Origin of the sequence: Microbacterium sp. F2E (assembly GCF_020905435.1) — a bacterium.
Taxonomy (GTDB): domain Bacteria; phylum Actinomycetota; class Actinomycetes; order Actinomycetales; family Microbacteriaceae; genus Microbacterium; species Microbacterium lacticum.
Window position 1 is genome coordinate 1 of sequence record NZ_JAJJIB010000001.1, and the last position, 227637, is coordinate 227637.

At 70.9% G+C, this 227637-nt stretch carries 210 protein-coding genes, 6 tRNA genes, 1 other RNA gene and 5 pseudogenes (1 of these 222 only partly in view); 99 read left to right on the forward strand and 123 right to left on the reverse strand.

The features are described 5' to 3' along the window. Positions 1–92: 92 nt before the first annotated feature. Positions 93–827: pseudogene (locus LOK55_RS00005) on the forward strand (serine protease); the annotation flags it as partial. A 415-nt stretch (positions 828–1242) separates the two neighbouring features. On the opposite strand, the gene LOK55_RS00010 reads toward LOK55_RS00005, so the two are convergent. The 4 genes from LOK55_RS00010 to LOK55_RS00025 all read right to left on the reverse strand — a co-directional run bounded on the left by LOK55_RS00010 (position 1243) and on the right by LOK55_RS00025 (position 6642). Further along, a complete protein-coding gene (locus LOK55_RS00010; protein ID WP_229933725.1) occupies positions 1243–3984 on the reverse strand; it encodes an AAA family ATPase in 2742 nt (913 codons plus the stop codon). 29 nt (positions 3985–4013) lie between these two features. Next, entirely contained in the window at positions 4014–4550 is a 537-nt protein-coding gene (locus LOK55_RS00015; protein WP_229933726.1) for a Swt1 family HEPN domain-containing protein, read from the reverse strand. A gap of 135 nt (positions 4551–4685) precedes the next feature. Next, positions 4686–5297, reverse strand: a complete 612-nt coding sequence (locus tag LOK55_RS00020) for a hypothetical protein (RefSeq protein WP_196324645.1) — start codon at positions 5295–5297, stop codon at positions 4686–4688. 118 nt (positions 5298–5415) lie between these two features. Then, positions 5416–6642 (reverse strand): DUF2130 domain-containing protein, encoded by a 1227-nt coding sequence (locus tag LOK55_RS00025; RefSeq protein WP_229933727.1) that lies wholly within the window; start codon positions 6640–6642, stop codon positions 5416–5418. Between the two features lie 248 nt (positions 6643–6890). Here LOK55_RS00025 and LOK55_RS00030 point away from each other — a divergent pair, with 248 nt between their 5' ends. From LOK55_RS00030 to LOK55_RS00070, 9 genes are all read left to right on the forward strand, one after another. After that, positions 6891–8810, forward strand: coding sequence for a hypothetical protein (locus LOK55_RS00030; protein ID WP_229933728.1), 1920 nt, complete (start codon positions 6891–6893; stop codon positions 8808–8810). Positions 8811–8819: 9 nt separating this feature from the next. Beyond that, positions 8820–10466, forward strand: coding sequence for a class I SAM-dependent DNA methyltransferase (locus tag LOK55_RS00035; RefSeq protein ID WP_229933729.1), 1647 nt, complete (start codon positions 8820–8822; stop codon positions 10464–10466). Then, the gene (locus LOK55_RS00040) at positions 10463–11635 is read left to right on the forward strand and encodes a restriction endonuclease subunit S (RefSeq protein WP_229933730.1); all 1173 of its coding nucleotides are present in this window, start codon (positions 10463–10465) and stop codon (positions 11633–11635) included. The genes LOK55_RS00035 and LOK55_RS00040 overlap by 4 nt, the downstream gene beginning before the upstream one ends. After that, complete coding sequence (locus LOK55_RS00045; RefSeq protein ID WP_229933731.1) at positions 11632–12489, forward strand: hypothetical protein; 858 nt, start codon at positions 11632–11634, stop codon at positions 12487–12489. Before LOK55_RS00040 ends, LOK55_RS00045 begins: the two co-directional genes overlap by 4 nt. A 50-nt stretch (positions 12490–12539) precedes the next feature. Further along, a complete protein-coding gene (locus LOK55_RS00050) occupies positions 12540–13133 on the forward strand; it encodes a hypothetical protein (RefSeq protein WP_229933732.1) in 594 nt (197 codons plus the stop codon). Further along, entirely contained in the window at positions 13130–14275 is a 1146-nt protein-coding gene (locus tag LOK55_RS14185; RefSeq protein ID WP_229933733.1) for a DUF697 domain-containing protein, read from the forward strand. Before LOK55_RS00050 ends, LOK55_RS14185 begins: the two co-directional genes overlap by 4 nt. 76 nt (positions 14276–14351) lie before the next feature. After that, entirely contained in the window at positions 14352–15524 is a 1173-nt protein-coding gene (locus tag LOK55_RS00060; RefSeq protein WP_229933734.1) for an ATP-binding protein, read from the forward strand. After that, the gene (locus tag LOK55_RS00065) at positions 15521–18697 is read left to right on the forward strand and encodes a type I restriction endonuclease subunit R (protein ID WP_229933735.1); all 3177 of its coding nucleotides are present in this window, start codon (positions 15521–15523) and stop codon (positions 18695–18697) included. Before LOK55_RS00060 ends, LOK55_RS00065 begins: the two co-directional genes overlap by 4 nt. A 43-nt stretch (positions 18698–18740) precedes the next feature. Next, complete coding sequence (locus LOK55_RS00070; protein WP_229933736.1) at positions 18741–20429, forward strand: nuclease-related domain-containing DEAD/DEAH box helicase; 1689 nt, start codon at positions 18741–18743, stop codon at positions 20427–20429. A 67-nt stretch (positions 20430–20496) separates the two neighbouring features. Here the strand turns inward: LOK55_RS00070 and LOK55_RS00075 are convergent. Then, positions 20497–20571 (reverse strand) — tRNA-Arg (locus LOK55_RS00075). A gap of 92 nt (positions 20572–20663) precedes the next feature. After that, positions 20664–21464 carry a phosphatase PAP2 family protein gene (locus LOK55_RS00080; protein WP_229933737.1) on the reverse strand — a complete coding sequence of 267 codons (801 nt, stop codon included), beginning with the start codon at positions 21462–21464 and terminating at the stop codon, positions 20664–20666. Positions 21465–21562: 98 nt separating this feature from the next. Here LOK55_RS00080 and LOK55_RS00085 point away from each other — a divergent pair, with 98 nt between their 5' ends. Then, positions 21563–22465 carry an endo alpha-1,4 polygalactosaminidase gene (locus LOK55_RS00085; RefSeq protein ID WP_229933738.1) on the forward strand — a complete coding sequence of 301 codons (903 nt, stop codon included), beginning with the start codon at positions 21563–21565 and terminating at the stop codon, positions 22463–22465. A 7-nt stretch (positions 22466–22472) separates the two neighbouring features. Here LOK55_RS00085 and poxB read toward each other — a convergent pair whose 3' ends face one another. Further along, complete coding sequence (poxB, locus tag LOK55_RS00090; protein WP_229933739.1) at positions 22473–24230, reverse strand: ubiquinone-dependent pyruvate dehydrogenase; 1758 nt, start codon at positions 24228–24230, stop codon at positions 22473–22475. 168 nt (positions 24231–24398) lie between these two features. Here poxB and LOK55_RS00095 point away from each other — a divergent pair, with 168 nt between their 5' ends. Further along, positions 24399–24680 carry an iron-sulfur cluster assembly accessory protein gene (locus LOK55_RS00095; protein WP_229933740.1) on the forward strand — a complete coding sequence of 94 codons (282 nt, stop codon included), beginning with the start codon at positions 24399–24401 and terminating at the stop codon, positions 24678–24680. 84 nt (positions 24681–24764) lie between these two features. Here the strand turns inward: LOK55_RS00095 and LOK55_RS00100 are convergent, their stop codons facing one another. The 6 genes from LOK55_RS00100 to LOK55_RS00125 form a co-directional block, all read right to left on the reverse strand. Then, a complete protein-coding gene (locus LOK55_RS00100) occupies positions 24765–28187 on the reverse strand; it encodes an error-prone DNA polymerase (RefSeq protein ID WP_229933741.1) in 3423 nt (1140 codons plus the stop codon). Continuing rightward, the gene (locus LOK55_RS00105) at positions 28187–29821 is read right to left on the reverse strand and encodes a DNA polymerase Y family protein (protein ID WP_229934029.1); all 1635 of its coding nucleotides are present in this window, start codon (positions 29819–29821) and stop codon (positions 28187–28189) included. Before LOK55_RS00105 ends, LOK55_RS00100 begins: the two co-directional genes overlap by 1 nt. A gap of 59 nt (positions 29822–29880) precedes the next feature. After that, a complete protein-coding gene (locus LOK55_RS00110; RefSeq protein WP_141381071.1) occupies positions 29881–30579 on the reverse strand; it encodes a hypothetical protein in 699 nt (232 codons plus the stop codon). A gap of 126 nt (positions 30580–30705) precedes the next feature. Then, positions 30706–31203, reverse strand: a complete 498-nt coding sequence (locus tag LOK55_RS00115; protein ID WP_141381070.1) for an HNH endonuclease — start codon at positions 31201–31203, stop codon at positions 30706–30708. A gap of 347 nt (positions 31204–31550) precedes the next feature. Then, a complete protein-coding gene (locus LOK55_RS00120) occupies positions 31551–32444 on the reverse strand; it encodes a peptidoglycan DD-metalloendopeptidase family protein (RefSeq protein ID WP_229933742.1) in 894 nt (297 codons plus the stop codon). A 235-nt stretch (positions 32445–32679) separates the two neighbouring features. Next, the gene (locus LOK55_RS00125) at positions 32680–33387 is read right to left on the reverse strand and encodes a metal-dependent transcriptional regulator (RefSeq protein WP_141381068.1); all 708 of its coding nucleotides are present in this window, start codon (positions 33385–33387) and stop codon (positions 32680–32682) included. Between the two features lie 141 nt (positions 33388–33528). Between LOK55_RS00125 and serC the strand changes: the two genes are divergently transcribed. Both serC and LOK55_RS00135 read left to right on the forward strand, forming a co-directional pair. Beyond that, positions 33529–34647 carry a phosphoserine transaminase gene (serC, locus tag LOK55_RS00130; RefSeq protein ID WP_196325296.1) on the forward strand — a complete coding sequence of 373 codons (1119 nt, stop codon included), beginning with the start codon at positions 33529–33531 and terminating at the stop codon, positions 34645–34647. Positions 34648–34676: 29 nt separating this feature from the next. Next, a pseudogene (locus LOK55_RS00135) lies at positions 34677–35384 on the forward strand (fibronectin type III-like domain-contianing protein); the annotation flags it as partial. A gap of 45 nt (positions 35385–35429) precedes the next feature. Here LOK55_RS00135 and LOK55_RS00140 read toward each other — a convergent pair. Both LOK55_RS00140 and LOK55_RS00145 read right to left on the reverse strand, forming a co-directional pair. Beyond that, positions 35430–36107, reverse strand: coding sequence for a DUF3027 domain-containing protein (locus LOK55_RS00140; protein ID WP_229933743.1), 678 nt, complete (start codon positions 36105–36107; stop codon positions 35430–35432). After that, positions 36091–36471, reverse strand: a complete 381-nt coding sequence (locus LOK55_RS00145) for a cold-shock protein (RefSeq protein ID WP_141381076.1) — start codon at positions 36469–36471, stop codon at positions 36091–36093. Before LOK55_RS00145 ends, LOK55_RS00140 begins: the two co-directional genes overlap by 17 nt. 135 nt (positions 36472–36606) lie before the next feature. Between LOK55_RS00145 and LOK55_RS00150 the strand changes: the two genes are divergently transcribed. The 3 genes from LOK55_RS00150 to LOK55_RS00160 are packed head-to-tail and all read left to right on the forward strand — an operon-like array spanning position 36607 to position 40416. Then, entirely contained in the window at positions 36607–36897 is a 291-nt protein-coding gene (locus LOK55_RS00150) for a multidrug ABC transporter ATPase (protein ID WP_196325294.1), read from the forward strand. Between the two features lie 2 nt (positions 36898–36899). Continuing rightward, positions 36900–38747, forward strand: a complete 1848-nt coding sequence (locus tag LOK55_RS14190; RefSeq protein WP_229933744.1) for a helicase-associated domain-containing protein — start codon at positions 36900–36902, stop codon at positions 38745–38747. Positions 38748–38772: 25 nt separating this feature from the next. Further along, complete coding sequence (locus tag LOK55_RS00160) at positions 38773–40416, forward strand: DNA repair helicase XPB (protein WP_229933745.1); 1644 nt, start codon at positions 38773–38775, stop codon at positions 40414–40416. A gap of 310 nt (positions 40417–40726) precedes the next feature. On the opposite strand, the gene LOK55_RS00165 is transcribed toward LOK55_RS00160, so the two are convergent. Beyond that, a complete protein-coding gene (locus LOK55_RS00165) occupies positions 40727–41755 on the reverse strand; it encodes a CPBP family intramembrane glutamic endopeptidase (RefSeq protein ID WP_229933746.1) in 1029 nt (342 codons plus the stop codon). 67 nt (positions 41756–41822) lie between these two features. Here LOK55_RS00165 and LOK55_RS00170 point away from each other — a divergent pair, with 67 nt between their 5' ends. From LOK55_RS00170 to LOK55_RS00180, 3 genes are all read left to right on the forward strand, one after another. After that, the gene (locus LOK55_RS00170; protein WP_141380466.1) at positions 41823–42515 is read left to right on the forward strand and encodes a response regulator transcription factor; all 693 of its coding nucleotides are present in this window, start codon (positions 41823–41825) and stop codon (positions 42513–42515) included. Between the two features lie 8 nt (positions 42516–42523). Continuing rightward, positions 42524–44329: a cell wall metabolism sensor histidine kinase WalK gene (locus tag LOK55_RS00175; protein ID WP_229933747.1), complete on the forward strand. Its 1806-nt coding sequence runs from the start codon at positions 42524–42526 to the stop codon at positions 44327–44329. Between the two features lie 119 nt (positions 44330–44448). Beyond that, positions 44449–44736: a WXG100 family type VII secretion target gene (locus LOK55_RS00180; RefSeq protein ID WP_141380468.1), complete on the forward strand. Its 288-nt coding sequence runs from the start codon at positions 44449–44451 to the stop codon at positions 44734–44736. A gap of 125 nt (positions 44737–44861) precedes the next feature. Here LOK55_RS00180 and groL read toward each other — a convergent pair whose 3' ends face one another. The 4 genes from groL to LOK55_RS00200 form a co-directional block, all read right to left on the reverse strand. Beyond that, entirely contained in the window at positions 44862–46481 is a 1620-nt protein-coding gene (groL, locus tag LOK55_RS00185) for a chaperonin GroEL (protein WP_229933748.1), read from the reverse strand. Positions 46482–46628: 147 nt separating this feature from the next. Further along, positions 46629–46832, reverse strand: coding sequence for a cold-shock protein (locus LOK55_RS00190; RefSeq protein ID WP_141380470.1), 204 nt, complete (start codon positions 46830–46832; stop codon positions 46629–46631). A 172-nt stretch (positions 46833–47004) separates the two neighbouring features. Beyond that, a complete protein-coding gene (locus LOK55_RS00195; RefSeq protein WP_229933749.1) occupies positions 47005–47601 on the reverse strand; it encodes a LytR C-terminal domain-containing protein in 597 nt (198 codons plus the stop codon). 9 nt (positions 47602–47610) lie between these two features. Then, positions 47611–47919 carry a DUF3263 domain-containing protein gene (locus tag LOK55_RS00200; RefSeq protein WP_141380472.1) on the reverse strand — a complete coding sequence of 103 codons (309 nt, stop codon included), beginning with the start codon at positions 47917–47919 and terminating at the stop codon, positions 47611–47613. A 141-nt stretch (positions 47920–48060) separates the two neighbouring features. Between LOK55_RS00200 and msrB the strand changes: the two genes are divergently transcribed. Further along, positions 48061–48462 carry a peptide-methionine (R)-S-oxide reductase MsrB gene (gene msrB / locus LOK55_RS00205; protein WP_196323801.1) on the forward strand — a complete coding sequence of 134 codons (402 nt, stop codon included), beginning with the start codon at positions 48061–48063 and terminating at the stop codon, positions 48460–48462. Beyond that, positions 48459–49007: pseudogene (locus LOK55_RS00210) on the forward strand (nitroreductase family protein); the annotation flags it as partial. The gene msrB and the pseudogene LOK55_RS00210, both read left to right, overlap by 4 nt. Positions 49008–49307: 300 nt before the next feature. Here LOK55_RS00210 and LOK55_RS00215 read toward each other — a convergent pair. The 3 genes from LOK55_RS00215 to LOK55_RS00225 form a co-directional block, all read right to left on the reverse strand. Beyond that, complete coding sequence (locus tag LOK55_RS00215) at positions 49308–50243, reverse strand: DMT family transporter (RefSeq protein WP_229933750.1); 936 nt, start codon at positions 50241–50243, stop codon at positions 49308–49310. 187 nt (positions 50244–50430) lie between these two features. After that, positions 50431–50503: transfer RNA gene (locus tag LOK55_RS00220), tRNA-Thr, on the reverse strand. Between the two features lie 49 nt (positions 50504–50552). After that, positions 50553–51566, reverse strand: a complete 1014-nt coding sequence (locus LOK55_RS00225; protein WP_229933751.1) for a thioredoxin domain-containing protein — start codon at positions 51564–51566, stop codon at positions 50553–50555. A 242-nt stretch (positions 51567–51808) separates the two neighbouring features. Here LOK55_RS00225 and LOK55_RS00230 point away from each other — a divergent pair, with 242 nt between their 5' ends. Both LOK55_RS00230 and LOK55_RS00235 read left to right on the forward strand, forming a co-directional pair. Continuing rightward, positions 51809–52909, forward strand: coding sequence for an ABC transporter ATP-binding protein (locus tag LOK55_RS00230; protein ID WP_141380476.1), 1101 nt, complete (start codon positions 51809–51811; stop codon positions 52907–52909). Between the two features lie 87 nt (positions 52910–52996). Continuing rightward, the gene (locus tag LOK55_RS00235) at positions 52997–54304 is read left to right on the forward strand and encodes a DUF4032 domain-containing protein (protein WP_229933752.1); all 1308 of its coding nucleotides are present in this window, start codon (positions 52997–52999) and stop codon (positions 54302–54304) included. A 31-nt stretch (positions 54305–54335) separates the two neighbouring features. Here LOK55_RS00235 and LOK55_RS00240 read toward each other — a convergent pair whose 3' ends face one another. The 3 genes from LOK55_RS00240 to cysS form a co-directional block, all read right to left on the reverse strand. Next, complete coding sequence (locus LOK55_RS00240; protein ID WP_196323836.1) at positions 54336–54974, reverse strand: NAD(P)-dependent oxidoreductase; 639 nt, start codon at positions 54972–54974, stop codon at positions 54336–54338. An 85-nt stretch (positions 54975–55059) separates the two neighbouring features. Next, the gene (gene rlmB, locus LOK55_RS00245) at positions 55060–56052 is read right to left on the reverse strand and encodes a 23S rRNA (guanosine(2251)-2'-O)-methyltransferase RlmB (protein ID WP_196323837.1); all 993 of its coding nucleotides are present in this window, start codon (positions 56050–56052) and stop codon (positions 55060–55062) included. Next, positions 56045–57448 carry a cysteine--tRNA ligase gene (gene cysS, locus LOK55_RS00250; RefSeq protein ID WP_196323838.1) on the reverse strand — a complete coding sequence of 468 codons (1404 nt, stop codon included), beginning with the start codon at positions 57446–57448 and terminating at the stop codon, positions 56045–56047. The genes rlmB and cysS overlap by 8 nt, the downstream gene beginning before the upstream one ends. 47 nt (positions 57449–57495) lie before the next feature. On the opposite strand from cysS, the gene LOK55_RS00255 reads away from it, so the two are divergent. Continuing rightward, complete coding sequence (locus tag LOK55_RS00255) at positions 57496–58458, forward strand: DMT family transporter (RefSeq protein ID WP_229933753.1); 963 nt, start codon at positions 57496–57498, stop codon at positions 58456–58458. Positions 58459–58847: 389 nt separating this feature from the next. On the opposite strand, the gene ispD is transcribed toward LOK55_RS00255, so the two are convergent. Both ispD and LOK55_RS00265 read right to left on the reverse strand, forming a co-directional pair. Then, positions 58848–60068, reverse strand: coding sequence for a 2-C-methyl-D-erythritol 4-phosphate cytidylyltransferase (ispD, locus tag LOK55_RS00260; protein WP_229933754.1), 1221 nt, complete (start codon positions 60066–60068; stop codon positions 58848–58850). 48 nt (positions 60069–60116) lie between these two features. After that, positions 60117–60599: a CarD family transcriptional regulator gene (locus tag LOK55_RS00265; protein ID WP_141380483.1), complete on the reverse strand. Its 483-nt coding sequence runs from the start codon at positions 60597–60599 to the stop codon at positions 60117–60119. 185 nt (positions 60600–60784) lie between these two features. On the opposite strand from LOK55_RS00265, the gene LOK55_RS00270 reads away from it, so the two are divergent. Further along, a complete protein-coding gene (locus LOK55_RS00270) occupies positions 60785–61252 on the forward strand; it encodes a DNA modification methylase (RefSeq protein WP_229933755.1) in 468 nt (155 codons plus the stop codon). A gap of 12 nt (positions 61253–61264) precedes the next feature. On the opposite strand, the gene LOK55_RS00275 is transcribed toward LOK55_RS00270, so the two are convergent. Further along, a complete protein-coding gene (locus LOK55_RS00275) occupies positions 61265–61948 on the reverse strand; it encodes a response regulator transcription factor (RefSeq protein ID WP_229933756.1) in 684 nt (227 codons plus the stop codon). Continuing rightward, a complete protein-coding gene (locus LOK55_RS00280) occupies positions 61945–63171 on the reverse strand; it encodes a cell wall metabolism sensor histidine kinase WalK (RefSeq protein WP_229933757.1) in 1227 nt (408 codons plus the stop codon). Before LOK55_RS00280 ends, LOK55_RS00275 begins: the two co-directional genes overlap by 4 nt. Positions 63172–63371: 200 nt before the next feature. Between LOK55_RS00280 and phoU the strand changes: the two genes are divergently transcribed. Further along, positions 63372–64055, forward strand: a complete 684-nt coding sequence (phoU, locus tag LOK55_RS00285) for a phosphate signaling complex protein PhoU (protein ID WP_229933758.1) — start codon at positions 63372–63374, stop codon at positions 64053–64055. A gap of 83 nt (positions 64056–64138) precedes the next feature. Here the strand turns inward: phoU and LOK55_RS00290 are convergent, their stop codons facing one another. Continuing rightward, entirely contained in the window at positions 64139–64888 is a 750-nt protein-coding gene (locus tag LOK55_RS00290; RefSeq protein ID WP_229933759.1) for a phosphoglyceromutase, read from the reverse strand. Positions 64889–64929: 41 nt separating this feature from the next. On the opposite strand from LOK55_RS00290, the gene LOK55_RS00295 reads away from it, so the two are divergent. Then, on the forward strand, positions 64930–65787 hold the full coding sequence (locus tag LOK55_RS00295) for a class I SAM-dependent methyltransferase (protein WP_229933760.1): 858 nt from the start codon (positions 64930–64932) through the stop codon (positions 65785–65787). A 54-nt stretch (positions 65788–65841) separates the two neighbouring features. Here LOK55_RS00295 and LOK55_RS00300 read toward each other — a convergent pair whose 3' ends face one another. The 4 genes from LOK55_RS00300 to LOK55_RS00315 all read right to left on the reverse strand — a co-directional run bounded on the left by LOK55_RS00300 (position 65842) and on the right by LOK55_RS00315 (position 69161). Continuing rightward, on the reverse strand, positions 65842–66951 hold the full coding sequence (locus tag LOK55_RS00300) for an aromatic acid exporter family protein (RefSeq protein ID WP_229933761.1): 1110 nt from the start codon (positions 66949–66951) through the stop codon (positions 65842–65844). A 10-nt stretch (positions 66952–66961) separates the two neighbouring features. Further along, positions 66962–68104: a folate-binding protein YgfZ gene (locus tag LOK55_RS00305; RefSeq protein WP_229933762.1), complete on the reverse strand. Its 1143-nt coding sequence runs from the start codon at positions 68102–68104 to the stop codon at positions 66962–66964. 2 nt (positions 68105–68106) lie between these two features. Further along, positions 68107–68712, reverse strand: coding sequence for an FABP family protein (locus LOK55_RS00310; protein WP_196325110.1), 606 nt, complete (start codon positions 68710–68712; stop codon positions 68107–68109). A gap of 158 nt (positions 68713–68870) precedes the next feature. After that, positions 68871–69161 carry a hypothetical protein gene (locus LOK55_RS00315; RefSeq protein ID WP_141380493.1) on the reverse strand — a complete coding sequence of 97 codons (291 nt, stop codon included), beginning with the start codon at positions 69159–69161 and terminating at the stop codon, positions 68871–68873. 95 nt (positions 69162–69256) lie between these two features. Between LOK55_RS00315 and LOK55_RS00320 the strand changes: the two genes are divergently transcribed. The 4 genes from LOK55_RS00320 (at position 69257) to LOK55_RS00335 (ending at position 73669) form a co-directional block, all read left to right on the forward strand. Then, complete coding sequence (locus tag LOK55_RS00320; RefSeq protein ID WP_229933763.1) at positions 69257–69955, forward strand: response regulator transcription factor; 699 nt, start codon at positions 69257–69259, stop codon at positions 69953–69955. Positions 69956–70019: 64 nt separating this feature from the next. Beyond that, positions 70020–72194: an RNA degradosome polyphosphate kinase gene (locus LOK55_RS00325; protein ID WP_196325112.1), complete on the forward strand. Its 2175-nt coding sequence runs from the start codon at positions 70020–70022 to the stop codon at positions 72192–72194. Next, complete coding sequence (locus LOK55_RS00330; protein WP_229933764.1) at positions 72191–73129, forward strand: NUDIX domain-containing protein; 939 nt, start codon at positions 72191–72193, stop codon at positions 73127–73129. The genes LOK55_RS00325 and LOK55_RS00330 overlap by 4 nt, the downstream gene beginning before the upstream one ends. Beyond that, positions 73130–73669, forward strand: a complete 540-nt coding sequence (locus LOK55_RS00335) for a chemotaxis protein CheY (RefSeq protein WP_229933765.1) — start codon at positions 73130–73132, stop codon at positions 73667–73669. A 195-nt stretch (positions 73670–73864) separates the two neighbouring features. On the opposite strand, the gene LOK55_RS00340 is transcribed toward LOK55_RS00335, so the two are convergent. The 3 genes from LOK55_RS00340 to LOK55_RS00350 are packed head-to-tail and all read right to left on the reverse strand — an operon-like array spanning position 73865 to position 79852. After that, entirely contained in the window at positions 73865–75178 is a 1314-nt protein-coding gene (locus LOK55_RS00340; RefSeq protein WP_229933766.1) for a M1 family metallopeptidase, read from the reverse strand. Further along, positions 75175–79143 (reverse strand): Pls/PosA family non-ribosomal peptide synthetase, encoded by a 3969-nt coding sequence (locus tag LOK55_RS00345; RefSeq protein ID WP_229933767.1) that lies wholly within the window; start codon positions 79141–79143, stop codon positions 75175–75177. The genes LOK55_RS00340 and LOK55_RS00345 overlap by 4 nt, the downstream gene beginning before the upstream one ends. A gap of 1 nt (position 79144) precedes the next feature. Further along, positions 79145–79852 (reverse strand): hypothetical protein, encoded by a 708-nt coding sequence (locus LOK55_RS00350; protein ID WP_229933768.1) that lies wholly within the window; start codon positions 79850–79852, stop codon positions 79145–79147. Positions 79853–80037: 185 nt separating this feature from the next. Between LOK55_RS00350 and pstS the strand changes: the two genes are divergently transcribed. The 5 genes from pstS to LOK55_RS00375 all read left to right on the forward strand — a co-directional run bounded on the left by pstS (position 80038) and on the right by LOK55_RS00375 (position 85131). After that, on the forward strand, positions 80038–81141 hold the full coding sequence (gene pstS / locus LOK55_RS00355; RefSeq protein WP_229933769.1) for a phosphate ABC transporter substrate-binding protein PstS: 1104 nt from the start codon (positions 80038–80040) through the stop codon (positions 81139–81141). A 91-nt stretch (positions 81142–81232) separates the two neighbouring features. Continuing rightward, entirely contained in the window at positions 81233–82183 is a 951-nt protein-coding gene (gene pstC, locus LOK55_RS00360) for a phosphate ABC transporter permease subunit PstC (RefSeq protein ID WP_229933770.1), read from the forward strand. A 1-nt stretch (position 82184) separates the two neighbouring features. After that, positions 82185–83285, forward strand: coding sequence for a phosphate ABC transporter permease PstA (pstA, locus tag LOK55_RS00365; protein ID WP_229933771.1), 1101 nt, complete (start codon positions 82185–82187; stop codon positions 83283–83285). Positions 83286–83323: 38 nt separating this feature from the next. Further along, complete coding sequence (gene pstB, locus LOK55_RS00370) at positions 83324–84103, forward strand: phosphate ABC transporter ATP-binding protein PstB (RefSeq protein WP_229933772.1); 780 nt, start codon at positions 83324–83326, stop codon at positions 84101–84103. A 209-nt stretch (positions 84104–84312) separates the two neighbouring features. Next, the gene (locus LOK55_RS00375; protein WP_229933773.1) at positions 84313–85131 is read left to right on the forward strand and encodes a type IV toxin-antitoxin system AbiEi family antitoxin domain-containing protein; all 819 of its coding nucleotides are present in this window, start codon (positions 84313–84315) and stop codon (positions 85129–85131) included. A 216-nt stretch (positions 85132–85347) separates the two neighbouring features. On the opposite strand, the gene LOK55_RS00380 is transcribed toward LOK55_RS00375, so the two are convergent. From LOK55_RS00380 to LOK55_RS00410, 8 genes are all read right to left on the reverse strand, one after another. After that, a complete protein-coding gene (locus tag LOK55_RS00380; RefSeq protein ID WP_196323034.1) occupies positions 85348–86232 on the reverse strand; it encodes an aminodeoxychorismate lyase in 885 nt (294 codons plus the stop codon). 226 nt (positions 86233–86458) lie between these two features. Further along, a complete protein-coding gene (locus LOK55_RS00385; protein ID WP_229933774.1) occupies positions 86459–86668 on the reverse strand; it encodes a hypothetical protein in 210 nt (69 codons plus the stop codon). A 15-nt stretch (positions 86669–86683) separates the two neighbouring features. Next, positions 86684–87334 (reverse strand): DNA-directed RNA polymerase subunit beta, encoded by a 651-nt coding sequence (locus LOK55_RS00390; protein WP_229933775.1) that lies wholly within the window; start codon positions 87332–87334, stop codon positions 86684–86686. Positions 87335–87354: 20 nt separating this feature from the next. Further along, entirely contained in the window at positions 87355–88281 is a 927-nt protein-coding gene (locus LOK55_RS00395; protein ID WP_229933776.1) for an anti-sigma factor, read from the reverse strand. 4 nt (positions 88282–88285) lie between these two features. After that, the gene (gene sigK / locus LOK55_RS00400; protein ID WP_229933777.1) at positions 88286–88876 is read right to left on the reverse strand and encodes an ECF RNA polymerase sigma factor SigK; all 591 of its coding nucleotides are present in this window, start codon (positions 88874–88876) and stop codon (positions 88286–88288) included. Between the two features lie 45 nt (positions 88877–88921). Further along, the gene (locus LOK55_RS14350) at positions 88922–89008 is read right to left on the reverse strand and encodes a hypothetical protein (RefSeq protein ID WP_374107599.1); all 87 of its coding nucleotides are present in this window, start codon (positions 89006–89008) and stop codon (positions 88922–88924) included. A gap of 96 nt (positions 89009–89104) precedes the next feature. Continuing rightward, a complete protein-coding gene (locus LOK55_RS00405; protein WP_229933778.1) occupies positions 89105–90973 on the reverse strand; it encodes a cation-translocating P-type ATPase in 1869 nt (622 codons plus the stop codon). A 132-nt stretch (positions 90974–91105) separates the two neighbouring features. Further along, on the reverse strand, positions 91106–91351 hold the full coding sequence (locus LOK55_RS00410; protein ID WP_229933779.1) for a hypothetical protein: 246 nt from the start codon (positions 91349–91351) through the stop codon (positions 91106–91108). Positions 91352–91402: 51 nt separating this feature from the next. On the opposite strand from LOK55_RS00410, the gene LOK55_RS00415 reads away from it, so the two are divergent. Further along, a complete protein-coding gene (locus LOK55_RS00415) occupies positions 91403–91810 on the forward strand; it encodes an ArsR/SmtB family transcription factor (RefSeq protein ID WP_374107590.1) in 408 nt (135 codons plus the stop codon). Between the two features lie 25 nt (positions 91811–91835). Here the strand turns inward: LOK55_RS00415 and LOK55_RS00420 are convergent, their stop codons facing one another. After that, positions 91836–92114 carry a hypothetical protein gene (locus LOK55_RS00420; protein ID WP_229933780.1) on the reverse strand — a complete coding sequence of 93 codons (279 nt, stop codon included), beginning with the start codon at positions 92112–92114 and terminating at the stop codon, positions 91836–91838. 77 nt (positions 92115–92191) lie between these two features. Between LOK55_RS00420 and LOK55_RS00425 the strand changes: the two genes are divergently transcribed. The 4 genes from LOK55_RS00425 to LOK55_RS00440 all read left to right on the forward strand — a co-directional run bounded on the left by LOK55_RS00425 (position 92192) and on the right by LOK55_RS00440 (position 95182). Beyond that, positions 92192–92788, forward strand: coding sequence for a recombinase family protein (locus LOK55_RS00425; protein ID WP_229933781.1), 597 nt, complete (start codon positions 92192–92194; stop codon positions 92786–92788). Positions 92789–92798: 10 nt separating this feature from the next. Continuing rightward, entirely contained in the window at positions 92799–94184 is a 1386-nt protein-coding gene (locus LOK55_RS00430) for a Mu transposase C-terminal domain-containing protein (RefSeq protein WP_229933782.1), read from the forward strand. Next, positions 94184–94990 (forward strand): AAA family ATPase, encoded by an 807-nt coding sequence (locus LOK55_RS00435; protein ID WP_229933783.1) that lies wholly within the window; start codon positions 94184–94186, stop codon positions 94988–94990. The genes LOK55_RS00430 and LOK55_RS00435 overlap by 1 nt, the downstream gene beginning before the upstream one ends. Positions 94991–95109: 119 nt before the next feature. Further along, a tRNA-Lys gene (locus tag LOK55_RS00440) sits at positions 95110–95182 on the forward strand. Positions 95183–95218: 36 nt separating this feature from the next. Here the strand turns inward: LOK55_RS00440 and LOK55_RS00445 are convergent. The 6 genes from LOK55_RS00445 to LOK55_RS00470 form a co-directional block, all read right to left on the reverse strand. After that, positions 95219–95914 (reverse strand): DUF2510 domain-containing protein, encoded by a 696-nt coding sequence (locus LOK55_RS00445; RefSeq protein ID WP_229933784.1) that lies wholly within the window; start codon positions 95912–95914, stop codon positions 95219–95221. Further along, positions 95911–96492 (reverse strand): isochorismatase family protein, encoded by a 582-nt coding sequence (locus LOK55_RS00450; protein ID WP_229933785.1) that lies wholly within the window; start codon positions 96490–96492, stop codon positions 95911–95913. Before LOK55_RS00450 ends, LOK55_RS00445 begins: the two co-directional genes overlap by 4 nt. After that, the gene (locus tag LOK55_RS00455; protein WP_229933786.1) at positions 96489–99914 is read right to left on the reverse strand and encodes a GH92 family glycosyl hydrolase; all 3426 of its coding nucleotides are present in this window, start codon (positions 99912–99914) and stop codon (positions 96489–96491) included. Before LOK55_RS00455 ends, LOK55_RS00450 begins: the two co-directional genes overlap by 4 nt. Further along, entirely contained in the window at positions 99911–102178 is a 2268-nt protein-coding gene (locus tag LOK55_RS00460; RefSeq protein ID WP_229933787.1) for an efflux RND transporter permease subunit, read from the reverse strand. The genes LOK55_RS00455 and LOK55_RS00460 overlap by 4 nt, the downstream gene beginning before the upstream one ends. 32 nt (positions 102179–102210) lie before the next feature. Continuing rightward, positions 102211–102630, reverse strand: coding sequence for a hypothetical protein (locus LOK55_RS00465; RefSeq protein ID WP_229933788.1), 420 nt, complete (start codon positions 102628–102630; stop codon positions 102211–102213). Positions 102631–102698: 68 nt separating this feature from the next. After that, positions 102699–102774: transfer RNA gene (locus LOK55_RS00470), tRNA-Thr, on the reverse strand. Between the two features lie 263 nt (positions 102775–103037). On the opposite strand from LOK55_RS00470, the gene LOK55_RS00475 reads away from it, so the two are divergent. The 3 genes from LOK55_RS00475 to LOK55_RS00485 all read left to right on the forward strand — a co-directional run bounded on the left by LOK55_RS00475 (position 103038) and on the right by LOK55_RS00485 (position 105721). Further along, positions 103038–103943: a MetQ/NlpA family ABC transporter substrate-binding protein gene (locus tag LOK55_RS00475; RefSeq protein ID WP_229933789.1), complete on the forward strand. Its 906-nt coding sequence runs from the start codon at positions 103038–103040 to the stop codon at positions 103941–103943. A gap of 88 nt (positions 103944–104031) precedes the next feature. Beyond that, entirely contained in the window at positions 104032–105069 is a 1038-nt protein-coding gene (locus LOK55_RS00480; protein WP_141380111.1) for a methionine ABC transporter ATP-binding protein, read from the forward strand. Continuing rightward, positions 105062–105721, forward strand: a complete 660-nt coding sequence (locus LOK55_RS00485) for a methionine ABC transporter permease (RefSeq protein ID WP_196325076.1) — start codon at positions 105062–105064, stop codon at positions 105719–105721. The genes LOK55_RS00480 and LOK55_RS00485 overlap by 8 nt, the downstream gene beginning before the upstream one ends. A 42-nt stretch (positions 105722–105763) precedes the next feature. Here LOK55_RS00485 and LOK55_RS00490 read toward each other — a convergent pair whose 3' ends face one another. The 9 genes from LOK55_RS00490 to LOK55_RS00530 form a co-directional block, all read right to left on the reverse strand. Further along, the gene (locus LOK55_RS00490; protein ID WP_229933790.1) at positions 105764–107320 is read right to left on the reverse strand and encodes an alpha/beta hydrolase; all 1557 of its coding nucleotides are present in this window, start codon (positions 107318–107320) and stop codon (positions 105764–105766) included. Continuing rightward, positions 107317–108471 carry a DNA polymerase III subunit delta' gene (locus LOK55_RS00495; RefSeq protein ID WP_229933791.1) on the reverse strand — a complete coding sequence of 385 codons (1155 nt, stop codon included), beginning with the start codon at positions 108469–108471 and terminating at the stop codon, positions 107317–107319. The genes LOK55_RS00490 and LOK55_RS00495 overlap by 4 nt, the downstream gene beginning before the upstream one ends. Before the next feature lie 10 nt (positions 108472–108481). Then, positions 108482–109123 carry a dTMP kinase gene (gene tmk, locus LOK55_RS00500; protein ID WP_229933792.1) on the reverse strand — a complete coding sequence of 214 codons (642 nt, stop codon included), beginning with the start codon at positions 109121–109123 and terminating at the stop codon, positions 108482–108484. Then, positions 109123–111792, reverse strand: coding sequence for a type I DNA topoisomerase (topA, locus tag LOK55_RS00505; RefSeq protein ID WP_308066624.1), 2670 nt, complete (start codon positions 111790–111792; stop codon positions 109123–109125). The genes tmk and topA overlap by 1 nt, the downstream gene beginning before the upstream one ends. A gap of 225 nt (positions 111793–112017) precedes the next feature. Continuing rightward, the gene (locus tag LOK55_RS00510) at positions 112018–112347 is read right to left on the reverse strand and encodes a helicase (RefSeq protein ID WP_229933793.1); all 330 of its coding nucleotides are present in this window, start codon (positions 112345–112347) and stop codon (positions 112018–112020) included. Then, entirely contained in the window at positions 112347–112679 is a 333-nt protein-coding gene (locus tag LOK55_RS00515; RefSeq protein WP_229933794.1) for a TadE family type IV pilus minor pilin, read from the reverse strand. The genes LOK55_RS00510 and LOK55_RS00515 overlap by 1 nt, the downstream gene beginning before the upstream one ends. Before the next feature lie 2 nt (positions 112680–112681). Further along, a complete protein-coding gene (locus LOK55_RS00520; protein WP_374107600.1) occupies positions 112682–112897 on the reverse strand; it encodes a DUF4244 domain-containing protein in 216 nt (71 codons plus the stop codon). 112 nt (positions 112898–113009) lie between these two features. Next, on the reverse strand, positions 113010–113882 hold the full coding sequence (locus LOK55_RS00525; RefSeq protein ID WP_229933795.1) for a type II secretion system F family protein: 873 nt from the start codon (positions 113880–113882) through the stop codon (positions 113010–113012). Then, on the reverse strand, positions 113879–114955 hold the full coding sequence (locus LOK55_RS00530; RefSeq protein WP_229933796.1) for a TadA family conjugal transfer-associated ATPase: 1077 nt from the start codon (positions 114953–114955) through the stop codon (positions 113879–113881). The genes LOK55_RS00525 and LOK55_RS00530 overlap by 4 nt, the downstream gene beginning before the upstream one ends. 435 nt (positions 114956–115390) lie before the next feature. On the opposite strand from LOK55_RS00530, the gene acs reads away from it, so the two are divergent. Further along, a complete protein-coding gene (acs, locus tag LOK55_RS00535; RefSeq protein WP_229933797.1) occupies positions 115391–117355 on the forward strand; it encodes an acetate--CoA ligase in 1965 nt (654 codons plus the stop codon). On the opposite strand, the gene LOK55_RS00540 is transcribed toward acs, so the two are convergent. From LOK55_RS00540 to LOK55_RS00555, 4 genes are all read right to left on the reverse strand, one after another. Continuing rightward, the gene (locus tag LOK55_RS00540; protein WP_229933798.1) at positions 117348–117656 is read right to left on the reverse strand and encodes a helix-turn-helix domain-containing protein; all 309 of its coding nucleotides are present in this window, start codon (positions 117654–117656) and stop codon (positions 117348–117350) included. The genes acs and LOK55_RS00540 overlap by 8 nt on opposite strands. After that, positions 117653–117982 carry a VOC family protein gene (locus LOK55_RS00545; RefSeq protein ID WP_229933799.1) on the reverse strand — a complete coding sequence of 110 codons (330 nt, stop codon included), beginning with the start codon at positions 117980–117982 and terminating at the stop codon, positions 117653–117655. The genes LOK55_RS00540 and LOK55_RS00545 overlap by 4 nt, the downstream gene beginning before the upstream one ends. Before the next feature lie 61 nt (positions 117983–118043). Further along, a complete protein-coding gene (locus LOK55_RS00550; RefSeq protein WP_196324512.1) occupies positions 118044–118505 on the reverse strand; it encodes a RidA family protein in 462 nt (153 codons plus the stop codon). Next, a complete protein-coding gene (locus LOK55_RS00555; protein WP_196324511.1) occupies positions 118502–118738 on the reverse strand; it encodes a hypothetical protein in 237 nt (78 codons plus the stop codon). Before LOK55_RS00555 ends, LOK55_RS00550 begins: the two co-directional genes overlap by 4 nt. Before the next feature lie 107 nt (positions 118739–118845). Between LOK55_RS00555 and LOK55_RS00560 the strand changes: the two genes are divergently transcribed. The 4 genes from LOK55_RS00560 (at position 118846) to LOK55_RS00575 (ending at position 123315) form a co-directional block, all read left to right on the forward strand. Beyond that, the gene (locus LOK55_RS00560; RefSeq protein ID WP_229933800.1) at positions 118846–121410 is read left to right on the forward strand and encodes a transglycosylase domain-containing protein; all 2565 of its coding nucleotides are present in this window, start codon (positions 118846–118848) and stop codon (positions 121408–121410) included. Then, positions 121407–122357: a metallophosphoesterase gene (locus LOK55_RS00565; protein ID WP_229933801.1), complete on the forward strand. Its 951-nt coding sequence runs from the start codon at positions 121407–121409 to the stop codon at positions 122355–122357. Before LOK55_RS00560 ends, LOK55_RS00565 begins: the two co-directional genes overlap by 4 nt. A 48-nt stretch (positions 122358–122405) precedes the next feature. Continuing rightward, positions 122406–122479, forward strand: a tRNA-Pro gene (locus tag LOK55_RS00570). Positions 122480–122550: 71 nt separating this feature from the next. Continuing rightward, on the forward strand, positions 122551–123315 hold the full coding sequence (locus tag LOK55_RS00575) for an HAD-IIB family hydrolase (RefSeq protein WP_229933802.1): 765 nt from the start codon (positions 122551–122553) through the stop codon (positions 123313–123315). Positions 123316–123373: 58 nt separating this feature from the next. On the opposite strand, the gene LOK55_RS00580 is transcribed toward LOK55_RS00575, so the two are convergent. Both LOK55_RS00580 and LOK55_RS00585 read right to left on the reverse strand, forming a co-directional pair. Next, the gene (locus LOK55_RS00580; protein ID WP_229933803.1) at positions 123374–124669 is read right to left on the reverse strand and encodes an alpha-hydroxy acid oxidase; all 1296 of its coding nucleotides are present in this window, start codon (positions 124667–124669) and stop codon (positions 123374–123376) included. A 38-nt stretch (positions 124670–124707) separates the two neighbouring features. Further along, on the reverse strand, positions 124708–125427 hold the full coding sequence (locus LOK55_RS00585) for a FadR/GntR family transcriptional regulator (RefSeq protein WP_229933804.1): 720 nt from the start codon (positions 125425–125427) through the stop codon (positions 124708–124710). 147 nt (positions 125428–125574) lie between these two features. Between LOK55_RS00585 and LOK55_RS00590 the strand changes: the two genes are divergently transcribed. Continuing rightward, positions 125575–126402 carry a DUF1295 domain-containing protein gene (locus LOK55_RS00590; RefSeq protein ID WP_229933805.1) on the forward strand — a complete coding sequence of 276 codons (828 nt, stop codon included), beginning with the start codon at positions 125575–125577 and terminating at the stop codon, positions 126400–126402. On the opposite strand, the gene LOK55_RS00595 is transcribed toward LOK55_RS00590, so the two are convergent. The 4 genes from LOK55_RS00595 to LOK55_RS00610 form a co-directional block, all read right to left on the reverse strand. Next, positions 126369–126971: a thymidine kinase gene (locus LOK55_RS00595; protein ID WP_141380131.1), complete on the reverse strand. Its 603-nt coding sequence runs from the start codon at positions 126969–126971 to the stop codon at positions 126369–126371. The two genes, LOK55_RS00590 and LOK55_RS00595, sit on opposite strands and share 34 nt — an antisense overlap. A gap of 7 nt (positions 126972–126978) precedes the next feature. Then, positions 126979–128436: a malate dehydrogenase (quinone) gene (gene mqo / locus LOK55_RS00600; RefSeq protein ID WP_229933806.1), complete on the reverse strand. Its 1458-nt coding sequence runs from the start codon at positions 128434–128436 to the stop codon at positions 126979–126981. A gap of 104 nt (positions 128437–128540) precedes the next feature. Further along, entirely contained in the window at positions 128541–129611 is a 1071-nt protein-coding gene (locus LOK55_RS00605; protein WP_229933807.1) for an aspartate-semialdehyde dehydrogenase, read from the reverse strand. 43 nt (positions 129612–129654) lie between these two features. Then, positions 129655–130953, reverse strand: a complete 1299-nt coding sequence (locus LOK55_RS00610) for an aspartate kinase (protein WP_141380134.1) — start codon at positions 130951–130953, stop codon at positions 129655–129657. Between the two features lie 102 nt (positions 130954–131055). Between LOK55_RS00610 and LOK55_RS00615 the strand changes: the two genes are divergently transcribed. Then, entirely contained in the window at positions 131056–131361 is a 306-nt protein-coding gene (locus LOK55_RS00615; protein ID WP_229933808.1) for a hypothetical protein, read from the forward strand. Between the two features lie 46 nt (positions 131362–131407). Next, the gene (locus LOK55_RS00620; RefSeq protein ID WP_229933809.1) at positions 131408–132835 is read left to right on the forward strand and encodes a threonine/serine exporter ThrE family protein; all 1428 of its coding nucleotides are present in this window, start codon (positions 131408–131410) and stop codon (positions 132833–132835) included. Here LOK55_RS00620 and LOK55_RS00625 read toward each other — a convergent pair. From LOK55_RS00625 to LOK55_RS00640, 4 genes are read right to left on the reverse strand one after another with little or no spacing between them, the layout of a single operon-like run. Next, positions 132804–133364 carry a DMT family transporter gene (locus LOK55_RS00625; protein ID WP_229933810.1) on the reverse strand — a complete coding sequence of 187 codons (561 nt, stop codon included), beginning with the start codon at positions 133362–133364 and terminating at the stop codon, positions 132804–132806. The two genes, LOK55_RS00620 and LOK55_RS00625, sit on opposite strands and share 32 nt — an antisense overlap. After that, complete coding sequence (locus tag LOK55_RS00630) at positions 133307–133486, reverse strand: hypothetical protein (protein WP_229661428.1); 180 nt, start codon at positions 133484–133486, stop codon at positions 133307–133309. The genes LOK55_RS00625 and LOK55_RS00630 overlap by 58 nt, the downstream gene beginning before the upstream one ends. Continuing rightward, positions 133486–134079 carry a recombination mediator RecR gene (gene recR / locus LOK55_RS00635; RefSeq protein WP_141380136.1) on the reverse strand — a complete coding sequence of 198 codons (594 nt, stop codon included), beginning with the start codon at positions 134077–134079 and terminating at the stop codon, positions 133486–133488. The genes LOK55_RS00630 and recR overlap by 1 nt, the downstream gene beginning before the upstream one ends. A gap of 3 nt (positions 134080–134082) precedes the next feature. Beyond that, positions 134083–136260: a DNA polymerase III subunit gamma and tau gene (locus LOK55_RS00640; RefSeq protein WP_229933811.1), complete on the reverse strand. Its 2178-nt coding sequence runs from the start codon at positions 136258–136260 to the stop codon at positions 134083–134085. A gap of 105 nt (positions 136261–136365) precedes the next feature. Between LOK55_RS00640 and LOK55_RS00645 the strand changes: the two are divergent. Next, positions 136366–137499 (forward strand): annotated as a pseudogene (locus tag LOK55_RS00645) (NAD(P)-binding domain-containing protein). A gap of 52 nt (positions 137500–137551) precedes the next feature. On the opposite strand, the gene LOK55_RS00650 reads toward LOK55_RS00645, so the two are convergent. The 5 genes from LOK55_RS00650 to ffs all read right to left on the reverse strand — a co-directional run bounded on the left by LOK55_RS00650 (position 137552) and on the right by ffs (position 144416). Beyond that, on the reverse strand, positions 137552–140104 hold the full coding sequence (locus LOK55_RS00650; protein ID WP_229933812.1) for a glycoside hydrolase family 65 protein: 2553 nt from the start codon (positions 140102–140104) through the stop codon (positions 137552–137554). Between the two features lie 29 nt (positions 140105–140133). Beyond that, positions 140134–140862, reverse strand: a complete 729-nt coding sequence (locus LOK55_RS00655; RefSeq protein ID WP_229933813.1) for an HAD family phosphatase — start codon at positions 140860–140862, stop codon at positions 140134–140136. Positions 140863–140893: 31 nt separating this feature from the next. Then, positions 140894–142087 carry an acetate/propionate family kinase gene (locus LOK55_RS00660; protein WP_229933814.1) on the reverse strand — a complete coding sequence of 398 codons (1194 nt, stop codon included), beginning with the start codon at positions 142085–142087 and terminating at the stop codon, positions 140894–140896. Next, positions 142084–144237: a phosphate acetyltransferase gene (pta, locus tag LOK55_RS00665; RefSeq protein WP_229933815.1), complete on the reverse strand. Its 2154-nt coding sequence runs from the start codon at positions 144235–144237 to the stop codon at positions 142084–142086. Before pta ends, LOK55_RS00660 begins: the two co-directional genes overlap by 4 nt. 82 nt (positions 144238–144319) lie before the next feature. Then, an RNA gene (gene ffs, locus LOK55_RS00670) (signal recognition particle sRNA small type) lies at positions 144320–144416 on the reverse strand. Positions 144417–144521: 105 nt separating this feature from the next. Between ffs and LOK55_RS00675 the strand changes: the two genes are divergently transcribed. The 3 genes from LOK55_RS00675 to LOK55_RS00685 are packed head-to-tail and all read left to right on the forward strand — an operon-like array spanning position 144522 to position 149101. Continuing rightward, complete coding sequence (locus LOK55_RS00675) at positions 144522–145502, forward strand: MoxR family ATPase (RefSeq protein WP_229933816.1); 981 nt, start codon at positions 144522–144524, stop codon at positions 145500–145502. Between the two features lie 4 nt (positions 145503–145506). After that, the gene (locus LOK55_RS00680; RefSeq protein WP_229933817.1) at positions 145507–146781 is read left to right on the forward strand and encodes a DUF58 domain-containing protein; all 1275 of its coding nucleotides are present in this window, start codon (positions 145507–145509) and stop codon (positions 146779–146781) included. Then, positions 146768–149101, forward strand: coding sequence for a DUF3488 and transglutaminase-like domain-containing protein (locus LOK55_RS00685; RefSeq protein ID WP_229933818.1), 2334 nt, complete (start codon positions 146768–146770; stop codon positions 149099–149101). Before LOK55_RS00680 ends, LOK55_RS00685 begins: the two co-directional genes overlap by 14 nt. A 56-nt stretch (positions 149102–149157) precedes the next feature. Here the strand turns inward: LOK55_RS00685 and LOK55_RS00690 are convergent, their stop codons facing one another. Further along, positions 149158–150651, reverse strand: a complete 1494-nt coding sequence (locus tag LOK55_RS00690; RefSeq protein WP_229933819.1) for a dicarboxylate/amino acid:cation symporter — start codon at positions 150649–150651, stop codon at positions 149158–149160. Positions 150652–150991: 340 nt separating this feature from the next. Here LOK55_RS00690 and LOK55_RS14355 point away from each other — a divergent pair. After that, positions 150992–151309 (forward strand): annotated as a pseudogene (locus LOK55_RS14355) (hypothetical protein); the annotation flags it as partial. Here the strand turns inward: LOK55_RS14355 and LOK55_RS00695 are convergent. Continuing rightward, positions 151288–151379: transfer RNA gene (locus tag LOK55_RS00695), tRNA-Ser, on the reverse strand. The pseudogene LOK55_RS14355 and the gene LOK55_RS00695 sit on opposite strands and share 22 nt — an antisense overlap. A gap of 59 nt (positions 151380–151438) precedes the next feature. Beyond that, entirely contained in the window at positions 151439–152113 is a 675-nt protein-coding gene (locus LOK55_RS00700; protein WP_374107591.1) for a CoA pyrophosphatase, read from the reverse strand. A 146-nt stretch (positions 152114–152259) separates the two neighbouring features. On the opposite strand from LOK55_RS00700, the gene LOK55_RS00705 reads away from it, so the two are divergent. Beyond that, positions 152260–153045: a siderophore-interacting protein gene (locus LOK55_RS00705; protein WP_229933820.1), complete on the forward strand. Its 786-nt coding sequence runs from the start codon at positions 152260–152262 to the stop codon at positions 153043–153045. An 89-nt stretch (positions 153046–153134) separates the two neighbouring features. Beyond that, positions 153135–153974, forward strand: a complete 840-nt coding sequence (locus tag LOK55_RS00710; RefSeq protein ID WP_308066620.1) for a hypothetical protein — start codon at positions 153135–153137, stop codon at positions 153972–153974. 31 nt (positions 153975–154005) lie between these two features. On the opposite strand, the gene LOK55_RS00715 is transcribed toward LOK55_RS00710, so the two are convergent. Further along, positions 154006–154836, reverse strand: coding sequence for an SDR family NAD(P)-dependent oxidoreductase (locus tag LOK55_RS00715; RefSeq protein ID WP_196324399.1), 831 nt, complete (start codon positions 154834–154836; stop codon positions 154006–154008). Positions 154837–154844: 8 nt separating this feature from the next. Then, positions 154845–155507 (reverse strand): SDR family oxidoreductase, encoded by a 663-nt coding sequence (locus LOK55_RS00720; protein WP_196324398.1) that lies wholly within the window; start codon positions 155505–155507, stop codon positions 154845–154847. Between the two features lie 64 nt (positions 155508–155571). On the opposite strand from LOK55_RS00720, the gene LOK55_RS13995 reads away from it, so the two are divergent. Further along, positions 155572–155706, forward strand: a complete 135-nt coding sequence (locus tag LOK55_RS13995) for a hypothetical protein (protein WP_255314028.1) — start codon at positions 155572–155574, stop codon at positions 155704–155706. Next, entirely contained in the window at positions 155703–156503 is an 801-nt protein-coding gene (locus LOK55_RS00725; RefSeq protein WP_229933821.1) for a hypothetical protein, read from the forward strand. The genes LOK55_RS13995 and LOK55_RS00725 overlap by 4 nt, the downstream gene beginning before the upstream one ends. On the opposite strand, the gene LOK55_RS00730 is transcribed toward LOK55_RS00725, so the two are convergent. Continuing rightward, positions 156460–157017, reverse strand: coding sequence for an NYN domain-containing protein (locus LOK55_RS00730; RefSeq protein ID WP_229933822.1), 558 nt, complete (start codon positions 157015–157017; stop codon positions 156460–156462). The genes LOK55_RS00725 and LOK55_RS00730 overlap by 44 nt on opposite strands. Positions 157018–157112: 95 nt before the next feature. On the opposite strand from LOK55_RS00730, the gene LOK55_RS00735 reads away from it, so the two are divergent. After that, positions 157113–158180: a beta-propeller fold lactonase family protein gene (locus tag LOK55_RS00735; RefSeq protein ID WP_196324395.1), complete on the forward strand. Its 1068-nt coding sequence runs from the start codon at positions 157113–157115 to the stop codon at positions 158178–158180. An 87-nt stretch (positions 158181–158267) separates the two neighbouring features. Here LOK55_RS00735 and LOK55_RS00740 read toward each other — a convergent pair whose 3' ends face one another. Further along, a complete protein-coding gene (locus LOK55_RS00740; protein ID WP_229933823.1) occupies positions 158268–159545 on the reverse strand; it encodes an MFS transporter in 1278 nt (425 codons plus the stop codon). 231 nt (positions 159546–159776) lie between these two features. Here LOK55_RS00740 and msrA point away from each other — a divergent pair, with 231 nt between their 5' ends. Further along, positions 159777–160313: a peptide-methionine (S)-S-oxide reductase MsrA gene (gene msrA, locus LOK55_RS00745; RefSeq protein ID WP_229933824.1), complete on the forward strand. Its 537-nt coding sequence runs from the start codon at positions 159777–159779 to the stop codon at positions 160311–160313. Here msrA and LOK55_RS00750 read toward each other — a convergent pair whose 3' ends face one another. Continuing rightward, entirely contained in the window at positions 160314–161609 is a 1296-nt protein-coding gene (locus LOK55_RS00750; protein WP_229933825.1) for a M18 family aminopeptidase, read from the reverse strand. A 46-nt stretch (positions 161610–161655) separates the two neighbouring features. Between LOK55_RS00750 and LOK55_RS00755 the strand changes: the two genes are divergently transcribed. Further along, entirely contained in the window at positions 161656–162432 is a 777-nt protein-coding gene (locus LOK55_RS00755) for a hypothetical protein (protein WP_229933826.1), read from the forward strand. A 61-nt stretch (positions 162433–162493) separates the two neighbouring features. Here LOK55_RS00755 and LOK55_RS00760 read toward each other — a convergent pair whose 3' ends face one another. From LOK55_RS00760 to LOK55_RS00770, 3 genes are all read right to left on the reverse strand, one after another. Then, the gene (locus LOK55_RS00760; protein WP_229933827.1) at positions 162494–164218 is read right to left on the reverse strand and encodes an AarF/ABC1/UbiB kinase family protein; all 1725 of its coding nucleotides are present in this window, start codon (positions 164216–164218) and stop codon (positions 162494–162496) included. Positions 164219–164227: 9 nt separating this feature from the next. Beyond that, positions 164228–164896 (reverse strand): PadR family transcriptional regulator, encoded by a 669-nt coding sequence (locus tag LOK55_RS00765; RefSeq protein ID WP_229933828.1) that lies wholly within the window; start codon positions 164894–164896, stop codon positions 164228–164230. Positions 164897–164995: 99 nt separating this feature from the next. After that, positions 164996–166432: an NAD(P)/FAD-dependent oxidoreductase gene (locus tag LOK55_RS00770; protein ID WP_229933829.1), complete on the reverse strand. Its 1437-nt coding sequence runs from the start codon at positions 166430–166432 to the stop codon at positions 164996–164998. Between the two features lie 96 nt (positions 166433–166528). Here LOK55_RS00770 and LOK55_RS00775 point away from each other — a divergent pair, with 96 nt between their 5' ends. The 4 genes from LOK55_RS00775 to LOK55_RS00790 are packed head-to-tail and all read left to right on the forward strand — an operon-like array spanning position 166529 to position 169761. Then, positions 166529–167371: an ABC transporter ATP-binding protein gene (locus tag LOK55_RS00775; protein ID WP_229933830.1), complete on the forward strand. Its 843-nt coding sequence runs from the start codon at positions 166529–166531 to the stop codon at positions 167369–167371. Then, positions 167368–168057, forward strand: coding sequence for an ABC transporter permease (locus LOK55_RS00780; protein WP_229933831.1), 690 nt, complete (start codon positions 167368–167370; stop codon positions 168055–168057). The genes LOK55_RS00775 and LOK55_RS00780 overlap by 4 nt, the downstream gene beginning before the upstream one ends. Beyond that, positions 168054–168803 carry an ABC transporter permease gene (locus tag LOK55_RS00785; protein WP_229933832.1) on the forward strand — a complete coding sequence of 250 codons (750 nt, stop codon included), beginning with the start codon at positions 168054–168056 and terminating at the stop codon, positions 168801–168803. Before LOK55_RS00780 ends, LOK55_RS00785 begins: the two co-directional genes overlap by 4 nt. A 46-nt stretch (positions 168804–168849) precedes the next feature. Next, positions 168850–169761, forward strand: coding sequence for an ABC transporter substrate-binding protein (locus LOK55_RS00790; RefSeq protein ID WP_229933833.1), 912 nt, complete (start codon positions 168850–168852; stop codon positions 169759–169761). Positions 169762–169786: 25 nt separating this feature from the next. Here LOK55_RS00790 and LOK55_RS00795 read toward each other — a convergent pair whose 3' ends face one another. The 4 genes from LOK55_RS00795 to LOK55_RS00810 all read right to left on the reverse strand — a co-directional run bounded on the left by LOK55_RS00795 (position 169787) and on the right by LOK55_RS00810 (position 173034). Beyond that, on the reverse strand, positions 169787–170638 hold the full coding sequence (locus tag LOK55_RS00795; RefSeq protein WP_229933834.1) for an aminotransferase class I/II-fold pyridoxal phosphate-dependent enzyme: 852 nt from the start codon (positions 170636–170638) through the stop codon (positions 169787–169789). Between the two features lie 113 nt (positions 170639–170751). Next, on the reverse strand, positions 170752–171858 hold the full coding sequence (locus LOK55_RS00800; protein WP_229933835.1) for a DNA glycosylase AlkZ-like family protein: 1107 nt from the start codon (positions 171856–171858) through the stop codon (positions 170752–170754). Between the two features lie 41 nt (positions 171859–171899). Continuing rightward, positions 171900–172280 carry a DUF3054 domain-containing protein gene (locus tag LOK55_RS00805; RefSeq protein WP_229933836.1) on the reverse strand — a complete coding sequence of 127 codons (381 nt, stop codon included), beginning with the start codon at positions 172278–172280 and terminating at the stop codon, positions 171900–171902. A 40-nt stretch (positions 172281–172320) separates the two neighbouring features. Beyond that, on the reverse strand, positions 172321–173034 hold the full coding sequence (locus LOK55_RS00810) for an SDR family NAD(P)-dependent oxidoreductase (RefSeq protein ID WP_229933837.1): 714 nt from the start codon (positions 173032–173034) through the stop codon (positions 172321–172323). On the opposite strand from LOK55_RS00810, the gene LOK55_RS00815 reads away from it, so the two are divergent. Next, positions 172984–173538 (forward strand): hypothetical protein, encoded by a 555-nt coding sequence (locus LOK55_RS00815; protein WP_229933838.1) that lies wholly within the window; start codon positions 172984–172986, stop codon positions 173536–173538. The two genes, LOK55_RS00810 and LOK55_RS00815, sit on opposite strands and share 51 nt — an antisense overlap. Positions 173539–173544: 6 nt before the next feature. Here the strand turns inward: LOK55_RS00815 and LOK55_RS00820 are convergent, their stop codons facing one another. Then, the gene (locus LOK55_RS00820) at positions 173545–174345 is read right to left on the reverse strand and encodes a methyltransferase domain-containing protein (protein ID WP_229933839.1); all 801 of its coding nucleotides are present in this window, start codon (positions 174343–174345) and stop codon (positions 173545–173547) included. Positions 174346–174366: 21 nt separating this feature from the next. Further along, a complete protein-coding gene (locus LOK55_RS00825) occupies positions 174367–175332 on the reverse strand; it encodes an aldo/keto reductase (protein ID WP_229933840.1) in 966 nt (321 codons plus the stop codon). Between the two features lie 235 nt (positions 175333–175567). Between LOK55_RS00825 and LOK55_RS00830 the strand changes: the two genes are divergently transcribed. Then, complete coding sequence (locus LOK55_RS00830; RefSeq protein ID WP_196382925.1) at positions 175568–176059, forward strand: FBP domain-containing protein; 492 nt, start codon at positions 175568–175570, stop codon at positions 176057–176059. Positions 176060–176239: 180 nt separating this feature from the next. Continuing rightward, a complete protein-coding gene (locus LOK55_RS00835; protein ID WP_229933841.1) occupies positions 176240–177268 on the forward strand; it encodes an LLM class flavin-dependent oxidoreductase in 1029 nt (342 codons plus the stop codon). 9 nt (positions 177269–177277) lie between these two features. Here LOK55_RS00835 and LOK55_RS00840 read toward each other — a convergent pair whose 3' ends face one another. The 3 genes from LOK55_RS00840 to LOK55_RS00850 form a co-directional block, all read right to left on the reverse strand. Beyond that, positions 177278–177748 carry an ASCH domain-containing protein gene (locus LOK55_RS00840; RefSeq protein WP_229933842.1) on the reverse strand — a complete coding sequence of 157 codons (471 nt, stop codon included), beginning with the start codon at positions 177746–177748 and terminating at the stop codon, positions 177278–177280. Positions 177749–177858: 110 nt separating this feature from the next. Further along, positions 177859–178548, reverse strand: a complete 690-nt coding sequence (locus LOK55_RS00845; RefSeq protein ID WP_229933843.1) for an esterase family protein — start codon at positions 178546–178548, stop codon at positions 177859–177861. Further along, positions 178518–178757: a hypothetical protein gene (locus tag LOK55_RS00850; RefSeq protein WP_229933844.1), complete on the reverse strand. Its 240-nt coding sequence runs from the start codon at positions 178755–178757 to the stop codon at positions 178518–178520. The genes LOK55_RS00845 and LOK55_RS00850 overlap by 31 nt, the downstream gene beginning before the upstream one ends. 173 nt (positions 178758–178930) lie before the next feature. On the opposite strand from LOK55_RS00850, the gene LOK55_RS00855 reads away from it, so the two are divergent. From LOK55_RS00855 to cydC, 5 genes are all read left to right on the forward strand, one after another. Further along, the gene (locus LOK55_RS00855) at positions 178931–179554 is read left to right on the forward strand and encodes a metalloregulator ArsR/SmtB family transcription factor (RefSeq protein WP_229933845.1); all 624 of its coding nucleotides are present in this window, start codon (positions 178931–178933) and stop codon (positions 179552–179554) included. Between the two features lie 109 nt (positions 179555–179663). After that, positions 179664–181112, forward strand: coding sequence for a cytochrome ubiquinol oxidase subunit I (locus LOK55_RS00860; RefSeq protein ID WP_229933846.1), 1449 nt, complete (start codon positions 179664–179666; stop codon positions 181110–181112). A gap of 12 nt (positions 181113–181124) precedes the next feature. Continuing rightward, positions 181125–182159: a cytochrome d ubiquinol oxidase subunit II gene (gene cydB, locus LOK55_RS00865; protein ID WP_229933847.1), complete on the forward strand. Its 1035-nt coding sequence runs from the start codon at positions 181125–181127 to the stop codon at positions 182157–182159. Between the two features lie 118 nt (positions 182160–182277). Next, complete coding sequence (gene cydD / locus LOK55_RS00870) at positions 182278–184032, forward strand: thiol reductant ABC exporter subunit CydD (protein ID WP_229933848.1); 1755 nt, start codon at positions 182278–182280, stop codon at positions 184030–184032. Positions 184033–184097: 65 nt separating this feature from the next. Further along, positions 184098–185786 (forward strand): thiol reductant ABC exporter subunit CydC, encoded by a 1689-nt coding sequence (cydC, locus tag LOK55_RS00875; protein WP_308066625.1) that lies wholly within the window; start codon positions 184098–184100, stop codon positions 185784–185786. Between the two features lie 30 nt (positions 185787–185816). On the opposite strand, the gene moaA is transcribed toward cydC, so the two are convergent. From moaA to LOK55_RS00900, 5 genes are all read right to left on the reverse strand, one after another. Then, positions 185817–186884 (reverse strand): GTP 3',8-cyclase MoaA, encoded by a 1068-nt coding sequence (moaA, locus tag LOK55_RS00880; protein ID WP_229933849.1) that lies wholly within the window; start codon positions 186882–186884, stop codon positions 185817–185819. A 104-nt stretch (positions 186885–186988) separates the two neighbouring features. Next, positions 186989–188056: a sulfate/molybdate ABC transporter ATP-binding protein gene (locus tag LOK55_RS00885; protein ID WP_229933850.1), complete on the reverse strand. Its 1068-nt coding sequence runs from the start codon at positions 188054–188056 to the stop codon at positions 186989–186991. Next, positions 188053–188844, reverse strand: coding sequence for an ABC transporter permease (locus LOK55_RS00890; RefSeq protein WP_229933851.1), 792 nt, complete (start codon positions 188842–188844; stop codon positions 188053–188055). The genes LOK55_RS00885 and LOK55_RS00890 overlap by 4 nt, the downstream gene beginning before the upstream one ends. A 62-nt stretch (positions 188845–188906) precedes the next feature. After that, positions 188907–189707 carry a molybdate ABC transporter substrate-binding protein gene (modA, locus tag LOK55_RS00895; protein ID WP_229933852.1) on the reverse strand — a complete coding sequence of 267 codons (801 nt, stop codon included), beginning with the start codon at positions 189705–189707 and terminating at the stop codon, positions 188907–188909. A 3-nt stretch (positions 189708–189710) separates the two neighbouring features. Further along, positions 189711–190103: a molybdopterin-binding protein gene (locus tag LOK55_RS00900; protein ID WP_141379832.1), complete on the reverse strand. Its 393-nt coding sequence runs from the start codon at positions 190101–190103 to the stop codon at positions 189711–189713. A 159-nt stretch (positions 190104–190262) separates the two neighbouring features. On the opposite strand from LOK55_RS00900, the gene LOK55_RS00905 reads away from it, so the two are divergent. Genes LOK55_RS00905 through LOK55_RS00930 form a run of 6 tightly spaced genes read left to right on the forward strand, consistent with a single transcriptional unit; the run spans position 190263 to position 194202 of the window. Further along, positions 190263–191375: a ThiF family adenylyltransferase gene (locus tag LOK55_RS00905; RefSeq protein WP_229933853.1), complete on the forward strand. Its 1113-nt coding sequence runs from the start codon at positions 190263–190265 to the stop codon at positions 191373–191375. Beyond that, complete coding sequence (gene glp / locus LOK55_RS00910; RefSeq protein WP_229933854.1) at positions 191372–192625, forward strand: gephyrin-like molybdotransferase Glp; 1254 nt, start codon at positions 191372–191374, stop codon at positions 192623–192625. Before LOK55_RS00905 ends, glp begins: the two co-directional genes overlap by 4 nt. Further along, the gene (gene moaC / locus LOK55_RS00915; protein ID WP_229933855.1) at positions 192622–193101 is read left to right on the forward strand and encodes a cyclic pyranopterin monophosphate synthase MoaC; all 480 of its coding nucleotides are present in this window, start codon (positions 192622–192624) and stop codon (positions 193099–193101) included. The genes glp and moaC overlap by 4 nt, the downstream gene beginning before the upstream one ends. Further along, on the forward strand, positions 193098–193682 hold the full coding sequence (locus LOK55_RS00920) for a molybdenum cofactor guanylyltransferase (RefSeq protein WP_229661479.1): 585 nt from the start codon (positions 193098–193100) through the stop codon (positions 193680–193682). Before moaC ends, LOK55_RS00920 begins: the two co-directional genes overlap by 4 nt. Further along, entirely contained in the window at positions 193679–193969 is a 291-nt protein-coding gene (locus LOK55_RS00925; RefSeq protein WP_229933856.1) for a DUF6457 domain-containing protein, read from the forward strand. Before LOK55_RS00920 ends, LOK55_RS00925 begins: the two co-directional genes overlap by 4 nt. Further along, positions 193969–194202: a MoaD/ThiS family protein gene (locus tag LOK55_RS00930; protein WP_141379827.1), complete on the forward strand. Its 234-nt coding sequence runs from the start codon at positions 193969–193971 to the stop codon at positions 194200–194202. Before LOK55_RS00925 ends, LOK55_RS00930 begins: the two co-directional genes overlap by 1 nt. A 12-nt stretch (positions 194203–194214) precedes the next feature. Here LOK55_RS00930 and LOK55_RS00935 read toward each other — a convergent pair whose 3' ends face one another. After that, positions 194215–194643, reverse strand: a complete 429-nt coding sequence (locus LOK55_RS00935) for a molybdenum cofactor biosynthesis protein MoaE (protein ID WP_141379826.1) — start codon at positions 194641–194643, stop codon at positions 194215–194217. Further along, complete coding sequence (locus LOK55_RS00940; RefSeq protein ID WP_229933857.1) at positions 194640–195119, reverse strand: molybdenum cofactor biosynthesis protein B; 480 nt, start codon at positions 195117–195119, stop codon at positions 194640–194642. Before LOK55_RS00940 ends, LOK55_RS00935 begins: the two co-directional genes overlap by 4 nt. 72 nt (positions 195120–195191) lie before the next feature. Between LOK55_RS00940 and LOK55_RS00945 the strand changes: the two genes are divergently transcribed. Then, complete coding sequence (locus LOK55_RS00945) at positions 195192–195809, forward strand: winged helix-turn-helix transcriptional regulator (RefSeq protein ID WP_229933858.1); 618 nt, start codon at positions 195192–195194, stop codon at positions 195807–195809. A 14-nt stretch (positions 195810–195823) separates the two neighbouring features. Here the strand turns inward: LOK55_RS00945 and LOK55_RS00950 are convergent, their stop codons facing one another. Continuing rightward, a complete protein-coding gene (locus LOK55_RS00950; RefSeq protein WP_308066621.1) occupies positions 195824–197050 on the reverse strand; it encodes an MFS transporter in 1227 nt (408 codons plus the stop codon). Positions 197051–197242: 192 nt separating this feature from the next. On the opposite strand from LOK55_RS00950, the gene LOK55_RS00955 reads away from it, so the two are divergent. The 5 genes from LOK55_RS00955 (at position 197243) to LOK55_RS00975 (ending at position 205225) form a co-directional block, all read left to right on the forward strand. After that, the gene (locus LOK55_RS00955; protein WP_229933859.1) at positions 197243–200986 is read left to right on the forward strand and encodes a nitrate reductase subunit alpha; all 3744 of its coding nucleotides are present in this window, start codon (positions 197243–197245) and stop codon (positions 200984–200986) included. Beyond that, positions 200986–202680, forward strand: coding sequence for a nitrate reductase subunit beta (gene narH / locus LOK55_RS00960; protein WP_229933860.1), 1695 nt, complete (start codon positions 200986–200988; stop codon positions 202678–202680). Before LOK55_RS00955 ends, narH begins: the two co-directional genes overlap by 1 nt. Beyond that, positions 202677–203393 carry a nitrate reductase molybdenum cofactor assembly chaperone gene (gene narJ / locus LOK55_RS00965; protein ID WP_229933861.1) on the forward strand — a complete coding sequence of 239 codons (717 nt, stop codon included), beginning with the start codon at positions 202677–202679 and terminating at the stop codon, positions 203391–203393. The genes narH and narJ overlap by 4 nt, the downstream gene beginning before the upstream one ends. Beyond that, entirely contained in the window at positions 203390–204148 is a 759-nt protein-coding gene (narI, locus tag LOK55_RS00970) for a respiratory nitrate reductase subunit gamma (protein ID WP_229933862.1), read from the forward strand. Before narJ ends, narI begins: the two co-directional genes overlap by 4 nt. 102 nt (positions 204149–204250) lie before the next feature. Next, positions 204251–205225: an IS481 family transposase gene (locus LOK55_RS00975; RefSeq protein WP_229934035.1), complete on the forward strand. Its 975-nt coding sequence runs from the start codon at positions 204251–204253 to the stop codon at positions 205223–205225. 515 nt (positions 205226–205740) lie between these two features. Here LOK55_RS00975 and LOK55_RS00980 read toward each other — a convergent pair. The 7 genes from LOK55_RS00980 to LOK55_RS01010 form a co-directional block, all read right to left on the reverse strand. After that, complete coding sequence (locus tag LOK55_RS00980) at positions 205741–206319, reverse strand: hypothetical protein (protein ID WP_229933863.1); 579 nt, start codon at positions 206317–206319, stop codon at positions 205741–205743. After that, positions 206306–208945: a multicopper oxidase domain-containing protein gene (locus tag LOK55_RS00985; RefSeq protein WP_229933864.1), complete on the reverse strand. Its 2640-nt coding sequence runs from the start codon at positions 208943–208945 to the stop codon at positions 206306–206308. The genes LOK55_RS00980 and LOK55_RS00985 overlap by 14 nt, the downstream gene beginning before the upstream one ends. After that, positions 208932–210068, reverse strand: a complete 1137-nt coding sequence (locus LOK55_RS00990) for a hypothetical protein (RefSeq protein ID WP_229933865.1) — start codon at positions 210066–210068, stop codon at positions 208932–208934. Before LOK55_RS00990 ends, LOK55_RS00985 begins: the two co-directional genes overlap by 14 nt. A 50-nt stretch (positions 210069–210118) precedes the next feature. Next, positions 210119–210289, reverse strand: a complete 171-nt coding sequence (locus tag LOK55_RS00995; protein WP_229933866.1) for a U32 family peptidase — start codon at positions 210287–210289, stop codon at positions 210119–210121. A 383-nt stretch (positions 210290–210672) separates the two neighbouring features. Continuing rightward, the gene (locus LOK55_RS01000; RefSeq protein WP_229933867.1) at positions 210673–212535 is read right to left on the reverse strand and encodes a helicase HerA-like domain-containing protein; all 1863 of its coding nucleotides are present in this window, start codon (positions 212533–212535) and stop codon (positions 210673–210675) included. Positions 212536–212545: 10 nt separating this feature from the next. Continuing rightward, a complete protein-coding gene (locus tag LOK55_RS01005) occupies positions 212546–213184 on the reverse strand; it encodes a phosphatase PAP2 family protein (RefSeq protein WP_141379815.1) in 639 nt (212 codons plus the stop codon). 46 nt (positions 213185–213230) lie between these two features. After that, positions 213231–214499 (reverse strand): multidrug effflux MFS transporter, encoded by a 1269-nt coding sequence (locus LOK55_RS01010; RefSeq protein WP_229934036.1) that lies wholly within the window; start codon positions 214497–214499, stop codon positions 213231–213233. Between the two features lie 200 nt (positions 214500–214699). Between LOK55_RS01010 and LOK55_RS01015 the strand changes: the two genes are divergently transcribed. Beyond that, complete coding sequence (locus tag LOK55_RS01015) at positions 214700–215407, forward strand: DUF3105 domain-containing protein (RefSeq protein ID WP_229933868.1); 708 nt, start codon at positions 214700–214702, stop codon at positions 215405–215407. Beyond that, a complete protein-coding gene (locus tag LOK55_RS01020) occupies positions 215404–216102 on the forward strand; it encodes a DUF305 domain-containing protein (RefSeq protein ID WP_229933869.1) in 699 nt (232 codons plus the stop codon). Before LOK55_RS01015 ends, LOK55_RS01020 begins: the two co-directional genes overlap by 4 nt. A 526-nt stretch (positions 216103–216628) precedes the next feature. Here the strand turns inward: LOK55_RS01020 and LOK55_RS01025 are convergent. From LOK55_RS01025 to LOK55_RS01040, 5 genes are all read right to left on the reverse strand, one after another. Beyond that, complete coding sequence (locus tag LOK55_RS01025; protein WP_374107592.1) at positions 216629–218002, reverse strand: hypothetical protein; 1374 nt, start codon at positions 218000–218002, stop codon at positions 216629–216631. A gap of 33 nt (positions 218003–218035) precedes the next feature. Further along, positions 218036–218179, reverse strand: coding sequence for a hypothetical protein (locus LOK55_RS14360; protein WP_353935920.1), 144 nt, complete (start codon positions 218177–218179; stop codon positions 218036–218038). After that, on the reverse strand, positions 218179–219165 hold the full coding sequence (locus tag LOK55_RS01030) for a carbohydrate ABC transporter permease (RefSeq protein ID WP_229933870.1): 987 nt from the start codon (positions 219163–219165) through the stop codon (positions 218179–218181). Before LOK55_RS01030 ends, LOK55_RS14360 begins: the two co-directional genes overlap by 1 nt. Then, positions 219162–220508 (reverse strand): carbohydrate ABC transporter permease, encoded by a 1347-nt coding sequence (locus LOK55_RS01035; protein WP_229933871.1) that lies wholly within the window; start codon positions 220506–220508, stop codon positions 219162–219164. The genes LOK55_RS01030 and LOK55_RS01035 overlap by 4 nt, the downstream gene beginning before the upstream one ends. Before the next feature lie 106 nt (positions 220509–220614). Beyond that, positions 220615–221946, reverse strand: coding sequence for an ABC transporter substrate-binding protein (locus LOK55_RS01040; RefSeq protein ID WP_229933872.1), 1332 nt, complete (start codon positions 221944–221946; stop codon positions 220615–220617). A 228-nt stretch (positions 221947–222174) separates the two neighbouring features. On the opposite strand from LOK55_RS01040, the gene LOK55_RS01045 reads away from it, so the two are divergent. After that, positions 222175–223194 (forward strand): LacI family DNA-binding transcriptional regulator, encoded by a 1020-nt coding sequence (locus tag LOK55_RS01045; RefSeq protein WP_196323907.1) that lies wholly within the window; start codon positions 222175–222177, stop codon positions 223192–223194. A gap of 84 nt (positions 223195–223278) precedes the next feature. Here LOK55_RS01045 and rplL read toward each other — a convergent pair whose 3' ends face one another. Beyond that, positions 223279–223671, reverse strand: coding sequence for a 50S ribosomal protein L7/L12 (gene rplL, locus LOK55_RS01050; protein ID WP_196323908.1), 393 nt, complete (start codon positions 223669–223671; stop codon positions 223279–223281). A gap of 43 nt (positions 223672–223714) precedes the next feature. After that, positions 223715–224230, reverse strand: a complete 516-nt coding sequence (gene rplJ / locus LOK55_RS01055) for a 50S ribosomal protein L10 (RefSeq protein ID WP_229933873.1) — start codon at positions 224228–224230, stop codon at positions 223715–223717. Positions 224231–224578: 348 nt separating this feature from the next. On the opposite strand from rplJ, the gene LOK55_RS01060 reads away from it, so the two are divergent. The 7 genes from LOK55_RS01060 to LOK55_RS01085 form a co-directional block, all read left to right on the forward strand. Next, positions 224579–224734: a hypothetical protein gene (locus tag LOK55_RS01060; RefSeq protein ID WP_229933874.1), complete on the forward strand. Its 156-nt coding sequence runs from the start codon at positions 224579–224581 to the stop codon at positions 224732–224734. Further along, positions 224731–224877: a hypothetical protein gene (locus LOK55_RS01065; RefSeq protein WP_229933875.1), complete on the forward strand. Its 147-nt coding sequence runs from the start codon at positions 224731–224733 to the stop codon at positions 224875–224877. The genes LOK55_RS01060 and LOK55_RS01065 overlap by 4 nt, the downstream gene beginning before the upstream one ends. Beyond that, positions 224846–225241: a hypothetical protein gene (locus LOK55_RS01070; RefSeq protein ID WP_229933876.1), complete on the forward strand. Its 396-nt coding sequence runs from the start codon at positions 224846–224848 to the stop codon at positions 225239–225241. Before LOK55_RS01065 ends, LOK55_RS01070 begins: the two co-directional genes overlap by 32 nt. A gap of 16 nt (positions 225242–225257) precedes the next feature. After that, entirely contained in the window at positions 225258–225386 is a 129-nt protein-coding gene (locus LOK55_RS14000) for a hypothetical protein (RefSeq protein WP_268252144.1), read from the forward strand. 647 nt (positions 225387–226033) lie between these two features. Further along, the gene (locus LOK55_RS01075) at positions 226034–226453 is read left to right on the forward strand and encodes a hypothetical protein (RefSeq protein WP_229933877.1); all 420 of its coding nucleotides are present in this window, start codon (positions 226034–226036) and stop codon (positions 226451–226453) included. Positions 226454–226479: 26 nt separating this feature from the next. After that, a complete protein-coding gene (locus tag LOK55_RS01080; protein ID WP_229933878.1) occupies positions 226480–227160 on the forward strand; it encodes a YqaJ viral recombinase family protein in 681 nt (226 codons plus the stop codon). Between the two features lie 124 nt (positions 227161–227284). Beyond that, a protein-coding gene (locus LOK55_RS01085) for an MDR family MFS transporter (protein WP_229933879.1) crosses the window boundary here: on the forward strand, positions 227285–227637 show its beginning. Its footprint extends 1384 nt past the window's final position; only the first 353 of its 1737 coding nucleotides appear in the window; its start codon is at positions 227285–227287; its stop codon lies beyond the right edge, outside the window.

The window sequence follows — 227637 nt, forward strand, 5'->3', positions numbered from 1 at the left end:
GCTACGAGAACACCTACGCGGCCGCGAGATCAGCTACCCTCACGGAAGCGGCATAACCGAAATGACACCGTGTCCACGATCCGGGGTCAAGGCCCCAGATCGTGATTGAAGCGCATGGCCAGAATGCGACACCAATTGGCACGGGCTTCTTGGTCGGCTCGGGACGCTACCTAGTAACGGCGAAACATGTCGTTGACGCGGCCAATGGACAGGCGCTTCGCGCCGGCCTCGCGGGTGTCGACTATCAGGACGACGACGTTGAACTTCGAGCGGCCTTCATTCACGCGCCACTTACCTTGCTCGCTCAGGACCCCGCTAATGACCTAGCACTGCTTGAGGTGGACATGCCCCCCGACGCAACATCGGTCGAGTTCGCTATGACCGATGTCGACACGGGAAAGGTGTACACGAGCGGGAGGACTGCCCCGGTCACATTCTCAGGGATCCGAGTGACGGACGGAATGGAGATAGCAGTGAGCGGATTCCCGCTCGCTGCACCTGCTCTCGTGACGACTCGGGGAATCATTGCTAGTACGTTCGCGCCGCAGAATCCTGCTGATCCGAAGTCGGTGGTCGACTTCCTTTGCGACATCACGGCCATCAGCGGAAACAGCGGAGGGCCTGTCTACCGAGTGACTGATGGGTCGGTGGTCGGTCTGGTCAAGGCAGTGAAGCTCGCCAATGTTGGAGCAGGGAACTACTCCGTTCCGCTTGCGGTAGTCACACCCTCGAAGCACATAGTCGAACTCCTCGACTCCACAGGTGTGCCGCATGGCGGTCTCGCTGAGATCAAGCCTCCCCCGAAGCCAAGGACCAAACGCCGCTGATGCGGTGTCGGAGATCAGATTAGTTCCGAGGCGCTGGTGCGCACTTCTCGACAGCTGGAGAATGAGCTCGATCGATTGCGAGCAAACGGTCCGCCACCGCGCGTCGCGGGGTACGGATCGGCAGATCTCGGTGGGACTCCGGGACGAAGTCACGAGCGGGCGTGTGCCATCCCGACGGCTCCAACTCAATCGTCGTCTGCGGCATGCATCGACCGTAGCGAAGGCCGCCGATCGTCGCGCGCCCTTACCGGGCGGCGAGTTGCGGAATGAAAAGCTCGCTGCCCCACCGGACCGTAAGCCGGTCCTTCAGGGCAGCAATCGGGGAGAGTCCGCGAACCACACCGATACGCCCTCCCAGGCGCACGGATAGTCCGCCCGCAAGCTCTCTCGATGACCGCCCGCTAATCGAGCGGCTTTATCTCCCCATCCCCCGCCCCGCGCTCGGCCCTCCAACTATCGGCCCAGCACCCGGCTGCACCGTCTGCTCCCTTGCCGCACGCCGCAACTCCGCCGCCGCGGCGCGCACCGCATCCTGCATCGTCAACTCGGGAGTCCCGCGCTGCATCGAGTCGGCGAGGCACTCGCGAGCCTCAGCATCCGTCGGTGCAACGACGATCGCGGCGTTGTGCACCCGCCCGCGGGTGAGGCCGACGTAGAGCCCCGCGGCATCCACACCGGGACCGACCACCGACGCGTCGGCCGTGTCACCCTGCACGCCATGCACGGTGGACGCGTACGCGAGCTGCAGGTGCTCGCGCGCGTAGTCGGCAGACACACGCGCCAGCTCGCCACTGTCGCCCACCGACACGAGGTCGACGGACTCGTCGCGGATCTCTCGCACGATCCACTGTGCACGGTTCTCAACGCCCATGCGCCGGTCGTTGCGGCGGGTCTGAACGGTGTCGCCCACGAGGAGGCGCTGCTCCCCCATTCCCCACGCAACCGTGCCGGAGTCGAGTTCGCCTTCCTCGACTCGCCGCTGCTGGATGGCGTCGTTGATGGCATCCGCTTCGGCGTTCGTGCCGGACACGAGCGTCACTCGCTTGCCGCGCGCATGCCACTCAAAGTAGGCCTCGATCATCTGTTCGCGTGTTGCGTCCAGATGATCGACCCGGTCGACGTGACCACGCTCCGCGAGCTCGCGCGCCACCGACAGCGCCTGCTCGCGCTCGCCCGCGTTCCGCAGACGCAACGTGAGTGCCGCATACTCGGGATCGCGGAACCGATGCACCGTGTCGAGCTCGACGGCGGCGTTCGCGTGCCGGATCGCGGAATCCATCGCGCCCGCATGCCCGACCGGCAACGCCTGATGCGTATCCCCCACGAATGCCAAGCCGGCACCGTTCTCGATCGCGAGCTCGACGAGGACGTTCGCCGCCTGTAGGTCGACCATGCCGGCCTCGTCGACGACGATCCGATCGCGTGAGCGCAGCTGGTACCGGGTCGGGCCGCCGTACACGGCGCCCGTCGCGACGTCGACGTCCCCTGGGCGAAGCCGCGTCCAGACCATCGCGCCCGCCTCATCGCGGCCCCATCGACAGCCATGGTCCATGAGAAGTGCGTGAAGGCTGGATGCCGCGGCCCCAACCTCACGAGACGCCACCGACGCCGCCTTGCGCGTGGGAGCAACGACGAGCATCCGCGGGTGCTGCGCCGCGAGCGCGGCGAACGTGACGCGGAGCATTGTCGTCTTCCCTGTGCCGGCGGGGCCGATCACCGTCACGAGACCGTCGGTGCCGGCGATGGCGCACGCCGCGACAGCTTGCGATGCATCCAGAGCCGAAACATCTTCGTCGTGCGCGAACCGGTGCAACTCGTGCGGCAGCAGCGAGCGCCCCGGTCGGGCGATCACGTCCAAACGGCCGGCGAGGCGTATTTTGGCGCGCACGGTCGCGGTAGCCATGAAGGCTTTCGCGTGCGCGGGTGGAGCATCGGCGATGACGCGGTGTGCGGCACGGGTGGCGCGCTCGGTGACGTCGGCGATGACTCCGTCGAGCCGGTCACGATCGGCAACCACGCCCGTCCGCGAGAGTGCGCGGACCGCGCCTGCGCGGAGGTCGAACACGCTGAACCTCCCACCGCTCGAGGTGGACCGCTGGTCCGCGTCGACAACGGCCTGCGCAGCGAGCAGATCGAGGTCGACGGCCTCCAGCCGGCTGGCAGCGAGGGGAACGGCCGCGCGCGGCGCGATCAGATTTGGATCGACCGCCGCGATCTCGTCGCGGACCGTCGCCTCCCACAACTCCTCATCGATGCCGGCGGATTTGTTCGGACGCGCCACTGCCCAGGCGCGGCGGTCGATGTGCTGCAGGGTCTCGATGCTCGGCGCCGATCCTCCGTGCTCGGCCGACCATTCCGCGATCAGGCGCGCACGGTTGGATTCGATCTGCGCGGATCGACGCGACAGTGGACGCACAGCGCCGGCGAGTTCGGCGATCTCGCCCGAGTCGTTGAGCGTGTACCCGTGGCGTGCGAGCGCAGCGCTCCATGCCGGGTCGGTGCGGGCGGCGAGTTCGCCTTCGGCGTTGATGACGGTGTGCAGCTTCATCGCGACACGGGAGTCGAGATTCGACCATTTGCCATCCGCACCGAGCACCTTGATGTTCAGCCACAGGTGGCGGTGGATGTGCGGGTCGAGGGCGCGCGAGCGGCGGTGCTGCAGCTCGACGACTTCGATGCGGGTGATGGCTTCGCGGATGAGCCCGTTGTGTCCGCGGCGCGCGTTGAGCTCGCTCTGCCAGGTCAGCAGGATGCGGTCGCGCAGGCGATCCTGCAGCGCTTCGAACTCGATGGCGAGATCCGGGTGCAGGAGCGCGGCGATGCTGTAGGTCTTGGGGTGGTTGATCGTCCCGTCGAGGAGCAGGTCGGCGTCGGGGCTCAGCCGCTGGCGGCCGCGCTCCTCCCCCGTGATCGGGTCGTGACCGGTGATCCAGACGCGCAGTCCGCCGGCGGTGAGCTGATCGCTCCCGATCCGGCCACTCGCGACGATGAACCGGGTGACGGTCGATTCGGATGCCTCGGCGTACGCCTCGAGCGCCTCAACGCCGCTGGTGGGTGATCGGTGTGCGTCGCAGGTTCCCTCGAGTGCATAGGCGATCGCCTGCCGGACGCCGCGCGAATCGACGCCCCGCTTCCACCGCTCCAGTCCCCCGCGCATGACGCCAGGGTAAGCTCGTGATTTTCAGATTATCCAGGTATTTTTTGAAGATGCAGGCAAGTGGAGCGCGATGCGTCTAGATGGTTCCGGCCATCACGGATGCCTGCGTGCATTGATCCTTCTCGTTTCCTTATCTTGCTCGTTCTCACTAGACGGTCTTCTCCCTTCTGATCAAGCATGGTCGTTCCCGACTCCGCAGCCATCACTGTGAGAACGCGGCTCTTCCGACGGCGCACCCGGTCGGCCTGCGCGTCGGCCCCGAGCGAGCGCAGCAGCATCTCTGCCGAGTCGAACGCGCGGTAGGTCTCCGCGAGCGTGAGTTCCTCGTCATACGCCCACCTCTTGCGGACGTTCCGCAACTCGCTCGCCCAGTTCTGCGATTGACGCCCGAGCACTCCCGCGAACGGATACCTGAGCGAGCCGAACCACTCCGTGTTGGCGCGAAGGATGAGGGAGAGATCGCGCGGGTTGTAGCGGGCTGCGCTGCGTCCTGCCTGCCACTCTGTCGTCGCCAGGATCTCCGTCCAATCGGACACCTCCGGCGCGAGCGCCCCGAGGCGGGGCACGACGACCGGGACCGAGCCCCTCGCTTACAGAGTCGAGAGCTACCTCGACGTGATTCCGCGGGTCATAGTCACACCCTCGACGACCGATGCCCCCTACCGCCCCTCATCTGATCGTCCGCCGGATGATGCCGCGCATCAGTAAGCCCACTCCCATCCGACGGGGCTTCCGCCCATGGCCAGCACCACTGCGCCGGTCGGCGAGGCGACATCAAGGACGATCCAGCCGGAGACGCTCTGCCCAGGTCCGATCTGCGCGGGGAGCTGCTGAGACGAGTCGAGGCACGTCCATGCGTTGCCGATGGGGTCGTTCAGCCGCTTGCCATCGGCGTCGTACGCCTGCCAGTCGTACTGCGTGAATGACACCCACGGGAACTCCTCTTCGGCGAGTTCCGGGGTCGACTCGACGTTGAGGTGGATGCCGAGGTAGTGGCCGTTCGCGGGGCTGTCGGGGAATCCGCTGTCGCAGGTGGGGTCGAGGACGAGATCCGTCACCGCGAACCGCGAAGTGACCACGTCCGAGGTCAGCGAGGATGTACCCGCCAGCTGCCCGATCGTCTTGACGAGATTGCCGCGGGAGTTCTTGACCGCTTCGCCGAACTCCGAGGCAGCTTCGCTCGGAGTAGGCGTCGCCGTCGCTGCCGGCGTAGTGTCGGGCGTCTTGCCCGTATCCGCAGGCGCCGCGGCCGAACAGGCGGCAAGCGACAGCGCGAGCGCGGCGATCGTCGAGATGGATGTGATGGTGCGCATAGTGATGTCCTTTACGAGAGCGAGACAACGGGAGACGGTTCTCCCCCGTGACTGGTTGTGAGCGGCGGGTTGTGCAGCAAGAAGGGGATGGAGCGAGCGGGTTTTCCGGCGCCGGCACTCAGGCCGCGTCCTGCTCATCGGTCGCGTCCAGTTCGGCGAACTTGGCCGCCATGGTCGGATTTCCCTTGGTCAGCTTCTTGACCGTGAGCGCCGTCGCCTTGTCGTTCGCGAGGCGGAGGTTGTTCTCAGATCCGAGCAGGTTGTCCTTGACCTTCTGGAGCCGGTCGATCGCGTTGTCGATCTCCTTGATCGCGGTATCGAACTTGCCCTTGGCGAGCTGGTAGTTGCGGCCGAACGCCGACTTGAAGCCCTCGAGCTCTGACTCGAAGTCGGTGATGTCGATGTTCTGCTTCTTGATCTGCTCGAGCTCGGCCTTGACCACGATTGTGTCCTGCGCGGCGTTGCGCAGCAGGGCGATGATCGCGAGGAAGAACTGCGGGCGGACGACGAACATCTTCGGGTACTCGTGCGACACGTCTGTGATGCCGGCGTAGAGGTCAGAGTCCTCTTCGAGCATCGAGACGAGCACCGCGTACTCGCAGCCCTTGTCGTTGCGGTCCTTGTCGAGCTTGGCGAAGAAGTCGCTGTTCTTCTTCTTCGTGGCGGTTACGTCGGACTCGTTCTTCATCTCGAACATAATCGAGACGTACTCCACGCCGTCATCGCTGAAGTCCCGGAAGACGTAGTCGCCCTTCGTCCCGGAGGACGCGTCGTTGTCTTTCCCGAACGCTGCGTTGGGGAACGCGAGCGAGCGCATGCGGTTGAACTCGATCTCGCAGTGCTGCTCGAGGGTCTCGCCGAGGAGCTTGACCGACAGCTTGGCTTTCATGTCCTTGTACCGGGCGATGAGCTCATCTTTCAGAGCGAGCTCCTTAGTGTGCGCCGCCTCGAGCGCGGCGTCTTTGACCTTCTGCTCGGCCGACAGGAGGTCCAGCTTGCTCTTCGCCTCGGTGAGGTTCTTCTCCGCCGCCGACACAGCCTTCGTGACGGCAAGCTCCTGCTCGGTCGCCGCCGACGTAAGCGCGGAGGCGAGCTGCTGGATCTCCGCGTCCTTCGCGGCGCTGATCTTCTGCGCCTGCTGCGCTGCGTTCGCCACAGCGAGAGCGATCTCGGCTTCTTTGGCCTTCTCGGCTGCCGTGAGGCGTGCGTGAAGCTCGTTCTCGAACTCAGCAGTGCGTACCTGTTGCGCGATGTCGGCGTACTGCGCCTCGTCGATGGTGAAGAGGGTGCCGCAGTGCGGGCACCTGATCTCGTTCGCAGCGGTGGTCGGCGTGATGTGGGTCATGAGCATCTCCAGTCGTGTGACAGTGGTCCGACAGGCGGGGCGTCCCCCCGACGCGCCCCGCCTGCGGTAGCGACGTGATGTCGCCGAACTGATCGTGGAGCACATGCGCACCTCTCCAGGCGATGCGTGTCGATAAGACGCCTTATCAGTCGATCCGTTGGCAACGAGAACATTCGGAGTAGGTTGGCCTCATGTCCACAGCGCCATCGCTCCTCATCGACCTGGCCGGCGTCGCCCGGCTGGCCGGCGTGCAGCGTCCGGTGGCGTCGATGTGGCGTTCGCGGTTCGCGGCTGCGCCGGATCCCTTTCCGGAGCCGATCGCCGACGAGGGCGACCGGCCCCGTTTCGACGCAGAGCAGATTGCCGACTGGCTTGCGCGCACCGGGCATGGCAACAACCCGGAGGCGCGTGCGGATGCCGCCGCCGCTGCCACTCCCCCGGACTTCTCCTTCTCCGATGCCAGCGCCGTTGCCGAGCTGCAGGCGCTCATCACCCTGCAGGCGCAGATCGATGCCCTCGATGACCTGTCGCATTCAGAGATCGAAGAGGCAGCCGCCGGCACGGATGCCCATGATCATTTGCTCCGCCGCGAGATCACTGCACATGTAGCCCGTGGGGCACCGTGGCTCACTTTCGCCACGAGCCTCGTCGACGCGGCCTACTCTCCGTCTGCGGCGTTGAGACTTGTCAACCGGCGCCACGCAACATCGAATCGGGCGGCGGGATCCGCGGGGCCACTCGTCTCCGACGCCATCGCCCTGGTTGCCGACGCCACGCTCGCCCTTGCCGGTAATAATCCCACCGTAATCTTGGATGCCAGCGACACCGAGTTGTCCTCGGCTATCGCAACCGCACTCGGCGACGGTGCGAGCATCGTCTTGCCTGCTGGCGTGGACTCTCGCCGTGTCCGGCGCCAACTGCTCGTCGATGGGCATTGGGTCGCTGACGCAACGGAACCCGCCGCTCGCTCGTTCACGGTTGCTCGTGTCCCCTCTGATCGCAGCGAAGACGTGTCGGCGATCTTGCAATCGGTCGACGAGATCTGCCTGTCTTTGCGAGATTCCGACGCGGCGGTCGTCGTCGGCCCTGCGCGGGCACTCGTAGACCTATTGGCTCCCGCCGACGAACGGGCACGCGCAGATATCCTCCGCTCCGGCCGCGTGCGGGGTATCGCACGCCTGTCGAGTGGCCTCGTCGACAGTGCTGTCCGCGAATCACTCGCCCTCTGGATCCTCGGCGAACCCAAAGGCGAGGTCCCACCCGCGCACCGGATCACCGCGGTCGCCGATCTCACCGGTGTAGCGCTCACCCCTGCGACGCGCGCCGACTTGATATCCGACTTGGTGGCGGGCATGGGTGGCGGGCGGGATCTGCGTGCCCACAGTTTCCGGTTCGCGTCCTTCGTTGCGACGGCCTCGCTCCAGGCGCGGAGCGGATCACTGGTGGCATCGGTGACGCGGAAACCCGCGGCCACGACCGAGGAGGCGGCAGAGCTTCCCGCCCTCCTCGACATCGCGGCCGAGGCAGTCCGTGCCGACCTCGCGCCGATCGAGATCGCGCCGGATCAGCACGATGTTCCGCGCGCCGCTTCCGTAGCAGAGCTGATCAGGGACGGACACGTGAGGAGGATTCAGGGCACGCGCCTTGACCCTGCGTTGCTGGGCTCGGAAGGGCTCGTCGTCGTGACCGCATCTGATCTCGACGAGCCCGCGTCGATCGGCAGTGCCCGTGTCGACCAGCTCGCGTTTGCAGGTCGGCACCCTTCCACACAGCTGACCCGCCCCGGCGACGTGATCTTCCGCACCAGCCCCACCGCCGCCGCGTGGGTCGACACCGACGGCTCAAAAATCGTCGCCTACCCGGCCCGCGTGCTGCGCATCACGACCGCGGACCCCGGCGGTCTCGTACCCGAGATCGTCGCCGCAGACATCGCTGGTGCGCCGGCCGGGCCTGGTGTGTGGAAGCGATGGACGCTGCGTCGCGTCGCCCCACGCACGATCGCGCCGCTCCGACAGGCAATCGCCGACATCACGACCGCCCGCCGAGACCTCGAGGACCGTGCTGCGCGCCTCACTGACTACGCCGCCTTGATCATCGCTGGTGCGACGTCAGGTGCGGTGACCATGATCGACTTAGACCACGCCGCGGACGCGGCAACCACGCAGTAAGGAACACCCATGCCCCGCACACCGAAAGCCGCGCCCGCGGCGCCGTCGACGATGAAAGAGCTGAAGGACACGCTTTGGAAGGCGGCCGACAAGCTGCGCGGCTCGATGGATGCCTCGCAGTACAAGGACGTCATCCTCGGCCTCGTCTTCCTGAAGTACGTCTCGGACGCCTTCGACGAGCGCCGCGCAGGCATCCGCGCCGAACTCGCCGCCGACGGGTACGACGATGACCAGATCGCGGAGCTCATCGACGACACCGACGAGTACACGGGGCGCGGAGTCTTCTGGGTCTCCGCAAACGCGCGATGGGGGTTCCTCGCCGAGCACGCGAAGGGCGGATCGGTCGACGGTGTCGACAAGACGATCGGCCTGATCATCGATGAGGCGATGGATGCCGTGATGCAGGCGAACCCGCAGCTGTCGGGCACGTTGCCGCGCATCTTCAACCGTGACAACGTCGACCAGCGCCGGCTCGGCGAGCTGATCGACCTGTTCAACTCGGCGCGATTCACGACGCAGGGGCAAGGCGGCTCGGACGGGCGCCGCGCGCGCGACCTGCTCGGTGAGGTGTACGAGTACTTTCTCGAGAAGTTCGCCGCCGCCGAAGGCAAGCGAGGCGGGGAGTTCTACACGCCCGCCGGTGTCGTGCGCGTTCTCGTCGAGATGCTGCAGCCCACGCACGGGCGCGTGTACGACCCCGCGTGCGGGTCGGGTGGCATGTTCGTGCAGGCCGAGAAGTTCATCGACGCCCACCACGGCGAAGGCTCCGACATCTCGGTCTACGGGCAGGAGCTCAACGAGCGCACCTGGCGCATGGCGAAGATGAACCTCGCCATCCACGGACTCACCGGCAACCTCGGGCCGCGCTGGGGCGACACGTTCGCCCGCGACCTGCACCCCGACCTGCAGGCCGACTTCGTCATGGCGAACCCGCCGTTCAACATCAAAGACTGGGCGCGCAACGAAGAAGACCCCCGCTGGCGGTTCGGCGTTCCCCCGGCGGGCAACGCGAACTACGCATGGATCCAGCACATCCTCTCCAAGCTCGCCCCCGGGGGGCAGGCGGGCGTCGTCATGGCCAACGGCTCGATGTCCTCGAACTCCGGCGGTGAAGGCCAGATCCGCGCCGAGATCGTCGAAGCCGACCTCGTCTCATGCATGGTCGCGCTACCCACACAGTTGTTCCGCTCCACCGGGATCCCCGTGTGCGTCTGGTTCTTCGCGAAGGACAAGGGCAAGCGCGCCGGCGAGGTGCTCTTCATCGACGCCCGCAACCTCGGCCACATGGTCGACCGCGCCGAGCGCGCCCTGTCCGACGACGACATCGCCGTCATCGCCGACACCTACCACTCTTGGCTCGGCCGTGACGTCGTCGCTCCCTCTCCGGTCGTTGAGCGAGGGAGCGAAGCGACCGAGTCGAAACGCCCCGCCTACGAGAACGTCCCCGGCTTCTGCTATTCCGCAACTCTCGCCGAGATCAAAGCAGCCGACTACGCTCTGACTCCCGGCCGCTACGTCGGTGCCGCCGAGGTTGAGGACGACGGCGAACCGATCGAGGAAAAGCTCGCCCGGCTGCGGACGGAGCTCGACGCACAGTTCGCCGAGTCGGCCCGGCTGGCGGAAGTCGTTCGCGAGCAGCTCGGGAGAGTGTCGTGAACCGGCTCGTGCTCGGAGACTCACTAGACGCACTGCTCGATCACAGGGGGAAGACGCCGAAGAAGCTCGGCGGAGACTTTGCGCCCGCCGGTATCCCTGTTGCTTCAGCTCTGCTTGTCCGCGACGGGCGACTTGACCTGTCTGGCGCGCGCTATGTCTCGGACGAGATGTACGCGAAGTGGATGCCAGAGCGCACCAGACGTGGAGACGTCATCCTCACGAGCGAGGCGCCGGCCGGCCGGGTCGCGCGCGTGGACACCGACGATCCTCTCGTGCTGGGGCAGCGCTTGTTCTGCCTGCGCGGCAAGGCCGGCGTACTGGATTCGGGATTTCTGTACTACGCGCTTCAATCTCACGCCGTACAGACATCGATCCTTGGCCATTCGACCGGCACCACGGTAGTGGGGATCCGGCAATCGGCACTTCGATTGGTTCAGATTCCCGCGCCGCCCTTCCCCGAGCAGCAAGCGATCGCCGAGGTGCTGGGCGCCCTCGACGACAAGATCGCCGCCAACACCGCCCTCGCCTCCACGGCGGAGTCATTTTCCGCTTCAATAGCGGCGACCGCGCCGGCGAGCATCCCGCTTGGATCGCTCGCGGAGCTGTCTAAGCAGCAACTGCACCCCGAATCGCTCGGCGATCGATTTGTGGACCATTTCAGCCTTCCTGCGTTCGATGCCGGCGCACTTCCGAGCACCGAACTGGCGTCGGCGATCAAGAGCAGCAAATTCGTGCTCACCGAAGAAAGCATCCTTCTCTCCAAGCTCAACCCGCGCTTCCCCCGTGTATGGCGTGCGGCTCCCGCCTCGAGGCCGGCTCTCGCGTCAACCGAATTCCTCGTGCTGCGGTCACCCGAGGTGACGACACGACTGCTGTGGGCCTCCATCTCCGACCCAACGTTTGCGAAGGCTCTGGATGCACGAGTCGCCGGGACTTCTGGCAGCCACCAGCGAGTAAAGCCCGCTGACGCGCTTACCGTGAAGATCCGGGACCCGCGAGCGCTCCCCGAGAGAGCACAATCGCTGATCGAGCACGTGCTCCGCGCGGCATCGCTTGCACGAGAAGAATCACGCACGCTCGCCGCGACACGCGACGCACTCCTGCCGCAACTCATGTCAGGCAAGCTCCGCGTTCGCGATGCGATTCGCGCCGCCAAGGAGGTGGTGTGAACGTGGACTTCCTCGACGAGGCCATCCGTCCGCTCTTCGGCACGTGGGCCCCCTGGATACTGGTCGGCGCAACCCTCGTGGTGTGGATCGTGACGAAGGTCGTGCCCGGTTGGCTCACCAGCAGAGCGAAGAACCTACGCGGGTCTCCATCGTCTGAACGTTACTGGCGTTCCCGTCTTGCAGAAGCTCTGGAGCAGTATGAGGCCGCGCTGCCCGAACCTGAGCGGGGCGAGTTCACCGCCCGCGTGGCCAAGGCACGCACGATGGTCGAGGCGCATGAGGCGCGCCGGCGACTCGGCATGGGTGGAGTCGTCGGCGCGTGGGTCGCGACAGTGGCCTTCCTCATTGCGGCGGCGTTGTTCTGGGGCGGCGCATTCTCAAGCCCCATGGCGTTCGTAATCGCGATCGTCCTCACCGTGCTCACCTTTACCTTCGAGTTCCTAGCGCTGTTCACCACGTCGTGGGTTAATGCGCGTGTGCTCATCCTCGCCGAAGCGGGACGACGCGGACACAGCGACCTCGTGCGCGACGACCCATGGTGTGTACTGCGTGAGTACGATCACTGGATTTCGATCCCGCCCCGCGATTCGAAGGAGCGGAAAGCGGATGACAAGGCGAAGACCAGTTGGCGAACGCGGTTCGAGCGTTCGGTGCTCGGCCTCAGTGCCTTTCCGTCCGTAGCGGTGATGGACGAAGACATCTGGCGCGCGTATACGATGTCCACGCTGGCGAGTCCGATCACAACGACGCGCAATTCCAACGCACCTGCATGGCCACACGTCCCCCAGTCACCCGATGATCCTGGAGAAGCTGGTCCCGCGAGGGGTGCTGCAACTACCCCGAAAGGTCAATGAGCGCGATGAGATTCTTCAGCAAGCCCGTACCGTTGTGGTCACACTTCGCCGTGTTCGGCGTGGTCGTTCTCGTGGTGGGAGCTCTCGCCGGCGGGTACCTGGCCGGCATATTCACACCGCCCTGGCTCGTCGCCGCGCTGGGGTCGCAAAGCGTCATCAAGAACGAGCAGGTCGTCACTTCGATGGAGAAGAAAGAACAGACGGTGCTGCTGGAGTTGGGGGTCAAGGGCGTCTCGGAGGCAGAAGGCATCCCGCCCGCCGTTCTCAAGGACTTCCCGCTGCTCAAGAAGGCCCGATACATGATCTACAGCGGCAAGGTGAAGCTCGGTGTCGATTCCGTCCTCGTGAAGGCAACAGGCGATCACACTTTCACGGTCAGCGTTCCGGAGTTCATCTGGATCGGTGACGATGTCAACGTCGATCGGGTCATCAGCTCCGACGGTCTGCTGAGCGCGTTCACTGCGCAGAAGAGTGAAATCGAGCAAATCAATAATCTCGTCAGCAGCGCCGATCGGGCTTACTACCTCGAGCAGAACCGCCAGACTCTACGCGATCAGGCTGAGTTCGTCTTCACCAAATACGCCAAGAGCATTGACCCAGAGGCAACCTTGAAGTTCGTCTACGCCGACGGAGAAGCCGAGTGAACGACGAGGCCCACGCCACCCTTGACCCGAAGCCCTTCCTCGACGCGACCGAGAAGGCTAAGTCGCGATATGGGCGGTTCAACCTCGCCGTCGTCGGCGGCACCGGTGTCGGCAAGTCGTCGCTCGTGAATGCGGTGTTCGGTCGCGACCTGGCGGCGGTCGGCAAGGGACTGCCTGTAACGCGGGGGGCGCACTACTTCCACGACGACGCGCTGGGCATTTGGGACCTCGAGGGGTTCGAGATCGGCTCGCACAAAACTCCCGCCGAGTCGCTGCGCGAGAGCCTCGCCGCGATCCGGCAACGCCCCGACGATGAGCAGATCTCCGTCGTGTGGTACTGCGTCAACTCACACGCCGACCGGCTGCAAGAGCCCGAGATCGCGATGATCGACGAACTCTCATCGGCCGGCTTCCCCGTCATCCTGGTGCTCACCAAGGTCGACTGGGCCAAGAACCCGATCACCGGTCAACGCTCAGTCGCAAAGGACTTGCGTGATTTCGTCGACTGGCTCGAAGAGCCCGTCGACCGCACCGGCCAGCCGATCATGCTCCCGATCGAGAGTGTCATTCTCACCTCGACCCGCGACAAGCACGGGAAGGGCAAAGGGCATGGTCTCGGTGAGCTCGTCGCGGAAACGCTCGCCCTTTCGCCTGACAACGAGAAGGATGCCTTTCGCATCGCCCAGCGACTCAACCTCCCCTGGAAGCGTGAAATGGCGCGACCCATCATCACCGCCGCCGCAACCGCGGCAGCCGGCGCGGCCGCGGTTCCCCTCCCTGTCGCGGATGCACTTACCTTGGCGCCGATCCAACTCGGAATGATGGGGCGAATCTCCGCCATCTACGACATGGAACTGAAGACGATGCTCTCGGCGTCCGCCCTTGCCCAGCTCAGCGTGCAGATGTCCGGGCAGGCGCTTGCCCGCAGCCTCATCAAGCTCATCCCCGGCGCCGGCAGCGTCATCAACAGTACGGTCGCGTTCGCCCTCACCGCGGCAACCGGAGAGGGATGGATGCGCCTGTGCGAGCAGGTTCACACCGGAAAGATCGACGTCACGCGCATCCAGGAGGCATGGGGCGACTACGCCCCCGGGTTCGTGGATGTCGTACGCAGGATGGCAGGGCAGCGCAACGGGTCTTAGCGCCGGAACTCCCCCGCCCGACGAATGTATAAAGAAATATAAAGCGATATAAAGCCGCACGAGGGGATGAAGAGTCATGACGACGAGCCCGTTCCGCGCCGGATTCGGCAAGTCGCCGCCCGTCCTGGCGGGCCGCGACGACATTCTCGATGAACTCAGCGATGCTTTGGTCGAAGGAACCTGGACGTCGGAGCGCGCATCGCTGGTCGAAGGGCTCCGCGGCGTCGGAAAGACCGTCCTGCTCAACGCGGTCGAGGATCGCGCCCGCGAACGAGGATGGATCGTCGTCAGCGAAACGGCGACTCCCGGCTTCACCGACCGCATCGCCCGCGACCACCTTGCACGCGCGATCCACCGCCTTGATCCGCCCCCGACGCATCGGCTGAAGGGTGTCACCGTCGGCCCCGGGGCGGTCGACCTCGAGCCACAAGCAGCACCCGACTACCCGCTCTCGCTGCGTTCGCAACTCCAGCGGGCAGCGGAACTCAACGCTCCCCGCGGCATCCTCATCACTCTCGACGAGATCTCGTTGCGCGCGGCCGACGATCTCGCACATTTCACCGCCGAGATCCAGCACGCGATTCGGGAAGATCTGGAGGTCACCTTCGTCGGCGCCGGGCTTTCCGACGCCATCACCGAACTGCTGTCCCAACGGAGTCTGACATTCCTGCGTCGCGCGGTACGGATGCCGATCGGACTGCTTCTGCCCGACGACGTGAAACTCGCGTTGCAGGAGCCCATCGAGGATGCCGGCCGAACGATCGACGAAGACGCACTGGAGTACGCGATGCGCGCCGCGCAGGGCTACCCGTTCATGGCGCAACTGATCGGCGATCTCTCTTGGAAGGTAGCGCCGGAGCGCGACGAGATCGTCTTGCAAGACGTAAAGGTCGCCTACCCGAAGGCACGTCGTCGCATGGGTGCGAACATCCACTCTCGCGCGCTCAGAGAGCTCTCGCCCACTGATCGCACCGTGCTCGCTCATATGGCGCTGTCAGACGGTCCGTCCGCGGTAGCCGACCTTCGGCGAGCGCTCGGCGTCAACCCTCAGCATCTGAACGTCTATCGTCAGCGACTCATCGACGCCGGAATGATCCGCTCGGCCGGCCACGGTCAGGTGGATTTCGCCCTTCCCTACCTGCGCGACTACCTCCGCGAGCACACGGTCACAGACGCCGCCGGGCGACTCGAGGCAATGCCGGAGTATCCGCCGGCACCCGAACTAGACGACGAGGAGCAGCGCGGATGACACTCACCGAATCGTCCTGGGAGAACGACGCACTCGAAACGCTCGCGGAGCCTCTCGGGTGGCGTCCGCTGCCGGGCAGCGAGATCGCGCCCGGCAGCGGCGAGCGCGACACGTGGGACGACCTACTGATCCGGCCGCGTCTGCTCGAGGCGCTCCGGCGGCTGAACCCCGGCATACCGAGCGAGTATCTGCAGCAGGCGGTCGCGGAGATCGCGGCGCCGAAATCACAGGACGCGATCACCGAGAACCACCGCATCCACCAGTACCTCGTCAGCGGATATCCACTGAGCTACATCGACACAGACGGCATCGAACAGAACCCGCGGCTGCGGCTGCTCGGCACCGACCCGTCTGACAACGACTGGCTCGCCGTCAACCAGCTGACACTCCGGCGCGGTGATCTGCACCGTCGCTTCGACATCGTGCTGTTCGTCAACGGGATGCCGCTGGTCATCGTCGAGCTGAAGCGGGCCGGGTCGGCATCCACTGGCGTCGCCCCGGCACATGCGCAGCTGCAGACGTATCTGCGCGAGTTCCCGATGGCCTTCCGTTTCTGCGTGCTCACTCTCGCGACCGATGGCATCGATGCGAAATACGGCACTCCCTTCACGCCGCTCAACCACTTCGCGCCCTGGAACGTCGACGACGATGGCGTGCCGCTCGCGCAGCCGCGGATCGAGGACGGTGTGTCCGTCGAGCCGATCGACGATGCGCTCAACGGGCTGTTCAATCAAGAGCGGTTCCTGCAGCTCGTGCGCAACTTCACCGCCTTCGACGAGAACGCCGACGGGCTCACGAAGCGCATCGCGAAGCCGCACCAGTACTTCGCCGTGACGAAGGCGGTCGGTTCGACCGTTCAGGCGGTCGAGACCAACGGCAAGGCCGGCGTGGTCTGGCACACGCAGGGGTCGGGTAAGTCGATGGAGATGGAGCTGTACACGAACCTCGTGTCACGGCATCCGAAGCTCAAGAACCCCACCGTCGTCGTCGTCACCGACCGCACCGAACTCGACGGGCAGCTGTTCCAGACGTTCGACCAGAGCCTCCTGCTCGCTGAGAAGCCCGTCCAGGTGCGTGAGCGCGCGCAGCTGCGCAACGAGCTGCGCAACCGGGTCACGGGTGGCATCTACTTCACGACGCTGCAGAAGTTCGGTCTCAGTGAGGCGGAGAAGGCGTCGGGCACGCAGCATCCGCTCCTCACCGATCGCCGCAATGTGATCGTCGTGGTCGACGAGGCGCACCGCAGTCACTACGACGACCTCGACGGCTACGCGCGGCACTTGCGCGACGCCCTGCCGAACGCGACGCTCATCGCGTTCACCGGCACGCCGATCTCGTTCGCCGAACGCGACACGCGGGCGGTGTTCGGCGACTACATCGACATCTACGACCTCACCCGCGCCGTCGACGACGGCGCGACGGTGCCGGTCTACTTCGAGCCGCGGCTGATCAAGGTGTCGTTCGCCGATGGCGCGACCGAGGACGACATCGACCGCGCCGCCGACGAGTACACCCTGGGACTCGACGACACCGAGCGAGCGCGGCTCGAGGCATCCGTCGCCGTGGTAAACGCCGTCTACGGAGCGCCGGAGCGCATCGAGACACTCGCGGCCGACCTCGTGCAACACTGGGAGGAACGGCGTGAGCGGATGAAGCCGTTCCTCGAGTCTCCCGGCAAGGCGCTCATCGTCGGCGGCACGCGCGAGATCTGCGCGCGCCTCTATGCCGAGATCGTCCGGCTGCGGCCCGACTGGCACTCCGATGCGCTGGACGCCGGAAAGATCAAGGTCGTCTACTCCGGCTCGGCATCCGACCAGCCCCCCGTCAGCGACCACGTGCGGCGCGACTCAGAGAACAAGACGATCAAGGCGCGGCTGAAGGATGCCGACGATGAGCTCGAACTCGTCATCGTCAAGGACATGATGCTGACCGGCTTCGATGCCCCGCCCCTGCACACGCTCTACCTCGACCGGCCGCTCAAGGGCGCCCTGCTGATGCAGACCCTTGCACGCGTCAACCGCACCTTCCGCGGCAAGGAGGACGGGCTCCTCGTCGCATACGCGCCTCTGGCCGACAACCTCGCGAACGCCCTCGCGGAATACACAACATCGGATCAGGACAACAAGCCCGTCGGACGAGACGTCGACGAAGCGGTCGCGATAGCGACGGAACTCGTCGCTCAGCTCCGCGAGATGCTCGTCGGCTGCGATTGGCGGGCCATCGTCGCGCGCGGGGGTTCACGAGCGTGGCGGACGGCGGCGACCACGGCGACTAATTTCTTGCGAGACGCGGCCAATCCGCTGAACGACCCGGACCTCGGCAACGACCGGCTCTCGGCGCGGTACCGGACCGCGACCAGCCGGCTCGCGCGGGCGTGGGCGCTCGCGTCGGGCCGCGACGGACTCGCTGAGCTCCACGACGAGATCGCGTTCTACGAAGAGGTTCGCGTGTGGATGGCGAAGTTCGATGCCGCCGAGCGCCAGTCGCGCGACGAGCCGATCCCCGAGGAGATCTCGAGACTTCTGGGGTCGCTCGTCGCCGACTCGATCGCTCCGGGCGAGGTCCTAGACATCTACGACGCGGCCGGGCTTCCACGTCTCGCCCTCGACGATCTCGGGCCCGAGTTCCTCGCCAAGGCTCAGGCGGCGCCGAACGCGCATCTTGCGATCGAAGCCCTCCGCAAGTCGCTGACGGATGCCGGGACAAGCGCGACCCGCGGCAACCTCCTTCGTCAGCGCGCGTTCTCGGAGCGGATCGCGGAGATCATGAACCGCTACACCAATCAGCAGCTAACCTCCGCCGAGGTGATCGCAGAGCTGGTGGAACTGGCGAAAGAGGTCGCCGCCGAGGCATCCCGCGGCACGCACTTCTCTCCGCCGCTGTCGAGTGACGAGCTCGCCTTCTACGACGCCGTGGCCGCGAATGAATCGGCGGTCGATGTGCAGGGCGAGGATGTACTCGCCCAGATTGCGCGAGAGCTCGTCGCTGTGATGCGCCGCGACGTCCGCACCGACTGGACCGTACGCGACGATGTGCGAGCGAAGCTCCGCTCATCGATCAAGCGGCTGCTCGTGAAATACAAGTACCCGCCAGACAAGCAGCCCGAGGCGATCAAGCTCGTCATGGATCAGATGGAGTCGATGGCTCCGCGGTTCGCGGAAGAGCGACGCTGATTCAGCGTGCCGTCGTCATTTCGGAGGTGTCCTCGTGTCAAGAATGATCCCGCCGGAGATCGCGCAGGATGCTGCGCCCGGAGAACTCGATGCTTTCGTGGCGCTACGAGATGCACCAGGCACCGAAGACTGGATCGTCTTCCACTCGCTCGCGATCGGTCGCCACATCACGCAGCGCGAAGGCGAAGCTGATTTCGTGGTCCTCGCACCGGGGATCGGCATGCTCGTCATCGAAGTCAAGTCGCACCTTCGAGTGCAGACGGACAGTGCTGGCCGGTGGAAACTTGGTAGCGACGATTGGACCCAGCGGTCACCGTTCACGCAGGCAAGCGGCGAGTTCCACAGCATTCTGGCCTTCCTCCGCAAACGGTCGCTCGATCCCGTCGGATTCCCGGCAGGCTACGCGGTGTGGTTCACCGCCATCGCCAAGCAGAACATCCCCATGGCGCTCGGATGGAACGACTGGGCAGTCCTCGATGCGAGCGATCTCTCTCACGCGGCGACCGCTGTGCGTCGTGTGCTCGCCGCGGTCGATGCCGATAGCGCCGCCAAGCAGCGCGGATATCGACGTGTTTCGGGCGAACCAACCCTCGAACGGGTGGATCGACTCAGAGAGGCAGTGTCCGCGACGTTCGTCGCTGAGATCAAGCCCGCCGAGCTCAAGCGTCGGCGCGAGAGCGAGATGGCCCGCTTCACAGCGGATCAGGTGCGCACGCTCGATCTGATCGGACGAGTCCCGCGCGTCCTGGTCGAAGGTCCGGCGGGGACGGGCAAGACGTTCATCGCCGCCGAAGCCGCCCGGCGCCACGCCGCCGCCGATGAGCGGGTGCTCGTCGTCATGTTCAATCGTTTGCTCGAGGAGCACCTCGCGGCCCAGCTCGCTGACCTCGATACGGTGACGACGCTGCGCATCCACGCGGAGATGGAGCGGGTGGCGGGCATCCGTTCACCGGAGGGCGCCGGAGCGGAGTGGTACAACGAACACTTGCCCGCGGCCGCACTCGAGAAAGCGACCGAGTCGTCGTTCGTACCGCCGTATGACTATCTGATCGTCGATGAGGCGCAGGACATCGCTTCCGACGCCAACCTCGACTTCCTCGACGCCATGCTGATCGGCGGACTCGGCAACGGCAGGATGCTGTTGCTCGGCGACTTCTCGAATCAGAACATCTTTCGCAGCGGCATCGACGACGGGCGCAGAACGATCGAACAGCGGGTACCCGGCATCGCCCCCGTAGACCTCGATACGAACTGCCGCAACACACGTTCGGTCGGCACGTGGGCCGAGGATGCCAGCGGCCGAGGCGGACTGTGCAGAACGTTCCGGCGCGGGCAGGACGACGAGCACGCGGTGGACGTCACGCTATACAGCACTCGGGACGAGGAGGCGGCGCTGCTCGACGAGGCGATCCGTCGGCTGCGCAGCGAGGGGTTCGGACCGAAAGACATTGTGATCCTCGCGCCCTATCGGGACTCGGTCGCACAGCGCGCCACGGATAGCAGGACACCCGTCTCGACATTGGGGTCCGGCATACGCGACGTATCGTACGTGCGCTGGGGTACCATCCACGAGTTCAAAGGCATGGAAGCGCCTGCCGTGATCCTGACCGACATATCCGGCTCTCATGACCGACTCTCGAGTCTGATCTATGCCGGCGCCACGCGCGCTCAGGATCGACTCATCGTCCTGACGACCCGCGACGATCTGCCCGCAACGCGGACGATGGCATAGCGCCCCGCAGAAGGGTGCGATCCCGGTCCATACTCAAACTAATTACCTGGTCGAAAGCGAAAAACTCTGGTGCCCCTGGAGGGATTCGAACCCCCGACCCGCTCCTTAGGACGGAGTGGCTCTTCCACTGAGCTACAGAGGCTGGCCCTTTGAGTTTAGCGGTGCGGCCGGCGCGGTCTGCCCGGCGCGATCAACCCCGGCATCCACCCGAGAACACGGCGCACAGGCCAGACGTCAGCCGACGCGGCGGAACAGGCGCGCGGCGAGCAGCGATGTCGCACCGACGGTCGCGGCGATCGCCACCAGTCCCGCGAGGGTCGACACGGCGGGCGGTGCGTCTCCCCCGGCCACCGCGAGGTAGGCGACGCCGAAGGCGCAGGCCGAGACGATGGATGCCACCACGAGCAGACCGACCGTTGCGGCCATCCCATGTCGAGGCGTGGCGGCGGCCGGGCGGAGCGGCGCGAGCACCGCTCCCCCGAGAAAGACGAAGATCGCCACCACGAGGATGCCCCCGACGACATCGCTGGGCCGGTGCCACTGGTTGCCGACCAGCAGCGCCCCGATCGCGATGAGCACCACCGCACCGAGGGCGGCGATGAAAGGACGCACCCGCGGCGCGCACACGAGGAAGAGCGCGAACACGGCGGATGCCGCAACCGTCGTGTGCCCCGAGGGGAAGGAGTTGTGCCAGTCCCCGGTCGCACCGTTGTCGGGCCGGCTCAGCAGTTCGTGCTTGAGCAGCTGCGTCGTCAGGTTCGACGCGGCGACGACGGCGAGCGCGACGACGGTCGCCAGCACCTGCCGGCGCAGCAGACCGATGACGACAGCCAGCACGACGACCCCGGCACTGACCAGCGGCACCGCGTCGAGGGCATCGGCGAAGCGCGATGCGGCGGCGAACTGCGCCCCGACCCGCGCCTGCTCGTCGAGCAGCTGACCCATGTAGCCGTGCACGAAGAAGAGATAGAACCCGATGAACGCCACCACGAGCCCGGCGGCGATCGCCAGGAAGTGCCAGGAACGAACGGTCATTCCTCGATGGTCGCACGCGCACCCGAGCAATCCCCAAGACACGCGGCGGAGCTTGCTGTGCACTCCCTACGGATCCGCGCCCGCGTTAGAGTCACCGGATGACACCCGCCGCCACCCCGACTCGCCGCTCCGGATGGGTCGCGGCCGCACTGGCAGGCATCCTGCTCCTCACCGGATGCGGCACCGCTGCCACGGGCGACGACGCGCCACCCTCCGAGACCACGTCGGAGAGCGCCCCGGCGAGCGCCCCCGCGGCATCCCCGGCGACAGCGTCGCCGGGCGACGTGACCCTCCCGCCCGCGGGCGCCGGCTTCGACTACCAGCTGGGCGGCGCCTACCCTCCCCCGGCCGGAGCCACGATCGTCGTCCGCGACCGCACGGCACCGCCCGCGGCGGGCGCGTACGGCATCTGCTACCTGAACGCGTTCCAGACCCAGCCCGGCGAAGCGTCGACCTGGCCGTCCGACCTCCTTCTCACCGACGCCTCCGGCCAGCCCGTCGTCGACCCGGGCTGGCCCGACGAGACCATCGTCGACTCCCGGCAGAGCGACCGGGTCGCCGCGGCCGTCGCCCCATGGATCCAGGGCTGCGCCGACGCGGGCTACCGAGCCGTCGAGTTCGACAACCCCGACACCTACACGCGCACGGACGGCGCGCTCACCCGCGACGACAACCTGCGCCTCGCCCGGTTGCTGGTGACGGCGGCGCACGGCGCCGGCCTCGCCGCCGCGCAGAAGAACGCGGCCGAGGATGCCCCGCTGCTCCGCGCGCAGGCAGGCTTCGACTTCGCCGTGGCCGAAGAATGCGCGGCCTACGACGAATGCGCCGCCTACACCGAGGTGTACGGCGCGCACGTCCTTGCGATCGAATACCCCGACACCCTCGGCGCGCCGCTGTCGGAAGTCTGCGCGCGCCCCGACCGGCCCGCGTCGCTCATCCTCCGCGACCGGAAGCTGGTGACACCGGAGGCATCCGGCTACCGGTACGAGACCTGTCGCTGAGCGCGCCTCACTCCTCCGACGACGACCCCTTGAACAGCCGCCGCCACACGTTCGTGTCGGCGAGATCGAGCAGCTCGTCGCCGCGCCCCGAGAGCACCGTCTTCAGCGCCCACACCGTGAAGCCCTTCATCTGCGCGGCCGTGATCGTGGGCGGCATCGACAGCTCCTCGCGCGCGGTCACCACGTCGACGAGTACGGGCCCCTCGGTCTCGAGCGCCCGGGTCAGCGCGCCGCGCAGCTCCGACGCCTTCTCGACCCGGATGCCCGTGATCCCCACAGACTCCGCGACGGCGGCAAACGACGGGTTCTCGAGCCCCGTGCCGAAGTTGACGATGCCCGCCGCCTTCATCTCGAGCTCGACGAAGTTCAGCGAGGCGTTGTTGAAGACGACGATCTTGATGGGCAGATTGTTCTGCTTGATCGACAGCAGATCGCCCATCAGCATCGCGAGTCCCCCGTCCCCGGCGAGCGCCACGACCTGCCGCGACCGGTCGGATGCCTGTGCGCCGAGCGCCTGCGGCATCGCGTTCGCCATCGATCCGTGCAGGAACGACCCGAGCAGCCGACGCCGACCGTTCATCGTGAGGTACCGCGACGCCCAGATGACGGGGCTTCCGACATCGGCGGTGAACACGGCATCCTCGCTCGCCAGCTCGTCAAGCAGGCGTGCGACGTACTGCGGGTGGATCGGCTGCCTGCCGTCGTCGACCGCCAGCTCGTCGAGGCCCTTGCGGGTCTTGCGGTAGTGCTCCACCGACTCCTTCGCGAACGCGTCGCTGCGCCCCTCGTCGATCAGCGGCAGCAGCGCCTCGGCCGTCTCGCGCACCCCGCCGACGAGCCCGACGTCGATCGGCGTCCGCCGGCCCAGCTGCTCGCCACGCAGGTCGACCTGCACGATCTTCGCCTTCTCGGGGAAGAACTGCCGGTACGGAAAATCGGTGCCGAGCATCAGCAGCGCATCGCACTTCTCCATCGCCCGATACCCCGACGCGAAGCCGAGCAGCCCCGTCATCCCGACGTCGTACGGGTTCTGCCACTCGATGTGCTCCTTGCCGCGCAGCGCATGCACGATCGGCGCCTGCAGCTTCGCGGCGAGCGCGATCACCTCGTCGTGCGCCCCCGCGACGCCCGCACCGGCGAGGATCGTGACCTTCTTCGCGCCGTTCAGAATGGATGCCGCAGCCTCCAGCCCCGAGGCATCCGGCAGCACCGTCGACCGCGTCGGCAGAATCGGCGCCGTCGCGCGGCGATCGGGAGCGTCGGCGAAGAACACGTCGCCCGGCACGACGACGACGGCCACACCGCGCTTCTCGACGGCCGTGCGCATGGCGATCTCGAGCACCCACGGCAGCTGTGCCGGGTCACCGACCAGCTCGGAGTAGACGCTGCACTCGCGGAACAGCTCCTGCGGGTGGGTCTCCTGGAAGTACGTGCTGCCGATCTCGGCCGACGGGATGTGCGAGGCGATCGCGAGCACCGGCACCCGGTTGCGGTTCGCGTCGAACAGGCCGTTGATGAAGTGCAGGTTGCCCGGGCCACACGAGCCGGCGACGACCGCGAGCTCGCCGTTCAGCTCGGCATCCGCCCCCGCCGCGAACGCCGCGGCCTCCTCATGGCGCATGTGCATCCACTGGAGCGCGTCCTTGCCGCTGTCGCGGCGCAGCGCGTCGGTGAAGGCGTTGAGCGAGTCACCGGGAAGGCCCCACACCCGGGTGACGCCGGCCCGCTTGAGAGTGTCGATGAAGAAGTCTGCAACGTTTGCCATGATTCGACGCTACGCCCCCTGGGCTCTCTGCGCCTAGGGTTGACAGCCGCAAACCTCCGTATCCCGTGTGAGTGCGAGCCCAAGGTGTGTCAGAGGTTGCGATCGGCGCACATTCTCGGAATCGTGGCCGACTCATCCACGCAAAGCACTCCACGGAAGGAGAGCACCATGCTCACACTCACCGAGAACGCCAGCACCGCCGTCAAGCACCTCACCGAGCGGATTCCCGCCGACTCGGCGGGCCTGCGCATCGCACAGGCCACGGCACCGAACGAGGGCTACGCCGTCACTCTCGCCGACGCGCCCGAGGAGGGCGACACGGTCGTGGAGGATGCCGGGGCGCGGGTCTTCGTCGACGCGGTCTCGACCGTGCAGCTCGACGACCGCGTACTCGACGCGCAGATCGACGAGAACGGCGGCGTCGGTTTCGCGCTCGCGCAGCGCCGCTGATTCCGCCTTCGGAACCACGGATGGCGCCCCGGCACACGATGCCGGGGCGCCATCCGTGGTCTACAGCCGTAGCGCTCGGGCGGGTCAGCGGAAGTCCCGGGACCGGTGCTGCACCCCCACCCGCAGGTCTTCGAACGCGTCGGCGACGAGGTTCGTCACCCCTTCCGGCGAGCGCTCCAGCATGCCGCGCGCGATGAGCGCCGGCGAGTCGCGCAGCACCCGTCGATACCGGTCCCACACCCCCTTCGAGCAGATCACGTTCATGAGGCCGTGCTCGTCCTCCAGGTTCAGGAACGTGATGCCCGACGCCGTCGCCGGCCGCTGCCGGTGGGTCACCAGGCCCGCAACCTCGACCCGGCGGCCCTCTTCATGCTCACGCAGACCACGCGAAGTGAGCACGCCCCGCGCATCCAGCTGCGATCGGTAGTGCGTGAGCGGATGATCGTCGGTCGAGATGCCGGTCGCCCAGAGGTCGGCGGCGAGGACGTCGTAGCTCGACTGGTCGGGGAACAGCGGCGGCTGCACCGACATGAGCGTGCCCGCGAGGAACTCGGTGCGATCCTGCGCGGCATCCCCCGCCAGCCACAGCCCCTCGCGCCGCGAGATGCCCATGCTCTCGAACGCCCCCGCGGTGGCGAGCGCCTCGACCTGCGCCTCGGTCGCGTTCGTGCGCCGCACGAGGTCGCGGAGGTCGCGGAACGGACCCTCGGCCGCACGCGCCGCGACGATCCGCTTCGCGAGCGGCTGCCCGACGCCGGTGACGGCGGCGAGCCCGAGCCGCACCGCGAGAGCGCCGTCGCGGCGATGCCGGGCCGACTCGTCGGGCGCGGCGCCGTCGAAGACCGGCACGGGCGGCTGGTGGCGATCGGTGCACGCGTCCCGCCCCGTCGGCGCGGCGATCGGCGCTCCAGGCCCGCCCGCGGGCGACGATGCGTCGGCGCCGACCGCTTCGAGCCCGGCGTCGGCGCCGGAGGCGTGGATGTCGGGGCGGCGCACCGTCACGCCGTGACGCCGGGCGTCGGCGACGAGGGACGCCGGCGAATAGAACCCCATCGGCTGCGCCCGCAGCAGCGCCGCCAGGAACGCCGCCGGGTAGTGCAGCTTGAGCCACGACGACGCGTACACGAGCAGCGCGAACGACAGCGAGTGGCTCTCGGCGAAGCCGAAGTTCGCGAACGCCTGGATCTTCGCGTAGATGTCGTCGGCGACCTCGCCCACGAGCCCGTTGCGCTCCATGCCGGCGTAGAGCTTCGCCTTCACCGACTCGATCCGCTCGATGCCGCGCTTCGACCCCATCGCACGGCGCAGCACATCGGCATCCTCACCCGTGAGATCCCCCACGGCCATGCCCATCTGCATGAGCTGCTCCTGGAAGATCGGGATGCCGAGGGTGCGCTCGAGCACCGGCTCGAGCTTCGGATGCGCGTAGGTGACCTTCTCGCCCTGCACCTTGCGCCGCACGTACGGGTGCACCGCGCCGCCCTGGATCGGCCCGGGCCGGATGAGCGCGATCTCGATCACGAGGTCGTAGAACCGCCGCGGCTGCAGTCGCGGAAGCAGCCCCATCTGCGCGCGCGATTCGACCTGGAACACCCCGATCGAATCCGCCCGGCAGAGCATGTCGTAGACCGCCTGCTCCTCTTTCGGGATCGTGTCGAGCGACCATTCCTCCCCCGTCGCCGCCCGGATGAGATCGAAGCAGTACTGCAAGGCGGCGAGCATGCCGAGACCGAGCAGGTCGAACTTGACGAGCCCCATCCACGCCGCGTCATCCTTGTCCCACTGGATGACGGTGCGCTTCTCCATGCGGGCATGCTCGATCGGCACGACCTCGCCGACGGGACGCTCGGTGAGCACCATGCCACCGGAGTGGATGCCGAGGTGGCGGGGCGCCTTCATCAGAGCGCTCGCGTATTCGAGCACCCGATCGGGGATGTCGTGGGCACCCGGCACGGGGCCGTCCCACCGCTCGACCTGCTTCGACCAGGCATCCTGCTGCCCCGGCGAATGACCGAGGGCCCGCGCCATGTCGCGCACCGCGTTCTTCGGCCGGTACTGGATGACGTTCGCGACCTGCGCGGTCCGCTCGCGGCCGTAGGTGTCGAACACCCACTGGATGATCTCCTCGCGCCGGTCGGAGTCGAAGTCGACGTCGATGTCGGGCTCCTCCTCGCGCATCGCGGAGAGGAACCGCTCGAACGGCAGGTTGTAGAAGATCGAGTCGACCGCCGTGATGTCGAGCAGATAGCAGACGGCGCTGTTGGCCGCGGATCCGCGCCCCTGACAGAGGATGCCTCGGCGCCGCGCCTCGGCGACGATCCCGTGCACGATGAGGAAGTAGCCCGGGAAGTCCTTCTGCTCGATGACGCCGAGCTCTTTGTCGATGCGCGCGCGGTCGGCGTCGGACGCGTCGGGATACTTGCGCGGCACGGCATCCCACACGAGCTTCCGCAGCCACGACATCGGCGTATGACCCTCGGGCACCGCCGTCTTCGGCAGGGCGGGCTTCGCGCGGCGCAGGGGGAACGCGAGCTCGTCGGCGAGGGTCACGGTGCGCGCGATCGCCCCCGGGTAGCGGCGGAAGCGGCGAGCCATCTCGGCGCCGGAACGCAGATGCGCCGCGCCGTGCGAGGGCAGCCACCCGTCGAGCTCGTCGAGGCCGCGGCCCGCCCGCACGGCGGCGACGGCCGCGGCGAGCTGCATGCGCTCGGGCGCGGCGTAGTGCACGTTGTTGGTCGCGAGGACAGGCAGCCCGCGCTCGGCGGCGAGGGCGGCGAGCAGGTCGTTGTCGCGGGTGTCGGCGGGGTTTCCGTGGTCGATGAGCTCGACGTCGACCGCGCCCGCGCCGAAGCGGGCGACGAGCCGGTCGAGAGCGTCGGCGGCCGCCGCGGCGCCACCGGATGCCAGTGCCTGACGCACCGCGCCCTTGCGGCACCCGGTGAGCACGGCCCAGTGCCCCTCGGCGCGCGCGGCGAGGTCGTCGAGGTCGTAGCGGGGGCGGCCCTTCTCGCCGCCGGCGAGCTGCGCGTGCGTGATCGCGGCGGCCAGGCGGTGATAGCCCTCCTCGCCGCGGGCGAGCACGAGCAGGTGGGTGCCCTCGGGGTCGGCCGGGCCGCTGCGCGCCGCGCTCGGCGACCACGGATCATCGCTCAGCGACAGCTCGGCGCCGAACACCGTCTTCACGTGCAGCTGTTCGGCGGCTTCGGCGAAGCGGACGATCCCGTAGAACCCGTCGTGATCGGTGACGGCGAGGGCGTGCAGCCCCAGCCGCTCGGCCTCCTCGGCGAGCTCCGCCGGCGACGAGGCCCCGTCGAGGAACGAGTACGACGAGTGCACGTGCAGCTCGGCGTAGGGCACGGCGTCGTCCGGGCGTTCGATGGGCGGGGGCTCGTACTTTCCGCGCTTGCGTGAGAACGCCGGGCCGTCGCCGCCGTCGGGCTCCTTGGCGCGCCCGCTCAGCACGCGCTCCATCTCCGACCACGTCACGGAAGGGTTGTTGAAGCCCATCAGTCGTACCTCCCCTCCACCGTCCAGCCGCCCTCCTCGCAGACGAGCAGCCACGCCACCTGCTCGGTGTCGACGATCTGGAACCGGTGCGCGCGGCGGGCGCGCGCGGCATCCCACCCCCGTTCGATCACCGGCCACGGCCCCGCCCACCGGTCGACGCCGCGGCGCTGCGCGGGGCGCGCGGGCTGCCCCGGCCGCCCCGGCGCGGCGCTGACCGTGACCCACACCGGCTCGGCGGTCGGCTCGCCCCGCCCGTCGACGGCCACCATGTCGCCGTCGGCGTCGAGCACCGCCACTGGCGGCGCGTCGGCGAACACCGTCGTGGGGAGCGGCCCGGGCAGGCTGCCCGGCCACGGCCGGTCGGCGACCCGCGCCGCCGACTCCAGGCGGTCTCCCCACGGCACGAGCTGCTGCCGCTCGGCGAGCCATCGCCCGCCGCCGATCTCGGGGGTGAGCACCCCCTGATGCCCGAGCATCGCCTGCACCCGCGACAGTGCATGGTGCACGCGCTCCTCGGGCCCCGAGCCGAACAGCCGCGCCGTGTGGTGCGCTGCGGCATCCACCCCCTCGGGTTCGATCCGCACGCTCGTGACGGCGCTGCGGAGCCCCGCGCTCGCGCCGGCCCCGCCCGCGCGGCGCCCGACCCCCGCCGCGCCCTGCTCGGCGAGCTGCCACCGCACCCGGTCGACGATCGCCGCGGCGTCGAACGCGTCGGGATGCCGCCACACCCGTTCGCTCCGTTCCCCGTGCTCGCCGGTCAGCACGACGCGCACCTCGGTGCAGACGAGGCCCCGATCGCCCAGCCGTCCGGTGAACTCCTCGGCCGGCACGCGCACCCCGAACGCGATCTGCTCGGCGAGGCTCACCGGCGGCTCGAAGGCGACCTCGCGGTGCAGTTCGGGCGGGGGCGTGCGCGCCTGCACCGGACGGGGGTCGTGTCCGGATGCCAGGGCGAAGAGCCGCGCGCCGCGGGCGCCGAACCGCTCGCTCAGCCGGTCGGGGCCGAGGGCGGCGACCGCTCCGAGCGTCTGCACGCCGAGCCGGGCGAACAGGCTCACCGTGTCGTCGTCGAGCACCGCGACCGGCAGCGGGGCGAGGAAGGGGCCGGCCGCCCCGCGCGGCACGATCCGCACCGGGTCGGTCGCGCGGGTGCCGCGGCGGGCGGCCTGCTCGGCGGTGAACGCGCCGTCGGCGACCGCGACACGCACATCGTCGATCCCCTGCGCGGCCACCGCTCCCGACAGCACGGTCGCCGCCGACGCCTCCCCGCCGTAGAACCGCGCCGGCCCCTTCGCCTGCAAGGCCAGGAGCCCCGGCTGGATCACCTGCACGCTCGGCGCGGCCTCTTCGACCGCGGCGACCACGGGAGCGAACGCGCGGTGGTCGCGCACCGGGTCGTCGAGGACGACCTCGAGGTGCGGGCAGCGCGCCTGCGCGTCGCGACGCCGCTGGCCGCGGCGCACCCCCTCAGCCCGCGCCGCAGGCGAACAGGCCACCACCGCGCCCTTCGCGAAGATCGCGATCGGCAGGGAGACATCCCACGGCTCGTCGCCGTCACGGGCGAGCGCCACGATCGGCCAGTCGGGCACCCACACGACGAGCGTCCGCGGCGCGAGCTCGGCGGCATCCGGCATCCGCTCGCCGGTCATCCGCTCACCCGGCATCCGCTCACCCGGCATCCGCTCGCCCGTCATCAGCTCACCGCCCGGAGCGGCATGCCATGGTCGGGCGTGACGGCACGGGAGACCGCACCCGCGGCATCCGGCAGCAGCACGCGGCCCGTGCGCGGGCGGGGAAAGCGGCGGCTGGTCACCGTGACGGTCAGCTCTCTGCCCTCGAGCAGGCCGTACCCCTCGCCGATGCCCGACCACGACGGGTCGCCGACGTCGATCATCGCCTCGGTCTGCGGCCACGGCCCCTGCACGAGCAGCACCGCCTCACGCTCGCGCATGCGCCCCGCCAGGCGCGCGATGTCGCCGTCTTTCGCACGCGCGGGCGGGCGCACCGCCACCACCGGCAGCACGTCGGCGATCGCCGCCGTCACCGCGAGCCAGCGCTCCCCCGGCTCGGGGATCAGCACGAGTCTCGACAGATCGACCCCCGCCGCGCGGGCCGCCTCGGCCCCCAGGTGCGGCATGCCCACTGCCGCGCACCAGGCCCCGTCTTGCGAGGGGCGGGCGAACAGGGCGAACAGCAGCGACATCGATCGCCCGAGCGAATACGAGGCCCCGGGGCGCAGGCCACCGCCGGGAAGCAGCGTGGCGAGGGCCTGCGGCACCGGCAGCACGGGCGTCTCGAGCCGCCGGCCCTGCATGCGCTCGAGCTGCGCACGCAGCCCGTCGACGGTGCTCGCGACGTCACGGACGGCGACGTTCCCCACGATCGACCTCATCTCACCAGAGTAGAACTTTCGTTCTAATCTCTCAATCCAGTGAGATCGAAGATAACCACGGGGTCGGACATCGCCGCCGCCGGTCTCGAGCCAGCCGGAGGAAGGCGTGGTCGCGCGGGAAAAGCCTCAGGCGGCGAGCGAGAGGTACGGTTCCCAGACCGGGTCGGAGCGCTCCGTGCCCCGCACCGTCCACTGCGCCCCGCGGGGCGGCTGCGGCACCCAGCGGAGGGTCCAGCTCATCTCCTGCGGCGTGCGATCGCCCTTCACATTGTTGCAGCGCAGGCAACACGCGACGAGGTTCTCCCACGAGTCCGCTCCCCCGCGCGAGCGCGGCAGCACGTGATCGATCGTGCTGGCCGGCCCGCCGCAGTACGCACAGCGGTGCGCGTCACGGCGCAGCACGCCGCGGCGGGTGACGGGCACCCGGCGGGCGCCGGGAACCCGCACATAGCGGGTGAGCACGATGACGGCGGGGCGATCGACCTGACCTCCGATCCCCCAGACGGGATCCTCGTCGATCCGCTCGATCACGGTCGCCTTCTCGTTCATCACGAGCACGAGGGCTCGTTTGAACGAGACGACGGCCAGGGGTTCGTATCCGGCGTTCAGTACCAGGGTGCGCATGCGGTGTCCTCTCGAACGGCCGTGACGGCTTCAGCGGCCTCTCGGTGTGAGATCGCAGCGACCGGGCGGGCCGCGGGCACGAAAAAAGGCGCTGTCATGAAGACAGCGCCCTTCTCTCACAGCTCTCGCTGCGGCAGTCGTGCACGCGATGGCGGAGCACGTAGCGGCCGGATGCGTTCCGGCAGAGGGCATCCATGGTGCGGATGCGGGCTCCTGCTGTGTCCACCTGTTCCCCCTCGGCTTCTGCGAGCGTCGGGATCAGGGTAACCCAGTCGGGGAAGGGGTCGGCGAAAACCGGGCGAACGGATGCCGCGTGTCGCCCGACCTCGACCGGAGCGCGTCGGGCGTCAGCCGACGTTGGCGACGAGCCAGCTCTCCGCGTCGACCCACGAGCCGTTGACGTAGATCTCCAGGTGCAGGTGCGTGCCGAAGGCGCGCCCGGTGTCACTGACCTGCCCGATCAGCTGCCCGGCGCTGACGGTCTGGCCGACCGTGACCCGCCGCGAGCCGTAGAGCATGTGCGCGTAGAGCGAGGTGACGCTCTGGCCGCCGATGTTGTGGGCGATCTTGACGTAGACGCCCCATCCCGGGCCGTCCTCGTCGGAGGCGACGACCACGCCGTCGGCGATCGAGTAGAGCGGCGTGCCGCGGTCGGCCATGTAGTCGATGCCCTTGTGGCCGGCGTAGGGGGTGCCGAAGTTGTTGAACGACGTCAGCGGGCGGACGACCGAACCGGCGGGGGCGATCGTCTCGGCGATCGCTCCGGTGTAGCTCGACGAGTCGGCCGACGCCGCTGCGGCGGCAGCGACGCGCGCGGCGGCCGCGGCCTTGGCGGCCTCTTCGTCCTTCTTCGCCTGGATCTCCTCGGGCGTGGTGGCGGCGTAGCCGCCGCGCGCGAGGGCGGCGGGCGTCGCCTCGGATGCCACGACGAGCGACTGCGCATTGTCGGCGGCCAGCTGCTGCACGGTCGTCACGGCCGCCTCGGCGGGCGTGCTGCCGGCGGCGCTGAACGCGGCGGGCACCGCGACGGTGGCCACGAGGGCGGCGACGGCGGCGACGGTGAAGAAGCTGCGCGCCGGATGCGGCTTGCCGGCGGCACGGCGCTGGGCGCGGGTGGGGCGCGGCGCGGGCGCCTGCGCGGCGGTGGTCGGCACTACCAGGCGGCGCGCACGGCTCCGCAGAACGGTCTTCGTCGGCTCGGACTCGGGTGTCTCTTGCGACGGGTCGTACTTTTCAGCCAAGGGTCCTCCGGCGCCTCCGCATGCCCCCGCTGACGGGGATCGCTGGTTCGTCGGCACTCGGTGTCAGGGCACAGATGTACGGGTGTCACCGCGCGAACGACGAACCCATGAGGCAATTCGTGCGGCGATCCGTGGCGGGCTTCTCGCCAGTTGGACTTTTCGAGGCTACCCGAAGGTAACGAATAAGTCACGTAGCACCTGTCGGACCCAGCGCTCTCCCACCGGATGCCCAGGGTCAGGCCTGCGGCGCGGCGCCCGTCAGGAAGATGTGCGAAGCGACCTCGACGGGGAGCTCCAGCCCCTCGTCCGAGCCCTCCATCTGCACCAGCACGTAGCCTTCGCTGAAGCGGAAATCGCCCACGGCGCCCGGCATGACACCCGCATCGCGTAGCTGGGTCAGCAGCTCGGGGTCGACCTGGGCCGGTTCAGCGAGCCGGCGCACGGTGCCGGTGACCGGCCCGCCGGTCTCGTTCATGAGCCGGACGAGTCCGACGACGCCGTCGTCGAACGTGCGCGCGGGCACGTCGCCGAGCTGGTCGAGACCCGGGATCGGGTTGCCGTAGGGCGATTCGGTGGGGTGCCCGAGCAGTTCGAGCAGACGCCGCTCGACGAGCTCGCTCATCACGTGCTCCCAGCGGCAGGCCTCTTCGTGCACATACGCCCAGTCGAGCCCGATCACGTCGGAGAGCAGCCGCTCGGCGAGACGGTGCTTGCGCATCACGTCGACGGCCTTCTGCCGGCCGGCCTCGGTGAGGGCCAGCGACCGGTCGTCGGTGACGACGATCAGCCCGTCGCGCTCCATCCGGCCGACGGTCTGCGAGACGGTGGGGCCGGAGTGGCCGAGGCGCTCCGAGATGCGGGCGCGCAGGGGCACGATGCCCTCTTCCTCGAGCTCGAGGACGGTGCGCAGATACATCTCGGTAGTGTCGATCAGGTCGGTCATGGCTGCCTCGGTGCGCGAAGGGGATACAGATGTGTCGGTGCATCCAGCCTATCCGTTCGGTCAGACAACAGACGCGGGCGCGGCGCCCCGGGCAGGATGCCACGGCCACCATCGCCCGAGACGTCGCCCTAGACTCTGTGCATGGCCCACGTGACTCTCCCGCGCGAGATCCTGCCCACCGATGGACGCTTCGGCTGCGGCCCGTCCAAGATCCGCACCGAGCAGATGATCGCCCTCGCCGGTCCCGGCGCGGCGCTGCTCGGCACCTCGCACCGCCAGGCCCCGGTGAAGAGCCTCGTCGGCCAGGTGCGCATGGGTCTGTCCGACTTGCTGCGCCTGCCCTCCGGCTACGAGATCATCGTCGGCAACGGCGGGTCGACCGCGTTCTGGGATGCCGCATCGTTCGGCCTCATCGAGAACCGCGCGCAGAACCTCGTCTTCGGCGAGTTCGGCGGCAAGTTCGCCGCCGCCGCCGCCGCGCCGTGGCTGCAGGCGCCCGACGTGCGCAAGGCCGACCCGGGCTCGCGCACGACCCCGAGCCCCGTCGAGGGCGTCGACGTGTACGCCTGGCCGCACAACGAGACCTCGACCGGCGTCTCGGCGCCCGTCGAGCGGGTGCGCGGCGACGAGGGCGCGCTCACCGTGATCGACGCGACGAGTGCCGCCGGCGGCATCAACCTGCGCATCTCCGAGTCCGACGTCTACTACTTCGCCCCGCAGAAGAACCTCGGCTCCGACGGCGGCCTGTGGTTCGCGGCGGTCTCCCCCGCCGCCATCGAGCGGATCGAGCGGATCGCCGCATCGGGCCGCTACATCCCCGACTTCCTGAGCCTCAAGAACGCGCTCGACAACTCGCGGCTCAACCAGACCCTCAACACCCCCGCGGTGGCGACCCTGTTCCTCCTCGACAAGCAGCTCGAGTGGATCAACGGCAACGGCGGCCTCGGCTGGGCCTCCGCCCGCACCGCCGAGTCGTCGTCGGTGCTCTACGACTGGGCCGAGAGCGTGCCGTACGCGACGCCGTTCGTGGCCGACCCCGCCGACCGCTCGCCCGTCGTCGTCACGATCGACTTCGACGAGACGGTGGATGCCGCGGCCGTGGCATCCAGCCTCCGCGCCAACGACATCGTCGACACCGAGCCGTACCGCAAGCTCGGTCGCAACCAGCTGCGGATCGCGACCTTCGTCTCGATCGAGCCCGACGACGTGCGCCAGCTCGTCAAGTGCATCGAGTACACGATCGACGGTCAGCGCGGCTGATCCGCGCTGACGCCTGCTGACGGCCGCCGCCGCTCGCCGACGACGCGCAGACGCAGCTCGGCGACTGGGCCGGCTCGTCGGGGCAGGTCGACTGGCTCGACGCCGGTCAGCCGCGCGGCCAGATCACGACCGTGCTCGACGGGCTGCGCTCGCTCCTCCCCGACGACTGGACGCTCACGCACACCGCAGGCGCCGAGATCCTCACCCTCGAAGACGACCCCGCGGGAGCGTTCTTCCCCGACGGGCAGCCGCGGCCGAAGGTCGTCGTGCCCGTCGAGCCCGACGACGAGATGATCGCCGAGGCCGTCGCCGCCCGTGAGGCCGCCGTCGTCGTCGCCGTGGTGGGCGACCGGATCGAACTCGTCGGCGATGGCCGCTCCACCGCGACGCTCGAGCTCGTCGGCGGGCAGCGCGCGCTCCTCGAGGCGCTCGCGGCCACCGGCACCCCCCTCGTCGTCGTGCTGATGGCCTCGAAGCCCCTCGTGCTCCAGGCCTACGTCCGCGACGCGGTGACCTCGGCCAGCTGGGCCGACAAGGAGCTCAAGGCGTACCGCCACGTCGACCTCGCGCCCGGCGCGGAGGAGACCGTGGAGCTCGAGGTGCCGGTCGCCGACTGCACGATCGTGGATGCCACGGGCGCGCGCATCGTCGAACCGGGCGCCTTCGAGCTGTTGATCGGCTCGTCGTCGCGTGACGAGGACCTGCGGTCCGTGAGTTTCACGGTCGCGGCTGCCTGACCCGGACAGGCCGATCCGGCCGGGCGCCGGCGCGGTGGGTGCCGTTCAGCGCTCGGTCGGATCACTTTCGTCGGCGTCGTCGATCTCGTCGTCGTCTTCTTCTGCGGCCGCGTCGCCCGCGTCTGCTTCGTCGTCCTCGTCCGCGTTTTCGTCGTCTTCCGCGTCTTCGTCGAGCTCGTCGATGTCGACGCCGTCGACGTCGCCCGCGTGCAGGATCGGCGAGCCGTCCTCATCGAAGTCGGCGGCGTCGAGGTCGTCGATGTCGTCGTCGAGATCGTCCTCGTCGTCGGCCTCGTCGGCATCCTCGTCGCCCTCGTCCGACGCCTCGGCGTCCCCCTGCTCGGCGGCGAGGGCGGCCTGCGCCGCCTGATACTCGGCGAGCCGCTCGGCCCACGGCACCCACTCGGGAGCGAGAAGGGCCCCTTCGCCGGGCAGCAGTTCGGCCTCGAGCACGGTCGGCTCGGCGCCGTCGACCACGGCGACGCTCACCGTCCAGAGCCAGTTCGGGTAGCCCGGCATGGTGTTCGCGAAGCGGAGCGACACGACGCCGCCCTCTTCGAGGGTGTAACCCGCGGGTGCCCCGACCGTCGCTGCCGGGGTGATCTCGTAGAGCGCGGCGCGCGCGAGGTCGTGCGCGTCGATGAGGCGCGCGTCGGCGACCGCGTCGACCGTCTCGACGGCGTCGTCAGCGGCCTGTTCGTCGTTCTCAGGCGTCGAGGTCATCGGCTACCTTGCGCAGGATCGCGGCGACCTTCGCACCCTGACCCGCGTTCGGGTAGTGGCCGCGGCGCAGGTCCCCGCCGACCTTGTCGAGCAGCTTGACGACGTCTTCGACGATGATCGCCATGTCATCGGGCTTCGGGCGGTTGCGCTTGGCGAGGCTCACCGGGGCATCCAGCACCCGCACCGCGAGCGCCTGCAGCCCCCGCTTGCCGTCGGCGACACCGAATTCGAGCCGCGTGCCGGTCTTCACGACCGTTCCCGCAGGAAGGACCGAGGCGTGCAGGAAGACATCCTGGCCGTCATCGGTGGTGATGAAGCCGAAGCCTTTCTCGTCGTCGTAGAACCTGACCTTGCCGGTGGGCATCTGAACCTCGCTGATCGTGCGCGCCACGTGTCGTCGACGACGTGCGCGCGCGGGTGATGAGGGGGCGGTCGCCCCGCCCTCCAGCCTAGTTCACGACCGTACGGCGGCCGGGCGTGAACCACTAGGCTGGTGCCGATGTCGCCTTCCACGCCCCGCAGCCCGGCTGCCGCCGATGACCTTCCCGTCCGTCGGATCGACCGTGTGCTGGCATTCATGTCTCTCGGCCTGCTGCTGCTGTCGGTTGTCTGCTTCGTCGCGATCATGATCGGATCGGCCTCGGGCATGGACCACGACGACTTCGGGTCGGGGCTGTGGCCGGCGGTCGGCACGACCGTGTACATCGCACCGATCGTCGCGTTCGTGCTGCTGCTGACCGTGCTGATCATGACCTTCGTGCGAAAGGCGCGGGCCGGCAAGCGCCGCTGACCGTGGCCGCCTCCGACGCCCGCACGCTCGCTCGTCAGCTCTCCGCCCGCAGCGACGAGTCGCTCGCGGCGCTGTTCGATGCGCGGCGCGTTTCCCCCACCTCCCCCTGGAGCGACGCGTTCGACGCCGCGGAGCAGCTGCTCGACCCCGCGTCCCTGGCGCGAGCGATCACCGACCTCTCCGCCCGTGAGGCGCACGCGCTCCGCGCCGCCCTCGACGACGCGGTCCCGGCCGGCCCCGACCGCGACGCGCTGGTGGCCCGCGCCCTGATCTCGGACGACGGCACAGCGTGGGATGCCACGGCCGCCGCCCTCCGCGCCGCGACGGTCGTCTCTGCTCCGGCCGCGGGGTCGTCCGGGGCGGCACGGGACGACCCGGCCCCGGACGACGCGGCGCCCGCCGACGCGGCGCCCGCCGACGCGGGCTCGGCCGGCGCCGCACCGGCCACGCCCGGGGCGCCGGAGACCGATGCCGCCGCCGCGGAGCGGGCATTCACCGCCGTCGCCTCGCTCGCCGACGTGCTGCAGGCCGCGCTCACCAGCCCGCTCGCACGGATCGGCGCGGGCACCCTCGGCGCCGCCGACCGTCGCCGCCTCATCGAGTCGGGCGCCGTCGCCGATGCCGACGCCGCCGACGAGCTCGTCGCGATCGCCGAGCAGGCGGGGCTCCTCGCCGCCGACGGCCGCACCCTGCTCGTCACCGCGCCGGGTCTCACGTGGCTGCGCTCGAGCACGATCGAGCGCTGGCTCACCGTGGCGGCCGCCCTGATCGACGCGCTCCCCTGCGCCCTGCGCCCCGTCGAGGACGGCGAGGCCGGCGACCGCGTGGACCGCGGCTGGATCGACGTGGATGCCTGGCCGGGCGCCTACCCGTACGACCCGGCATGGCGCGCGCGCGCCGACGCGATACTCACGGCGCTCCGGCGCTGGGCCGTGCTCGATGCCACCGGCGCCGCGCCCGCGTGGACGCGGCCCGCCGCCGCGGGCGGCGACATCGACGCCGACGCCCTCGCCGCGCTCCTTCCGCCCGAGGTCGATCGGGTCTACCTGCAGAACGACCTCACCGCGATCGCCCCTGGCTCCCTCGCTCCGCACCTCGACATGCGGCTGCGGTCGATGGCGCGCCGCGAGTCGCGCGCCCAGGCATCCTCGTATCGGTTCACCGCCGATTCGCTCGCCGACGCGCTGACGGCGGGCGAGACCGCGCAGACGCTGCGCGCGTTCCTCGAGGAGCTCTCGCTGACGGGCCTGCCGCAGCCGCTCGCCTACGAGATCGAGCGCTCGGCGAGCCGCCACGGCGCGCTCCGCGTCGGCCCCGACGGCCTCGGCCACACCCGGGTCACGAGCGACGACGAGGCGCTGCTGCGCACCGTCGCCGTCGACCAGGCGCTGCGCCCGCTCGGCCTGGTGCCGAGCGGCGAGGCATCCGGCGGCGACGCCCTCCTCACCCGGTCGAGCCCCGACACCGCGTTCTGGATGATCGCCGACGCCCGCTACCCTGTCGTCGCCGTCGACGAGAACGGGGACCGCCGCGCGCTCGACCGGCACCGGCTCGCCGGTGCCGCGCAGCCCGCCCCCGAGCCGGTGGCCGTGTACGCCGGCCTGCTCGCGCGGCTGCGTTCCGCCGAGAGCGGCGACGCCGATGCGGCGTGGCTCGGCCGGGAGCTCGAACAGGCCGTCCGCGCCCGCGAGACGATCGTCGTCGCGGTGCGCCTGCCCGACGGCACCGAACGCGAGTTCACGATCGAGGCGACCGGGCTCGGCGGCGGACGCCTGCGCGGCCTCGACCGCAACGTCGACGTCGAGCGCACGCTCCCCGTCTCGAGCATCACCCGCGTGAGTCCGGCCTGACCGGGCGCCGGTAGACTGGTCCGCTATGGCTGACGGACCCCTGATCGTGCAGAGCGACCGCACGGTGCTGCTCGAAGTGGCTCACCCCGACGCCGAGAGCGCGCGTCACGAACTCGCGATCTTCGCCGAACTCGAGCGCGCCCCTGAGCACATCCACACCTACCGGATCACCCGGCTGGGCCTCTGGAACGCCCGCGCGGCGGGACATTCCGCCGACGACATGCTCACGACGCTCGATCGCTGGTCGCGCTTCCCCGTGCCGGCATCCGTCTCGATCGACATCCGCGAGACGGTCAACCGCTACGGCCGCCTCGTCATCGAGCGCGACGAGGAGGGCACGCTCATCCTCCGCGCGACCGACACCGCGGTGCTCGCCGAGGTCGCGAAGAACAAGCGCATCCAGCCGCTTCTCACGGGGCATCCCTCCCCCGGCGTCTTCACGGTGGATGCCTGGGCACGCGGCCACATCAAGCAGGAGCTGCTCAAGGTCGGCTGGCCCGCCGAAGACCACGCCGGCTACACCCCCGGCACGCCGCACGAGATCGAGCTCGCCGAGGACGGCTGGACGCTGCGGCCCTATCAGCGGAAGGCCGTCGACATTTTCAGCGAGGGCGGGTCGGGCGTCGTGGTGCTCCCCTGCGGCGCGGGCAAGACGCTCGTCGGCGCGGCGGCGATGGCCGACACGAAGACGACGACGCTGATCCTCGTGACCAACACCGTGAGCGCGCGGCAGTGGCGCGACGAGCTGCTCAAGCGCACCTCGCTCACGCCCGAGGAGATCGGCGAATACTCCGGGCAGGTCAAGGAGGTCAAGCCGGTCACGATCGCGACGTACCAGATCCTCACCGCGAAGCGGAAGGGCGAGTACGCGCACCTGGCGCTGCTCGATGCCCTCGACTGGGGCCTCATCGTCTACGACGAGGTGCACCTGCTGCCCGCGCCGGTGTTCAAGCTGACCGCCGACCTGCAGGCGCGGCGGCGCCTCGGGCTCACCGCGACGCTCGTGCGCGAAGACGGCCGCGAGGGCGACGTGTTCAGCCTGATCGGGCCGAAGCGCTTCGACGCGCCGTGGAAGGAGATCGAGGCGCAAGGCTTCATCTCCCCGGCCGTCTGCTACGAGGTGCGGGTGGACCTGCCGGCGGGCGACCGCATGGAGTACGCCGCCGCCGCGGATGACGAGCGCTACCGGCTCGCCGCCACGGCGCACGCGAAGATCGGCGTCGTGCAGGATCTCGTGGCTCGGCACGCGGGCGAGCAGATCCTCGTGATCGGGCAGTACCTCGATCAGATCGACATCCTGTCCGACGCGCTCGGCGCGCCGCAGATCACCGGCGCGACGCCGGTCGACGAGCGCGAGGAGCTGTACGGCGCGTTCCGCGAGGGACGCATCCCGGTGCTCGTCGTCTCGAAGGTCGCGAACTTCTCGATCGACCTCCCCGAGGCATCCGTCGCCATCCAGGTGTCGGGATCGTTCGGATCGCGGCAGGAGGAGGCGCAGCGACTCGGTCGGCTGCTCCGCCCCAAGCAGAGCGGCCACACGGCGAGCTTCTACACCCTCATCGCCCGCGACACGGTCGACCAGGACTTCGCCCAGAACCGCCAGCGCTTCCTCGCCGAGCAGGGCTACAGCTACACCATCCTCGACGCCGACGGCCTCGCCGCCGCCTAGCTGCCCCGCCGGGGTGTCTGTCACCATCCGTCGGACCGGTGGTGCTGGTGTCACCTCGTGGTGCACCCCAGTGCACACCCGCACCACGTCTCCGACTCCTGGCGCCCCACCCGCCGCGGCGATGGCCGAGCGGCGGCGCGGCGCCGGCCGGGCGGCGACCGGCGTCCCTGCGGCCCGGCGGCGGACCTCAGGCCACGGCGACCAGCGGCAGCCCGGAACCTCCGTCACCACCCGTCGGACCGGTGGGGCTGGTGTTGCCTCGTGGTGCACCCCAGGCCACACCCGCACCACGTCTCCGACGCCTGGTGAGCTACAGAGGGGCGGCGACGGGCGGCGTGAGCACGAGGGTGCGCGGGAGCGCGCGGCCGCGCGCGGCGCGCCGGTGCAGCACCCACTCGACGAGGGCGACGTACCCGCCGATGAGCAGGAACGACCAGAGGAAGCTCACCCACCCGGTCGACGACTCGGTCGGGTCCGACCCCGCGCCGAGCGAGAGCAGGAAGCCGGTCACGTTGTTGACGACGTGCAGGGCGATCGCCGACTCCAGCCCGCCGGTGCGCCACGTGAGCCACCCCGCGGCCACGGCGAACAATCCCACGCTGAGCTGACCGAGCAGGTCGTAGAGATGCCCCATCACGAACAGCGGCACCGGCAGCAGGATCGCGAACGCGGGGTGGCGCAGCCACCGCCCGATCGCCTGCATGAGGTAACCGCGGAAGACGTACTCCTCCGCCGCCGACTGCAGCGGCACGAGCAGCAGGATGATGATCAGCGACACCCACCAGAGCGGGTTCGCACCACCGTCGCCCGCGTCACCCGACGCCCCCGGCACGAGGAACGAGACTCCGGTCAGCACCGCCGACACCACGATCGCGATACCGGTGCACAGCAGCATCCAGCGCCACCGCAAGCGGCCGGCCGCCGAGGAGATGAGCCCGACGCGCTTGCCGTTCACGATGAGCGAGGCGAGCCAGTACGCCGGCAGCATCAGCACGATCGTGGCGAGCAGGAACACCAGCATGACCGGGTCACCGAGGTCGAAGGAGGGGTTCTCGGTCAGCACCAGCATGCGGTCGAGGAAGGTCGGGTCACCCATCGCCGCGATGATCATGAAGACGAGCACGACGACGAGCATCACGAGGTAGAAGACGATGCCGAGCGCGCCGACCGCGAGCGGCGTCCACCACCCATTGCGGCGCCGCGCGAAGATGAGCCGGTGGAACGCGAGCCCGCCCTCGATGGCATCGCGCGGCAGCTTCGCCGGCGCCGGCGGCGCCGGCGGCGCGGCGGGCGCGGGGTACGGGACGGGCGTCGGCGCGGCGGCGGGGGGAATCGTCACCCTCTCATGATGGGCCACCGGAGCGGATATCCAGCATCCCCATGGCATCCGGTGCCAGGATGGGGCTATGACTGCACCACGCATCCTCGTTGTCGACGACGAGCCGAACATCCGTGACCTGCTGGTGACGAGCCTGCGCTTCGCCGGCTACCAGGTGCGCGCCGTCAGCAACGGCGCGCAGACGATCTCCGCCGTGCTCGAAGAAGAGCCCGACCTCATCATCCTCGATGTGATGCTCCCGGACATGAACGGGTTCAGCGTCACCAAGCGCCTCCGCGGGGCCGGCTACACCGCCCCGATCCTCTTCCTGACCGCCAAGGACGAGACCGAGGACAAGATCGAGGGCCTCAACGCCGGCGGCGACGACTACGTGACGAAGCCGTTCTCGCTCGACGAGATCGTCGCGCGCCTGCAGGCGATCCTGCGCCGCACGATGCAGGCCGACGAGGAGTCGACCATCAAGGCGGGTGAGCTGACGATGGATCAGGACACGCACGACGTGATGGTCGGCGACGTGTCGATCGATCTCTCCCCCACCGAGTTCAAGCTGCTGCGCTACCTCATGCTCAACCCCAACCGCGTGCTCAGCAAGGCGCAGATCCTCGACCACGTCTGGGAGTACGACTTCAACGGCGACGCCGGCATCGTCGAGAGCTACATCTCCTACCTCCGCCGCAAGATCGACCCGTATTCGTCCGAGCCCCTCATCCAGACCAAGCGCGGCTTCGGCTACATGCTGAAGGCCGGCAAGACGGCCTGAACGGCCTCATGGCATCCGTCCACGCCGCCCACGCCCGCCGCGGTGACCGCGTCACCTCGTGGTGGCGGGGCACCAGCCTGCGCGCGAAGGTCACCGGCGTCACCGTCGCGGTGCTCGCGGTGGGGCTGCTCGCGGCGGGGCTCGGCACCGGGGTGTTCCTGCGGAACGCGCAGATCGCCGCGCTCGACCAGTACCTGCTGCAGCTCGCCCCCACCGACGTCGCCTCGACCCTGATGAGCGTCGAAGTCATCGACGGGGTGCCGCATTTCGTGGAGGCGGGTACGACGGCCACGCAGTACTTCGTCGCGGTCTACGGTCCCGACGGCAAGTTCATCGCGAGCGCGGGCGGTTCGGGCCCCGCCCCCGCCTTCCCCGAGACGTTCACGCTCGAGCAGACGCTGTCGAACCTCAGCCAGATCCTCGAGCTCGAGGCCGACGACGGGTCGGGCCGCTTCCATGCGAGCGCCGACTTCCTGCCGCCGATCGACGGGGTGATGGACAACTACACGCAGATGGTCGCGCTCCCCCTCTCGGGCGTCAACCAGACCGTCGCCAACTACATCGGCATCTACACGATCCTCGCGCTCCTGACGATCCTCGCCGGCGCCCTCGCGACGCGCTGGCTCGTCACGCTGGCGTTCCGCAGCCTCGGCCAGGTCGAGGACACCGCCATGTCGATCGCCGCCGGCGACCTCAGCCAGCGCATGGGCGACATCTCCCCCGGCACCGAGGTGGGGCGCCTGAAGACCGCGATCAACGCGATGCTCGACCGCATCGACCAGGCCCTCGGCCAGCGCGACGCCACCGTGCAGCAAATGCGCCGGTTCATCGGCGACGCGAGCCACGAGCTGCGCACCCCGCTCGTCACCGTCCGCGGCTATGCGGAGCTCTACCGCATGGGCGCCATCTCGGGCGACGAGCAGACGGCGCAGTCGATGGAGCGGATCGAGAAGGAGGCGATCCGGATGGGGGGCCTCGTCGAAGACCTCCTCGCCCTCGCCCGCCTCGACGAGCGGCGCGACATCGTCGTGACGGCCGTCGACCTGCGCCCGATCGCGCGCGACGCCGCGCTCGACGCGCGGGCCACCTCCCCCGAGCGCGCGGTGACGGTCGTGGATGCCACGCCGCCAGCCCCCGCCGCCGCGCCGACCGAGCCGGCACCGACCACGACGGCGACCACCGGGGCCGTGCGCCGCGGCAGTATCGCAGACGCCACCCGGTCGCTGCTGCGTCGGCGGCCGAAGCCCTCCGTCGTCGACATGCGCGAGGTGCCCGAGCAGTCCGTGCGCACGGCGCCCCCGCGCGACCCGATCGTGCTCGGCGATGAGAACCGCATCCGCCAGGTCGTCGCCAACCTGCTCGGCAACGCCCGCCGCTACACGCCCGCCGGCACCCCGATCGAGCTCGCCACCGGCGTCGACGACGAGGCCGGGATGGGCTGGATCGCCGTCGTCGACCACGGCGAGGGAGTGCCCGAGCAGCTGCGCGAGAAGATCTTCCAGCGGTTCTGGCGCGCCGACACGTCGCGCACGCGCGAGACCGGGGGCTCGGGCCTCGGACTGTCGATCGTGGCATCCGTGGTCGAAGCGCTGCACGGATCGATCGAGGTGACCGACACCCCCGGCGGCGGCGCCACCTTCCGCGTCGCCTTCCCGCTGGTGCAGGGCCGGGCCGCGGTCGAGCACCTGCTCATCCAGACGCAGCCGCTGCGGCGCCTCCCCGCCGCTGACACCGACGCCGCGGGCGACATCGCCCCCGACACCGCGACGGGCGCCGACGCGGGCGCCGACGCGACCGACCCCGACCGGGGCTGACGCCGCCTCCTCCCCAGACGGCCGATCGGGCGCTCTGTCCACCGATCCGCGGTTTCCGCTCTTGCGCGCACGGTGCGGCGCCTAGCGTTGCGGGCATCCGATCCGAAGGGAACCCGCTCATGACCGCCTTCTCCGTCGATTCCGACGCCGTCCTCTCCGCCACGAGCGCCATCCGCGCCACCGCCGACCGCCTGCAGGGCGAGACGGCGGCGATGCTCGGGCAGCTGACCCAGCTGCAGGGCGCGTGGACGGGCTCCGCCGCCGCCGCATTCCAGTCGGTCATCGACCGCTGGCGGGTCACGCAGCGGGAGCTCGAGGCGTCGCTCGGCGACATCGGCGTCGCCCTCGCCCACGCCGGCAACCAATACGCCCAGACGGAGGTCGCCGCGGCGGGCCTGTTCCGCTGACGCCGGCCCCGCTCCCGTCCCCAAGCCGCCGAACCGCCCCGCATCCCGGCCCGCCCGCACCCCACCGGGCACGCGAAAGGGCCCCTCCGAAGAGGGGCCCTTCCGTCAGAGATGACGCGTCAGACTCAGAAGTCCATGCCGCCGGTGGGGTCACCGGCCGGCAGCGGAGCCTTCTCGGGCTTGTCCGCGACGACCGCCTCGGTCGTGAGGAACAGGCCCGCGATCGACGCGGCGTTCTGCAGCGCCGAGCGGGTGACCTTCGCCGGGTCGATGATGCCCGCGGCGAACATGTCGACGTACTCACCGGTCGCGGCGTTCAGGCCCTGGCCGGCGGGGAGGTCGGCCACCTTGTTCGCGACGACGCCCGGCTCGAGACCGGCGTTGAGGGCGATCTGCTTGAGCGGCGCCTCGATGGCGACCTTGACGATGTTCGCGCCGGTCGCCTCGTCGCCCGAGAGCTCGAGCGTGCCGAAGACCTTCTGGCCCGACTGGATGAGCGCGACGCCACCACCGGGGACGATGCCCTCCCCGACGGCCGCCTTCGCGTTGCGGACGGCGTCCTCGATGCGGTGCTTGCGCTCCTTCAGCTCGACCTCGGTGGCCGCGCCCGCCTTGATGACGGCGACGCCGCCGGCGAGCTTGGCGAGGCGCTCCTGCAGCTTCTCACGGTCGTAGTCGCTGTCGGTGTTCTCGATCTCGCGCTTGATCTGGGTCACGCGACCCTCGATCTGCGCGGGGTCGCCGGCACCCTCGATGATCGTGGTCTCGTCCTTGGTGACGATGACCTTGCGCGCCTTGCCGAGCAGGTCGGTCGTGGCGTTCTCGAGCTTGAGGCCGACCTCTTCGGTGATGACCTGGCCGCCGGTGAGGATCGCGATGTCCTGCAGCTGCGCCTTGCGACGGTCGCCGAAGCCGGGGGCCTTGACGGCGACCGACTTGAAGATGCCGCGGATCTTGTTCAGCACCAGGGTCGCGAGGGCTTCGCCTTCGACGTCCTCGGCGATGATGACGAGCTCCTTGCCCTCCTGGATCACCTTGTCGACGATCGGCAGAAGGTCCTTGATGTTCGAGATCTTCTGGTTCGCGATGAGGATGTACGGGTCTTCGAAGACCGCTTCCTGACGCTCCGGGTCGGTGACGAAGTAAGGGTTGATGTAGCCCTTGTCGAAGCGCATGCCCTCGGTGAGCTCGAGCTCGGTGCCGAAGGTGTTGGACTCCTCGACGGTGACCACGCCCTCCTTGCCGACCTTGTCGATCGCCTCGGCGATCAGCTCGCCGATCTCGGGGTCTGCGGCGGAGATGGATGCCGTGGCGGCGATCTCCTCCTTCGTCTCGACCTCCTTGGCCGAGGCGAGCAGCTCGTCGGAGATGGCCTTGACGGCCTTCTCGATGCCCTTCTTCAGCGAGATGGGGTCGGAGCCGGCGGCGACGTTGCGCAGGCCCTCGCGCACGAGCGCCTGAGCCAGCACCGTCGCGGTGGTGGTGCCGTCACCGGCGACGTCGTCGGTCTTCTTGGCGACCTCCTTGACAAGCTCGGCGCCGATCTTCTCGAACGGCTCGTCGAGCTCGATCTCCTTGGCGATCGAGACGCCGTCGTTCGTGATCGTGGGGGCGCCCCACTTCTTCTCGAGCACGACGTTGCGGCCACGCGGGCCGAGGGTCACCTTGACGGCGTCGGCCAGGATGTTCAGGCCGCGCTCGAGGCCGCGGCGGGCCTCCTCGTCGAAAGCGATGATCTTTGCCATAAGTGTGTCGTCCCTCCCGGACGTGAGGATGAGTCTTAGCACTCACGATGATGGAGTGCTAACTCATTCTGGCACTCGGGCATGACGAGTGCAAGCCGGTCGGAGGGATGACCGGGCCGCCGCCGCGGGGCGACCGAAGCGGCGGGTTCAGGCGACGACGCGCACCGATTCGGCCTGGGGGCCCTTCTGCCCGGCGCCGACGGTGAACTCGACGGCCTGACCTTCTTCGAGCACCCGGAAACCGGACATGTCGATGTTGGAGTAGTGCACGAAGACATCCTGACCGTCGTCGACGGTGATGAAGCCGAACCCCTTTTCGGCGTTGAACCACTTGACGGTGCCGTGTGCCATGTCGAACTCCTGATGTTGCGGTGGGACTTCGCCAGACTAACCAGCGCGGATGCCTCTGAAGCGCCGCCTCGGCAATTGTTGACACGCGCGCACCGAAGAGTTCACACGCGCGAAACACACCCTCAGGCAGACCCGCCCGTCGCGGGTTCCCGGACCTCTCGCCGCCCGGCGTTCAGGGGGTTGCGGCGGGCTGGCCGGCATCGGTGCGGTCGAGACCCAGGACGATGACGAGCTGCTTCGCGGCGCTCTCGTCGACGTCGGCGGTGTCGGGGTCGTCGGCCGGCTGATAGGCGTCGCTGAGCTGCACGACGGCGCCGCCGATCGCCTGCGCGAGACCGCGCGCGGCGCCCTCGTCCTGCGGGAAGGCGTAGTAGATCGTCGTCTCGGGGAAGTCGTCGGTGGCGGCGTCGCTGTCGATGACGGAGTCGGCCGGCCACCCCGCCGCGATCACCGTGTCGCGCGTCGCGGCGGCGAGGCCGCTCTGCGGCGTCGCGTTGAGCACGAGCACCGAGAAGGAGGTGTCGATCACCGGTTCGGCGGTCGAGACGACGCTCACCGTCGGCTCGGGCGAAGGCGCGAGCGAGATGCGGCCGGTCGCGAGCATCGTGCCGAACACGCCGAGCGCCACGAGCACGACGGTCGCGATCACCGACCAGAGCAGCACGAGACCGCCACGGATGCGGGGGTTCTCGGCGCGGTGGGCTCCGACGCGGCCACGGTCGGCGGGAAGGTCGTCGAAGCGGTCCTTCGTCGGCGAGGTCTTGGGCACCAGAGAATGCTACCGGGCCGTGCCTGTGCGAACGGCTCCGCCCGCGCTGCCGAGGCCCGGCGCCGTCGCCGCGTGCGGCACGGCCGACCGGCGCGCGCGCTCGCGGGCCCGCTCGTCGCGCAGGCGCCGCAGGCGGTGGACGAGCAGGGCGTCGTGCGCCGCGGCATCCTGTTCGTCGATGACCCGCTCGAGCAGCTGGTAGTAGCGCGCCGGCGACAACGCGAGCTCGCGGCGGATCGCCTCCTCCTTCGCCGCGCCGTGCCCGTTCCAGCGCGCCTCGAAGTCGAGCAGGCTGCGATCGCGGTCGGAGAGGGGCACGATTCGAGGTTACGCGCGTGTGCGCCGGATGCCGGGATCGCCACTCGTACGGATCCGCATCGCCGAGGCATCCGTTCACCGCATCGAACGGAACACAACACCGTGCCTTCCGGTTGAATAGAGCAGACGAAGGGACGTGTCATGGCATACGAGGTGAACAAGACCGACGAGCAGTGGAGGGCAGAGCTCAGCCCGGAGCAGTACGCGGTGCTGCGGCAGGCCGGCACCGAGCGCGCCTGGACGGGCGAACTGCTCGACGAGAGCCGCGCCGGGCTCTACACGTGCGCGGCGTGCGGGGCGGAGCTGTTCAAGTCGGGCACCAAGTTCGACTCGCACTGCGGCTGGCCGAGCTTCTACGAGTCGGTGCGGCCCGAGGCGGTCGAGCTGATCGAAGACCGCAGTCACGGCATGGTGCGCACCGAGGTGCGCTGCGCGAACTGCGGTTCGCACCTGGGCCACGTCTTCCCCGACGGGTTCGGCACACCCACCGGCGACCGCTACTGCATGAACTCGCTGTCGCTCTCGTTCACCCCCGAAGGATGAGCGACCAGTCCCCGCGGCCCGCGCTCGAGGCGGTGCGGGCCCGGCGGTCGTGGTCGAAGGTGACGGATGCCTCCCCCACGCGCGCCGAGCTGGTCACCCTGCTCTCCGCCGCGGGTCGCGTCGCCGACCACTCGTCGCTCCGGCCGTGGCGGGTGATCGAGCTGCGCGGCGACGACCGGCTCGTGCTGGGCGCGGCGATCGGCGAGGCATCCGGTGACCGCAAGCCCTCGACGAAACCGCTGCGCGCGCCGCTCCTCCTCGCGATCGTGGCGAGTTACAAGAAGAGCGACAAGGTGCCGCGCTGGGAGCAGGAGGCGGTCGCCTCAGGGGTCGCGCACGCGCTGAGCCTGCTGCTCGACGAGGCCGGCTGGGGGGTCATCTGGCGCACCGGCGGATACACCCGCACAGCGGCGGTGGCGGCCGCGCACGGACTCGGACCTGACGAGGAGCTGCTCGGGTGGCTGTACGTCGGCGGCAAGCCCGATGGTGCGAAGCCGGGCCACCGGAAGGCCATCGATGCGCGCGCGCATCTGACACGGATGCCCGGCGTCACGACGCTGCCCGACGAGCTCGTCGCCTCGCGCGCGGCCGATCAGGCGCACGCGGCGGCGCAGAAGGCGGCCGACGCGCAGCGCCGCGCGGACAAGAAGCAGGCGAAGAAGGCCGCGAAGGCGCAGCAGCCGGTCGACTGGGCACAGAAGGCGGCGAAGGCCGAGAAGAAGGCACGTCACGCCGACGCCAAGGCGCGGAAGGCCGCCCGTCACGCCGAGAAGCGCGCCGTGAAGGCGGAGCGCGCACGGGTGCGGGCCGCGGCGGCGGAGCCCGACGCGGTCGACGGCTGAGGTTCAGCACGCAGCGGGCTCAGCGCGCCGGGCGCCGGCGATGACGACCATGAGCAGTTCCGTCGTCCACCCGGGTGAGGCGGCGGCGGGCCAGACCGCGTCGAGCGCAAAGGCAGTCACGAGCTGCCCGGCGACGGTTCCGAGGCCGAGCAGCAGCACGCCGGTGTGCACGACGAGGGCCGCCGACATGAAGATGTAGGTCACCCCGATGACGCCGCCGAGATACAGCCACGGCTCGACGGGGAACGCGGCCGGCGCGCCGACGAGGGCCACGTGCACGGCGGCGGCGATGACGAGCATCGTCGTGCCGCCGATGAAGTTGACGAGGGTCGCCGTGAGGGGCGTGCCGACGCGCTGGCGCAGCCGTCCGTTGGTGGCCTGCTGCCACGCGATGCCGACGCCGGCGATGACCGGCATGACCAGCATCCACCACGGCACCTGTTCGAGCACGCCGTCCTGCAGGGAGACGCCGACGGCGATGAGGGCGAGCAACCCGCCGATCAGGCGCGGCACCGTGATCGCCACGACGCCGGCGGGTCCGTAGCCGGCGCGGTCGAGGACGAGCCCCGAGATCGTCTGTCCGGCGACGACGCCGACGGTGAACAGCGACACCCCGATGACCGCGACGGCGAGACCCTGCGTGGCCACGGTGAACGCCCCGCCGACGCCGCCGGCGAGCATCCACCACGGGATCGTGCGGTCTCGGATGCCGGCGCGGAGTCGGCCGAACCCGCGGCGGCCCGCGGGGAGGATCGCGGACAGGACGATGAGGAGGACGAGCCCCGAGCCGAACGAGATCGCGGCGGCGACGAAACCGTCACCCAGCCGCAGCCCGAGCTGGCCGTTGATGCGCGCTTGGAGGGCCGTCAGGACGCCGACGATGACCGCACCGGTCAGCGCCACCCCGGCCGGGAGGCGTGCAGGGGCGGGAGAGGTCACGAAGACCCACCCTAACCCCGCGGCGGCTCAGCGCTCCGTGCGGGCGCGATCAGTCGTACCCGAGGATGCAGATCGCTTCGGTGATGGTCTCGGGTTCGGTCGAAGGGTGCGGCTCGTCCACGACACCGAGGCTACGCGGCGACCGGCGCCCGCGCCGCGCGCATCGCCGGAGATAACAAGGAGACGGTGCCGGCTACAGGACTTGAACCTGCAACCCCCTGTTTACAAGACAGGTGCGCTACCCATTGCGCCAAGCCGGCGAGGCCCCCTCAGTCTACGGTGCGGCGCATGGTGCGCCGCCGCGCCGAGTTACGGCGTGGCCGAAGGAGTCGGGGTCGGTGTCGGCGTCGGCGTCGCGTTCTTCGCGCTCTTGCCGCTGGCGCTCGTGAGCACGAACTGCGAGAACTCCGCGGGGTCGGTCATCTCGCCCTGGTAGGCCTCGCCGTTGACGATGACCATGGCGTTGCCGGTCAGCGACAGGCCGTCGGTGCCGTCGATGCCGGCGACGGCGCGCTCGGTGGCGGCCTTCGCCCACGAGGCATACATCTCGGTCTCGATGCACTCCCGCAGCTTCTTCGGCTCGTCGCCGGTGCCGTTGGCGGAGGCGATGTCGGCGAGGTCCTTGTCGGAGAACCCGTCGGAGTCGACCGCCGGCTGACGCTTGAGCAGGTCGCTGTTGAACTGGAAGAACGATGCCGGGGCATACGTCGCGACGCACGCCGCCGCGCTCGCCGCGCGCAGCGAGTACTTCGTGCCGTTCGACTTCGCGGTGAGCATCGTCACCGGGTGGTAGATGAGCGTCGCGGCGCCCTCGGCGACCCACGACGACAGCTGCGGCTCGTTGGCCAGCTGCCACTCGCGCGCCGACGGCGACAGGTAGTCGACGTAGACGTGGATCTGCACCGGTGCGGCGGTGGATGCCGTGACGGTCGGCGACGGCGTCAGCTCCCCCTCCGTCGGGGTCGGCGTCGCGGCGGCGCCCGGTGATCCGACGCTGCCGGTACTCGAGCTCGCGCTCGAGATGGACGTGACGACGAAGCCGTCCTGATCGGCACGGTCAGGTGAGAGCTGCGGCTTGCTCGCCGCCCCGCCCACGGTCACGCCGACGACCACGGCGGCGGCGGCGACGACGACGACCGCGGCGGATATCCAGGCGGCCCGGCGCACGAGCCGAGCCCGCGACTGACGCACGTGCACCTGCTGCGCCTTCTCGCGCACCGCCTCACGGCTACCCACAGGGGCGGGCGTCGAGCCCGTCGACGTGACCTCGCTCGACGCGGAGTCGCCCGTGGACGGCGCATTCGTGGAGTCGTCGCTGGACATGGAACCTCTCGGAAAGACTGTGCGGGTGCGCGGCGGCCTCTGGTCGGAGCGCGCATCGCCCCGGGGACGGCGACCCTCCCGATGCTAGAACCCCACCCTGGGAAATGCCCAGATGCACGCCCGTGAGCCGCCGCGTGCGATACTGGGAGGTGCACCCAATGTCGGGTGTGCGGGCCAGCCCCCGCTCATTCCATCACTACGGATCGTCCGGCACGTACCTGCCGGTGAAGGAGAAGAAAACCATGGCATCCGTCACGTTCGACAACGCCACCCGTCTCTACCCGGGCGGCACGCGCCCCGCGGTCGACAAGCTGAACCTCGAGGTCGCCGACGGCGAGTTCCTGGTCCTCGTCGGCCCGTCCGGCTGCGGAAAGTCCACGTCGCTGCGCATGCTCGCCGGCCTCGAAGAGGTCAACTCGGGCCGCATCCTCATCGGCGACCGCGACGTCACCGACATCCCGCCGAAAGACCGCGACATCGCGATGGTCTTCCAGAACTACGCGCTCTACCCGCACATGACGGTCGCCGAGAACATGGGCTTCGCCCTGAAGATCGCCGGCGTCGGCAAGGAAGAGCGCGCGCAGCGCGTGCTCGAGGCGGCCAAGCTCCTCGACCTCGAGGAGTACCTGACGCGCAAGCCCAAGGCCCTCTCGGGTGGTCAGCGTCAGCGCGTCGCGATGGGTCGCGCCATCGTCCGCCAGCCGCAGGTGTTCCTCATGGACGAGCCGCTGTCGAACCTCGACGCGAAGCTGCGCGTGCAGACCCGCACCCAGATCGCCTCGCTGCAGCGCCGCCTCGGCGTCACCACGGTCTACGTCACGCACGACCAGACCGAGGCCCTCACGATGGGTGACCGCATCGCGGTGCTCAAGGACGGCATCCTGCAGCAGGTCGGCACCCCGCGCGACCTTTACGAGAAGCCGAACAACGTGTTCGTCGCCGGCTTCATCGGCTCGCCCGCGATGAACCTGTTCCCGGTCGACCTGGCCTCGGCCGGCGGCATCCAGTTCGGCAGCGCCGTCGTCGACGCCGACATCGACAAGCCCACCAACGCCACGCAGGTCATCGCCGGTGTGCGTCCGGAGGACATCGTCGTGAACCCGGCCGACGGCCAGGGCCTCTCGGTGACGGTCGACCTCGTCGAGGAGCTCGGCGCCGACGGCTACCTGTACGGCCACACCGAGATCAACGGCAAGCGCACCGACATCGTCGCGCGCGTCGACGGCCGCAGCCACCCCAACGCGGGTGAGACCGTCGTGCTGGCCCCGGTGCCGCACCACGTGCACGCGTTCGACATCGAGTCGGGCGAGCGCCTCACCAAGAAGGCGATCGCCTCCGCCTGATCGACGGACTGATCGAACCCTGAAGCGGCGCGGGTGACTCGCAAGAGCACCCGCGCCGCGCCGCATCCTGACGAAAGCCGAGCACCCGTGGTCGACTCCCTCAGCATCACCGCCAGCAGCATCGACGCGGGGCTCCTGGCCCTCCCCTGGTCGACCCCGCTCGACGAGTGGCGCAGCGACCACATCGTCTCGCTGCCCAAGGGCCTCTCCCGCCACCTCGTGCGCTTCGCCAACCTCTCGGGCCGGGTCGTCGCGGTCAAAGAGACGACCGGCGAGATGGCGCGCCGCGAATACGAGATGCTGGGCATGCTCGCCCGCCTTGACGTCCCGTGCGTCAGCCGGGTCGCCGTCATCGACGGGCGCCGCACCCCCAAGGGCGAACCGCTGCCCGCGGCGCTCGTGACCGCGCACCTGAAGTTCTCGCTCCCCTACCGCGCACTGTTCACGCAGACCCTCCGCCCGCACACCGCGGGCCGTCTCGTCGACGCGCTCGCGGCGCTCCTCGTGCGCCTGCACACCGTCGGCTTCTTCTGGGGCGACGTGTCGCTGTCGAACACGCTCTTCCGCCGCGACGCGGGCGCCTTCGCCGCGTACCTCGTCGACGCCGAGACCGGCGAGCTGCACGAGGGTGGCCTCACGCGCGGTCAGCGCGAGCACGACCTCGACGTCGCGCGCACCAACATCGCCGGCGAGATCATGGACCTCGAAGCCGGTGGCCGGCTCGAGGGCGGTGTGGATGCCGTGGCCATCGCCGACGGCATCGTGTCGTCGTACCACTCGCTCTGGGCCGCGCTCACCGACCAGGAGACGTTCCCCGCGGGCGAGGCCTGGCACATCACCGAACGCGTGCAGCGCCTCAACGACCTCGGCTTCGACATCGACGAGATGTCGATCGAGCAGACCGCCGACGGCACCCGGGTCTCCATCCAGCCGAAGGTGGTGGATGCCGGGCACCATCAGCGGCGTCTGCTGCGCCTGACGGGACTCGATGTCGAGGAGAACCAGGCCCGGCGCCTGCTCAACGACATGGACGAGTTCCGCGCCCGCGTCTCACGTCTCGGCTCCGACGAGGAGATGGTCGCCCACGAGTGGCTCACCCGCGTGTTCGAGCCCGTGATCAAGGCGATCCCGTGGGATCTGCGCAGCAAGCTCGAGCCCGCCGAGGTGTTCCACCAGGTGCTCGAGCACCGCTGGTACATGTCGCAGGCGCGCGGTCAGTCGGTGCCCATCGCCGAGGTGCTCTCGTCGTACATCGACACGGTGCTGCGCCACCGCCGCGACGAGGCGACCGTGATGGGCCCGCCCACCGAGACCATGTCGATCCCGGTCGTCACCGCACCGATCGGCACGCTCGACGACGACGCCGAAGACGTCGACTGGCGTGACCTCGTCTGAGGCGCGAGGGGCCGAAGCCCCTCGCGGACGCTCAGTATCCGACCGTGAAGCGGCCGCGGGAGTGCTTCGGGTTCTCGATCTCGTCGACGACGGCGATCGCGAAGTCCTCACCCGAGATGAACGAGTCCCCGTTCTCGTCGACGACGAGCACGTCGCCGCCGTCGCGGTAGGTGCCGTGACGCTCACCGGGGTTGAAGCCGCCGAAACCGCCGGCAGGGTGGATGAAGAACCAGTCGCGGTCGGACTGCTCCGCCTGGAGGTCGTCGAGCACGCCGATCATCTCGAGGGCCTCGGCCTTGAACTCCTCGGGGAAGCCGCTGTCGACCAGGCGCGGACCCCCCGGGGCGACGAGGCTGCCGCCGGCGCCGCCGACGACGCCGAGGCGCACGCTCTCCGGCAGCGTCGAGGCGAGCGCCTCGATGTTCGGGCGCACGAGGCCCTCCATGTCGCCGCGCGGGGCGACGGCGACCACCACGGCATCCACGCCCTGCAGTTCGGCGAGCAGGCTCGGCACGTCGAGCAGCGTTCCCTCGACGTAGGTCACGCCGGGCACGCGCGCGCCCGCGACCTTGCGCGCGACGGAGAGCACGGTGTGGCCGCGGCCGGCGGCCTCGGCGACGATGTGACGGCCGGCGTAGCCGGTGCCACCGATGACAGCGATGTTCGACATGGACATCCTTTCGTGGGTTCTCCGGTGAGAAGTCCGGTGCGCGCGGGGCTATTCCCGCGCAGGGATCATCCGCCCGCGGCGCGGATCACTCGCTCGCGGCGCGGATGGAGGCGACCTGGTAGAGCGCGACCGAGGCCGCGATGCCCGCGTTGAGCGACTCGGTCGCCGACGAGATCGGGATCGAGACGATCTGGTCGCACGTCTCGGTGACGAGGCGCGACAGACCCTTGCCCTCCGAGCCGACGACGATCACGACGGGACGGTCGGCAAGCTCGAGCGCCGGGAGCGAGATCTCGCCGCCGCCGTCGAGCCCGAGGACGAACACGCCCTGCTTCTTGAGCTCCTTCAGCGTCGTCGTGAGGTTCGGCGCCATCGCGACGGGGATGCGGGCGGCGGCGCCCGCGCTCGTCTTCCAGGCGGCGGAGTTCACCCCGGCGGAGCGGCGCTGCGGGATGATGAGCCCCTGACCGCCGAAGGCGGCCGTCGACCGGATGATGGCCCCGAGGTTCCGCGGATCGGTGACCCCGTCGAGGGCCACCAGTAGCGGCGTCTGGCCGCGGTCGACGATCTCCTCGAGGAGGTCCTGCGGGTGCGCGTACTCGTACGGGGGCACCTTGAGGGCGACGCCCTGGTGCACGCCGTCGAAGCCCGCCATGCGGTCGAGCTCGGGGCGGGTGACCTCCATCACCGGGATGCCGCGCTGCGTCGCGATCGACAGCATCTCCTTCACGCGGTCGTCCATCTCGACGCGCTGGGCGATGTAGAACGCCGTCGCGGGGATCTTCGCGCGGAGCGCTTCGAGCACGGAGTTGCGCCCCGTCACGTTCTCGGTGTCGTCGCCCGACTTCGCCTTCGGCGCGCGCGAGCCCGCCGGGCGCTGCCCGGGCTTTCCCTTGCCGCCGGCGGCGGCGTAGCGCTCGGCGGCCGCCTTGCGCTTGCCGGCCGGGTGCCACGCCCGGTCTTCGGCCTTCGGCGTCGGCCCCCGACCCTCGAGGGCACGACGGCCGTTGCCGCCGGTGCCCTTCGTGGGGCCCTTCTTCTTGCCCTTGCCCGCTGAGGGGTTGCCCGGCTTAGCCACGGTTCACACTCCAATGGGTCCCGTCGGGACCGTCTTCGAGGACGATGCCGGCATCCGCGATCGCGTCGCGGATGCGGTCGGCAGCCGCCCAGTCCTTGCCCGCGCGCGCCTCGGCGCGCTGGGAGATCAGTTCTTGCACGAGCACGTCGAGGGCCCGCGCCTCGGCGTCGTCGGCGCTCCCCTGCCACTGCGGGTCGGCGGGGTTGAGGCCGAGGATGCCCGTCATCCGGCCCACCTCGACGAGCGCGCGCGCCGCCGCGTCGCGGTCGCCCGCGTCGAGGGCGGCGTTGCCCGCACGCACCGTCTCGTGCACCACGGCGAGCGCCTGCGGCACCCCGAGATCGTCGTCGAGGGCGTCGGCGAACGCCTGCGGCAGGTCGGCGGCGACGAGCGGCAGCGCCGTGCCGAGCACGCGCGTCGCGCGCTGCTGGAACGAGCGGATGCGCCCGAGCGCCGCCTCGGCCTCGGTGAAGGTCGACGGGGTGATCTCGAGCGATGACCGATAGTGCGCCGCGGCGAGCGCGTAGCGCACGACGAGCGGATCGTTCTCGGCGAGCACGTCGTGGGCGAGCAGGAAGTTGCCGAGCGACTTCGACATCTTCTGGTCGCCGACCGTCACGAGCCCGTTGTGCAGCCAGTACCGCGCGAACGGGTCGCCCGCCGCCGTCGACTGCGCCAGCTCGTTCTCGTGGTGCGGAAAGCGCAGGTCGATCCCGCCGCCGTGGATGTCGAACTGCGGCCCCAGGTAGCGCCGGCTCATCGCCGAGCACTCGATGTGCCAGCCGGGCCGTCCCGGACCCCAGGGCGAGTTCCACGTGGCATCCACCGGCTCGTCGGGCTTCGCGGCCTTCCACAGCGCGAAGTCGTGCGGGTCGCGTTTGGCGCTCTCCGGCGCATCGGCGGCGGGCTCCATCGCGTCGATGCTCTGGTGAGTGAGCGCGCCGTAGGCGGGCCACGAACGCACGTCGAAGTAGACGTCGCCGCCCGCGGCGTAGGCGTGACCGCGGTCGATGAGGGTCTGGATGAGCTCCTGCATCTGCGGGATCGACGCGGTCGCCCGCGGCTCGTAGGTCGGCGGAAGGATGCCGATCGCGGAATACGCCGCCGTGAACTCCCGCTCCATGCGGTAGGCGAGCGCCCACCACGGCTCGGTCGCCGACCCGTTCGCCAGCACCTTGTCGTCGATGTCGGTCACGTTGCGCACGAACGTGACCCGTCCGTACCGTCGCACGAGCCACCGCCGCAGCAGGTCGAAGGCGAGCGCGGCGCGCAGGTGATGGATGCCGGGGCCCGACTGCACCGTCGGCCCGCAGACGTACATGGTGACGTTCGCCGGGTCGAGCGGCGCGAAGTCGCGCAGCGCCTGCGCCTGGGTGTCGTAGAACCTGACCGTCACCCGACCAGCCTACCGGCGGGCCTCGCCGCCTACGGTAGAACAGTGCTGTGCTGCACGTGATCGCCATCCTCGCCGCCGCCGTGCTGTTCGGCACGACCGGCACCGCGCAGGCGCTCGGGCCGGAGGGCACGACACCGCTGGCGGTCGGGGTGATGCGCATGGTGATCGGGGGCACCGCCCTCGCCGTGATCGCGTTCTCGCTCGCGGCCCTCAGCCGCCGCCGGGCACCGGACGCCATCCGCCCTCGCCTCGGCATCCGTTCGGCGCTGCTGATGCTGCTGTCGGGTGTGTGCCTCGCCGTCTACCAGCCGCTGTTCTTCCTCGGCACCGCGCGCAACGGCGTCGCCGTGAGCACCGTGATCGCGCTCGGATCGGCGCCGGTGCTGGCGGGGCTGATCGAGTGGGCGCCCACCCGACGGCTCCCCTCGGCCCGGTGGATGGGCGCCACCGCGCTCGCGACCGTCGGCGTCGTGCTGCTCGGCTTCGGCGGATCGGCCGGATCGGGCGGCACCGACCCGATCGGGGTCGCCGGCGCGGTCGGAGCCGGAGCGTCTTTCGCGATCATCGCGAACGTGCAGCGCCGCCTGCTGGATGCCGGATGGGACGCCTTCACCATCGTCGGCGCCATGGGCGCGGCGGCCGCCGCCGTCAGTGCGCTCGCACTGCCGTTCGTCGACGTGTCGTGGGCGGGGCAGCCGCGCGGTCTCGCTCTCGTGCTGTGGCTCGGCCTTGCGACGATCGCCGTCGCCTACGTGCTGTTCACCTGGGGGCTGCAGGGCGTGTCGGCGGCGACCGCCGCGACCCTCACCCTCGCCGAGCCGCTGACGGCCGCGCTGCTGGGCCTGACGGTGCTCGGAGAGCGCCTCTCCCCGACCGCCGTCGCCGGGCTCGTCGTGCTCGCGGCGGGCCTCGCGCTCCTCGCCCGCGGCGCCCGCGGCTCGCGGGGGCGGAGCGCGTCACGCCCGTCCGGCGCGGCGGACGACCCGGCCCCGTACGCAGTGGAGGGCTGAGCTCTCCCCGCATCCATCCCGCCTGCCCCACCCCAACTGCAAGGGATCGTGTGCGACACGCCGAGCAGCACCCTGCGCACGCGGCGTGTCGACCTCAATCCCTTGCAGTTGCGCACGACGGCGAGGGGTGGATGCCACGCACCCGCCCCGAAAGTCGATGCGCGTCGACGACCGCTTTCGCGGCACCGGTGCCGGGCGCGCAGCTGCGGCACATCGTCGCGCAGGCCCGGGAGCGCGGCATCCGGAGCCTCTGGCTCGAGACGGGATCGGCGGATGCCTTCATCTCGGCCCGTGCGCTTACGCGAGCGAGGGGTTCGCCCCGTGCCGGCCGTTCGAGGGCTACGCGCCCGATCCGCTCTCCACCTTCATGACACGGGACGTCTGAGCCGTCAGCGCGGCACGACGAGCGCGGCGGCGTACGCCGCGACGCCCTCCCCCGTGCCCGTGAAACCGAGCCCGTCGGTCGTCGTCGCCGACAGCGACACCGGCGCTCCGAGGGCCGCGGAGAGCACCGTCTCCGCCTCCGTCCGCCGGGCGGACAGCCGCGGGCGGCGCGCTTGCACCTGCACCGAGACGTTGCTGATCGAGAATCCCGCCTCCTCGACGAGGCGGCGCACGCGGGCGAGGAACGCCTTGGCGTGCGCGCCGGCGTATTCGGGCCGGTCGGTGCCGAAGTGCGTGCCGATGTCGCCGAGCCCGGCGGCGGAGAGCACCGCGTCCACGATCGCGTGCGCGACGGCGTCTCCGTCGGAGTGCCCCCGGAGCCCCTGCTCCCCCGGCCACTCCAGCCCGGCCAGCCAGAGCGCGTCGTCACCGCCGAACGCGTGCACGTCGGTGCCGATGCCGACCCGCGGAACAGTCATCGCGGCTCCGCCCGGAGCGGCACCCGCACCCGGTTCGGCGTCTGCCTCGGACCGCAGCAGCGCGCGCGCACGGTCGAGATCGCCGGGGGTCGTGATCTTGAAGCCGCGCTCGTCGCCGGCGACCGTCCAGACCGCTCCGCCCGCCGCCTGCACCAGCGCGGCGTCGTCGGTGTGGTCGGCGGATGCCTCGGCGTACGCCTCGTCGAGCACCGTCCTGCGGAACCCCTGCGGCGTCTGCGCGGCGGCGAGCGCCGACCGGTCGACCGCCTCGACCACGGCGCCCTCGTCGACGCGCTTGATCGTGTCGACGACGGGGAGCACCGGCAGCACCGCGTCGTGGCCGTCGCGGACGGCGTCGATCACCCGCTCGAACACGGCAGGCGGCGTCAGGGCGCGTGCGGCGTCGTGCACGAGCACGACATCGACGTCGGCCCAGACGGCGTGCAGGCCCGCCGCGACCGACTGCTGACGGGTCGGACCGCCGGGCACCACGCTCACGAGGTCGTGACGGTCACCCGCGACCTCGCGCGCCTCGGTCAGCGCGTCGCCGACGCGGCTCGGCGGGGCGACGACGATCACCTGCGCGAGCGGCGCGGCGAACACCGCGACGAGCGCGTGATGGAGCACCGTATGCTCGTCGAGACCGACGAACGCCTTCGGCACACCCGCGCCCAGGCGCTCCCCCGACCCGGCGGCCACCACGATGACGGCGACGCGCGGAACGGGGACGATATCGCTGCTGCTCATGCCCTCGACCCTAGCGAGGGCGCGGGACGAGCGAGGCGCGGGAGAAGGTCAGCTCGCGAGAACCTCGTCGAGCACGCCGCCGGCGTGCTCCTCGTCGGCCTTCAGCGCCAGCGCGATCTCGGAGATGAGGATCTGACGCGCCTTGGCGAGCATCCGCTTCTCTCCGGCCGACAGGCCGCGGTCCTGGTCACGGCGCCACAGGTCGCGCACGACTTCGGAGACCTTGATGACATCGCCCGACGCGAGCTTCTCGAGGTTCGCCTTGTACCGGCGCGACCAGTTCGTGGGCTCCTCGGTGAAGGCGGCGCGCAGCACGTCGAAGACGCGCTCGAGCCCGTCCTTGCCGATCACGTCGCGAACGCCGACCAGATCGACGTTGTCCGCCGGGACCTCGATGATGAGGTCTCCCTGCGTGACATTCAGCTTCAGGTACTTCTTGGTCTCGCCCTTGATGATCCGGTCTTTGACCTCGATGATCGTCGCGGCGCCGTGATGCGGATAGACGACCGTCTCGCCAACCTCAAAAAGCATGCAGTTATGTCCTTTCGGCAACCTCAAGGATACCACAGCCGACATACGCTAAGGTTCGCCAGCTGGCGCCTCGCGCGACCCGCCTGCGGCCCCGGCCGCGGGCCGACGGGCGGCGCGGGCGCACCCTAGAATGGTGACGCACCGCCGCTCGCGGCGGGTGCCCCGCATCGTCACCTGGAGGACCCGTGAACACGCGCCGCCTCGCGCCCGTCGCCCTCGCCGCCGCCGTCCTGCTGGGCGTGACCGGCTGCGCCATGATCTCGCCCCAGGCGACGACCATCCCCTACTCCCCCGCCGACGGCGTGAACGTGCCCGCGTCGGGCCCCCTGAAGGTGCGCAACGCCCTCTTCGTCGCCGACGAGTCGGGCGAGAACGCCAACTTCCTCGCCGCGATCATCAACGACACCGACGCGGCGGAGACGCTGCTCGTCGGCGTCGACGGCGCCAACAAGAGCGTGCGGGTGCCCGCGCACTCGAGCGTGAGCCTCGGGTTCGACGACGCCGAGCCGCTGCTGTTCGAGGGTCTCGACACCCCCGCGGGCGCCGACGTCGACGTGACGTTCCAGTCGGGCGACGGCGAAGGCGTGCAACAGGCCGTGCCCGTGCTCGACGGCACGCTGGAGTACCTTGCCGACTTCGTTCCGAAGAGCTGACCCGCCGCCGGCTCAGGCCTCGAAGCGGTACCCGAGGCCTCGCACGGTGAGGAGCATCACGGGCTCCGACGGATTCTGCTCGATGCGCGAGCGGATGCGCTTGATGTGCACGTCGAGCGTCTTCGTGTCGCCGAAGTAGTCGCTGCCCCACACCCGATCGATCAGCTGGCCGCGCGTGAGCACCCGGCCCGCGTTGCGCATCAGCACCTCGAGCAGCTCGAATTCCTTCAGCGGCATGGCGATGACCGCCCCGTCGACCGAGACGGTGTGCCGGTCGATGTCGATCACCACGCGGCCGCCGTCGACGATGCGGTCGTCGACGTCGACCTCCTGCACCGCCGCACGGCGCAGCACCGCGCGCATGCGGGCGAGCAGCTCGCGCGACGAGTAGGGCTTCGTGACGTAGTCGTCGGCGCCGAGCTCGAGCCCGACGACGATGTCGACCTCCGAGTCCTTCGCCGTCAGCATGATGATCGGCGTCTTCGCGGTCGTGCGAATGACGCGGCACACCTCGGTGCCCGGCATGCCGGGGAGCATCAGGTCGAGCAGCACGATGTCGGTGCCGCGCGAGGCGAAGGCGTCGAGGGCGGCGGGTCCGTCCTCCGCGATCTCGACCTCGAAGCCCTCCCGCTGCAGCAGGTAGGCGAGCGGGTCGGCGAGATCCGGCTCATCCTCGACGATCAGGACGCGGGTCATGACGGGTCTCCTTTCGTCGGCGCGACATCGCGGGCCGCCCTGGGCTTGCTCTTGTTCTTCTGCTTCTTCGGCTTGGTGCGCCGACTGCCCTTGACGAGCGTGTTCTCGGGCGGCTCGACGACGCTCAGCCGCACCGTGAACGTCGAGCCGCGCCCGGGCCGCGACCACAGCTCGACTTCGCCGCCGTGCCGCTGCACCGCGTGCTTCACGATCGACAGGCCGAGCCCGGTGCCCCCGGTGCGGCGCGAGCGCGCCTGATCGGCGCGGTAGAACCGCTCGAACACCCGCTCCTGGTCGCCCTCGGGGATGCCGATGCCGCGGTCGGTGACGGCGATCTCGACGACGCGGTCGTCGGCCTTCACGCCGACGCCCACCTGCGCGCCCGGCGGGGAGTACGCGACCGCGTTGGCCACGAGGTTGCCGATCGCCTCGGTGAGCACCTGCACGTCGCCGCGCACGTACGCGCCCCGCGCCCCGCCCCGCACGATCGCGATGCCGGCGGCGTCGGCGGCTATCGACTGCGACTCGATGGCCGCCGCGACGACCTCGTCGACCGACACGTCGCGCAGCTCCGTCAGGTCGTCGGCCGACTGCAGGCGCGACAGGTTCATGATGCGCGAGGTGAGCTGGCCGAGCCGGGATGCCTCCGCGCTCAGCCGCGCCGCGAATCGCCGCACCTGGTCGGGGTCGTCGGCGGCCGAGTCGATGGCCTCGGCGAGGAGGGTGATGGCGCCCACCGGGGTCTTCAGCTCGTGGCTCGTGTTGGAGACGAAGTCGCGCCGCATCTGCTCGACCCGCTCGTGCTCGGTGATGTCGCGGATGACGATGAGGGTGAGGCGCGGCGTGATGACGCTCGCCCGCGCGGTGACGAGGCGCTGCTCGACGCCGCGGCGCAGCCGCAGGGTCGCGCTCTCGGGGCGTGCGGCGCGGCGCGCGGCGCGCACGACGGCGCGCAGCTCTTCGCCCGGCAACGAGGAGCCCTCGTGCATGTCGAACAGCTCCGCGGGCGCCGAGGCGGCGACGACCTGCAGCGACGCGTCGACCACCACGGCCGCCTCGTCCATCCCCTGGAGCACGGCCCGCGTGCCGTCGGGCAGTTCGAGCGACGCTTCGACGCGCGCCCGGTCGCGGGTGCGCAGCGCCAACAGCACCAGGGCGGCGAGCCCGCCGCCGATGACCGCACCGACGGCCAGGGCGACGATCGCCAGCTGCGTCGAGTCCATGCCCCCAGCGTAGGGTGGGCGGAAGGCGGCATCCGACGCGGACCGCCCCGCCGACGGCGCGTCGCAGCACTGTTCACCGCACCGGCACCGTTCGTTAACCTTCGCTGGTTAACTTCGGCGGGAGGATCGGCGCGGGCCGTGACCAGAGGTCACGCACCCCGGCATCCGTGCCGCCCCAACCCCTCGAGGAGAGACCGAAGATGCGCGAAGTTTTCCACCAGTCGCTGGAGGACGTGCGGGCCCGCCTGGTCGAGATCGGCGAACTCGTGACGGTCGCCATCGACAAGGCGACCCGCGCGTTCAGTACGAGCGACGTGGCGCTGGCCGAAGAGGTCATCGAAGCCGACCAGGTGATCGACGACAAGGCGATCGCCCTCGACGAGCTGGCGATCCAGATCCTGGCGCGCCAGCAGCCCGTCGCGCGCGACCTCCGCATCGTCGTCGCGGCGCTGCGCGTGAGCGCGTCGCTCGAGCGCATGGGCGACATCGCGGAGCACATCGCGCAGCTGACCCGCATGCGCTTCCCCGAGCGGGCGATCCCGAAGGGCCTGAAGAACACCTTCACGCAGATGGGCGAGCTCGACGTCGAGGTGGCGCGCACCCTCACCGAGCTACTGCGCACGGAAGACCTCGCGCTCGTCGAGACGCTCCGCAACCTCGACGACCAGCTCGACGACCGCCACCTGGCCGTCTTCGAGAAGGTGCTCAGCGACAACTGGCAAGGCGAGGCGGCGGCGACCGTCGACGCGACGCTCGCGAGCCGCTACCTGGAGCGCTTCGCCGACCACGCCGTCTCGGTCGCCAAGAAGGTCGCCTACCTCGCCACCGGCGACTGGACGCCCGACACCAACACCATCGCCGCGAGCGGCGAGCTGCTCGACTGATCACGACGCGCCCGGAGCGCGACGCGAACGCAGAAGAGGGGATGCCACGTGGCATCCCCTCTTCTCGGCTGCGACCGCTCGGGTCAGTGCTTGCCCTGGTTCGCCACGGCGGCGGCTCCCGCGGCCGCGGCCGCGGGGTCGAGGTAGCGGGCGGGCTCGATGGGCTCGAAGTTCTCGTCGAGCGTGTAGACGAGCGGGATGCCCGTGGGGATGTTCAGCTCGGCGATGTCGGCGTCGCTGATCTTGTCGAGGTGCTTCACGAGGCCGCGCAGCGAGTTGCCGTGCGCCGTGACGAGCACGGTCTTGCCGCTCGCGAGGTCGGGCTTGATCTCCGCCTCCCAGTACGGCAGCAGGCGGTCGATGACCATCTTCAGCGACTCGGTGCGGGGCACCTCGCCGTCGATGTCGGCATAGCGCGGGTCGTGGATCTGGCTGTACGGGGAGTCGTCGTCCAGCGGCGGCGGCGGCACATCGAACGAGCGGCGCCACAGCATGAACTGCTCGTTACCGAACTCCTCGAGGGTCTCAGCCTTGTCCTTGCCCTGCAGGGCGCCGTAGTGGCGCTCGTTGAGGCGCCACGAGCGCTTCACCGGGATCCACAGCCGGTCGGCGGTGTCGAGGGCGATGTTCGCCGTCTGGATCGCACGGCTGAGCACCGACGTGTGCAGCACGTCGGGCAGGATGCCCGACTCTTTCAGCAGCTCGCCGCCGCGGGCGGCCTCGCCGCGCCCCTGCTCGGTGAGGCGCACATCGACCCAGCCCGTGAACTGGTTCGTCTTGTTCCACTCGCTCTGCCCGTGGCGGAGGAGGATCAGCGTGTAGGGAGCGGTCATGCTCGTCATCCTACCGAGGAGGGCGCTGGCACACTGGGGATATGTCGCCGGAAAAACCGCCCCGATCCCGGAGCGGTCCCGCGGCGGGCGTCGTCGGCCAGGTCACCCGCGGCACGACGAACACGAACCGCCTGCGCCGCGTCGATCGGTGGATCGCGCGGCACCCGGTGCTGCGCCGCACCGACGATCCGCTGGTCGTCGACCTGGGCTACGGCGCGAGCGGGGTGACGGCGTTCGAGCTCGAGGCGCGGCTGCACCGCGCGCGGCCGGATGTCGAGGTCGTCGGCCTCGAGATCGACCTCGCCCGCGTCGCCCGCGCCGAGGCTCAGCTCGCCGACGTGCGCGCCGGGCGCACCCCGTTCTCCCCCGACGCGCACGTCTCGTTCGGCCGAGGCGGGTTCGAAGTGCCCCTGCCGGGCACCGAGCGCCGGCCCGCGGTGATCCGCGCCTTCAACGTGCTGCGGCAGTATGACGAGGGCGAGGTCGCGGCAGCGTGGCAGCGGATGAGCGCGCGGCTGCAGCCGGGCGGAATGCTCGTCGAGGGCACCTGCGACGAGCTCGGCCGCGTGTGCACGTGGATCGAGGTGGGGGCGGATGCCACGCCCCGCTCGCTCACGCTGTCGCTCCGCCTCGCGGGGCTCGCCTCCCCCGCGATCGCCGCCGAGCGGCTGCCGAAGACGCTCATCCACCGGAACGTGCCCGGCGAGCGCGTGCACGCGTTCCTCGCGGCGCTCGAGACGGAATGGGTGCGCGCGGTGGCGGCGGCCCCGTTCGGCGCCGAGCAGCGGTGGCGCACCGCGCTCGAGGCGCTCGCCGCGGCGGGCTGGCCCGTGCAGGGCCGCTCGCGCTGGCGCCTCGGCGAGGTCACCGTGCCGTGGGAGGTCGTCGCGCCGGCGTGACCCCGACGCGGTCGGCGCCTCGCCCCCCGCGCTCCGCGCCTCGCGCTCCGGGGCTCAGACCCGCGGAAGCGCGGCGCGGGCGTCGGCGGCGGTCATCCCCGCGGCGGTCATGAGGTCGACCGCGAGGGGGCGGAACGCGCCGATGAGGTTCTGGTCGACGCTCGACCGGCCCGCCGCCAGCGCGGCCGGGTCGAGACGCGTCGCGACGGAGCGCACCGCCTCCCGCGCGACCGGCTCGTAGGAGATGTCGACGAGCACGTCGGGCAGCAACCGCGCGGCGGCGGCCAGCTCGCCGAGCAGGTCGGCGGCGACCGGGCGCGGGGCGCCGTCGTCGCAGAGGTACACCACACGCCGGGCGATCACGCGGAGGTTGCGGGTCGCGAGATCGAGGTGCGTGCGCACCCGCTCCTGCCGGTCGAACTCGCTGCGCTGACGGTGCAGGAACGGCGAGATGCGGGCGATCGCGGCCCCCGACTCGATGCTCTCGCGCCAGGCATCCAACGGTCCCTGCAGGGCGCGTGCCTTCTCGAGCCCGCGCTCGGCGCGCCGCCGGTCGCCGGCGCGCAGCGCCTGCACGAGGGTCAGCACCGCGTCGTCGAACGCGGCGAGCACGACCGCGCCCTCCTGCGCCACCTGACGCAGGGGGCTCCGCGGCACGAGGGCGGTGACCAGCAGAGCCGCCACGCCCCCGACGATGCCGTCGACGAGCCGCAGGAACGGCACGCTCGCCGGGATCACCATCACGATCGCGGCCTGGATGGCCGCCGCGATCGCGAACCCCGGCTGGTCGTTCAGGAACCGCGCGACGACGAGGCTGACGGCGAGCGTGATCGCCAGCTGCCACCAACCGATGCCGGCGATGAGCACGATGAGCTCGGCGACCAGGATGCCGACGATCATGCCGATCACGGTCTCGAGCACCCGCCGCGGCCGCGCGTCGCGCACGAGTCCGAGGCTCGACACCGTCACGGTCGCCGCGAGGAGCGGCGCCGCGTGACCGAGCACGTAGTGCGCGAACGCGAACGCCGCCGTCGCGGCGATGACGATCTGCGCGACCGCACCGGCCGACTCGCGCACCCGCTCGATGCGGCGCCGCGGCGACAGCCGCGCCCGCCACCCCGTGCGGACGGCCACCGAGCTGGTCTGCGGGTCGGGCGCGCTCATCGTCGCCCCGTCAGCGGCGGCGCGAGAGGCGCGGCAGGCGCGGCACGGCGGCGGTGCGCCCGGCGTCGGGCGGCACGATGACCTCTTGAGCGGCGGCGACGGCGCCGTCGCTCGTCCCGACCGTCAGCGTCGCGTCGACGGGCGTCGCCCGGCGGACGAGCGCGAGCGCGATCGGTCCTTCCTCGTGGTGGCGCGCGACCGAGGTCACGACGCCCACGGTCTCGGCGTCCGCGGCGCCGTCACCCGTACGGGCCGACACCGCGGCGCCCACCTCGGGCAGCACCGCTTCGCTGCCGTCGAGCTGCAGCAGCACGAGGCGGCGGGGCGGATGCCCGAGGTTGTGCACCTTCGCGACCGTCTCCTGCCCGCGATAGCACCCCTTGTCGAGGTGCACGGCGGTGCGGAGCCAGTCGACCTCGTGCGGCAGGGTGCGCGCGTCGGTGTCGAACGCGCCCTCGCGGTCGGCGCGGGGGCGCCACGCCGCGACCCGCAGGGCGTCGACAGCGAGGTGGCCGGCGACCGGCTGCGTGCCGGCGACGGCGGCGGCGGCGAGCGCCTCGTCGTCGGCGGTCTCGACGATCGCCTCGGCCCAGTCGCGCTCGTCGCCCGGGTGCGGGTCGGTCAGGGCATAGCCCCACCCGCCGATCCCGACGCCGGGCCACGGGTCGTGCCACACGGCGGCGGAGCGGAGCGCCCCGACCGCGGCGGCCGTCCCCCCGACGACGCGGTGGGTGTCCGAGGCATCCTGCACCTCTACGCGAAGCCGGAACCGCATGCGCGTGAGCCATGCGGCGAGCGCCGCGGCGCGGGAGCGCTCCACGATCAGCCAGGTGCGTTCGCCGTCGTCGACGACGGATGCCGCGTGCTCGATGTGCCCCTGCGGGTCGAGCACCAGCAGCTCGGTGCTCTCGCCGGGCGCGAGGGCGGCGAGCGACTGCGAGGTGATCGAGTCGAGCCAGGTGAGCCGGTCGGGCCCGGCGATGGTCAGCACGGTGCGCCCGGACAGCGGGGCGAGCGCCCGGCCGTCGGCGAGCTCTCGCTGCTCGCGCAGCGGCGATCCGACGTGGGCGAGGCCCTCCGCGTCGACGACGGCGCCCGGCACGCCGACATACGGCGCCGCGGCGGCGGCCGCCGGCGTCTCGGGGGCGGTCACGCTCACTCGGCTCGGGCGAGGCGCGCCGAGGCGTGCGCGGAGAGCGGGCTGCCGAGGGCGGCGATGTCCCACGCCCACAGCAGGTGACCGTCGACGTAGCCGTACATGCGGGATGCCGAGGCGTACGGCTTCGCGCTCGCGGGGCGGACGATGGCGTCGGTCGCGAGGTCGATGCGGGGCCCGCGCGCCTGGCCGAGGTACAGCTCGCAGATGCCGTCGGAGTGCACGATCGCGACCTCGAGGTCGAACCCGCCCTCTTCGGTGCGCAGCGCCTCGACGTCGTCGACGGTGCGCGCGCTCTCGCGCGCGGTCACGGCGGGCAGGAGCGCCGGGCCGGGGTCATCTGTGCCGGCGGGACGGGCGAGGCGCCAGTACCCGGTCTCGGCGACGAGCGGGGTGCGCGTGTCGTCCTCGCCGATCAGCCAGGCGCTCGCGGTGTAGTTGACGTAGTCGCCGCCGTCGTGGCTGAAGCTCACCCGGTGGGCGAACTCGCCCTCGAACCGGGTGCCGTCCGCCTCGTAGTCGATGACGCCGGTGCCTTCCCAGACGCCCAGCAGCCACGACAGCGGAACGATGTCCGCCGGCAGATCGGTCGGAAGATCGAACACGGCGCTCAGCGCTGGCCGCGGTAGAGGTTCTTGATCACGACGCCCGAGACGAAGACGATCGCGAGCGAGGCGAGCGCGAGGAGCCCCACGAAGAAGAGTTCGAGTGCGACGAGGTCCATGCCCTCACTCTACCCGTCCGTGCCCGGCGGAGCGCGCGGCTACGCGGAGAACATGCTGGCAAGGCCGAGACCGAGCCCGATGAGCCCCATCACCGCCATCGCGCCGAGGGCGCTCGCCGCGACGCGGCGCAGGAACCCTTCGGCGTGGCCGTAGGCGAACTGCACCACGAAGGCCAGCACGATGCAGCCGGCCAGACCCACCGGCATCCATGCCGCGCGCCAGTCGGGCGGGGCGACGAAGCCGATCACGACCGCGATCACCGCGGCCGCCACCCACACCGCCACGATGCCGCCGAAGCCGCCGCGCGGCGCCAGTCCGGGGATGCTCATCCCCCCATCATGGCCGATCGCGGCGCCGTCCGGGGGCGCCGCGACGAGGTCCTAAGATGAAGCCACGGCCCGCTCGACCGGCCGGAAGGGACCGTATGGCTCAGCTTCTCGTCTTGAGTTCCGCCCTCGGCGGAGGCCCCGTCCTGCCCGCGCTCGAACTGCTCAGCCATCGCGTGCGGCAGATCCCCGCCGAACCGGCGCAGCTGGTCGGGGCGCCGAGCGCCGACGTCATCTTCGTCGACGCGCGCACCGACCTCGTCGGCGCGAAGTCGCTGTGCAAGATCCTCAACACGACGGGTCTGGATGCCCCGCTGGTGCTCGTCGTCACCGAGGGCGGCCTCACGGCCGTCTCGACCGACTGGGGCATCGACGACGTCATCCTGCTGAACGCCGGCCCCGCCGAGGTCGACGCTCGCGTCCGGCTCGCGATGGGTCGCCAGAGTGCCGAGCAGGTCTCCAGCCGCATCCAGACCTCGGGCATCACGATCGACGAGTCGTCGTACTCGGCGAAGGTGCACGGCAAGCCGCTCGATCTCACGTACAAGGAGTTCCAGCTGCTGCACTTCTTCGCCACGCACCCGTCCCGGGTGTTCACGCGCGAGCAGCTGCTGAGCGAGGTGTGGGGCTACGACTACTTCGGCGGCACCCGCACCGTCGACGTACACGTGCGGCGTCTGCGCGCCAAGCTCGGCGATCTCGAGCAGCTGATCGGCACCGTGCGCAACGTCGGCTACCGCTTCAACGTGTACGAGGACGACCAGGTGCCGGCGCCCAAGGAGCGCGCCGGCACCTGAGGCCGCCCGCACCGGCATCCACCCGGTTAACGCGTCGGTCACGACACCCTGCAATGATGAGGGGATGATCGACACCGACGTTGTGGACACCGGTTTGGGCGACGCGGATGACGACGACTTCGACGAGACCGTCGAGGTCGACGATTCACAGCTGCCCGCCCACCGCTACATGGACCGCGAGCTCAGCTGGCTCGCCTTCAACCAGCGGGTGCTGGAGCTGGCCGAAGACCCGGCGCTCCCGGTGCTCGAACGCGCGAACTTCCTCGCGATCTTCGCCTCGAACCTCGACGAGTTCTTCATGGTGCGGGTCGCCGGGCTCAAGCGCCGCATCATGACCGGCCTCGCCGTGCCCACGAACGTCGGCCGCGCTCCGGCGGACGTGCTCGCCGACATCTCCGAGAGCGCGCACGCGCTGCAGCTGCGGCATGCCCGCGTGTGGCTCGACCTCGTCCAGCCGGCCCTCACCGACGCCGGCATCGAGGTGGTCACCTGGGCCGAGCTCTCCGACGACGAGCGCGCGTCGCTGTACGAGTACTTCCAGGCGCAGGTGTTCCCCGTGCTCATGCCGCTCGCGGTCGACCCGGCGCACCCGTTCCCGTACATCTCGGGGCTGTCGCTGAACCTCGCGATCCGCATCCGCAACGCCAAGACGGGGCGGCAGGAGTTCGCCCGCCTCAAGGTGCCGCCGATGCTCCCCCGCTTCGTCGAGGTGCCGGGCTCGTCGGCCTCTGGCCGCGCCCGCTACCTGCCGCTCGAGCAGCTCATCGCCCACCACCTCGGCGACCTGTTCCCCGGCATGGAGATCCTCGAACACCACACCTTCCGCCTCACGCGCAACGAGGACGTCGTGATCGAGGAGGACGAGACCGAGAACCTCATCCAGGCCCTCGAGGCCGAGCTGCTGCGCCGCCGGTTCGGCCCGCCGATCCGCCTCGAGGTGACCGAGGAGATGGACGACGTCACCCTCGATCTGCTGATCGACGAGCTCGAGGTCACCGCGCAGGAGGTCTACCGCCTCCCCGGGCCGCTCGACCTGCGGGGTCTGTTCGACCTCGCCAAGATCGATCGCCCCGAGCTGCATTACCCCGCGCACGTGCCCGTGACCGCGACGGCCTTCCAGCCCGCCGAGCAGAACGGCCGCGCCGACCTGTTCGCCGCGATCCGCAAGGGCGACGTGCTCGTGCACCACCCCTACGAGTCGTTCACGACGAGCGTCGTCGCCTTCCTCGAGCAGGCGGCGCGCGACCCGCACGTGCTCGCCATCAAGCAGACCCTGTACCGCACCTCCGGCGACAGCCCGATCGTGCAGGCCCTCATCGACGCCGCCGAGCGGGGCAAGCAGGTGCTCGCCCTCGTCGAGGTGAAGGCGCGCTTCGACGAGGCCGCGAACATCGTCTGGGCCCGCAAGCTCGAGAAGGCCGGCGTCCACGTCGTCTACGGTCTCGTGGGCCTGAAAACCCACTGCAAGCTGTTGCACGTCATCCGCGAGGAAGACGGGATGCTCCGCAGCTACAGCCACATCGGCACGGGCAACTACAACCCGAAGACCAGCCGCCTCTATGAGGACTTCGGCCTCTTCACCGCCGACGAGCAGGTCGGCCGCGACCTCACCCGCCTGTTCAACGAGCTGTCCGGCTACGCGATCGAGAAGAAGTTCAAGCGGCTGCTCGTCGCGCCGCTGCACCTGCGCAAGGGCCTCCTCCGCCTCATCGAGAAGGAGCGCCGCAACGCCCTCGAGGGCAAGCCCGCGCACATCCGCATCAAGGTCAACTCGATGGTCGACGAGCAGATCATCGACGCCCTCTACCGCGCCAGCCAGGCCGGCGTGCGGGTGGATGTCTGGGTGCGCGGCATCTGCTCGCTGCGCCTCGGGCTCGAGGGGGTGAGCGAGAACATCACGGTGCGCTCGATCCTCGGGCGCTATCTCGAGCACTCGCGCATCTTCGCGTTCGCGAACGACGGCGACCCGCAGGTGTACATCGGCAGCGCCGACATGATGCACCGGAACCTCGACCGTCGCGTCGAGGCCCTCGTGCGGGTCGTCGCGCCCGCGCAGGTCAAGGAGCTCATCGACTTCTTCGACCTCGCCTTGAGCGACGGCACGAGCTCGTGGCGGCTGCAGCCCTCCGGCGACTGGGAGCGGCACTCGGTCGGCGCCGACGGCAAGCCGCTCATCGACCTGCAGGACCGCACCATGCTGCAGGTGCAGCGCCGCCGCCGCGGACGAGCGGTGCGATGACCGAGACCGCCGTCTACGCCGCCGGCGGGGTGGTGTGGCGCGTCGTCGCGGGAAAGCTCCACATCCTCGTCATCCACCGCACCGCGTACGCCGACGTCACGCTGCCCAAGGGCAAGGTCGATCCGGGTGAGGCGCTCGCCGAGACCGCCGTGCGCGAGATCTTCGAGGAGACCGGCATCCGCGTCGCCCTCGGCATCCCGGTGGGCGTCTCCCGCTACCGCATGCCGCGCGGCCGGCAGAAGATCGTGCACTACTGGGCCGCCGAGGCGACCGACGACGCGATCCGCGCCTCGGCGTTCGTGCCGAACAAGGAGATCGCCGCGATCGAGTGGGTCACGCCGCGCAAGGCGCTCGGCTACCTCTCCTACCCGGTCGACGTCGAGATCGTCGAGCAGTTCCTGCGGTACGTCGACGACGGCGTGCTCGAGACGTTCCCGATCGTCGTGATGCGCCACGCCAAGGCGCTGCCGCGCGACGACTGGAAGGGCGCCGACGCCGCCCGGCCGCTGACCGCCCGCGGCACCCGGCAGGCCGCCGCCGCCGTCGGGCCGCTGCGCGCGTTCGGCATCCGCCGCATCGTCTCGAGCGACGCCGTGCGCTGCGTGACGACCGTCACCCCGCTCGCCGCGGCCCTCGGCCGCAAGGTCCACCGCACGCCGCTGCTCAGCCAGGATGCCTGGGAGGAGGGCACCTCAGACCCCCGCACGGTCATCGGGCAGCGCGTGCGCGCGCGCAAGCCCGCCGTGCTCTGCAGTCACGGACCGGTGCTGCCCAGCATCCTCAGCGAACTCGCCCTCGCCACCGGCACCATGCGCGGCTCCTACCTCGGCAGCGCGTCGACGCTCCAGCCGGGCGCCTTCTCGGTCGTGCACCTGTCGGCCACGAACCCCGGGTCGGGGATCGTCGCGATCGAGACGCACGAGCCGAAGGTCTGAGTGGAAGAGCTCCGCCTGGCGTGGGCACGGGTCCCGGGCGGTGCCGGAGCCGGTGCCGGCGCCGGGCGGGCCGCGCGCCGTGCCGTGGCCTGGGATCTGCTGCGGGTGCTCCTCGCGCGGGAGGGGTGGCCGGATGCCGTCCTGTCGAACCCCTGCGCGCGATGCGGCGGTCCGCACGGCGCGGTGCAGGTCTCCGGCGCGCCGTGGCGGGCGGCGGTGAGCTACGCCGGCGGGGCGGCGGTGGCGGCGATCCACCCCGACCGGGCGACGAGGTTCGCGGTGGATGCCGAGGTGCTCGCCGATCCGGTCCGCGACCAGGCAGGCGGCGCCCCGGGCGGGCTGCTGCGCTGGGTGCGCGTCGAGGCGGTGCTGAAGGCGGACGGTCGCGGCCTGCGCGGCGACCCGGACGCTGTCGTGATCGAGGAGACCGCCGCCGGATGGCGCGCGCGGATGCCGCCGGAGCCCACGACCTACGCGGGACGCGAGGTGGACGGTCCGCCCGGCATCCTCGTCGCGGCTGCCGTCGCGGCGCCCCTGTGAGGCAGTGGCCGGCCGGCCCGGCTGCCCGCTCGCCCGGTGCTCGCTCGCTCACCCGTCGCAAAGTGCGGTTATGGGCCCCGATAGCCGCAATGTGGGCCGGATGAAGAATCGCGCCCGCCGCTCACCCGTCGCATACTGCGGCTATCACGCCGGGTAGCCGCGATCCGCGCCGGATGAAGGAGGGCGCGCGGGCCGTCAGCGGCGGGCGACGGGGAGGGGCGGGAGGGCGGGCTCATCCAGCCACGCCGAGAAGAGCTGTCCCAGGTCGCGGCCGACGACCTCGGCGGCGAGAGCGCGGAAGTCATCGCTGGTGGCGAGGGCATGCCGATACTGGCTCGCCCACTGCGTGAGCAGCCGGGTGAACGCGAGCTCGCCGATCTCGCAGCGCAGCGCATACAGGGTGAGCGCACCCCGCTTGTACACGCGGTCGTCGAACATGAGGTCGGGGCCGGGGTCGGCGAGCAGCAGGTCCTGCGGCAGCGCGCGCAGCCGCGCGTGGTGCTTCGCCGCCTTCTGCGCGACAGTCGCGGTGCCGGATGCCTCGAACCACAGCCATTCGGCGAAGCACGCGAACCCCTCGTTGAGCCAGATGTCCCGCCACCGCCCGATGCCCACGCTGTTGCCGAACCACTGATGCGCCAGCTCGTGCGCGATGAGGCGCTGCTCCTGCGGCACGAGGTGATTCGCCCCGAACACCGCCATCCCCTGCGCCTCCAGCGGGATCTCCAGCTCGTCGGCGGTGACGACGAGGGCGCAGTCCTCCTGCGGATAGGGGCCGAAGGCGTCGGTGAAGAGCGCGAGCATGCGGGGCACGTCGGCGAAAGCCCGGTCCACCGCGGCGCGGAGTGCCGGCGGCGAGACGACCCGCGCGCCCACCCCGTCCACGCCGCCCTCCCCTGCGAGGGGCCGCTCCTCGTACGCGCCGACGTGCACCGCCGCGAGGTACGTCGCGACGGGGACGTCGGATGCCGCGGTCACCGTCACACGCCCGCCGACGACCGCACGCGTCAGCGGGCGGCCCGTCGGAACGGGGAGGTAGCCGGCATCCGTCGTCACGGCGATGCGCATGCGCGCGCGGGCATCGGGCCTGTCATTGCAGGGGAACCACGTCGGCGCGCCGGTCGGCTGCGCCGCGACGAGGGCGCCGTCCTCGAGCTCCTCCCAGCCGATCGTGCCCCACCGCGAGCGCCGCGGCGCCGGCGCGCCGGCGTACACGACCTCGATCGAGAACCGCTCCCCCGCGGCCATCCGGCGCGGCAGCTTCACGCGGAGCTTCCGAGGCCCCGCGGCGAACGCCGTGCGGCGGTCGCCGTCGACGCGCACGCGCGTCGCGCGCAGCCCGACGAGGTCGAGGCTGATCGCCGTCACCGGGATCGCCGCGACGGCGTTCACGACGGCGACGCCGGACAGCCGATTGGTGCGCACCCGATAATCGAGCGTCAGGTCGTACGACTCGACGTCGAACGAGCCGTCGCCGCTCTCGGGTGCGTACGGGTCGTGCCCGCTCACGATGTCGACTGGTAGGCGCGCACCTTCACGGCCCGCCAGGGGCCGATGGGGTTGCCGCTCCACCGGGAGCCGACGGGCACCGATTCACCGCGCATGACGAGGGATGCCGGCCCCACCGTCGCATGCGCGCCGATCGCGGCACCCGGGAGGATGACACTGTGAGGTCCGAGGGTCGCCCCGGTCTCGAGTTCGACGGTGTCCATGCTCATGATTCGATCATGGAACAGGTGCGTCTGCACGACGCACCCCCGGTTGACCGTCGATCCGTCGCCGAGGGTCACGAGATCCGGTTCGGGCAGCCAGTAGCTGTCACACCAGACACCGCGACCGATCCGGGCGCCGAGCGAGCGCAGCCAGACGGCGAGCGCAGGGGTCCCGGTCGCCGCGCGGGCGAACCAGGGCGCCGCGACCATCTCGGTGAACGTATCGGACACCTCGGTGCGCCACACGAAGCTCGACCACAGCGGGTGCTCACCAGCGCGGATCGGCCCGACGATCAGCCATTTCGCCGCCGTCGACACGCCCGCCGCCACCGCTCCCGCGACGAGCAGCACGACACCCGACAGCAGAATGGCCCACCCCAGGCCCACGGCCTCGATGAGCGCGGCGAGGGCGAACAGCACCAGCAGCCCGATGGCGCACGTGACGACGACGGGAACGATGCGGCACAGTTCCCACAGCGTGCGCGCGAGCTTCAGCCGCGCGGGCGGCGTGTAGGTGCGCGACTCGTCGCCCTCGGCCGACAGCCGCCGCAGGCGCACGGCCGGCGACCCGAGCCACGACGACCCGGGCTTCGCCTTCGCCGGCGCCGACGACAGCACCGCGACGAGGCCGTCGCGAGGGACGCGATGCCCCGGCGCGGCCATGCCGGAGTTGCCGAGGAAGGCCCGCTTGCCGATGCGCACGGCGCCCAGCCGCATCCACCCGCCGTGCAGCTCGTAGGAGGCGACCATCGTGTCGTCGGCGAGGAACGCGCCGTCTTCGATGCGGGTGAGCGACGGCAGCAGCAGCACGGTGGATGCCTCGACGTCGCGGCCGACGCGAGCCCCCAGCATCCGGAGCCACACCGGGGTGAACAGGCTCGAGTACAGCGGGAAAAGGATCGTGCGGGCGGAGTCGAGCAGCCGCTCGATCGTCCACGCCTGCCAGCCGATGCGGCTGCGCACCGCGTGCGTGCCCTCGTGCAGGCCGAGCGACAGCAGCCGCACCAGGACGACGACGGCGGCCGCGAAGACGACGCCCGAGACGAGCACGCCCGGGACGAGCCACACGAACGCGCCGGCGAACGCCTCGGCGAGCGAGTCGGCGCCGGCGATGCCGCGGGCGACCACGAGCGCCCCGGCGGCGAAGGCGACGAGCGGCAGCAGCGCGAGGCCGACGGCGGAGGCGGCGTACGCCCACAGCCACCGGGTGGGCGCCGGCGCCCGGTCGGCAGGCCACTGCGCGGACGACGTGCCGCCGACGCGCTCCGCCGGCGAGCCGGCCCAGGTCTGGTCGGCACGTACGCGGCCGAAGACGGCGGACCCGGGGGCGATCTCCGCGCGACGGCCGATGCGCGTGCCGGGCGCGAGGGTGCTGCGCGCGCCGACCGTCGCGTCGGCGCCGATACGGATGCCGCCGATGCGCACGACGTTGCCGTCGATCCAATACCCGGAGAGGTCGACCTCCGGCTCGATCGCCGCACCGTCGCCGATCTCGAGCATCCCGGTGATCGGTGGCAGCGCGTGCAGGTCGACGCCGCGGCCGATGCGCGCGCCGAGAGCGCGCGCGTAGTAGCTCACCCATGGCGCACCGGCCAGCCCCACGGCATCCACCTGGTCGGCGATCTGCTCCGCGAGCCACAGCCGCACATGGACGGACCCGCCGCGCGGGTAATCGCCGGGGCGGAGCCCCCGCAGCAGCAGCCGCGCGGCTCCCGCCGCGATCGCCATCCGCCCGAACGGCGTGGCGAACACGAGCAGGCCAGTGACGAGCAGCCACAGCGGCGCCTCGGGGAGGACCTCGAACCCCGGGTTCAGCCGGAGGATCGCCGACGCGGTGAGCAGGTAGAGCATCCACCGGATGCCGGTGAGCACGAACAGCGGCGCACCGAGCAGCGACTGCACCCACTGCATGCCACGCGGCGTCGGGGTCGGTCGGTGGAAGCCTCCGTCGGTCTCGTCCTGCAGCGCGGCGCCGAGCGCCTTCGCCATCGCGCCCAGCCGCGGCACGTCGTAGATGTCGGCGACGGAGAACTCCGGCACCCGGGTGCGGATGCGGGAGACGAGCTGGGCGGCGGCGAGCGAGCCGCCGCCGAGGTCGAAGAAGTCGGACTTGCGCTCGGTGACCGGCATCCCGAGCACGGCCTGCCACTGCTCGGCGAGCCACTGCTCGCCCGGCGACAGGTCGGATGCGGGCAGCTCCACGTTCGGCAGCGGCCACGGCAGCGCGGCGCGGTCGACCTTGCCGGAGGTGCGCACCGGCAGGTCGTCGACGACGGCCAGGAGCGGCACCATCGGCGCGGGCAGCCGCGCGGCGAGGTCTGCGCGGGCGGCGAGCCGATCGAAGTCCGGAGCGGCGGCGAGGTAGCCGACGAGAACGGGGACGCCCGCCTCGGTCGTGCGGACGGCCGCCGCGGCGCCGGTGACGCCGGGCAGGTCCTGCAGTGCCGCCTCGACCTCGCCGAGCTCGATGCGGCGGCCGCCGACCTTCACCTGGTCGTCGGCGCGTCCCTGGAAGATGAGACCCGCTGTCTCGAAGCGGACGAGGTCGCCGGACCGGTAGGCCCGGTCCCAGCCGAGCGTCGGCAGGGGCGCATACTTCTCGGCATCCTTCGCCGGATCGAGATATCGCGCGAGACCGACGCCGCCGATGATGAGCTCGCCGGTGCCGCCCTCGGGCACCGGCATCCCATCGGCGTCGACGACGGCGAGCGCCCAGCCGTCCAGCGGCAGGCCGATGCGCACCGGGCCTTCTGCGCTGAGCGGTGCCGCGCACGCGACGACGGTGGCCTCGGTCGGGCCGTACGTGTTCCAGACCTCCCGACCGTCCGCGCTCAGCCGGGCCGCGAGCTCGGGCGGGCACGCCTCGCCGCCGAAGATCAGCAGCCGCACGTTCTCGATCGCCTCGCCGGGCCACATGGCCGCCAGCGTCGGGACCGTCGAGACGACGGTGATGCCCTGGCGGAGCAGCCACGGTGCGAGGTCCTCGCCGGAGCGTACGAGCGAGCGTGGCGCCGGTACCAGGCACGCGCCGTGCCGCCACGCGAGCCACATCTCCTCGCACGAGGCGTCGAAGGCGACGGAGAGCCCCGCGAGCACCCGGTCGTCGGGGCCGAGCGGCGCGTCCTGCAGGAAGATCCGCGCCTCCGCGTCGACGAAGGCCGCGGCCGAGCGGTGGCTCACGGCGACGCCCTTCGGGACGCCCGTCGACCCGGAGGTGAAGATGATCCAGGCGTCGTCGTCGACCGCGGGCGGCGGCACCGCGACGATCGCATGCGTCGCGGGGTGCGGCGCGTCGCCCTCGAACAGCGCGGCCGCGGGGGAACCGCCGGCCATGCTCGCAGCCTCGGGATCCGCGTCGAGGGGGCCGGATGCCGCGACGTACTCCCCCGCACCCGCGATGATCCCGCGGACGGCGGCTTCGCCGAACACCAGCCGGGCGCGCTCGTCGGGATCGTCGGCATCGACGGGCACGTACGCCGCACCCGCGGCGAGGATGCCGAGGATCGAGATGTACAGCTCTTTAGAGCCCGACGGCATCCGCACCCCGACGCGGTCACCGCGACGGACCCCCGCCTCGTGCAGCCGCGCCGCCGTGGCGCCGACCCGCGCCATCAGCTCCCGGTAGCTCAGGGCGCCGGAGCCGTCGTCGATCGCCGAGGCCTCCGGGTGACGCACCGTCGTGGCCCGCAGCACGTCGAGGAGCGTGCGCGCAGGCGGCGCGTCGGCGGAGCGGTCGAGGAGCGCCTGGCCTGGTGCCGGCACGTCAGGACAGCAGATCGATCAGCTGCGCCTTCGTCAGGCGCGAGTACCCGGTGCGACCGGCCTCCCGCGCCCGCGCCCGCAGCTGCGCGACGGTCAGCTCGGCAAGGCCGGCGTCTGCGGCGGTCGAGCTGACGGGCGCGGTGGTCTCGGCAAGCGCCTCGGCCGCGGCAATCGACGGGGCGGGAGCGTCGGTGTCGTTCTCGTCCGTCTCCGCGGCGACCTCCTCGACCGCCGCCGGCGCGGTCAGCTCCGCTGCGAGCGACTCGTCCGCGGCGGCGGCGTCGAGCTCGGCGCGGGCCGCCTCCTTCTCGGCGCGGCGCGCGGCCTTGCGCAGCGCCTTCGCTTCCGCGGCGCGGGCCGCGGCATCCTGCTGCGCCTTCTCCGCCTCGGCGGCGGCACGGCGAGCCTCGGCGCGCAGCCGCGCCTTGCGCTCCGCGGCCGCGACGGCCTTCGCGACGGCGCGCTCGAGTCGACGCGCGGCGCGCTCGGCCGTCTTGGCGACCTTCTTCGGCTTGCGCTTGACCTTCTTCTTGGACACGTCGGCAGCGCTGCGGGCGTCGTCGATGTAGTCGTCGAGGCTGCGCGCCTGCTTGGAGGGCAGGGCCTTCGCCGCCTTCTTCGCGCGGGAGACGGCCGTGGCCGCCTCCTCGATGGCGGCCCGCGCCGCGCGCTCGGCCTTGTCCGTCTTGGTCGTGCTCTTGTTCGCCATGGCACCGACAATAGCGCCGACAGGTGAACCCCAGGGGAACGGCGACGCCCCGTGACGCCCGTGCCTGTCCGGCCGTTCACCTGTCGTTCACCACCACAGCCCACTTTGGTAAGAGTCGGTGTCTACCGTCATGGCGAGCCCTGCACCAGGGGCGCATTTCCATGACAACCCGAAGGAACACACACGTGAAGCTCACTCGCCTCGCCCAGATCGGCGCAGTCGCGGCCGTCGCCGCCCTCTCGCTCACCGCCTGCGCCGCGAACGAAGGCGGCACCACCCCGACTGCCACCGAATCGCAGGCCCCCAGCCTCACGGGCACCCTCAACGGCCAGGGCGCCTCGTCGCAGCAGGTCGCCGTGCAGTCGTGGACCGCGCTGTTCAACGAGACCAACCCCGACGCGGTCATCAACTACGACCCGGCCGGCTCCGGCACGGGCCGCGAGTCCTTCCTCGCCGGCGCCGTGAACTTCGCGGGCTCCGACCGCGCGTTCAAGACCGACGAGATCGCCGAGGGCGGCTTCGGCGCGTGCGCCGCCGACTCGGGCCTGGTGGAGATCCCCGCCTACATCTCGCCGATCGCGATCATCTTCAACGTCCCCGGCGTCGACGCGCTGAACCTGGACGGCGCGACCGTCGCGGGCATCTTCGCCGGCACGATCACCAACTGGAACGACCCGGCCATCGCGGCCGACAACGCCGACGCGACCCTGCCGGACCTCCCCATCAACCCGGTCCACCGCTCGGACAAGTCGGGCACGACCGGCAACTTCACCGACTACCTGTCGGCCAACGCCGCGGACATCTGGACGTGGGGCTCCGTCGAGGAGTGGCCCGCCGGTGTCGTCGGTGAGGCCGCGGAGAAGACCTCGGGCGTCGTCGAGGCCGTCAAGGCCGGCGAGGGCTCGATCGGCTACGCCGACTCGTCGCAGGCCGGCGGCATCTCGTCGGTGGCCGTGAAGGTCGGCGACGAGTTCGTCGAGCACTCCGCCGAGGGCGCCGCCAAGACGCTCGACGCCTCCGCCATCGAGGACGGCCGCACCGAGGGCGACCTCGCCTTCAAGATCGACCGCACGACGACCGAGGCCGGCGCCTACCCGGTGCTCCTCGTCAGCTACCTGATCGCGTGCGAGCAGTACGAGGACGAGAACGTCGCGGCCCTCGTGAAGGGCTTCTTCGAGACCGCTGTCAGCGAGGCCGGTCAGGAGACCGCCGCCACCAACGCCGGCAGCGCCCCGATCTCGGACGACCTGCGCGAGAAGTCGCTCGCGGCGATCGCCCTCATCAAGTAACGCGCTCGGGCGGCATCCCGCTTTCCGGGGGATGCCGCCCGGCCCGTGACCTGCACCACCCCACCCGAGTTCCCTCACCAGAGAGAGTGCGATGACAGCATCCACCGCCGACGCTCCTCCGCGGATCGCCGCCAAGCAGCGCCCCGGCGACCTGTGGTTCTCCGGCACCGCGGTCTTCGCGGGCTCGATGATCGTCGTCACCCTCGCCGCCGTCGCGATCTTCCTCATCGTCCAGTCGCTGCCGGCCTTCGGCGCCGACAGCCAGAGCGCGTCGCTGCTGACGACGAACTTCTGGGACTACGTCGGCCCGCTCCTGTTCGGCACGATCTGGGCGGCGTTCCTCGCCCTGCTCGTGGCGGTGCCGCTCTCGCTCGGCATCGCCCTGTTCATCACCCACTACGCGCCGCGCCGTCTCGCGCAGGGTCTCGGCTACATCGTCGACCTGCTGGCCGCCGTCCCCTCGGTCGTCTACGGCCTCTGGGGCATCCTCGTCTTCGCACCGTCGGTCGTCCCCACCTACAAGTGGCTCAACGAGAACCTCGGCTGGATCCCGCTGTTCTCGGGCCAGGTGCTCAACTCGGGCCGCACGATCCTCACGGCGGCGCTGGTGCTCGCCGTCATGGTCGTGCCGATCATCACCGCGATCTGCCGCGAGATCTTCCTGCAGACCCCGACGCTGCACGAGGAGGCCGCCCTCGCCCTCGGCGCCACCCGCTGGGAGATGATCCGCATGGCGGTGCTCCCCTTCGGCCGCTCGGGCATCGTCTCGGCCTCGATGCTCGGCCTCGGCCGCGCGCTCGGCGAGACCATGGCCGTCGCCATGGTGCTCTCGGCCACGAACGTCGTGACCCTTCAGCTGCTGACCTCGCAGAACCCGTCGACGATCGCCGCGAACATCGCGCTCACCTTCCCCGAGGCCTACGCCCTCAACATCAACGTGCTGATCGCGACCGGCCTCATCCTCTTCATCGTCACCTTCGCGGTCAACGCGGTGGCGCGCTGGATCGTCAGCCGCCGCAAGGAATTCTCGGGAGCGAACTGACATGACCACCGCCCCTGCTCCCGCGCCGGTCCGTCCGGCCGCCCCCGCGCACATCCCGCTGACCTCCGGTCACCTGCCTCGCTGGGCGCCCTGGGCGCTGCTGGTCGGCTCCCTCGCGGTCTTCGGCGCCATCTACGGGGTGCTCGGCGCCGCTGCCGGCGGCGAGTTCTCCATCGCCGGCTGGCTCATCCTGTCGGTCATCGCCTATCTGGTGCTGATCTACACGATCTCCCGCATCGTCGAGGGCGCGCGCCGCGCGTTCGACCGGTTCGTCACCGGCATCGTCTCCAGCGCCTTCGCCATCGCCATGGTGCCGCTGGTGTCGGTGGGCTGGACCGTCGTCAGCAACGGCATCGCGCGGTTCGACGCGACGTTCTTCTCCAGCTCGATGCGCGGCATCGTCGGCGAGGGCGGCGGCGCCGTCCACGCGATCTGGGGCACACTGCTGATCACGCTGACCGCCGCGATCATCTCGGTGCCGATCGGCCTCATGACCGCCATCTACCTCATCGAGTACGGCCAGGAGAAGCGCCTCGCCCGCGCCATCACGTTCCTGGTCGACGTGATGACCGGCATCCCCTCGATCGTCGCGGGTCTGTTCGCGTACGCGCTGTTCGCCCTCATCTTCGGGCCGGGTGTCCGTATGGGCTTCGCCGGCGCCGTCGCGCTCTCGGTACTGATGATCCCTGTCGTGGTCCGTTCGAGCGAGGAGATGCTGCGCCTCGTGCCGAACGAGCTGCGTGAGGCCTCGTACGCCCTCGGCGTGCCGAAGTGGCTGACGATCGTGAAGGTGGTGCTGCCGACCTCCATCGCCGGCATCACGACCGGTGTCATGCTCGCCATCGCCCGCGTCATCGGCGAGACGGCACCGCTGCTGATCACCGCCGGGTTCACCGACGCGATGAACCAGAACCTGTTCGACGGGCGCATGCAGACGCTGCCCGTCTACATCTACTCGCAGTACGCCTACAAGGGCATTCCGCCCGAGGCTTACGTCGACCGCGCGTGGGCCGCCGCCCTCACCCTCATCCTCATCGTCATGGCACTGAACCTCATCGCGCGCATCGTCGCGAAGGTGTTCGCCCCGAAGACCGGCCGCTGACCGGCCGCCCACCGGCATCCGCCCCGTTAGGAACCATCGTGTCCAAGAGCATCGAAGTCAACGACCTCAACGTCTACTACGGCGACTTCCTCGCCGTCGAGGGCGTGTCCCTCGAGATCCAGCCGCGCAGCGTCACCGCGTTCATCGGCCCGTCGGGCTGCGGCAAGTCGACGTTCCTGCGCACCCTCAACCGCATGCACGAGGTCATCCCCGGCGCGCGCGTCGAGGGCGAAGTGCTGCTCGACGGCGACGACCTGTACGCGCAGGGTGTTGACCCCGTGCTCGTGCGCCGCCAGGTGGGCATGGTCTTCCAGCGCCCGAACCCGTTCCCCACGATGTCGATCAAGGAGAATGTGCTGGCGGGCGTGAAGCTCAACAACAAGCGCATCTCGAAGTCCGACGCCGATGCGCTGGTCGAGCGATCGCTGAAGGGCGCGAACCTCTGGAACGAGGTCAAGGACCGCCTCGACAAGCCGGGATCGGGCCTCTCCGGCGGCCAGCAGCAGCGTCTGTGCATCGCCCGCGCCATCGCGGTCTCGCCCGACGTGCTGCTGATGGACGAGCCGTGCTCGGCGCTCGACCCGATCTCGACGTTCGCGATCGAGGAGCTCATCCAGGAGCTCAAGCAGGAGTACACGATCGTGATCGTGACCCACAACATGCAGCAGGCCTCGCGCGTCAGCGACAAGACGGCGTTCTTCAACATCGCCGGCACCGGCAAGCCCGGCAAGCTCATCGAGTACAACACCACCGACGTGATCTTCACGACCCCGTCGGTGCAGGCGACCGAGGACTACGTCTCCGGCCGCTTCGGGTGACGCCCCGCGGGGCGCTGCTGCTGGCGGCGCCGCCGTCGCAACTGCAAGGGATCGTGCGCGACACGCCGTGACCGCGGCCGCCGCCCCGGCGTGTCGCTCCCGCGGCCTTGCAGTCCGGGTTTGTCCACAGGGGCAGAAAATCGCGGATCCATCCACATTCGCGGGTTCTCGACGCCCGCGGCGGGCGCGCACACGGCACCGTGGTCGGCATGTGTTCGTCCGCTCCCGGCATCTTCACCCCGGCGTCGCTGCGTCGGTGCGGAATCGGCCGTGCCGAGATGCGACGACAGGTGGATGCCGGGGCGCTCGCGCGTGCGCGACGGGGCGTCTACACGGCATCCGATGTCTGCTCCCCCGTCCGTCTCGCCGCCGCGCACGGCGGTCGCGTCGCGTGCATCACGGCGGCGCGGCACCTGGGCCTGTGGGTCCTGACGGACGACGTGCGTGCGCACGTCTGGCTCTGCGACGGGCAGCGTTCGTACCACCCGCCCGGGTGCGCGTGCGTGGAGCACTGGGAGGCGGGTCCGCTCGGGCCGCCCGACGAGGCGCCGTCGGTGCCCCGCATCCTGCACCAGGTCTTCCGCTGTCACGGCGTGGAGGAGTTCTTCGTCGTGCTCGAATCGGCACGGCGACAGGGGCTCATCGACGCGCGCGGACTCCGCTGGCTGCGAGCCCGTGCGAACCGCGCGATGCGCGAAGCGCTCGCCCTCGCCCGTGACGACGCCGACAGCGGACTCGAGTCGCTGTTGCGCTGGCGGCTGCGGCGGCTCGGCCTTCGGGTGCGCACGCAGCGCCGGGTCGCGAGCGTCGGCCGCGTCGACGCCCTGATCGGCGACCGGCTGATCGTCGAGGCGGACGGCGTGCTCAACCACGACGGCGTCGCGCTGCGGCACAAAGACCTCGTGCGCGATGCGAACGCGGCGGCGTGGGGCTACGTCACGCTGCGGTTCGACTACGCGCTGATCGTGCACGACTGGGACCTCGTCGAGGCGGCCATCCTGGGCTCACTCGCCACCCTCGCGCCATGAGCTCGCGCCGCCCCCCTCGCCCGCCCTCGCCGCCCCCCTCGCCCGCCCTCGCGCCGCCCCCCTCGCCCGCCCTCGCGCCGCCCCCTCGCCCGCCCAGGCACGCGCCCGAACTGCAAGGCCGCGGCGACGACACGCCGGGCGCGGGGCCGCGGCGGCGGCGTGTCGCGCGCGATCCCTTGCAGTTCGGGCGGCGTGCGGGCAGCGCCGAGGAGGGGGTCAGTCGCGGGGGCTGAGGAGGTAGTCGTTGAGGGATGCCGTGAACGAGGCATCCACCGCGAGCGGCGCATCGTCGATCGCGACGAGCGGCGCGGCGAGGCGCACGCTCGAGACGAGCCAGGCCGCGTCGGCGGCGGGCAGCGTCTCGGCGGGGATGGTCTCGTAGCCGACCGTGAACCCCCGCGAGACGAGGTGCTCGAACAGGCTCAGCTGGGTCGTTCCGTGCAGGATGCCGGCGTTCGGGGCGGGCGTGATGAACGTGCTGCCGCGGCGGAGGATCAGCGACGCGGTCGGCGCCTCGAGCACGAATCCGTCGCTCGTCGTGAAGATCGCGTCGTCGGCGCCGCGCCGCTTCGCCTCGCGCAGCGCGGCCATGTTGACGGCGTACGACAGGGTCTTCGCGCCGAGGAGCAGCCACGGCGCGTGCGCGGGCGTCGCGAGAGAGTACCCGCGGTCGAGCGTGACGGCACGGATGCCCTCGGTGCGCGCCCGTGAGAAATCGGATGCCTCAGCCGCCGTCACCCACGCCGTCGGCGCCGGCCCATGCTCGACGCCGCGGCTGAGGATCAGCTTGATGACCGCCTCACCGGCGCCGCACCGCTCCGCGGCGAGAGCGACGGCCGCGCGCCACTGGCCGATATTGGGTTCCGGCAGGTCGCACAGCTGCGCGGAATGTGCGAGGCGCTCGAGGTGCGCGCTCACCTCCTGCGGATGCCCGTCTACGACGCCGATCGACTCGAAGATGCCGTCGCCGCGCTGGGTGCTGAGCTCCCCCACCGTGAGGGCGGGGGCGGCCGGGTCGAGCTCGGTGAAGGTGTCGAGATAGTCGGCGCGGTCGTCGCCGGATGCCACGGGGTCGATCATCAGTGCGAAGCGCCAAGCCATGCGCCGAGCCTACGCCGCGCGACGGGCAGCGATGAGCATCGGCGGGAACGCGCGGGAATGCCGGGCCGCGCCCCTCGGTTACACTGGATCAGCCGGGCCGCAGTAACCCCGGGCTCCATCTTTCGCCGCTATGAGCGGCCTCGCGCCGAGAGGCGTTCTGCGGCCCGGCACTTCTCTGCCCGGGCGCCGGGCCAGCGCCGAATCAGCGCCGCCGCGGACCCGCCGATCAGGGCCGCCGCCGCGCCGAACGCTCGTTGCCCCGCTTGTAGTTCCCGGTCGCCCGCGCCATCACCAGCTGCGGATCGCCGCGCTCGACCTCGGTGAGAAACCGGTCGGCGGCCGCGGCGCGGAGCGTCGTCGCGAGGCGCCCGTGGTGCCGGATGACCACCGCGCCGCCGCGCACCTCGTACTCGAATCCGTTCGGCACACCCGCCATCGCGACCGCCGCGATTCAGGTCAGCGAATGGCGGCGCCACAGCCCCGCACACGTCGTGAGTTCGCCGGCGTAGGTGTCGAGTCGCAGCGCGCGCGTGGTGAGGGCCGCGGAGCGGTCGGGCTCGGCGGCGTCGTAGTCGTCGGCGAGGTCGGCGGCGCCGGCGGCCTCGACGCGGCAGAACGAGGCGGCCCGCTCGAGGGCGACGGCGAAGTCGCCGGTGAACACGCCGCGGAGGATCTCGTCGACGAGCGCCATCAGCTCTTCCGGGCCGGCCGGCGTCGGGGCTCCCGCGACGACGATGTCGACGCCGTGGCGCACGGTGCGGCCGCGTTCGTAGAGGAGCGCCGCCGTGCGCGCATCGTCGCGCACCATCAGCTGCAGCAGGTACAGCCGCCACAGCGCGCCGGGCAGCGAGGATGCCGGTGAGTGCGACCACAGCTCGGCGAGGGTGTCGATGCCGTGCGTGTCGGTGAGCGTCACGAGGCGATCCACGACCTCGTCGGAGGGCTCGTCGCGCACCCGCGTCAGCAGAGCGGATGCCGTGGCGTGCGCCGCACGCGAGACCTCGGCCGGATCGGTGGAACCGTATCGACGGTCGAAGGTCGACGCCGGGCGCTGCACCGGGCGGTGGTATTCGCGGGGGGTCTCGCTCCGGTCATCGCTCACCCGACCAGGCTACCCGGGCCTCAGGCGGTCGGGATCGCGAACAGCGGGTCGGTCGTGGGGGCGCCGCCGGGCGCGCCGCCGGCGGGTTCGACGGTCACGGCGATGGTGTCGCCCGGTTCCATCGTGCCGGCGAGCTCCGCGGTCGCGGCGGTGCCGTCGGCGGCGAACGTGCCGGCAGAGATCGGCGCATTGCCGCGCACGTACCAGAGCTCGAACGTCCGGTCGGAGGGGAGCGTCGGCAGCCCCTCTGCGACGAGCACGACCTTGCCGACGCTCGGCGACCAGTGCACCGTCGCGGTGCCGCCCCCGAAGTCGGTCTGCGCGGCGGCGGCGTCGGGCGCGGCCTCGATCTGCTCGAGCGCGGTCACGGCCGTCGGCGTGCGCCACAGGTCGGCGACCGCCCCGGTCCCCCACCCGATGCCGACAAGCAGCGCGATCGAGGCGACGAGCGCGAACACCCCGCGACTCCAGTTGCGGCGCTGCACGGCCTGCACGACCTCCGTCGGCGGCGAGACGGGCTCCGTCCGCGGGGCGGGTTCGGCGGGTTCGGCGGGCCCGGCGGGCTCGGCCGCCTCAGCGTCCTCACCCGGCTCGTCGACCTCCGAAACCTCCGCCGGGACGGATGCCACGGCGTCCATCGCCACCGTCGCTTCGGCATCGGCAGGCTGGCGCGATGTGGCATCCACGGCGCCCAGCGGCTCCACGCCGGGCGCAACGCCCGCCGGCTCGACCGCGATCGCGCGCAGCAGCGCGGAGCGGGCGCCAAGCGGCGGCGACACAGGCGCGGCCCCTTCGGCGAGCGCGGCGGCCGTCCCCGCATCGGCCTCGACGATGCCGCGCCACTCGGGGTGCGCGGCCAAGGCATCCTGGTAGGCCTGCTCGTCCTCCGGCGAGAGCGCAGCGACGGCGTGACCGGCCGACAGCTCGGCGAACTCGTGCACGTTCATCTCGTCACCCCATCTCGTTGCGCAGGCGCGACAGCCCGTCGCGCATCCTCGTCTTGATCGTCCCCAGCGGGGCTCCGGTGAGCACCGCGATCTCGCTCTGACTGTAACCGCCGAAATAGGCGAGGGTCAGCGCTTCGCGCTGCGCATCGGGCAGCGCATCGAGCGCCCGCGCCACGCGCCTGCTCTCGATGCGCAGCTCGACCTGCTCGTCGACCGCCGCCGGCGGGCTGTGCAGTTCACGCAGCCCCGCCCGCTCGTCGCGATCGGCGCTGGACTGCGCCGATCTCACGCGGTCGACGGCCCGTCGATGCGCGATCGTCATCACCCACGTCCTCCCCTGCCCCTTCTTCGGAGCGAAGGACGCAGCGGATTGCCAGATCTCCAGAAACACCTCTTGCAGCACTTCTTCGCACTGCGCGCGATTGACGAGCACGCGCAGGATCAGGCCGAACACGCGCGCGGAGAGCAGATCGTAGAGCTGCGCGAACGAGCCCTCGTCGCGCACGGCGATACGGCCGAGGAGCTCGGCGACGTGATCACGCGCCGGCGAATCCTCCGGCACGTCCACGCCGTCGATCACCATCTCCCACAGCATGCCTCATCCCGCCCGTTCTCGCCGTATCGGCGCCGACCCCCTTGCTCACCCGAAGGTGAACGAGTAGACCTCGACGCCCGGGTCGACGTCGACGGTGACGACCCGGGCCTGCACGGAGTCCGTGCGCGCGATCTCGTACCCGGCGCGGTGTGGATTTGGTCGCTCAGTGGCGGTGTTTTGTGATCGCTGCGTAGCGCTAGGTTCCTTAGACGAGGATGCTGGCGGCGGCTAGTCCGTCGCCATGCTCCGGGTTTCTCCGCGGCCGGGGCGGAGCATGCGCAGGCCGTTGAGGATGATCAACGCCGCGCTTCCCTCATTGAGGAGCAAGCCGGTGGTCAAGGACATCCACCCCGCCAAGGCGGCAACGATGAGCACGGCAACAACGGCCAGGCTCAGGGCGATGTTGATCTTGATGTTGTTCCGGGCGCGACGCGACAGGCGGATGGCGGCAGGGAGCCGGTCGAGCTCGTCGGCCATGAGCGCAACGTCGGCGGTTTCCAGGGCAACATCGGTGCCGGCGGCCCCCATCGCGATGGCCAGGTCCGCGTTGGCCAGGGCAGGGGCGTCGTTGACTCCGTCGCCGACCATCGCGATTACGCCGTACTTCTCGCGCAGCTCGCGCACCGCGGTGGACTTGTCCTCTGGGAGCAGTTCGGCCCGGTAGTCGTCGAGTCCGAGGGCCTGCGCGGTAGCTCGGGCGACTGTGTCGTTGTCGCCGGTAAGCATCAGGACCCGGTCGATCCCGAGCGCGCGGAGCTCAGCCACGGCACTCTTGGAGTCGGGGCGTAGCTGGTCGGCCACAGCCACCACGGCGAGGGGTTGGGTGCCCTCGCGCAGCACGACAGCGGTGCAGCCCTCGGCTTCGGCGGCGGCCAGCGCCTGGCTGATCAGAGGGTGGGCGCGGTCGGCGCCGGTGGGGCGGCCGATGTGAAGGGTGCGGCCGTTGATCGTGGCTACCATGCCGGCGCCAGGTAGAGCGTGGGCACCGTGGGCGGCAGGGACAGCTAGCCCTCGATCGCGGGCGGCCGTGACGATGGCGGTGGCGATGGGGTGCTCACTTCCGGCCTCGACTGCGGCCGCCAGGGCCAGGGCCTCGTCGTGGTCCGCGCCATCGAAGGGCACGACCCTGACCAATGCGGGCCGTCCGCGGGTCAGGGTGCCGGTCTTGTCGAAGGCGACGGCCTTGATGTCCGCCAGGCGCTCAAGGTAAAGCCCGCCCTTGATCAAGATGCCGTCCTTCGCGCCGCGCGCGATAGCGGTGACCACGCTGACGGGCACGGAGATCACTAGGGCGCAGGAGCATGAGACCACCAAGATGACCAGCGCCCGGTAGATCGCCTCCTGCCACTCGAATCCGAGCAACGGCATCACCAGCGCCACCACGAGGGCAAGGCCGAACATGGCCGGTGTGTAGACGGCGCTGAACTTGTCCGCGAAGCGTTCCGCGTCGCTGCGGTTTGCCTGAGCTTCCTCAACCTGCTCGATCACCCGGGCTAGGACCGTGTCGTAATGCTCCTTGCTGACCTGCACGTGCAGGACGCCGTTACCGTTCAGGCTCCCGCCGAAGACCTCGGTACCCGTGGTGGCCTCCACCGGCACTGACTCTCCGGTCACCGGGCTGGCATCGACCCACGAGACACCCTGGACCACTTCGCCATCGGTGGGCAGCCGCTCGCCGGGCCGGACCAGGACGACATCGCCGGGGTGGAGCTGCTCCGCCGCAACCGCCTCGGTCGTACCGTCGACGGTGAGCCGGTTTGCTGTCGGTGGTGCCAGCTCCATCAGTGCGCTGATGGACCCGCGGGCCTTGTCGGTCGCATAGGCCTCCATCGCCTCGCCCAGGCTGAAGATGACCACGAGCATCGCCGCCTCCTCGATCACCCCCAACGCGATCGCGCCGATGACCGCTACGGCCAGCAGCACGGTGATCGACAGCCGCTTGTTGCGCACCGCCCGGACTGCGCTGCGCAGCGGATAGGCGCCGCCGATGAGGATCGCGATCCAGAAGAGGATCAGCGCCACCGGCCCGGAGCTATCCGTCCACTCCACCACCAGGCCGGCCACCAGCAACACCGCGGCGACGGCCAGCGTCACCATCTCGGGCTTCTGCCACCATCGACGCCGGGTAGGTCGCGCCGAGATAACCGCCTCTGCCGTTGTCATGGCACCAGGACTCATCTACTTGCCTCGTCTCCGGTTCGTATTCGCCTCGAGCCAGCAGTGGAAGCCTCAGCTGCGGACCGGGCGGGCCGAGCCAGCCGGGACAAGCAGCAGCCCCGACTTCTGCGCAGCCTCGACGACCGCGTCGTCCGTGACCCTGCCGTCGTGAGTCACCAGCACGATACCGGAGGCCAGCGCGTCGACCTCCCTGACCCCGGGCAGGGCCTCGACCGTAACGAGGTCCCCGGCGCAGGACACGCACCCGCCCTCGGTGGCGCGGTACTTAGAACGGAGCAAAGGGCTGGAAGCAGTCACAACAGTTCTCCTTGGGTCGGAAGACTTCGATGATTATCGAAGTCTGCCAGTGTGGCACAGGACTTCGATGTGTGTCAATATCTACGGATGTCGATGTCATTGACTCCCGCTCCGGAAGCCACGCTGGGGTACTGCACGCCGTTGGCACGCGAGCCCATCAGCACCGAACAGGCCGAGGGTGTTACCCGCATGCTCAAGGCTCTGGCGGATCCAGTTCGGCTGCGACTGATTTCGATGATCCTGTCCCACGTAGGTGGCGAGGCGTGCGCGATGTGCGACCTGACCGAAGGCTTCGACCTGTCCCAGTCGACCCTCAGCCACCACCTCAAGGTCCTGCACGATGCCGGCCTTGTTGACCGCGACAAACGCGGGGTATGGGTCTACTACAAGGCTCGCCCCGAGGCGATGGGCGCCCTACGCACTCTCTTCAGCAGCGACCTCGCGGACCCGAACGACTGAGCCCAGGGGTTCACGAGGAGCGACGTCAGAACAGGCCACGGACGCGCGCGGCCTTCTGGCCGACAGTGGCGCTAACTGCCGCTGAAGTTCTCACCTTCGTGATGTCGCGTCCGCTGTACTGGCTGTTGTGGAGACCACCCGCGTTGGGATCGTCAAGGTCGGTGAGCAGGGAGTATTGCACGAACGCAATTTGAATCTGTGCCATATCTGCAACACGGCTCGCGTCTCGGTAAACAACAGCTTTTCGAGACGCGGGCAGGGCGCCGTGCTTCACGACCGACCGCCGCATGATGACGCGAAGCAATCTGTCTCCATAACTCGTCTTGCCGCAATTCGTCTTGCATGGGTGCGTGTAGGGGGTTTTTGAGTCACACTGACGTTATGAGGCTTTTGGGATACACGCGAGTGAGCACGACGAGTCAGGATGCGCAGCTCCAGCTCGACGCACTGGTCGCGGCGGGTGTGCAGAAGCGCGACGTGTTCGCGGATGTCACCTCGGGAAGTCGCACGGCGATCGAGCGCCCAGGGATGAAGAACCTCCTTGAGCATGCGGCCGAGGGAGACACCGTCGTCGTCTGGCGAGTTGACCGCCTGGGACGGTCCCTTATCGATGTTTTGAACACGGTGAACCTTCTGCGCGAACGGGCCGTGAATGTACGGTCGATCTCGGACGGGATTGACCCGTCTACGTCAACTGGTCGGCTCATGCTGAACATGCTCGCCACTCTCGCAGAGTACGAGCGGGAACTGATCGTTGAGCGCGTCACCGCGGGGATCGCGGCCGCCCGCCAGAACGGGACCCGGTTCGGTCGACCTCTTTCGGACCCGACCGTGATTGCGGACAAGTTGGAGTTGGCGAGGGAAGCGCGCGCGAAGGGGCGTACTGCCGAAGACGCCGCCCGACTCGTCGGGTGGAGCCGCGCCACTCTCTACCGTCATCAGCAGGCGGACGCGGCCCGCGAGAGCGCTGCAATGTAGCTGGTGTGGGATGGACGGTGAGGAGCGGTGGCGGATTCTTCGGCTGCATGTCGAAGACCAGGTCCCGCTCGCCACACTTGCCCGAGACACCGGAATCAGCGCCCGCACGTTGCACCGCTGGCACCACCGGTACCGCGACGGGGGAATCATCGGGTTGGATGATCATCCTCGCGTCGACGCGGGAAGGCGGCGCACCGCGGCTGAGACGGTCGCGTTCATCGAACGGCTCGCGCTGACCAGACCGCGCCCGAGCTTGGCTACTCTGCATCGCCTCACCATTGCCGAGACGAACCGGCAGGGCCACCCGGCTCCCAGTTATGCCACGGTACGAGAGATCGTGCGCTCCCTTGATCCCGCGCTGGTGACGTTGGCGTTGGAAGGACCAGCGTCGTACCGCGACCGTCACGAACTCGTTCTCCGCCGCCGCGCCGATCGGCCGAATCAAACCTGGCAGTCCGATCACACCCAGCTGGACATCCTCATCGTCGGGACCGACGGAAAGCCCGACCGGCCATGGCTCACGACGGTGATGGACGACTACTCTCGCGCGATACGCGGGTACACCGTCTTCACTGGAGCACCCTCGGCACTCAACACCGCACTCGCCCTCCGGCAAGCGATCTGGCGAAAGAGCGACCCCGCCTGGGCGATGTGCGGTCTCCCAGACATTCTGCACGTCGACCACGGCTCCGACTTCACCAGCCACCATCTCGAGCGCACCGCGATCGCGCTGCACATCCGCATCATCCACTCCATCGTCGGCCGACCCCAGGGTCGCGGGAAGGTTGAGCGGTTCTTCGGGACCGTCAACACCGAACTCCTCGCCACGCTCCCCGGTCATCTGGGACCGGGCAGCCGAACCCCGACGCCGGCGATTGACCTTCCCGCATTGGACCGCATGATCGGCGCGTTCGTCGCCGTCTACAACGACCGGCGGCACTCAGAGCTCGGGATCTCCCCGAGGGACGCGTGGGTTGCCGACGGATGGCTTCCGCGAATGCCGGACAGTCTCGAGGACCTCGACACACTCCTCCTCACTGTGCCTAAGAACCGGATCGTCCAGCGGGACGGGATCCACTTCCAAGGCCAGCGATACCTCTCACCCACCCTCGCCCCCTTCGTCGGGCACACCCTAACGATCCGGTACGACCCCCGTGACATCTCCGAGATTCGCGTCTACGACCACGACACCTTTATCTGCGTGGCCATCGACGAATCCCACCCCAACCTCCGCCTCAGTCTTCGCGAGATAGAAAGCGCCCGACGCGCCCGCCGACGCGAGCTGCGCAAAAGCATCAACGAACGCATCCCGACCGTCGTCAGCCGGATGGAACCCCGCCAGACCGCACCCGCACCGCGACGCAACCGGCTGCGCACCTACGAAGAGGACGAGTGATGGGCCAGGCATTCATCGTGACCAAGGAACACCGACGCTTCAGCGAGTTCGCGAACGCCGTCCGGAAGGAACAGACAATCGGCATCTGCCACGGCGATGCCGGCGTCGGCAAAACTCAGTCCGCCCGCAGATACGCCAACTGGGACAACCTCGCGCCCTACATTGATAAGTGGGGACCGCGCAGTGATGCCGACGCCGGCTTCTACGCCCTCGCCAACCGATCCCGCACCGTCTTCTACACCCCTGAGGTGCTCCCGCGACCGAAGGACCTCGTCCGTGAGATCGGCCACTGGCAGAGCATGGTCAACATCTGCGTCGAAGAACACCAACGTGCGATCGGAAAAATCACCGGACCGCGCTCACCCGGCCGAACCTTCGTAGAACTGCTCATCATCGACGAAGCCGAACGGCTCACCCCCATGGCCCTGGAACTACTGCGGGACCAGCACGACCGCACACACCTCGCCATCATCCTCATCGGCATGCCCGGCATCGACCAACGCTTCCGGCACTACCCCCAGCTCTACAGCCGGCTCGGGTTCTCCCACCACTACCGACCTCTTGGTCGCGACGAACTCCTCTTCGTCCTTGACAGACACTGGACACGGATCGGACGCACCCTTGATCCGGAAGACTTCACCGACGCTCAAGCCATCGCCGCCGTCGAACGCATCACCCGAGGCAACTTCCGACTCCTCGAACGGCTCTTCCCCCAAATCGCTCGAGTCCTGAAAATCAATCAACTCGAAACCATCACTGATGACGTCGTCGAAGCCGCCGCAAGCATCCTCGTCATCGGTGACTAGGACCACGGAGCGATCACACAACGACGCCACCGAGCGTCAAAGGTCACACCGGCGCGGGGGGCGCCGGCGGCCGTGCTCGTCCGTCCGCCCCGGCGCGGCCCGGTACGCTGGAGGCATCAGGGCCTCTAGCTCAGTCGGTAGAGCATCGGACTTTTAATCCGCGGGTCGTGGGTTCGAGCCCCACGGGGCCCACCCTGCGACGACTCATCCGGTGGCGCGATTCCACGGTCAGGCGTACGCCCCGGCGAGGCGGCTGAACACCTGCCCGACGAGCGCGACGGACCACGCGATGGTGACCGCGTAGCCGACGACGGTGACGGCGATCCACACCCAGAGGGGCGGCCAGCCGCCCGACACCGTGCGACGGCGCAGCACGACGGCGCGGCCGATCATGTAGACCGCCGCTCCCCCGCCCAGCAGCGAGAAGAACGACCATGCCCAGTGGAACGGCGCCGGCACGCCCCGGCGGCGAAGCTCCCGCCAGTCGAGCCAGCTGAACACGATCCCCGCGCCCATCGCCGCCCAGCTGAGCAGCGAGACGCCGAGGGTCCGCAGCTGCCACTGCTCCATGTCGGTGACCGCGCCACGTGACTCGATGCGCAGCATGGCATCCAGGTATCCGTTCCAATCGATCAGGAAGAGCGTCGCGAACGGCAGCACGGTGGCGACGATCGCGAGCCAGATCCAGACCGTGTTCGTGTCGACCTGCACCTTCGAGGGCATGCCCGTCGCGGCATACGCCGCGGGCGGCGCGGCGGCGTACGGCTGCGCAGCGTAGGCGGGAGCAGCGTAAGACGGCGCGGACGGCGCCGGGGCGGGCGCCACGGGGGCATCCCGCTCGTACGCCGTCCACTGCGCCCCGTCCCACCAGCGCTCGCGCGGCGCGCCGCTCGGGTCGGGATACCAGCCCGCCACCACGCTCACGCGGAGACCGCCAGCTCGGCGCCCGCGTGGGCGAGCTCGGCGAGCGCCGCCTCGGACGGCTCGGGCGCGACGCCGGCGACGAGGTCGGTGAGCACCCGCACATGGATGCCGTGGGCGATGGCGTCGAGCGCCGACGCCCGCACGCAGTGATCGGTCGCGATGCCGGTCACATCGGCCTCGGTGACGCCGTGCTCCGCCAGGATCTCGGCGGCGGTCCGGCCGTCGTCTGCCGTGCCCTCGAACAGCGAGTAGGCGGGCACGCCCTGTCCCTTGCGCACGTGGTGGGTGACGGCGCCGGCCTGCAGCAGCGGGTCGTACGCGGCGCCCGGGGTGCCGGCGACGCAGTGCACCGGCCACGTGTCGACGAAGTCGGGCTCGCCGCCGAGGGCGATGTGCCCGCCGTTGTCGGAGTCGGGGTCGTGCCAGTCGCGCGACGCGACGATCACGTCGTAGTCGCCCGCGTGCGCGGCGAGGTAGGCGGAGACGCCCGCCGCGACCGCATCGCCGCCGGCGACGGCGAGCGCGCCGCCCTCGGTGAAATCGTTCTGGACGTCGACGATGAACAGTGCTCTGGTCATGATCCGAGGGTATCGGCGTCGCGCTCCGCCCGGACCACCGGGAGGCGGTACTCCTCACGGACGAGCAGTTCGAGCTGACGCACCGTGAACGCCGACTCGGCCACGAGGCGCCACCGGCTCACCGGTGCAGCGCCCCGCGCCGGACCGTGCGGCGGCAGCACGAACGGCCGCAGCTGCCGGTCCCAGGTGAACGCGGTGTCGACGCGCAACACCGTCCGCCATCCGTCGTCCGTCCCCGCTTCCAGGCGGAAGCGGTGGCGACCCGCCGCGTCGACCGTCACCGTGAGGATCTCCGGCGAGCCGTCGACACCGGTGACCGCCACCCACTCCCCCGGTTTCAGGGCCACGCCGGGCGACGCCGCGTCGTCGTCGACGGCGTCGGCGGGTGATCCGGCGGCGCGGGTGGATGCCTGCACCTCGGCATCCGTCGTCAGGTCGCGCAGCACCGTCGGCAGCCGTCCGTGCGGGGTCAGCGACGGCGGCTCGTCGGCGGGCGCGCTCCCCCACGGCTCGGGCTCGTCGGACAGCTCGATGTCGAGGGTCGCGCCGCGCGCGACGCGCTCGTGCGGCAGGAACGCGCTCGCCCAGGGCTGTCCGTCGAGGAGCACCGACCGCACGAAGCGTCGGCTCCGGCTCGCTCCGGGCGCGCGGATGACGAGCCACGCATCGTCACCGAGACGAACGCGGGCCTCGGGCACCGCGGGCGCGACGATGACGTAGCCCGCGGTCGCGGGCACGAGCGGATAGAGGCCGAGCGCGGCGAACACCCACCACGCCGCCATCTCGCCGTTGTCCTCGTCGCCGGGCCAGCCCTGGCCGATCTCACCGCCGGTGAACATGCGCTCCACGGCGGTGCGCACGGCGTGCTGCGCGAGGTCGGGGCGGCCGGCGAACAGCGCCATGAACGGGATGTGGTGGGCCGGCTGGTTCGAGGGCGCCCACTGCCCGGCGCGCAGATTGCGGGCCTCGACCATCTCGTGGATGACGATCGGGTACGACCCGCGGATGCGGTCGTCGCCCCGCTCGGGCACCGCGAAGAACTGCTCGAGCCGCCGGGCGAGGGCCTCGCGTCCGCCGTGCAGCGCGGCGAGCCCGGCCCCGTCGTGCGGCACCGAGAAGGCCGTGCCCCAGCCGTCGGTCTCGGTGTAGTCGAACCCCCAGACGGTGGGGTCGTACGCCTCGGCAGCCATCCGGAACCGCCCGCGCGCGTCGCGGCCGAGGAAGAACCCCGTGCGCGGGTCGAAGACGTGCGCGTAGGAACCCGCGCGCGCCGTGAAGTACGCGGCCGCCGCCACGAGCTCGCCCCGCCGCTCGTGCGCGGCGGGGACGCGGTCGAGGAGGGCGCGCGCCAGACGCGCCACGGCGAGGTCGTTGATCGACCCGTCGAGGGTCCAGGTGAGTCCCTCGTGGGTGTCGGTGTCGACCCATCCGCGGTAGGCGGAGGTCGCGAGCCCCTTGCGGCCCAGGCGCGGGTCGGTGGAGGGCACGCTCGCGTTGCGGAGCGCCGCGTCGAACGCGTTCCAGAGGTCGACCGGCACCCCCGCGTCGACCGCCTGCGCGGTGACGGTGTCGAGCGAGGTGCCCGTCATCGAATCGACCGGGCCGGGCGAGGACCACCGGCTCGTCCAACCGGACGCGCGATAGTGCTCGATGAACCCGTCGAGCAGCCGCCCCGCGCGTTCCGGGTCGAGCAGCGCGTAGAGCGGCCACGCGGTGCGGTAGGTGTCCCAGAACCCGTGATTGACGCTCAGCTCGCCCGGCAGCACGCGGGCGCCGGTGCGGTCGGCACTCGACCCGTCGACGGGATGGAACGGGCTCGCATAGCGCGGATCGGGGTCCTCGGCCGTGCCGAGGTTCTCGTGCGCGCGGGCGGGGAAGAGCCCCACCCGGTAGAGCGCCGTCGCCATCATGGCGCGCTGCTCGACCGCGGCAGCGGATGTCCCGTCACCGGCCGTCTCCCCGTCGCCGCTCGGCAGCCCGATGCGGCCGATCCAGGCATCCCACGCATGCCCGGCGCGTTCGCGCACCTCGTCGAACGGCGCATCCGCCCCGTCCAGCGCGAGGTTCCGCTCGGCCTGCGCGGTGCCGATGAAGCTCGTCGCGAGGCGCACGGTGACCGTGGCCGAGGCATCCAGCGCCACCCGCACCCACGCGCGCGGCGACTCCCCGGGCGTCCGCAGGCCCGTGCGCACGCGGTCGGCCGCGACGATCGGCCGGTCGAGCTGCGCGTGCAGGTACGCGCGCGGGGAGGCGGCGCGGTCGCGCTGGGCCTCCGTGCCGTCGTCGGTGTACGCGCGCAAGGCGTCGCCCGGCACACCCGTCTCGCCGGGCAGACTCACCGCGCCGTGCCCGTCGATCTGGTCGAACACGAGCACGCCCTCGGCCGTGCCCGGCGGGAAGCCGACGCGCACGAGCACGGTGTGGTCGGTGGCCGTCATCTCGACGCGGATGCCGCCGTCGAGCGTCACCCGGTAGTCGTGCGGACGGGCGATCTCGTCGTCGTGCGAGAAGCCGAGCGCCCGCGCCCCGGGCGAGGTGGGTACCGGTTCTCCCGGCGGAGGCGGCAGCACCGGCATGACCTGGAACGCGCCGCGCTCCCCCATCCACGGGCTCGGCAGGTGCGACGTCGCGAACGCCTGCAGCACCGACCTGTTGTCGGAGGTGTTGTCGGCGTGCCACGTGTACGGCCAGCGGGCGGAGTCGGCGCGGGTGACCGGGATGCCTCCGACGAAGCCGCCCGGCACCGCCACGGTCGGCGCGGTGTTGCCGCGCGAGAGGGCGGGCGTCGACATCGTGCCCTGCCGGGTGCGCGCCCGGTCGGCGGGGCGCTCCGGCTCGGGTGCGACCGGCCCGATCGAGATCGTGTCGAGCCAGCCGACGAGCGTCCGCCGCCCGGCGCCAGGCGCGCGCGTCTCCACGACGCGCAGCCGCACGCCCGCCACGACGCGGCCGGCGACCGCGTCGAGGGCGACGCGAACGAGATTCCACTGGTCGGGGTGGAGCGCGGCGCCCTCGTGCTGGGCGCGCGGATCGAGCGCGACCCCGTACTGGTCGCGCACCCCGTACGCGCTGAGGAGCGAGCCGTCGTCGAGGACGAGGTCGAGCGCCACGGCGTCGGCGGCGAACCCGTCGCGCACGTCACCGGTCGCACTCCATTCCGGCAGCACGGCGTAGCGCAGCTCGTCACCCGGCACGATGCGCCGCTCACGCAGCTCGGCGCCGAGATCGGGCGTGACCGCCACACGGCCACCGGTGAACGTGTAGCGGATCGCCGCCCTCGAGGTGAACCCGGCGCCGGGCCGCGAGGTCACGGCGTGCGCCGCGGACGGACCGGTGTCGTACCGGCGGCCGCCGAACCACGCGGCGATCCGCCGGGCGAGCCGCCAGACCCACCCGCCCACGCGCTCCGCCGCTCGGATCATCGCCCTCCGCTGTCACCGCCGTCTCGCCGCCACAGCTTCGAGGGCCACCAGATGACGCGTCCCAGATCGTACGCCGCCGCGGGCACGAGCAGCGAGCGCACGACGAACGTGTCGAGCAGCACGCCGAACGCGACGATGAACGCGAGCTGCGCGAGGAAGAGGATCGGGATGACGCCGAGCGCCGCGAAGGTCGCCGCCAGCACGAGCCCCGCCGAGGTGATCACCCCGCCCGTCGCGACGAGCCCCCGCAGGATGCCGGGGCGCGTGCCGTGGCGCAGCGACTCCTCGCGCACCCTCGACATCAGGAAGATGTTGTAGTCGACGCCGAGCGCCACGAGGAACACGAAGCCGTACAGCGGCACCGCGGGGTCGGCCCCCGGGAAGTGGAACACGTGGTTGAACACGAGCGCGCTCACCCCGAGCGCCGCCCCGAACGAGACGATGACACTCAGGATCAGGAGGATCGGCGCCACCACGGCTCGCAGCAGCAGCATCAGGATCACGAGGATCACGAGGAGGATCACCGGGATGATGACGGTGCGGTCGCGGATCGAGGTGTCGTTCGTGTCGAGGTCGATCGCCGTCGGTCCCCCGACGAGCACGGTGCCCTCGCCGAGCCGGTCGGCGAACGCCCCGCGGAGCTCTCGCACCGTGTCCTCCGCGGCGAGCGAGTCGGCCTCGTCGCCGAGCGTCGCGATGAGCAGCACGTCGCCGTCGGCGACCGTCGGCGCGGGCTGGGCGGCCGCCGGCGCCCCGGCCGCGGCCGGCGGGCCCGCGGTCGTGTAGACGACGTCGCCGCCGGAGAGCTCCACCTGCACCTGTCCCGACGGGGAGTCCTGCGACGCCGCGGCGACCGAGTCGACGCCGTCGCTGTCGCCGAGCACCTCGAGCGCGGTCGCGACGTCGCCCTCCGGCACGATGACGTAGGCGGGGCTCCCCGACCCGGCGGCGAAGTGCGCGGCGAGCACGTCCTGTCCGTCGCGCGCCTCCGAGGCCCCGAGCACGAGGTCGCTCTGCGGCACGCCGTCGGCCTTCAGCTGCAGCACACCCGCCGACGCTGCGAGCAGGACAACCGTCGTCACGATCCAGACGAGACGCGCGTGCCGGGCGATGAGGCGCGCGAGGCGCTCCCAGAAGCCGTGGACCGGGGCATCCGGGTTCGTGACGAGCGCTTCGACGTCGGCGCCCGCATCGCGCGCGGTGCCGGTCTTGGGCAGGAACGGCCAGAACGCCGCCCGGCCGACGAGCGCGAGCAGGGCGGGGAGGAAGGTCAGCGCCGAGAGCACCGCGAAGACGATGCCGATCGAGGCGATCGGTCCGAGCGCGCGGTTGGTCGCGAGGTCGCTCAGCAGCAGGCACAGGAGGCCCGCGATCACGGTGCCGCCCGAGGCGAGGATGGGCTCGAACGCGCCGCGCCAGGCGGTCGTCGTGGCATCCCATCGCCGCCTGCCCTGCGCGATCGCCTCGCGGAAGCGGGCGACGTACAGCAGCGCGTAGTCGGTCGCGGCGCCGATCACGAGGATGAAGAGGATGCCCTGCACCTGGCCGTTCAGGACGAATACGCCCGCCTTCGCCAGCCACCACACCGTCAGGAGCGCGACGCACAGCGCGAACGTCGAAGTGAGCAGCACGAGGATCGGGAGGAGCGGCGATCGGTAGACGATCACGAGGATGATGAAGACGGCGCCGAGCGCGACGCCGAGGAGCAGTCCGTCGATGCCGAGGAAGCCCTGCACGAGGTCGGCGGTGAAGCCGGCGGGGCCGGTGACCCAGGCATCCAACCCGCTCGGCAGGTCGTCTGCGATCGCCGCGCGCACCGCCTCGACCGTCTCGCCGACGTCGCCCGAGGTGTCGATCGGCACGAACAGCTGCACCGCCTCGCCGTCGTCGGACGGGATGCCGGGCGACACGTCGCCCACGCCGTCGGCGTCGCCGATCGCGGCGGCGAGGTCGCCGATGCTCGCGAGCTGCTCCGGGGACAGCGCCCCGTCGCCGGTGACGACGACCACGGCGGGGATCGTGTCGCCGCCGGTGAAGTCGGCGAGCCGCTCCTGCACCTGGGTGGCCTCGGCCGAGGAGGGCAGGAAGCTCGACTGGTCGTTGGTGGAGACCTCGTCGATCTTGCCGAAGTAGGGTCCGCCGATCGACCCGCCGACGAGCCAGATCAGCACGAGGAGCACCGGGATGCCGATTCGCAGCCACCTGGTCGGGGTCGCCGAACGGTCGCTCGAGGCGGCACGGCGCGAGTCGGCTCGGAGAGTCATATCGCTAGCTTATCTAGCAATCTCGTCCGCTGTCACCCGCGGAGGAAGAAGACCACCCAACCGGAGACCAGACACAGCACCCCGAGTGCGAACAGTCCCGCCGCGGCGAGGGTGACCGCGCGCAGCCCCGGCGGACGGCGCTGCAGCCGCATGCGGCTGGTCCACCCGTGCCGATACCAGATGTCGGCCTGCTCACGCCCGGCGAGCGCGGATGCCTCGGCCGGCCCGGCGACCGCGCTGTTCGCGTCGCCGTCGGCGTCGAACCACCGGACGACCGTCACCTCGCCCGTGGGGCCCCGTTCGGTGTCGACGATCGCCTCGGCGGGCAGCCATGTGCCGTCAGCCGCCCAGAGGATCGCCATGACAACGGCGAGCACCGCCGAGCCGCCGAAGCCGACCCACGTGAACACCTCGAGGAGCACGTCGGTGACGTCGGACGAAATGGCGGACATGGCGGCGTCAGTCTATCGACGCGCGGCAGGGCTGCCGATCATGGAGCACGCGTGGGGACGCGGAGGTGTGGAGCCGCCCAAGGGAATCGAACCCTTGACCTTTTCATTACGAGTGAAATGCTCTGCCGACTGAGCTAGGGCGGCGCGGACGACGGGCGTCCGACGTGTGCCGGCGCGGGCGCCGTGCACGAAGAACGATCTTACAGGCTCCGCGGGCCACTCGCGAACCACGCCCCGCACCTCCGCGACGGAGCTCCCCCCGGGCCGCTCGGTGACCCCGTGTTACGGCCGATTGGCCCGCGCCCGGGCACGTCCGTAGCGTCGAAGAGGCACCGCGATGAGGCTGGCGCGGCACCCGGACGACCGATCCGCGCTGCGCGGTGCCCCGACCCACAAGGAGCACCACCATGAGCACGAAGAAGTCCCTGGCCGCGATCGCGCTGGCCCTCCCCCTCGCACTCCTCCTCGGCGCCTGCGCCGGCGGATCGTCCGACACCGCTGCTTCGGGCGACGCCTCGGGATCGTCCGAGACCGTGAAGATCGGCGTCGTCGGCGCCGGCGACCCGTACTGGGAGACCTACAAGGAGGCCGCGGCCGCCGAGGGCATCGACGTCGAGATCGTCAACTTCGACTCGTACGACCAGCCGAACCCGGCCCTGTCGGCGGGCGAGCTCGACCTCAACCAGTTCCAGCACATCATCTACCTCGCCACCTACAACGTCGCCGCGTCCGACGACCTCGTGCCGATTGGCGCGACGGCGATCTACCCGCTGGGTCTGTACTCGACCAAGTACGGAAAGGTCGGCGACATCCCCGCCGGCGAGACCATCGCGGTGCCCAACGACGAGTCGAACCAGGCACGCGCGTTGCTCGTGCTGCAGTCCGCCGGCCTCATCGAGCTGAAGGACGGCGGGTCGGTGTTCTCCACCGTCGCCGACATCGAGTCGGGCTCGAAGGTCAAGGTCGAAGCGGTCGCCGCCGACTTCACCGCCTCGTCGCTGCCCGACTTCGCCGGAGCCGTCGTCAACAACGACTTCGTCTCGAAGGCGGGTCTCACCAAGGACCAGCTGCTCGCGCAGGACGACCCGTCCGACGAGTCGGCGTTCCCCTACATCAACATCTTCGCCGCGAAGGCCGCCGACGCCGAGAACCCGACGTACCTCAAGCTCGTGAAGATCTACCAGGACACCCCGTCGGTGCAGGACGGCGTGCTCGAGGCATCCGGCGGCACCGCTGTGCTCGTGAAGACCCCGGTCTCCGACCTCGTCGCCTCGCTCAAGAAGACCGAGGACGAGATCCGCGCCCAGCAGTGACCTGAACGCGTGTGCGGCCGGCTCCCTCGGGGGCGGGCCGCACACGCGCATCACCGCCCCGCCTCACCCTTCGACCCGGAATGACCCCATGACCCTCATCCGCCTCTCCGGCGTGACGAAGACCTTCCCCCCGCAGACGCGCGGCGCCGAGCCCGTCGTCGCGGTCGACGACGTCAGCCTCGCCGTCGCCGCCGGCGAGATCTGCGGCATCATCGGCTACTCGGGCGCCGGCAAGTCGACCGTGCTGCGCCTCGTCAACGCGCTCGAGACCCCCTCGAGCGGCACCGTCGAGATCGACGGCGTCGACATCACCGGCCTCGGCGAGCGGGAGCTCCGCCGCCTGCGCGGCGACATCGGCATGATCTTCCAGCAGTTCAACCTCTTCGACTCGCGCACGGTCGCCGGGAACATCGCCTACCCCCTCGAGGTCGCCGGGCGCCCGCGCGCCGAGATCCGCGCCCGCGTCGATGAGCTGCTCGAGTTCGTCGGCCTCGCCGCCAAGGCGCGCAACTACCCCGAGCAGCTCTCCGGCGGGCAGAAGCAGCGCGTCGGCATCGCCCGCGCCCTCGCCACGAACCCGCGCATCCTCCTCGCCGACGAGGCGACGAGCGCCCTCGACCCCGACACGACGCAGGAGGTGCTCGCGCTCCTCCGCCGCGTGAACGCCGAGCTCGGCGTCACGATCGTCGTCATCACTCACGAGATGGACGTCATCCGCACCCTCGCCGACCGCGTCGTCGTCATGGAGCACGGCCGCATCATCGAGGAGGGACCCGTCTTCGACATCCTCTCCGCGCCGCGCCACCCCGCCACCGCGCGGTTCGTGGCGAGCATCATCGAGGACGTGCCCTCCGGGGACGACCTCGCCGCGCTCCGCGCCCGGCACCCCGGTCGCATCCTTACCCTCGACGTCCGCGAGGGCGCGGCGGCGCAGAGCGACGTGTTCGCCGCGCTCGGCGCGCACGGTGTGCGGTTCGAGGTGGTCCACGGCGGCATCAACGACATCGGCGGCCGCGTGTTCGGCCACCTCACCCTCGCCGTCGACGGCGAGCCGGCCGCCGTCGACCGGGCGATCGCCGCCGCATCGGCGTTCGCGACCCTCATCGAGGAGGATGCCCGTGGATAGGCTCATCGAACTGCTGCCGCAGCTGTGGGATGCCACGCTGGAGACCCTGTTCGTGGCCACCGCCGCGCTCATCTTCGGCGGCCTCGCGGGCCTCGTGCTGGGCCTGGCGCTCTACGCGACGCGCGCCGGCAGCATCTTCCCGAACCGGGTCGTGTTCGGCACTCTGAACGTCATCGTGAACACGTTCCGCCCGATCCCGTTCATCATCCTCCTGCTCGCACTGCAGCCCATCGCCCGCGGCATCGGACTCCCCGGGATCGGCGTGCCGTTCGCGATCTTCGCGATCACGATCGCGTCGCTGTTCGCGATCAGCCGCATCGTGGAACAGAATCTGCTGACCGTGCGTCCGGGCGTCATCGAGGCGGCCCGGGCAGCGGGTGCGAGCCGGTCGCGCATCCTCTTCCGGCTCGTCCCGCGCGAATCTCTCGGTCCGCTCGTGCTCGGCTACACCTTCGTCGTCGTCGCGCTCGTCGACATGACCGCCATCGCCGGGGCCGTCGCCGCCGGCGGCCTCGGCGAGTTCGCGATCAACTACGGCTCGAAGCAGTTCAACCCGTGGGTGACGTGGACGGCGGTGCTCGTCATCGTCGCGATCGTGCAGACCGTGCAGTTCATCGGCAACGCCCTCGCGCGGCGCGTGCTGCGCCGCTGACGGCGAGGACGCCTCGGACGCCGTGGACGCCTCGGACGGGCCTCAGCAGCTGAGGCCGTCCTGCGGCACCGTGCCGTCGACGAGGTAGTCCTCGACGGCGCGGTCGACGCACGTGTTGCCCTTGTTGTAGCCGGTGTGGCCCTCGCCCTCGCGGGTGACGAGCACGCCCGAGCTCAGCTGCTCGGCGAGCGAGACCGACCACGCGTACGGCGTCGCCGGGTCGTTCGTGGTGCCGACCACGACGATGGGCGCGGCGCCGTCGGCGGCGATGCGCTCGCGCACCCCGGTCGGCGGGTACGGCCACACCTCGCACACGTCGACGCCCTGCCAGTACGGCGCGATGGTCGGCGCCTTCTGAGCGATCAGCGCGTTGGCGGAGTCCTGATCGGCCTGCGAGGTGTCGAGCGGGTAGTCCATGCAGTTATACGCGCGGAACGCCTCGGTCGAGTTGTCCTGGTAGGTGCCGTCGGAGTTGCGTCCGTTGTAGAAGTCGGCGAGCAGCAGCGCCGTCGTCGGGTCGCCCTGCAGCGCCTGGCTGAGCGCCTGGGTCAGGTACGGCCACGAGTCCTCCGCGTAGAGCGCGGCGATGATCCCGGTCATGAGGGTGTCGGCGCCGAGCATCCGGCCGTCGTCGGCGGGCAACGGCTGCGCGTCGACGCTCGCGAGGAGGGTGCCGAGGTCGGCCATCGCCTGATCGACGGTGCCGGTGAACGGGCAGCCGCGCCCGTCGAGGCAGTCGGCCATGTACGCGCGCAGCGCCGACTCGAAGCCGATCGCCTGCGTGGTGCCGACGTCGAGGCCCGACGCCGAGGGGTCGATCGCCCCGTCGAGCACCAGGCGGCCCACGCGCTCGGGGAAGAGCTTCGCGTACGTCGCGCCGAGAAACGTGCCGTAGGAATAGCCGAGGTAGTTCAAGGTCTTGTCGCCGAGCACGGCGCGAAGCAGATCCATGTCGCGAGCGGCGTTGTCAGTCGTGACGAACGGCAGGATGCCCGCGGAGTTCGCCTCGCAGGCCTCGACGAACTCGGTGTTGCGCTGCGTCAGCTCGTCGGTCCAGCCCTGGCTGCCCCGCGGATCGGCGGGGATGTCGTAGAGCATGTGGTCCATGCCCGCCGCGTCGAGGCAGGCCACCGCCGTCGAGCGGCCCACTCCGCGCGGGTCGAACCCGATCACGTCGTACGCGTCGAGGACGGGCTCGCTGACGGCGAAGCTCGCCGAATCGGCGACGAGGTCGTAGCCGCTCGCGCCAGGGCCGCCGGGGTTGGTCAGCAGGGATCCGAGCGCGTCGCCGCTCGTCGCCGCTCGACGGATCACGGCGAGCTGGATCGTGCCCGAAGTCGGGTCGGACCAGTCGAGCGGCGCCGTGACGTCGGTGCAGTCGTACGACCCGGCGTCCGAGCCGGAGCACGAGGTCCACGACAGCGTCTGACCGTAGAACTCCTCGAACCCGGCGGGTGCGCCGTCGAGGTCCGGCTCGCGACTGGGTGCCGGCGTCGCCGACGTCTCGGGCGGGATGGCCGCGTACAGGCAGCCCGACAGCGTCAGCGAGGCGACGGCGAGGGCGGCGACGACGGTGAGGGCGCGTCGAAGGGTGTTCACGGAGTCCTTCCGCTCGCGACCGTCACGAGCATGCTCTCCAGAGCCAGCGCCGGTGCGGCGTTGCCCTGGAGGTTCGTGCGGGTCGCCGAGATCTGATCGAGCACGGTCAGGGTGCGCTGCGGCGTCCAGACCGCGGCGAGTGCCCCGATCTGATCGCCCAGCTCACGGTTGATGAGGTCGTCGCCGCGCCCGAACTGCACCATGAGCACATCGCGGAACATCGATTCGAGGTCGGTGAGCACGCGGTCGATGCCGTCGCGCAGGCTGCGGGTGGCGCGGCGCTTCTGCTCGTCCTCGAGCGCGCTGAGCTGCCCGCGCACCGCCGGAGGCACCGCGGCGCCCGGGGCGACGCCGAGGGTGCGCAGAAGCGAGGCCCGCTCGGCCTCGTCGCGCTCGGCCGTGAGCGCCTTGGCATCCTCGGTCGCGAGCTGCACGATGCGCGCGGCGGTCTCGACGGCGGTGCCGACACCGCGCACGGCGAGCACCGCGTGCAGCGTCTCGTCGCGTCGCGCGCGGGCTCCTTCGTCGGTCGCGAGCCGCACCGCCATGCCGATGTGGCGCTGGGCGAGCCGTGCCGACTGCTCGGCGAGCGCGGCATCCACTCCGGTGCGCGCCACGATCAGTCGTGCGACGTCGGCGACGTCGGGCTCGTGCAGGCGCAGCGTGCGCACGCGAGAGCGGATGGTGGGCAGCAGGTCGGCCTCGCTCGGCGCGCACAGCACCCAGACGGTGCGCTCCGGCGGCTCTTCGAGGGCTTTCAGCAGCACGTTCGAGGTGCGCTCCACCATCCGGTCGGCGTCTTCCACGACCATCACCCGGTAGCGTCCGAGCGACGGTGAGAAGTACGAGCGCTCGACGAGGGCACGCGCGTCTTTGATCGAGATGATGACGCCCTCGGTGCGGAGCGTCGTGAGGTCGGGGTGGGTGCCCGCGAGCACCTGGCGCGTCGCCGCCTCGTCACCCGGTTCGGCGATCAGCGCGGCGGCGAAGGCGGCGGCGAGGGTCGAACGCCCCGACCCGGCGGGCCCCGTGATCAGCCAGGCGTGGGCGAGCTGGGCGGGATCGGATGCCGCCGCCTGCAGCTGCCCGAGCGCGTCGTCCTGCCCCCAGACCTCGCCCCACGGGAGGGCGGCGGGGGTGGCGGCGATCATGCGCCCCAGCCTACGGGGTGGGTGCGACGCGCGAGCGGATGTCGGCGGCCAGCTCGCCTGGGGGGCGACTCGCGTCGAGCACCACGAAGCGCGCGGGCTCGGCCTCGGCGAGGGCGAGAAAGGCGGCGCGCACGCGCGCGTGGAACTCGCTCTTCTCCGCCTCGAGCCGGTCGAACGGCTTCTCGTCGGCGTCGAGGCGCGCCCGTGCGGACGACGGGTCGAGGTCGAGCAGCACGGTGAGGTCGGGCAGCGCCCCCTCCGTCGCCCACAGCGAGAGGTCGCGGATCTCCGTGGCATCCAGCACTCGACCCGCCCCCTGGTAGGCGACCGACGAGTCGAGGTAGCGGTCCTGGATGACGACGTCGCCGCGGGCGAGCGCGGGGCGGACGACGGTGGCGACGTGGTGGGCCCGATCGGCGGCGTAGAGCAGCGCCTCGGCGCGCGGCGCGATGTCGCCGCGGTGGTGCAGCACGATGTCGCGGACGAGCACCCCCACCTCGGTGCCGCCGGGCTCGCGCGTGCGCACGACGGTGCGCCCCTGCCCGCGCAGCCACTCCTCGAGGAGCGCCGCCTGCGTCGTCTTGCCGACGCCGTCACCGCCCTCGAAGGTGACCCAGAGCCCGCGACCGGGCTCCGGATCCGGAGTCGTCATCACTTCTTCTTGGCGGCGGGCTTGCGCGTCGTCGCGGCGCGCCGGGTCGTCCGCTTGGGCGCGGGACCCTTCGCGCGCTTGTCGGCGAGCATCTGCACCGCGATCTCGTACGTGATGTCGTCGGGCGTCTGGCCCTTCGGGATCGTGACGTTGGTGGTGCCGTCGGTGACGTAGGCGCCGAAGCGGCCGTCCTTGATGCGGATCGGCTTCTCGCTCACCGGGTCGGCCTCGAATTCCTTGAGCGAGGTCGCGGCGCGGTTGGCGTACTTCGGCTGCGCGTAGATCTCGAGAGCCTGCTCGAGGGTGATGTCGAAGATCTGGTCCTCGCTCTGCAGCGAGCGCGAGTCGGTGCCCTTCTTCAGATACGGGCCGTAGGGGCCGTTCTGCGCGGTGATGGGCGTCTCGGTCTCGGGGTCGAGGCCGACGGTGCGCGGCAGCGCGAAGAGCTTGAGCGCCGTCTCGAGGTCGATCGTGTCGGGCGACATGCTCTTGAAGATCGACGCACGGCGGGGCTTGGGCGCCTCGACCTTCTTCGTCCGCTTCTTGGGCGCGTCCGGGTCGACGACCGGCTCGGGCACGGGCGGCAGCACCTCTTCGAGGTACGGTCCGAAACGGCCGTCCTTGACGATGATGTCGCGCCCGGTCTCGGGGTTCTGGCCGAGCACCCGGTCGCCGGCGACCGGGGCGTCGATGAGCTCGCGGGCCTTGGCGGGCGTGAGTTCGTCGGGAGCGAGGTCGCCCGGGATGTTGACGATGCGCGAGGTGCCGTCTTCGTTCGGCACGTCGAGGTACGGGCCGTAGCGGCCGAAGCGCAGCGTCGCGACGTCGCCGATGCGGGTCGCGTTGATCTCGCGCGCGTCGATCTCGCCGAGGTTGTCGAGGATGTTCCGCAGCCCCACGTGCTGGTCGGAGCCGAAGTAGAACTCCTTCAGCCATTCGACGCGCTGCTGCTCGCCCCGCGCGATCGCGTCGAGGTCGTCTTCGAGCGCGGCGGTGAAGTCGTAGTCGACGAGCTCGGTGAAGTGCTGCTCGAGCAGACGCACGACGCTGAAGGCGAGCCACGACGGCACGAGGGCCTGCCCGCGCTTGGTGACGTACTCGCGCCCCAGGATGACATCGATGATCGAGGCGAACGTCGACGGGCGGCCGATGCCCTTCTCCTCGAGCGCCTTGACGAGGGATGCCTCGGTGTAGCGCGGCTTCGGGCTCGTGGCGTGCCCCTTCGGCTCGACCTCGTGCAGGGTCAGCACGTCGCCGACGGCGAGCTGCGGCAGCGACTGGTCGTCGGCCTTGTCGGCGTCGCCGCGCTTCTCGTCCCGGCCCTCTTCGTACGCCTCGAGGAAGCCCTTGAACGTGTAGACCGTGCCCGAGGCGGTGAACGACGCCGTCTTCCAGGCGAGGTCGCCCGCGCCCGACGTGTCGGCTTCGAGGGTCACCGTGGTGGTCTCGTACTTGGCATCCGACATCTGCGAGGCGACCGTGCGCTTCCAGATGAGGTCGTACAGGCGGCTCTCGTCGCGGTCGAGCGCCGAGCCGACCTCGGCGGGGGTGCGGAAGGTCTCGCCGGAGGGCCGGATCGCCTCGTGCGCCTCCTGCGCGTTCTTGCTCTTGTTCGCGTAGCTGCGCGGGTTCGGCGGCACCGCCCGGTCGCCGTACAGCGCGACGGCCTGGGCACGCGCCGCGGCGATCGCCTGCGTCGACAGCGCGGTCGAGTCGGTGCGCATATAGGTGATGTAGCCCTTTTCGTAGAGTCGCTGCGCGACGCCCATGGCGTGCTTCGCGCTCATCGAGAGCTTGCGCCCGGCCTCCTGCTGCATCGTCGAGGTCGTGAACGGGGGCTTGGGGCTGCGGGTGCCGGGCTTGGCTTCGACCGAGACGACGACGACGTCGCCGGATGCCTCGAGCGCGGTGGCGAGCGCGCGAGCCTGCGGCTCGGTGAGGACGACGACGGCCTTCTTCAGCTGACCGGCGTCGTCGAAGTCGGTGCCGCGGGCGAGGGGCGCACCGTCCAGGCGTGCGAGGCGCGTGGCGAACCCGTCGGCGACGCGCTCGGCGGGAGCGGCGACGGCCTCGACGTCCCAGTAGTCGGCGGAGACGAAGGCGATGCGCTCGCGCTCCCGATCGACGACGAGACGCGTCGCGGCCGACTGCACGCGGCCGGCCGACGTGCCCTGCCCGACTTTGCGACGGGTGACGTCGGAGACGTCCCACCCGTAGAGACGGTCGAGGATGCGGCGGGTCTCCTGCGCGTCGACGAGCGCGAGGTCGAGCTCACGCGTGTTGCCGACGGCCGCGCGGATGGCATCCTTCGTGATCTCGTGGAACACCATGCGCTTGACGGGCACCTTCGGCTGCAGCGCCTGCAGCAGGTGCCACGCGATGGCCTCTCCCTCGCGGTCCTCATCGGTGGCGAGCAGCAGCTGGTCGGCGGACTTCAGCGCGCGCTTGAGTTCGGCGACGGTCTTCTTGCCACGGTCGCTCTCCACATAAAGAGGGGTGAACCCGTTCTCGATGTCGATGGAGTACTTGCCGACCGAGGTCTTCTTCAGCTCGGCCGGGATGTCCTTCTTGTCGGCGAGGTCGCGGATGTGACCCACCGAGCTGAGCACCTCGTATCCGTCGCCCAGGTATCCCTGGATCGACCGCATCTTGGTCGGCGACTCGACGATGACGAGCGTCTTCCCCGACCCCGCGGCGGATGCCTTGGTCGACGGCTTCGCCGCGGCCTTCGTCGTCGCCGATGCCGATGCCTTCGTCGATGCTCCTGTGCTCTGAGCCACGTGGCGTCCTTTCTTCGATGCACACCATACACACGTGCCGCACATGAAGTGGCTGTGAGCGGCCGGAGCTTTCGCTGCGGGCGAAGCGCCGCGCACGGGGTGGTGCTGCGCGCATCACGGTTCGGCCGCGGGTGCGGGGCCCGCCCGGGCACGCGCCTCGGCGGCGAAGGCGCCCGCCCCGACGCGCACCCGCACCGTCGCGGTGAGGGCGTCGAGGTCGCACACCAGGAGGGCTGCGCCGGCCGCCGCCGCGACCTGTTCGGCCCGCTCGCACGGTGAACCGGTGACCGCACCGGAGGCGGCGTCGGCGGCGGCGAGGGCCGCGGCGTCCGCAGCCCCCGACGCCCGCGCCGCGCGGATCGACGCTGCGCCCGCGACCCCGCCCGAGAACGCGAGCGTCGCGGCGACGGCGAGCGCGCCGAGCGCCACGGTCGACCCCGCCATCACCGTCCTCCCGACAGCGCGCAGGAGCGGGCCCTGAGGGGCGGCAACGGCAGCGGGATGCGGGTCGGCGCAGTCGCCGAGACGCACACGAGGTCGCCCTCGTCGGTGACGGCCTCGACCGCTCCCCCGGCGACGGCCGCGACGATCTCGGCCACGCGCCCGGCGGGCTCGCCGCGCGCCGCGAGCCGCGCCGCCTGCGCGACCCCCTGTTCGAGCCGCACCTGACGGCCGGCCGCGGCGAGGCTGCCGGCCGTCAGGGCGATGACGAGCACGACGGCGGGCACGACGACGGCGAACTCGGCCGTGGCCGATCCGCGATCGCCGGCGCGCATCGTCAGGCCACCGTGAGCGCGCGGCGGACGAGGTCGGTGAGGATGCCTCGCACCTCGTCGGAGCGCATGATCAGAACCAGCAGCCCGGCGAAGGCCACCGCCGCCATGGTCGCGACCGCGTACTCGGCGGTCGCGGCGCCCGCGTCGTCGCCGAACAGGGTCGCCGCGCGGCGCGATGTCAGCACCGGGAGCGGCGGGAGGGGCGGGAGCGGCGGCAGCGCACCGGACGCACGCGTGCCGAACGCCCCGCGCGGCAGGGTGGGGATGAGGGTGAGGGACATAAGGTGACTCCTTCTCTATAGGGATGTGTGGGCACGTGTGGAGGGCGGATCAGAGCGGCGGCGCCGCACCGGCCATGACCGACAGCAACATCGGTCCGACGCCCAGAAGCAGGAAGGCGGGAAGTGTGCACAGCCCCATCGGCAGGAGCAGTCGCGCCCCGAGCCTCGCCGCGCGCAGCCGTCCGTCGGTGCGCGCACGGCGTCGCGCGTCGGTCGCCGAGGAGCGGAGGAGATCCACCGCGGGCGCGCCGGCGCGCTGCGACAGGGCGAGGATCTCCGCCGTCTCGGCATCGGCCTCTCCGCCGCCGGCCCCGGCGACGACCGCGAGCGCGCGCTCGATCGAGGCGCCGCTCGACAGGGCGATGGCGACCGTGTCGGCCTGGAGCCCCGGCGGCGGGCCGGCGGGCTGCGCCCGGGCGACGAGCCGGCCGCTCCACCGTCGCGCGAGGAGCATCAGCACGACGCCCGCGACCAGGCAGGCGATCCCGGCGGGCTGCGTGAAGGTCGACAGCACGTCGAATCCGAGCGCGACGCCGAGTCCGATCGCGACGAGCGGCAGCCACGCGACGAGCCGCGCGGTCGCCGCGGGATCGGCGAGGGCGACGGCCACGTCGTCGCGGGTCTCCTGCGCGTCGCGCAAGGCGTCGGCGAAGCGGCGCAGGCTCGGCGCGAGCGGCGCGCCGACGGTCTCCGCGACCCGCCAGGCGACGGCGACCTCGCCCCACGCGCCGCCGCGCTCGGCCAGCACCTCCCCCGTCCCGCGCCCGGCCGCGGCGGTCGACACCGCCGTCGCGGCATCATCACCCGAGTCGGCGAGCAGCTGCCACGCACGCGGGGGCGTGACGCCCGCTTCGAGGAGGACCGCCAGGCGCTGCACCGAGGCCGCCGCATCGGCGGCATCCATCACCCGCTTCGCACTCATGTGAGCACCTCGACGCCGAGCCGCCCGTCCTCGAGCACGGGGCGCGCGAAGCCCGCGATGCGGCGCACACCGTCGCTGCCGCGCTCGACGTGCACCACGACGCCGATCGCGCTCACCACCTGCCGCGCGGTCGCGTGGTCGTCGAGCCCGGCGAGGGCGCCGAGCGCATCGAGGCGGGCGGGCAGGTCGCGGATGCTGCCGGCGTGCACTGTGCCCGCCCCGCCGTCGTGGCCGGTGTTGAGCGCCATGAGCAGCTCGCGCACCTCCTCGCCGCGGCACTCGCCGACCACCAGACGGTCGGGGCGCATCCGCAGCGCCTCGCGCACGAGGCGCGCGAGCGGCACCGCGCCGGCGCCTTCGAGGTTCGGCTGCCGCGCCTCGAGCCGCACGTGGTGCGGGTGCGAGATGCGCAGCTCGGCGACATCCTCGATCGTGACGATCCGCTCCGAGGCGGGCACCCGTCCGAGCAGCGCCGCGAGGAGGGTCGTCTTGCCCGCGCCGGTGGCCCCGGTGACGAGCACGTTCGCGCGCTTCGTGACGAGCGAGTCCAGCCGTGCGCCGGTGACCGCGTCGAACATGCCGCGGCGGCCGAGCTCATCGAGATCGGGAACGTCGACGTCGGGCAGGCGGATCGAGATCGCCGCCCCCGAGCACGCGACCGGCGGCAGCACGGCATGCACCCGCGCGCCGTGCTCCCAGCGCACGTCGACGAGCGGCGTGCCGTCGTCGAGGTGCCGACCGCCCACCCCGATGAGCGCGACGGCGAGCGCCCGCAGCTCGTCGGCGCCGGCCCGCCACCCCGCGACCTGCTCGACGCCGCGTCCACGGTCGACGAACAGCCCGTCCGTGCCGTTGACGAAGACGTCGGTCACCGCCGGATCGGAGAGCACGTCGCGCAGCGGCTCGAGCGCGGGATGGTCGGGCAGCTCGCGCCGGCGCAGCTCACGGCGAGGCGACTCCGCCGACGCGCGAGCCCCGGCCTCGGCCACCGCGTCGCGCCGCGGCACCGGGGCCGGGCCGGCGCGACGCACGGCTTCGGGGACGCGGGGGCTGACGACGAACGCTTCGGACATGCCCCGACGGTAGGCGTCGGGGCCGCGCCCGAACCGCCCGCGGGCCGCATCGGTGGACAGTTCGCCGATCGGGCCCGTTGGGGAGGAGGCGATGACGACCGCAGACCGCACACGGCAGAAGAGCCGTCAGCACTGCGCAGAAAAAGAAGGGCGGCATCCCATTGGGGGGAATGGGATGCCGCCTCACGCAGTGCCCCATTGGGGGGGGGTGGGCACCGCGACGCCAGAATCAGAAGTTCGGCCGCTCAAGAGCATACGCACGAATCGTCCGCCGACCGTACGAAAGAGGCGCGCCACGCGGAGATATATCGGTCCGGCGCGTCGTCGCGCTCCCTACTATCGGCGGTAGTGACCGCCGGAGCGCTGTGACTAGATAGCTGAATCGTCCCGAAGACCGTCCTCATTCGGGAGCCTCGCCGCAAAGGAGCGCGCCAGATGAGCAGCCAGATCGACCACCTGCTGACCGAGAACCGCCGGTTCGCGCCGTCGCCCGAATTCGCCGCCGACGCGGTCGCGACCGCCGAGCTGTACGCGCAGGCCGACGCCGACCGCGAGGCCTTCTGGGCCGAGCAGGCGCGCGCGCTGCACTGGCACACGCCGTTCACGCAGGTGCTCGACTGGTCGAACCCGCCGTTCGCGCAGTGGTTCGCCGACGGCGAGCTCAACGTCGCGTACAACTGCCTCGACCGCCACGTCGAGGCGGGCAACGGCGACCGCATCGCGCTGCTCTGGGAGGGTGAGCCGGGCGATTCTCGGCGCGTCACCTACGCCGAGCTCACCGACGAGGTCAAGCGCGTCGCGAACGTGCTCACCGGGCTCGGCGTCGAGGCGGGCGACCGGGTCGCGATCTACCTGCCGATGATCCCCGAGGCGATCGCCGCGATGCTCGCCGTCGCGCGCCTCGGCGCCATTCACTCCGTCATCTTCGGCGGCTTCTCGGCCGACAGCCTGCGGACGCGCATCGACGATGCCGGCGCGAAGGTCGTCATCACCTCCGACGGCGGCTATCGCAAGGGTCGCGTGTCGCCGCTCAAGCCCGCCGTCGACCAGGCGCTAGCCGACCGCGGGAACGGGCCGCAGGCGACGGTCGAGCACGTGCTCGTCGTGCGTCGCACCGAGAACGAGGTCGGCTGGACCGAGGGGCGCGACCTCTGGTGGCACGACGCGGTCGCCGAGGCATCCGCCGATCACACGGCCCAGCCTTTCCCCGCCGAGAACCCGCTGTTCATCCTGTACACCTCGGGCACGACCGGAAAGCCCAAGGGCATCCTGCACACCTCCGGCGGCTACCTCACCCAGGCGGCGTTCACGAACCGCGTGGTCCACGACATCCACTCCGAGACCGACGTGTTCTGGTGCACCGCCGACATCGGCTGGATCACCGGCCACTCGTACGTGACGTACGGCCCGCTCGCCAACGGCGCCACTCAGGTGCTCTACGAAGGCACCCCGGATGCCCCGCACCCGGGCCGCTGGTGGGAGCTCGTGGAGAAGTACGGCGTCACGATCCTCTACACCGCGCCGACCGCGATCCGCTCGTTCATGAAGCTCGGCCGCGAGATCCCGAACCGCTTCGACCTGTCGTCGCTGCGCCTGCTCGGCTCGGTCGGCGAGCCCATCAACCCGGAGGCGTGGATGTGGTATCGCCACGTCATCGGCGCCGACGCGACGCCGATCGTCGACACCTGGTGGCAGACCGAGACCGGCTCGATCATGGTGTCGGCCCTGCCCGGCGTCACCGAGACGAAGCCCGGCAGCGCGCAGGTGCCGATTCCGGGCATCTCGATCGACGTCGTCGACGACGCCGGCGAGCATGTCGGCAACGGCAACGGCGGGCTCCTCGTGATCACGAAGCCGTGGCCGTCGATGCTGCGCGGCATCTGGGGCGACCCCGACCGCTTCGTCGAGACCTACTGGGAGAAGTTCCAGGACAAGGGCTACTACTTCGCCGGCGACGGCGCACGCCTTGACGACGACGGCGACATCTGGTTCCTCGGCCGCGTCGACGACGTGATGAACGTGTCGGGGCACCGGCTGTCGACGACCGAGATCGAGTCGGCGCTCGTGGGCAACGAGGCGGTCGCCGAGGCGGCGGTCGTCGGGGCATCCGATGAGACCACCGGCCAGGCCGTCGTCGCCTTCGTCATCGTGAAGCAGAGCTACCTCAACGAGCACTCCCCCGAGGGTCTCGCCGACGGGCTGCGCAAATGGGTGGGCGAGCAGATCGGCCCGATCGCCCGACCCCGCGACGTCTACATCGTGGGCGAGCTGCCGAAGACTCGCTCGGGCAAGATCATGCGGCGCCTGCTCCGTGATGTCGCCGAAGGCCGCGAGGTCGGCGACACGACGACCCTCGCCGACACCGCCGTGATGAGCGTCATCTCCGCACAGGTCAAGTGATGCCCTCGCCCCACTGACGCAGCGCATCGAGGGCCTCGCCGAGCGCGAGGCCCCGTGGGGTGAGATCGTATGCGCGGGTGTTGTGCGTGAGCGGGATCCGGCGCAGCACCTCGGCCTGCTCGAGTTCGCGCAGGCGCGTCGCGAGGATGTTGGTCGGGATGCCGAGCTCTCGCTGCAGATCCCCATAGCGCAGCGCACCCTCGCGCAGGCGGTCGACGATGAGCAGCGCCCACGGCTGCCCGACGACGCCGAGGGCCGCGTCGAGCCCGCCCGGCCGGTCGGGGAGGTCGCCGTCGCTCACGCCGACGCAGGGTGCTCCGGCTCCGCCCAGAACGGCGAGTAGTGATAGCCCTCCGGGTCGTCGAACTGTCGCTGGTACATGAACCCGTAGTCGTCGGTGTCGCCGATGCGGGCGCCCGCCTTCTCGGCGCGGCCCAGCAGGGCATCCACCTCTTCACGACTGTCCAGCGCCCACGAGAGGGTGACGGGGGACGGTGTGCCGGACCCCCCGACGAGGTCTTCCGTGCCGCCGACGGATATGGCCTCGTTCATCGTCAGACCGAGGGCGGAATAGAAGGCCTTGGCGCGCACGACGTCGTCGACCGGGAAACTCACGAAGATACTCATGACGCGTTACTTGCAAAATGCAAGTAACACCTCAAGACCCCGAGCGATGACGGCTGCGGATTCACTCCCAGGCGAAGACGACCTCGACCTCGACGGGCGAGTCGAGCGGCAGCACGGGCACCCCGACCGCGGAGCGCGCGTGCCGCCCGGCATCGCCGAAGACCTCGCCGAGCAGCTCGCTCGCGCCGTTGATGACCCCGGGCTGGCCCGTGAAGTCGGGAGTGGATGCCACGAAGCCGGTGACCTTCACGACGCGGGTGAGCCGGTCGACTCCCCCGACCGCGGCGGCCGCGGCGGCGATCGCGTTGAGCGCGCACTGACGCGCGTAGCCGTAGGCCGCGGATGCCTCGACGCCGCCCCCGACCTTGCCGGTGGCGGGCAGCGCGCCCGCCACCATCGGCAGCTGTCCGGACGTGTAGACGAGGTCGCCGTGCACCGTGGCGGGGATATACGCGGCGACGGGCGGGACGACCGACGGCAGCTCGATGCCGAGTTCGGCGAGCCGCGCGGCGACGGCGCTCACGCGTGCCCCTCGCCCTCGAACTGCTGGGCGGCGACCGCCGCTGCGCCGAGGCCCGCGTTCGCGGCGCCGGCCGTGCCCGCGCCGCCGACGGGGCGCTTGAAGTAGGCCACGAGGCCCCCCTCGGGTCCGGTGACGACCTGCACCAGCTCCCATCCCTGCTTGCCCCAGTTGTTGAGGATGGCGGCGGTGTTGTGGATGAGCAGGGGCGTGGTGAGATATTCCCACGTGGTCATAGAAGGCTCCTGTGGCGAGATCGCGGACCGGAAGAGTCGGGCGCTGAGGCCCCGCGAACCCGCGCCCTTCGAGGGTTCGCCCAGGGTTGTCCCCTACGATCAAGCCTATGCCTCATCTCAATCGGACGGCCAGCGGTGTGCTCGGTGGCCTCGCCGGCCTCGTCGGTCTGAGCGCCGTCGCCGGCGTTCTGGTGACCGCGACGGTGACCCCGGCGATCGCCGTCTCGGGTTACGCGGCCTCGAGCGCGCTCGACACCTTCGAGAACATGCCGAGCTTCCTCGAGATCGACCCGCTGATGCTCCCGACCGAGTTCTACCGCAAGGACAGCGCCGGCAACGACATGCTGATGGCGCAGTTCTACGACCAGAACCGCATCCCGGTGACCTTCGATCAGGTGAACCCGGTCATGTTCGATGCGATCATCTCCAGTGAGGACAAGAACTTCTACACGCACGGCGGCGTCGACCTCGGCGGCACGATCAGCGCCCTCCTCGGCAACGCCTCGAGCGGCTCGAACCGCGGTGGCTCGTCGATCACCCAGCAGTACGTGAAGAACGTGCTGCAGCAGAACTGCGAGTCGAAGGCGAAGAGCAGCGACGAGGTCGAGGCGTGCTTCACGGCGACGACCGTCAACAGCGGCTCCGAGGGGTACCAGCGCAAGCTGCAGGAGATGCGCTACGCGATCCAGCTCGAGAAGCGCTATTCCAAGGATGAGATCCTTCTCGGTTACCTCAACATCACGAACTTCGGCGGCACGGTCTACGGCATCGGCGCCGCCGCGCAGCACTACTTCTCCACCGATGCGGCGAACCTGACCATCGCCCAGGCCGCGACGATCGCGGGCATGGTGCAGGCCCCGAACACGTATCGCATCGACGAGCCCGACGGGTCGACGCAGGACAGCGCCGGCAACCCGGTCAACAGTGCCGCCGACGGCTACAAGCTGACTCTCGATCGACGCAACTACGTGCTCGACCGCATGCTCGATCTCGGCAAGATCTCGCAGGCCGAGTACGACGAGGCCTACGCGTCTCCCATCACCCCGCAGGTCACCGAGCGCACGCAGGGCTGCCAGACGGCCTCGGGCGCGGAGTTCTTCTGCGAGTACGTGCGATCGGTGCTGCTCACCGACCCCGCCTTCGGCGAGGACGACGACGCGCGCGCCGCGAATCTCCGCCGCGGCGGGATGAAGATCTACACGACGCTCGACCCCGACCTGCAGCAGGCGGGTCAGGAAGCCATCGCGGTCGTCCCCGGCTCGGTCGACTACATGGACCTCGGCGCCTCCGCCGTGCAGGTCGAGGCGGGCACCGGCCGCATCCTCTCGATGGTGCAGAACCGCCCGTACAGCGCCTCAGGCGACGTCCCCGGCACCACCTCGGTCAACTACAACGTGCGCGAGAAGAACGGCGGCGGCATCGGCCACCCGGCCGGCTCGACGTACAAGGTGTTCAGCCTCGTCAACTGGCTCGAGCAGGGCCACTCGGTCAACGAAACGCTCAACGGCCGCATCGGCACGAAGAAGGTGCTCGTCTGCGATGGTCAGACGCAGGACGTGCGGCTCTCCAACAACGGCGACGGCATCGGCAACTTCGAGGCGAGCAGCGGCTACAACGGCACGGTGTACAACTTCACGCGCGACTCGCTGAACTCGGGCTTCATGGCGATGGCCGAGAAGATCAGCGTCTGCTCCACCAACCAGGTCGCGGGCAAGATGGGCGTGACGGTCGGCGACGGCTCTGCGCTGGATGCCACGAACAACCCCTACGACGTCCTCGGCTCGAAGAACGTGGCCCCGCTCGACATGGCCGAGGCGTACGCCTCGATCGCCGCCAACGGCACGCTCTGCCAGCCGAAGGCCATCGACAAGGCTCTGAACGCGGACGGCGAGGACATCACGCCGCAGACGACGTGCGCCCCGACGCTGACCCCCGAGGTCGCCGCCACCGCCGCGTACACGCTGCAGGGCGTCATGACCGGCACCGGGTCGGGCGCCCGGATCGGCGACGGCGTGCCCGTGTTCGGCAAGACCGGCATCCACGAGTACGAGCACACCTGGATGGACGGCGCCTCGTCGAAGGTCGCGACGGTCGTATGGGTCGGCAACGTCGAGGGCCACGCCGAGCTGAACAACTATTACGAGAGCGGCTACTCGCTCGCGCGCATCCGAAACTCGATCTGGCCCGCGATGCAGGGTGCGGCGAACGCGAAGTTCGGCGGTGACGACTTCCCGAGGCCCGACTCGAACCTCACCAAGCGCGTGCTCACCGACCTGCCGTCGGTCATCGGCATGAACGTCGATCAGGCGACACAGACGCTGCGGGCCGCGGGCTTCTCGGTCTCGGTCGGCGACGCCGTCGACGGACTCGAGGGCGCCGGCACCGTGATCCAGCAGGATCCGGGTGCCGGGCGCGTCGCGGGCGGCACGGTCGTCACGATCCGGCCGAGCAACGGCGAGGGCGTCACCGTGCCCGCTGTCAGCGGCAAGCCCGCTGACGCCGTGAAGGCCCTGCGCGATGCCGGCTTCGGTCAGGTGACGACGGCGTGCACCGCCACCGAGACGGCCAACGACGAAGGCACGGTCACCGGCACAGATCCGGCGGCGGGCACCGTCGTGAACCGCAACGCGGCGATCTCGGTGCAGTACCAGGCCAAGAAGTGCGGGCGGTGACCGGCGCGCAGCGCGCGTTCGGTGCGGCGGGAGCGCTCGCCGCGGTGGGGCTCTCGGCCGCGGTCTGGGGCACCTGCATCGAGCGATTCCTGTTCACGGTGCGCCGTCACGACCTCGCCGTGCTGCCGCCCGGCTCGCCCTCGCTGACGGTGCTGCACCTCTCCGACGCGCACATGGCGCCGTGGCAGCACCGCAAGCAGGCGTGGATCGCCGAGGTCGCCGAACGCGAGCAGCCCGACCTCGTCATCAACACGGGTGACAACCTCGGGCATGAAGACGGGCTGCGGGGCATCCGTGCCGCGTTCGCGCCGCTGCGCGGTGTGCCGGGCGCGTTCGTGCACGGGTCGAACGACGTCGCAGGACCGTCGCCGCGCAATCCGCTGCGCTACTTCCAGGGGCCGTCGCTGCGCGCAGAGCGCGGCGGCGACCTCGACACCGCCGCGATGGATGCCTTCTTCGTGGCCGAACTCGGCTGGACGGATCTCGACAACGCGGCATCCGTCGTCGAGGCGGCCGGGGTGCGCCTGGATGCCTTCGGCGTGAGCGACGCACACCGGCAGTGGGATGACCTCGACGTGCTGCCGGACGCGCTCGCCGCGATCCGTCGGCGGCCGCTCTTCGGGCGCGCACCGGAGGCGGCGCTCACGATCGGCGTCACGCACGCGCCGTACCGGCGCGTGCTGGATGCGTTCACCGATCTCGGTGCGGACGTGATCTTCGGCGGTCACACGCACGGCGGCCAGGTGCGCATCCCGTTCTCCCGCTCGGCGCTCGTCGCCAACTGCGACATCCCCCGCGATCAGGCGCGCGGACTCAGCACCTGGACGCACGACGGACGCACCGTGCCGCTGAACGTGTCGGCCGGGCTCGGGCATTCGATCTACGCGCCGGTGCGGTTCGCGTGCCGCCCCGAGGCGACCGTGCTCACGATCCGGGCGATCTCGTGAGCCGATTCGGCGAGAGGCCCGGAACCCTGTAGACTCGGAGGGTTGCCACGGGGTGTGGCGCAGCTTGGTAGCGCGCTTCGTTCGGGACGAAGAGGCCGCAGGTTCAAATCCTGTCACCCCGACAGCAGAAGGGCTCCACCGGAGATTCACCGGCGGAGCCCTTCGCCGCACGAGCCCCTCGAACGGAGCACCGATGACCGCCCCCCGCCTGGTCGCCTTCGACCTCGACGACACCCTCGCGCCGTCCAAGAGCGCAATCGACCCGCGCATCGGCGAGCTGCTGATCGCGCTGGCCGAGCGGGTCGAGGTGGCGATCATCTCCGGCGGGCAGCTCGGCCAGTTCACCGCGCAGGTCGTCGACAGGCTGCCCGAGGCATCCGACGACGTCCTGTCGCGCCTCCACCTCATGCCCACGTGCGGCACCCAGTACTACCGGCTGACGCCCGCAGGGATCGAGACGGTCTACGCGCGGACGCTCAGCGACGACCAGAAGGCCCGTGCGCTCGCCGCCGTCGAGGAGGAGGCGCGGCGCCTCGGCCTCTGGGAGGCGCAGACGTGGGGGGCGATCCTCGAGGACCGCGGCTCGCAGATCACGTTCTCGGCGCTCGGTCAGACCGCGCCCGTCGACGCGAAGACGGCGTGGGACCCGACCGGCGAGAAGAAGAGCGCCCTGCGCGACGCGGTCGCCGCACGCGTGCCCGACCTCGAGGTGCGTTCGGGCGGGTCGACCTCGGTCGACATCACCGAGCGCGGCATCGACAAGGCGTACGGCATGCGGCAGCTCTCCGACCAGACCGGCATCGCCCTCGACGACATGCTGTTCGTCGGCGACCGTCTCGACGAGGCGGGGAACGACTACCCCGTGCTCGCGATGGGCGTCGAATGCCAGGCCGTCGAGGGATGGCCCGACACCGCCGAGTTCCTCGAGAAGCTCCTTCCGACGCTCCCCCCGCGCTGACCGGCGAGACCGCGCCCACCGGGACCGGCGCAGACCGCCGGCCCGGCGCCCCCGCGCGTCAGGCCTTGACGCGCGCCGGCGCAGAGCGCCGCGCGTGGGAGACGGATGCCGCGGCGCCGACACCGGGCACCGGCGTCAGCCGCTGCAGCTGGGTGACGTGGCGCGGCTCGAGCTCGGCGATCGTCGAGACGCCGAGGAGCTTCATGGTGCGCTCGATCTCGCTGCGCAGGATCTCGATCGTCCGATCGACGCCGCGGCGACCACCGGCCATCAGGCCGTAGAGGTAGGCGCGACCGATCAGCGTGAACTTCGCGCCGAGAGCCATCGAGGCGACGATGTCGGCGCCGTGCATGATGCCGGTGTCGACCATCACCGTGGCATCCTTGCCGACCTCGCGCACCACCTCGGGCAGCAGCCGGAACGGGATCGGGGCGCGGTCGAGCTGACGCCCGCCGTGGTTCGAGAGCACGATGCCGTCGACGCCGAGGTCGATCAGCCGCTTCGAGTCCTCGAGGTTCTGCACTCCCTTGACGACGATCTTGCCGGGCCACATCGAGCGGATGACCTCGAGGTCCTCGTAACTGATCGTCGGGTCCATCGCGGCGTCGAGCAGCTCGCCCACCGTGCCGCCGGTCGTCGTCAGCGAGGCGAACTCGAGTTTGGGGGTCGTGAGGAAGTCGACCCACCACCACGGTCGCGGGATGGCGTTGACGATCGTGCCGAGCGTCAGCTGCGGCGGGATCGAGAAGCCGTTGCGCTTGTCGCGCAGCCGGGCGCCGGCGACGGGCGTGTCGACCGTGAACATGAGCGTGTCGAACCCGGCGGCCGCCGCGCGCTTCACGAGTCCGTAGGAGATCTCGCGGTCGCGCATCACGTAGAGCTGGAACCAGTTGCGCCCGTGCGGGTTCGCGGCCCGCACGTTCTCGATCGAGGTCGTGCCGAGGGTCGAGAGGGTGAACGGGATGCCTGCGGCCCCGGCCGCTCCGGCACCGGCGACCTCTCCCTCCGTGTGCATGAGGCGCGTGAAACCGGTGGGGGCGATGCCGAAGGGCAGCGCCGACGGGCCGCCGAGGATCTCGACCGAGGTGTCGACCGACGCGGCGGGGCGCAGGATGTCGGGGTGGAACTCGATGTCTTTGAACGCCTGACGGGCACGACGGAGCGAGATCTCGCCCTCCGCCGCGCCGTCGGTGTAGTCGAAGGCGGCCTTGGGCGTCCGGCGCTTCGCGATGCGGCGCAGGTCGGATATCGTCAGCGCGGACTCGAGGCGCCGCTTCGTGGCATCCCACTCGGGCTTCTTGAACTGCATGAGCTCGAGCAGCTCGGGGATCTTCGGCAATTGGCGCTGAACCATCGTGGCGTCTTCTCTCGGTGTCGTGTCGGGCGGGGCGGTCAGGCGTCGGAGGGGTCGGGCAGGCCCGCGTCGGCGTAGTAGCCGGTGATGTGCGCGCGGACGACGCGCTGTGCGGTCTCGGCGTCGCCCGCCTCGATCGCGCGCAGGATCTCGGCGTGCTCGTGGCGCAGTCGCTCGCCGGTGGCCGCCCAGTCGGGGATGCGCGCCGCTCCCCCGCGGATGTAGCTCTCGATCGTTTCGCGCAGGCCCGCCATGGTGGCCGAGACGACGAGATTGCCGGATGCCTCGGTCAACCGCACGTGGAACTGCGCGTCGAGCGCGAGGAAGTCGTCGACGGAGAGTCCGTCGGCATCCATCGCCTCGAGCGCCGTGTGCGCATCGGCGAGGTCGGGGCTGTCGACCCCGGCGAGGTGGGCGACGGCCCACTCCTCGAGCAGCAGCCGCGTCTCGTAGACGTCGGGGATCGGGAAGCCCTGCGCGGCGACCTGCAGCCGCAGCAGCTGCGCGAGACCGCCTTGGGGGGTCGCGGTGACGGCGGCGCCCGCCGTGGGGCCCGAGCCCGTGGCGGTGCGGATGAGCCCCATCACCTCGAGCACGCGGAGCGCCTCGCGCACGCTCGATCGGCCGACGCCGAGGGTCGTCGCGAGCTCTCGCTCGGGCGGCAGCCGGTCGCCGGGGCCGAGCGTGCCCTCGAGCAGATCGCCTTCGATCCGGTCGAGCACGACACGCCACGCGCGGGCGGGAGTGGAATCGGTCATCGGCGCCTTTCGAGCGGAGGGGCCCGGATCTGTCGCGGAACGGGCCGGAGAGCTGGCCTGACCACGTTAGCGCACTGTGGTCAGGCCGCCAAGCGTCGGTTGAAACGATACGACATTCTACGCTGTGCTCATGCACCCCCCCTCGTCGTGATCATCGTCGCCGCTGTCGCGGCCGTCTTCTGCTGGATCGCCTCACTGGTCACCGAGGACACGTCCTGGGTCGACCGGCTCTGGTCGATCGTGCCGGTGATCTACGTCTGGATCTTCGCGATCGCCGGGCTCACCGACGGCGCGGATGCCACGCGGCTGGTCGTGATGGCCCTCCTCGTGACCGCCTGGGGTGCACGACTGACGTTCAACTTCGCCCGAAAGGGCGGCTACACCGGCACCGAAGACTACCGGTGGGCGATCCTGCGCGGGCGGATGAGCCCCGCCCTCTTCCAGGTCTTCAACCTGCTGTTCATCGTGCTGTACCAGATGACACTGCTCGTGCTCATCACCCTGCCTGCGCTGGTCGCGTGGGAGCACCCGTCGCCGTTCGGCGTGTGGGACGCGGTGTTCGCGGTGCTTTTCGTCGCGTTCCTCGTGGGCGAGACCGTCGCCGACCAGCAGCAGTGGGATTTCCACCAGCGCAAGGCCCGCGGCGAGGCGGAGGGCTTCCTCACCACGGGCCTGTTCGCGACCAGCAGGCATCCGAACTTCTTCTTCGAGCAGGGGCAGTGGTGGGCGTTCTACGCGCTCGGCGCGAGCGCCGCGGTCGGCGACGGACTCGGCTTCTGGGGCGGCGTGATCAACCCCGGCATCATCGGCGCCGTGCTGCTCACCCTGCTCTTCCTCGGCTCGACGGTGTTCGACCGAGTCGATCTCGGCGGCGAAGTACCCCGCCTACGCCGAGTATCGGCGCAGGACGTCGATGCTCGTCCCGCTCCCCCGCCGGCGCGTCAGCTGAGCCGGCCGCCGGAGGCGAGCAGGTAGTCCTGCGCGCACAGCGACTCGTACGTGACCTGGTCGTGGTCGAGGTCGTCGATGGCGACCTGATCGCCGTCGAAGACGAACCGCCCGCCCACCAGGCGCGCGTTGAAGAGCGCCTTGCGGCCGCAGCGGCAGATCGTCTTCAGCTCTTCGAGGCTGTGCGAGACCTCCATGAGGCGCGCCGACCCCGGGAAGGCGCGCGTGCGGAAGTCGGTGCGGATGCCGTAGGCGAGCACCGGGATGCCGTCTTCGACGACGAGCCGCAGCAGGTCGTCGACCTGCTCAGGCGAGAGGAACTGCGCCTCGTCGATCAGCAGACACGCCACCGCACCGATGTAGCGCGCGCCGTGCGCCGCGACGAGGGCGCGCACGTCGTCGCCCCGGCCGATGAGGAAGTCGACGGGACGCTCGACGCCGAGGCGGCTGGAGATGTGCCCCGCGCCCTTCGTGTCGATCTCGGGTTTGGCCAGCAGCACGTGCTGGCCGCGCTCCTCGTAGTTGAACGCCGCCTGCAGGAGCGCCGTCGACTTGCCCGAGTTCATCGCCCCGTAGCGGAAGTAGAGCTTCGCCATGCGGGTTTCAGCGGTTGATCTGCAGAGCGGATGCCGTGGCCGTCAGCACCTCGTCGGCGAGCGCCGGCTGCGGGTTCAGCTGCTCGCCGTAGCTCGGGATGAGGGCGCGCAGCTGGGGCTCCCACTCGGCGATGCGATCGGGGAAGCAGCGCTTCAGCAGCCCCAGCATGATCGAGGGCGCCGTCGACGCGCCGGGCGAGGCGCCCAGCAGACCCGCGATCGAGCCGTCGGCCGCGCTGATCACCTCGGTGCCGAACTTCAGCTCACCGCCGACCATCACCTGGGCGCGCTGACCGGCGTTCAGGAGCGTCCAGTCCTCGTCCTTCGCCGTCGGCATGAAGGCGCGGAGGCTCTCGACCTTGCCCTTGTGGGTCTTGGCGAGCTCGGTGACGAGGTACTTCACGAGGTCGAGGTTCGTGACGGCGACCTTCAGCATGCTGAAGAGGTTCGAGAAGCGCACCTGGGTGATGAGGTCCCACCAGTGGCCGCGCTTGAGGAACTTGGGGGTGAACGTCGCGAACGGGCCGAACAGCAGCGACGTCTCACCGTCGACGACGCGCGTGTCGAGGTGCGGCACCGACATCGGCGGCGCGCCGACGGCCGCCTGCGAGTACACCTTGGCCTTGTGCTGCGAGACGAGGGCGGGGTTCGAGGTCATCAGCCACTGCCCGCCGATCGGGAAGACGCCGTAGCCCTTGATCTCGTCGATGCCGGAGGACTGCAGCAGCTTGATCGCCCAGCCGCCGGCGCCGACGAAGACGAACCGCGCGTCGAGGGTGCCGGGCGTGCGGCCGAGCGCGTGCCGATACGACACCCGCCAGGTGCCGTCCTTCTGCTTCCGCAGCTTTCGCGCCTCGATGTTCGTGCGCACCTCGACGCCGTCGCTCTCGAGGTTGCCGAGGAGCTGGCGGGTGAGCGCGCCGAAGTCGACGTCGGTGCCGGCCGGCACGCGGGTCGCCGCGAACGGCTCGCCCTTGCGACGACGCTGCATGAGGAGGGGCGCCCACTGGTTGATGACGCGCGAGTCCTCGGAGTACTCGATGCCGGCGAACAGCGGCTGATCCTTCAGCGCCTCGTAGCGGCGCTTGAGGTACGCTACGTCCTTCTCGCCCGTCACGAACGTCATGTGCGGCGTCGCGTTGATGAAGGTCGAGGGCGCGTCGAGCACGCCCTCGCCGATGAGCGTCGACCACAGCTCGCGGCTCTGCTGGAACTGCTCGTTGATCGAGATCGCCTTGGCGGGGTCGACCGAGCCGTCGGCGGCCGGGGGCATGTAGTTGAGCTCGCACAGCGCCGCGTGACCGGTGCCGGCGTTGTTCCACGCGTTGGACGACTCCTCGGCCACCTCGCTCAGTCGCTCGAGCACGACGATCTTCCACTCCGGCTGCAGCCGGTGGAGCAGGGTTCCGAGGGTGGCACTCATGATGCCACCGCCGATCAGGACGACGTCGACGGGTTCACTCACGATGTCCCAGTCTAGGCCGCGTTCTCCGACGCGCCGTCCGGTCGAGGCATCCACGGCCGTCAAGGATGCCGGTTCTTACCCGCGCGTGAACTGCGGGCGTGCGATCAGGCGGTGGCGCCCAGGCGCGCCGCGACGAGCTCGGCGATCTGCACGGCGTTCAGCGCCGCCCCCTTGCGGAGGTTGTCGTTGCTGACGAAGAGCACGAGGCCCTTGCCCTCGGGAGCCGACTGGTCGGCGCGGATGCGCCCCACGAAGCTCGGGTCGGCGCCGGCGGCCTGGAGCGGCGTGGGCACCTCTTCGAGGACGACGCCGGGGGCGGATGCCAGGATCTCGCGCGCACGGTCGGGCGTGATGTCCTCGGCGAACTCGGCGTGGATCGACAGCGAGTGCCCGGTGAACACCGGAACCCGCACGCACGTGCCCGCGACACGCAGGCCCGGCAGTTCGAGGATCTTGCGGCTCTCGCCCCGGAGCTTCTTCTCCTCGTCGGTCTCGTTGTCGCCGTCGTCGACGAGGTTGCCGGCGAACGGGATCACGTCGAAGGCGATCGGGGCGATGTACTTCTCCGGCTGGGGGAAGTCGACCGACGACCCGTCGTGGACGAGGTCGAGCGTGTGGCCCTGCGCGAGCACGCCCTCGACCTGGCCGAGGAGCTCCTCGGCTCCCGCGAGGCCGGAGCCCGACACGGCCTGGTAGGTGCTGACGATGAGGCGCTCGAGGCCCGCGGCCTCGTGCAGGGGCTTCAGCACGGGCATCGCGGCCATCGTGGTGCAGTTGGGGTTCGCGATGATGCCCTTGGGCGGGTTGAGCGCCGCGTGCGGGTTGACCTCGCTGACGACGAGGGGCACCTCGGGGTCCATCCGCCAGGCGCTCGAGTTGTCGATGACGACGGCGCCGGCCTCGGCGAAGCGCGGGGCGTGCGCGCGCGATCCGGTCGCACCGGCCGAGAACAGGGCGATGTCGATGCCGGCCGGGTCGGCGGTCGCGACGTCCTCGATGATGACCGTCTGGCCGCCGTACTCGACCGCCGTGCCGGCCGAGCGGGCCGTGGCGAACAGGCGCAGCTCGCGGATCGGGAACGCGCGCTCCGCGAGGATCTCACGCATGACCGTGCCGACCTGGCCGGTGGCGCCGACGACGGCGACGGAGAGTCCTGAATCGGAGATGCGGGTCATGGCGGGTCCTAGCGTGAGAAGGGTTTCGGCGATTCTAGCCTCGTCAGCGGCCGGTGCCGGCGTGGACGACGGCGTCGATGTCGCCGTCGAGACCGAACGCGGTGTGCACCACGCGGGCCGCCTCGGCCAGCTCGTCGCCGCGCACGACCACCGAGATGCGGATCTCGGAGGTCGAGATCATCTCGATGTTCACGCCCGTCGTCGACAACGCCTCGAAGAGGGTCGCCGAGACGCCCGAGTGGGTGCGCATGCCGGCGCCGACGACGGAGAGCTTGCCGATCTGGTCGTCGTGCACGAGGCTCTCGAACCCGATGCCGGCCTGCTCGGCGGCGAGCGCGCGCAGCGCCAGCGCGGCATCCGCCTTCGGCACGGTGAAGGAGATGTCGGTGCGTCCGGTCGCCGCCGCCGACACGTTCTGCACGATCATGTCGACGTTGGCGCCGCTCTTGGCGACGACGGTGAAGATCTCGGCGGCCTTGCCGGGCACGTCGGGCACGCCGACGACGGTGACCTTGGCCTGGCCGAGGTCGGTGGCGACACCGGCGACGATGGGCTCTTCCATGGCGGACTCCTCTAGCGTGGCCGCCACGGCGGCGGGGATGGACATTCCGGCGCCGAGCACGAACGTGCCCTGGCTGGAGCTGAAGGTGGAGCGGGCGTTGATCATCACGCCGTGCCGGCGCGCGTACTCGACGGCGCGGATGTAGAGCACCTTCGCCCCATTGGCGGCGAGCTCGAGCATCTCCTCGGAGGTGACGACGTCGAGCTTGCGCGCCTTGGGCACGACCCGCGGGTCGGCGGTGTAGATGCCGTCGACGTCGCTGTAGATTTCGCAGACGTCGGCGTCGAGCGCGGCGGCGAGGGCCACCGCGGTCGTGTCGGAGCCGCCGCGACCGAGGGTCGTGACGTCACGCGTGTCGCGGTTGAAGCCCTGGAAGCCGGCGACGATCACGATCGCGCCCTCGTCGAGGGCTTCGCGCAGCCGCACCGGGGTGACGTCGACGATGCGCGCCGCGCCGTGCGTGGCATCCGTGATCATGCCCGCCTGGCTGCCGGTGAACGAGCGCGCCTCGAAGCCCATCGAATGGATGGCCATCGCCAGCAGCGCCATCGAGATGCGCTCCCCCGAGCTCAGCAGCATGTCGAGCTCGCGCGGCGCCGAGATGGGCGCGACCTGGTGGGCGAGGTCGAGCAGCTCGTCGGTCGTGTCTCCCATCGCGCTCACCGCGACGACGACGTCATGGCCCGCACGGCGGGTGTCGACGATGCGCTTGGCGACGCGTTTGATGCTCTCGGCGTCGGCGACGGACGAACCGCCGTACTTCTGGACGATCAGCGCCACGTGTGGAACTCCCGGCGTCACTCGAGGGGATGGATGCCCCCATTGTAGAGATCGGCCGATGCCGGCCCTGCCATATGACAGACGACAGCGCGCACCCCCGCCGTGGGCCTCATCCCCGGCCTGTCCGCGCTCGCGTACGGCGTCGTCGTGGTGGTCGGGAGCCTCGTCACGGCCGGGTTCTCCGGTGACGACACCGTGCGGATCTACCAGAACCGTCACCCGGAGAACCGCTTGCGGGCGGGCAAGTCGGTCGTGACCTTCCTCGCGCCGGCGCTCTATGCGGTCGGCGGCGTCCTGCTGCTTTTCGCCGACCCGAGCGGGCTCGTCTGGCTCGCCGCCGGCGCGATCGCCGCGATCGTCGCGGCGCTGTTCGTCTCGTGGGTCGTGCTCGTCGAAGTGCTGCGCTGATCCACGCTGAGAGGCGCGTTCAGCGGCGTCGCCTAGCATCGTCAGCGTGCGAGCAGACGAGGTGACGGCGACGGATGCCCCCACCGCCCCGCGTCGCCGGCTGTCGTCATCGCTGAAGTCGCTGCTGCTGCAAGGCGGCGACGGTGCGGCGCACACGACCGCGATCCCGGTGCTCGATCAGCAGCTCGCGACGCGCATCATCGAGTTCGCGGTGCGCACCGGCGAGACGATGCTCGTCGTCGGCGCCCCCGCGAGCGAGGTGACCCGCGCGATCGTGCGGATCGCCGCCGCCTACGGTCTCCACCCCCTCCACGTCGACGTGACGTACAACTCGATCACCGCCGCCGGCCGCGCCGCCGACGGGGCTCCCGTGACGACGCTCCGGGTCGTGCACGGGGCGGCGCCCGACCACGCGAAGCTGCAGCGGCTGCAGGCCCTCCTGACCGAGATCTCCGCGGGGCTTGCGCTCGAGGATGCCGAGGATCGCTGCCGCGAGATCCGCCGCACGCCCTTCCGCTATCGCCCCGTGGTCGTGATCGCCGCGCAGGCGCTCCTCGCCGTCGGGGTGGCGGTGATGTTCGGCGTCAACCCGCTCAACATGGCGCTCGCGTTCGTCGCCGCCGCCCTGGCCGCGTTCACCCAGTACCTGCTGGCGCGGGCGCGGGTGCCGTTCTTCTTCAGCCAGATCGCCGGGGGCTTCGTGCTGACGATCGTCGCGGCGCTGACGCCGCTGCTGGCGGGCACCGGCTGGGATCAGGCGGCATCCATCCGGCCGTCGGTGATCGTGGCGTCGGGCATCGTGCTGATGCTCGCCGGCCTCACGGTCGTCGGCGCCGCGCAGGACGCGATCGACGGTTTCGCGCTGACCGCCCTCGGCCGCCTGCTCGAGCTCGTCACGCAGACGGTGGGCGTCGTCCTCGGCATCCTGCTCGGCCTCGAGCTCGCCCGCGTGCTCGGCTTCGCGATGGCGCCGCCGAGCCAGGCGCTCCCCCTCGGCCCGCTCGCCCTGCAGTTCCTCGGGGCGGCGATCATCGCCGTCGCGGTGGCCGTCTTCAACGGCGCGGGCCTGCGGATCGTGGTGATCAGCGCCGCGCTGAGCTTCATCGCCTGGGCGGGGTTCGTCGCGGCGAGCACTCTCGGCTTCGACACGGCCGCCGCGAGCGGCGCTGGCGCGTTCCTCGGCAGCCTGCTCGGCATCCTGATCGCCTTCCGCCTGCACGTGCCGTCGGTCGCCGTGACGATCGCGGCGATCCTGCCGATGGTGCCCGGCGCCGCCGTCTTCCGGGGGCTGCTGACGATCGTGGAGTCGGGCGACGATCCGGCGCTCCTCCTCGGCGGCGCGGTCACCCTTGCGGGCGCGGCGACGGTCGGGGTCGCCCTCGCCGTCGGCGCGTCACTCGGGCTCTACCTCGGCCAGCCGCTCACGGCGACGCTGCACGGCGTCACCCGCTCGCGAGCCCGTCTCCGACGCTGACCCGCCGGCGCAGCCGGCCGCCCGTGGCGGCGAGCCAGCACCCGACGAGCACGAGCGGGAAGCCCACGAGGAGGCCCACCGACAGCGACTCGCCGAGTACGATCACGCCGAGCAGGATCGCGACGATCGGGTTCACGTAGGTGAACAGCGGCGTCCGCACGGGGCCGACCTCGCCAATGAGGGCGAAGAACGCCAGGAACGCCAGCGCCGTGCAGAAGATGCCGAGCGCGGCGAGCGAGAGCGAGCTGCGCACGGTCGGCAGCTCGTGCTGCGTCAGCAGCGCGATCGGCAGGTAGGCGACGCCGACCGCCAGGAGCGAGAGGGTGATCGTGCCGAGCGAGGGCACGTGGGCGAGCTTGGTCGCGATGATGAACGGCGCGGTCGCGTAGAGGAGCGCGACGAGCAGCACCTCGCCGATCGCCGTGAGCGCGGCGGCCGGGTCGGCGACCGCGAGGCCGGGCCCGGCGACGATCACGACGACGCCCGCGAAGCCGACCGCGAGACCGATCGCGCGTGCCGGCGAGAGCATCGTGCGGTCGCCGCGGGCGAGAACGAGTCGACGGCCTCTTTGATGAAGAGGTACGGGATGCCCCACAGCACCGCCATCAGCGCGTACAGGGCCCAGGCGCGCCCCGAGACGGCGCCGACCATCAGATGTTCCGCCGGCCTTCGAAGGCGCGGCCGAGCGTGACCTCGTCGGCGTACTCGAGGTCGCCGCCGACGGGGAGGCCGGAGGCGAGGCGGGTGACCCGGATCTCGAGCGTGTGCAGCAGGCGGCTGAGGTAGGTGGCCGTCGCCTCGCCCTCGAGGTTCGGGTTGGTCGCGAGGATCACCTCCTGCACGGTGCCGTCGGCGAGCCGCTGCATGAGCTGCGTGACGCGCAGATCGTCGGGACCGATGCCCGCGATGGGGCTGATCGCGCCGCCGAGCACGTGGTAGAGGCCGCGGAACTCGCGGGTGCGTTCGATGGCGGAGACATCCTTCGCGTCTTCGACGACGCAGATGAGGGTGCCGTCGCGGCGCGGGTCGCGGCAGATCGCGCAGCGCTCCTGCTCGCTGACGTTGCCGCAGATCTCGCAGAACCGCACGCGTTCGCGGAGCTCGCCGAGCAGCTGCGAGAGCCGGGCGACGTCGAACGTGGGCGTCTGCAGGATGTGGAACGCGATGCGCTGGGCCGACTTCGGGCCGATGCCCGGGAGACGCCCGAACTCATCGATGAGATCTTGGACGATGCCGTCGTACATGCGTTAGTTGAACCTCGTGGCGGGAGTATGCGGCTCTTCTCTGATGAACGTCGCACCGAGCACCTGGCGCACGACCGCTTCGCCGACCCGCTCGATGCGGTTGCCGCGCGCGCTCGGGGTGCGGGTGGCCACGGCGGATTCGGCCGCCGCGGCGCGCGGCGCCTGCTGCGCGGCGACGGGGAGCCGCGGCGGCACGGGCGCGTCGTCATCGGGCGGCGGGGGCACGTCGTCTTCGTCGTCGGGGGGCACGTCGGCGTAGGGCATGACGTCACCGTCGCGCTGCAGGGTCAGGGTGCGCGCCGGCACGGCGGCCGCGTCTTCGGGCTCGTCGTCGACCGCGAACTGCGGCGCGGGCGCTCCGTCCGCATCGCCGGACGGGATCGTGGCGACGGCCCACTCGGTGACGGGCGCCGCCCCGGACGGCGCCGACGCCGACCGGGCGGGTGCGGGGCGGGTGGATGCCGGGACGCCGGGTGCCGGGCCGTCGCCGCCGCGCGGGGTGGCGGGCGCGGAGGCCTGCGGTGCGGCCGCGGGCGCCGCGGGCGCCGCGGGGTGGCCGTCGGATGTGCTCGGCGCCGTCGCGGGTTCTCCCCCCGGGCCGGGGGCCGCGGGACCGGCCGACGCTCCCCCGTCACCCGCGCCGGGCGTCGGCTCGTGCCGGGCGACGTACTTCACACGCACGCCGAGCACCGCGAGGATCGCGCCGCGGAGGTCTTCGCTCGGCCCCTTGCCGCCGGCGAGCTTCTTGAACGCCGCGACGTCGGCCTGGCTCTGGAAGACGAGCGTGAGCACGTCGTCCTGGAAGGCGACCGGCGTCGCCGCGGTGGCGAGCATCCACGATGACCGGCTGACGGGCTCGAGCTGCTGCAGCACCTCGGGCCAGGCATCGCGCACCTGCCCGATCGAGATCGGCCCCGCCGGCGGGGTGGGCGCGGGCGCGACCGGGGCGGAGGCGGCCGGAGCAGAGGCGGCCGGTGCAGAGGCGGCCGGAGCGGAAGCCGCCGGAGCAGAGCTGGGCGGCGTGGCTGCAGGTGCCGCGGGCGTCGCGACGGCCGCGGCAGCCGGCGCAGCCGCGACCCCCGCCGCGGACGCGAGCACGCGGGCGACGAGGAGCTCGAGCTGCAGGCGCGGCGACGTGGCGCCGCTCATGTCGTCGAGGGTGCCGACGACGAGGTCGGCGATGCGCGAGAGGCGGTCGGCGCCGAACGCGCCGGCCTGCACCGACATGCGCTCGAGTTCGTCGGCGGGGATGCCGCGGAGCACCGCCCCGGCGCCCTCGCCGGTCGCGGCGACGACGATGAGATCGCGGAGCCGCTCGAGCAGGTCGTCGACGAACCGGCGCGGATCCTGACCCGTCTGCACGACGCGGTCGATCGCGGCGAAGGCGGCGCCGGCGTCGTTCGCGGCGAACGCCGACACGACCTCGTCGAGGAGCTCGGCGTGCGTGTAGCCGAGCAGGGCGACGGCGCGGGCGTAGGCGACCTGCCCGTCTTCGGACCCGGCGATGAGCTGGTCGAGCAGCGACAGCGTGTCGCGCGGCGAGCCGCCGCCGGCGCGGACGACGAGCGGCAGCACACCCGCCTCGACCTGCACCCCCTCCTGCGCGCATAGCTGCTCGACGTACTCGAGCATCGCCGCCGGGGCGACGAGCCGGAACGGGTAGTGGTGCGTGCGCGAGCGGATCGTGCCGATGACCTTCTCGGGCTCGGTCGTCGCGAAGATGAACTTGACGTGGTCGGGCGGCTCCTCGACGAGCTTGAGCAGGGCGTTGAACCCCTGCGGCGTCACCATGTGCGCCTCGTCGAGGATGAAGATCTTGAACCGGTCGCGGGCGGGGGCGAAGATCGCGCGCTCGCGCAGGTCGCGGGCGTCGTCGACGCCGTTGTGGGATGCGGCGTCGATCTCGACCACATCGAGCGACCCGCCCCCGCCGCGCCCGAGCTCGACGCAGCTGTCGCACACGCCGCAGGGCGTGTCGGTCGGGCCCTCGGCGCAGTTGAGACACCGCGCCAGGATGCGCGCCGACGTCGTCTTGCCACAGCCGCGCGGACCGCTGAACAGGTAGGCGTGGCCCACGCGGTCGCCGCGCAGAGCGGTCATGAGCGGATCGGTGACCTGGGCCTGCCCGATCATCTCGCCGAACGACTCGGGCCGGTAGCGGCGGTACAGGGCGGTGGTCACCAGAACAGACTACGGCGTGCGTCCGACATCGGGCCGGGCGCGGCCGGGAACACCGCCCGGAACCGCGCAGGGAACAGACCCACGCCGTGGGCGGTTGCACGCGGTGTGGAAGCGCAGCCCGTCGACGTCGTCGTGATCGGCGCAGGGCAGGCGGGGCTCTCCGCCGCCTATCACCTGCGCCGGCGCGGCTTCGTGCCCGCGGCCGCGGGTCCGCGCGAGGGCGCCCACACGGGGGCACGAGACGGCGCCCCGGACGACACCACGAGCGGCGCCCCGACCTTCGTGGTGCTCGACGCCGACGACGCCCCCGGGGGCGCCTGGCAGCACCGGTGAGCGTCGCTCAGGATGGCGACCGTCAACGGCATCCACGAGCTGCCCGGCGCGCCCGTACCGCCCGCCGACCCGAACGCCGCCGCCCGCGACGTGCTGCCCGCCTACTTCGCCGACTACGAGGAGCGCTTCGACCTGCGCGTCCGACGACCCGTGCGCGTCGGCGCCGTGCGCCGCGCCGACGCCGACCCCGCGGGGCGTCTCGTCGTGGAGACGGCTGCCGGGGCGTGGACCGCACGCTTCGTCATCAACGCCACCGGCACCTGGCGACGCCCCTTCTGGCCGCGCCTTCCCGGCGCCGAGACCTTCCGCGGCCGCCAGCTGCACGTGCACGACGACGTGTCGGCCGACGAGTTCGCCGGCGAGCGCGTCGTGATCGTGGGAGCCGGCATCTCGGCCGTGCAGCTGCTCGACGAGATCTCCCAGGTCGCCGACACGTTCTGGCTGACCCGACGTGAGGTGACGTGGGATGCCACGGGGTTCGACACCGCCGCGCGCATCGCGGCCATCGCGGGGGTCGGGGAACGGGTGCGGCGCGGCGAGCCGCCCGGCAGCGTCATCTCGGTGACCGGTCAGCATCGCACCGCATGGTCGGAGGCCGCCCGCGCGAGAGGCGTGCTCGTGCGGCATCCGATGTTCAGCACCATCGAACCCGGCGGCGTGCGCATGCCCGACGGCTCGTTCGAGCGCGCCGACGCCATCCTCTGGGCGACCGGGTTCCGCGCCGACATCGGCCACCTGGCGCCGCTCGGGCTCCGCACGACGGCGGGCGGCATCCGCGTCGCGAACGGGCGCTCGCTCGACGAGCCGCGCCTGTTCCTCATCGGCTACGGCCCGTCGCAGTCGACCGTCGGCGCCAACCGCGCCGGACGCGACGCCGTCCGGGCGATCGTCGCGGCCCGGGCGTGACGCGAACGCTCGTGATAAAGACGCGCGTGACGTCGCCCCGGGCCGCCGCCGATCAGCTGTCGACGCCGGTGTTGCCCAGCTCCTCCCGGCCCCCGGCGAGATCGGAGACCGCGATCGAGTCGGTGATGACCGGGATCGTCGTGGTCACCGTCACGCTCGGCACCGAGGCCGACAGCAGGATGCCGTGCTCGCGCAGCAACTCGACGATGTCCTCCAGCGTCGGCCGTCCGGCGATCACGGGCCCCTGACCGGCGAGCGCGACGGTGACGGTCTCGCCCCCGGCGACCTCGTAGTCGCGGCCGCGCACCGAGAAGAGCACCGGCTCGCCCTCTCCGGCGACGACGGTGAGCTCGTTACGGGTGATCGTGACCTGTAGCGGCGTGCCGTGCCAGTGCAGCGGGAACGACAGCGACGGCCAGTCGGCGGGAAGGCGCGGGTCGAACGAGAGCTCGCCGCAGTGGTCGCGCATGCCGCCGAACCCGGCGACGAGCGCCGTCCACACGCCGCCGGCCGACGCCACGTGCACCCCGTCTGCGGCGTTGTGGTGCAGGTCGCCGAGGTCGACGAAGATCGACTGCGCGAAGTACTCCAGCGCGAGCTTCTGGTAGCCGACCTCGGCCGCCAGGATCGCCTGCACCACCGCCGACAGGGTCGAGTCGCCCGTCGTGAGCGGGTCGTAGTACTTGAAGTCGGCGAGCTTCTCCTCGTCGGTGAAGTGGTTGCCCTGCAGGTACAGCGCGAGCACCACGTCGGCCTGCTTCAGGACCTGATAGCGGTAGATCACGAGCGGGTGGAAATGCAGCATCAGCGGTCGCAGCTCGGGCGGCGTGTTCTCCAGGTCCCACACCTCGCGCTCGAGGAAGACCTCGTCCTGCGGATGGATGCCGAGGACGTCGCTGTACGGGATGTGCATCGCCTCGGCCGCCGCGTCCCAGGCATCCGGCTCACCCTCGTCGAGCCCCAGGCGGCGGACCATCGCGGCGTACTCGTGCGGCGCGGTGTCGGCCATCTCCCGGACCACCCGGGCGGCGAAGCGCAGGTTGTAGCGGGCCATGACGTTCGTGAACAGGTTGTCGTTGACGACCGTCGTGTACTCGTCGGGGCCGGTGACGCCGTGGATGTGGAACACCTCGTGGGCGCCGTCCTCGCTGTAGCGCCAGAATCCGAGCGTGGCCCACAGCCTGGCCGTCTCGACGGCGATGTCCACGCCCTCGCGGTACAGGAACTCGTCGTCGCCCGTGGCGCGCACGTACTTGCCGAGCGCGAAGCTCACGTCGGCGTTGATGTGGTACTGCGCCGTGCCGGCGGCGTAGTAGGCGGACGCCTCTTCGCCGTTGATCGTGCGCCAGGGGAACAGCGCTCCCGCCTCGTTGAGCTGGACGGCGCGCTTGCGGGCGGCGGGCAGCATCAGGTAGCGCATGCGCAGGGCGTTGCGCGCCCAGAGCGGCGTCGTGTAGACGAGGAAGGGGAGCACGTAGATCTCGGTGTCCCAGAAGTAGTGGCCGCTGTAGCCCGAGCCGGTCACGCCCTTCGCCGGGATGCCCAGTCCGTCGGCACGCGCGGCGGCCTGCGCCACCTGGAACAGGCACCAGCGGGTCGCCTGCTGCAGATCGTCGTGGCCGCCGATGACGACGTCGGAGCGCTCCCAGAAGGCCGCCATCCACGCCGCCTGGCGGTCGTACTGGGTCTGGACGCCCACGGCCTCGACGCGGTCGAGGGTGCGTCGGCCGCGGTCGACGAGCTCGCGCGCGGGCACGCCGCGGGACGTGTGATAGCTGACGAGCTTGGTGACCGTGACGGGCACGCCCGCCCGCGCCTGCACCTGGAAGACGTGCTTGGCGATGTCGGGCTCGGTGAGGGTGTGCTCCGAGTACTCGTTCTCGGTGTCGATGAGGTGGTCGGCGACGACCGCCACGGTCATGCCCGACTCGGTCGTGCGGTACGACAGCGCCGCCCGCGGTCCGTCCTGCCAGTACTCCTGCGGCTGCAGCACGCGCTCCGAGATGCGCTCGGCCTTGCGGGGGTCGAAACCGCCCTTGCCGCTCCCGGGGGCGCGTCCGCCGTAGACGTCCTCGCCGTCCTGGCGGTTGATCAGCTGGCAGCTGACGGTGACCGGGGCATCCGAGTTCAGCACCGTCACCGTCAGGCGCATGATCGCGAGGTGCTTCTCCTCGAAGGACACCATGCGGTCGACGTCGACGACGACGTCCTTGCCGCTCGGGGTCATCCAGCGCACGTGCCGCGTAAGCACGCCCGTGCGCATGTCGAGGACGCGCTCGTACTCGCGGATGTCGGCGGTGACGAAGTCGAGCGGCTCGTCGTCGACGTAGACCCGCATGACCTTGGCATCCGGCGCGTTCACGATCGTCTGGCCGACCTGGGCGAAGCCGTAGGCCTGCTCCGCGTGACGGATCGGGAACGTCTCGTGGAAGCCGTTGATGAACGTGCCGTGCTCGTGCGCCGGCCGCCCCTCGGGGTGGTTGCCGCGAAGCCCCAGGTAGCCGTTCCCGAGCGCGAACAGCGTCTCGGTGACGCCGATGTCGTCGAGCGAGAAGGCCGTCTCGACCAGGCGCCAGGGGTCAACCGGGAAGCGATCGCGATCCATCGGGTCCATCGCTTCGATGCGGGCGAACATCACGAGACGAACGCCGCGAGGTCGTCGACGACGAGATCGGCGCCGTGATCGAGCAGGGCCTGCGCACCCGCACCGCGGTCGAGCCCGACGACGAGGCCGAACCCGGCCGTGGAGGCCGACTGCACGCCCGAGTGCGCGTCCTCGACGGCGGCGCTGCGGGCGGGATCGACGCCGAGCATGCGCGCACCCTCGGCGAACATGTCGGGCTCGGGCTTGGAGCGCAGCCCCTCGCGCGCCGCGACGACGCCGTCCACGACGACGGGGAAGAAGCCCCGGATGCCGGCGGCGGCGAGCACCTCCTCGGCGTTCTTCGAGCTCGAGACGACCCCGATCGGCGTGCCCGCCGCGCGCAGGCGCTCGATCAGGGCCAGCGAGCCCGGGTAGGGCGCGATGCCGTCGGCCCGGAGCACCGCCGCGAACACCTCGTTCTTGCGGTTGCCGACGCCGGACACCGTGTCGGCCGTGGGCGGGTCGGACGGATCGCCCCAGGGGATCTCGACGTCGCGCGAGCGCAGCAGGCTCGCGACCCCTTCGTAGCGCTGCTTGCCGTCGAGGTAGCGGTAGTAGTCGTCGTCGGTGTATTCGGGTGAGATGCCCCAGGCCGAGAACAGGTCGGTGAACATCGTGCGCCAGGCGTGCATATGCACCTCGGCGGTCGGGGTGAGCACCCCGTCGAGGTCGAAGAGCACACCGTCGTAGGACGAGAGGTCGGGAAGGTCCGCAGTCACTCTCACAGCGTAGTCGGGAGGTGTGAACGGCTCATAACTGACCCGTCACCGCGAGGGTCTGCCGGGCGATCTCGAGCTCCTCGTTCGTCGGCACGACGAGCACCGTGACCGGCGAGTCGTCGGTCGAGATGACGCGGATGCCTCGGCGACGCTCCTCGTTGCGCGCCTCGTCGACGTGCACGCCGAGGAAGCCGAGGGTGGCCAGCGCGGCGGCACGCACGAGCGGCGAGTTCTCGCCGACGCCCGCCGTGAACGAGATGACGTCGACGCCGCCGAGCTGGGCGATGTACGCGCCGAGGTACGCCCGCAGGCGGTGCACGTAGACGTCGAAGGCGAGCATCGCGGCCCCGTTGCCGGCGGCCCGGCGATCCTCGATGTCGCGCATGTCGGAGACGCCGGCGATGCCGAGCACGCCGCTGCGCTTGTTCAGGAAGTCGTCGAGCTGGCTCGGGGTCATCTCCTCGCGGCGCGCCAACACGAGCATCACCGACGGGTCGATGTCGCCCGAGCGCGTGCCCATGACGAGGCCCTCGAGCGGCGTGAGGCCCATCGAGTTCTCCACCGACAGCCCGCCGTCGATCGCCGTGATCGACGCCCCGTTGCCGAGGTGCAGCACGATCTGCTTCAGCTCGCGGAGGGGACGCCCGACGAAGTCGGCGGCGGCCTCGCTGACGAACTTGTGGCTCGTGCCGTGGAAGCCGTAGCGGCGGATGCGGTGCTTGCGCGCCAGGTCCTGGTCGATCGCGTAGGTGTAGGCGGCGGGGGGCAGCGACTGGTGGAAGGCCGTGTCGAACACGGCGACGTGCGGCAGATCGGAGAACGCCGTGCGGGCGGCGCGGATGCCCTGCACCGCTCCCGGGTTGTGCAGCGGCGCGAGCACCGCCAGCTCGTCGATGTTGATCTCGACGAGATCGTCGATGAGCGTCGGGTGGAAGAAGCGCGCGCCGCCCTGCACCACCCGATGCCCGATGGCCGCGGGCGGCTGCTCGACGAGCGAGGGGCCGTACTCGTCGAAGGCGCGGAGCATCACCTCGAATCCCACGGCGTGATCGGGGATCGGCAGTTCGCGCTCGTACGAGGCATCCCCCACCTTGTGCGTCATGGCGCCGACACCTTCGCCGATGCGCTCGACGAGGCCGGATGCCAGGGCCGACTCGGACTCGACGTCGATCAGCTGGTACTTGAACGACGACGAACCGCTGTTGATCACGAGCACGACGGTCATGCGGATGCTCCCTCTGCCGGGGCGGACTGGGCCTGGATGGCCGTGATGGCGATGGTGTTGACGATGTCGTCGACGAGCGCGCCGCGCGACAGGTCGTTGATCGGCTTGTTGAGGCCCTGCAGCACCGGCCCCATGGCGACGGCGCCCGCCGAGCGCTGCACCGCCTTGTAGGTGTTGTTGCCGGTGTTCAGGTCGGGGAAGACGAACACCGTGGCCCGCCCCGCGACGGCGGAGCCGGGCATCTTCGCCTTCGCGACGGCCGCGTCGGCCGCGGCGTCGTACTGGATCGGGCCTTCGACGAGGAGCTCGGGCGCCCGCTCGCGCACGAGCGCGGTGGCCTCGCGCACCTTGTCGACGTCCTCCCCCGACCCGGACTCCCCCGTCGAGTAGGACAGCATCGCGACGCGCGGCTCGATGCCGAACTCCGTCGCCGTCGCCGCCGACGAGATCGCGATGTCGGCCAGCTGCGGCGCGGTCGGGTCGGGGATGACGGCGCAGTCGCCGTACACCAGCACGCGGTCGGCGAGCGCCATGAGGAAGACGCTCGAGACCACCGAGACGCCCGGCCGGGTCTTGATGATCTCGAACGCCGGCCGGATCGTGTGCGCAGTCGTGTGCGCAGCGCCCGAGACCATGCCGTCTGCCAGGCCCAGGTGCACCATCATCGTTCCGAAGTACGAAACATCCGTCACCGTGTCGGCCGCCTGCTCGTACGTGACGCCCTTATGGCGGCGGAGGTCCGCGTATTCGCGGGCGAAGCGGTCGACGATGACCGGGTCGAACGGGCTCAGCACCTGCGCGGCGGACAGGTCGATGCCGAGCTCGATCGCGCGGCCGCGGACCTCCGCCTCCTCGCCGAGGATCGTCAGGTCGGCGATGCCCCGGGTGAGCACGGTCGCGGCCGCCTTGAGCACACGATCGTCGTTCCCCTCGGGCAGCACGATGCGCTTGCGCGAGGTGCGCGCCTTCTCGAGCAACTGGTACTCGAACATCAGCGGCGTGACGACGGCGGAGTGGGCAAGGCCCAGCGCGCGGGTGAACTCCTCGGTGTCGACGTTCTGCTCGAACAGGGCCAGTGCCCGGTCGTAGCGGCGCTGCGAACCGGCGGCGAGGCGCCCGCGCGAGCCCATCACGCGGACGGCGGTGTCGTACGTGTCGAGGTCGGTCTGCACGATCGGCAGCGACGAGTCGAGACCCGCCATGAGCTCCTGCACCGCCGGCGGCAGCGGGAAGGGGCCGTTGAGGATGATGCCCGAGATCGACGGGAAGGTGCCCGAGGAGTTCGCCAGCAGCAGCCCGAGCAGCACCTCGGTGCGGTCGGCCGGCACGATGACGATCGCCCCGTCGGTGAGGCGCGGCAGGACGTTGTTGAGCGACATGCCCGCCACGACCACGTCGAGCACCTCGCGGGTCATCAGCTCCTCGTCGCCGCGGAGGAGCCGCCCGTCGAGGCGCAGCATGATGTCGCGCACGGCGGGGGCGACCAGCAGCACGTCCTCGGGGATCGACCAGACCCCCACCGGCGCCTCGCGCGTGCCGTCGGCGGCGGGCGCGTCGGCGACGACGGCGTGCACGGCCGCGTTGATCTCGCGGAGGCGGGTCGGGTCGGCGCGGTTCGTGATGACGGCGAACAGCTCGGCGCGTTGGTGGGAGATGTCGGTGAGCGCGAGCGACATCAGCTGCCCGAGCTGCTCGGGGGTGCGCGCCACGCTCATGCCGAGCCGGTCGCCCTGGTCGGCGCGCCCGTTGAGCACGACGAGCACGGGAGCGCCGAGGTTCGCGGCGATGCGGGCGTTGTAGCCGAGCTCGCTCGTCGAGCCGACATCGGTGAAGTCGCTGCCGACGATGACGACCGCGTCGCACTTCGCCTCGACGGCTTTGAACCGCTCGACGATCTTCGACAGCGCGGCATCCGGATCGTGCCGCACCTCGTCGTAGGTGACGCCGACCGCCTCGTCGTAGTCGAGGTCGACGCCGATGTGATCGAGCAGCATCTCGAGCACGTAGTCGCGCTCGGAGGTCGACCGCGCGATGGAGCGGAAGACCCCCACGCGCGGAATCGAGCGCGTCAGGGCGTCGATGACGCCCAGGACGATGGTGGACTTGCCGGACAGCCCCTCGGTGGAGGTGATGTAGATGCTCTGCGCCACCTCGCCAGCCTACGGCGGCGGCGTCCGGTGCGGACAGGGAGTGGCCCCGGGGAAAACCGCCCGGGAGGATCCCACCCGGGAAAAGTAAGACTCTCCGCGAACCCGGCAGAGCCTGGTTACCCTTGCTACGTTTCCGTCCTGGGGGATTTGGCCTGGATGCCGCCTCGCGGAGAGCTGCTCCGAGTTTACCCGACGTCTGACCCGCCCGAAGACATCGCGGGTTAGCATCGAGCAAGAACGACCGCGACGATGCGGCGACACCGACGCCGCGAGACAGGCCACGCATGCCCTACGCCCCGACGACCGCCGAGACGTTCGCCCGAGACACCGACGCCGTGCTCGCGTCGGTCTCCCGAGTGATCGACGGCAAACCCGCCGCCGTGCGCGCCGCCCTCGTGTGCCTCCTCGCCGAGGGGCATCTGCTCATCGAAGACGTGCCGGGAGTGGGCAAGACGATGCTCGCCCGTGCGCTCGCCGCGTCGGTCGACGCGACGGTGCGGCGCATCCAGTTCACCCCCGACCTGCTGCCCGGGGATGTCACGGGCGTGAGCGTCTACAACCCGGTCGACCGCGAGTTCGAGTTCAAGCCGGGGGCGATCTTCGCGCACATCGTGATCGCCGACGAGATCAACCGCTCCTCCCCGAAGACGCAGTCGGCGCTGCTGGAAGCGATGGAGGAGCGTCAGGTGACCGTCGACGGCACCTCGCACGCGCTCGAAGACCCGTTCCTGGTCGTCGCGACGCAGAACCCGCTGGAGATGGAGGGCACCTACGCCCTCCCCGAGGCGCAGCGCGACCGCTTCATGATGCGCATCTCGATGGGGTATCCGGACGCCGCGAACGAGGCTCTCATGCTGCGTCAGCGCGACACAGCGAACCCTCTCGACGGCGTGGCGCCGGTCGTCGACACGGATCAGGTGCGCGGCCTGATCGCGTGGGCGCGGGGCATCCACGTCTCCCCCGCCGTCGAGGAGTACACCGTCGGCCTCGCCCGCGCGACGCGCGAACACCCCGACGTGCGTCTGGGCGCGAGCCCGCGCGCGACGCTCCAGCTCATCCGCGCCGCGAAGGTGTGGGCGGCTCTCGACGGACGCGAGTTCGTCATCCCCGACGACGTGGCGACGCTCGTCGAGCCCGTCTTCGCGCACCGCATGATCCCCGCGCGCGGCTCGATGTCCTCGCGCGGCCGCTCGAGTGCCGACACGACCTCGGCGATCCTGCGCGGGATCGTCGGCAGCGTGCGCGTGCCGCTCGCGACCCGGTGACCCCGTGTTCTCGCGCTGGCCGCTGACCGTCCGCGGGACGGGTGCGGCCGTGCTCGCCGTCCTCTGCCTCGTGCTCGCGCAGCGGTTCGCGCTCGCGGAACTGCTCTACCTCGCCGTGCTGCTGGTGCTGCTGGTGGCCGGCAGCATCGCGACCCTGTACCTCGTGCGCCGCACCGAGCGGGTGACGCGGTCGTTCGACCCGGCCGTCGTGCCGGTGGGCGGGGAGGTCGTCGTGGGCCTTCGCGTCGAGATCCGCTCCGCGCTGCCGGCCGCCCAGGGCCAGTGGCAGGACACGCTCCCGACCGGGGTGCACGGCGACGCGACAGGGGTGTTCCCGCAGACCACGTCCGGTGTGCGGGTGAAGGGGCACGACGCGCGGCTGGCGTACACGGCGACGGCCGAGCGACGAGGCATCCGGAACATCGGCCCGCTGTCCGTGGTCGCGACCGATCCATTCGGTCTCGCGCGCCGGCGCCGCACCATCGGCCGCGCGCTGCCGCTGACGATCACGCCCGCCCTCGTCGAGCTGGGCATGCTCGCCGATCTATCGGGCGACCTCGGCGGCGGCATGCACACGGCGACTGATCAGCTCGGTCAGGGCGCCGACAACCTCATTCCGCGCCACTACGTGCCCGGCGACTCGATGCGGCGCATCCACTGGCGCGCGAGCGCGCACCGCGACGAGCTGATGGTGCGTCAGGAGGAGCAGGAGACGACCCCGGAGGCGGTCGTCGTGCTCGATCGCACCGCCGCGCACTGGTCGGTGGATGCCACGCGCGCGCCCGGCACCGACGACCGCTTCGAGGCGGCGGTGTCGGCGTGCCTGTCGGTGGCCGCGCTGCTCGTGCGCGAGGGGTACACGGTCGCGGTGCTCGACGGCGACGGGGCGGCGTTGAGCGACGCGATCGACGCGGGCGACACCACCGGCATCGAGCGGCTCGCCATCGACCTCGCGACGGTGAAGGCGCGCCGCGAGGGAAGCCTCGGGGGTCTCGTCGCCCTGTTCGCGGGCGGCGCGACGGGTCCGCTCGTCGTCGTCACGGGGGCGATCGGCGAGGCGGACGCCGCGGCGCTCACTCCCCTCCTCCACCACACCTCGCTGCCGATGCTGCTGGCCGTGACGTCGACCGGGCCTCTCGACCCGAGCGGCCCGGTGCCGGGTGCGCTGCGGCACGCCGCCGAGACCGGGTGGCGGGTGGCCGAGGTCGACGCGGGGGCGGACCTCGCCGCGGCGTGGAACGCCGTGGCCGACCGAGGAGCGCGTCGTGCCGGTGTCTGACGCCCGGCCCGACACGGCTCGGCGCGGCCGCCCTCGGGGCGAGCTCCGCCTGACGATCGCGCTCTGGATCGCCCTGGTCGCGACGACGATCCCGCTCCTGCGCGTCGTACACAGCGGAGCGTGGCTGCCCGGCGCGGCGCTGCTGATGGCGGTGCTGCTGATGGTCGGCTTCGCGCTGCGCCGTCGGCGCCGGATGCCGGCGATCGCGGTCACCCTCACGGAGCTCGCCGTCTGGACAGTCGCGATCACGGGGGTGTTCCTGCCCGAGACGGCGCTTCTGCGGGTCATCCCCACCGGCGGCGTGGTGCAGGCGGTGGGCGAGATCGTGCAGCAGGCGGGTCAGGAGATCCTCGAGGGGGTGGCTCCGCTCGCCGCGACGAGCTCGCTCAGCTTCGTCATCGTCGCGGCGCTCGGGCTGCTCGCGATCGCGCTCGATCACGTGGTGCTCACGGCGCGCATGCCGCTGCTGGCGGCGGTGGCGCTCGTGATCGTGTGGCTGATCCCGGCGATTGCGGTGCCGGCCGGCGTCGACGTGGTCGCCTTCGTCGTGCTCGCCGCGGCGGTGATCTTCCTGATCCGGGCCGAGACGCGCACGCGCGAGACCTCGGTGGCGCGGGCGGGCGGGGTGAGCGCCGTAGCGCTGGCGATCGGCGCGGTCGCGATCGTCGGCGCCGTCATCGGCGGCCCCGTGCTGCCGCCGCCGACCGCGACGGCCGGTGGGGCCGGGCTCGCCGCGAGCATCGACGCCTCCCTCGACCTGGGCGACGACCTGCGCCAGCCTAACGATGTCACGGTGCTGACGTTCCGCAGCGACGCCCCGCAGCTGCCCAACCTGCGGGTGGCGACCCTGTCGCTCTTCGACGGCGAGGTGTGGCAGCCCGACCGGCCGCGGTCGGTCGAGCTCAGCGAGGCGGCATTCGATCCGGTGACGGCGGCCGACGGCATCCGCATCACCGAATACCGCACGAACGTCGACGTCAGCCGGCTCTCGTCGGCCTACCTGCCCGTGCCCTACCCGGCGGTGGGGGTCACCGGGCTCGAGGGCGACTGGCGGGCGGTGCCGTACAGCCGCACGCTCCTCACTGGGCAGAGCAACGCGCAGGGCCAGCGGTACGAGGTGGTCTCGCAGGTGCCGCGGCCGACGCTGGAGCAGATCCGCGGCACGTCGGCGCGGATGGATGACACCGCGGTCGATGTCACCTCGGTGCCCGCCGACACCCCCGCGATCATCGCCGACACGGCGCGTGAGGTGACCGCGGGCGCCGCGACCGACGACGACCGGCTCGTGGCGTTGCAGAGCTGGTTCCGCGGCCCGGAGTTCCGCTACTCGCTCGACACCCCCGTCGAGGAGGGCTTCGACGGGGCGGGCGTCGAGGCGGTCGCCGCCTTCCTCGATCGCAGGGAGGGGTACTGCGTGCACTTCGCCGGTGCGTTCGCGCTGATGGCACGCACGCTCGGCATGCCGTCGCGGGTGGTCGTCGGGTTTCTCCCCGGCGGGTACACCGGCGACACGGTCGACGGGCAGCGGGTGGCCGAGGTGACCACGGGTCAGCTGCACGCGTGGCCGGAGGTGTACTTCGCGGGTGTCGGCTGGGTCGCGTTCGAGCCGACGAAGAGCCTCGGCACGCCCACGCAGTTCGTGAGCGCGAGCGAGCCGGTGGACGACGCCGGCGAGGATGTCACGGCGCCCACCGCCACGCCGACGTCGTCGGCTGCGGCGAGTGCGGCGCCGACCGAGCGCCCCGACTCCGGTGGCGATGCGTCGCCGGTCGCCGCGCGGGGCATCGACCTGTGGCCGCTCTCGGCAACGGTGCTCATTGTTCTCGCCCTCGCCGCCGCGCCCGCCGCGGCGGGGTGGGCGCGGCGCCGCGTGCAGCGGGCGCGCGGCGGCGTGGGTGGTGCGTGGCGCGCCGTGCAGGACACGGCGATCGACCTCGGCATCGCGGTGCCGCTGTCGGAGTCGCCGCGCGCGTTCGGCGCGCGTCTGATCGCGCAGCACGGGGCGCCCTCCGCCGAGACGAACCACCTCGTGGGGGTCATGGAGCGGCTGAGCTACGCGCCGGCGGCGGGCGGCCCCGGTTCCGGCGCCGCCGCCGGCCCTGGCGCCACGGGCACGAGGCGGGCGGCCGCCGCGGACGATCGCACGGGCAGTCGCGCGGGCGCGAGCCCCGCGGCCGGCGCCTTCGCCGACGCGGAGGCGATCCGGCGCGGGATGCTCGCGGCCGCCGACCCGCGGGAGCGGCTGCGCGCGGTCGCGCTGCCGCGGTCGCTGGTGACCCGCCCCGGTTCGGCGTTCGCCGACCGCGACGCCGTGGCCTGAACGCGATCGGCGGGGAGCCCGGCCGGCGCTCGCCGACCGGGCTCCCCGCCGTGCGGTCAGCCCCGGGTCGGAGCCGCCTCGGTGCGGATGCCGTCGTCCACCGGGTCGGCCGGCGCCTGCGCCTCGGCGATGCGCTCGAGCTCCATCGCCGCAGCGACCTCGTCGTCGTCGGAGTCGTCGGCGAACGGCTCGCCGTCGCGCGGCGCGTCGTAGAGCGTGCGGTCGAGAATGCCCTCGCGCTTCGCGACGATCGTCGGAACGAGCGCCTGCCCGGCGACGTTCACCGCGGTGCGACCCATGTCGAGGATCGGGTCGATCGCGAGCAGCAGGCCGACACCCTCGAGCGGCAGGCCGAGGGTCGACAGCGTCAGGGTGAGCATGACCGTCGCGCCGGTCGTGCCGGCGGTGGCGGCGGAGCCGACGACCGAGACGAGCGCGATCAGCAGGTAGGAGACGATGTTGAGCTCGACGCCGAAGAACTGGGCGACGAAGATCGCGGCGATCGCGGGGTAGATCGCGGCGCAGCCATCCATCTTCGTGGTCGCGCCGAGCGGCACGGCGAACGAGGCGTACTCGCGCGGCACGCCGAGGTTGCGCTCCGTGACGCGCTGCGTGAGCGGGAGGGTGCCGATCGACGAGCGCGACACGAAGCCGAGCTGCACGGCGGGCCAGACGCCCGAGAAGTACTGCTTGATCGACAGTCCGTGGCTCTTCACGAGGATCGGGTAGACGACGAAGAGCACCAGCACGAGCCCGGCGTAGACGGCGACGACGAACCAGACGAGGGTGAGGAGCTTGTCGGTGCCGTACTGCACGACGGCCGAGGCGATGAGGCCAAGGGTGCCGATCGGGGCGATGCGGATGATCCACCACAGCACGCGCTGCACGATCTTGAGGCTCGACTGCGTGAACACGACGAACGGCTCGGCGCGCTTGCCGAGCTTGAGGGCAGCGACGCCGACGGCGATCGAGATGACGATGACCTGCAGCACGTTGAAGCCGACGGTCGAGGTGACGGCGCCGGTCGTGGCATCCACCGAGCTCGACACCGTGAGGCCGAGGAAGTTCTGCGGGATGATGCCCTTCAGGAAGTTCCACCACGTGCCGACCGCGTCCGGATCGCCCGTCTGCAGCTGGTCGTGCGCGACACGGTTGCCGGGCTGGATCGTGATGCCGAGCACGATGCCGATCGTCACCGCGATGAGCGCGGTGATCCCGAACCAGAGGAGCGTCTGGCCGGCCAGGCGAGCGGCGTTGGTGACGTTCCGCAGCTGGGTGATGCTCGCGACGATCGCGAGGAAGATGAGCGGCACCACCGCGACCTTCAGCAGCGTCACGTAGGCGTTGCCGATCGTCGACAGCGTCGCGGCGAGTCCGTTCGGGTTGCCCTCGGCGTCGGGGCCGAGGTTCAGCGCCAGGATGCCGAGCAGGATGCCGGCGATCAGGGCGATCGTGATCTGGAAGCCGAACGACCGGTAGAACGGCTTCTTCGGCTTCGGCGCGCGGGCGGCGGGGTTCGACGCGGGCACGGCGGTGCGGGTGGAACTCATGGGGGTGTGTCTCCTGAGGCGGCGGATGCCGGTTGGTGCGATGGCCCGCAGAAGGCGGACCGCTCTCGACGCTACGACGGCGCGCGGATGACCCGGGCCGATGTGACGGGGAATGACAACGGGGGACGCCGCCCGTCCATTCCCTCAGGCGGCCAGCGGTACGCGCCAGGGTCGGCGCTCGGGCGGGTCGAACAGCCACCGGAGCGCCCGCCGAGCAGCCCCTCGCCGAGCCGCTCACCCACGTTACCGTCTTGTCCAACGACACGTCCGTCGATTGGGTCGGTGAGCTGAGGATGACCCGGCGCGATGTGATGGGCGACGCGCGGGCCGACACGTCGCAGCCTGTGATCGTGTCGACATCATGTCGTCGAGCGGCTACTACCCGATCGATCAGTGGGAGAGGCAGCTGGATCGGATCGGAGGAGTCGTCGCGGCAGCCGATCGCCCGTTCTTCTTCATGGAGGCCGGATGCCCCAGTCGAACCGGCTCGGCTGCTGTCCGTATGGCAAACCTGCCGGTCAGTACCTCGAGAGTGCATATCGGCAATGGCAGGCGGACGCCCGGGCGGAGTGAGCGTCATCGCGCCAAAGAAGAACCCCGCCCGAAGTCCTCCCCGGGCGGGGTTCTCTGCCGTACTGGCGGAAGTGACAGGATTTGAACCTGCGAGGCGAGTTACCCCGCCTACATGGATTCCAGCCATGCTCCTTAGGCCGCTCGGACACACTTCCAAGGGGAGATCCTATCATCGGCGGGCGGGCGGGCCGGCCGGCGCCCAAGCGCGCCACCCTCACCCCGGCAGCGGCAGTTCGCGCCCGTCATCCCAGGGCTCGGTCCAGCCGAGGGTGTCGAACAGCGTGTCCAGCAGCGCGGCCGTGAACCCCCAGACGAGATGGCCACCGACCTCGAACGCGGGGCCGCGCCACTCCTGACCGCCACGACGGATGACCGTCACGCCGCGGTTGCGCGCGTCGAGCAGATCGGCGACCGGAGCTCGGAACACGTCGGCCGATTCGGCCACGTCGACGACGCGGACGGGCGACGGACGCCGCCACCACCCCAGCACCGGCGTGACCAGATGCCCGGAGAACTCCAACGGCACCTCGGGAAGAACCCCGAGCACCTCGACGCCGGACGGGTCGAGCCCGGTCTCCTCCTCCGCCTCGCGCAGGGCCGCGCCCACGGGGCCGTCGTCGCCCGGATCGAGGCGTCCGCCGGGAAAGGCGACCTGACCCGGATGCGCGCGGAGCGTCGTCGCCCGCGCGAGCAGCAGCACATCGAGGTCGCGCGAGACCGCGGCATCCTGCGCATCGCGCAGTGCGGGCAGCGCATCGAGCACGCCGAAGAGCATGAGCACCGCGGCCGCTCGCGGCGACTCACTGGCGGGGAGCGCGCGCAGCCTGGCATTCCACGGCGTACGCGCGGCGGCGAGGGCGGCGAGCTCGGCGTGCGCGGCTCGGGGCACGCCGCTCACGAGGCGGCCGGGCGCGCGCTGACCGAAACACTCCGCTGCATGATCGGTCCTCCTCGCCGTGGTCCTCTCCACCCTCCCCGTCCGGCGCCGTCGATGTCAACCGGCCCGCCACCGCGCCCGGCCGCTACCGTGGAGGTGTGGCTCTCTCCTCACGCACCTCTCCCCGCGCACCCCGCCCCACCGTCGAGCTCGAGGTCGTCGCGGTCTCGCATCTGTCGCCCCAGCTCGTACGGGTGACGCTCGGCGGGGAGGGCTTCGCTCAGTTCGAAGACCGCCCCGAGACCGACAAGTACGTAAAGCTGAAGTTCACGACGCCGGAGCCCGAATCCCTCCCCGTCACCCGCACCTACACGGCGCGTCGGGTCGACGCCGAGGCGCGCACCCTCGACGTCGACTTCGTCGTGCACGGCGACGAAGGGCTGGCGGGACCGTGGGCGGCGCGCACGAGACCCGGCGACCGGATCAGCCTGATGGGACCGGGCGGCGGCTACTCCCCCGATCCGACGGCCGACGCACACCTGTTCGCCGGCGACCTGTCGGCGGTGCCGGCGATCGCCGCAGGGCTCGAGCGGCTCGAGGCGCTGAACCCGGATGCCCGCGGGCACGTCGTCATCGAGGTCGACAGCGAGACGGCCATCGTGCCCGTCCCCGCGCCGAACGGCGTGCGCGTCGAGTGGATCATCGATCCCGGCCACGACGTCGAGGCGCTCGCCTCCGTGCTCGGCCAGCTCGACTGGCCGGACGGCACCGTGCAGGTCTTCGCGCACGGCGAGCGCGAGTCGATGAAGGCCGTGCGACGCGTGCTGTTCGAGGAGCGCGGCCTCGACCGTGCACAGGTGTCGCTGTCGGGATACTGGGCCCGCGGGCGCACCGAGGACCGCTTCCAGGCCGAGAAGCGCGAACCCATCGGCAAGATCCTCTGACGGCGGCAGCCGTGCCCGTCTCGCCCCGCCGCATCGGCATCGTCGTGACCGACGCGTACGCCGACGAAGACCCCGATTAGGACACCCCGGTGATCCTCGACGCCCTCCGCGCCCGCGGGGCCGAGGCGGAACGGGTCGTGTGGCATGACGCCGCGATCGACCTCGGCGGGTTCGACCTGCTCGTGCTCCGCTCCCCGTGGGACTACCCCGATCGCCTCCCCGAGTTCCTCGCGTGGCTCGACCGCGCCGAGCGGGCGAGCCGCGTCGTGAACGCCCCCTCGACCGTGCGCTGGAACCTCGACAAGCACTACCTCGCCGACCTCGAGCGCGCCGGCGTACGGGTCGTTCCCACCCGATACGCGACGACGATGGATGCCGCGACGGCGGCCATCGCCGAGGTCGCCGGCGCCGAGGTCCGCGCCGAGAGCCGGGGCGACGGCCGCGTCGTCGTGAAGCCGGTGGTGTCGGCCGGCGCCCGCGACACCGGGCTCTTCGAGGCATCCGACCCGCGCGCCCGGGATCTCGCCGCCCGCATCGTCGAGCGGGGTGGCGTGGCGATGGTCCAGCCCGAGGTCGCCGAGCTGTCGGCGGGGCACGAGAAGGCGCTGTATGCCATCGACGGCATTTTCACGCACGCGATCGCCAAGGGTGCGTTGCTCGAGACGGGCGGCGGTCTGCGCGGCGGCGTCTATCAGGAGAACCCCGAGCCCGTGCCGGCCACGGACGCCGAACGCGCCTTCGCCGGCGAGGTGCTCGCCGCGGTGGCATCGGTCACCGGTGAGGTCCCGCTCTATGCGCGGATCGACACCGTCGACTCGGCCGCACACGGCCTGTGCGTGCTCGAGGTCGAGCTCGTCGAACCCGCGCTCAACCTGCATGTTGCGCCGGAGGCGACGGCCGCGGTCGTCGACGCGATCCTGCGCGCATAGGCGCGCGCAGGCGCACGCAGACCCCGAGGCGTCAGTCCGCGTCGAGGCCGACCATCTCCGCGCTCCGCTGCCACAGCTTCGCCGCGAGCAGCGGGTCGGCGGCCAGCGGACTCGTGCGGGCCGGACGGTTGTTCGCGTAGTACTGGCCCGACTGCCAGTCGACACCGGGCGTGCCGATGGCGAGCCAGCCGAGCCGCGCGCCGCCGACCTCGGTCGAGGTGAGCAGCCGCGACGCGAGCGGGTTCGTGTACAGCCAGTGCCACGCCCCGCGCGCCGAGCCGGCGAAACTGCTCGCGATCGCGCCGGGGTGGAAGGCGACGGCGTTCAGGCCCTCGCCGCTGAACCGGCGCGCGAGCTCTTTGGTGAAGAGGATGTTCGCGAGTTTCGCGTTGCCGTAGGCGGTGCTCGGCGAGAAGCGGCGCTCGCCCTGCAGATCGTCGATGTCGAACCGCGAGAAGCGTTGTGCGGCGATGCTGGAGGTCTGGATGACCGAGGCGCCGCTCGCGAGGAGCCGCTCGAGCAGCAGGTTCGTGAGCAGGAACCCGCCGAGGTGGTTCACCTGGAAGGTCGTCTCGAATCCGTCGCGGGTGAGCGTGCGCCCCGCGAAGATGCCGCCGGCGTTGTTCGCGAGCACGTCGATGCGTTCATAGCGGTCGAGCAACGTCGCGGCGAGCTGCCGCACCTGGTCGAGATCGGCGTAGTCGGCGACGTGCCAGGGCGCGCCGATGCTCTCCGCGACGCCGCGGGTCTTGTCGGGATTGCGGCCGACGACGACGACGTGCTCGCCGACCGCGTGCAGCTGCCGCGCGGCGGCTGCGCCGACGCCGTCGCTCGCGCCGGTGATGACGATCGTGCGGGGCATCGTCGGGGTCACGCGCTCGCGACGGGGAGCGTCTGCAGGGCCTCGGCGATCGGCACGTCGCCCGTGTTGAAGCGCACGGAGCGCCGGATCGTCGCCGGTTCGTCGATGGATGCCGCGATGACGGCGGCCACGTCGGCGCGCGCAACCGAGCGCGAGGTGTCGGCGGTGACGTCGATGCGCCCGGTGGGCGGGGCGAGGGTGAGACTCGAGGGCGCGAGGATCGTCCAGTCGAGCGCGCTCGCGCGGAGGTGCGCGTCGGCGGCGGCCTTCGACTCGGCGTACGCGTAGAAGGAGTCGCTCGGGTCGATGCCGTGGTCTGGCCCCGCGCCGAAGTACGACACCATCAGGTAGCGCGGCACGCGGGCGGCGGCGGCGGCGTCGATCGAGCGGATCGCCGCGTCGCGGTCGACGGCGTAGGTGCGCTCGGCGGATCCGCCGCCGGCGCCGGCCGACCAGATGACGATGTCGTTGCCGCTGACGAGGCTCGTGAGCTGGTCGAGGTCGAAGCTCGCGACGTCGGCGACGAGCGGCGTCGCGCCGGTCGCGGCGACGTCGGCCTCGTGAGCGGGGTTCCGCACGACGGCGGTGACGTGGTGACCGGCGGCGACGAGCAGCGGTTCGAGCAGCAGCGCGACCTTGCCGTGACCGCCGATGAGCAGGATGCGGGCCATGGGGGCTCCTTCCGTCACCCCGAGCCTACGGCGGGTCGCCCGTCCCCGCAGTGCGTAGACAGTCGTGCCTCACCGACCCGAGCCCGGCATCAGCGGCGCAGAGTTCATGACGCGGTTGCGCATACTGACCGCGGATGCCGACTGGCTCGAGGATCTCGCCGACGCCCGCGCCGCGGCTGATCGCGACTACTGGCGATGACGCGGGCGCTGCTCGACTCTTCGCTGGTCATCGTCCTGTTCCACGAACGGCGAGTCTTCGACCTCAGCTCGTTCAGCGACCTCGCGATCAGCAGTCTCACCTATGCGGAGTTGCGGCTGGGAGTGTCGATGGCACGCACCGCCAACATCGCTCGCGGTCGTGCGAGCGCGCTCGAACAGGCGCAGGCGATCTTCGGAGAAGGGCTGCCCTTCGACGATGCCGCGGCGCAGCGCTATGGAATGATCACCACACGGGCATCCCACCGCGGAGGTGATCCGAAGGCCCACCGCACCGACCGGATGATTGCCGCGATCGCTGCGGCACGCGGTCGCGTGCTGCTGACACTCAACCCCGCGGACCTGCGCGGTCTCGATGAGATCGTCACGGTGCTCGCCCCGCCCGCGACGAGCACGAACACCGCGCCGACGATCAGGTCGGTGAGCACGCCGCCGTGGACCGCCGCATCGAACGCTGCGGGGACGCACGATCCGCGCCCCGGCGGACAGTGCGCGTCGATGCCGGGGACCGACCCCGGCGAGATCATCGTCGGCACGATCGCGACGAGCGGCACGACGGTCGCCGCGGCGTCGAGCAACACCCGCTCGGCGCCGCGGCCGGACAGCGCGAAGAAGCACACCGACACCGCGATCAGCGCTCCGACGAACGACGACCGCGCCGGCGATCGCCAGCCGCAGGTAGCGGTAGGTGCGCTGCAGCGAGGTCGTCGCGTCGGAGCCCGGCATGCGCGCCCGCTCAGCGCAGGAACTGCGCGGGGTCGAACTCGTCGATCGGGATGATCCGCACGCGCGGGAGCTGCGCGTCGAACGCGTGCACGTCGTATTCGAGATCGAAGAACTGGATGCCGGGGATGTCGCCGAACCCGGCGTTGCGGAACTCGGTGAAACCGAGCACGCCGAGCCGGCGTCCGTCGGCGAGCATCGCGAGGTCGTCGACGAAATCGCCGTCGTGGCTGACGAGCACAACGTCGCCCGCGCGATCGCGGAGGGTTTGGAGCGTCCGCTGGATCGCGATGTCGACGACCTTCTCGTCGGCGTCGCCCGACAGCGGGATCGGCTGGTATCCGAGCGCGAGGAGCGCCTGGATGAACGACATCGGCAGGTTGGTCGAGGCGTTCAGGAAGAACAGGCCGCGCGTCTGCTGGTTCCACTGCGCCGCGAGGAACGCGAGGATGCGGTCCCACCGCGGGCGCTCGTCGGGCTGGGGCCGGCGGCCGAGGATCGAGCTGCCGAGCGTGGCGTCGATGTTCTCGCCGTCGATGAGCACCCAGGTCGTGCGGCCGTCATCGGTCACGCTGGTCTCCTTCTCCGTGGCATCCCTGCCCCCTCATCCTAGGAGGGGTCTCCCCCACGGTGCCGCCGTACACGCTCCGCGCCTACGCTGGAAGCATGACCGGCACCGATTCCCTCGTTCTCGTGGCCAACGCCGCTGACGGCTCGATCTCGACCTTCCGCCTCGTGGCGGACGGCACGGGCGGCACGGGCGGCACGGGCGGCGGCGAAGGCGACCGGCTCGAGCGACTCGCAGTCACCGAGGGCCTCACCGGATGCTCGACGTTCGTCGTCGACACGGAGCGCGACCTCGTCTACGCAGGCGTCAAGGGCGAGCCCGCGGGCATCGTCACCCTCGCGCTCGACCGCTCCTCCGGCACGCTCACCGAGCGCTCCCGCCTCGACCTGCCCGCGGGCGGCATGAACTATCTCGCGCTCGCGCGCGGCGGCTCCGTGCTGCTCGGCGCCAGCTATGGCGGCGGCTACGGCGTCGTCTGCCCCGTGGCATCCGGCTCGGTCGGCGAACCAGGCGCGCGCGTGTCGTACCCGAACCTGCACTCGGTGCTGCCGAGCCCCGACGGGCGCTTCGCCTACTTCGTCTCGCTCGGCGCCGATCTCATCGCCCAGTACGCGCTCGGCGACGACCTCGCGCTCACCCCGCTCGATCCGCCGACGGCCGCCGCCCCCACCGGCAGCGGGCCGCGTCACCTCGTGATCGACGACGAGCACGGCGCGGTGTACGTGCTGACGGAGTTCTCCGCCGAGGTGCTCCGCTACCGGCGCGACCGCGATGAGGGCGCGCTCGAGTTCAAGGAGGCGACGGCCGCCTTCGACCCCGCGGCCGGGCTCGGGCGGAGCGTGTTCGGTGCCGATCCCCTCGCGAACCACTACCTCTGGGGCGCCGACCTGCACCGTGCGGGCGACCGGCTGTGGGCGTCGGAGCGCGCCGCGAACACGCTCGGATCGCTCGCGATCGCGGACGATGGCTCGCTCTCTCCGCCCGACCGCTTCACCGTGACCGAGCAGCAGCCACGCGGGTTCGGCGTGAGCGCCGACGGCCGGTATCTCGTCGCGGCGGGCGAGAAGTCGACCTCGGTCTCGCTCTACCGCATCGACGGCGACGCGCTGACGCTCCGGGACCGCGCCGAGACCGGCCGCGGCGCCAACTGGGTGCGCTTCGTCTGACCGCTCGCGCGACGACGCCGACCGCTCGCGCGGCGACGCCGACCGCTCGCGCGACGACGCCGACCGCTCGCGCGGCGACGCGCTCCGCTATGGGGCGACCTGCTCGGCCGCGGCGACGGAGCCGGTCGCGGCGCGCCGCTCGGCCACCGCGTTGACCACCCCGGACGTCAGCACGAGCACGCCGGCGACGGCCGGGACGATCATCGCGACGTGCAGCGACACCTCCTCGGCGAGCCAGCCGGTGACGGCCGACGAGAGCGCCTGCGCGAGGGTGAGGGCCGATCCGAGCAGCGTCATCGTCGTCGCGGCGCGGCCGAGCGGCGCACGCTGCCCCGCGAGCGAGAACAGGGTGACGAGGGTCGGTCCGACGCCGAGCCCCATGAGCAGCAGCCAGACGATGATCGCGGCGAGCGAGTCGGCCGTCGAATAGCCGACCGCGACCATCGTGACCACGAGGGAGAACACGATCCACCGCCGCGCCAGCGCGAACCGCGCCGGCAGCAGCACCACGCCGAGCGCGAGCACGGCCGAGCCGATCCCCATGAGGCCGTAGACGAGCCCCGCCTGCGCCTCGTCGCCGTGCGCCTGCGCGAACGCGGTGAGCGAGGTCAGGGTCGACCCGAAGAACATGCCGACCGCGAAGGTCGCGGCGACCAGCACCAGCACCTTCGCCGAGAAGACCTCGCGCAGGGGCGCACGCTGGGCGGTGGCGTCGTCACCGACGGTGACGACTCGCGCGGTCGGGTGCAGGGCGAACGCCGTGACGAACGCGAAGCTCAGCGCCGCCGCGATCGCGATCGGCGCCCACGGCGCGATGAGGGCGGCCAGGATGCCCACGAGGAACGGCCCGATCACGAACGCGGTCTCGTCCGCGGCCGATTCGTAGGCCATGATCCGGCTCGTGGTCTGCGCGCGGCGGCCCGGTGCGAGCCGCGCCGAGATGATCGTCAGCAGGCGACTGCGCGACATCGCGGCCGCCTGCGGGGCGGTGAGCCCGATCGCGAGCGCTGCGGCGAGCAGCACGCCCTCGGGGACGTCGCTCATCACGATCACGGGGAACACGGCGAGCAGGATGCCATTGGCGAGGCCCACGGGCGCGAGCACGCGGCGCTGACCGTGACGGTCGACGAGGTCGCCGATGAGGGGGCCGGCGATGACGACGCCGATGCCGACGGCGGCGGAGGTGAGGCCGCCGAGGCCCACCGATCCGGTCGCAGCGACCACGAGCATCAGCACGCCCACGGTCATCATCGCGAACGGCAGCCGCGCGATGAACGCGATGGGCCAGTAGATCGACCCGGTGTGATCGATCAGCGTCGCGTCGTCACCGCCGGTGACGGCGTCGTGCTTCAGGGTGCTCGTCACGCTCTCCTCCGGAAAAGGGCTCGTTTTCACGTGCCGCCGTTTCCCGGTTCCATCGAGCTGGTAGATGCACCTCGCCGCGCCGAAACGGCGCTGCGGAGGCATCCATTCTACCGTGGATCGACTCCCAGCGACCTGTGAGGTTCGGGAGGGACCAGAATCGATGCAGCAGATGTTGTGGGAGAAGACGCCGCTGCCGCGGCATCCACGACCTGTGCGAGCGAAGGAGACACCATGTCGAACGATGGCAGCATCACCCGGACCGCGGGCACCGAGACGGCAGTACTGGCCGGCGGCTGCTTCTGGGGGGTCGAAGACCTCATCCGGCGCCAGCCCGGCGTGCTCGACACCCGCGTCGGCTACACCGGCGGCCAGAACGACCACGCCACCTACCGCAACCACCCCGGTCACGCCGAAGCGGTCGAGATCGTGTTCGACCCGGCGAAGACCAGCTACCGCGACATCCTCGCGTTCTTCTTCCAGATCCACGACCCGTCGACCCTGAACCGGCAGGGCAACGACATCGGCACGAGCTACCGCTCCGCGATCTTCCCGCTGACGAGCGAGCAGGAGCAGGTCGCCCGCGACACGATCGCCGACGTGGATGCCTCGGGCCTGTGGCCGGCCAAGGCGGTCACCACGATCGAGCCCGCCGGCCCGTTCTGGGAGGCCGAGCCCGAGCACCAGGACTACCTGCAGCGCATCCCGAACGGGTACACGTGCCACTTCCCGCGTGCCGGGTGGGTGCTCCCTGCCCGCGCCGGGGTGTGATCAGCCGGCGAAGAAGGCGGCCGCGGCGCGGCTGAGCGCGAGGAGGTCGGCCGTGCCGACGAGCTCGCGCGCGGAGTGCATCGACAGGATCGGGATGCCGACGTCGACGGTGCGGATGCCGAGCCGCGTCGCGGTGATCGGTCCGATCGTCGACCCGCACGGCACAGCGTTGTTCGAGACGAACTCCTGGCTTGTGACGCCCGCCGCCTCGCACCAGCCGTGCCAGGCGGCGGCGCCGGCCGCGTCGGTCGCGTAGCGCTGGTTGGCGTTGATCTTGAGGATCGGGCCTGAGCCGAGCAGCGGCTGCACGACCGGGTCGTGCTTCTCGACGTAGTTGGGGTGCACGGAGTGGCCGACGTCGCTCGAGACGCACCACGACGCGGCGAGCGCGCGCAGCTGCTGCTCGCGATCGGCGCCGAGCCCGAGCTGGATGCGCTCGATCACGTCCGCGAGGAACGGCCCCGCGGCGCCCGTACGGGTGCCCGACCCGACCTCTTCGTGATCGAAGACGGCGAGCAGCGCGATGTGCGAGGCATCCGCGTGCTCGTGTGCTCCGAGGGCGACGAGACCGGCGTGCACGGATGCCAGGTCGTCGAGCCGACCCGACGCGAAGAACGCATCGTCCTTGCCGAACACCGCGCCGTGGGCCGCATCGGCGGTCACGATGTCGTAGCCGCGGATGCGTGCCGGATCGACGTCCGGGCCGGCGGCGGCGGCGAGTTCGGCGAGGAGGTCGGCGGATGCCGCGTTGCCGAGACCCCACACGGGCTGGGTCTGGGTCTGCTTGTGCAGCGCGAGGTGGTCGTTCGCCTCGCGGTCGAGGTGGATCGCGAGCTGCGGGAGGCGCAGGAGCGGCCCGGTCGCAGTGAGCACGCTGGATCCGTCGTCGAGCACGAGCCGCCCGGCGAGGCGCAGCTCACGGTCGAGCCATGAGTTCAGCAGCGGTCCGCCGTAGATCTCGACGCCGGCCTGCAGCCACCCGGCGCGGCCCGTCGTCGGCTGCGGCTTGAGCTTGAACCCGGGCGAATCGCTGTGCGCCCCGAAGATGTGGAACGGTGTATCGGCGGTCGCACCGCCCGGGACGACCCACGCGATCACGGCGCCGTCGCGCACGACGAGCTGTCGCGCGCCCGGCTCGACCGACCACGGCGCGGTCTCGTCGAGGGACGTGAACCCGGCGGCCGTCAGCCGCCGCGCAACTTCGGCGGCGGCGTGGAAGCTCGACGGCGAGGCGGCGACGAAGTCGGCGAGATCGTCGGCGTGGGCGAGGGCTGCAGCGGTGGCGGGGGCGGACATCCTCCCAGCGTAGTTCGCGCTCCCGCGGCGACCCTACGCTGAGAGGATGAGCGGGCGACCCACCTCGACCGCCCGGATCCTCACCGGCGTGCTCGGCGCCGCGGCCGTCGCGCTGGGCGTGTTCCTGGCGCTCCGCTCCCTCACGCCCCCGGCGGACTCGGTCGACGACCTCCCGCGCCGGTGTGGTCACCGACCGGATCGTCGATGTCGTCGTCGCCGCGGCGAGCCTCGCCGCGGCGGTGCTCGTGTGGCTCTGGCCGGATGTGGGGCTGCTGCTGTTCGCCTGGGTCGTCGCCGCGGCTACACGTGGACGGAGCCGGTTGCCGCCGAGCCCGGCGCGCTGCTGCGGGTCGGCGCGTACGACGGGGAGGTCCCCGTCGGCTCGACCGCGCTCCGCATCCTGTACGCGACCGAGCGCGTCGATGGCTCGCCCGCCGTCGCCAGTGCGGTGGTGGCACTCCCCTCCGCGCCGGCCCCGAGCGGCGGCCGCACGACGCTCGCCTGGCAGCACGGCACGACCGGCGTCGCGCGCGCGTGCGCGCCCAGCCTCGAGACGAACGCGCTGTCGGAGTACGCGAGGTCGGCCTCGCCGAGACCGCCGGTGAGCGGCGCCACGATCGCCCAGAGGAGGGTGCTCGCGACGGCGCCGCACCACAGGAACGGGACGCCCGAGACGGCTCGTGCCGTGGGTGAGCACGTTCCAGCCGGCGTGGGCGCACGCGGCGCCGAGGACGAGGAGGAGTGCGAGCGGAGACATCAGACCCTTCGGTCCGGCGGCGGGCGCGACGGACGGGGTCCTCCGGGCTTTTGTCCTGTCAGATGACGTCCCGCACTCGGGCGGGTGCGAGACCCCGGAACCCTAGGCGCTGTCGCTGACGAGACTATCAGCGGCGCGCGGTGACGTGCGGGCTGCGATGGGCGCGGCGGTGCGGACGCCAGCCGCGCCGTCGAGTGAGCCCCGACAGGGCGATCAGGAGCGGCACGATGCTCACGACGAGCAGCGTCACCGCGAGCGGCGGCGCCGCCGCCCACAGCAGCGAGCCGCCGACGGCCATCGTGGCGAACACGACCGCGGCGATCACGAGCCGCAGCATCCCCTCGAGCCGGTCGAGGCGACGTTCGATCTCGGGAGTGTCCACCGCGAGCTCGCCCCGGTCGATCCGCGCGGCGACCTGATCGATGCGCACCGGCAGCCCCACGATGGTCTTCGCGTACGAGAACACGCTCTTCGCGGCATCCGTCAGAGCACTGCGGCTCTCTTCGCGCAGCAGCCGCTGCGCGAACGGTTCGACGGCGTGCCACACGTTGAAGCCGGGGTCGAGGGCGCTGCACACGCCCGAAGTGAGCGAGACGGCGCGCGTGATCAGCAAGAAGTTCTCGGGCAGCTGCACCGGCAACTCGCGCATCGCCTCGCCGAACTCGTCGGCGAACGCCTGGAACTCGCGCGGGTCGACGTCTTGCAGCTCGCCGAAACCGAGCCCGCCGAAGCGGGCGAACAGCTCGGTGAGGGCCCGCTCGAGCTCGGTCGTGTCGGCCGACGGCAGCAGTACGCCGATCTGCTGGATGCCGGCGACGAGACCCTTGCCGTCGCGCGCGGCGACCGCGATCACGATGCGCCGCAGGCCCGCGCGCAGCTCGGGCGGAACGTGGCCCATCATGCCGAAGTCGATGAAGGTGAGCGTCCACGTGCGACCTGCCGCGTCGGGCGCGTGGGGCGTGACGAACACGTTCCCGGGGTGCGGGTCGGCGTGGAAGAAGCCCGCGCCGAACAGCTGCTCGAACATCACCTCGGCGAAGGTCTGCGCGACCTCGGCGGGGTCGATCCCGGCCGCCCGCAGCGCCGCGACGTCGTTCACCTTGATCGCCGTGACGTCGGACAGGGTCAGCACGCGGCGCGTCGTCCGCTCCCACACGACGGTCGGCCCGGCCACGCGCGCGCCGTCGGCGAACTCCAGCCCGAACCGCTCCGCCGACACGCCCTCGTGGAGATAGTCGATCTCTTCGCGGCTGGTCGCGGCGAACTCCTCGACGAGCGCCGGCACATCGACCCGCCGCGCCACGAACCCGACCCGACTGAGCCGGTCGGCGATCGTCCGCAGCGCCGCGAGATCGATCTCGACGATCTCGTCGATGCCGGGCCGCTGCACCTTGACCACGACGTCACGGAACCCGACGATGCGCTCATCGTCGGCCGAGAGCCGCGCGCGGTGCGCCTGGCCGAGGGATGCCGCTGCCACCGGCACCTCGTCGAACGAGGCGTAGACGCGGCCGAGCGCCACCCCGAGCTCCGCCTCAGCGAGCGCGCGGATCTCGTCGAACGGCACCGGAGGCACCTCGTCCTGGAGCTGCTCGAGCTCGCTCGTCACCTCGGGCGGCAGCACGTCGAGCCGCGAGGAGAGGAACTGGCCGACCTTGATCATGAGGCCGCCGAGCTCGATCGCGAGTACGCGGAAGCGGCGCGAGATGCGCTGCAGCCGCGCGGTACGACCGCGCTCGGCGACCTCGGCGAAGCCGATCCGGGGCAGCACGACCTCGAACCACCACGTGGAGAGCATCACCCCGGTCGCGAACCGGACGATCCGGCGATAGCGGGCGCGCGACGCCGGCATCGGTGCGGCTCAGCCCTCGGCGAGGATCGCGTACAGCTTGCGGCGTGCCTCGTCGATGATGTCGACGGCCTGCTGCACCTGGTCGGGCGTGCCCGTGCGTCCCACCTGCATCGCGGCCTGCGCGAGGTTGGCGCCCGCCTTAGGGAGCGCCCCGAAGCCCGGGCCGCTCGGACGTGCACCGTGCGAACCGGCCGCGGACTCGCCCGCGGCGCCGGTCTGCTGACCCTGCCACGGGGCGGGGCGGTCGGATGCCTCGGCGCGGCCGGCCTCGGTGATCGAGTAGGTCTTGCGCCCACCCTCCTCCTCGACCTCGACGGCGCCCTCGTCGGTGAGCAGCTGCAGCGTCGGGTACACCGAGCCCGGGCTCGGCTTCCACGAGCCGCCGGAACGCTCCTCGATCTGCTGGATGATCTGGTAGCCGTGCATCGGCTGCTCGGACAGGAGCGCGAGGATCGCGACGCGCACGTCTCCGCGGCCCATGCGGGACCCGGCCTTCTGGTCGAAGCGCTGACCGATCGATTCCTCGAAGTTCTGCTTGAGCTGGCCGAGCGTCTCGAACAGGTCGCCCATGCCGGCGCCGCCGAACACTCCGCGCCCGTCACCGCCGCCGAAACCGCCGAAGCCCTGGCCTCCGTAGCCCTGACCGCTGAACCCCTGACCACCGAATGAACTGTTCATGAGCACCCTCCCTCGAATCGTGAACGATATATAACGATATATCGTTCATGTGTCGTCGAGACCGTGAGTTCGCCGTGAGCGTCAGCGCGCAGGCATCCCTCAGCTCGGCCGGCCGTACGCCTCCAGCCAGCGCAGCCACAGCTCGCTGATCGTCGGATAGGCGGGCACCGCGTGCCAGAGACGGTCGAGCGGCACCTCACCGACGACCGCGATGGTCGCCGCCTGCAGCAACTCCGCGACGTCGGCGCCGACGAAGGTCGCACCGATCAGCGCGCCGCGATCCTCGTCGACGACCGCCCGGGCGGTCCCGGCGTACCCGGGCGCGTGGGTGGCGGCGCCGGCGATGCCGCCGAGGTCGACGTCGAGGGTGCGGGCGCGCACCCCGGCATCCTGAGCCTGCTTCTGCGTGAGCCCGACGGACGCGACCTGCGGCTCGGTGAAGACGACCTGCGGCACCGCGGAATGGTCGGCCGTGGCGACGTGCGCACCCCACGGGCGGTCGTCGACCTCGCCGCCGGTCGCGCGGGCCGCGATCACATCCCCGGCCGCGCGCGCCTGGTACTTGCCCTGATGCGTGAGGAGTGCGCGATGGTTCACATCGCCGACCGCGTAGAGCCACGATGTCCCCGGCACCCGCAGCGTGTCGTCGACCCCGATCCACTCCCCCGCCGCGAGCGGCGTCGCGCCGGTGTCCACGGTCTCGAGGCCCAGATCGCCCGTCCGCGGCACACGGCCCGTCGCGACGAGCAGCTCGTCGGCGCGCACCTCGTCGCCGCCTTTCAGCTCGACCACGCGCGCAGCGCCGTCGCGGCGCACCGCCTGCACGTCGGTGTGCAGGCGCACGTCGACGCCCGCCGCACGGAGCTCCTGCGCGACCGCCTCGCCGGCGAACGGCTCGAACGGGCCGAGCAGCCCGGACCGCGCGATGACCGTGACGCGGGTCCCGAACGACGCGAACGCCGTCGCGAGCTCGCACGCCACGACGCCTCCGCCGAGGATCGCGAGCGAGGCGGGCACCTCGGCCACCGCGGTCGCCTCCCGGCTCGTCCAGGGTTCCGCGTCGAGGAGGCCGGGGATGTCCGGCAGGAGCGCCGCCGACCCGGTGCACACCGCCACCGCGTGCCGCGCGGTGAGCACGCGCTCGGTGCCGTCCGGCGCTTCCACCCGCACCCTCCGCTCGCCGTCCAGCCGGCCGTGCCCGCGGACCAGGTCGATGCCGGCGCCGTTCAGCCAGTCGACCTGACCGGCGTCGTTCCACTCGTGCACGATCCGGTCGCGCGCGTGGAGCGTCGCGGCGACGTCGACCCCGCCGGTCACCGCGGGCGCGGCGCCCGGCACCGCCCGCGCCGCGCGGAGGGCCGCGACCGGCCGCAGCAGCGTCTTCGAGGGCATGCACGCCCAGTACGAGCACTCCCCGCCGACCAGCTCCGACTCGACGATGACGGCGGTGAGACCGCCCTGCACGGCCCGGTCGGCGACGTTCTCGCCGACAGGACCGGCGCCGATCACGATGAGGTCGTACTCCGTGGCATCCATCTGCCCAGCCTTACCCGAGTGTGACGCCGCATGCCAGCCCCCTGCGAGATGTCGGAGGGGTGTGGTTGGGTGGATGCCACCCGAACCGGAGGATGCATGGCGATCGAATTCCGCTCCGTCACGAAGCAGTTCCCCGACGGCACCGTGGCGGTCGACGACTTCAGTCTCGTGCTGCCCGCCCACAAGACCACCGTCTTCGTGGGCTCATCGGGGTGCGGCAAGACGACGCTGCTGCGGATGATCAATCGGCTCATCGAACCGACGAGCGGCGAGATCACGATCGACGGCGAACCCATCCAGAACCGCGACCCCGTCCGGCTGCGCCGCGGCATCGGGTACGTCATGCAGAACGCGGGGCTGCTCCCCCACTTCACCGTCATCGACAACGTCGCCACGGTGCCGCGCCTGAACGGCACGCCGAGGGCCGAGGCCCGTCGGCGCGCCCTCGAGCTGCTCGACATCGTGGGCCTCGACCGCGCGCTCGCCGACCGCTATCCCCGTCAGCTGTCCGGCGGCCAGCAGCAGCGGGTAGGCGTCGCCCGCGGGCTCGCGGCCGACCCGAACATCCTGCTGATGGACGAGCCGTTCGGCGCGGTCGACCCGATCGTCCGCAGCGAACTGCAGACCGAGACGCTCCGCCTGCAGCGCGACCTCGACAAGACGGTCGTGTTCGTCACACACGATATCGACGAGGCGTTCCTGCTCGGCGACCAGGTCGTGATCCTCGAGAAGGGCGCGCACATCGCCCAGGTCGGTACCCCGTCGGAGATCATCGAGAACCCGGCGACCGACTTCGTGGCCGAGTTCATCGGGGTGGAACGCGGGGCGCGTGCCCTGCACGCCAAGCGGACGGACCACGGCACCGTGCTCGTCGATGCCGCCGGGCGCATTCAGGGCGTGCTCGTGGGTGAGGACGCGACAGACGGGGCGAACCCGTGACCTGGGTGCTCGACAACCTGGACCTCATCTGGTCGCTGACGCTCGACCACGTGCGCCAGAGCGTCATCGCGATCGCGCTCGGCTTCGTGATCGCCCTCCCGATCGGCTGGGCCGCCTGGCGCTACACGACCCTGCGCGGGCCCGTGCTCACGACGATCGGGCTGCTCTACACGATCCCCTCGCTCGGGCTATTCGCCCTCCTCGCGGCGCTCGGGGTGCCCTACCTGTCCGAGACGAACCTCATCATCGCGCTGACGATCTACGGCGTCGCGATCATGACGCGGTCCGTGACCGACGGGCTCGACTCGGTCGACCCGGCCACCCGCAGCGCCGCGATCGCCGTCGGCTTCGGCCCGTGGCGACGGTTCTGGACGGTCGACCTGCCGCTCTCCGGCCCGGTGCTGCTCGCCGGTCTGCGCGTGACGGCGACCTCGACGATCGCGCTCGCGACCGTCGGCATCCTCATCGGCGTGCAGAACCTCGGCTACCTCTTCACCAACGGCTTCCAGCGCCGCATCGTGCCGGAGATCCTCGCCGGCGTCGTCGCGGTGGTCGTCATCGCGCTGCTCGTCGACCTGCTGCTGGTGATCGCCGGTCGTATCGCCATGCCGTGGATGCCGCGGCGCACCCAGACCCGCAGCGAACGCTCCGCCGCCCGCGCACGCCTCGCGGGAGGCGTCGCATGAACGTCTTCGCCGAGGCCTTCGCCTGGATCTTCTCGCCCGATCGCCTGACCGGATCGCTGCCTTTGCCGCTCGCGGTGTGGCAGCACCTGGCGTTCACGTTCGGGTCGGTCGCGATCGCCGCCGTCATCGCGATCCCCCTCGGGTGGCTCATCGGCCACACGGGCCGCGGGCGCGAGATCGCCGTCGCCCTCTCGGGCGCCGCGCGCGCCCTCCCCTCGCTCGGTCTCGTCGTGCTGCTCGTGCTGCTGCTGGGCGTCGTGCACAAGACCGAGGCGGCGGTCGTCGCGTTCGTCCTTCTCGCGATCCCCTCGATCCTCGCCGGCGCCTACGCCGGTTTCGAGGCGATCGACCGCACCGTCATCGATGCGGGGCGCGCGGTCGGCATGACCGAGTGGCAGGTGCTCTGGAAGATCGAGGTGCCCCTCGGCCTGCCCCTTCTCATCGGGGGCCTCCGCTCGGCCACCCTGCAGGTCGTGGCGACCGTCACGATCGCCGCGTACGTCGGCCTCGGCGGCCTCGGGTTCTTCATCATCCAGGGCATCCAGATCCGCAGCTTCCCGCAGATTCTCGGGGCCTCGCTGATCGTCGTCGCCCTCGCGCTCGCCCTCGACGGGCTGTTCGCCCTGCTCCAGCATGTCGTCGTGCCGCGTGGCGTCGCCGAGCGCGACGCGCGTCGCCGCGACGACGTCGTCGGGTCGCGGACACCCTGGTTCCGACCCGGCCGCCCCGCCGACGCCGCCTCCTGACTCCCCCTCCACAGCACCACAGCACTCCTCACGAAAGGCACACCGCATGTCCCGCATCCATTCCCGCCTGGCCCTTGCGGTCGGCACCGCCGCGATCGCGGCGCTCGCCCTCTCGGGCTGCTCATCGTCCGATCCGATCTCGGGCGGCGCCGAGACCTCGGCGGCCGCGGCATCCGACACCATCGTCATCGGCTCGCAGGCGTACTACTCGAACGAGATCATCGCCGAGATCTACGCGCAGGCCCTCGAGGGCGCCGGCTTCTCCGTCGAGCGCCAGTTCAACATCGGCCAGCGCGACGCCTACATCCCGTCGCTCGAAGACGGCACGATCCAGCTCTTCCCCGAGTACACCGGCAACCTGCTGCAGTTCTTCGACCCCGACACCACCGCGACCTCGTCCGACGAGGTGTACGCGGCGCTGAAGGAAGCGCTGCCCGAGGGGCTGACCGTGCTCGATCAGTCGCCCGCGACCGACCAGGACTCGTACAACGTGACGGCCGCGTTCGCGCAGGAGCACAACCTGAAGAGCATCGCCGACCTCGCCGGCATCCCGAATCTCGTGCTCGGCGGTCCCCCTGAGCTCGAGACCCGGCCCTACGGCCCCAGCGGCCTGAAGTCGAAGTACGGCGTCGACGTGACCTTCAGAGGCACGGCCGACACGACCGTCGACGAGCTCGTCGCCGGCAACATCCAGATCGCGAACGTCTACAGCGCCAACCCGCGCATCAAGACCGACGACCTCGTGACCCTCGCCGACCCCGAGGGCCTCTTCCTCGCCTCGAACGTCGTGCCCGTGGTCAGCACGAGTGTGTCGGACAAGATCGCCGACGTCATCAACAAGGTGAGCGCCGCGCTCACCCCCGAAGGCCTCGTCGCGCTGAACGTCGAGTCGACCGTCGACCAGAAGTCCCCGAAGGACATCGCATCGGCGTGGCTCAAGGCCAACGGCCTCAGCTGACCTCGCGCGATGCGCCACCCACGAGTCACCACCTTCTCGCCGAATCACCACGCCAATCCCGCGAATGGCGTCGTGATTCGCGAGAAGAGTGGTGACTCGCGGTCAGAAGGCGCGAAGGTCCGCGCCCCGGCGCGATCAGGTGCGGAAAGAGGTGCCCCGACCGCTCGGCGTCGAACCGTCCGCTGTCGACGATCGCGCCGCCCAAGACGCTCCCGTGCCCGGCGAGGAACTTGCTCGCCGAGTGCACGACGACGTCGGTGCCCTGCTCGATCGGGCGCACGAGATACGGCGTCGCGAAGGTGTTGTCGATGACGAGCGGGATGCCGTGGCGCCGGGCCACAGCCGAGAGCGCCGGAATGTCGACGAGCCGGTTCGCGGCGTTCGAGATCGACTCGGCGAACAGGGCGCGGGTTTCGGGGCGGATCGTCGCCTCCCAGGCATCCACATCGTCGATGTCGTCGATGAACGTCGTGCCGATGCCGAGGTGCGAGAGGTTGTCGCGCAGCAGCCCGCGCGTGCCCTCGTAGATGTGCGTCGACGACACGACGTGCTGGCCCGATTCGAGAAGGCTCAGCAGCGCGACGCTCGTCGCGGCCTGCCCGCTCGAGAGCAGCAGCGCCTGCGACCCGCCCTCGAGCGCGGCGAGGGTGTGCTCGACGGCCTCGACGGTGGGGTTGCCGATGCGGGTGTAGGCGTAGCCGCGGCCCTCACCGAAGTGCGCGGCGGCCTGCTCGTACTCGTCGAACTCGAACCCGGCGGTCAGATAGATCGGGGTCGCGCGCGCCGTCGGTGCGGCGCCTGCGGCGCGCTCGTGCAGCTGCCTCGTCGAGAAGCCGCGCCTGCCGGCCCCGCCGTCGCCTGTGACCTGTGTCGCCATGACGCCCGTCCCTTCTGTGCGGCGCTCGCGCGCGCTCCCCCATCGTCGTGCGCACGGGCGGCAGGGCACCAATCGCGTGTCGTCGTGTGACGCCGGGCGAGCGGGAGTGAGGGTCAGCGGGCCCGCACCACGGGAACGCCCAGCCACTCCGCGAGGTCGCTGATCTCGGCATCCACCATCTCGCGCTCTTCGTCGTCGAGGCGGAGCACGTCATCGACCGGGTCGAGCTCGTGCACGGCGGTGACGACGAGGTTCTCTTTCTTCTTGTCGAGTTCGGCATCGAGCAGCGCCGCGAAGCGGTCGCCGACGAGGATCGGGTGCACGAAATAGCCGAACCGCCGTTGCGCCTTCGGCTTGAACTGCTCGAGCACGAACTCGAAACCGAACAGCTCCTTCAGGCGCGGCCGGTCGAAGAGCATGCCGTCGTAGGGGTTGAGGATCGCCACGCGCCCGCCCGGGTCGTCGTCGAGGGTGTCGAGTGCGGCGGCGTCGACGCGCCAGCGCCACGCCGACCCTTCGACGGATGCCGGGGCGCCGGCCGTTCCCACGGGCGTCCACGGCGACTTCTGCCGCGCGATGCCGGCGGCCTGCAACCGGTGTTCCTCCAGCACCGCGCCGGCGTCGTCGTAGCCGAGCACCGGCACGTCGGCGTAGACGCGCTCGCCGAGATCCCACACCCGCTGGCGGCCTTCGCGCCCGACGATCGCGGCCTCGCCGACGTACGACAGCAGGTCGAGCATGCGGGGCACCTGGTTCGAGCCGTACCAGCCGGCCTCGTTGCGATGGGCGACCTGGCTCGTGTCGGGGATCTGCGCCGCGAGCATCGGCCCCTCGGCGCGCAAGCGGGCGAGCACGTCGGCGCGAAAGCGCGCGTTGGACTCGAGCCACTGCGTCGCCTGCGCCCGGAACACCCGCCCACCCATGCGTGCGAGGTGTGCGGGCAGCAGCGTCACGGGGCGGAAATGCCCGTCGTACTCGAACAGCAGCCAGTCGCGCTCGACCGCCGCGGTGAGCTGCCCCGGCTCGTACCCCCAGCCGATGCGGCTGAACAGGATCGTCTGCTCCGACGGAGCGATTGTCGCGGTCGGATCGATCTTGATCGCGCCGAGCTGCTCGGCGGCCTCGACCACGTCGCCCGGCCGCGCCGCGTCGAGCAGTTGCGCGCGCACCGCGAGCCGCCGCGCCTGCTCACGCGTGAGGTGGTGCACCGGTTCCGACACGCGAGCGAGCGTACCGCGCGGCCCCGACACGCGTCGGGGTGTCAGCGCGTGGTCGCTGCGGCGCGCCGGCGCGAGACGAGGAGCGCGAGCGCGCGCCAGCCGACCAGCAGCACGAACAGCACGATCGCCGCGACGATGATGAACGAGACGGCGACGCCCTGCCCCACCGCGGCGCGCAGCACCATCCCGCCCGCGACCGTGATCGCCCAGACGGGCAGTCCCGTGCGCACCACCGCGCGCGGCGCGAGCCACGCCCGCGTGATGAGCCAGCCCGCGACGAGGGCGAGCAGGAACGGCCACGCCGTGGTCCATAGCCCCACGAGCACGTTCTCGGCGTGGCTCAGCCGCCCGGTCGCGGCGAAGAGCACGACGAGGACCGCATCGACGGCGAAGGCCGCGAGGGCGGCGCGCGAAGAGGTCATGCCTCCAGCGTACGACGCCGCCCTCGCGGCCCCGTACCGCTTACTGCACCGACCAGCCGCCGTCGCTCGGCAGCACGACCCCGTTCAGCTTCACGCCGTCGTCAGAGAGAAGGAAGGTGATCGATGCCGCGAGCTGTTCGGCCGTCGCGAGCGTGGGGATGGATGCCTGGAACGGCTGCAGCCGCGCCTGGCCCGCCTCCGACACGTGCGGCGGGAACGGGATGCCGGTGGCGACCCCACCCGGCGCGACGGCGTTCACGCGCACACCGTTCGGGCCGTACATGAACGCTGCCGACTTGGTCATGCCGATGACGGCATGCTTGCTCGTCGTGTAGGCGTTGCCCGACGCCGAGCCGCGGAGCCCCGCCTCCGAGGCGATGTTCACGATCGACCCGGCGCCGGCGGCGATCATCGCGGGCAGCACGGCGCGCGTGAGGCGGAACGCACCGGTGACGTTGACCGCGAGAACGCGATCCCCCATGGCATCCGTCGTCTCGTGCAGCGGCGAGAAGTCGTCGTTGATGCCCGCGACGTTGGCGAGGGCGTCGATGCGCTCGCCGGCGGCGGCGACGATCGCGTCGACCGATTCCTGCGTCGTGATGTCACCCGCGACGGTGACGATCTCGGCGTCGATGTGACCTTCCAGCGACGCGGCGAACTCGGTCAGCTTGTCGGCCGAGATGTCGACGGCGACGAACTCACGATGCAAGAGGTCGCGACGGCGCTCGGCGTCGACCGCAAGGCGCTGAACCATCACGTCACCGATCGCGAAAGCCTGCTCGAGCTGCTCGCGATCGACGCCGTCCGCGCTCGCTTCGACGCGGTCGACCTCGACCTCGGTGAGAACTGGCAAGACGCCTGCCGCGCCTACGCCGAGAACATGTGGCACAGTCTCGTCGACACGGGCCAGTGGCTCGCGTACTTCCGCTTCACGAGCCCCAGCGATCTCGCCCTCGCCGGCCCGGCCGAGTTGATCGCCGAGCGGATGCTGGCCGCGGGGCTCGACCGCGTCACGGTGAGCCGTGCCATGCACCTGCTCGTCACGATCTGCCGCGGGTTCGCCCAAGACGCGGTGATCGGCGCCCGCGAGGGCGGCCACCCGCAGATCGAAGCCCTGCGCGCCACCTTCGCCGCCGAGCGGCAGGGCTACCCGGCGCTGCGCGACCTCGTCGACGCGCGGGTCGACAACAACGGCGCGGCCCAGTTCGCGTTCGACCTCGACGCCTTCATCGCCGCGATCGAGCGCCTCGCGCCGTGACGGCCGTCAGCCGCGAGCGAGGATCTCGCCGTGCGGCAGCAGCATCCAGGCGTCGGGGTGCTCGGCCCATTCCCGCCACGCCGCGCTGATCCGCTCGAGTGTCGCCTGGTCTCCGATGCCGTGGCGCCGCACGTTGTCGGCGAACGACGACTGCAGCGCACGGTCGGCCCACATGCCGCCCCACCACGCGCGGTCATCGGGAGTCTCGAACAGCCACACCGACGCCGAGGAGCGCACATCGGCGAACCCCGCCTCGCGCGCCCACGCCTTCAGGCGCCGCCCGGCAGCCGGTTCACCGCTCGTCGCCCGGTGGGCCGCGAGGTACACCTCGAGCCACTCGGCGAGGCCGGGCAGCAGAGGCCACCAGATCACACCCTCGTAGTCGACGTCGCGCGCCGCGACCACGCCGTCCGGCGCCACGACCCGGCGGAACTCGCGCAGTGCGTCGACCGGCCGCACCAGGTGCTGCAGCACCTGGTGCGCGTGCACGACATCCCACGCCCCGTCTGCCGAGTCGAGGGCATAGGCGTCGTCGACGGCGAAGCTCGCATTGTCGAGGCCGGATGCCACGCGTGCCGCCTCGGCCTGCGTGACGACGTCGGCCGAGGCATCCACCCCGCGCACGGGACCCGGGGCGACCCGCTCGGCGAGATCGAGCGTGATCGTGCCCGGTCCCGCACCGACGTCGAGCACGCTCACCCCCGGCGCGAGGGCGGGCAGCAGGTAGGCCGCAGAGTTCTCGGCGGTGCGCCAGCGGTGCGAGCGCAGCACGCTCTCGTGATGGCCGTGGGCGTAGGGATCGGGCATGAGTCCATCCTGGCGGACGGCTCACATGTCGAGCGGCGTCCACTCCGACACCTCGTCGAGCGCGGCGACCTCGTCGGCGGTGAGGTCGGTCGTCGCCCCGTCGAGCAGATCGGGCACTTGCGTTACCTTCGAGGCCGACGCGATCGGCGCGGCGACGGTCGGCTTGGCGCGCAGCCACGCGAGGGCGGCCGAGGCCATCGACACCCCGTGCGCGTCGGCGACGCGTTCCAGCACCTCGAGGATCTGCAGCCCCTGCGGGGTCGCGTACTTCGCAGCGCCCTCGGCGCGCGGCGACGTGTGGCCGCCGTCCGTGGCATCCGTCGACCGGTATTTTCCGGTCAAGAACCCCTTCGCGAGGGCGAAGTAGGGCACGAGCGACAGCCCGAGCTCTTCGGCGACGGGCACGATGTCGTTCTCGGTCTCGCGGTGCACGAGGTTGTAGTGCGGTTGGATCGCCACCGGCTCGGCGACGCCCAGCTCGCGCGCGATGCGCACCCACTCGCGCACGCGGTCGGCGGAGTAGTTCGACACGGCGGTGTAGCGCACGAGTCCGTCGGCGACGAGCGCGCCGAAGGCAGCCACGGTCTCTTCGAGCGGAGTGTCGGGGTCGTCGAAGTGCGCGTAGTACAGGTCGATGCGATCGAGGCCGAGACGCGTGAGGGATGCCTCGGCCGCTGCGCGCACGTTGCTGGCGGCGAGCCCCCGGAACTGCGGGTGCTGGCTGACCTTGGTGGCGATCGTGACGCCCTCGTCGTTGCGGAGCCCGCGGCTCGCGAGCCACTCGCCGATGATCGTCTCGCTCTCGCCACCTTCGTGACCCGGCACCCAGGCGCTGTAGGAGTCGGCCGTGTCGATGAAGTCGCCACCGCCGCCATGGAACGCGTCGAGGATCTCGAACGAGGCGTCCCGGTCGGCCGTCCAGCCGAACACGTTGCCGCCGAGGGCGAGGGGGAAGACGTCGAGGTCGCTCGTGCCGATGCGGGTCATGCTCTGATCCAAGCATCCCCGCGCCCGGCGCATTCCCCCGTTTCGTCATCGAGACGCGAGGCGTACCGTGGAGGGATGGATATCGTGACCGGCCGCAGCGGCCGACAGGGGGTCGGCGGCGCACTCAGCGCCGGCGAGAGATGAGCCCGCCCCGGCGTCGCGCGCCGCGCTCGTGCGCAGCCCGACGCCGCATCGTCGCGCCCTCTCCCCACTCTTCGTCACGAAAGGTCCCACCATGCACGCCCTCACCGAGGCGCAGATCCGCGCCAGCCTCATCAACGTCACCCAGTCGGAGCGCAAGAATCTGACGCTGCCCGCCGAGTTCGGCGACACCCCGTGGAGCGCGATGGACTTCTACGGCGCCCGCGATCGCAAGCTCGCCCTCGTCGGCTACGTCGTGGCCGTGCTCGACGACGAGCCGACCGGGCTGCTGCTGCGCCAGGCCGAATCGAAGCCGCGTTCGCGCGCGCAGTGCTCGTGGTGCGCCGACATCCACCTGCCCAACGACGTGCTGCTGTTCACCGCGAAGCGGGTCGGCGACGCCGGACGGCGCGGCGACACGGTCGGCACGCTCGCGTGCGACCGGTTCCAGTGCAACGCGAACGTGCGCAAACTGCCGCCGCTGGCCTACACCGGGTTCGATCGCGAGGCCGCCCGCGCCGCGCGCATCACCGCGATGCGTGCGAACGTCGAGGCATTCGTGCGCGACGTGCGCGACGGGCTCTGACCGGCGAGCCGGAGCGGGGCACCCGCGGCGACCGCGACACACGCGATCTGCGCCGAGACACCGGTCCATCGGCGGTGTCTCGGCGCACCGTTGGTGTCTCGCGGGCGGGCGCGGGGCGGGGCGGATGCCTGGGCATCCATTCACGGGAATGAAACGCACCGGCGTACGGTTGAGGCCATCATGCAACGCTTCGGAACCCTCTCCTTCGGCCACTACGGGCCGCTCGGCGGCGGTCGTCAGCTCACCGCCGGCGACACGCTGCACCAGGCCATCGACCTCGCCCAGGGCATGGACGAGCTGGGGGCGAACGGCATCTTCTTCCGCGTGCACCACTTCGCCCGGCAGCAGGCGTCGCCCATGCCGCTGCTGGCCGCGATCGCCGCGAAGACCGAGCGCATCGAGATGGGCACCGGCGTCATCGACATGCGCTACGAGAACCCGCTCTACCTCGCCGAAGAGGCCGCGGCCGTCGACCTCATCTCCGACGGACGGCTCGCTCTCGGCGTGAGCCGCGGGTCACCCGAGACGGTCGTCCGCGGCTACGAGAAGTTCGGCTACAGCGCCGAGGACCCCCGCGGCGCCGACCTCGCCCGCGAGCACTTCGACCTCTTCTGGCGTGCGATCGGCGGCGAGGGGATCGCCGAGCGCGACCCCGAATCGCCGTTCGGCGGCGGGTCGGGTCTGCAGCAGATCGAGCCGCAGTCCGAGGGCCTGCGCTCGCGCATCTGGTGGGGTGCGGGATCGCGCGACACCGCCGAATGGGCTGGGCGCACAGGCCTCAACCTCATGTCGTCCACGCTCCTCACCGAGGCCGACGGCCGGCACTTCGACCTGCTGCAGGCCGAGCAGATCGACCGCTTCCGCGCCGCGTGGACGGAGGCCGGACACCCCGGCACCCCGCGCGTCTCGGTGAGCCGCTCGGTGTTCCCCATCACGACCGCCGAGGACGAGCTGTACTTCGGGCACAGCCAGGAGGGCGACGGCATCGGCTACATCGACGGTTTCCGCTCCACATTCGGCAAGACCTACGCGGCCTCGCCCGACGTGCTCGTCGAGCAGCTCAAGCAGGATGCCGCGGTCATGAGCGCCGACACGCTCATGCTGACGATCCCGAGCCAGCTCGGCGTCGCGTTCAACCTGCACGTCGTCGAGGAGTTCGCCAAGCACGTCGCTCCGGCGCTCGGCTGGAAGCCGAACACCGAGGCCTGACCGGCCCGCTCAGGCGATGAGCCGAAACCGCTCGCACACGACGGGCATGTCGGGGGCGAACCCGCGCGGGCTCTCGGAGTGCGCGCGCCAGTAGCGCTCATGGATCTCGCGCCACGCCGTGAGCGAGCGGTCGCCCTCCCCCTCCGACCACGCGTGGTCCGCGTCGACGTCGCCGAACGGCACGACGCGGACCGCCGTCGTCTCGATGACGGCGCGCGGCGCGCCCCGGCCATCGAGGATGATGCTCAGCTCCCCCACCTCGGGGATCGGGTCGCCGGCGTGCTCGTAGTCCCACAGAGACGAGGCGGTGCCGGTCTTGACCCCCGACAGCACGAGGCCGAGCAGCTCGTCCGCGTGCGCCGGGGTCGCCCCGAACGCCCACGCGGCCGGCGGGTCGTCCGGCCAACCGGCCAGCTCGGGCACCGCGAGGCGCGTTCGGGCCCAGAACGTGCGCACCGCCGCAGCGTCGACCTCAGGCATCCGCCCAGCGTACGTCCCCGCGCCCGCGCTGCGCCGCCCCGGCGTGGCCCGACGTCGCGCCCGCGCCCGCGCCGCGGTGCCGCCGCGGCGCGGGGCACCCCTACCCACCCCTACCCTGCCGAGAGCCCCAGCACGGGGTAGAGCACGGTGAAACCCTCGGCGAGGCCACCCGTGAGGGCGTCGCCGACGTGCCTGGCGCCGGGCACGTCGTACCGCACGACGGTCATGCCGACCGCGCGCGCCTGCGCGGCCGCGGAGATGTAGGCCGGGTCCTGCGCGCCGGCGGTGAAGATCGCGGTCATCCCCGCGTAGGTGCCGGGCGCCGCGGCCGCCAAGATGTTGACGGGCTTGGATGCCTCGAACGCGGCCGCGCTGCCGCCGTAGATCGTCTTCGTGACGTTCGCGACCTGCTCCGACCCGCCGAACGGCTCGCCGGAGACGCTGAGGATGTTCTTCCACAGCTGCGGCGACTGCGCCCCGAAGGTCGCGGCGCACCCGCCGCCGTTCGAGTAGCCCGCGATCGTCCAGTACGCGGGGTCGTCGATGATGTGCAGGTTCTTCTTCGCCCAGTCGACGACGTCGACTGTGATGTAGGTGCGCGCTTTGCCGTAGGCGGCCGAATCTGCGCAGGCGGTGTCGTTGACCGCAGCGCCCAGCTGGTCGGCGACGATCACGATCGGAGCGAGCCCGTCGTGCTGGGCGGCGAACCCGTCGAGCACGTTGCTGATCACGGTCGGGTCAGGGGCACCCGGATGCCCCATCATCATGATCACGAGGGGCAGCGCGGGCGCGCCCGGCACGAGCGCCGCCGGCGGAAGGTTGATGCGCCGAACCGCATGTTGACCCCGACGACGCCGGCGACGACGAAGACGACGACGCCGACACCCGCCAGCACGCGCCGCCGCGTGCGCCAGCGGCGCACCGCGAGGATCGCGAGCAGGATCACGGCCAGGGCGAACACTGTCACCGGCACCGGACCCTCTGCGATCGGCACCTGCCACAGATCCATGCGCCGACTGTATGACACCCGCATATCGGTCACCTGAAGGCGGACCGGGGACGCGCCGGAGCGCGCCCCCCGGCGCCTTCCGGAGCGCGCCGCCCGGCACCTTCCGGCGCGCCGGAAGAAACCCGCCCCGCGCGGTACTGGCGCGAAGGGGCGAAGCCGTGAATAATAGTGGTATGACCACAGGTCGCCCCGCGGGGTACAGCGCCATCTCCAACTACTCTCGTGTCGAGATCCTCCATCTCGTGCAGGAGCGATCCGACCGCACGGTCGCCGAGCTCGTCTCGGCCACCGACCTGCATCCGAACACCGTCCGCGAGCACCTCCAGCGCCTGATCGACGACGGCTATGTGGTGTCGGCGACCGAGCGCCGCACGACGCGCGGCCGCCCCCGCGTGCTCTACAGCGCGACCGACGGGGTGACCGCCTGCAGCCCCGTGCAGCACCGCAAGGCCCGCGCCGCCGCCCAGCGCGGCGACGTGATGCGCCGAGTGCTGCCGGGCGACGCGCCCAAGCTCGACACCGCCGCCCTGCACCAGATCGACGCCCTCGTCGAAGACCTCGTCGACGCCGGATTCGACCCGCTCGTCGACGAGAGCGAACTCACCGTCGAACTCACCCCCTGCGCGCACGCCTCGTCGCAGGCTGAGCACCGCGAGGTGCTCTACAGCGTGCACCTCGGCATCATGCAGAGCGTGCTCAGCTCGGCCGGCGGCCCGCTCTCGGTCGACGGCATGCGCTCCTCGTGCGACCCGCGCGAGTGCATCGTGCAGCTGCTGCACGCGTCGCAGCGCCCCTGACCCGGCCGGAGGGTTATTCACGGCCCGTCACTTACGAGCCTGACAACCGGCTGTGTAGCTTCAGTCATAAGGAAGATCGGCCCCGCCGGGCCGTCGAGAGGGGACCGCGATGGACTTCCTGGATCCGCTGCTGCTGGCCCGCTGGCAATTCGGCCTGACGACGCTGTATCACTTCATCTTCGTGCCGCTGACGCTCGGGATGTCGCTGTTCGTCGCGATCTTCCAGACGGCCTGGTACCGCACCGCGAACGTGAAGTGGCTCGCCCTGACGCGTTTCTTCGGCAAGATCTTCCTGATCAACTTCGCGATGGGCATCGTCACCGGCATCGTGCAGGAGTTCCAGTTCGGCATGAACTGGTCGAGCTACAGCCGCTTCGTCGGCGACGTGTTCGGCGCCCCGCTCGCCTTCGAGGGCCTCATGGCCTTCTTCTTCGAGGCGACGTTCATCGGCCTCTGGATCTTCGGCTGGAACCGCCTGCCCAAGGGCATCCACCTCGCCACCATCTGGATCACCGTGGCCGGCACGTGGCTCTCCGCCTACTTCATCCTCGCCGCCAACGCGTTCATGCAGAACCCGCAGGGCTACCAGATGTCCACCGAGGGCCACCGTGCCGAAATGGCGAACTTCTGGGAAGTGCTGACCAACCCGGTCGCCCTCACCCAGCTGCCGCACACGCTCTCGTCGGCGATCATGTTCGCCGCCGGGGTGATGATCGCCGCCTCCGCCTGGCACCTGTCGCGCGGACGCAACCTCGACACCATGCGCACGTCGCTACGCTTCGGCCTCTGGGCGATGATCATCGGCTTCGTGGCCGTCTTCCTCTCCGGCGACCAGCTCGGCCTCGTGATGGTGCAGACCCAGCCCATGAAGATGGCGGCGGCGGAGGCGATGTTCAACTCCGCGTGCGGGGCGAATGCCTCGTTCTCGCTGTTCTCCATCGGCACCCCCGACGGTACCGGCGAGGTCTGGTCGCTGCGCGTGCCGTATGTGCTCGCCTTCCTCTCCACGCAGGACTTCAACGGCTGCGTCGAGGGCATCAACGACCTCAACAACCTCTACACGACCCAGCTCTTCCCGCAGTTCGCCGACCAGGTCGACGGCAACTTCGCGCCGATCCTCTGGGTCACGTACTGGTCGTTCCGCTGGATGATGGGCTTCGGCATGCTCGCCACCGCGGTCGCCGTGGTCGGCCTCTGGGTCACCCGCAGGAACGCGAAGCGCCCCGTCGCCGGCTGGATGTGGAAGATCGCGATCTGGCAGGCGCCGCTCGCGCTCCTCGGCATCCTCGTCGGATGGATCTTCACCGAGATGGGCCGCCAGCCGTGGATCGTGTTCGGTCTCATGCTCACGCAGGACGGCGTCTCTCCGAACGTCCCCGGCTGGACGGTGCTGATCTCGCTCGTCGCGTTCACGCTGATCTACCTGGCTCTCGCGATCGTGGAGTTCGGGCTCATCTTCAAGACGGTGCGCGAGGGTCCGCAGGCCCTCCCCGACCCCGACGACCTGACGCCCGAGGGGCATCTGAAGGTCGACGATGTCCCCTCGACGGTGTACTAGGAGCTGGCTGACATGGACCTCGCAACCCTCTGGTTCTTCATCGTCGGAGTGCTCTTCGTCGGATACTTCGTGCTCGACGGCTTCGACTTCGGCGTCGGTATGGCGCTGCCCTTCCTCGGCAAGGACGAGGTCTCGCGCCGCCAGGTGATCAACACCATCGGCCCGGTGTGGGACCTCAACGAGACCTGGGTGATCGTCGCCGGCGCGTGCCTGTTCGCCGCGTTCCCCGAGTGGTACGCGACGCTCTTCAGCGGCTTCTACCTGCCGCTGCTGCTGATCCTCCTCGCCCTCATCGCCCGCGGCGTCTCGTTCGAGTACCGTCACCAGCGCGACGACATCCGCTGGAAGCGCCGCTTCGACTGGATGATCACGATCGGCTCCGCCGTGCCGGCCCTCCTCTGGGGCGTCGCGGTCGGCAACATCGTGCAGGGCGTGCCGATCGACGCGGACAACAACTTCACCGGGTCGTTGTTCACGCTGCTCAACCCGTACGGACTGTGGGTGGGTGTCACGACGCTGCTGCTGTTCTTCCTGCACGGCGTGTACTTCGTGGGGCTCAAGACCGACGGCCAGGTGCACCATGACGCGCAGTCGCTCGGCAAGAAGCTCGCGGCCCCGACGGTGATCTTCGCTGCGGGCACGGTCGTGTGGACGATCGTCATCGCCGCGGGCCGCGAGGCGCCGCTCCTCTGGGCCGTGATCGCGTGCGGCATCATCGCCGCCGTCGCACTCCTGGCATCCGTCGCCTTCAACTGGATCGACCGCGACGGGCGCGCGTTCGCCGCGGGCGCCGTCACGATCGTCTTCGCGGTGCTGACCCTGTGGCTCGCGCTGTTCCCGTACGTCATGCCGGCCTCGAACGACCCGGCCAACAGCCTCACGATCGCGAACGCGTCGTCGACCCAGATGACCCTCGAGATCATGAGCTGGGCGGCGCTCATCTTCCTGCCGCTCGTGCTCGCCTACCAGGCCTGGACGTACTGGGTGTTCCGCAAGCGCGTCACGCGCGGGGCGATCGAGAAGGCGGAACTCGCCGAGGCCCACTGACGGCCCGGGCGAGAGCCCCGGGTCGCGGTCGGCGACCGGCGCGGTGGGGACCCGCGCCGGTCGCCGATCGGTGCGTTCTCGGGCGTCGACGCGAAGCGCCATCTGAGAGGATCGAAGGATGCCGGACACCGACGAGCGACCAGAGCGCACGCGCGTGCGCCCGGTCGATCCGCGGCTGCTGCGCTACGCGTCGGCCTCGCGGGGGTTCTTCGTCGCGATCGCCGCCGTCGGCGCCCTGCAGACCGTCGTCATCGTGGCCTTCGCGTGGCTCATGACCGCGGTGATCACCGGCGTGATCGCGGGGCGCCCCTGGGAAGAGATCTCGGGGCTGCTCACCGCGCTGGCGGCCGTCGTGATCGTGCGCGGCGTGCTGCTGTGGCTGCGCGAAGTGATCTGCGCGCGCGCCGCCGCGCGCGTCGAGGCGCAGCTGCGCGCCCAGCTGCTGGGCGCGATCGGCCGGCTCGGGCCGGACTGGCTCGCGGGGCGCAACACCGCCCGCCTCGCCGTCACCGCCGGGCGGGGCCTCGAAGCCCTCGACACGTACTTCGCGCGCTATCTCCCCCAGCTCGTGCTGACGGTGATCGCGACCCCGATCATCATCGCCGTGATGTGGTGGCAGGACTGGATCTCCGGGCTCACGGTCATCCTCACCATCCCCCTCATCCCGCTCTTCATGGTGCTGATCGGCCTCGCCACGCGCGCCGTGCAGCAGCAGCAGTGGCAGACCCTCGGCACCCTCGCCGCGCGCTTCGCCGACACCGTGCGAGGCCTGTCGACGCTCAAGATCTTCGGCCGTCAGCACCGCGCCGCGGCCTCGATCGAGCGGGTCACCGACGCGTACCGCAAAGAGACCATGCGGGTGCTGCGGGTCTCGTTCCTCTCCGGCTTCGCCCTCGAGCTGCTCGCGTCGATCTCGGTCGCGATCATCGCGGTGTCGATCGGCTTCCGCCTCATCGACGGGTCGCTCGGGCTCACCGTCGGCCTCTTCGTGCTGCTCCTCGCGCCCGAGGCGTATCTGCCGCTGCGGCAGGTGGGCGTACAGTTCCACGCCGCCGCCGAGGGCGTCGCCGCGACGGAAGACCTCTTCGAGGTGCTGGATGCCGCGGCCGCCGTGCCGGGCCGCGTGGGTGCCGGCGGCGAGGGGGGCGCAGCCGCGGAGATCGGCGCTGCTGCGGACCGATCCGAGGTCGGATCTCCGCAGGACCGCAGATCTCCGCGGCTGCGCGGGGCCCGCGTCGAGGTGCGAGGCCTCCGCGTGCGTCGCGGGGAGGCGCTCCTGGCGCCCGTGACCTTCACCGCCGAGCCCGGCACCGTAACCCTCATCGAGGGTCCGAGCGGCTCGGGCAAGTCGAGCCTGCTCGCGGCCCTCCGCGGCGCGGCATCCTTCGAAGGCGACGCGACGGTCGACGGGATGCCCGTGTCCGCCCTCTCCCCCACGCAGTGGCTCGCCTGGTGCGGGCAGCAGCCGGGGCTCATCACCGGCACGATCGCCGAGAACGTCACGCTCGGCGACGCGGACGGCGTCACAGACGGCGCCCTCGTCGCCCGCGCACTCGAGCTGGCGCAGGCGGGCGACCTCGACCCGCGCCTGTCGCTCGGCGTGCAGGGCGCGGGGCTGTCGGGCGGGCAGGCGCAGCGCGTGGCGATCGCCCGCGCGTTCTTCCGGCATCTGCGCGGACGCGCGCCCGTGCTCGCCCTCGACGAGCCGAGCTCCGCCCTCGACGCCGACACCGAGGCGGCGCTCTGGCTCTCCGTGCGCGCCCTGGCCGACGACGGCGCGACGGTGCTGCTCGTCTCGCACCGCCGCACGGCGCGCGGGGTCGCCGACCACGTCGTGCGCCTGCACCCGCAGCCCGCGGAGGTGATCGCGTGAGCGCCGACACCCGGCAGGCGAGCGCCACGGCGCGCACAAGCACACGTTCCGAGGGCGCCGATGCGGTGCTCCGGCGCGCCATGCCGCCGCTCCGGCGGTTCTGGCCGGGCGCCGCGAGCGGGTTCTTGTCCGAGGCATCCGCGGTCGCCCTCCTCGCCTGCTCAGCGTGGCTCATCGTGTTCGCGAGCGAGCAGCCGCCGGTGATGTTCCTCGGCGCCGCTGTCGTGGGCGTGCGCGCCTTCGCGCTGAGCCGTGCCGCGTTCCGGTACACCGAGCGGCTCGCCAGCCACGACGCGGCGCTCCGCCAGCTCGCCGTCACCCGCAGCGACCTCGTGCGCCGGCTCGTGCCGCTCGCCCCCGACGGGCTCGCGCGCACGCGTCGCGGATCGGTGCTCGGCGCCCTCGTCGACGACGTCGACGAGCTGCAGAACCTGCCGCTGCGCGTCGTGCTGCCGCTCGTCTCCTCGGCCGCGGTCGCCCTCGGCGCGGTCGTCCTCATCGCGTTCATCTGGTGGCCGGCGGCCCTCACCCTCCTCGCCTGCCTCGTCGTCGCGGCGCTCGTCGCGACGCTCTGGGGCTGGGCCGCGGGGTCGCGGGCCGAACGCGCGATCGCGCCGCTCCGGGCGCGCCTCGCCGACGCCGTGCTCGACCAGCTCGGCAGCCTCGACGTGCTGATCGCCTACGGCGCCGAAGCCGCGGGGCGCGAGCGCATCGCCGCCGCCGATGCGGCCCTCCGCCGCGCGGTCACCCGGCGCGCCGTCGCCCAGGCGGGGACGACGGCGGTCGTGTCGGTCCTCGCGGGGCTCGCGTCGCTGCTCGCCGTGATCGTCGCCGCGCCGGCCGTCGGGGGCGCCCTGACCGCCCCGGCGTTCGCGGTCACGGTGCTCGTGCCGATGGCCGTCTTCGAGGTGTTCACGGCCGTGCCGCTCGCCGCGTCGGCGTGGCGGCAGGTGCGCGGGGCGGCGACCCGCATCGCCGATGCCGTACCGCAGACGATCCCGCCCGAGCTGCCGGACGAGACCCGCGAGACCAACGAGACCGACCAGGGCGACGAGACCCGCGAGGACCACGAGGCCGCCCCCGCCCTACCGCTCGGCGACGGGATCGCGCTGCGGGACGTGTCGGCGCGCTGGCCCGGCAGCGCCCAGGACTCGCTGCGCGGCGTCGATCTCGACGTGCGGCCGGGCGAGCGACTGCTCGTCGTCGGGTCGAGCGGAGCGGGCAAGACGACGCTGGCGCACGTGCTGGTGCGGTTCCTGCAGCCCGTGGCGGGCGAGTACGACCTCGGCGGCCGCGACGTCGTCACGGCCCATCCCGATGCCGTCCGCGCCACGGTGGGCCTCTGCGAACAGCAGCCCATGCTCTTCGACGAAGACATCCGCCAGAACCTGCTGTTCGCGCGCGATACGGCGACGGATGCCGAGCTCGAGGCCGTGCTCGACCGCGTCGGCCTCGGCGAGTGGCTGCACGAGCGCGGCGGCCTGGACGCCCGCGTCGGCGAGCGCGGCGCGCTCGTGTCGGGCGGGCAGGCGCAACGCATCGCGCTCGCGCGGGCACTGCTGCGCGGCTTCCCGGTGCTCGTGCTCGACGAGCCGACGGCGGGCGTCGACGCGGATGCCTCGGACGCCCTGCTCACCGACCTGCTGACCGCCGTCGACGGCGACCAGGCGGTCGTGCTGATCTCGCACGTCGCGGTGCCCGCAGGTCTCGTCGACCGCACCGTGCGCCTCGAGGCCGGCCGCCTGCACGCCTGACGCCGCCGGCTACCTGCACGCCTGAGGCCGTCAGCCGCCGATCGCGTTCATCCCGCGCGCCGGCTGCAGGAAGCTCGGGTCGTCGATCGCGTGTCCGGGCAGCTTTCCCGCGACGCACCCACGCAGCATCCGGTCGACCGCGACGTCGTCGACCCCCGCGCGCAGCACCGGCAGCAGATCGTACTCGTCGAGCGAGAACAGGCAGTTGCGCAACTGCCCGTCGGCGGTCAGGCGCAGCCGGTCGCAGTCGCCGCAGAAGGGAGCTGTGACCGACGCGATGACGCCGACCGACGCCGGCCCGCCGTCGAGCAGGAACCGCTCGGCGGGCGCTCCCCCGCGGCCGGGCACCGGCTCGAGGTCCCAGCGGGCGCGCAGCGCCGTGAGGATCTCGTCGCGCGTCACCATCTGACGGCGATCCCACGTGTGTCCGGCATCCAGCGGCATCTGCTCGATGAACCGCATCTGCGCGCCGTGCGCGAGGGCGAACTCGACGAGGTCGACGAGTTCGTCGTCGTTGACGCCGCGCATCGCGACGGCGTTGAGCTTGAGGGGACGAAGGCCGGATGCCGCGGCGGCGGCGATCCCCGCACGCACATCCTCGAGACGGTCGCGCCGGGTGAGCTCTCGGAAGCGCTCTCGATCCAGCGTGTCGATCGAGATGTTCAGGCGATCCAGGCCCGCCGCGGCGAGGTCGGGGAGCATGTCAGCGAGGCGGATGCCGTTGGTCGTCATCGCGATCTCGACGGGGCCGTGCGGCCCCGAGATCGCGGCGAGACGGCGGACGATGTCGACGACGTCGGTGCGCAGCAGCGGCTCGCCACCGGTGAGGCGGAACGTCGTGATGCCGGATGCCGCGGCAATGCCCGCGACCCGCACGATCTCGTCGGCGGTCATGAGGCCTGAGCGGGCAAGCCACTCGTTGCCCTGCTCGGGCATGCAGTAGGTGCAGCGCAGCGAGCAGCGGTCGGTCAGCGAGATGCGCAGGTCGCGGTGCACCCGTCCGAACCGGTCGATGAGGGCGTCGCCCGGCGCCCCCACGGTGGCACGCTCGTCGACCGCACGCGCTGGGCGCGTGGGCGAGAGATTGACGGCCACCATAGTGAGAGGCTACCCGCCGTGCGCGGGCACCCGCCCCGCCACGACCGGGGTATTTCCTCCGGCCCGACATTCGGCCCGGCACGACTCGGCGCTCGGGCCCGCTGTCACGCCAGCAGGCGCACCGCCTCGGGCGGCACCGACAGCCGCACCGCCGCGCCGACGGCGAGACCACGCTCGGCGACCGTCTCGACCGACACGTCGGCGGCGAGCGCCGGCTCGGTCGTGTGCACGCGGACGCCCGCGGGCGTCTGCTCCAGCCGCGCGATGCGCGCGACTGGTGCACCGGGGCCGGCAGGTTCCGTTCCCGCCGCCGGCTCGATCCCCACGGCCGACGGCGGGAACAATGCGACGGCGGGCTCGGGCCTACCAGCGGTGCCGGCAGTGCGGCGAGTCACCGCGACCCGCAGCGCACCCGCCGACCACACACCGTCCGAAATCTCTCCGGCTACCCGGTTGACGCCCGCGACCGCAGCCCCGAAGGGAGTCGCCGGCGCCGCGAACACAGCGCGCACAGGCCCTGTCTGTGTGACCCGGCCGTCCTCGAGCAGCACGATGTCACCGGCGAGCGCGACAGCATCGACGGCGTCGTGCGTCACGATGACGGTCGTCGTGCCCGTCGCCGCCAGGCGCTCGGCGAGCAGTGCCCGCACGCCCGACGCCGTCTCGGCATCGAGCGCCGTCAGCGGCTCGTCGAGCAGCAGCACGTCGGGGCGCGTCGCGAGCGCGCGCGCGAGCGCGACGCGTTGCTGCTGCCCGCCGGAAAGCTCGCGGGGGCGACGGTCGCCCGCCTGCACATCTGCGAGCCCCACCTGCGTGAGCCACTCGTCGGCTTCGGCAAGGGCATCCGTTTTCGCCGTGCCGCGTGCCCGCAGTCCGAACGCGATGTTCTCGCGCGCCGTGAGGTGCGGGAACAGGTGCGGGTCCTGTCGCAGCAGCACGACGCCGCGGCGCTGCGGCGCGACGACCTGCCGCGGCGAGGTGAGCTCCCGACCACCGACACGCACATGCCCCTCGGTGACGCCGGCCAGGCCCGCGATGACGTCGAGCAGCGTCGACTTGCCCGCGCCGCTGGGCCCGAGCACCGCGACGGTCTCCCCCGCGGCGACCGCGAGTTCGACGTCGAGCCGGTACGCGCCGCGGTCGACGACGGCTGTGACCTCGAGCCCGCTCATCGGATGCCTCCCGCGACGTTGCCGGGCCGCCACGCGCGCACGAGCAGCAGCACCGCGATCGCTGTGACGAGCAGCAGCAGCGACAGCGCGACGGCCGTGCCCTGCGAGACGCCGGCGCCGTTGAAGGCGGTGTAGATTGCGAGCGGCATCGTCTGCGTGACTCCCGGCGCGTTACCGGCGAACAGCGCCGTCGCGCCGAACTCTCCGACGGCGCGCGCGAAGCACAGCACGACACCCGAGACGAGCCCGGGAGCGGCCAGGGGCAGCGTGACCTGCCCGAGAATGCGCCAGCGGCCCGCGCCGAGCGCCGCGGCGGCACGCTCGTATTCGACTCCCGTCGAGCGCAGCGCCCCCTCGAGCGCGAGGACGAGGAACGGCATCGCGACGAACGTCTGGGCGAGCACGACGGCGGTCGTCGTGAACGGGATGCGGACGCCGAACTCGAGCAACAGCTGCCCGAGGGCGCCGTTGCGGCCGAACAGGAACAGCAGCGCGACACCGCCGACCATGGGCGGCAACACGAGCGGCACCGTGACGATCGCACGCAGCACCGACGCGGTGCGTCCGCCCGAGCGGGCGATCAGCAGCGCGAGCGGCACGCCCATCAGCAGGCACATAGCGGTCGCGACAAGCGCCGTCGCGAGCGACAGGCCGAGGGCCGACAACGCCTCGGGTGAGGTGATGTCGGCCCCCAGCGTCGTCCACTCGACGCGGGCGACGAGCGCCCCGAGCGGCACGACCAGCAGCGCCAGACCGACGAGCGCAGGAACGAGGAGGATCTGCGGCATGAATCCGCTCTCCCCCCGCCCGCGCCGCGCGAGGGCGCTCGGCCGGCCGCTCACGGTGTGACTCAAGGAGCGCCGAAGCCCAGTCCGCTGAGCACCGAGCGACCGGTGTCGCTGAGCACGAAGGCCACGAACGCGGCGGCGACCTCGGAATCGGGGGCGCCGGTCAGGGCGACGATCGGGTAGCGGTTGACGACGGCATCCGCCGCTTCGGTGTCGACGGTCTCGACCTCGTCGGTCGTCGCGGCATCGGTGATGTAGACCAGGCCCGCGTCGGCTTCGCCGCTCGCGACCTTCGTCAGCACGGCGGTGACGTTCTGCTCATAGCTGTCGACGCTCGCGGTGACGCCGGCGTTCTCGAGCAGCGTTGCGGACGCCGCGCCGCACGGCACTTCGGTGGCGCACAGCACGACCGTGAGGTCGGCGTTCGCGAGGTCGGCGAGGCCCGTCACACCACCGGGGTTGCCGACCGGCGCGACGAGGGTCAGCACGTTCGTGGCGAACAGCTCGGGGTCGGTCGCAAGGTCTGCGTCGACGACCTTCTGCATGTTCTTCTCGTCGGCCGATGCGAACACATCGACGCTCGCGCCCTCGATGATCTGCGTCGCGAGGGTCGACGAGCCGTCGTAGCTGATCGGGTTGACCGTCACACCGGGGTTCTCGGCCTCGAACTGTGTCGCGAGCTCGTCGAACGCGGTCTTCAGTGACGCGGCCGCGAAGACGGTCAGCTCGCCCTCGAGCTGCGGCTCGGCGCTCGCGGAGGCATCCGATGTCGCGGTCGGGTCGGCGTCAGAGGCAGCGGTGGAGCAGCCGGTGAGCAGCAGCAGGGCGGCGGCCGCAACGGCCGCGAATCGGAGAGTGCGCATAGATCAGTCCGTCGGGGTTTCGACGATGACGGTGGTGGCTTTGACGACGGCGACGGCGAGCGAGCCCGGTTCGAGCCCGAGCTCGCGCACGGCTTCGGCCGACATGAGCGAGACGACGCGGTGCGGGCCGGCCTGGATGTCGACCTGCGCCATCACCCCGTCGACCTGCACACGGGTCACGATGCCGACGAACCGGTTGCGCGCGCTCGAGAGCACATCGGTCGGGTCTTTGGCGGCGTGGGCGAGCTCGACAGCGCGTGCAGCGAGCGCGTCGCCGGGGATCCGCGTGGGCGAATCCCCCGTCGTCGGCAGCGTGCCATGATCGACCCATCGGCGCACGGTGTCGTCGCTGACACCGAGCAGCCGCGCGGCTTCGGCAATGCGGAAGGTATCCATGCGTCGACACTATCGCGCAGATGCGGAGCAGATGAGCGTGCTTATTCCGCAGATGCGGGTGCAGTGCGAAACGCGGTGCCGGATGCCCCGCGCCGCGCCGCCGCGAATACTCACGGCATCCCGGCCACTGCCGCCCCCGGTGCGGCCTACGCTGGAACGGTGCCCCTGCCACCTCTGGTCGAGCCTGTCGCCGCACTGAGCGACGCCGAGCGCGCGCGCACCGCGCGGCACGCCTCGCTGCGGGGGCTCGGCGAGACGGGCCAACGCCGCCTGGCCGCGGCGCACGTCGCGGTGATCGGCGCGGGCGGGCTCGGCTCTCCGGTCATCCTCGCGCTGTCGGCCGCCGGGGTCGGGACGCTCACCGTCATCGACGACGACGTCGTGGATGCCTCGAACCTGCAGCGCCAGGTGCTGCACCGCCACGCCGACGTCGGGGCCGACAAGGTCGCCTCCGCCGTCCGCGCCGCCGCCGGCCTCTCCCCCGAGACGACCGTGATCGCGGTGCGCGAGCGCCTGACGGCAGACAACGCGCAGCGCCTGCTCGCCGGTGCCGACATCGTCGTGGACGGCAGCGACAGTTTCGCGACCCGCGGCCTCGTCGCGGCCGCGACCGAAGCGCTCGGCGTGCCGCTCGTGTGGGGCGTGCTGCAGGAGTTCCACGCCCAGGTGACGGTGTTCTGGAGCGCGCCGCCCGAAGGTGTGCCGGCGGTGCGCCTGTCGGATCTCCATCCGCCGGATGCCGTCGGCGAACCGCCCTCGTGCGCCGTCGTCGGGGTGCTCGGCGCCCTGTGCCTGCAGGTCGGCGGGCTCATGGCGATCGAGACGATCAAGCTCATCGCGGGGCTCGGCGAACCGCTGCTGGGCCGCGTCGTCGTGATCGATGCGCTCAGCGGCACCCAGCGTGAGGTGCCACTCGCAGCGGCGGATGCCGCGCCCGTCACCGCTGCGCCGATGGCAGCCGCCGCCCCACCCGAGATCGCCGAACTGACGGCGGGCGAGATGCTCGCCGCGCAGGAGGCCGGGGCGACCCTGCTTGACGTGCGCGAACCGTGGGAGACCGAGTCGGGCATCGTTGCGGGGTCGGTCGTGATCCCGCTCGGCGACTTCCTCGACGACCCGGGCCTGCTCGACGAGCACCGCGACGACGACGGGCCCGTCGTCGTCATCTGCGCGCACGGCATCCGTGCCCGCACCGCGGCAGAGGTGCTGCAGACCCGCGGCATCGACGCGTCGATCCTCACCGGCGGCCTGGCGCAATGGCAGCGCGCATGAGCGGGCACCGCGCCGTCGAAGAGCAACTGGGCGACGTGCTCGCGGCGGTGCACCCGCTGCCCGTCGAGACGCGCGCCGTCGCGGACGCGCGCGGGATGACCGTGCGCGAGACGGCACGCGCCACCGTCGACATCCCGGTGTTCGACAACTCCGCGATGGATGGGTTCGCCGTCCGTCACGCCGACGTCGCGGATGCCTCGGCAGACCACCCCGTCACGCTGCGCGTCGTCGCCGACATCCCCGCCGGCAGCGACGCCGACCCGATCCTGGCCCCCGGCGAGGCCGCACGCATCATGACGGGCTCGCCCGTCCCGGCCGACGCCGACGCGATCGTCCCGTTCGAAGACACCGTCGGCGGCCTCGCCGACTCGCTGACCCAGACGACCGTGCTGCGGGCGCCGCGCCCGGCCGCGCACATCCGCCGCGCGGGCGAAGACCTGCGCGCGGGCGATCCGGTGCTCGGCCCGGGCACCCTGCTCGGGCCGCTGCAGCTGGGCGCGATCGCCGCCGCGGGCATCACGGACGTCGTCGTCTCCCGCCGCCCGCGCGTTGCGATCGTCTCGACCGGCAGCGAACTCGTCGAGGCCGGCGCGCCCCTGCGCCGCGGACAGATCCCCGAGTCCAACAGCGTGCTGCTGGCGGCGATGGCCGAAGCCGTCGGTGCCGAGGTCGACGGCCGCACGAGCGTCGACGACGAAGGTGGCGCGCTACGCGATGTCGTCGATGCGTGCGCCGCGGCATCCGTCGACGTCATCGTGTTCTCGGGCGGGGTCAGCGCGGGTGCGTTCGAAGTCGTCCGCAACGAACTTTCGGCGACGATGACGTTCTCGCGCGTGGGCATGCAGCCGGGCAAACCGCAGGGATTCGGTGTGCTGCCGGTCGCCGACGGGCACTCGGCGCTGCTGTTCGGCCTGCCTGGAAACCCGGTGAGCGCCGCGATCTCGTTCGAGGTGTTCGTCCGGCCCGCGCTCCTCGCACTGCAGGGGCGCACGGCGATCCACCGGCCGGTGCTGCGCCTGCCGGCATCCGTCGCGTGGCGCACGCCGCCCGGTCGGCGCCATTATCTTCCCGCCGTCGTCGACACGGACGCGGCGTGGTCGGTGCGCCCCGCCACCGCCGGCGGGTCCGGTTCGCACCTCGCCGGCGGGCTCGGTCAGGCTCGGGCCGTCGCGATCGTCCCCGCCGAGGTCGATGCCGTCGCGGTCGGCGATGAGGTCGACGTGTGGCTGCTGGAAGGATGGGACGCATGAGCTTCACGCACCTGGATGCCGCAGGTCACGCCCGCATGGTCGACGTGACCGACAAGCAGCCGACGGTCCGCGCGGCGACCGCGCGCGGGTTCGTGCGGTGCGCCCCGCACGTCGTCGCGGCGCTGCGCGACGGGTCGGTGCCCAAGGGCGATGTGCTCGCCGTGGCGCGCATCTCGGGCATCCAGGCGGCCAAGCGCACCCCCGAACTGCTGCCGCTCGCGCACGTCATCGGCGTGCACGGCTGCACCGTCGACCTCGAGATCACAGATGAGGGCGTCGAGATCACGGCGACCGTCCGCACGGCCGACCGCACGGGCGTCGAGATGGAGGCGCTGACATCGGTCTCGGTCGCCGCCCTCGCGATCGTCGACATGGTCAAGGCGCTCGACAAGGGCACGTCGATCGAGAACGTGCGCCTCATCGCCAAGACCGGCGGCAAGAGCGGCGACTGGGTGCGGGAGAGCGCCGAGCAGTGACCGGCGCGATCCTGCTGGCGGGTGGCCGCGCGTCGCGTGTCGGCGGAGCCGACAAGACGCTGTTCGCCCTCGCCGGTACGACGCTGCTGCAGCGCGCCGTCGACGCCGTCGCGGGCGCCGACCCGATCACGGTCGTCGGCGACCCGGTGCCCGGTGTCGCGGGCGTCGCGTGGGCGAGGGAAGACCCCCCATTCGGCGGACCCGCCGCCGCCGCCGTCGCCGCACTCGCGACCTGGAGTGAAGACCCCGAGTGGACGTACCTGCTCGCGTGCGATCTGCCCGAAGCCGTCGCCGCGGCATCCCGCCTCGCTGACGCACGCCCCCTGCTGCCCCGCGAGACCGACGGCGTGTGCCTGTCGGCGGCAGACAGTCGCCCGCAGTGGCTCATTGGCCTGTACCGCACGGCGGCTCTCCGCCGCGGTGCCGACGCGCTGCCGAACAAGGGGCAGGATGCCTCGATGCGCGCACTGCTCGATGACGCGGCGATAGCCGTGATCGCAGCCCCCGACCCCGAGACGCAGGACGTGGACACGTGGGAGGATCTCTCCCAGGCCCGCGCCCGACTGGAGGAGACACGATGAGCGACAGCTCCCGCACCCTGCCGCCCGAGGCGCTCGACGAGTGGGCCGCAGCCCTGCGCGAGCGGTTCGGCCTGGCACCCGAAGATCTGCCGATCCCGCTGATCCTCGACCTCGCGCGCGACGTCGCGCACGATGTCGCCCGACCGGCCGCGCCGTTCAGCGCGTTCGTCGCAGGCCTGGTCGCGGGGCGCGCAGGAGGCACTCCCGCCGACGCCGAGGCAGCCGTCGCCGCCGTCGTCGAGCTTGCCGCGCAGTGGGCGCAGCGGTCTGCCGAGGACGCGACCTGATGGCCCGCGTGCGCTATTTCGCCGCCGCGGAGGAGTTCGCCGGCCGCGCCGAAGAGCACCGCGTCGAACCCGATGTCGCGACCTTGCGCCGCGCGCTGACGGCGGAGTACCCTGCGCTCGGGCGCATCCTCACGCGATGCGCCGTGCTCGTCGGCGGCCGCCGCGTCGGCGATGACACGGTGCTGGCAATCGACGCGACCGTCGATGTGCTGCCGCCGTTCGCGGGCGGCTGAGCGGGCGACCCGTTACCCGCCGATGCCCTTCCAGGTCGCGGCGCCGTCGTCGGTGAGCTGACGCTTCCACACCGGAAGCTCGCGCTTGATCGCCTCGATGATCTCGCGACAGATTGTGAACGCCTCATCTCGGTGCGGCGTCGCGACGGCGATCACCACCGCGGCATCTCCGACCTCGAGGCGCCCGATGCGATGGCTCACGGCGACCGCGGCGCGGCGCGTCGAGATCGCGGCGAGGGCGATGTCGTGCAACGTCGCCTCGGCATCGGGGTGGGCGGAGTACTCGAGCGCGACGACGGTGCCCGCAGCCTCCGGGTCGTGATCGCGGACGGTGCCGACGAAGGATGCCACGGCACCCATTGCGCGGTCTTCGACGGCGGCGAGGTGCGCCGCGATGTCGAGTGGGGTGTCGCTGATCCGGGCGATGCGTATCGCGGTCATGAGTGGTCTCCTCCCTGGAGTTGGTCGAGGACGTGCGCCGCGACGGCCAGGATCACGGGCATCCCGTCGGCGACGGCGGCGGGCGACCCGGGCAGGTTGACGACGAGGGCGTCTCCCACGACGCCGGCAAGGCCCCGCGACAGCATGCCGGCAGGCTTCGCGGCGGCGCCGAGCCGGCGCAGCTCTTCCGCGATCCCCGGAACGAGGCGCTCGAGCACGCGCGCCGTGCCTTCGGGAGTCTGATCACGCGGCGACAGGCCCGTGCCACCCGTCGTCACGATCAGGCGTGCCCCTGCGGCGAGCGCCGCCTGCAGCGCACTCTGCACGGCATCCGCCCCGTCCGGCGTGACGACCGGTTCGGCGCACTCGAAGCCCGCATCACGCAGCGCCGCGACCGCGATGGGGCCCGCCGCATCGGCACGGATGCCCGCGGCAGAGCGGTCCGAGACGGTGATGACGGCGGCGGGGGTCGACACATCGCCAGCCTACGCCGCGCCGACCAGGCCCCCTCCGGCCCCGGCACGGGAGAATCCGACGGATAATGAAGCATGCCCCGCCCGATGCACGCCCACCGCGGACTGGCACAAGCCAGCCGCCTCGAGGTCGCGTACCTCGTGATGGAGCGTCCCGGCATCTCGCTCGCCGAGCTCTCCGAAGAGACCGGCCTGCATGCGAACACCCTGCGTGACCACGTGCGCGTGCTGATCGCCGAGGGGATCATCCGCAGCGAGACCGAGCGCCGGCCCACCCGCGGACGCCCGCCGGCCGTGTACTTCCCCGTGCGCGCGACGACCGACAACGAGATGGCGCAGCGCCGCGTCGACGAAGCGAAGCGCCACGGCGACCTGCTACGCCGCATCATGGCATCCGAAGCGCCCGAGCTCGATGAGGATGCCATGCACCAGCTCGACGCGCTCTACGAGCACCTCGACGAGTTGGGGCTCGAACCCGATCTCGACGAGAAGAACCTCGAGGTCGCGCTGTCGCCGTGCCGGTTCCACACGCTCGTCGCCGAGCAAGGGCACGCCGTGTGCCGCGTGCACGAGGGCCTCATCCGCGACGTGCTCGACCGCGCCGAGGGCCCCCTCGAGGTCGACCGCCTGCTCCCCCTGGTGACCGACCACCAGTGCGAGCTGCTGTTGCGCCTGCGCCCCGCTGACGCCTGAAGCGCGCCCCGCGCTTATTTCGCCGGTCGCGCGTCGCGCAGCATGCCGGCCACGACGAGCGCCGCAGCCCCGACGAGCACCAGCAGCCACAGGCCGAGCGCGTACGAGTTCGTCTCGGCGTGGTAGGTCGCACCCATCACGAGCGGCGGGAAGTAGCCACCCAGGCCCCCGGCCGCGGCGACGACACCCGTGACGGCGCCGACCTTGTCGGGCGGGGTGGACGGGCCGACCCACGCGAACACGGCGCCCATGCCGAGGCCCATGGCGAATGCCATCAAGAGGAACACGAACCCGGTGAGCACCCCCTCAGGTGGCTGCTGCCCGACGACGTACGCCGCCGCGACGATCCCGGCGAGAGACACCAGCGAGATGATCTTCGGCCCGAACTTGTCGGCGAGCACACCGCCGATCGGGCGGGCGATGACGGCGACCGCGGCGAACAGCGCCGTGCGCGTGCCGGCGCCGACGGCATCCACGTCGTCCGGATAGATGGTCACCAGGTACTTCGGCAGGTACGTCGAGAACGCGACGAAGCCGCCGAAGACGATCGCGTAGAGGAACGACATCTGCCACGTGACGGCGAGCTTGAGGGCGCCCTTCACCTTCGGCACGAGGGGCTGTCGGCTCGGCTGCCAGGCAGGCGATTCGCGCAGGAAGAACCAGACGAGTGCGGCCATGACGACGAGGACACCGGCGATCAGCAGATGGGTCGGAAAGTAGCCGATGCTCTGCGCGAGGCGCGGCGTGGCGAAGGCCGATACCGCCGTGCCGATCATGCCCATGCCGAAGATGCCGTTCGCGAAGCCGCGCCGCGCGGGCGGGAACCACGCGCTGGAGAAGGGGATGCCGACGGCGAAGATCGTGCCGGCGATGCCGAGCAGAAACCCCGCGACCACGAGCAGCCAGAAGCTGCCGATCGATCCGGCCAGCGCCACGAGCAGCACAGCGGGGACCGCCGCCAACAGGACCCCCGTGAACATCTTCCGCCCGCCGAATCGGTCGGTGAGGGCGCCGACGACGATGCGGCCGAGCGCACCGACGAGGACGGGTGTCGCGAGCATGAGCGAGACCTGCCCCTGGTCGAGGCCCATCTTCTCCGCGTAGATGTTCTGCAGCGGAGCGATGGCCATCCAGGCCCAGAAGCCCGCTGTCGAGGCGAGCGTGGCCAGGATGACCTGGCCGAGCCCGCCCTTCAGGCGGGGATCGGCGGCCGGCGGCGCGGTGGGGACCTTCGTTGTCACGGCGACTCCAATCGTCACGCTCACGGTAGACCCACGAACAGGGCGCGCCACAGAGGTTCACCGTTGAAATTCACGCGGATCGCCGTGCTCCCGTTGTGACCAACCTTCAGTCGGGATTAAATACGGTGAAGCACGCGCTTGCCCCGGGGAGTTCTGTCGATACTGGGGTGACACCGGCAGCCAGGAGGACCGATGACGCCCCACATCCGCACGACTCCCGCGACGGACGGGCCGCTGGCCGACACCCTGCTGACGATGGGCAGGTTCCTGCGCCGCGGCGAGACGAGCCCCGATCTGCGGGCGGTCTTCCTCGAGGGTGGGCGCGGCGGCGACGTCTTCTACCGCGACCGCTGGGCGCACGACAAGGTCGTCCGTTCGACGCACGGCGTGAACTGCACGGGGTCGTGCTCGTGGAAGGTGTACGTCAAGGACGGCATCATCACGTGGGAGACGCAGCAGACCGACTACCCGTCCGTCGGCCCCGACTCGCCCGAGTACGAACCGCGCGGATGCCCCCGCGGCGCCGCGTTCAGTTGGTACACCTACTCCCCCACGCGCGTGCGGTATCCGTACATCCGCGACACGCTCGCCGAGCTGTACCGCGACGCCAAGCGCACGCATCCCGACCCCGTCGACGCGTGGGCCTCGATCGTCGAGGATCCCGAGAAGTCGCGCGCCTACAAGAGCGCCCGCGGCAAGGGCGGCCTGCTGCGCACGACGTGGGACGAGGCGATGGAGATTGCCGCCGCCGCACACGTGTACACCGTCAAGGAGTACGGCCCGGACCGGGTCGCCGGGTTCTCGCCGATCCCCGCGATGTCGATGGTCAGCCACGGTGCCGGGGCCCGGTTCCTGAACCTCGTCGGCGGCACGATCCTGTCCTTCTACGACTGGTACGCCGACCTCCCCGTCGCGAGCCCGCAGGTGTTCGGCGACCAGACCGACGTCCCCGAGTCCGCCGACTGGTGGAACGCCGGGTACCTCATGATGTGGGGCTCGAACGTACCCGTCACGCGCACGCCCGACGCGCACTTCATGGCCGAGGCGCGCTACCGCGGCCAGAAGGTGGTCACGGTCTCACCCGACTACACCGACAACACGAAGTTCGCCGACGAGTGGGTCGCACCGCACCCGGGCACCGACGCCGCGCTCGCGATGGCGATGGGTCACGTCATCCTCACGGAGTTCTTCGTGCAGCGCCGCACCGCGCCCTTCGAGGACTATATGCGCCGCTTCAGCGACGCGCCCTACCTCGTCGCGCTCGAGGAGCACCCGTCGGGTCTGGTCCCCGGCAAGTTCCTCACCGCGAGCGACCTGGGCGGCGAGGATGCCGCCGTCCCGCGTGCCGACTTCAAGACCGTCCTGCTCGATCAGAACGGCACCCCCGTCGTTCCGAACGGGTCGCTCGGCCACCGCTTCACGCCCGAGGACGAGGGGCGGTGGAACCTCGACCTCGAGGGCGTCGTGCCGCCCCTGTCGCTGCTCGACCTCGACGACACGACCGAATCGGTCGAGATCGTCCTCCCCCGCTTCGACGTCACGCCCGGCGGCGAGGACGAGGCGCACGCCGGCGGGACGGGCACCGTCACCCGCGGCGTGCCCGTGCGCCGCGTCGCCGGCCGCCTCGTCACGACCGTGTTCGACCTGCTGCTCGCGCAGTACGGCGTCGCGCGCGACGGACTGCCGGGCCAGTGGCCGACCGGCTACGACGACCCGACCACGCCCGGCACGCCCGCGTGGCAGGAAGAGCTCACGAACGTGCCCGCGGCGCAGGCCGCGCGCATCGGCCGCGAGTTCGCCGACAACGCCGAGCGCTCGGGCGGCCGCTCGATGATCCTCATGGGAGCGGGCACCAACCACTGGTTCCACTCCGACACGATCTATCGCACGTTCCTGGCGCTGACGACGATGACCGGATGCCAGGGCGTCAACGGCGGCGGCTGGGCGCACTACGTGGGGCAGGAGAAGGTGCGCCCCATCACCGGCTACTCGCAGTACGCGACGGCCGCCGACTGGAACCGCCCGCCCCGGCAGAACATCGGCACGGCGTTCTGGTACCTCGCGAGTGACCAATGGCGCTACGACGGCCTGCCGGCATCCGCCCTGGCCTCTCCGCTCGCCCGCGGCCAGTTCGAGGACCGGACGACGGCGGACTGCCTCGTCGAGTCGGTCAAGCGGGGATGGATGCCTGCCTACCCGACCTTCTCGCGCAACCCGCTCGACCTGTGCGACGAGGCCGAGGCGGCCGGCAAAGAGCCCGCCGCGCACATCGTCGACTCCCTCACCGACGGGTCGCTGCACTACGCGGTCGAAGACCCCGACGCCCCGGAGAACTTCCCGCGCGTCATCTCCATCTGGCGAGCCAACGTGCTGGGCTCGTCGGGCAAGGGCAACGAGTACTTCCTCAAGCACCTGCTCGGCACCGACTCGGCCGTCCGCGCGCCCGAGTCGCCCGAGGGGTCGCGCCCGCGGGACATGGTGTGGCACGAGAACGCACCCGAAGGCAAGCTCGACCTGCTGATGACGGCGGACTTCCGCATGACCTCGACGACGCTGTTCAGCGACCTCGTGCTGCCGGCGGCGACCTGGTACGAGAAGTACGACCTGTCCTCGACCGACATGCACCCCTTCATCCACGCGTTCACGCCGGCGATCAACCCGCCGTGGCAGACGCGCACCGACTTCGATCTGTTCGGGGCGCTCGCCGAGAAATTCAGCGAGTACGCGGCGGTGCACCTGGGCGTCCGCAAGGACGTCGTGGCCTCGCCGCTACAGCACGACACCCCCGACGTCATGGCGACCCCGCACGGCACCGTCCCCGAGGACGCGCCGCTCGTACCGGGCGTGACGATGGCCAAGCTCATCGTCGTCGAACGCGACTACCCCAACCTCTACGAGAGGTGGAAGTCCCTCGGCCCGCTGACGGCCAAGCTCGGCATGACGACGAAGGCGATCACGTACCACCCCGACCGCGAGATCGAGCAGCTGAAGCAGAAGAACGGCGTCGTGCAGTCGGGCCCGTACACCGGCAGCGTGCTGCTGGACACCGACAAGAAGGCGTGCGAGATGATCCTCGCCTTCTCGGGGACGAGCAACGGCCGCCTCGCCGTGCAGGGCTTCCGCGAACTGGAGAAGAAGACGGGCCAGCGCATCGCGCAGCTCGCCGAAGACCACGAGGGCTCGCACATCACCTTCCAGGACGTTCAGGTGCAGCCGCGCAGCGTCATCACCTCGCCGGAGTGGTCGGGCTCCGAGCACGGCGGCCGTCGCTACACCGCGTTCGCGATCAACGTCGAGCACCTGAAGCCGTGGCACACCCTGACCGGCCGCCAGCACTTCTACCTCGACCACGACTGGATGAGCGAGCTCGGCGAGAGCCTGCCCGTGTTCCGACCGCCGCTGGACATGCACCGCCTCTTCGACTCCGAGAAGGTCGGCACGACCAAGCGCATCGCGGGGCCGGGCGCCGCCGGGCAGACCGAGGTGACGGTGCGCTACCTGACGCCCCACTCGAAGTGGTCGATCCACTCCGAGTACCAGGACAACCTGTTCATGCTGTCGCTGAGCCGCGGCGGCCCCACGATCTGGATGAGCACGCAGGATGCCGCGAAGATCGGCGTCCGCGACAACGAGTGGATCGAGTCGTACAACCGCAACGGCGTCGTCGTCGCCCGCGCGATCGTCTCGCACCGCATGCCCGAGGGAACGGTGTACATGTACCACGCGAAGGACCGCACGGTAGATGTGCCGATCGCCGAGACCAGCGGCCTGCGCGGCGGCATCCACAACTCGCTCACCCGCATCCTGCTGAAACCGAGCCATCTGATCGGCGGCTACGCGCAGCTCGCATGGGCGTTCAACTACCTGGGTCCGACCGGCAACCAGCGCGACGAGATCACGCAGATCCGCCGCCGCAGCCAGGAGGTGGAGTACTGATGAAGGTCATGGCTCAGATGTCGATGATCATGAATCTCGACAAGTGCATCGGATGCCACACGTGCTCGGTCACGTGCAAGCAGGCGTGGACGAACCGCACCGGCGTCGAGTACGTCTGGTTCAACAACGTCGAGACGCGCCCCGGCGTGGGCTACCCCCGCACGTACGAGGACCAGGAGAAGTGGGGCGGCGGCTGGGTGCGCACCAAGCGCGGCCGCCTGAAGCTGCGCAGCGGTGGCCGGCTGTCGAAGCTCGCGCGCATCTTCTCGAACCCGAAGCTGCCCGAGATCCACGACTACTACGAGCCGTGGACCTACGACTACGACATGCTGCTCAACGCCCCGAAGGGGCAGCAGACGCCCGTCGCTCGGCCGAAGAGCCTGCTCACCGGCGAGGACATGAAGATCTCGTGGTCGGCCAACTGGGACGACGACCTCGGCGGTTCGCTCGAGACGATGCAGGACGACCCGATCCTCAAGAAGATGAGCGAAGAGGTGAAGGCCGAGTTCGAGAAGGCCTTCATGTTCTACCTGCCGCGCATCTGCGAGCACTGCCTGAACCCCTCGTGCGTCGCCTCGTGCCCGTCGGGCGCGATGTACAAGCGCGCCGAGGACGGCATCGTGCTCGTCGATCAGGACCAGTGCCGCGGCTGGCGCATGTGCGTGTCGGGATGCCCGTACAAGAAGGTCTACTTCAACCACCGCACCGGCAAGGCCGAGAAGTGCACGATGTGCTACCCGCGCATCGAGGTGGGCCTGCCCACCGTGTGCTCGGAGACCTGCGTCGGGCGGCTGCGCTATCTCGGCATCGTGTTGTACGACGCCGACCGGGTGGCGCAGGCGGCGGCCGTCGAGGACGACAAGGCGCTGCTGCAGGCGCAGCGCGACATCATCCTCGACCCGTTCGACCCCGCCGTCATCGAGGCGGCACGCGCGGGCGACATCCCCGAGGACTGGATCGAGGCCGCACAGCACAGCCCGATCTGGAAGCTCATGCAGTACCAGGTCGCCCTGCCGCTGCACCCCGAATACCGCACCATGCCGATGGTCTGGTACATCCCGCCGCTCTCCCCCGTCGTCGACGTCGTGACCGGCTCGGGCAACGACGGCGAGGACGCGCGGACCCTGTTCGCCGCCATCGACAAGCTGCGGATCCCGATCGGCTACCTCGCCGAGCTCTTCACGGCGGGCGACATCGCCCCCGTCGACCTTGCCCTGCGCCGCCTCGCCGCGATGCGCTCGTACATGCGCGGCGTGAACCTCGACGACGAGCGCGACGAGCGCATCGCACGGGCGGTCGGCATGAGCGGCACCGAGGTCGAGGAGATGTACCGGCTGCTCGCGATCGCGAAGTACGAGGAGCGCTACGTCATCCCCTCGGCGCACACGGAGCAGGCTCACGCCCTCGAGGAGATGGCGTGCTCGCTCGACTTCGACGGGGGCCCCGGCATGGGCGGCGCCGGTCCGTTCGGCTCCTCGAGCGGTCCGAGCGTGCCCGTCGCGGTGGAGAACTTCCACATCCTCGCCGACCGGCAGACCGCCGACCGGCCGTCGTCGCCCGGGCGCGTCAACCTGCTCAACTGGGACGGCAACGGCAACGCCGACGGGCTCTTCCCGCCGACCTCGATGACGGCGGTGCGCGAGACCGGCAAGGGCAAGGACAAGAACCAGGGCGCGGGTGAGGGCGGCCCATGAGCTCCGTCCTGCCCCGCGTCACCCCGCGCCGCGCCCTGCCCCCCGAGGTGCCCGCCCTGCGGCTGTCGGCCGTCGACCGCGCCGCCACCCACATGCTCGCGTCGCTCCTGCTCGACTACCCCGATCCCGCGTGGTTCGGGCGCCTGCCCGCCCTGCGTCCGCACATCGACGCGCTGCCGTCCGCGATCTCGGAACCCCTGACATCCTTCGTCGATCAGGCCGAAGCGGCCGGCGAGGCGGAATGGCAGCGGCGCTACGTGGTCACATTCGACCTCAAGCGCAAGTGCAGCCTGTACCTGAGCTACTACGCGACCGGCGACACGCGCCGGCGCGGCGTCGCGCTGGTCACGTTCCTCGAGGCGTACCGGGCGGCGGGGTGGGAGTTCGAGGCCGACGACCTGCCCGACTTCCTGCCGGCGGTGCTGGAGTTCTCGGCCCGCGCCGACGCCGCGACCGCCGATGCTCAGATCGCCGGCGCGCTGCTCGCCTCGCACCGCGAGGGCATCGAGGTACTGCGCGCCGCGCTCGAGGGCATGTCGAGCCCGTGGGCGCTCGTCGTGCGCACCGTCACGCAGTCGCTTCCCCCCATCGACGCCGCGACCCGCGAGCGCTACCTCGACCTCATCAACGAGGGGCCGCCCACCGAGACGGTGGGCCTCAGCTTCCTGGGGCAGCTTCCGCCCTTCCGTCCCGTCTCGCAGGAGGCACCATGACCACGCTGCAGATGATCCTCTGGGTCGCGATCCCGTACGCCTCGATCGCGGTGTTCGTCGTCGGGCACATCTGGCGCTACCGCTACGACAAGTTCGGCTGGACCACCCGGTCGAGCCAGACGTACGAGAACCGGCTGCTGCGCTGGGGGTCGCCGATGTTCGACTTCGGCATCCTCATGGTCATCGCGGGTCACGTCGTCGGACTGTTCATCCCCCGCGAATGGCTGTACGCGATCGGCATCAACGAGGAGATGTACCACATCGGCGCGACCGTGCTCGGGACGTTCGCCGCCGTGCTGACGCTTGCGGGGCTCGCGATCCTGATCTACCGCCGGCGTACCGTCGGCCCCGTGTTCCTCGCGACGACCACGATGGACAAGGTCATGTACGTCTTCCTCGGCGCGACGCTACTGTTCGGCACCGCCGCGACGGTCGTGTACCAGGTGTTCGGCGGCGGATTCCGCTACCGCGAGACGATCTCGCCGTGGATCCGCAGCATCTTCCTGTTCCAACCGCAGGTCGAGCTGATGGCCGAGGTGCCGCTGCTGTTCCAGCTGCACATCCTGACGGCGTTCGCCCTGTTCGCGCTGTGGCCGTTCACGCGCCTCGTCCACGTGTTCTCCGCGCCGGTCGGCTACCTGTTCCGTCCCTACGTCGTGTACCGCTCGCGGGATGCCGAGCGCGGCGCGCGCCCCGCCCGCCGCGGCTGGGACCCGGTGAAGGCCCCCGACCCCGAGCGCCTGCACAAGCTCTAGGTTCTAGATGTACTGACCCAGATCGTTGTTGACGTAGGAGAGACCTCCGGGGTCGAGTTGGAGCTGTCTAAGTTCTTCAGCTCAAACGCACGGAGGTCTCTCTTGTCTCACGCTAATGCCCGGCTGACTCCGGCCGGCCGGTTGATCATGGTTCAGCGCATCCAGTCGGGGCGTGCGGTCGCGCACGTCGCCGCGGAGATGGGGATCTCCCGCACGACCGCGTGGCGGTGGTGGCGCAGGTTCCGGGAGTGCGGCCCGGCGGGCCTGATCGATCGTTCCAGCGTCGCCCGCTCCCACCCTCGCCAGACCAAAGCGTGCGTGGAGGCGAGGGTGCGGATCATGCGGCACCTCACTCGGCGTGGGCCGGTGTTCATCGCTGACAAGCTCGGCTTGCAGGCCTCAACGGTCGGTAGGGTGTTGCGCCGCCACCACGTGCCGTTGCTGCGGGAGCTGGACCCGGTCACGGGGTCCGTGATCCGCGCGACCCGCCGATCCGCGCAGCGTTACGAGCATGATCATCCCGGGTCCCTGATCCACGTTGATGTGAAGAAACTCGGCCGTATCCCCGACGGCGGCGGATGGCGTCTGCATGGCCGCGGGCAACGTCCTGCGCGCAAGCGGGGCCTGGGTTACGACTACGTGCACACCGTCATCGACGACCATTCCCGAGTTGCTTACGCGGAGATCCACGACGACGAGAAAGGCACCACCGCGGCGGGCGTCCTCGACCGCGCGATCGCGTTCTACGCGCGCCTCGGCGTCACAGTCGAACGCGTCATCAGCGACAACGCGTTCGCTTACCGCCACTCGGCCGCGTTCAAGGCCGTGGTCGACGCGCACGGCATCCGACAGCGGTTCATCAAACCGCACTGCCCCTGGACCAACGGGAAAGTCGAACGCCTCAACCGCACCCTCGCCACCGAGTGGGCCTACGCCCGCCCCTGGAGCTCGAACGACGACCGAAAAGCAGGGTTGACGACCTGGCTCGACTACTACAACCTAGACAGGCACCACCTCGGCATCGGAGGCCGCACCCCCATCGACCGAATCAACAACGGTCGAGGTCAGTACATCTAGATCGACGCCGTTAGTGCCCCGCACGAGGCACCAACACCCCCGGAAAATCAAGCCTCAACGATCCTCAACCCGCGAAATCACCCGACGGTGACACGATCCAGGTCAGAGCGCTAGAAACTGGAGCCACTTGCTCAAGGCGCCGTGCCCAGTGTGGATGCCAACTCTAACGCCCCTCATTTGCTTGATCCAGGTGGCTTGTTCGCCGACTGACGTCTCGTGTCGGGAGGCAAGCAGACTCGCACAAGAAGCATCCGGGCAGACACCGCAAGAATCGATGCGACTGCTATCGAGCCCAATGTTCTTACGAGCCAATTCTCGATCATACCCATTAGCGCGAAATTTAGGGAGAACGCACTCACAAGAAAGATCACCAGCTGCGCAATGCGAACTCTGCCGAGCGTGAGAAACTCCTTCCATCTCATCACGGAGCCTCAATCAATAGCGCGATACGACCAGGAATTGACATCAGACTCTAGTATAGACTCGAAAATACATCACTGGCCCATTCACCTGGGCTACTTTGCGCTGAAGTTCATCGCTTTCGTGCGGAGATGCTCGAAACCCCGATGCCTTCGCCAATTCATCAAGAACCTCCGGCGGGACCAACTGAGATTCCTCGCTGAATCGTCGGGCCGTCGAGCCAGAGATCCAGACAAATTCCGCGTTGTAGCGGTCGCCCGCGGGTGCCCCGTGCGCGATGCGACGCGGTTGTCGGCGACCCACTGCAGCAGCGGCTCCTCCCACTCGGACAGCCATCCGAGCCACGCCGACTGGGCGCGCACGGCGAAGCGCGCACCGAGGTCGGCAACGGCGCCGAAGGGTGCATCGGCGGCGTCGAGCCGGGCGACGAGGTCGGCGGCGATGCGCTCGAGCTCGGGCAGCAGCTGGGCGACGGCGTCGGCATCCATGAACGGGTCGAGCAGGTGGCGCATCTCGGCGTGCGCCGCCCCGTCGAGCCCGTTGGGCACCTGCAGGTGGCGCGAGACGATGCTCGAGAAGGTCTCCGGGTCGTGCGCGAGGCGGACGACTTCAGCATGGTCGCCGATGACGAGGCGGCCCTTCTGATCGAGATGCACGCGGTCAGTCGTCGACATGGAAGATGCCCTTCGCGCCCTTCTCGGCGTCGCTCATGATGTGGGTGACGAACGGGTAGTCGCCGGCCTCGGGGAAGGTCAGCTCGACGAAGCCGCCCTGCGCGGGCTGCAGCGCGAGCGCCTGCGCTCCGCCGGGGTCGCCCTGCTGCAGCGTGTACGCGCCCTCGAAGTAGACCGTGTCGAACTGGCCGCCGACGATGTGGAACGACGAGGGCGTGTTGGGCCCGGCATCCAGCACCCACACCCGCACGCGTTCGCCGACCGTCGCGGTGAGCGGCTCGTACGCGTACTGGTTCGCGTAGCCGTTGAAGGTGACGAGGTCGGGCGTCTGCGCCGCGATCTTGTCGGCATCGGCCGTGTCACCCTGCGCACCGAGATACAACTCGCCCTGCACGAGCACGTACTCCACGTCGACGGGCGCCAGGTCGGGCGGATCGATGATGACCGCGCCGAACATTCCGTTTGCGATATGCATCGACATGGGCATGGTCGAGCAGTGATACATCCAGATTCCGGCGCGCGTCGCGGTGAACGTGTAGGTGAGCGTCTCGCCGGGCTGGATCGTCCGCATCGGCTCATTGGGCGCGAGCGACCCGGCATGGAAGTCGATCGAGTGGCCGATCGTGCCGTCGTTGACGAGGGTGATGATGAACGTGTCACCGATCTTGCCGCGCAGCACCGGACCAGGAGCGGTGCCTCCGAACGTCCACCGGGTCTGGCCGACACCGGGCGCGACGTCTTCGACGACCTCTTCCACTTTGAGCGTGATGCGGTGCACGGCGTCGGCGGATGCCGGGGCCAGCGCGGCAGGCCACCGCGTGAAGCCGTCCGCGGGCGTCGCCTCGAGGTCGATGTCGTCGGCAGCAGACGCCGCCGAGGCATCCGACGATCCTGACCCGTGGCCTGCGTGATCACCGCTCGCGGTGCCGCCATCGCCTGTGCCACCGGCCGGCGCGCCTGTCACGACGACGGTGAGCTCCATCCCCATCTGCCGGTGCCCTGCGATCGAGCACCAGCCGTCGAGGTCGGCGCCGATGAGGCCGACGTCGATCGTCTCGCTCTCGCCCGGGGCGAGCCGCTGCGTGCGCACGCCGTTGGCGAAGGTGAGGTCGTGCACGTCGGTGCCGGTGTTGTGGAACGTTACGACGAGGTCGTCGCCGTACGGCACCTCGATCTCGGCGGGCGTGAACCGCATGCCCGACACCTCGACCGTGATCTCGGTGACCTCGCCGGATGCCGTGACGTCGCCCCCGGCTGCCGTTGAGATGCCGACGGCGGCGGGGTCAGCGGCGACTCCCCCGGCGACGCACAGCGCGAGCACCGTGAAGGCGGCCGCGACCATGCCGACACGGCGCGGGGGCGCCGTGGGAGCGGCCGCGACGGGGACTCCGAGGCCGACCCGCCCGCTGCGGTCGGGGCTGTCGCCCTCGGCACGGCGCACGCGGCGCCCCACGACGATCGCGCGGATCGCGAGGACCAGGAACGCGATGACGACCCCGGCCGCCACGAACGACAGCAGCACGCGCGCGACCGACGGCATCGGCAGCAGGTACAGTACGATCGCACCGTTGAACGCCGTGACGCGGAACGCGGCGCCGCGATCGAGCACCTCGGCACCCGCTTTGGCGGCGGCGGGGCTGCCGAGCGCGACGACAGGCAGCAGATAGCTCATCGCTCCGGTCAGCAACTGCACCGCGAACCCGGCGACGAGGGGACCGAGCACCATGAGGTAGCTCTCGCGCAGCGTCACCCAGTCGGGACTGAGCGCGGCGATCACCGCAAGGCATACCGCCGCGACGACGACCCAGCCGTACGCGGCCGCGAGACTCCAGCCGGCGAAGGTGCCCGGCGGCATGCTACGCGCCTGCCGCCAGCCCTCGATGCCGATGCGGGCCGCCCCGACGATCCACATCGCCATGCCCAGGGTCACGAGCAGGCGCAGGTCGAGGAGGGGTCCGGATGCCGCGACGACGAGCCCCGCGATGAGCACGGGCAGGGCGAATCGTGCCCCGACATCCGCCGTGTCTGCCATACGCGCGTGCAGCACGGTCGGGAACAGCAGCACGAGCGTGCCGAGTGCGGTCAGGCCGATCCAGCCGTAGGCGTTGAGCACGAGGTGCGCCGTCACGAGCCGGTCGGTGAGGTCGGGGTCGCCCGCGGCGCTCATCGTGGCGCCGATCGCGATGCCGCCGAGGAACACGACGGCCGCCGCGACGTAGTACCGCACGAGCGGCCCGAACCGCGACGGCAGCGCACGGCGCAATTGCAGGAACAGCACGACGGCGTGCACGAGGATCGCGGCGGCGACGACCGACGCGCCGACGATCACGAGCGGGACGGATGCGGCGAGCACGCCCGCCACGACAAGGCCCGCGCCGACCGTATGCAGGCCCAATCGGATGCCGAGTCCGGCACGGCCCGCCGGCGCCTCACGCCGCAGCAGCGTGTCGGAGAAATGCTGCGACCAGATGAGGATCGCCGCCGTCACGGCGCCCAGCAGCGGCACGTGCACCATGAGCCACATCGGCTGCGACACGAATCGGTGGATCGTCACGGCGACGACCGTCAGCACGATCCACGTGAGCACGACCGCGTTGGTCAGCAGATACCAGTTACGCCGGGACACGACCGCGGCTCCTTTCCCGTGTGGGGGCAGTGCGGGCGGCGCGGCCGGCCCGCAGCGAGACGACAACGACCGTCACGCCGAACCCGAGGATCGCGACGGCGGCGCCGACGCCACCCGCCTGCAGCCCGAGGGTCAGTCCCCACGCGTCGCCGACGACGACGCGCACGAGCAGTGACAGTTGCAGGAGGGCGACCGGCACGTACAGCGCGACGTGGTACGGGATCCGCACGCCAAGGACGGCCGGGAGGATGACGGGCGCGTGCGCCATGATCATCGTGATCACGAACCCGAGGAAGACCGCGTGCGTCGTGGCGTCGTAGATGACTCCTTCGGTGCGCGCGCCGCCCAGCAACCACCCGGCACCCGCGACAGCGAGCCACGCGTAGCCCGCGAGCAGGCATACCGCGACGTACCGCGGCAGCCCCGGCATCCGCACCGTCGCACGGGCGACGTCGTACCGCAGCAGCCACGCGACGACGCCCAGCAACAGGATGCCTGCCACCGGCACCGCGACCACGGGGGTCGTGAGACTCAGGATGGCGACCGCCGACAGCGCGAGCGACAAGGCGAACAAGAGGCGTTCGGCGCGGATGCCGGGAGCCGCGATGCGGGCGAGCTCGAGCCGCTCGCCCGTGATCGTGAGGATGAGGAAGACCGCAAGCAGCGGCACGAGCCGCGGAGCGGGAACGCCGGCGCACCACACGACCGCCGCGACGAGCCCCGTCACGGCGCCGAGTCCCTGGATCGCGGTCGCCGTCATCGGCTGGCGCGCCCAGATCGCGCGGTACTGCAGCGCATGCACCGCCATACCGACGGCGATCGCGGCCTGGCCGGCGATGACCGGCACCGGCGTGAGCGCGAGGATCGTACCCGCCGCGAGCAGTGCGGGCGCGGCATAGGCCCACGCCGCGCGAAGCGCGACGGCGCGTTCGAGGCTGATGAGAGTGCCGACGAACCCGAACACCATGAGCGCCGAGTGCAGTTCGGGCAGCCGCGCGCTGACGATCGGCAGCGCGACGCCCATGAGCAGCAGCCCCGCGACGAGGCCCAGCACGAGCAACCCCGCGGCGGGGATCACCAGCAGCAGGCGCGGCCAGGTGCGGCGGCGCGCGGAGGTGTCCATACTCCGACGCTAGGCCCCCGCGCGCGGCGATGGGGCGGGGATGACCGTGGTTATCTCCGGCGGCTACCTGGCACGGCCGCGGCGGCTACCTCTGGCGTCGACAGGTCCCGCGCGAACGCGACGACGTCGTCGTGCGAGGGGATGCGAGTGAACCCGAGCCGCGGGTAGAAGGCAATCGCGCCGGTGTTGCGCACGTCGGCCGCCAGGTGCAGGCCGTTCACCCCGCGCCCCCGCAGCACCGCGATCGCCGCCGTCGAGGCGGCCGTCGTCGGTCAGGGCGACCAATGCGAGATCGGGATGCCGCGCCACATACGGCAAGACGAACACGGCCGCCCACAGGTCGTTGTCGACGAGGATGCCGGTGGCACCCGCCCCGGCATCCGCCGTCTTCAGGCAGACCTCGGCGAGCGCCGCTTCGTCCCCCGCGCCGTCCCCTCCTCGCCCCGCTCTGCCGGGCCCCCTCCGTCCGCGAGACTGCGTTTCTGCACCGAGACTGCGTTTCTGCACCGAGACTGCGTGTCCGCAGTCTCGGCGCCAAACCGCAGTCTCGCGGATAAGGGTGGGTGCGCCCGGCGGCGCGCACGCCGCCCACGCAGGGCGCGGGTCAGCGCCGGCCGGTGCCGAACACCCCGCGGATGACCGAGTTCAGGATCGTCTGGGTCGACTTGGAGTTCAGGATCTTGTCGAGCGGCGAGACATCCGCCTTGCGCGTCGTGCGCGTCGTGCGGCTCTTGGCGGTACCGCCGGTTGCCTTCATGAGGCGGTCGTACTCGCGCTGGCGCTCCTTCTCGGCGGCCGCGTCGGCCTTCGCGATCGCGGCCTGCTGTTTCGCGAGTTCCTTGTCGGCGGCAGCCTTGGCCTTGGCGGCTTCCGCCGCGGCATCGGCTTCGGCGGCGGCGTTCATCTTCGCGGTGAGGATCTCGCGCGCCGACTCGCGGTCGATGGGCGTGCCGTACTTCGCCAGCAGCGGCGACGCCTTCACTGCGCGTTCGATGTCGGGGTCGGGCGTCGGCGACATGAGCCCCTGCGGAGCGCGCAGCCGCGTCCACGCGACGGGCGTCGGCGCGCCCTTCTCGCTCATGACGGTGACGATCGCCTCACCGGTGCCGAGCTCCTGCAGCACGCGCTCGAGGTCGTACCCGCTCTTGGGGTAGGTGCCGACGGTCGCACGCAGCGCCTTCGCGTCGTCGGGCGTGAAGGCGCGGAGCGCGTGCTGCACGCGCGAGCCCAGCTGCCCGAGCACGTCGGACGGCACGTCCTTCGGCGTCTGCGTGACGAAGAACACGCCCACACCCTTCGAACGGATCAGGCGCACGGTCTGCGTGATCGCCGCGAGGAAGTCCTTCGAGGCATCCTTGAACAGCAGATGCGCCTCGTCGAAGAAGAACACAAGTTTCGGCTTGTCGAGATCGCCGACCTCGGGCAGCAGCTCGTAGAGCTCGGCGAGCAGGTACATGAGGAACGTCGAGAACAGCGTCGGCTTGTCGGCGACGCCCGGCACCTCGAGCAGCGAGATGACGCCGCGCCCGTCGGGGGCGGTGCGCAGGAAGTCGTGCACGTCGAACTCGGGCTCGCCGAAGAACACGTCGGCGCCGTCGTCGGCGAAGGTGATGAGCTCACGCAGGATCACCCCGGCCGTCGCGGACGACAGCCCGCCGAGCTCCTTCAGCTCACCCTTGCCCTCGTCGCTCGTGAGGTAGCTGAGCACGGCGCGCAGGTCGGAGAGGTCGACGAGGGCGAGACCGTTCTCGTCGGCGTAGTGGAACACGAGGCCGAGGCTCGACTCCTGCGTCGCGTTGAGCCCGAGCACCTTGCTCAGCAGCAGCGGCCCGAACCCCGACACGGTCGCGCGCACCGGCACGCCCTTGCCGATGCCGCCGAGGGCGAAGTACTCGGTGACGGATGCCTCGGGCTTCCAGTCCTGCCCGATCGCCTGCGTGCGGGCGAGGAGCTTCTCGTTCGACTCCCCCGGCGTCGCGACGCCCGACAGGTCGCCCTTCATGTCGGCGGCGAACACGGGCACGCCCTTCGCGGCGAGCTGCTCGGCGAGGCCCTGCAGCGTACGCGTCTTGCCCGTGCCGGTGGCGCCGGCGACGAGCCCGTGCCGGTTCATCATGCCGAGCGGGATGCGGATCTGCGCGGTCGGCACCGGGTCGCCGTTCATCAGCGCACCGAGGTCGAGCGTCTCGCCGTCGAACGCGTACCCCGCCGTGATCGCGGCGACCTCGTCGGCGTCGAGGGGGCCGGATACCGCGTCGGCGGCGGCCGGTGCGGGCTCGGGAGCGGGTTCGGCAGGCGCCGGCGCCGCGTCGGCGGGCTCCGCGGGTGAATCCGCGGCATCCGCGGCATCGGCGGCGGCGCGGGCGGCGGCGAGCGCCGCCTTCGCCTGAGCGAGCTTGAGGGCGGCCTCGGCCGCTTCTGCTTCGGCCTGCAGTCGGGCCAGTTCCGCGTCGTCGGCAGCGTTCATGGCGCTCAGCCTAGCGATCCGGGCGACGGGCCTCACGGTCGAGAGCGGGCGTGAAGAACGCCGCGACCACGAGCGCCGCGCCGAGCCCGGCGAGCGTGCCGCCGACGGTGTCGGTAAACCAGTGCGCGTGCACGCCGGTGCGGCTGAACGCCATCGCGAACACCCACGCGGCTCCGACGATCGCGACCCACAGCCGCGGCACGATCACGACCGCGATGACCGCCAGGGTCGCCGCGTTGGCCGTGTGCCCCGAGGGGTACGAGCCATGGTCGGAGACGACGATCATGTCCTCGGGGCGCGCGCGGCCGAACATCGCCTTCAGCACCTGCACGATCAGGGCGCTGCCGGCCGAGGCGCACAGCGCGAACAACGCGCCCCACGGGCGCCGTAGGGCGAGCAGGATCGCCGCCGTGCCCAGCGGCACGACGAAGGTCGCGAACCAGCCGCCGCCGAGGAAGTTCAGCACGAGCGCGAGCGGCCGGAGGAAGGAGAACACGTCGACGAACGAGTTCCACCAGTCGTCGATGTCGATGTCGACCTCGAGGGTGATCTGAATGCCGAGGCCGATCGCCAGCACGATCAGCACGACCCCGATCACCAGGCGCTGCAGTCCCGTCGTCTCGACCTCGTCGTCCACCGGTGCGCTCATCGACCCATTGTGGCAGGCGTGGCGCGAACCCCCGCGCCGCGGACACTCATGGCGCGAGCCGCTGCACGGTGCGCGGGCGGACGATCAGCCACAACGACAGGCATCCGATCACGGCGCAGCCGACCATGACCGAAGCCATCGTCGTAGCGGTGATGCCGGCGTCGCGGGCGATCCAGCCGACGATCGGCGAGATGAGCCCGGCGACGCCGAAGTTGGAGGCGCCGATGATGGATGCCGCGGTGCCGGCGGCCTTGCCGTGCCGGTCGAGCGCCAGCACCTGCACGCACGGGAAGGTGAAGCCGCATGCGGTCATGAAGACGAACAGGGCGGCCATCGTCGGCCAGAGGCCGAGCCCCAGCTGATCGAACACGATGATCGCGGCCGAGGCGAGGACGAGCGTGGCGGTCGAGAACGCGAGCACCCACTGCGGCCCGAAGCGGGCGGCGAGCCGCGACGCGGTCTGCACGCCGAGCACCACGCCGAGCGAGTTGACCGCGAACAGCATCCCGTACTGCTGCGCGTCGAAGCCGTACCCCTCCTGGAAGAGGAACGACGAGGAGGACAGGTAGGAGAAGAGGCCGGAGAAGGTCATACCGCCGATGATCAGCACGCCGATGAACACCCGGTCGCTGAAGACGCTGCGGTAGCGCTGCAGCACCGTCGCGCCGCCGTTCGCGCCGCGGCGGGCCTTGGGCAGCGTCTCGGGCACGAGCGCGATCGCCGAGACGAGCATGACGGCGCCGTACACGGCGAGCACGACGAAGATGCCGCGCCAGGGCATGACCGCGAGAAGCGCCGAGCCGATGAGCGGCGCGATGACGGGCGCGACGCCCGAGACGAGGGCGAGCCGGCTCAGCATCACCACGAGGCGACGGCCGCCGAACAGGTCGCGCACGATCGCCATGGCGACGACGCCGCCGGCGGCTGCGCCCATGCCCATCAGCACGCGGGCGATGGCGAGGAGCGTGAGATCGGGGGCGAGCGCCGCGCCGATGCTCGCGATCACGTGCAGTGCGGTCACCGCGAGCAGCGGCCGGCGACGGCCGACCTTGTCGCTCAGCGGGCCGACGATGAGCTGGCCGAGCGCGAAGCCGATCATCGTGCCGGTGAGGGTGAGCTGGATCGCCGCAGCCGTCGTCTGGAAGTCCTGCTGCAGCACCGGGAACGCGGGCAGGTACAGATCGATCGTGAAGGGGCCGAGCGCCGTGAGCGCGCCGAGCAGGATGATGTAGACGACCCGGCGGCCGGTGCCGATGGCGTCGCCCGGGTGCAGCACGATCGGCGCCGTCGCGGGGTTCGCGCCGAGCGTGCGGATCGCGCCGGTCTGGGCAGCGGGCGTGGAGGAGGTGGAGGGCGAAGCGGTGTCGCGAACGGGGTCCCGTCGTTCGAAACGATTCGGCAAAACCCGTCCATCGTATCGCTCCCAGCCTTCTCCCCGGCCGGGGTCGTATCCGAGCACATAGAATCGTGCTGTCCTCCCGCTCCGCGGGCTGCACCCGAGCCGAGATCACGCACATGACCCCGACCTCCTCCGGCAAGCGTCAGAGCGGCAACCCCGCCACGCAGGCCGCGATCGACCTCACCGTCAAGCAGCAGCGCGAGCAGCAGAAGCAGCAGAAGCTCGCCGAATACGAGCGTCAGCTCGCCCGGCGCCGCCGCGGCCGCCTCACCTGGTGGATCGTCGGCTCCGCCGCCGGCCTCGTCGTGATCGCGCTGATCGCGGCATCCATCATCTTCACGCCGAAGCCCGCGACCTACGACGCCGGCGGCACAGGCGCCGAGATCGAGGGCGTCGAGACGTTCACGAACGAGACTCAGCACGTCGAGGGCACCGTCGACTACCCGCAGAACCCGCCCGCGGGCGGCCCGCACAACCAGTACTGGCTGAACTGCGGCGTCTACGACCAGCCGCAGCAGAACGAGAACGCGGTGCACTCGCTCGAGCACGGCGCCGTCTGGGTCACCTACGACGCGTCGCGGGTGAGCGGCGACGAGCTGGCCACCCTGACCTCGCACCTGCCGTCGAGCTACGCGATCCTCTCGCCGTACGAGGGCCTGCCGAGCCCGATCGTGCTGTCCGCGTGGAACGCACAGCTGAAGCTCGACAGCGCCTCCGACCCGCGCATCGGCGAGTTCTTCGAGGAGTACTGGCGCAGCCAGAACGTGCCCGAGCCCGGCGCCGCGTGCACCGGCGCCATCGACGGGCCCGGCAAGACGTCGTGACCTCGGCGCCCGGGGCCGCGCCCGCAGAACGCACCGGCCGCAGCCTGCCGCCGTGGTGGGCGGTGCTGCTCGTGGCGATCGCCGTGGCGGGGGTCGCCTTCGCAATCGGCCGGTTCACGACGTTCGCCGCCGCCCCGGCCACGCCCGGCACCGACTCGCCCGAGGCGGGGTTCGCCCGCGACATGCAGGTGCACCACGGCCAGGCGGTCGAGATGGCGATGGACATCTACCGCACCACCGAGAACGACGACGTGCGGGTGCTGGCCTACGACATCGCGACCACCCAGTCGGCGCAGAAGGGCGAGTTCTACGACTGGCTCGTGAAGTGGAACCTGCCCCAGCGCGGCGCCCCACTCATGTCCTGGATGCAGGGGTGGACGGATGCCTCGGGCTCCGATCACGAGCACGGCGGCGGGTCCGCGCCGGCATCCGAGGCCGAGCTCATGACCCAGATGGGGATGGCGAGCGCCGCCGACCTCGCCCAGCTGCGCGCCGAGTCGGGCACCGCCGCCGACTGCACGTTCCTGCGGCTGATGATCCGCCACCACGAGGGCGCGGTGCCGATGGCGGAGGCCCTCCTCGACCTCGGCAGCGAGCCGCGCACGCTGCAGGTCGCCGAATCGATCCGCGCCACCCAGTCGGCCGAGATCGACCTGATGACGAGCCTGCGCGCGGGCCTCGCCTGCACCGACTGACGCGCCGCCCTCGCACCGGCGCCGCCCTCACCCGGCGTGCAGCCCTCACCCGGGGCCACCCTCACCCGGCGTGCAGCACCGGGCGGGGGCGCCCACAGCGCGATGAGCACGAGCAGGTAGACCACGATCTGCGCCGCCGCCCACCAGCTCCACTCCCGCGCGAGGGCGAGGGTCCACGCCTGCAGCACGATCAGCGCGGCGGCGAGGAGCGTGACGAACAGGCGGGACAGTCCGCTCCCCCGCGACAGCCCCGCCGCGGCGGCGACCGAGAGCAGTCCGAACAGGATGATCCCGGCGCCGCCGAGCGAGACGATCACGACGAGGTCGGCGGGCACCTCATAGCGGCTCAGCAGGAACAGCACGCCGAACATCGCGCTCGCGAGCCCGCCGAGGTAGACCGCCACGACCGCGAGGGTCACCGGAACCGGACGGGATACCGCCTGCGGATGCGGCACCGTCGGGTGCGCGGAGGCGTCGACGAGCGTGCGGGCGACGTAGCGGCGCTGCACGAGCCGCACGATCTCGATCAGGCACACCGCCACCAGGCGAGCGGCGGAGGAACCCCGGGGTGTAGCGCTGGGCGTTCGGCATCAGCGCGAGGAAGAACGCGGGGATGCCGATCGTCAGCCCGTCGGTGATAGACAGCTGCCGCGGCAGGAACGGGAACTCCAGCACCAGGATTCCGAAGAGCACCGCCAGAAGCGTCGCGTAGACGGTCTTGGTGAGGAAGAGCATCGAGATGCGTTCGATGTTCGCGATCACCTGAGATGATGCGGATGCCGACGCCCTGCTCGCGGAAGTACTCGAGGGTCTGCGCGGCATCGCTGCGCCCCTTCTCACGGAACGTGAGCACCGCGACGGCCAACAGCCCCGCGGGGAGCTCTTCCGCGTCGGCGCTCTGGTCGGTCAGCGAGTGCGCGCTGAACCCGAGCACGAGCGTGCGCCGTCCGCTCGACGCGCGCTCGATCACGGCCGCGCCGAGAGGGTCGGCCTCGTCGCCGGCGGGCGCGCCGAAGACCATCTCCGGCGCCCCGAGCACCCACGTGCCCGGCGCGTCGTCGAACGACACCGCGCTCCACTTGCGCGCCGACGAGAACGCGATCGTCAGCGCCGCGCGACGCGGCGGCTCATCCCCGAAGGGCGCGGCGAGCGTGCGGGCGGTGGCGTTGGCATCCGGTGCCGTGCCGTACCAGCCGAGCGTGCGCTGCCAGCCCGGTGCCTGAGCCAGGACGAACGCGTCGCCGTAGACGATGTCGCCCTCGGTGAGGGTGCCCGTCTTGTCGAGGCAGACGACGTCGACCCGGGCGAGCCCCTCGACGGCGGGCAGTTCGTTGACGAGCACCTGCCGCGAGGCGAGGCGCGCGGCGCCGACGGCGAAGGCGATGGATGTCATGAGCGCGAGCCCGTGCGGGATCATCGCCGTCACCGACGCGATCGTCGCGGTCGGCGCGTCGACCCACGCGCCGGTCCGGCACGCCTGCCGCCACCCGCCGAGGACCTGCATCTGGGCGTTGAGGACGAGGAGCCCCACGGGACCGATCGCCCAGCCCACCCAGCCGAGCACGCGGTTGATCGAGTCGCGGAGCTCCGACCCGACGAGCGAGAACCGCTTCGCCTCGCCGGCGAACGCGTTGGCGTAGGCATCCGCGCCCACGACCTGCGCGTCGGCGGGCAGCTGGTCGCCCGCGCGCAGGACGAGGACGTCTCCGAGCACGACGTCGCCGGGCGGGATCTCGGCCTCCGCCCCGTCGCGACGCACACGCGCCGTCGAGGCGTTCAGCAGGGCCAGCTTGTCGAGGGCGGCCTTCGCTCGGAACTCCTGCAGCGAGCCGATGAGCGCGTTGCCGATCGCGGCGAAGCCGAACAGGGCGTCCTGCCAGCGGCCGATGACGAACAGCACGCCGAAGCAGGCGAAGACGATCCCGTTGAACAGCTAGACGTTCGCGCGGATGATGCTCCACGCGCTGCGGCTCGTCTCGGCCCGATACGCGTTGCCCTGCCCCGCGACGGCGCGGCGCGCGGCCTCGGCGCCCGTCAGCCCGACGACGGGGTCGACGGGCGCCTCGAGGCTCGGCATCAGCCCTTCGTCGCCCCCGCGAGGAGGCCGCGCACGAAGAAGCGCTGCAGCAGGAAGAACACGATCAGCGGCACGAGGATCGAGATGAACGTGCCTGCCGCCTGCAAGAACCACTGGTCGCCCCACGTGCCCGACAGGGAGTTGAGCGACTGGGTGATCGGCAGCGACGTCGACGGGGCGAAGATCGTCGCCACGAGCAGGTCGTTCCACACCCAGATGAACTCCAGCACCGCGAACGAGGCGAGGGCGGGCGCGGCCAGCGGCAGGATCATCCGCAGGAAGATCTGCCCGTGTCCGGCGCCGTCGACCCGCGCCGCCTCGATGACCTCGCTCGGGATCTCGGCGATGAAGTTGTGCAGGAGGAACACCGCCAGCGGCAGCGCGAAGATCACGTGCGCGATCCACACCGTCGCGAAGCTGTGCTCGAGACCGCGCAGCTCGAGCGGCGGGAACACGGTGACCTCGCCGATCGACAGGCCGCGGGAGAAGAGGCTCAGCAGCGGCACGAGCGCCATCTGCAGCGGCACGATCTGCAGCGCGAACACCGCGATGAACGCGATGTTGCGCCCGGGGAAGTCGATCCACGCGAACGCGTAGGCGAGCATCGCGGCGATCGCGAGGGCGAAGAAGACGACCGGGATCGTGATCGCGAGCGAGTTGATGAACGACTGCCCGAGGGTGAGAGCCGTACCGCCCGAGGTGAGCGCCTTCTGGTAGTTCTCGAGCGTGAACGACGGGTCGGTGAACACCGTCCACCAGCCTGTGCTCTGCACGTCGGAACCGGGACGGAACGACGTGACGAACAGGCCGAAGGTCGGGATCGTCCAGAAGAACGCGATGATGAGCGCCGCGATGGTCGCGCCCTTGGAGGTGAGGCGCTTGCGCGCCATCGCCTCGTGCTTGCGCGTGTCGCGCGCGACCTGGCGCGCGGAGCGACCGTCGAAGGTCGGTCCGGGTGCTTCGATGACATCCACTCCGGTGCTCATCGGATCTCCCTCTGCTTGCGGATCTGGATGATGTTGAAGACGATCAGCGGCGTCACGAAGATGAACAGCACCACGGCGAGCGCCGCCGAGTGTCCGTAGCTCTGGAACCGCTGCTGCTGGTTGACCATCTCGAAGGCGAGCACCGAGGTGTTCGCCCGGCCGCCGGTCATCACCGCGACGATGTCGTAGATCTTCAGCGACGCGATGGCGATGGTGGTGACGACCACGACGATCGACGAGCGGATGCCCGGGACGGTGACGTTGCGGAATCTCTCCCACGCGTTCGCACCGTCGAGCTCTGCCGCCTCGATCTGCTCGGCCGGCACCGCCTTGATCGCGGCGGAGAGGATCACCATCGCGAGGCCGGTCTGGCTCCAGATGAAGACGACCATGAGCAGGAAGCTGTTCACGAGCGGCGTGACGCTCAGCCAGGCGACCGGGTCGCCGCCGAAGGCGGTGACGATCGCGTTCAGGATGCCCAGCTGGTCGCCCTGCCGGTAGTCGTAGACGAACTTCCAGATGATGCCGGCGCCGACGAACGAGATCGCGAAGGGCATGAAGATCAGCACCTTCAGGAACTTCTCACCGCGCGCCCGGTCGATGAACGCCGCGTAGGCGAGCCCCACGACCGTCGCGATCGTCGGGCACACGAGCACCCAGATCAGCGTGTTGACGACCGACCAGAGACCCTCGGGCTGGGTGAAGACCCAGACGTAGTTCTCCATGCCGACGAACTGGTCGCCGGTCTTGTCGTAGAACGACTGGAAGAACGTCGCGATGAACGGGTAGATGAGACCGATCAGCAACAGCACGACGGCGGGAGCGGCGAACAGCACCAGCTGGAAGAGGTAGCCCGCGCCCTGTCGGGAGCGGTAGTCGAGCCAGAAGAGCACCGCCCCGGCGAGCACGGCGATGCCGAAGACGTAGATGAAGGCGTTCTGGTACGGGCGCAGCAGCATGAGCGCGAGCACCGGGATCGCGAAGCAGGCGACCAGTCGGATCCAGAAGTAGACCCGGCCCGGCCGCGGCGCGAACTCGATCAGCACGAGGATGATCCCGACGACCGCCGCGAAGATCACGAGGATGATCGGGATCTGCACGAGCGGGTTCATCGCCCCGAGCCACTGGAACAGTGCCGTGAGCGAGAAGCCCGGGATGACGATCTTCGCGGGGTCTTCGACCGGGGTGCTGAGGATCAGCAGCACCAGAAGGGCGAGCATGAGGGCGAGCATCACGGTGGCGACGATCGCCGTCGTGCGCGTGGAGTAGCGCCGGCGCGTGCCGCCGGTCGGCGGGGTGGCATCGGCCAGGCGGGCGGGTGGCGCGGTGGTGGTGTCGGTCATCGAGACTCTCCGGTACGGCAGCGGACGCGGAACGTGAGGCGAGCGTACTGCGGGCGGGGCGCCGGTGTCGGCATCCCGCCCGCAGTGCTCACGCGATCCGGGCGGATCAGTTGTTGTAGCCGGCCTGGATGTCGGAGAGGACCGTGGCCTGGTCCTTGCCGTCGATCCAGTCGACCATGCCCTTCCAGAACGAGCCCGAGCCGACGGTGGCCGGCATGAGGTCGGACGCGTCGAAGCGGACGGTCGTGTTGGGATCCTGCAGGAGCTTCATCGCCTCGACGAGGAACTCGCTGGATGCCTTGTTCGGGTCGGCCTTGAGGTTGGCCGAGATCGCGCCACCCTCGCTGACGCGTGCGTCGGCGAACTCCGGCGACGACATGAACACGAGCACCTTCTTCGTGGCGTCGCTGTCGGAGAAGCCCGCGACGAACTCGCCGCCGACCTCGATGGTCGCCGAGCCCTCCTCGTAGCCGGGCAGCACGAACGCGTAAACGTCACCGTCGGGAGCGACCTTGGGGGCCTCGCCCGCGGCCGTCTTCACCGTCAGGAAGTTGGCGGTGAGGAACGACGCCTGGTGCGTCATGGGGCACGTACCGTCGGCCACCTTCGCGGCGACGTCGCCGAACGCCGTGTCGTTGATGCTCTTCACGTCGCCGAAGCCGGCGTTGACGTACGACGGGTTCAGCAGGATGTCTCCGACCGCGGTGAACGCGTCGGCGATCGGCTTGTCGGTGAACTTGACGTCACCGGCGACCCACTGGTCGTAGACGTCGGGGCCGGACTGGCGAAGCACGAGGTCCTCGATCCAGTCGGTGCCGGGCCACCCCGACGCGTCACCCGATTCGAACCCGGCGCACCACGGGGCGGCGCCGGTCTTCTCCTGGATGGTCTTGGTGAGGGTGAGCAGCTCGTCCCACGTCTTCGGGACCTCGACACCCCACTCCTTGAAGTTCGCCGGCGAGTACCAGACGTAGCCCTTGATGTTCGCGAGCATCGGTGCGGCGTAGAACGTGTCGTCGAACGTGCCGTACTTCTTCCATTCGGGCGACCAGTTGGCATCCACGTTCTTTTCGACCTCTTCGGGCGCCGGCTTGACTTCGCCCGTGTCGACCAGGCTCTTGAGCAGACCCGGCTGCGGCACGATCGCGATGTCGGGCGCGTCTCCACCGGTCACCTTGGTGACGATGTTGCCCTCGAAGCCCTTGTCACCGCTGTACGTGACCTTGACCCCGCTGTCCTTGCTCCAGTCGTCGAAGACCTTCTGCAGCGCGTCGGCCTCGGAGCCCGTGATGCCGCCGGCGATCCGGACGGTGCCGCCCGCGTCGCCGCTGCTGTCACCCCCGCTCGAACCGCCGCCTTCCGCGCAGCCCGCCAGGGCGAGCCCCGCCACGCCCATGATGGCCAGAGGCGCGATCCAGCGCCGCCGTGACATCCCCATGTGATTCCTCCTCATTGAGTGCGTCGGATGATTCCTGATGCACACCGGCCCCGTGGGGAACCGGTTCCAGGCCAAGCTACTGGAGGCTCTCGTCTCATTCAAGAACGCTCAGATCACAACTGGATAACACGTGCACCGCCGCACGGGAGAACGCGTGATACTGTCAGCAACCGGTTCCAGATCGGTCCCCCCACCCCGCACGCACGATCCGCTCGAGGAGGAGCGAAGATGGCAGGCATCGCCGATGTCGCTGCTCGCGCCGGCGTCTCCAAGGCGACGGCCAGTCGCGCCCTCAGTGGCATCGGCTACGTCTCCACCGAGACGCAGAGGCGCGTCCGTCGCGCCGCCGAGGAGCTCGGCTACGTGCCCTCGGCCGGCGCGGTGGGGCTCGCCACGGGGCGCACGCAGAACATCGGCGTAGTCATGCCCTACGTCAACCGATGGTTCTTCGCGGAGGTGCTCGAGGGCATCCAGCAGGCGCTCCTCGAAGAGGGGCTCGACCTGACGCTCTACGACGCGAAGCCGGGAACGGCGGGGCGCGCTCGGATCTTCGACGACTTTCTCGCGCGCAAGCGCTTCGACGGGCTCATCGCGGTCGGTCTCGAACCCGTCGATCGCGAGCTCGAGATGCTCACCCGCATCGACCGGCCGATCGTCAGCGTGGTCGGCACGAGCGACCTCACGAGCGTCGTCGCCGTCGACGACGACTATGCGGCCCGCCGTGCGACCGAGCACCTCATCGCTCTCGGCCATCGTGAGATCGCCTTCGTGGGCGGAGCGCCGGCCTCGCACTGGGCGCACGTCGACCAGCGCCGGCTTGCGGGCTACACGCTCGCCATGGAGCAGGCCGGGCTCGGGGCGCAGGTGCGCCACGTGCACTCCGAGGTCACCCTGCCCGGCGGCTACGCGGCGGCCGCCGACCTGCTCAGCGACACGCGCCACCGCCCCACGGCGATCGTGGGGGTGTGCGACGAGGTAGCGATCGGCGCGATCATCGCCGCGCGGCGGCTCGGCATCCAGGTGCCGTCGGGGCTCAGCGTCGTGGGGATCGACGACCACGAGTTCGCCGAGATGTTCGCGCTGACCACCCTGCAGCAGGTGCCGCGAGATCAGGGGCGCAGCGCGGTCGCCGTGCTCCTCGCGGAGATCGCCGATCCGGCGCGCGAGCGCACGGAGCTCCGGATGCCGGCGCGCCTGGTCGTCCGCAGTTCGACGGCGGCCCTCCAGGACGACGCGTTCGGTCTCTGAGGGACAACCTCACGCCCCGTGGAACGCGGAAGACCCCCGGGCACCGCCCGGGGGTCTTCGCTGCGATTCTCCGAAGAGACTCGATTACTTGAGGGTGACGGTCGCGCCGGCCTCTTCGAGGGAAGCCTTGGCCTTCTCGGCGGTCTCCTTGTTGGCGCCCTCGAGGACGGCCTTGGGGGCACCGTCGACGACGGCCTTGGCCTCGCCGAGGCCGAGCGAGGTGAGCTCGCGGACGACCTTGATGACCTGGATCTTCTTGTCGCCGGCAGCCTCGAGGATGACGTCGAACGAGTCCTTCTCCTCCTCGGCGGCGGCGTCGCCGGCACCACCGGCGGGGGCACCCGCGGCGGCGACCGCGACGGGCGCGGCGGCGGTGACGTCGAAGGTCTCCTCGAACGCCTTCACGAACTCGCTGAGCTCGATGAGGGTGAGCTCCTTGAACTGGTCGAGCAGCTCCTCAGTGCTGAGCTTTGCCATGATTTTCTCCTTGATTGGGGTTCTTCTATGCCGAGGCCGGGGTTCAGGCCTCGGACTCCTTCTTCTCGCGCAGCGCGTCGACCGTGCGAACGGCCTTCGACGGAAGCGCGTTGAAGACGTATGCCGCCTTGGTCAGCGAGGCCTTCATCGCACCGGCGAGCTTCGCCAGCAGGACTTCACGGCTCTCGAGATCGGCGAGCTTGTTCACCTCGTCGGCGGTCAGGGCGGCACCGTCGAAGTACCCGCCCTTGATCACCAGCAGAGGATTCGCCTTGGCGAAGGCACGCAGGCCCTTCGCGACGGCGACCGGGTCGCCGTGCACGAACGCGATGGCAGACGGGCCCTTGAGCTCGTCGTCCAGCCCCTCGACCCCGGCGCGCTGCGCCGCGATCTTGGTCAGCGTGTTCTTCACCACGGCGTACTCCGCGTCCTGACGGATGCTGTTGCGCAGCTCCTTGAGCTGGGCAACCGTCAGACCGCGGTACTCGGTCAGCAGAACGGCGGTCGAGTCCTCGAAATTCTTCGTGAGCTCGGCGACCGATGCTTCCTTCTGCGCCATGGCCACTCCTTATGTCTTGACAGACATGTCTACGAGACGCCCCGCGGAGGCGGGACGTCGCCATCGATGCTGCTCCCCCACAACGCGAAAAAGCTCCGGCGCAAGCGCACGGAGCTTCTGATCCGGTTTCCCGGGAATTCTGTGACACCTGCGCGGGCCCCTGCGATGCAAGGCTTCGTCGACGTTCGCTTGCGCGCACGCCGAGACCAGCGGTCTTTGGCTCCCTCCACTGTACGCGAGTCGGATGCCCCGCACAAAATCACCGGCGCACCGCTCGGGGCATGGGCAGTTCTCCCCATACGCGTCCGGAACCGAGCCCACCTAGGGTCGAGCCGACGCGGAGGGGACATGGTCGATCTCAGAGTGGACACGGGCGCGATCCGGCGCAGTCAGGCGACGTTCAGCGACATCCGCGACAGGCTGGATGCGTTCGACCGCGTCGACGACGAGCTCGCCCAGGCGCTCGAAGAGCGCTCGGCGCCCGGAGCCGGGAGCGCACGATGAGTTCCTACCCCGCGCTCGGGTTCGACCCCGCACCCGGCGAGGTCTCGCAGCTGCGCGCCTTCGCCTCGCAGCTCGACCGCGGCGCGCAGAGCACCGGCGAGGCTGTCTCTGATGGACGGCGACGACGGGACGTGGGCGGGTGACGCGGCGCGGGCGTTCCGCGCCTCGCTCGACGACGGCTTCCGACCGCAGCTGAGCGACGTGCACGAGGCCTTCGGGTCGTCGCGCGACGCTCTCTCCGCCTGGGCGAACGAACTCGACGGATTCCGGAGCCGTGCCCGCGACCTCGAGAACGAGGCGAGCCTCGCCGCAGGAGCACTCGACCGGCGGCACCGCGAACGCGCACAGGCGCGCAGCGACGCGCTGGCCGACCCGATCGCCGCCGCCGGCAGCACCGACCTGGCCGACGCCGATCGGCGCGCCCGCGCCGCAGAGGCGACACTCGATGGCATCCGTCGGCGCGCCCGCGCCCTCGAGGCCGAAGCCGACGCCCGCGCGATCGCCTGATGACCGCGAGGCGCGGATGTCGGGCAACGACCTCGCCGGCGCACTCGCTCAGCCGGCGGTGAACCTCGTCGAGCGCGGCCGCAACCTCATCCAGGGCCAGGGCCCGCGCACCGACCAGGAGATCGCCGACCGTGACGGAGGCTGACGCGCCGATCGTCTGGCAGCGGGTGCCCCAGGGCTGGATCGAGCTCGTCGCGTTCGACGATGACACCGTCGCCGCCGCGTGGTGGGAGGCCTATCTGTCGCCCGCCCGCGAGTGGCTCGACGCCGGGACGGCTGCGGCGATGACCCGCGCCTTCGACACAGCACGCGAGACGCTCCGCACGATCCCGTATGCCGTCGCCGGCATCTTCCCCTACCTCGACGGCGAGCCGACGGTGTTCTTCCTCGGCACGACGATCCTTCCGGCCCCCGACGACCGAGACGCGGCCCGGACGGTTGCGAGCCTGGTCGGACTCGTCCGCTTCGGCGACGACATGCGCACCGAGTCGTTCGTCGCGCTCGACGGGCGCGTCAGCTCGGCCTCGCTCGGGCGCGCGACGCTGGAAGACGGCACGATCGTCGGGGCGATCACGGGCGAGATCCCACTCCCGGACGCTGAGCGGGGGACGGTCTTCGTCCTCGCGCTGAGCCTCGACCCCGCCGGCTCGAGGAGCTGGGCCCCTACGCCGCCCTCGCCCTGGACTCCACCCGGCTCCCCGCCCCGGGGGACGCCCCGGCTCCTACCCCGGCGCCGCCTGGACAGACGCCGAGGCGGCCCGCGAGCCGGTCTCCGCGGGGATCACGGCCGTCGTGGTGGCGATCGTCGCCGCGCTCGCCCTCGTCCCGTCGGTCTGGCTGCTCGTCGCGCTGCACCGTTCGGGTCGTCGCCTCGCCCGCGCGGCGGGCTTCTGGGCCGGTCTCCCCTACCGTCAGGGCCGCCGCGCGGCGACGCGGGGCGACTGGTTCTCCGTGCGCTTCCTCGCCTTCTCCGGTGACCTCTTCCTGCGCGTGCTGACCTCGGCGCTCGCGGGCCTCGCGGCCGTCTTCACGGTGTCGAGCGTGTACTACTCGATCGCCGTCGCCCCGTCGGCCGGAGGCGTCGCCGCATCCGTCGCCCTCTCCGCGCTGCTCGTCTCCGTGTGCGTCGGCCAGTTCGGCGGAGTCCAGCGCATCCAGAACGGCTACACCGCGCGCGATCCCTGGACGTTCGCGCGCCGCGCGCGTGGCTGACCCGACTCGGGGTTAGCCTCGAAGACATGAGTCCGGAGGTCATCGCGAGCGTCGCCCCCGAACTCGCCGCTCGGATCGTCGCCGACTCGCGCGACCGCGTCGGCTGGATGCGGGCCCGCTCGCGCGGCATCACCGCCACCGACGTCGCCCAGCTGACGAGCCACACGTCGATCGCGCGCGCCGCCGACGCGAAGCTCGGCGCCGGCCGCGGCTTCTCGGGCAATGCCTACACCGATCACGGCCGCCGGCGCGAACCCGAGATCGCGGCCTGGGTGGCCGCGACCCATGGCATCCACCCCTCGTCGGCGCTCTTCCACGCCGTCGTCGAGAAGCGTCACCTCGCGACCCCCGACGGCATCGCGGTGGATGCCGCGGGGCGCGTGAGCCTCGCGGAGATCAAGACCACGAACAAGACGTGGCGCTCGATCCCCCGCACTTACCTGCGCCAGGTGTGGTGGCAGCAGCACGTGCTGGGCGCCGAGCGCACGCTCGTCGTGTGGGAGGAGCACGATGGGTTCGTCCCGGTCGGCGACGAGCCCCGCTGCGCCTGGGTCGACCGCGACGAGCGCGAGATCGGCCAGCTCCTGCGCCTCGCGACCGAACTGATCGACGAGCTGTACCGGCGAACGGTGCTGCGCCAGGCGCAGGACGCGAGCCGCCCTGTTCGCCCGCGCGAGCCCTACCGCGCCCTCGCACTCGGCGACTGACACTCCGCCACCGGGGATGGTTGACACAGATCAACCACGGGCTTACAGTTGACCGATCTCAACCATTGACGTCGATCAACGACCCGCCCGTCGGCACTGCAGCCCTCCTCGCAAAGGAACACCCATGTCCGTCACGCCTCCCGACACCGCGGCGAAGCCGCGCATGAACCACCGCCAGGTGCTCGAGGCCCTCTCCGGCCTCATCCTCGGCATGTTCGTGTCGATGCTCGCCTCGACCGTCGTGTCCACTTCGCTCCCCGTCATCATCCACGACCTCGGCGGCAACCAGACCGCGTTCACGTGGGTCGTCACGGCGACGCTCCTCACCACCGCGATCTCGACGCCCATCTGGGGCAAGCTCGCCGACCTCACGAACCGCAAGGTGCTCTACCAGCTCGCGATCGTGATCTTCGTGCTCGCCACCGCCGCGGCGGGCTTCGCGCAGAACCCGGAATGGCTGATCGCATGCCGCGCGGT

What these genes read in the sequence shown, in the direction of transcription:
- LOK55_RS00010 (WP_229933725.1), bottom strand. Translation starts at nt 3,984, where the DNA reads ATGCGCGGGGGACTGGAGCGGTGGAAGCGGGGCGTCGATTCGCGCGGC.
- LOK55_RS00020 (WP_196324645.1), bottom strand. Translation starts at nt 5,297, where the DNA reads ATGCGCACCATCACATCCATCTCGACGATCGCCGCGCTCGCGCTGTCG.
- LOK55_RS00025 (WP_229933727.1), bottom strand. Translation starts at nt 6,642, where the DNA reads ATGACCCACATCACGCCGACCACCGCTGCGAACGAGATCAGGTGCCCG.
- LOK55_RS00035 (WP_229933729.1), top strand. Translation starts at nt 8,820, where the DNA reads ATGCCCCGCACACCGAAAGCCGCGCCCGCGGCGCCGTCGACGATGAAA.
- LOK55_RS00060 (WP_229933734.1), top strand. Translation starts at nt 14,352, where the DNA reads ATGACGACGAGCCCGTTCCGCGCCGGATTCGGCAAGTCGCCGCCCGTC.
- LOK55_RS00065 (WP_229933735.1), top strand. Translation starts at nt 15,521, where the DNA reads ATGACACTCACCGAATCGTCCTGGGAGAACGACGCACTCGAAACGCTC.
- LOK55_RS00070 (WP_229933736.1), top strand. Translation starts at nt 18,741, where the DNA reads ATGATCCCGCCGGAGATCGCGCAGGATGCTGCGCCCGGAGAACTCGAT.
- LOK55_RS00080 (WP_229933737.1), bottom strand. Translation starts at nt 21,464, where the DNA reads ATGACCGTTCGTTCCTGGCACTTCCTGGCGATCGCCGCCGGGCTCGTG.
- LOK55_RS00085 (WP_229933738.1), top strand. Translation starts at nt 21,563, where the DNA reads ATGACACCCGCCGCCACCCCGACTCGCCGCTCCGGATGGGTCGCGGCC.
- poxB (WP_229933739.1), bottom strand. Translation starts at nt 24,230, where the DNA reads ATGGCAAACGTTGCAGACTTCTTCATCGACACTCTCAAGCGGGCCGGC.
- LOK55_RS00095 (WP_229933740.1), top strand. Translation starts at nt 24,399, where the DNA reads ATGCTCACACTCACCGAGAACGCCAGCACCGCCGTCAAGCACCTCACC.
- LOK55_RS00100 (WP_229933741.1), bottom strand. Translation starts at nt 28,187, where the DNA reads ATGGGCTTCAACAACCCTTCCGTGACGTGGTCGGAGATGGAGCGCGTG.
- LOK55_RS00105 (WP_229934029.1), bottom strand. Translation starts at nt 29,821, where the DNA reads ATGCCGGATGCCGCCGAGCTCGCGCCGCGGACGCTCGTCGTGTGGGTG.
- LOK55_RS00110 (WP_141381071.1), bottom strand. Translation starts at nt 30,579, where the DNA reads ATGAGGTCGATCGTGGGGAACGTCGCCGTCCGTGACGTCGCGAGCACC.
- LOK55_RS00115 (WP_141381070.1), bottom strand. Translation starts at nt 31,203, where the DNA reads ATGCGCACCCTGGTACTGAACGCCGGATACGAACCCCTGGCCGTCGTC.
- LOK55_RS00125 (WP_141381068.1), bottom strand. Translation starts at nt 33,387, where the DNA reads ATGACCGACCTGATCGACACTACCGAGATGTATCTGCGCACCGTCCTC.
- serC (WP_196325296.1), top strand. Translation starts at nt 33,529, where the DNA reads ATGGCCCACGTGACTCTCCCGCGCGAGATCCTGCCCACCGATGGACGC.
- LOK55_RS00140 (WP_229933743.1), bottom strand. Translation starts at nt 36,107, where the DNA reads ATGACCTCGACGCCTGAGAACGACGAACAGGCCGCTGACGACGCCGTC.
- LOK55_RS00145 (WP_141381076.1), bottom strand. Translation starts at nt 36,471, where the DNA reads ATGCCCACCGGCAAGGTCAGGTTCTACGACGACGAGAAAGGCTTCGGC.
- LOK55_RS00150 (WP_196325294.1), top strand. Translation starts at nt 36,607, where the DNA reads ATGTCGCCTTCCACGCCCCGCAGCCCGGCTGCCGCCGATGACCTTCCC.
- LOK55_RS00160 (WP_229933745.1), top strand. Translation starts at nt 38,773, where the DNA reads ATGGCTGACGGACCCCTGATCGTGCAGAGCGACCGCACGGTGCTGCTC.
- LOK55_RS00170 (WP_141380466.1), top strand. Translation starts at nt 41,823, where the DNA reads ATGACTGCACCACGCATCCTCGTTGTCGACGACGAGCCGAACATCCGT.
- LOK55_RS00175 (WP_229933747.1), top strand. Translation starts at nt 42,524, where the DNA reads ATGGCATCCGTCCACGCCGCCCACGCCCGCCGCGGTGACCGCGTCACC.
- LOK55_RS00180 (WP_141380468.1), top strand. Translation starts at nt 44,449, where the DNA reads ATGACCGCCTTCTCCGTCGATTCCGACGCCGTCCTCTCCGCCACGAGC.
- groL (WP_229933748.1), bottom strand. Translation starts at nt 46,481, where the DNA reads ATGGCAAAGATCATCGCTTTCGACGAGGAGGCCCGCCGCGGCCTCGAG.
- LOK55_RS00190 (WP_141380470.1), bottom strand. Translation starts at nt 46,832, where the DNA reads ATGGCACACGGCACCGTCAAGTGGTTCAACGCCGAAAAGGGGTTCGGC.
- msrB (WP_196323801.1), top strand. Translation starts at nt 48,061, where the DNA reads ATGGCATACGAGGTGAACAAGACCGACGAGCAGTGGAGGGCAGAGCTC.
- LOK55_RS00225 (WP_229933751.1), bottom strand. Translation starts at nt 51,566, where the DNA reads ATGTCCAGCGACGACTCCACGAATGCGCCGTCCACGGGCGACTCCGCG.
- LOK55_RS00230 (WP_141380476.1), top strand. Translation starts at nt 51,809, where the DNA reads ATGGCATCCGTCACGTTCGACAACGCCACCCGTCTCTACCCGGGCGGC.
- LOK55_RS00240 (WP_196323836.1), bottom strand. Translation starts at nt 54,974, where the DNA reads ATGTCGAACATCGCTGTCATCGGTGGCACCGGCTACGCCGGCCGTCAC.
- ispD (WP_229933754.1), bottom strand. Translation starts at nt 60,068, where the DNA reads ATGAGCAGCAGCGATATCGTCCCCGTTCCGCGCGTCGCCGTCATCGTG.
- LOK55_RS00265 (WP_141380483.1), bottom strand. Translation starts at nt 60,599, where the DNA reads ATGCTTTTTGAGGTTGGCGAGACGGTCGTCTATCCGCATCACGGCGCC.
- LOK55_RS00275 (WP_229933756.1), bottom strand. Translation starts at nt 61,948, where the DNA reads ATGACCCGCGTCCTGATCGTCGAGGATGAGCCGGATCTCGCCGACCCG.
- LOK55_RS00280 (WP_229933757.1), bottom strand. Translation starts at nt 63,171, where the DNA reads ATGGACTCGACGCAGCTGGCGATCGTCGCCCTGGCCGTCGGTGCGGTC.
- phoU (WP_229933758.1), top strand. Translation starts at nt 63,372, where the DNA reads ATGCGCGAAGTTTTCCACCAGTCGCTGGAGGACGTGCGGGCCCGCCTG.
- LOK55_RS00290 (WP_229933759.1), bottom strand. Translation starts at nt 64,888, where the DNA reads ATGACCGCTCCCTACACGCTGATCCTCCTCCGCCACGGGCAGAGCGAG.
- LOK55_RS00295 (WP_229933760.1), top strand. Translation starts at nt 64,930, where the DNA reads ATGTCGCCGGAAAAACCGCCCCGATCCCGGAGCGGTCCCGCGGCGGGC.
- LOK55_RS00300 (WP_229933761.1), bottom strand. Translation starts at nt 66,951, where the DNA reads ATGAGCGCGCCCGACCCGCAGACCAGCTCGGTGGCCGTCCGCACGGGG.
- LOK55_RS00315 (WP_141380493.1), bottom strand. Translation starts at nt 69,161, where the DNA reads ATGAGCATCCCCGGACTGGCGCCGCGCGGCGGCTTCGGCGGCATCGTG.
- LOK55_RS00320 (WP_229933763.1), top strand. Translation starts at nt 69,257, where the DNA reads ATGGCTCAGCTTCTCGTCTTGAGTTCCGCCCTCGGCGGAGGCCCCGTC.
- LOK55_RS00325 (WP_196325112.1), top strand. Translation starts at nt 70,020, where the DNA reads ATGATCGACACCGACGTTGTGGACACCGGTTTGGGCGACGCGGATGAC.
- LOK55_RS00330 (WP_229933764.1), top strand. Translation starts at nt 72,191, where the DNA reads ATGACCGAGACCGCCGTCTACGCCGCCGGCGGGGTGGTGTGGCGCGTC.
- LOK55_RS00350 (WP_229933768.1), bottom strand. Translation starts at nt 79,852, where the DNA reads ATGGCGAACAAGAGCACGACCAAGACGGACAAGGCCGAGCGCGCGGCG.
- pstC (WP_229933770.1), top strand. Translation starts at nt 81,233, where the DNA reads ATGACAGCATCCACCGCCGACGCTCCTCCGCGGATCGCCGCCAAGCAG.
- pstA (WP_229933771.1), top strand. Translation starts at nt 82,185, where the DNA reads ATGACCACCGCCCCTGCTCCCGCGCCGGTCCGTCCGGCCGCCCCCGCG.
- LOK55_RS00375 (WP_229933773.1), top strand. Translation starts at nt 84,313, where the DNA reads ATGTGTTCGTCCGCTCCCGGCATCTTCACCCCGGCGTCGCTGCGTCGG.
- LOK55_RS00380 (WP_196323034.1), bottom strand. Translation starts at nt 86,232, where the DNA reads ATGGCTTGGCGCTTCGCACTGATGATCGACCCCGTGGCATCCGGCGAC.
- LOK55_RS00385 (WP_229933774.1), bottom strand. Translation starts at nt 86,668, where the DNA reads ATGGCGGGTGTGCCGAACGGATTCGAGTACGAGGTGCGCGGCGGCGCG.
- LOK55_RS00395 (WP_229933776.1), bottom strand. Translation starts at nt 88,281, where the DNA reads ATGAACGTGCACGAGTTCGCCGAGCTGTCGGCCGGTCACGCCGTCGCT.
- sigK (WP_229933777.1), bottom strand. Translation starts at nt 88,876, where the DNA reads ATGCTGTGGGAGATGGTGATCGACGGCGTGGACGTGCCGGAGGATTCG.
- LOK55_RS00405 (WP_229933778.1), bottom strand. Translation starts at nt 90,973, where the DNA reads ATGGTGACGCTGGCCGTCGCCGCGGTGTTGCTGGTGGCCGGCCTGGTG.
- LOK55_RS00425 (WP_229933781.1), top strand. Translation starts at nt 92,192, where the DNA reads ATGAGGCTTTTGGGATACACGCGAGTGAGCACGACGAGTCAGGATGCG.
- LOK55_RS00430 (WP_229933782.1), top strand. Translation starts at nt 92,799, where the DNA reads ATGGACGGTGAGGAGCGGTGGCGGATTCTTCGGCTGCATGTCGAAGAC.
- LOK55_RS00435 (WP_229933783.1), top strand. Translation starts at nt 94,184, where the DNA reads ATGGGCCAGGCATTCATCGTGACCAAGGAACACCGACGCTTCAGCGAG.
- LOK55_RS00450 (WP_229933785.1), bottom strand. Translation starts at nt 96,492, where the DNA reads ATGACCAGAGCACTGTTCATCGTCGACGTCCAGAACGATTTCACCGAG.
- LOK55_RS00455 (WP_229933786.1), bottom strand. Translation starts at nt 99,914, where the DNA reads ATGATCCGAGCGGCGGAGCGCGTGGGCGGGTGGGTCTGGCGGCTCGCC.
- LOK55_RS00460 (WP_229933787.1), bottom strand. Translation starts at nt 102,178, where the DNA reads ATGACTCTCCGAGCCGACTCGCGCCGTGCCGCCTCGAGCGACCGTTCG.
- LOK55_RS00465 (WP_229933788.1), bottom strand. Translation starts at nt 102,630, where the DNA reads ATGTCCGCCATTTCGTCCGACGTCACCGACGTGCTCCTCGAGGTGTTC.
- LOK55_RS00475 (WP_229933789.1), top strand. Translation starts at nt 103,038, where the DNA reads ATGAGCACGAAGAAGTCCCTGGCCGCGATCGCGCTGGCCCTCCCCCTC.
- LOK55_RS00480 (WP_141380111.1), top strand. Translation starts at nt 104,032, where the DNA reads ATGACCCTCATCCGCCTCTCCGGCGTGACGAAGACCTTCCCCCCGCAG.
- LOK55_RS00495 (WP_229933791.1), bottom strand. Translation starts at nt 108,471, where the DNA reads ATGATCGCCGCCACCCCCGCCGCCCTCCCGTGGGGCGAGGTCTGGGGG.
- tmk (WP_229933792.1), bottom strand. Translation starts at nt 109,123, where the DNA reads ATGACGACTCCGGATCCGGAGCCCGGTCGCGGGCTCTGGGTCACCTTC.
- LOK55_RS00510 (WP_229933793.1), bottom strand. Translation starts at nt 112,347, where the DNA reads ATGGCGGGGTCGACCGTGGCGCTCGGCGCGCTCGCCGTCGCCGCGACG.
- LOK55_RS00515 (WP_229933794.1), bottom strand. Translation starts at nt 112,679, where the DNA reads ATGCGCGCCGGCGATCGCGGATCGGCCACGGCCGAGTTCGCCGTCGTC.
- LOK55_RS00525 (WP_229933795.1), bottom strand. Translation starts at nt 113,882, where the DNA reads ATGAGTGCGAAGCGGGTGATGGATGCCGCCGATGCGGCGGCCTCGGTG.
- LOK55_RS00530 (WP_229933796.1), bottom strand. Translation starts at nt 114,955, where the DNA reads ATGTCCGAAGCGTTCGTCGTCAGCCCCCGCGTCCCCGAAGCCGTGCGT.
- acs (WP_229933797.1), top strand. Translation starts at nt 115,391, where the DNA reads ATGAGCAGCCAGATCGACCACCTGCTGACCGAGAACCGCCGGTTCGCG.
- LOK55_RS00545 (WP_229933799.1), bottom strand. Translation starts at nt 117,982, where the DNA reads ATGAGTATCTTCGTGAGTTTCCCGGTCGACGACGTCGTGCGCGCCAAG.
- LOK55_RS00555 (WP_196324511.1), bottom strand. Translation starts at nt 118,738, where the DNA reads ATGACCACGTGGGAATATCTCACCACGCCCCTGCTCATCCACAACACC.
- LOK55_RS00560 (WP_229933800.1), top strand. Translation starts at nt 118,846, where the DNA reads ATGCCTCATCTCAATCGGACGGCCAGCGGTGTGCTCGGTGGCCTCGCC.
- LOK55_RS00575 (WP_229933802.1), top strand. Translation starts at nt 122,551, where the DNA reads ATGACCGCCCCCCGCCTGGTCGCCTTCGACCTCGACGACACCCTCGCG.
- LOK55_RS00580 (WP_229933803.1), bottom strand. Translation starts at nt 124,669, where the DNA reads ATGGTTCAGCGCCAATTGCCGAAGATCCCCGAGCTGCTCGAGCTCATG.
- LOK55_RS00585 (WP_229933804.1), bottom strand. Translation starts at nt 125,427, where the DNA reads ATGACCGATTCCACTCCCGCCCGCGCGTGGCGTGTCGTGCTCGACCGG.
- LOK55_RS00595 (WP_141380131.1), bottom strand. Translation starts at nt 126,971, where the DNA reads ATGGCGAAGCTCTACTTCCGCTACGGGGCGATGAACTCGGGCAAGTCG.
- LOK55_RS00605 (WP_229933807.1), bottom strand. Translation starts at nt 129,611, where the DNA reads ATGACCCGCATCTCCGATTCAGGACTCTCCGTCGCCGTCGTCGGCGCC.
- LOK55_RS00625 (WP_229933810.1), bottom strand. Translation starts at nt 133,364, where the DNA reads ATGCTCTCGCCGGCACGCGCGATCGGTCTCGCGGTCGGCTTCGCGGGC.
- LOK55_RS00630 (WP_229661428.1), bottom strand. Translation starts at nt 133,486, where the DNA reads ATGGTCGGCGCCGTCTCGGGGCGCGCCTGGGCCCTGTACGCGCTGATG.
- recR (WP_141380136.1), bottom strand. Translation starts at nt 134,079, where the DNA reads ATGTACGACGGCATCGTCCAAGATCTCATCGATGAGTTCGGGCGTCTC.
- LOK55_RS00650 (WP_229933812.1), bottom strand. Translation starts at nt 140,104, where the DNA reads ATGGATCGCGATCGCTTCCCGGTTGACCCCTGGCGCCTGGTCGAGACG.
- LOK55_RS00660 (WP_229933814.1), bottom strand. Translation starts at nt 142,087, where the DNA reads ATGACCGTCGTGCTCGTGATCAACAGCGGTTCGTCGTCGTTCAAGTAC.
- LOK55_RS00675 (WP_229933816.1), top strand. Translation starts at nt 144,522, where the DNA reads ATGCCCTACGCCCCGACGACCGCCGAGACGTTCGCCCGAGACACCGAC.
- LOK55_RS00690 (WP_229933819.1), bottom strand. Translation starts at nt 150,651, where the DNA reads ATGAGTTCCACCCGCACCGCCGTGCCCGCGTCGAACCCCGCCGCCCGC.
- LOK55_RS00715 (WP_196324399.1), bottom strand. Translation starts at nt 154,836, where the DNA reads ATGCCCCGCACGATCGTCATCACCGGCGCGAGCGACGGCGTCGGCGCA.
- LOK55_RS00720 (WP_196324398.1), bottom strand. Translation starts at nt 155,507, where the DNA reads ATGGCCCGCATCCTGCTCATCGGCGGTCACGGCAAGGTCGCGCTGCTG.
- LOK55_RS00725 (WP_229933821.1), top strand. Translation starts at nt 155,703, where the DNA reads ATGACGCGGGCGCTGCTCGACTCTTCGCTGGTCATCGTCCTGTTCCAC.
- LOK55_RS00735 (WP_196324395.1), top strand. Translation starts at nt 157,113, where the DNA reads ATGACCGGCACCGATTCCCTCGTTCTCGTGGCCAACGCCGCTGACGGC.
- msrA (WP_229933824.1), top strand. Translation starts at nt 159,777, where the DNA reads ATGTCGAACGATGGCAGCATCACCCGGACCGCGGGCACCGAGACGGCA.
- LOK55_RS00750 (WP_229933825.1), bottom strand. Translation starts at nt 161,609, where the DNA reads ATGTCCGCCCCCGCCACCGCTGCAGCCCTCGCCCACGCCGACGATCTC.
- LOK55_RS00755 (WP_229933826.1), top strand. Translation starts at nt 161,656, where the DNA reads ATGAGCGGGCGACCCACCTCGACCGCCCGGATCCTCACCGGCGTGCTC.
- LOK55_RS00760 (WP_229933827.1), bottom strand. Translation starts at nt 164,218, where the DNA reads ATGCCGGCGTCGCGCGCCCGCTATCGCCGGATCGTCCGGTTCGCGACC.
- LOK55_RS00765 (WP_229933828.1), bottom strand. Translation starts at nt 164,896, where the DNA reads ATGAACAGTTCATTCGGTGGTCAGGGGTTCAGCGGTCAGGGCTACGGA.
- LOK55_RS00770 (WP_229933829.1), bottom strand. Translation starts at nt 166,432, where the DNA reads ATGGATGCCACGGAGTACGACCTCATCGTGATCGGCGCCGGTCCTGTC.
- LOK55_RS00775 (WP_229933830.1), top strand. Translation starts at nt 166,529, where the DNA reads ATGGCGATCGAATTCCGCTCCGTCACGAAGCAGTTCCCCGACGGCACC.
- LOK55_RS00785 (WP_229933832.1), top strand. Translation starts at nt 168,054, where the DNA reads ATGAACGTCTTCGCCGAGGCCTTCGCCTGGATCTTCTCGCCCGATCGC.
- LOK55_RS00790 (WP_229933833.1), top strand. Translation starts at nt 168,850, where the DNA reads ATGTCCCGCATCCATTCCCGCCTGGCCCTTGCGGTCGGCACCGCCGCG.
- LOK55_RS00795 (WP_229933834.1), bottom strand. Translation starts at nt 170,638, where the DNA reads ATGGCGACACAGGTCACAGGCGACGGCGGGGCCGGCAGGCGCGGCTTC.
- LOK55_RS00805 (WP_229933836.1), bottom strand. Translation starts at nt 172,280, where the DNA reads ATGACCTCTTCGCGCGCCGCCCTCGCGGCCTTCGCCGTCGATGCGGTC.
- LOK55_RS00815 (WP_229933838.1), top strand. Translation starts at nt 172,984, where the DNA reads ATGCAAGAGGTCGCGACGGCGCTCGGCGTCGACCGCAAGGCGCTGAAC.
- LOK55_RS00810 (WP_229933837.1), bottom strand. Translation starts at nt 173,034, where the DNA reads ATGGTTCAGCGCCTTGCGGTCGACGCCGAGCGCCGTCGCGACCTCTTG.
- LOK55_RS00820 (WP_229933839.1), bottom strand. Translation starts at nt 174,345, where the DNA reads ATGCCCGATCCCTACGCCCACGGCCATCACGAGAGCGTGCTGCGCTCG.
- LOK55_RS00825 (WP_229933840.1), bottom strand. Translation starts at nt 175,332, where the DNA reads ATGACCCGCATCGGCACGAGCGACCTCGACGTCTTCCCCCTCGCCCTC.
- LOK55_RS00830 (WP_196382925.1), top strand. Translation starts at nt 175,568, where the DNA reads ATGCACGCCCTCACCGAGGCGCAGATCCGCGCCAGCCTCATCAACGTC.
- LOK55_RS00835 (WP_229933841.1), top strand. Translation starts at nt 176,240, where the DNA reads ATGCAACGCTTCGGAACCCTCTCCTTCGGCCACTACGGGCCGCTCGGC.
- LOK55_RS00840 (WP_229933842.1), bottom strand. Translation starts at nt 177,748, where the DNA reads ATGCCTGAGGTCGACGCTGCGGCGGTGCGCACGTTCTGGGCCCGAACG.
- LOK55_RS00850 (WP_229933844.1), bottom strand. Translation starts at nt 178,757, where the DNA reads ATGGATCTGTGGCAGGTGCCGATCGCAGAGGGTCCGGTGCCGGTGACA.
- LOK55_RS00855 (WP_229933845.1), top strand. Translation starts at nt 178,931, where the DNA reads ATGACCACAGGTCGCCCCGCGGGGTACAGCGCCATCTCCAACTACTCT.
- LOK55_RS00860 (WP_229933846.1), top strand. Translation starts at nt 179,664, where the DNA reads ATGGACTTCCTGGATCCGCTGCTGCTGGCCCGCTGGCAATTCGGCCTG.
- cydB (WP_229933847.1), top strand. Translation starts at nt 181,125, where the DNA reads ATGGACCTCGCAACCCTCTGGTTCTTCATCGTCGGAGTGCTCTTCGTC.
- cydD (WP_229933848.1), top strand. Translation starts at nt 182,278, where the DNA reads ATGCCGGACACCGACGAGCGACCAGAGCGCACGCGCGTGCGCCCGGTC.
- moaA (WP_229933849.1), bottom strand. Translation starts at nt 186,884, where the DNA reads ATGGTGGCCGTCAATCTCTCGCCCACGCGCCCAGCGCGTGCGGTCGAC.
- LOK55_RS00885 (WP_229933850.1), bottom strand. Translation starts at nt 188,056, where the DNA reads ATGAGCGGGCTCGAGGTCACAGCCGTCGTCGACCGCGGCGCGTACCGG.
- LOK55_RS00890 (WP_229933851.1), bottom strand. Translation starts at nt 188,844, where the DNA reads ATGCCGCAGATCCTCCTCGTTCCTGCGCTCGTCGGTCTGGCGCTGCTG.
- modA (WP_229933852.1), bottom strand. Translation starts at nt 189,707, where the DNA reads ATGCGCACTCTCCGATTCGCGGCCGTTGCGGCCGCCGCCCTGCTGCTG.
- LOK55_RS00900 (WP_141379832.1), bottom strand. Translation starts at nt 190,103, where the DNA reads ATGGATACCTTCCGCATTGCCGAAGCCGCGCGGCTGCTCGGTGTCAGC.
- glp (WP_229933854.1), top strand. Translation starts at nt 191,372, where the DNA reads ATGAGCGGGCACCGCGCCGTCGAAGAGCAACTGGGCGACGTGCTCGCG.
- moaC (WP_229933855.1), top strand. Translation starts at nt 192,622, where the DNA reads ATGAGCTTCACGCACCTGGATGCCGCAGGTCACGCCCGCATGGTCGAC.
- LOK55_RS00925 (WP_229933856.1), top strand. Translation starts at nt 193,679, where the DNA reads ATGAGCGACAGCTCCCGCACCCTGCCGCCCGAGGCGCTCGACGAGTGG.
- LOK55_RS00930 (WP_141379827.1), top strand. Translation starts at nt 193,969, where the DNA reads ATGGCCCGCGTGCGCTATTTCGCCGCCGCGGAGGAGTTCGCCGGCCGC.
- LOK55_RS00935 (WP_141379826.1), bottom strand. Translation starts at nt 194,643, where the DNA reads ATGACCGCGATACGCATCGCCCGGATCAGCGACACCCCACTCGACATC.
- LOK55_RS00945 (WP_229933858.1), top strand. Translation starts at nt 195,192, where the DNA reads ATGCCCCGCCCGATGCACGCCCACCGCGGACTGGCACAAGCCAGCCGC.
- LOK55_RS00955 (WP_229933859.1), top strand. Translation starts at nt 197,243, where the DNA reads ATGACGCCCCACATCCGCACGACTCCCGCGACGGACGGGCCGCTGGCC.
- narH (WP_229933860.1), top strand. Translation starts at nt 200,986, where the DNA reads ATGAAGGTCATGGCTCAGATGTCGATGATCATGAATCTCGACAAGTGC.
- narJ (WP_229933861.1), top strand. Translation starts at nt 202,677, where the DNA reads ATGAGCTCCGTCCTGCCCCGCGTCACCCCGCGCCGCGCCCTGCCCCCC.
- narI (WP_229933862.1), top strand. Translation starts at nt 203,390, where the DNA reads ATGACCACGCTGCAGATGATCCTCTGGGTCGCGATCCCGTACGCCTCG.
- LOK55_RS00980 (WP_229933863.1), bottom strand. Translation starts at nt 206,319, where the DNA reads ATGTCGACGACTGACCGCGTGCATCTCGATCAGAAGGGCCGCCTCGTC.
- LOK55_RS00990 (WP_229933865.1), bottom strand. Translation starts at nt 210,068, where the DNA reads ATGGACACCTCCGCGCGCCGCCGCACCTGGCCGCGCCTGCTGCTGGTG.
- LOK55_RS01000 (WP_229933867.1), bottom strand. Translation starts at nt 212,535, where the DNA reads ATGAACGCTGCCGACGACGCGGAACTGGCCCGACTGCAGGCCGAAGCA.
- LOK55_RS01005 (WP_141379815.1), bottom strand. Translation starts at nt 213,184, where the DNA reads ATGAGCGCACCGGTGGACGACGAGGTCGAGACGACGGGACTGCAGCGC.
- LOK55_RS01015 (WP_229933868.1), top strand. Translation starts at nt 214,700, where the DNA reads ATGACCCCGACCTCCTCCGGCAAGCGTCAGAGCGGCAACCCCGCCACG.
- LOK55_RS14360 (WP_353935920.1), bottom strand. Translation starts at nt 218,179, where the DNA reads ATGCCGAGCCTCGAGGCGCCCGTCGACCCCGTCGTCGGGCTGACGGGC.
- LOK55_RS01030 (WP_229933870.1), bottom strand. Translation starts at nt 219,165, where the DNA reads ATGAGCACCGGAGTGGATGTCATCGAAGCACCCGGACCGACCTTCGAC.
- LOK55_RS01035 (WP_229933871.1), bottom strand. Translation starts at nt 220,508, where the DNA reads ATGACCGACACCACCACCGCGCCACCCGCCCGCCTGGCCGATGCCACC.
- LOK55_RS01040 (WP_229933872.1), bottom strand. Translation starts at nt 221,946, where the DNA reads ATGGGGATGTCACGGCGGCGCTGGATCGCGCCTCTGGCCATCATGGGC.
- LOK55_RS01045 (WP_196323907.1), top strand. Translation starts at nt 222,175, where the DNA reads ATGGCAGGCATCGCCGATGTCGCTGCTCGCGCCGGCGTCTCCAAGGCG.
- rplL (WP_196323908.1), bottom strand. Translation starts at nt 223,671, where the DNA reads ATGGCAAAGCTCAGCACTGAGGAGCTGCTCGACCAGTTCAAGGAGCTC.
- rplJ (WP_229933873.1), bottom strand. Translation starts at nt 224,230, where the DNA reads ATGGCGCAGAAGGAAGCATCGGTCGCCGAGCTCACGAAGAATTTCGAG.
- LOK55_RS01060 (WP_229933874.1), top strand. Translation starts at nt 224,579, where the DNA reads ATGGTCGATCTCAGAGTGGACACGGGCGCGATCCGGCGCAGTCAGGCG.
- LOK55_RS01065 (WP_229933875.1), top strand. Translation starts at nt 224,731, where the DNA reads ATGAGTTCCTACCCCGCGCTCGGGTTCGACCCCGCACCCGGCGAGGTC.
- LOK55_RS01070 (WP_229933876.1), top strand. Translation starts at nt 224,846, where the DNA reads ATGGACGGCGACGACGGGACGTGGGCGGGTGACGCGGCGCGGGCGTTC.
- LOK55_RS14000 (WP_268252144.1), top strand. Translation starts at nt 225,258, where the DNA reads ATGTCGGGCAACGACCTCGCCGGCGCACTCGCTCAGCCGGCGGTGAAC.
- LOK55_RS01080 (WP_229933878.1), top strand. Translation starts at nt 226,480, where the DNA reads ATGAGTCCGGAGGTCATCGCGAGCGTCGCCCCCGAACTCGCCGCTCGG.